Here is a 230,686-nt window from a genome sequence, read left to right as displayed (position 1 = left end):
GACGAAGATCTCTCAAAAAGAATTGCTAAAAATGGAAAATTGTTAGCAACGACTAAATATAGCTGGGATTCATTAACAAAAGAGACGGTAGCTGTTTATGATGATACATGTTTAAGTAAAAAAGAGTGTATTGGAGGTTAATTGCTGATGAAAGGTGTCATTATGGCTGGTGGCATGGGCAAACGTCTAAGACCGTTAACATGTAAAATTCCAAAACCGATGGTTCCACTTGTTCATAAACCAGTAATGGAGTACTGCATAGAATTACTGAAAAAAAATGGGGTTACTGAAATTGCGGTCACACTTCAATATAAGTCAGAAGTCATTAAAAATTATTTCGGAGATGGGAGTAAGTATGGTGTTCATCTATATTATTTTGAAGAATCGACTCCTTTAGGAACAGCTGGAAGTATTAAAAATATCGAACATTTTTTAGATGAACGCTTTATTGTTATTAGTGGTGATGGACTAACAGATTTTGACCTTAATAAAGGGATTATGTTTCACGATGAAAAAAGGGCACTAGTAACCATATTTATGAAACGTTATACCTCTCCCTGTGATTTTGGGGTTATTATGACGAATGAAAAAAATGAGGTCGTTCGTTTCCATGAAAAACCATCGTTTAATGAGCTCTTTAGTAATACAGTCAATACTGGAATTTACGTTTTAGATCCTAATATTTTTAAGTATATACAAAAAGGGGTCACAACAGATTTTAGTAGAGACCTATTCCCGTATTTACTAAAGAAGGAAGGCAAAATATATGGTTATAAAGCCGAAGGGTATTGGTGTGATGTTGGTAATCTAAATTCATATCGTCAAGCGCAGTTTGATTTATTAAGTAAAAAGGTAAATGTCAAACTTTCTGGTAAGGAAGTAAGAGAGGGCATTTGGCTGGGAGAGAATGCTGTCATTGAAGAAGGAGTAACTTTACAAGGGCCTCTTTCAATTGGGAATGGAGTAGTCGTAAGAAAAGGAACACTCATAAGCTCTCACTCGATTATCGGCAATAATTCAACGATAGCAATAAATAGCACTTTGGAAGATTCAATTTTGTGGAATGATATATATATTGGACCTTATAGTGAGTTGAAAGGTACAACAATCTGTAAAGGGGTTCAACTAGAGAGCTCAGTTTCACTTAGTGAAGATTCAGTAATAGGAGAATATTGTAAGATATCGGCAAATGCATTGGTTCAACCAGAAGTAAAATTATGGCCAAATAAAGAGATTAGTGAGGCGGCGATTGTTCGCACATCTTTAATAGTAGAGAAAAGCAAATCGAGTCAAAAACCGATCAATCCTGAAAAGAGAATTCATAATTTTTAAAGTATATGAAACGGTAGGTGGAAAAAGATGAAGCAAAAATGTTGTTTAAATCAAGCAATCAATACAGTTAAATACGGTGTTTGGATAGACGGTCATTTCTCTTGGGTAGATTCAGAAAATTGGATATGCATCGATAAAAACGAAGAAAAACATAGACAAATATTTAAAAATAATACTGATAAACTATCGATTATATTTGAAAGTAATGTTGATGTTCGTACGATCCTTCAAAATATCACTTTAGTTAATTTATCGAAGAAAAAAAGGACTATTAAGTTATTTATTTCTCAACAGATTACGTATGAAATGAATGATGCTGTGACATTTTTTGCTCCATCTGCCGAAGCGATTGTTCGTTCTTACAAAGGTCAATATTTATTACTAAATGGTCTTTTAAATAAACGTGGAATTATTCAGTATTGTACGGATTACAATGTTAATGATTCTTTAAATGACGGACAATTGAAAATACACCCATTTTCTTACGGGACGTCGATTCCTGTTTTTAGTTTAGAAGGAACAATCGAAGCCACTGATGAAGTGAACGCATATTTTTGGTTATGTACCGGTCGTAATGAAAATGAAATTATTAATGATAATTTATTGTTACAACTTAATTTACAAAATTGGATTTATAGTAATGATATCGAGAAAACAGTACAAAGTTGTTCAAACTAGAATAATAAAGAAATGCTTGATTGTTTCTCATAATTTTGCTATTATTTAAAAGTATGATTGAAGTAAAGCATGTTTGGAGGGATAATGAATGCGCGTAAATATTACATTAGCTTGTACAGAAACTGGTGATCGTAATTACATCACTACTAAAAATAAACGTAATAACCCAGACCGTCTTGAGTTAAAAAAATATAGCCCAAGATTAAAAAAGATGACTTTGCACCGCGAAACTAAGTAAGCAGACTTTCTGCTTACTTTTTTTTACATTATGAAGTGGGTGATAATAATGAAGCCTAAGAAACAACTTCGAGACGAAATGAAAAGAAAATTAATGCAAATGAATAACGAGGATTATCAAATATATTCTCAACAATTGCAAATGAAACTATTAGAAAGTAAGGAATGGGAAGAAGCAAATACAATAGGGATTACGATATCTACAAATCGGGAAGTAAATACAAAGCCGATTATTGAAGCTGGTTGGAAACAAAATAAGCGAATTGTTGTACCAAAATGTTATCCGAGTGAAAAAAAATTAAAGTTTTATGAGATTACATCGTTTGATGAAGTTGAAGATAGTTTTTTCTCGCTAAAAGAACCAATGGTTACAATCACACCTTTAGTAGAAAAAAACGAGATCGATTTGCTTGTCGTTCCAGGGCTTATTTTTGACCAACGTGGTTACAGGATTGGCTTTGGCGGTGGATATTACGATCGTTATTTAAAGGAATATGTCAATAATACGGTTTCACTAGCATTCAACTTTCAATTGCTGGATGAGATCCCTAAAGAAGAATTTGATGTTCCTATCAATAGAGTAATTATTAATACATAAAATACGTTTGGAGGATCATAGATGGAAAATATTGATCGTTATTCTAGACAAATATTATTTCAGCCGATTGGAGAAGAAGGTCAGCGACAATTATTAATAAAAAAAATATTAATAGTCGGCATGGGGGCACTAGGAACAGTACTAGCAAACCACCTTGTTCGGGCCGGCGTTGGTCATGTTCGCTTTGTCGACCGTGATTATGTAGAAAAAAGTAATTTACAGCGGCAATTGCTTTTTGATGAAGATGATGTACTAGATGCTTTACCAAAGGCTGTCGCAGCCGAAAAGCGCTTAAAAAAGATTAATTCTGATGTAGTAGTTGAAGGAATAGTTGCTGATGTAACATTACAAAATATAGATGAATTAATGGATGGGGTTGATCTTGTCTTAGATGGCACCGATAATTTTCAAACCCGTTTTTTAATTAATGACGCATGTTACAAGGCGAAAATTCCATTTGTTTATGGAGGGGCAGTTAGTTCTAGGGGCATGTCAGCTATTTTTATTCCAGAAGTTACTCCTTGTTTACGCTGCTTTATTGGTGGAGGAGATTCATCTGGGCAAACATGTGATACGATCGGTGTGCTTTCTCCTGTTGTTGATATCGTTGCCTCTTTCCAAGCGATTGAAGCTTTAAAATATTTAACTGGAAATTACGATGTTCAACGAAAAAGTTTAATAACATTTGATGTGTGGAAGCATCATATGTATGAGATGAAGTTTTCTAAGAAAAAGGATACTTGTCCAACTTGTAGTTTAGAGCAATACCCCGCATTACAAGCAGAGAAAGAACAAACTGTAACGTCACTTTGCGGAAGAGAAACAGTACAAATTAATATGGGACATAAGTTAAATTTAGATGAATGGGCAGAAAAGTTGTCAAGCGTAGCGAAAGTTTCTAAGACCCCTTTTTTAGTTCGGGCTGAATTAGAAGAAGGTGAAAAGCTTGTCTTGTTTCCTGATGGAAGAACATTAGTTCAAGGTACAGAAGATATTACGAGGGCAAAAACTATTTATGCTAGGTATATCGGGGTTTAAAAATTAATAAAGTTGCCATATAGTCGCACGCTTACAATTGTTTTTTTATTTATTTTTTCATGTGAAATCAACAATGGACGCAAAGCTTATTGTGCAAATTTTATTTTTGAAAGGTGGCAATTTTTTTGGAGCAAAATAAAACAACAAGAGTAGTTGTTATTGGAACAGGGTTTGTTGGATCAAGTTATTCGTTTGCTTTACTTAATCAGGGTGTTACTGATGAGATGGTACTCATCGATTTAAATAAGAAAAAAGCCGAAGGGGACGCAATGGATTTAAACCATGGGATGCCATTCGGCTCACCGATGAAAATTTGGGCAGGTGAATATTCTGATTGTAAAGATGCTGATATAGTTGTAATAACTGCAGGGGCAAATCAGGGCCCTGGTGAAACACGTTTAGATTTAATTGAGAAAAATGCAAAAATCTTTAAAACCATTGTTGGAGAAGTAATGAATAGTGGATTTGATGGGATCTTTTTAATTGCAACGAATCCTGTAGACATTTTATCTTATGCTACTTGGAAGTATTCGGGATTGCCAATGGAACGTGTAATAGGTTCCGGAACCATTTTAGATACTGCACGCTTTAGATTTTTATTAGGACAATACTTTAATGTTGATTCTAGAAATGTACATGCTTATATAATGGGAGAACATGGCGATACTGAGCTTCCTGTATGGAGTCACGCCAATATTGGTGGACGTCCAATTTTAAGTTATTTTGAGGATCATAAAGAAGGTAGGTCATTAGACGATCTTGACGAAATCTTTGTGAACGTTCGCGATGCTGCTTATCATATTATTGACCGAAAAGGTGCAACCCATTATGCGATAGCGATGGGATTAGTACGTTTAACGAGAGCTATTTTACGTAACGAAAACTCCATCTTAACAGTATCTACCTTACTCCAAGGCGAGTATGGATTAGACGATATTTATATTGGAGTCCCTGCGATTGTTAATAGTGGTGGGATAAGAGAAGTACTCGAACTTAGCTTAAATGGTGAGGAGACAGAAAAACTCCACCACTCTGCAAAAGTTTTAAAAGATGCAATGGGTCCAATTAAATAAAATATAGTTTAGAGTCTAAATCAAACTTTTTGATTAGGCTCTTTTTTGTGGTTAAATAGTTGGATAGGCTCTTTTGCTTCTTAGGTGGTGACGATATATTGTCATGACGGTTTTGTATAAAAAAAAGGTGGACACTTTCGTGAACGAGCCTCTGAGATTCGTTAGAAGGTCACAGCGAAGTGAGGGAAAGTGTCCACCTTTTCATCTTAGATGATGACGGTTATCGTCATGCTGGTTTTGTATAAAAGTTAAGAATAAAATTAGCCCATTAATCAAAAAGTATAACTGAGGTGACGTAAATGTTTAATAATAACAACAATAACGACAATTTGTTAATGACAATGTTAATTTCGCTAGTATCTGTCTTTTTTATTTATCAGTATCGTTATAGGATCGTGAATACAGTATTACAAACAAGCTGGATTCGCCGTTTAGCGATATCAGGTGTTTTACAAATCCCATATCTTCGCGATCGTTTTTACGCACGTTTTATGCCATTTTAAGATAGCAGTGCAAGTTTATAATTTAATGAATTTCATAATTCATTATTTCCGCCACTAAGATCAATATATAGTTGCGTCAAAACCACTCGCAGACTATATATTGCGTGATGTGGCTCATTTTTAGTGATTATGAAATTCACTCAATTAATAATAGGGTGTCCAATATTTAGTACCTCACAGCGCTAAATATAGACACCCTATTATTATTTAGATTAAAATCAACCGACGGAAGGTAAAACATCCTTTTTATACATAGTAGTAAGAGATGCTCCTGCGGTTACTTGTCGCAAAGCTGCATGAAGTAAATTCTAAGATGTATCTCATGACGTAATTGAGGTCAGTAGCTTTGGTGACGGATGCCGTCATAAATGTTTTGTATAAAAAAAGCGGGTGCTTTTACGAACGAACGTCTGAGATTCGTTAGAAGGTCAAGGTGAAGAGAGGGAAAGCACCCGCCTTTTCCATATTAGATGGTGACGGTTGCGGCCATGAGGGTTTTGTATGTAAATTATAGAAGAATGAATATTCGAAAAGAAGAGGAAAGGTTGTTATAATATAATTTAAGGGGGTTAAACGATGCGTTGGGAAACGATTTGTTTTGATCTAGATAATACACTGTTTAGTCACGAAGATGCTTTTGAAAAGGCTATTCGCTTCTGTTTTGATTGTATTTTAAAAGAAAAAAATTTAATTGAGAAAATTAACTCAACCGATTTATTTTCTATTTTCAAAAAAAATTGTGATCTTTATTGGGATGATTATGAAAAAGGTGATATAACTCCTAAAGAGTATCGAAGAAAAAGGTTTTTAATGACTGCCGAGCAGTTTGATTTACCGTTCAATGCACATGATGCCGACAAGTTTCATGATCAATATTACAATGTCGTTGATGATTTTAGTGAACCATATCCTTATTTGTATTCATTAATGAGTACTCTAGCAGAGGCTAGTGTCAAAATGGGCATTATCACAAATGGCACAGTTGATACTCAATATAACAAAATAAAAAAATTAAGTTTAAATGATTGGATTTCAGACGATTTTGTATTTATATCAGAAGAAGTAAATGTAGCCAAACCAAATCGGGCTATTTTTGATTTAGCGAAATCAAAGCTAGGCTCCAAGGAGAAGTGCCTTTTTATTGGTGATTCATGGGAGCATGACGTTGTTGGTTCTATCGAAGCAGGATGGGATTCTATCTTTTTAAATACAAGAAAAGAAGAGCCTAGTTCTAAGCACCAACCAATTGAAATTTGTAGTACTTTACAAGAAGTTGCAGAGATTATTTATAAAGAAAATAATTTGAAAGGATGAAACTATGGACGATTTGAGCCAAGATGCTTATTTTTGGCGCCTTATACATCATCTTGTAGTAAATGAGAATATGGTGGCGCTTAAAGTGAAATCTAATGAAAAAGAGGTTTGGCTTGAACAAGAAGGAGTTAATGAAACTACAATAGTGCGTTTATTCCGACGTAATTTAGATTGGACTAACTATATTACTAGAGATGTAGAGAAACTAGCACAGCATGGAGAAAAAGTACGTAAACAGTTACGTGCGAGGCGTATCAATTTTATAAATGTGTACATTTCAAATTTTTTACCGGTAGATTCGTATGACCAAACATTGAATAAAACATATGTAACGAAAAATAAACGATTGAAAATTAACTCGTTTATTATTGACGGTGAGTTCGGGAATACATTTGGCATACGAAACTTGAACGAAACCCTTGTATGTAAATTACCAACGATCGATGCTAAGGAAGCAACTAATCCTGATAAAATACATTTTTATCGTAATGAAGTGAAAACTATTTCTGAGAAAAAAATCGAAGAAGAACGGTCAATATTTACTTATGGAAAGCCTTTGTTTACATATTTAATTTTAATTAATATATTAATTATCTTTGCACTTATGGAATATCTCGGTAGTAGCACTAGCTTACTAACATTAATTGAATTCGGAGCAAAATTTAATCCGCTTATTAGAGAAGGGGAATGGTGGCGCTTTTTTACTTCGATTTTTTTACACATAGGCTTTCTTCATTTTTTTATGAATTCTTTAGCTCTTTATTACTTAGGAAGTGCTGTTGAACGAATTTATGGGACACCCCGCTTTGTGTTAATTTATGTTCTTGCAGGCATCTTCGGATCAATTAGTAGCTTTGCTTTTAACAGTCAAGTTGCTGCTGGAGCCTCAGGAGCGATCTTTGGTTGTTTCGGTGCTTTACTTTATTTTGGTGTAATTCATCGTAAATTATTTTTTCGGACGATGGGTGTAAATGTGATTGTCATCTTAATTATCAATTTAGCGCTCGGGTTTACTATTCCAATGATTGATAATGGAGCGCATATCGGTGGGCTAATTGGTGGCTTTTTAGCATCAGCTTTTTTACAGTTACCAAAGCAGAAGAGGAGTATCCAACAAGTTTTTTCACTTTTAGCAACTGCATTATCAATTACGGGATTACTTTTTTACGGGTTTTCTACGGAAGAAGAAGCTGAAAAGTTACAGTTAATTAATGTCCAAATAAGTCAGGAACTTTTACAGCAAGATGAAGTTGAAAAAGCTTATTGGTTGTTGAAAGAAGTCGCCAGTGAAGACGTTAGTATGACAGAGGTTCATTTCTTATTGGCATACAGTGAAGCGAGGTTAGGTTTATTAAAAGATGCTGAGTCAAACTTGTTAATAACGCTAGAAAAGCGCCCGCTTTTCCATGAAGCTCATTATAACTTATCACTCGTTTATTATGAGTTAAGACAATATGTTGATGCACTTCGTTCTGTTGAAAAAGCGATTGAATTAAATCCAGAAAAAGAAGATTATTATGATCTGAAACGTATTATTCAGAGAAGGTTAGCAGAAATTTAAGTCAGTGAATTTCATAATTCATTACTTCCGCCACTATGATCAATATATAGTTGCGTCAAAACCATTCGCAAACTATATATTGCGTGATGTGGCTCAATTTTGGTGATTATGAAATTCACTCAGAATGAAAAGTTTTTGTTCGAACTTTAAACATGAATAACTTTAAATTCTACATTGTAAATTTTAAATTATATTAAAATCTTCCAGTATTTTTAACGATATTATATTTTGCGCCATCCTCATTTGTAAAGATGATGATAATGTGTGAGTAAGATTTATGAAAAAGTACGAGGGGAACAGAGCTGCCAATTGGACTTTTTACTGTACCGTCATGTTTTTCGACACCTAAAAAATAATATTTATAAAGTCCTCTCCAAGTAGTTGCGAGCAGTTCTTTTGTTTCATCTATGCTTAAGTTTGGAAGTGCTTGCTGATTATGTTTAGCTAAGTGAGTTAAAGGAACATGGTGATAATTTTCAGCCTGAATATGAAAATAATTAATAAGTTCCTCCCAAGTGTACTCCAAGTTTTGTTGAATAATTGTATCTAAAATACGTTTGCCTTCTTTTTGTGCTTCACTATTAGGTTCTTTAAATATTTCAATTGAACTTAATGGAGAATCCAAAATGTATAATTGGTCATAACTCATCGTTTGTACACTTTTCGTAATCTCATTATCGTAATTAATTTGGCGGTAATGAAAAGTAATGGCTTCGAAGTGGCCGCTATCTTCACCATTCAGTTTCATTTTTTGGGATAACTTATTATCATTATCTACTGCTAACGACATTGTTTCTTTTAATCTTCCGTCTTCAAAGAGTAAAGAGATGTCGTGACTTAAATATGAATTTTCATCAAATTCAGAATCGGTTTTCCAAAGTAATGTATACTCATCTTCGTCCATTTCGTCAATAAGATCGATCGTAGTACTCGCTTTTGTAAATTTTTTGTTTTCATCAATTGGGTAATGAGCAATTGTTTCTTGAAAGTTATCGACGCTTGGTGATGAATAAAATAGAAAAAATCCTGATATTAACCCAGTGATTAATATAGAGACAGTTAGTATCCATTTCAAAACAAACCCCTCCTAGGACAGCCTATTTTAAATTATGATCACAATATTTAATTTATGAAAAAATACTTAAAAATTATTTTATGCTAGAATTTAGTAGAAAATATATTTTAATGGAGTGAAGAAAATGAAAAATGAAATGAACGTAAATGAAACTGTAGATTTAATTGAAAAACTTGTTAACATTCCAAGTCCTTCAGGCAATACAGAAAAAGTAATTACATATATCGAACAATTCTGTAAAGAAGTTGGCGTGATAACAGCTAGAAATCGTAAAGGTGGCCTCATCATTACAATTAAAGGTAATGATAAAACGAAGCATCGTATGCTTACAGCTCATGTTGATACATTAGGGGCAATGGTAAAGGAAATAAAGAAAAATGGAAGATTAAAACTTGCTAATATTGGTGGTTTTCGCTGGAATTCAGTGGAGGGAGAGTATTGCCAAATTGAAACTAGTGATGGACAGGCATATTCAGGAACGATTTTAATGAAACAAGCGTCAGTACATGTATACAAAAATGCCGGAACAGCAGAGCGGGACGAGAACAATATTGAGGTTCGTATTGATGAAATGGTGAAAACAGATGAGGATGTAAAAGAATTAGGTATTTCTGTCGGTGACTTTGTTTCGTTTGCACCTCGTTTTGAAACTACTGAAAGTGGATTTGTTAAATCTCGTCATTTAGATGATAAAGCAAGTGTGGCTATTTTATTACAGCTTATTAAACATATACAAGAAAATAAAATACAATTACCGTACACGACGGACTTTTTAATTTCTAATAATGAAGAAATCGGCTATGGTGGAAACTCGAACATTTCTCCTGAAACGGTTGAGTATTTAGCTGTCGACATGGGTGCAATAGGTGAAGGCCAAACGACGACGGAATATTGCGTTTCTATTTGTGCTAAAGATTCAAGTGGGCCATATAATCTTGAATTAAGAAAAAAGCTAGTCGAGCTAGCCAAAGAACACAAGCTTGATTATGAGGTTGATATATATCCTTATTACGGTTCTGACGCATCAGCCGCAATCCGTTCCGGAAATGATATCGTCCACGGTTTAATAGGACCTGGTATTGCAGAATCTCATTCCCATGAAAGAACTCATATCTCGTCATTAGAAAATACAAGTAAGCTTATTTATAACTATTTATTATCACCAATGGTCAAGTGAATGTAACTGAACAACTTGTCTAATTGAATAAGTGGTATTAGGAGTATGAATTATTATGATAATTCGTACTCTTTTTTGTGTGAAAGTTGGTTAGTGGCTTGTTGGTTCGGACCACCCCCTCTCAATTTTAACGTTAGATGGTGGCGGCATGCATGCCACCATGAGCGTTTTGTATGAAAATAAAATGACGGTAGACTTTTTCGAACAAGCCTCTAAAGCCGGAACGGATTTACAGCGCAGTGAGGGAAATCGACCGGAATTTTTTCGTGTTAGATGGTGACGATTAATCGTCATGAAGGTTTTGTATGAAAAAATGCTCGGTTGATTTACTTGAACAAGCCACTAAATTTGATAGGGAAATAGTTTGACTAAACAACGCTTAAACTTTTTCTTGTGAATGATATTTCATTATTAAGAGAAAAATGTTAATGAAGAGGAGGGGCTAATTTTGACTCAAGAACAAATTCAGCATCCAGCATCTAAAAACATTGCTCATAATCTTTCTTACTTAAGTACAGAGTTAGGTGTTGATAAAAGTTTTGACTTAATTCAAATTGACTTAGAATATGCTGGAGTACAAATGGCATTATTTTTAGTAGATGGATTTGCCAAAGATGAAGCTTTAACGCAAATTCAAAGAGAGCTAGAGCACCTTAAATATGAGGATCTTAGTGGAGATTTATTAAAAAAATTAATCAAGTCAAGAATACCATATGTAGAAATTGAAACCGAAAAAGATTTAAGTAAAGTGGTTGATCAAGTTCTCGCAGGTCCTGCTGCTCTCGTTGTAGATGGTCTAAATGAAGTCATTATCATCGATACGAGAACATATCCAGTTCGTGGTCCAGAAGAGCCCGATACCGAACAGGTCATTCGTGGTGCCAAGGACGGGTTTGTTGAAACCCTTGTTCTTAATGTTGCTTTAGCAAGAAGGAGGGTTCGAGATCGAACACTTCGAAATGAATATATGATGATAGGTCGGCGCTCTAAAACTGATATTTGTATTACATACGTCGAAGATATCGCAGACCCTTACGTTGTAAATGAAGTTAAGGCAGCGCTTAAAAAAATTGATACTGATGGTTTGCCGATGGGTGATAAAACGATAGAGGAGTACTTATTTGGGCAGCACACAAATCCTTATCCACTAGTACGTTATACAGAACGCCCCGATGTTGCCGCAGCTCATCTTTTTGAAGGTCATGTCATTATTATGGTTGACGGATCTCCGAGTGTGATCATCACTCCTACAACATTTTGGCATCATTTGCAACATGCTGAAGAGTACCGACAAAAGCCTATAGTAGGTGGAGCACTTCGGCTCGTTCGTTTTTCTGCTGTTTGGGCTTCGATTTTTTTGTTGCCCTTATGGCTCTTACTTGCTTTAAATCAAGGCTTACTTCCTGAAGGCTTAGAGTACATCGGTCCGAATGAAACAGGGAATGTACCATTATTAGCTCAATTTATCATTGCAGAGATTGGTATTGAAATGTTACGAATGGCGGCTATTCATACACCTAGTGCATTAGCAACTGCATTAGGATTAGTTGCAGCGATATTAATCGGTGAGGTTGCGATTGAAGTAGGTTTATTTTCTCATGAAGTAGTGTTATATTTAGCAGTTGCTGCGATTGGTTCTTTTGCAACACCAAGTTATGAAATGAGTTTAGCAAATCGCTGTATAAGAATTGCTCTCCTAGTAGCAACCGGCTTCTTCCATGTATTTGGTTACGTAGTATCAGTAACACTGCTTTTTCTACTGCTTATTTCAATGAAAGTATACACAACACCGTATTTATGGCCGTTTATTCCTTTTTCTCCACGGAGTTTTCGAGATGTTATCTTAAGGTCACCAATACCTTTAAAAAAACAACGACCGAAAGCGATACATCCGTTAGATGAGGATCGATAGTATATTGAAAATGGAAAACCGATTGTGAATTGTTCACAATCGGTTTTCAAAACTCAAAACTCAAAACTCAAAACTCAAAACTCAAAACTCAAAACTCAAAACTCCCCCATGTCTTTTTCGAAAATCTCATCTTCGATAAAAAAGTTGAACTTTCCACTATGATTGATAGCAGTGTCACAAGCAAAGACGAGGCCGATTGGAGTGTCATGGCCATCGTTGACGATCGTAAAAGCGACTTTATGTTTTGTTGCTTCTTTAATATAGTTGGAATAATTACTATAAGATAGTTCACCATTTATATATAAATGAATGTTTTTTTCAGAGTGCATAATATCGACGGCTTCCTTGTATATCCCTTTATGTATCACTTGTTTATTTGTTAAAGCTAAATAAATTCGTTCACTAATCGTAGATAAAAATAATGCTCTTTCTTCGGGAAGTGTTTCCACCGTTCCGTGAATTCCTTGCATTAAAATTTTTTCTAATTTATTATTACCCACTATATTTCCTCCTTCTAATATGTATAAGCACTGTGTTGCTTTTCATACAAAACCCTCATAGCGGCATGCCTGCCACTACCATCTAACATGAAAAGTCGTGCGAGGGTCCTAACCACTAACCAACAAACCAACCTTGATAAAAAACAGTTTAACATATTTCTTGTCCTTAATATAAACATTGCATCATAAACTAATACAAAGCTTTAATTAGGGGGCGAGGAGACTTGTTAGGAATTGTTTCTGCATTTGTAACAATTTTATTAATCGGTTTATCAACTGGTGGCTTACTCGTTTCAAGGAGAATCGATCCACATCAATCTTTATTTATCGTAGTTGGTCTAGCCTTTTTTCTATTTTCTTATATTGGAATGTTTTTTGGTAGTAAAATGGTTGGTTTAATCGGTTCTTCTGGATTGAGTATTATCTTCGGATTATTTTGTTTTGCTTTCATTGGCTTTTTAATATGGAAATACGACCCAGCCTTCGGTTATGTAAAACAAGAACCTGTGACATTAACTATGTTTGGTGTTTTCTTTTTTTTAGTTGGAATGGAACTTGCAGTACTTGATGTAACATTGTGGCTATTGATACTTCTTGCGATTATTTTTGCTGCAGGAGCATTTTTAGGTTTTATGGCGGTATATCAAATTATTTTTCGTCATAGAAGTTCACAATTATTAGCCCTATTACCATTAGTACCACTACTTTTCATCGGCCTTTTTAAACTGATATAATATAATGAATATCATAATTTAATATTAAACATTAAGTATCTATCTGTAGTGCGTTAAACCGCTCGCAACTACAGATAGTTTGATAAGGCTCAATTTAGGTGATTATGAAATTCACTCAATAGAACAAGAATATAAAAAAAGGTGAAGATGAATGAATTCAATTTACGATTTACGACAATTTTTACAAAAGTGCGGAGCGTTTGTTTATACTGGAGATCGTTTAGGAGATCTAGAACTTTTTGAAATTGAACTGAAACAACTATATGAATGGAATATGATCGATGTCAAAACGTTTCAACAAGGAATGCTCATTATTAAAAAAGAGATTAGCGACGTAAAAAAAGCAAAATCATGATTGATTTAAAAGGGAGTGTGACAAAATACAGTAAGGTGAATGAAAATGACCATACTCTTAATTAAAGACCTTTGGAAAAAAACAGAGCATAACTATCAATTAAAAGACGTTTCACTAGCCATTTATGAAAATGAATGGCTTCTTATTACTGGTCCTGTTAATGAAGGTAAAGAGGTGTTGCAAAATATACTGTTACAGTTCGATGAAGACTTTCATGGAACTGTATATTTTCAAAACGAAAATATAAAAAAGATTAAAAATTATAGTGAACAAGTAGCTTTTATTCATAATCATTTTACAAGCGAAGAAACAGAGTATAATGTGTATGATTACTTATCATTACCGTTAAAGTTAAAAGGTTTTGGTGAAGGGGAAATTTCCGAAAATATTCGCAAAGTAACAGAGGAAATTAGTTGTAATCTAAGCTTAAAAAAGTTAGTCAAGGATTTGTCACTACGCGAAAAGATAGTTGTCTGTTTATTACGGGTAAATTTAACTAAGCCGAAGTTATTAATTATCGAAGAACCATTTTTCGAACTACCCAATAGCAAAAGGCAAACCATTATTTCAGTATTTAAAGACTTTATAAAAATTTGGAAACAAACTACGGTAATTGTTTTTAGTAGTTATGCAAGTGAGTGGCTTGAGATATGTGATCGAGTTGTTTTAGTGAAAGATCATTCAATTAGTCAAATAGGAGAGAAAAAACAATTATTACAAAATCCAAAACAAATATTTGTAACAAAGTACATTGATTGTGCAGAAGTTTCTTATTTAAAGGGTTGCATTAAAAAAGGAGCTTTTATATCAGATGGTCTAACGTTTCTGTTGCCACAGTATACAGAAGAAGAGTTTCAAATTTATGAAGGACAAAGTGTTTATATCGGTTTGAGGGCATCGTGCTTTCAGATTATGGAGCAGACTAAATTAAAAGATGAAGGCTTCACTGTTTCACTTCCGATTCATTTTATTAAAGGAGTAGATGCTCGCTATATGATTTACTCAAATATTGGTGGTAACCCCGTAGTTGCTGAAATAAAAAATAATGGTAAAATATATGAAGATCAAAATTTGTTACTATACTATGCTTTTGGTGATTTATTATTTTTTGATGGAGTAACAGAACTAAATTTAAAACGAAGAGGTTGATTTTTATGGGTAATCATTGGTTTGTTGGTGTTGATATCGGTGGAACAACGATAAAAATGGCTTTTATCGATACATATGGAGAAATTAAACAAAAATGGGAAATTCCGACGAATTGCGAACATGAAGGGAAACAAATAACGACAGATATTAGCAAGTCGATTTTTGGTAAGCTCGATGAATTGGACGAGCCGAAAGAAAAGTTGGCTGGGATTGGCGTAGGAGCGCCAGGGTTTATCAACATGGAAACAGGTCTAATTTATCGAGCGGTAAATATCGGTTGGACAAACTTCCCTCTTAAAGACCGCTTAGAAGTGGAAACAGGTCTTCCAGTCGTTGTTGATAATGATGCAAATTTAGCAGCATTAGGAGAAATGTGGCGTGGCGCAGGAGACGGTTCTAAAAATTTGTTAGCTGTTACTTTAGGAACGGGTGTTGGTGGTGGCTTAATCGCTAATGGAAACATTTTACACGGTGTCAACGGTATGGCAGGTGAGATAGGCCATATTACATCAATGGCAACCGGAGGAGCTCATTGTAATTGTGGGAAATCAGGGTGTTTAGAAACGATTGCATCGGCTACTGGAATTGCCCGTCTTGCAACGGAGGCCGTAGAGAAAAATAATGATAGTGTGCTTGCTGATGTTTTTGATCGAGAAGGAAAACTTACAGCGAAAGATGTTTTTGATGCTGCTAAAAACGATGACCGTTTAGCATTAAACGTCATTGATGAAATGAGTTTCCATTTAGGCATTGCTATTGCTAACCTAGCGATTGCAACAAACCCCGAGAAGATCGTACTTGGTGGTGGAGTTTCAAAAGCTGGTGAATTGTTACTACGTTACGTAAGAAAGCATTTTGAAGCTTATGCATTACCACGTGTTGCCGAAGGAGCTGAAATTACGATTGCGACTTTAGGAAATGATGCAGGTGTCATCGGTGGAGTTTGGTTAATTAAACAAAAGGTCGACAATGCAAAAAGCTTGTAATTAAAGGATTATCTGTCATAATAATTATATAAAATAATTTAATACTACTTTCATTAATAGTCCATTTAAAATAGCATAATAGACTAGGGGTGCCTCTAATCCAAAGGCTGAGAAAAAGGAAAGACTTTTACCCTTGAACCTGATCTGGGTGAAGCCAGCGTAGGAAAGTCGATTAGTAATTTACTATTTAACACTAGCCGTAATCCTTTTTCTACTGGGTTACGGCTATTTTATTGTTGTGTAGGAAGGTAATAAATTCAAAACATTTAGGAGGAATACTTATGAAAGATTTTCGTTTATATGCGATTACCGGTGAAGAATTTCATAAAGGCAGAAGTCTAGTAGAAGTAATGGAAGAGGCAATCATCGGTGGTGTTGATATTATACAATTACGAGATAAAAAAAGTAGTAAAAAGGTTGTACTTGAAAAGGCAAAACAATTAAAAGCTTTAGCTGAGAAATACGATATTCCATTAATTGTTAATGATCATATTGATGTTGCATTAGCTGTTGATGCAGATGGGATTCATATTGGTCAGGATGATTTGCCACTAGAAGAAGCTAGAAAGATTGTCGGCAAGGATAAAATTATCGGGATTTCCACCCATCAAATTGAAGAAGCAAGAGAAGCACAAAAAAATGGAGCCGACTATATCGGTGTCGGTCCGATCTTTGCAACAAAAAGTAAAGAGGATGTCGTTGATCCAGTTACTACAAAGTATATTGAAGAAGTCGTAAATGAAATCACGATTCCTTTTGTCGCTATTGGTGGGATTAAACTTCACAACGTTGAACAAGTGTTGAATTCTGGAGCAACGAGAATTTGTGCGATTAGTGAAATTGTTGGTAGCGATGACGTAACGAAAACTTGTCAAACATTTATTCAAAAAATAAACGAAAGGGTGACGAATGAATGAATGTCTTCATTAATGGTGAAAAAAAAGAACTACATTTAGAAAATGTAGCTGAAGTCGTGGAACATTTTAATTTAGATGAAAACCTAGTCGTTACTGAAGTAGATGGTAATATCATTAACGTTGAACAAAGAAGAGACACAAAGCTATACGAAGATATGAAGATCGAGATTGTCCAATTTGTCGGTGGTGGTTGATTAGCGTTAAAAAATATTAAATAAAAGTGTGTTCAAAAAGGAGGATAATCAGAGCCGAGGAGGTCGAGGCGGCGAAGCTTCGAGCAGCGGAATGTATGCTATTAATACATGAGAAGCACAGGAGCGAGTCAACGAAGAGATTCGAATGCTATGATTACAGGACTTTTTGAACATCCTCAAAAAGGGAGGTAGTTTGTTAGATGAGTGTAGGTAAAGCATTAACAATCGCTGGGTCTGACTGTGGCGGTGGCGCCGGGATCCAGGCAGATTTAAAAACGTTTCAAGAGCGTGACGTTTATGGGATGAGCGTAATTACGGTGTTAACTGCGCAAAATACGTTAGGGGTTCATGGGGTTTACCCGCAAACCATTGAAGCGATCGAAGCACAGTTAGATGCAATTTTTCAAGACATTGGAACAGATTCAGTGAAAACAGGAATGTTATTTTCTGAGGAAATCATAAATCTCGTTGCAAAAAAATTAAAAGATTATGAAATAAAAAATATCGTCATTGATCCAGTAATGATTGCTAAGGGTGGGGCACCCCTGTTACAAAAGCAAGCAATGACTGCCTTAAAAATGAATTTATTACCGTTAGCAAGAGTGATTACTCCTAACATCCCTGAAGCGTGTGAAATTTTAGGTATTGATAAAATTGAAACTGTTGAAGAAATGAAAGAAGCGGCAGCAAACATCCAACTACTAGGTCCAAAAAATGTTGTTTTAAAAGGTGGACACTTAGAGGGAAATAACATTGCAGTTGACATTTTATTTGATGGTAATGAATATTATTATTTTGAATCAAAAAGAATCGATACGATTCATACTCATGGCACAGGGTGTACGTTTGCAGCAGCAATTACTGCCGAATTAGCAAAAGGGAACAGTATTAACGAATCGGTTGCTTGCGCGAAGCAATTTATTCAAGCCGCTATTGAAACTTCGCTAAATATCGGTAAAGGGATTGGTCCAACAAATCATAGTGCTCTTCGTCATAAGTAATAAAATAATGCAAAAACTAGGGGATGGGACTGTCTTAAAAGAAAGTGTCAGATACCGTTAGGCACCAAATATAGTCGGATAATAAATTTATACGGCTATATTTAGTAAGTTCTACATGGTGTCAGACACTTATATGACAGCCCCATCCCCTTTAAAAACCTCTACAAAGCCGGTGGTGAATTGATGAACGAAACAAATGTAATAAAAGTTGAAAACGTAACAACAGATCGCATTTTTAACATTTCATTTGAGCTTTCGTTAGGTGAAATTACGGCGGTTATCGGCCCTTCAGGAGCCGGAAAGAGTAGCTTGTTGACGTTGTTAAATAGGTTGACAGATCCTCAAAAAGGAGACATATTTTACTACGGTAAACAATTAACAACTTATCCTATTATTGATTTAAGAAGACGAATTGGTATGGCTTTTCAATCATCTTCGCTTTTTGATGGAACGGTCGAGGATAATTTAAAGTTTGGCCCAAGTTTAGTTGGGAAGTGGAAAAAAGCGAATGGTCCACTCTTACTAGAAAAAGTGCAACTGCCTAAAGACTATTTATATCGAGATGTTGAACATTTATCTGGTGGCGAGCAACAACGAGTAGCACTAGCGAGAACACTTGCTAATGATCCAGAAATCTTTTTACTCGATGAAGTGACGAGTGCTCTAGATTTGCAAACGGTGGAAACGATTGAAAAGTTATTAGTACAATTAGCCAAAGAGGAGAACAAAGGAATTGCTATGGTCACTCATAACATCGAGCAAGCAAAGCGAATTAGCGATAAGGTCATTTTTATGGAAAATGGTACGATCCTTGAGCAAGGAAAAACAGTAGACCTTTTAGGAACACCTCAAACCGAACAACTACAAAAGTTTTTAAAGGAGTAAATGATGGCACCTACTATTTCAAATACTTCGATGTTATTTTTAATCGTATTTGTTTTAATACCAGTTTCATTATCATACATGTATTCACTTGGACTAGGAAAGTCAATTACTTGGTCGTCGCTTAGAGGAGTAATACAACTATTTCTCATTGGATATATTCTTACCTATTTATTTGCTCTTCCACCGCTAACTGGTATTTCAATTATGTTATTAGTGATGATTACGATCGCTACCTTTCATGCCAGTAAAAAAGGTGAGGGCATTCCTAAAGTTCGTCTTATGATATTTTTAATTATTTTAGGTGTTGAACTAATGATTTTATCGATGTGGATCGGGTTCGGAATGATATCTTTTACATCTGAACAAGTAATTCCGATGAGTGGGATGGTTATCGGTAATAGTATGGTAGCGATCGGGTTAGCATTGGAAAGAATGAAAAGTGAATTTCGAGAGGGTAAAGGGAAAATAGTAGCAGCATTATCGCTTGGAGCGAAACCACAGCAAGCATCAAAAATTATCATTCGAAAAATTGTAAAAGCAGCGATGATTCCAAATGTGGATGGCTTAAAGACAGTTGGCCTCGTTCAATTACCAGGAATGATGACAGGGCTGATATTAGGTGGAGTAGCGCCGATTGATGCAATACGCTATCAAATTGTAATTTCATTAAGTATTTTTACATGTGTGTCTATTAGTGCTATGCTAGTTACTATAGCGCTATACCGTTATTTTTTTAATAAAAATATGCAATTAATAGATATAAAATCTGAAGCGTAAACTGTAGTGTTTTAGGAGGAAAACAGTGAATAAAGTTGTTTTTTTACTACCTTTAAGTGCAATGTTCATGTTATTTTATTTTGGCTACCTATACATTAGTAGTGATGAGGTAATTACGAACAAAAGCTTGCAAAATGAAATTATCATTGATTTAAATGCTGAGAGTACAGAAGATGAGGTTGTTTTAAAAGGGGAATGGGATTGGACGACAATGCCAGTTGATGGAGTTGTCGGTAATGATTACATAGTAATTAGTCTACAAAGTGATGAAGGGGCGCTATTTAATACAGGTAACATAACATCAAGCTCAATGTCACTTCTAAAAGGAGAGAATGTACTTGATACGTTAGAGGCGCAAATTTTCGAAGATGAAGTTATTTTTGTATTTCCAAATAAGGTTATCGAACATGAAAGTTACGGTAATCGAGGAGAGGTGGAACTTGTTATACAGCTAGAAGAACACGAAGAGTTTGTCGTTGCCTTTTCTTATATACACACATGGGTAGAGCATGATCATTTACTTATTGAAGAAGCTCAATCATTCGAAAAAGTTGTAGCAGAGAAGCTAGATTCGTCATATTGGGTCGTAAAAAGGTTTTTGACTTTGTAGGGTGTGGAGTGTAAATGATCAAAAGCTTATCTAATGAAAAAGAACATTTTTTAAATCATGAAAGGAGGAAGAAAATGGCTATTGTAGATATAACCATAATTCCAATAGGAACTGAGGGACCTAGTGTAAGTGATTACGTTGCAGAAATTCATAAAGTTTTAGAAACGTATGAAGATCGAGTGAATTATAAACTAACACCGATGAGTACAATCATTGAAGGGGAGTTACCAGTATTATTTGAGGTCATTCAAGCCTTACATGAAGTACCTTTTTCAAAAGGTATTAAAAGAGTAGCGACGAATGTACGTATTGATGATCGGCGTGATAAGTCAGTAACAATGTCAGGTAAGCTAAATAGTGTCGAAGAAAAGCTTAAGTAACTAACTATTATTTACAAAAAGAAGGGGCTGTCCCAAAAGAAAGTGTCAGACACCGTTAGGCACTAAATAAAGACGGATAATAAATTAATACGTCTATATTTAGTAAGTTCTACTTGGTGTTAGACACTTATGAGACAGCCCCTTCTTTTTGTGTTGGTTTATGATCCCGTAATAATTGAAAAAATAGTCATAACAGAAAACCATCCGAAAACAGAAAATGATAAAAAGGCAAATGCTGCTCCAAATAGGTTTTTGCGACGGAATTCACGTAAGATCCCAAATCCACTCAGAATTGCTACTAATAATGTAATAATCCCTAAAACCATTCCGAAAGACCCCCTTAAATTACTATGTAGTGTATTATTTACTTTATCGTAAAGTTTAAACGATTTAATGAATTTCATAACTGAATTTTATCGCTATTAAGTATCTATACGTAGTTGCGTTAAGTCACTCGTAACTACATATAGTTTGATATGGCTCAATTTAGGTAATTATGAAATTCACTCAATTAGACGCTCATATTTATTCTAATTGTTTTCAAATCGTTTGTCGAGGATAACTTCGTTAACAAAGTGTTAATGTGATTAAAGATAGAAAATGACATTAATATTATATGCGTTAGCAATACCTTCTATTAATTGTTGGTGATATCGTTCGACAAAATAGATTGTTTTTTTTGTGTCGTGATCAATAGCAACTAGATGTTCATCCATTTGTTCTAGAGCAGTTAATATATCTTTTTCATTATTTCCTGAAGTTGTAAAAGGTATGATTAATTCTTCATATAAATATGCATTATCATTATTAGAGATAAAGCCAAAGTCAGTAAAAACTGATTTTTGCTCTGGGGCTTCTATTTTAAATAAAGAATATTTAGAATCATAAACATCTTCTTTTTGAAAAAATTCAATAAAAAAATCAATTTCTTTCACACTGTTCAAAATTACCCCATAATCATAAACATCTAAGTTATGTTCTTTAATGAAAGATGCGACCCTTTTATTTTCACTAGAAATTTCAGTAGTATCTTTAATAAGTTCTAATCCCATCGTTTTTTTCATTGATATACACCGCCTGTTTTTCGGAGAATATTGGTTTGGTAAAGTAAAGGATTTTGAGGGTGGGACAAACAAAGTGTCAGACACCGCTAGGCACCAAATATAGACATATGATAAATCTGTACGTCTATATTTAGTAGGATCCGCGTGGTGTCAGACACTCTTGTCCCACCCTCCATCCTCTTTAATAAGTTTTTATCGTTATATTTTGAAACCATCTTTGTTAAAGTGTAAAATAAAGACAACATTGATGCAAAGGAGACGATTTATTATGGAATGGAAACAACTTCCTTTAGGACCTCTACAAACAAACGCTTATGTTTTATTTGATGAAAACAAAGATGCTGTCATCTTTGATCCAGGTGGAGAAGGGACAAAACTTAATACATTATTAGAAGCTGAAGGGTTAACGCCAAAAGCAATATTACTTACTCATGCTCATTTTGACCATATTGGTGCAGTTGATGATGTTAGAGAGTTTTGGAACGTTCCTGTATACATACATCACCTTGAAAAAGATTGGTTGCCAGACGCTACCAAAAATGGCTCTGCACTATTTTTAGGAAATGATGCAATCACTGCTCGTGACGCAGATTTTTTAATTAAGGAAGAAGGTAAACTCGACATCGGGACATTTAGCTTCGAAGTGTTCGAAACGCCAGGTCATTCACCAGGAAGTGTTTCTTATTACTTAAAAGAGGTAGGAATAGTTTTTTCGGGTGATGTCCTATTTGCAGGAGGAATTGGTAGAACCGATTTACCTGGTGGTAGTTATGAAGTGTTATTGGATAGTATAAACAATAAATTGATGGAACTTCCAGAAGAAACAGTAGTAGCATGTGGCCATGGCCCCGTAACTACGATTAGCAATGAAATGGATTCTAATCCGTTTTTAAGAGGAATATAAAATAGTAATGATATAGGAAAAAAGTGGAATACTAATCGGAAATAAGGAGGTTTTAAAGTGATTAGTAGTTCTGCTTTTTTAGGTTTATCATTTAACGGGTGGATTTTAATTATTATTATGCTAAGCTTATCTGGAGCTGCATTATTTATTTATTTAGGAGCGAAAAAAACGGGTCAGTTTGATGACGTTGAAAGTATTAAGTATCGGATGCTTTTTGAAGAAGAAGATGAATGGAACATGAACGAATAAAAGGGCAGTTGGTTAGTTTGTTAGTTGGAAAGCTGAAAGTTGGAAAGTTGGAAAAAACCATTGAATTTACATCTTAGATGGTGATGGATGTGTCGTCATGATGTTTTTTTATATGAAAATGTCCGGTCGAATTCTAGAGTGAGCCTCTAAAACTCGATAGAGGTTTACAGCGAAGCGAGAGAATTCGGCCGGCATTTCCATCTTAGAAAGAGATGCTCCTGCGGTTACTCATCGCAAAGCTGCATGAAGTAAATTCCAAGATGTATTTCATGATGTGATTGAGGTCATAACTTTGGTGACGGAATATCGTCATGGTGGTTTTTGTATGAAAACAGGCGAATGATTTCGTGAACGAGCCTCTGAGATTCGCAAGAAGGTCAAAGCGAAGTGAAGGAAATCATTCGACTTTTCCATCTTAGAAAGAGATGCTCCTGCGGTTACTCGTCGCAAAGCTGCATGAAGTAAATTCCAAGATGTATCTCATGACGTAATTGAGGTCAGTAGCTTTGGTGACGGGATGACCGTTATGTACGTTTTGTTCAAAAAAAAAGGAGGATGACATTTACAAGTCATCCTCAATGGGGAGTTAATCTTAGTTATCATAAATGAACTTTTGAGGGGAGGGGGAACTCCCGAAGATCATTGCTAACTTATGAATTTATTATATAATCATATAAACACTATGTCAATAGTGTTTAATATTTTTTTTGAATTGAGGGGAAGTTTTTTGAAAGAGAAAATTGTAGCAAAAATTAAAAGTACAGAAAATAACATGATTACATATGCCGATTATATGAGTTTGGCTCTATATGATCCTGAAATTGGCTATTATATGAAAACGAATAAAAAGTTAGGGACAGAAGGCGATTTTTATACAAGCAGTGGAGTTCACTCCGTATTTGGACAAGTCTTTGCCCATTTCTTTTTAGACGTTATTGAAAAAGAAGGGCTACCACCAATAATTTGCGAGTTTGGTGGTGGGGATGGACGTTTTGCGAAAGCTGTTATGGATGAGTGGGAACGATTAAAACCTGAAGGCAAAGAAGATTTATCTTATGTAATTATCGAAATGAGTCCGTATCATCGCGAAGAACAAAAAAAGCTTCTAGCTAATAATGAAGGATTTAGACAATATGATAGTTTGAATTCGTTGAAGCAACAAATGGGAGAAGAATTTAAAGGAATTATTTTTTCAAATGAATTAATTGATGCGTTTCCAGTTCATGTTGTTGAAAAGTGTAGAGATGATTTGTATGAGATATACGTTACAGTTGATGAAAGTGATGGGCTCACCGAAAAATATCAGCTTTGTACAGATGAAAGGATTTTGTCGTGGTTATGTAGTTATGGTCCTACATTAAAAGAAGGGCAAAGGATTGAAGTTCCTCTTTATATGAATCAATGGATTACAGAAATCAATGAATTTATGAATAAAGGGTTATTACTAACCATTGATTACGGCTACACTAAAGAACAATGGCAGATGCCTGAAAGAAAAGACGGTAGTCTAAGGGGGTATTTTAAACACCAACTCATTAATAATCCACTTTTGCACCCAACAGAAATGGATATTACTTCACACATTCATATCGACGCATATAACGAAATTACTGAAGAAAACAATTTTAATAAAGTGATTGATTTAAAGCAAAATCGTTTCTTATTAATGATCGGTATTTTAAAATTTTTACAAGAATATCATGACCCGAATCCATTCTCTGAAAAAAGTAAACTAAATCGTGCAATTCAAACACTCATTAATGATAGTGGGATGAGTGCAGCGTTTCATGTATTTGTGCATAGTAAACAACTTACAGAAACTGATCACTATCGTTTTTTAAGTGAAGACCCTTATAAAATGTAAAAAAAGGTTTCCCTACAAAGTGTCTAACGATGACACTTTGGGGAGACCTTCTTTTTTTGCTTAATGTCCAACTCCTGGAACCATTATGAAAGTTGCATAGTATGTGAAACCGACAAAAAAGAGTGTTAGAAAAGCACCGAAAATATATAAGTACATACGCTCTGACAAGTTTAGATAGCTTAATGCAATAAACGCACCAGTAATTCCGAAGAAAAGAATTGCAGGGGAGTGCATATCACCAACCATAAATAAAACGGCAAAAATTCCTGTCCAGAAAGCTAAAACACGATACATACGTTCCACTAATATCCCTCCTTTTATGTATAGGATGTACATACTCACCCATTTGTATTAAAAAAAGTGAATATGCACTATTTGTAACATAAGGATATTATAAACTATAAAAAATAAAATTGTAAATCTTAAGGTAAAATTAGTGTATTATAAGAACAAAAGCTATAATCAACATCATCAGACATATAGCTATCTTTGTTTAAAGTTATTTCATTAAAGAAGAAATCGAAAAATCCATTGATTAAAGCTTGGTGCATCTTACAGAGTGAAAGGCGTTCAGGTACAAGTTCTTTGAACGTACAATTGTAAATTCTAAAGTTCACTTCATGTGAATCTTTGTCATAATGAATTTCAGGGTTTAGCCCTTGTTGCAAGGCAACAGTCTTAATATGGTTTAGTTTCTCTTCATTTGAAAGTGATGCAAGGTTTAAATTGAGGTTTTGTAAATAATTTTTCGAAGCCTCATATCCAAATTTTCGACCTGTTTCAACTAAAGCTTTCTGACCGACTTCACCTAATGATAAAAGCGTATCTATAGCAATTTCCGATAATTTTTGATAATCTCTATATGGAAACTGCAAACTCACTACCTCATCAGATAGGCGATAAAACCGACTCGGGCGCCCCCCTTTACCAGTTTTCTTCGTTTCAGATATTAACATGTTTACATCTTCTAATTTTGTCAAATGAAGGCGTGCTACGTTGGCATGTATTTCAAAAGCATCAGCAATTTCTTGTACAGTGATGTCGCGATGCTGCTTTGCTACATATTGATAGATCGAGTAACGTGTCGGATCAGAGAGCACCCCTGTAATTTTTAGAGTTTGTTCCATCCCTATTCACTCCCTATTTTTTTCTTACTTTAATTATAATACAGGATGAAACATAAATAAATGCATTTTCAATTTATTTATGTGATTAAAGGTAAAAATAAGTTGTATTTTGTAAGAGTTAAACTAAAAAAGATAACGACTGATTAATAAATGATTAACAGTTAGTTACCTTTTAAAATATAAATGGCTGGGATGGCAGGATTCGAACCTACGCATGACGGAGTCAAAGTCCGTTGCCTTACCGCTTGGCGACATCCCAATGACGTGGCATTATTTGATTTATTAAAAGTAGGTTGGCTGGGATGGCAGGATTCGAACCTACGCATGACGGAGTCAAAGTCCGTTGCCTTACCGCTTGGCTACATCCCAACGACATGACATTATATAGTATAAAAAAATGAAAAAAAATTATGCAAAAAAAAGGGAAAAACGTAAAAAACGTCGAAAATATTTATCGAAAATAAAAATTATAAGGAAGGGTGGTCTAATTTGTTCGATATTGAAACAAAAAGTAATGAAATAATTTTGCAGGCCCACAAAGTTTGTGCCTCTGACGTCCACATTATCCCTACAAGTTGCTACTCGATCATTGAGTATCGCATTGATAATCAGTTAGTGACTATTGAAGAAATACGAAACAATGAAGCTGAAAAAATAATTTCTCACTTAAAGTTTCGGTCTAAAATGGATATTGGCGAAAGACGAAAACCTCAAAGTGGCTCTCTAAAAATGAAAATTAAGAAAGATAAACTAAATATCCGAATTTCTACATTACCAACAACCCCACATGAAAGTTTATCTATCCGACTCTTACCTCAAAATGAAGTTGAAACTCTACATCGACTAACTCTTTTTCCGAAACATACAGCCCAATTAAGTTCTTTAATAAAGAAAGCCCATGGTCTAGTGATAGTTTCAGGACCAACAGGTTCAGGGAAAACAACTACCATTTATTCTCTCTTAAATGAAGCGGCAGCCAGAAAAAAAAGAATTGTTTGTATAGAAGACCCTATAGAAAAACGGACAGATAAATTTATACAAGTTGAAATTAATGAAAAAGCTGGTCTCACTTATGCACACACATTAAAAGCTGTGCTTAGGCACGATCCGGATATTATTATGATCGGCGAAATTCGGGACGTTGAAACGGCGACGATCGCTATACGAGCAGCAATGACGGGTCATTTAGTTATTAGTACAATCCATGCAAAAAATTGCCTTGGCTCCATTGCTCGCCTGAAAGAGTTAGGAATTAAAAAACATGACATTAATGAAACAGTTATCGGACTTGTTTCACAAAGGCTACTTGAAATGAAGTGTTCAATTTGTGGTAATACTTGTTCAAAGTATTGTCGAACTTATCGCAAAAGAAGGCGACTTGCTGTTTTTGAAATTCTAGCGGATCAACCGTTACAACGCTTATTAAATGAACGTAAAACTAAAATTGGCTATGAAAGTTTAGAACAGGCGATTAAGAAAAGTGTCGCTTTAGGATATGTGAATGAAAAAGAATATGAAAGGTGGCTATGTTAATGAAAGCTAAACATAGCTTGAATTACGAAGAAAAAGCAGAGTTTTTAGTAAGGATTGGCAAACTCCTTCAACAAGGTTATACCATTTCACATTGTATTGAATTTTTCTTGAAATATGAAAAGAAAAAGTTAAAACCACTACTTCACGAGATGCTACAACAACTTCAAAAAGGAAGTACCTTTAGTCAAACATTAAAAACTTTACAAATACCTAAAAATATTATTAGTTTTGTTTATTATTCTGAACAGTACGGAGATTTAGCGAACGGTCTCATAAAAGGTGGGGATTTATTACAGAAGATAGAGGAAAATAAAAAGAAACTTCAAAAGCTCTTAAAGTACCCGATTTTTTTATTATGGACGTTAATGATTTTTTCGATTATTTTATACGAATACTTATTTCCACAGTTTTTTCTACTATTCTCAAGTATTGATGTACAATTACCCTTCGTATCAAAGTTATTCCTTACTTTTATTGAACAATTACCATATTATCTAGCAACAATGGCATTTCTAATTTTCGTAGTTATCATTTATGGTGTCTTTATTTTCCGTAAAAAAGATGGACTAGATAAAGCTAGAATTATTTGCAAAATTCCAGTATTGGGTCGCTTTTACCGATTGGTGGTTACGTACTATTTTTCAATAAACTTAAATTGTTTAATGAAAAGTGGGATGTCGATCTTTGAAGCTCTCTCAACATTTTATCAACAAGAACGTGAAAAATACGTAGGCAAGGCCGCAGAACAAATCATAAATAAATTAGAAAAGGGCGAGCCCCTACAATTAGCCATCGTACACAATACTGTTTATTTAAAAGAATTAGCTTATATTGTTGAGCATGGACAAGCCAATGGACGTTTAGATGAAGAGTTAGAACATTTTAATAAATGGTTATTGTATGACTTTGATCAGAAACTGAAAAAATTATTTATGATCATTCAACCTACATTATTTTTATTGATCGGAATTGTAGTGTTACTCATGTTTACTTCGATCCTTTTACCAATTTTTTCATTAATCGAAGGGTTGTAATTAAGCTTTTAGCTTTAAGGGAGTAAAAGGGCTTGGTGGGTATTATTTACTAGGATAAAAGTCTCAATTTCCACAGAGTTTAATAAACGTTCACAAATCATTAATGTGTAATTTGAATTATAAAGATATCATAGTAATTAGTATAGTAATTTTAAATTTTAGGCGGTGTTTTAAAGGTGGTTAATTTTTATTTCAATCGAATGACAACGGCGATTGGACTTTTACTAGTTTTTATGACGATAAGTTGGCTGATCGTGTATTTTTTAAACGGTACGTCCTCTGTTTTCCCGTTATTGTTTTTTATCCCTATTACATTTGCCGCTTGGAGATTTGGAGCAGTTGGAGGTTTAATTGTAGGATTTTTGTCGGGTATTTTGGTGGGTCCTTTTATGCCGTTAGATGTGTCACAACAAATTGCACAACCGGTTTATAACTGGGTAATGAGGCTAATATTTTTCGCTATATATGGTTATGCAATTGGGCGGTTGATTACTGAGCTAAAAAGTAATAGTATTTATGACAGTTTAATGGGGATTTTAAATCGAACATATTTTTACAATTATTTAACTTGCGATCTGCAACAACGAAAAGTAAAGAAATCATTTTTTGTAGTTTTAATAAATATTGATGATTTTAAGAGTATTAATGACAGTATTGGTCACAACTCTGCTGATTCATTATTGATTGAATTAAAGTCTAGAATCTCAAATTGCCTTAAGAAAAAAGATGTATTAGCACGGTGGTCAGGAGATGAGTTTGCAATTCTCACGTTTGGTGATAATAAGGAACAATTAGAAACTATTTGTGACAGTATTTATGAAACGTTACGCTTACCTTTTGAAATAAAAGGACAGCAATTCTTTATAAATGCTAGCATGGGGGCAAGTGCAATTTCTAGTAAACATTATAATTATGAAGCTTTGCTGAAAGAAGCAGAAACGGCCATGCGGTTTGTAAAAGGTCGCGGGAAGAATGGCTATAAGTTTTATACAGAGGAAATGGAACGAGATTCACTGAAAAACAAAATTCTCGAAACGAAGTTGCATCAAGCATTAAAAGAAGAGCAATTTGAGCTATATTATCAACCGAAAATTGATTGTAAAAAAAATAATATTTATGGTGTCGAGGCACTAATTCGATGGAATAGCCCTGGAGAAGTAACCGTTTCACCTGGTGTCTTTATTCCGATGGCAGAAAAAACAGGACTAATTATTCCAATAGGTAATTGGGTATTAAAAACAGCCTGTAAGCAAGTGAAAATGTGGCAACAACAAAACATAAATGATATTTGTATTTCAGTAAATGTTTCAGCAATACAAATTCAAGAAGAAAATTTCGTCCCTTCTGTTGCTAATATTTTAGAAGAAACAAATATAAATCCGGAATTAATTGAATTAGAAATTACTGAAAGTAGTATTATGGAAGATACGATTGAAAATATTATGAAATTAAACGAATTGAAGGAGCTTGGGCTAAGAATATCGCTGGATGATTTCGGAAAAGGTTATTCATCATTAAATTACTTAAAAATTTTACCTATTGATACTCTGAAAGTTGATAAATCTTTTATTCAAAACATTGAGTGCGATCCGAAAGAAAAAGTAATCACGGAATCAATTATTCGAATGGCTAAAGCGCTTGGATTAACGGTGCTAGCAGAGGGGATCGAAAATGAGACGCAACATTCTCTTTTAATCGATCTTGATTGTGATGCAATGCAAGGTTTTTTATTTTCAAAGCCACTACCAATAGAACAAGTAGAAAGATTAATTAAACAAAATCAGGAAAAGTTAGTAAACATTAAATAAATGAATATGGATCAGTTTGTTTTTTGTGCCGTCGGCTCGACCGCTTTAGACCTTCTCTTGCCGTCTAAAACATGACCGCTACGGGAAGGTCTTCCACCGGTTTTCGCCGATAGGCAGGCGCATTGCGCTTTTCTAATGAAAGTGATTAAATCGTGTTCCTTGATACGTTAGTTTACCAACCTCTCCTTCAGCAATTAACTCAAACTCACTACGTGTTAGTAAAAACTCGATTTTCTCACCGTTTTCCAATTCAAATGTGCCATAGTAATCTATTGAGTCATGATGCTGTTTAACAGTTTTTCGAGATGATTTTGTTCGCTTTGAAATAACCTTGGCATTTACGGTTAAGATAGGCTGTTTATTATTGTGACGCCACTCTAATACACTTTTAATAATTTTGAAAACAATAACCGTAATAATTAAAAGTAATAATAAAGGGAAAATGCCACTATCAAACATTGAAGGATCGATCATGATGTTAACCTCCTAAAAATAATTCATATATACTATACCACGAAAGACAAACTACAGATGGTCAAAAGTCAAACATATTAAAAAGATGTTCTCGCTAGAGGCGAATTACAAAGTAGCAGTCACTTTAAGCAATGAATAGAGACGGGTGAGCAAATAATCATCTATATTTAGTAGTTGCTTCTGAACTGCCACTAATGGAACGCCAATAGCTGAACAATATAATTTTTTAAGAAAGAGGTGAGAAAAGCAAGCTAACACCTTCTCGTATCTCCGGATAGTTCTCCTTTTACCGACTCTAATTTACTCATTTTTTGTAATTTCAGTCTCTTTAATATTAATTTTAAAGAGGTGGATCATGTTTATGAAGATTAATAAATATTTTTTAAATGAACGAGCTTTTACGTTAATTGAGATGATGATTGTCTTAATGATCATCTCGGCGTTGTTATTAATTGCAATACCGAATATGGCGAAAAATAATACAATCGCCCAAGAGAAAGGCTGCGAGGCAACGATAGATCTTTTGCAAGCGCAAGTAGGTGCTTATCAAATTGGAGAGGGTCATTTGCCTGCTAGTTTGGAAGTGCTTAAAGAAGAGGGATATGTTGAAAGATTTGAATGTTCAGATGGTACTGAACTTACTTTAGATGAAAAGGGAAATGTTGTAGAAAAAAATGAATAAGCTGACACTGATGAGGAGGGTAATGGTGAATAACCGTGGCTACACCCTCTTGGAAATGACGATGGTTTTGTTCATTATTGCTACTGTTACTTCGATCTCTTTTGGTAATATGAAATCAGTTTATGATGCTAGTGGACGTAATGAATTTATACAGCAACTTCAGCAAGATATCTTGTACGCTCAACAAATGGCAATTAGTCATAGCATGTATACGTCCGTTATTTTCCTAAATGGCAGTAAAGAATATGTCATTAGGCAAGGAAATGGAAATGTTCTTTTACGGAGGGAGTTTTCGGAAAATACGGCCTTTGTACCGATTACTCTTTCATTAAATGACGTGGCGTTTTTAGCGGATGGAAATGTAAGACGTTCTGGTACAATGGAAATTAGAATCGATGACCACCGTTATCGGTTTGTGTTATTACTAGGAAGAGGTAGGTTTTACATTGAAAAATTGTAAAGGCTTTACGCTCATTGAAGTGATAACATCTGTTATGATTTTAACAGTAACAACGATTATATTACTTCCAGCACTGATCGTTTTGTACGATGAAAGAACGTCTATACAACAAGAGGAAATCGCATTATTTCTCTTAAAAGAGGTGATCACTGATTGGGTTTATGAAAGAAACGATGTTTTTCAAGAAGAGATAAAAGTAGAGTCGACAATGTATAACCTCTCTTTCAATACTTCTAATGACGATCAAAAGCTAACCGTATGTGTTCATTGGGTAGGAGCTAATGATCGTATTTATGAAAGGTGTGAAAGTGGTAAGAGATGAAAAAAGATGCTGGATTCACTCTTATAGAAGTTATGATTACATTTGCGATTTTCCTCATCATTACCTCCGTAGTGCCACATTACTTTAAATTAATTTCATACGATGCCAAATTTAATCAACGTATTGAAACTTCAATATTCTTTCAACAATTAGCATTAGACGTTCACGAAGCTTCTAGCCTTTCGGTTAATAATAATATTCTCTCTTTGGAAAAAAAGCATAATCAAACGGTCACATATTCTTTATTTCAACAACGACTTAGACGGCAAGTAAATTATAGTGGTCAAGAAGTTGTTTTGCAGAATGTTGAAAGTTTGCACTTTTCCGAATGGAATAATGGTATTGATGTACGAATAACAGACAGATTTGACCAAACAAATCAAAAAAGAATTTCCCATTTTTTGCCGTTAGAGGATATGTATAATGAACAATGAAAGAGGGTTCATTTTGCCAATCACTTTATTTGTTGTTTTTTTGTTGAGTAGTTTTGTGACCTTTCAATTAAATCAATATATGATTGAGAAAGAAATTATGAATGAAAAGGCAGAAGCTTTTACTGCTGAACGATTAATACAAATGGCGATTGTCGATCTTGAGGATGTTATTGTTAATATTGATAGCAACCCGAATACTGGGACACTGTATTATGAAAATGGAGAAGTAATGTTCATTATTGATAGTGAAACAGATGAAATAAAATCAATACATTTAATAAGTAAAACAAGTAGTGATAGATCTAAACAAATGAAATACTATTACTATTTGAGTAATGAGACTGTGTTACCGTGGTTAATTGAGTTATAAGAAAGTGTAAATGGAGAAAGGAACTATCAAACAAATTTTGAAATGTTAAAAACGTGAATAAAAAGTAAGTTGACTTGGTTATACTAGTAAAAAAACTAAAGCTGGTGATGGCCAAATGAAAACAAATGACTATGTTAAGTATGTAACACAACAATTTGTCAGCTATGTCGACACACCGAGTGAACAAAGGAAAGCAGAGAGGGAAGAAAGAAAAGCATCGAAGTTGCCGTTTGCGTATCGGTGGTTCGGTCTTATTCCTTTCGCTTTACAGCACACATTTAACATCAAAAAGAAAAAATAAATATTTTTTAAGATTAATGAATTTCATAATTCGTTATTTTCGCCACGAAGATCAATATATAGTTGCGTTAAAACCATTCGCAAACTATATATTGCGTGATGTGGCTTGTTTTTGGTAATTATGAAATTCACTCAGATTAATGAATTTCATAATTCAATATTTTCGCCATTAAGCATCTATATGTAGTTGCGTTAAATCGCTCGCAACTACATATAGTTTGATATGGCTCATTTTAGGTAATTATGAAATTCACTCAGATGGCTCTTAAACTTTCGCTTACTTAGGAAAGTAGCATAAGGAGTCATCTTTTTTTGGTTAGGTGGTTAGTTATTTGTTGGTTAGGGATGCCGCTTGAGTAACTCGGTCAGTATAAACCATATTTTCATGACGAACACCACTACGGACCAAACCAACAAACGACAAATCAACTAGCCACCAAACCAACAAACCAACAAACCAACAAACCAACAAACCAACAAACCAACAAACCAACAAACCAACTAATATCTAATGCACTAAAGAAAGCTTATGTTGTGGGTTTAAGTAAAATAAGCCTCCATTAATAATAGCGACGTTAATCTTTGGTTCATACTGCTCCTTTAATGCTTCTACTTCTAAGTGATAGCTAGGAGGTTTTTCCTCTGCATCTTCATAAAAAGTTTCTAACAAATTTAAATCTTGTTGCCAGCGGTGGTGAGCAGCTTCCGCCCATTGATGATCGTCTTTTTCAATCATAGAGCGAACTACATTTTCAAGCCGTAACAGTCCACTTTTTGGAGTAATTAATGGAGATAAAGTAAAACAAAAATCTGGAATTTTAGGTGTTAACGTCTTTGTTAATAAAATCGAATGAAATTCATCAATGATTTCACCAGTAATTAAATTTAACCCTAATGAAACAACCATATCTTTTTTTCGGTCACATTGATAGGAAACTTTTGCATTTAAGCATAGCCAAGGGTGCAGTGAAGTTGAATTTGCAATATTGGACGTTTCCTCATAAAGTCGAATATAACTTCCTAGTTCTTTAGCAGAGTGAAAAATTTGATGTAGTCTCGGAGAGCCAAAATGAATTTGCTCTCCTTTTTTATCTTCACCACATTTCTCGGGATCAGTTATAAGAGTCATTTGCATCGGGTTTGGCGTGCCACCTGTTTTCTCTAAATAGTGCCAATAAAAAGGTCGATTCATTAACATTTTATCTAAGTCAATCGAAAGTTGGATGTGTAAATATCCGTCGCTATTTTCAAGAATTGGACTTTCATTTGCTGAAAAATATCGTATTAAAAAATTATGAATCTCCTGCTGCTGCATCTCTTTCCGACTCTCCCTCATTCAATTTAATTAATTCAGTTAAGTTGTTCATCTTTACTTTAATTTCACCTTCACTTTGAGAGTTCAATAAAATATCTGAAACATGGTCTTCAATATTCGTTAATTCCATTTTTGTTAAAATATCATCTAATTCACCAACGACGCGCTCAAAGAGCCGAATTTTATCATAAAGAAGCGATAAAATATGCTGTTCGACTGTATTTTCAACAGCAAAATTATATATGTGTACATCTTTTTGTTGACCTAAGCGATGGATTCGCCCAATTCTTTGCTCAATTCTCATAGGATTCCACGGGAGGTCGTAGTTGATGATGTTGTGACAAAATTGTAAATTGATGCCTTCTCCCCCCGCTTCAGTAGCAATAAGCACTTGGGCATGGTCTTTAAATAATTGCTTCATCCAATCTTTTTTTCCGCGTTTGAAACCACCTCTAAACGGAACAGAACTAATCCCATGTTGATTAAAAAACCATTGTAAGTAAAGTTGAGTTGCGCGATATTCAGTAAATATAATTACTTTATCGTTAATCTTTTGAACGAGTTCCAACGCTTTTTCCGCTTTAGAATTTGTCTTTACTAGTTCAATACTTTTAAATATATGCTGTATTTGTTCGGTGACTTCACTCGTATTTGTTAGTTTTTCTGCCATGTTCTTTAATGTTAAAAAGGCAGCCTCACGACTACTACAAACTTCTCTTTGCAAGGTTAATAAAGAAAAGTGACTTTTAATAATGGAATCTTCCTCATTAGTACCTTTATTTTTCAGTGCAGTTACTGCATCATATAATTGTTGTTCTTCTTTTGTAAATGAGATATTTATTGTTTCAACAATACGTTTTGTCCATTCGATTCCCGTATCCTCACGTCGGTTACGAACCATTACTTTGTTAACGAGTTCTCTTAGTCTTTCATCATTTTTCGGTGAACGACTATTTGAGCGGAAGTCATTGTCAAAAGTTTCTTCATCTCCTAAATGGCCTGGTTTTAACAATGATACGAGATTAAATATTTCTTCCAATTTGTTTTGAACAGGGGTAGCTGTAAGAAGAAGACAAAACTTTTTCTTTAAGCTTTGGATAAACTCGTAGTTTTTTGTTTTTTTATTTTTTAATTTATGTGCCTCATCAATAATAATTAAATCATAGTTTTGTTTTAGTACGATGTCCCGATGCGGGTTTCTTTTTGCTGTATCAATAGAAGCAACGACAACATCGCATTGCTCCCAAACATAAGTTTTCCTTTGTGGAACTGCAGGAATGTAAAACTTTTGATTAAGCTCTTGTGACCACTGGGATACAAGTGAGGCAGGTACTAAAATTAGCGCTTTTTTCACTAAGCCTCTAATCATATATTCTTTTAAAATTAAACCTGCTTCAATCGTTTTCCCAAGACCAACTTCATCTGCTAAAATAGCTTTTCCGTTCATTTGTTCAATTACTTTATTAGCGACTTCAAGTTGGTGGGGAAAAATCGTTAAATCTGGGAGGTGTGTAGGAGCAACAAGCCCAGAAAAGTTATCAATCGATAGGTGGTTCTCAGCCTCCATGGCGAGCTTATATAATTCCCAGCTTGACCAAGGGCCATCATCTTCCATCTTTTTGAGCAATCCTTCCTTCCACGAAGAATCAAAATTTATGTTAATATTCATGGCCACCAATCCTTTCTAGAAAATGAAAACCCTTTCATGTTCGTTAAAATAATGATTGCCAATTAAACGTACGTAGTGATAGGATAATATATAGAGTTACTTTAATGAATTTAATAATTCAGTATTAACGCCATTAAGTAACTATATGTAGTTCCGTTAAACCGCTCGCAACTACATATAGTCTGATATGGCTCATTTTAGGTAATTATGAAATTCACTCACTTAATAATGATTAGTATGGACAAAGAATTGAAAAAACATGAATAAAACACATAATTAAATAGTAGCGAATGAGAACAAGGGGAGAGACTGCAATTATTAAATTCAGAAGCTTTAGAAAAGCTTTTGCCGCAGCGCCGAAGGAGCAAGCGTTTTCGTGAATCTCTCAGGCAAAAAGACTCTTGTTTGACGCAACTCTGGAGAGTGTCTTATGTTCATTTTAAAAGACCACCCACGAGGAAAATTCCATTTTTATCATTACTAAGTGGAATAAACTTTCTGGTTTAAGGACAGAGAAATACATCTTACGGTGTATTTCTCTGTCTTTTTTTATAAAAACAAACCTTTTAGCCAAACTTGTATTAGAAGTGAAATTTTTTTAGGTTAATGATAATGGAGGTAATTTCATGTCTACATTAAAAACAACACCACTTATCGAAGTATATAAGGATTACGGTGGCAAAACAATTGACTTTGGTGGCTGGGACTTACCAGTACAATTTAGTAGTATTAAAGAAGAACATCAAGCTGTAAGAGAAAGAGCCGGCCTTTTTGATGTGTCGCATATGGGTGAGTTTACTGTAAAAGGCGACCGTGCTGAAAGTTACTTGCAAAAACTAGTGACAAACGATGTTTCGAAGTTAAAGGTTGGAGGTGCGCAATATACGGCAATGTGTTACGAGGACGGTGGGACCGTTGACGATTTGATCATATATAAAAAGGCAGATGATGACTTTTTAATCGTCGTAAATGCTTCTAATATTGAAAAAGACTTTGAATGGATGGAAAAACATTTAGTAGATGGTGTCCGTTTAAACAACATTTCAGATGAAATTGCTCAGCTTGCTATCCAAGGACCAATTGCTGAGGAAGTGTTACAAAAATTAACATCAACGAATCTTTCAGAAATCACATTCTTTAAGTTTCAAGATGATGTTGAAATTGAAGGAGCTAAAGTATTAGTTTCAAGAACTGGTTACACCGGTGAAGATGGTTTTGAAATTTATTGTCAAAAATCTGATGCAGTAATGCTTTGGAAAAAAATATTAGAAGTCGGTAAAGCAGATGGAGTCCTACCGTGTGGGTTAGGTTCAAGGGATACCCTCCGTTTTGAAGCACGCCTTGCTTTATATGGCCAAGAATTAACTAGTGAGATTACCCCTTTAGAAGCTGGGATTGGCTTTGCAGTAAAGGTTGACAAAGATAGTGACTTCTTCGGAAAAGAAACATTAAAACTTCAAAAAGAAGAAGGCTTAAAGAGAAAAATTGTCGGTCTAGAAATGATCGATAAAGGAATTCCAAGAACTGGTTACGAAGTTTTCGTAGGTGAAAACCAGGTTGGAGCTATTACAAGTGGTACACAATCACCAACATTAAATAAAAATGTCGGTTTAGCTTTAGTAGACATTGAGTTTGCGCCATTAAATACAATTGTGGAAGTTCAAGTAAGAAAAAAACGTTTAAAAGCAAAAGTAGTGAAAACACCATTTTATAAGCGAGCTTAAATCAAAGGGGGACGTTAAAGTGAAATTTCGTTATTTGCCAGTAACAGAGCAAGATAAAAAAGAAATGATGGATGAGATTGGAGTTAACTCGGTCGAAGAGCTTTTTAGTGACATTCCAGAAAAAGTACGCTTTAAAGGGGAAATGGATTTAAAAGAAGCGCTATCAGAGCCCGGGATCTTAAAAGAGTTAGGAAGAATGGCAAGTAAAAATGCTAATAGTGGGGACTATACTTCATTTTTAGGGGCTGGTGTTTATGAACACTATATACCTTCAGTTGTCGACCATATCATTTCAAGATCGGAATTTTATACTGCCTATACACCGTATCAGCCTGAAATTTCCCAAGGTGAATTACAAGCGATTTTTGAGTTTCAAACAATGATTAGTGAATTAACGGGCATGGAGTTGGCAAACTCATCTATGTATGACGGACCAACAGCACTCTCAGAAGCCGCAATGATGAGTGCGGGCCAAACGAAGAAGAAAACAATCCTTGTTTCAAAAGCTGTACACCCTGAAGCGAGAGAAGTAATTAAAACGAATGCTAAGGGGCAAAATTTAACGGTTGTTGAAATTGAAATCGAAGAGGGTGTCACCAATATTGATGACCTCAGTCAAAAATATGATGATAACACCGCTTGTGTTGTCGTACAATATCCTAACTTTTTTGGAAATGTCGAAAACTTAGCAGAAATCGAAAAAATCGCGCACTCGAAAAAAGGACTGTTCGTAGTTTCGAGCAACCCACTTTCACTTGGCGTACTACAACCACCTGGAAAATTCGGTGCTGATATCGTTGTTGGTGATGCTCAACCATTTGGTATTTCAGCTCAATTTGGTGGACCTCATTGTGGATTTTTCGCGACAACGAAAAAACTAATGCGTAAAGTACCAGGAAGATTAGTTGGCCAAACGACTGACGATCAAGGACAACGTGGTTTTGTGTTAACATTACAAGCTCGTGAACAGCATATTCGACGTGATAAAGCTACTTCAAATATTTGCTCAAACCAAGCCTTGAATGCTCTAGCTGCTTCAGTAGCAATGAGTGCATTAGGTAAAAAAGGAATTAAAGAAATGGCTTTACAAAATATTCAAAAAGCTAACTATGCTAAAAAAGCATTTATAAATAAGGGTTTTACTGTTGCTTTCTCAAAAAATGCTATTTTTAATGAGTTTGTAATTAAGTTTTCGAGACCAGTACAAGAAGTGAATGAAATGCTATTACAAAAAGGGATTATTGGTGGCTATGATTTAGGAAGAGACTTTTCAGAGTTCGACAATCATATGACGATTGCCGTTACTGAGTTACGATCAAAAGAGGAGATTGACCATCTAGTTCTAGCATTGGAGGGAGTAAAATAATGAACAATCAACCGTTAATTTTTGAACTAAGTAAACCTGGAAGAATTAGCTATAGTTTACCATCATTAGATGTAACTGAAACTGATCTTAATGAATTACTCCCTAACGATTTAATTAGAGATGAGGCACCTGAGTTACCAGAGGTTTCAGAATTACAATTAATTCGTCATTACACTGCATTATCAAATCGCAACCACGGTGTTGATTCTGGTTTTTATCCGCTAGGGTCTTGTACGATGAAATATAACCCGAAAATTAATGAAGATATTGCGAGACTAAAAGGATTTACGCATATCCACCCATATCAAAGTGAAGAAACGGTTCAAGGGGCTCTTGAATTACTGTATGATTTACAAACGTCTTTAGAAGAAATTACTGGGATGGATGAAGTGACATTACAGCCAGCAGCTGGGGCTCACGGAGAATGGACAGGATTAATGTTAATTCGCGCGTTCCACGAAGCCAACGGTGACTTCCAACGTACTAAGGTCATTTGTCCAGATTCAGCACATGGTACAAATCCAGCTTCAGCTACTGTAGCAGGTTTCGATACAATTACTGTTCGTTCCAATGAAAAAGGATTAGTCGATTTAGAGCATTTACGCGAAGTAGTTGGTGAAGATACGGCAGCGCTAATGTTAACGAATCCAAACACTTTAGGGTTATTTGAAGAAAATATCGTCGAGATGGCCGAAATCATCCATAATGCAGGCGGTAAAATATATTACGATGGTGCGAACTCAAATGCAATTTTAGGAATTGCACGTCCTGGAGATATGGGCTTTGATGTTGTTCACTTAAACCTTCATAAAACATTTACAGGGCCTCACGGTGGTGGTGGACCAGGCAGCGGACCAGTGGGTGTGAAAAAAGATTTAATTCCGTATTTACCAAAGCCAGTAATTGCAAAAGATGGTGATCGTTACTTCTTTGATTACGATCGTCCTGAATCAATTGGCCGCGTAAAGCCATATTACGGAAATTTCGGAATTAATGTACGTGCATATACGTATATTCGAACAATGGGTCCAGATGGCCTTCGTCAAGTATCGGAAGATGCTGTATTAAATGCTAACTACATGTTTAGACGCCTACAGCCATATTTTGATGCTCCATATACACAGCATTGTAAACATGAATTTGTCCTTTCAGGAAAACGTCAAAAGAAACTAGGTGTGAGAACGTTAGACATGGCTAAACGTCTTTTAGACTTTGGTTATCATCCACCGACGATCTATTTCCCATTAAATGTTGAAGAATGTTTAATGATTGAACCAACGGAAACAGAAACGAAAGAAACGTTAGATGAGTTTATTGATGTCATGATCCAAATTGCTAAAGAGGCAGAAGAAAACCCTGAAGTTGTTCAAGAAGCACCACATCACACAGTGATCGGTCGTTTAGATGAAACAACAGCAGCACGTAAGCCGATTTTAAGATATGAAAAATCTTAAAAACTAAAAAATAAAAGGGCGACTCGGTTGAGTCGACCCTTTTATTTTTTAATTTTACCTGACCATTTGCGAAAGCCACCTTTTAAAAAGTTTAAGTCTTCGCAATTTTGTTTTTTCTTCAGAAATTCTGCAGCACGATATGTTCTACTTCCTGTTTGACAATATAAATAAACAGGTTTGTCTGGCCTAATTTCTCCAGCACGTTGACGAAGTTGAGAAAGAGGGATATTTCTTGCACCTAAAATATGTCCACCTTCAAATTCTCTTTGCTCTCTTACATCAATAAGTTGTGCTTTACGGTAGCCTTCGCGGAACTCTTCTTCAGTAAGCGGTTTTAAGTACTTTGGTTTAAATAACTTCCTGAAGATTAAAAATACTAGCACTGCGGTCATAATTGCTAAAATCCAATTCAACATTTCTTTTACGACAACTCCTTTTACGATGACCGTGGTTGATAAAGTTTATTGCCTCAAGGTCAGATAAGTGTAACTAACCTAGAAGCTAATTTAATTATATATTACTATATTATCTAATGAATTTCATAATTCGATATTTTCGCCATTACGTATTAATATGTAGTTGCGTTAATCGAATCGCAACTACATATTAATACGTAATGGCTCAATTTAGGTAATTATGAAATTCACACTATCAAATATAAATTATAACATTCCTTAAAATAAAAAGGAATTATCAATTCAATTGTTTGACAGTTACGTTCATGTACTATAGATTAAAAATATCTATTTTAAAAAGAGGTATAAACTATGAAAGAAACTTGGAACTTTATTAACTCTCATAAGTGTTCACCGGCTTTTAATATGGCTTTAGATGAAGCGTTACTTGAATGGCATAGTGAAGGGAAAATTAAACCAACCATTCGTTTTTATGGCTGGGATCCGGCAACACTGTCGATTGGCTATTTTCAAAAAGTTGAAAAGGAAATCAATTTAGATGCTGTAAAGAAATATCGATTAGGCTTTGTGCGTCGCCCTACTGGTGGTAGAGGAGTACTACATGAAGATGAACTTACATATAGTGTTATCGTCTCTGAAGATCATCCGATGATGCCAAAAGGGGTTACAGAGTCGTATCGAGTTATTTCTGAAGGAGTATTAGAAGGCTTTAAACAATTGGGGCTTGATGCTTACTTTGCAGTTCCGAAAACGAAGGAAGAACAGGAAACGTTAAAACGACCACGATCAGCCGTTTGTTTCGATGCACCAAGTTGGTATGAACTAGTCGTAGAAGGCCGAAAAATAGCTGGAAGTGCCCAAACACGTCAGAAAAATGTCATATTACAGCACGGTTCGATTATTTTAGATATCGATGAAAATAAACTTTTTGATCTTTTTAAATTTCCAAATGAACGAGTACGCGAACGGCTGTTACAGGGCTTCGCTCAAAAAGCAGTAGCAATTAATGAATTAAGTAAAAAAACGATTACGATCGAAGATGCTGAATTAGCCTTTAAAAAAGGGTTTGAAATAGGCTTAAATGTAAACCTTAAATCTTATACTTTAAGTAATGAAGAAATTGCTTATGTTCAAGAAATAGTAAAAAAAAGATATGCCAATGACGAATGGAATTTTAGGAAATAAATTAATGAATTTCATAATTCAATATTATCGCCATTAAGTATCTATATGTAGTTTGATATGGCTCATTTTAGGTATTTATGAAATTCACTCAAATAAAAAAGGTTTGGCAAAAAATTATGCCAAGCCTTTTTTAATGCCTATTTATTATTAATGCATTTTTTTACATATTGAGTAAATTCATTTTGCAACATTTTTGTTAACTTTCCAATCGAATACGTGCCATTAATCTCACCAATAGCTTGAATAATTGGTGTTATTTCTTGAGTTGTACTCGTAATAAAAGCTTCATCAGCATTTTTTAATTGCTCTAAAGAAAAAGCTTCTTCGACGATGTTATAACCATTTTGCTCTGCAAGTTTTATAACGGTTTGTCTCGTAATCCCATTCAAGATGAGGTTTGTTGCAGGGTGTGTATGAATTGTACCATTTTTAACGATAAACAAATTAGACGATGAACCTTCAGTAACGGTGCCATTGCGGTGCATGACAGCTTCTTTACAATCATTATCAGTAGCTTCTCGTTTTACCATCGTATTTCCTAACAAATTAATCGTTTTAATATCACAGCGTAACCAGCGAATATCTTCGGTAACATATACACGAATACCTTTTTGTTGTTGCTCTTTAGGGAAAACCATTTGACGGCTAAATGCGGTAATTAAACCTTCGACATTACGCTCATATAAATGAGCTCTAGGCGATACGCCACGTGTCATTTGTATGTATACGATCCCTTCAGTTATTTCATTTTTTGTTTTTAGTTCGTTAAGCAAATTTGCAATGGTAGCTTTGTCAAAAGGCATTTTTATTTCGAGCTTTGCTGCACATTCCTCAAACCGTTGTAGATGTTCTTCCATTGTAAATACTTGCTTATTATAAATAGGCATAACCTCATAAATACCGTCGCCGAAATTATAGCCACGGTCTTCGATATCAATTTTTACATTTTTACGTTCTGTAATTTGATTATTTAGTAATACGTACGACATCTCTCTCCTCCGTTCTTTTTGAAAAAAGCGAACGATTTTCTTCTCTTCGCTGATTATTTCTTGGCGAAAAAAGAAGGCTCGTTCAGGAAAACGTCCGCTTTTATGACAAACCAACTAACGCTATACATTATGACACTATTGTAACAAAAAAATAAAAATTTTCGCTGAATTTTTTATGAATGTTGTTGTTATAACTACCGATGTTTATTTACTAATTGCAAATAACAAAAATCTTCAATTTTTGAATGTTTTAGATTAAATATTTGTTTTATCTACTTTTTTCTTGCTTATTTAAGATCTTTTATAGTTGACAAATTTATAATTTTTCGGTCGAGTTACAATATATAGTATTTAAGTATGATAATTGCATACTATATATTGATTGTGGCTTTTTTCTATGATAAGCTAAGACAAGCTATCACAGAATGGATTTTGGAATCATTTACTAAATGTGGTAATAACAACAGATAAAAAACATCATGAAAAAGAGAATGATGATATATTTTATATGAAGGGGAGAATGCATGTGGCGATGGTTATGTCAAATGTAATGAAAATTAATGTGGAGAGACTTAACGAGGATATTAAGCAGTTTCCGCAAGTCCACCCTATCACTCCGGACATGAAAATCCGTAAAAACGGTGTATCACGTCTTGTAATGTTAGATCGTTATACATTTAAGGATACGGAAAAGAAAACGTTAAAAGAAGGAGACTTTGTCGTTCTGACTGTGAAGCAAGACCCGAAATTTCCAGCGAGGGGATTTGGTTTTGTTCAAGAAATTAACTTGGATAAAAACGAAGTGAAAATATTTGTTGATGAGGAATTCCAAGGTGTCTTAGAAGATCCTGAAGAGGTAAAAACAGGGATAGTGACAAGAAACTTTGATGCGATTGAAAAACCTTTAGAGATTTATTATGAACAAATCGCCATGCGTAATGCTACAGGTTTAGCGTCAGTTGAGACCTCGGAAGAAAGAAAACAAAGATCGTATGAACAATTTTATGAAGAATTAGTAAACTTAAATTTTATTCCTGCTGGACGAGTTTTATACGGAGCGGGATCGCAAACAGATGTAACTTATTTTAACTGTTACGTTATGCCTTTTGTAAAAGATTCACGAGGGGGCATTTCTGAACACCGTACCCAAGTAATGGAGATTATGAGTCGAGGCGGTGGAGTTGGAACAAATGGTTCAACATTACGACCTCGCAATACGCTAGCAAGAGGAGTAAATGGGAAATCTAGTGGATCAGTTTCTTGGTTAGATGACATTGCAAAATTGACTCATTTAGTAGAACAAGGTGGGTCCCGCAGGGGAGCACAAATGATTATGCTAGCAGACTGGCATCCGGATATTTTAGAGTTTATTATTTCTAAAATGCAAAACCCAAGAATTTTACGATTTTTACTTGAAAACAGCGATGATACACAAATTAAGCAGCTTGTTAAAGACAAGCTTAAGTTCACGCCTTTAACAGAAGTAGAAGAAGCAATGTACCAAAATATACTTAATTATCGATCTATGCCAGGCCAAGGTGCATTTGACAATAAAGTGATGAAAGAAGCCGAGGATAAGTTATTACTTGGTGGAACGTACAGTGTAAATAACCAAGATTTTTTAACAGGAGCGAACATCTCCGTTTGTTTAACAAAAGAGTTTATGGATGCTGTTGAAAATGATGGAGAATACCCACTACGTTTTCCAGACGTTGAAAACTACTCTCCTGAAGAAATGGAAGCATATAACCGTGACTGGAATAAGTACGGCGATGTACGTGAATGGGAAGCGTTAGGCTTTAAAATTCGAACTTACCGTACAATTAGAGCACGCGAATTATGGAAACTAATTAACATTTGTGCAACTTATTCAGCAGAGCCAGGGATCTTCTTTATTGACAATGCAAACGACAAAACAAATGCCGTTGCATACGGACAAAAAGTGGTTGCAACAAACCCGTGTGGTGAACAACCCCTCGCACCTTATAGTGTTTGTAACTTGGCTGCTATTAATTTAGCTGAAATGGCAAATAAAGATTCGAAAAAAGTTGATTTTGAAAAATTAAAGGAAACAGTATCTGTAGGGGTAAGAATGCAAGATAATGTCATTGACGCAACACCTTACTTTTTAGATGAAAACACAAAAATGGCTAAAGGTGAAAGGCGCGTAGGATTAGGTGTTATGGGCTTGCACGACCTACTAATTTATACAGAAACGGTTTATGGTTCCGAAGAAGGTAACGAACTAATTGATCGAATCTTTGAAACGATTGCAACAACTGCCTATCGTACGAGTATAGAACTTGCCAAAGAAAAAGGCAGCTTCCCATTCTTACTCGGTGAGACAGAAGCAGAAACTGATTTGTTAAGACAAAAGTTCATTAACAGTGGATATATGAAAGAGATGCCTGAAGATATTCGTCAAGATATTTTAAAATACGGTATTCGAAACTCGCATTTATTGACCGTTGCTCCTACAGGGAGTACAGGGACAATGGTTGGCGTATCAACAGGATTAGAACCGTACTTTTCCTTCTCATACTATCGTAGTGGTCGTTTAGGGAAGTTTATCGAGGTTAAATCAGAGATCGTTAAAGAATATCTTGAATCAAATCCAGAGGCAGACCCAAACGATTTACCTGAATGGTTTGTTTCAACGATGGAATTATCACCGGAAGAACATGCCGATGTACAATGTATTATCCAACGTTGGGTAGACAGTTCATTATCGAAGACGGTGAATGCTCCAAAAGGATTTACTGTAGAGCAAGTTGAACAAGTTTATGAACGTTTGTATAAAGGCGGAGCTAAAGGTGGTACAGTTTATGTAGATGGAAGCCGTGATGCTCAAGTACTAACATTGACTGCTGAAGAAAATAGCTTTGAAGAATATACAGTGGACCTAGCAGCAGACGAGAAAGATGAAGAAAAGAAAAGCCATGTTGTGCTTGTAGACACGATCGCTGATGTTCGTTCAACATCTGTAACCATCGGTTCCGAAGTCGGAAATACGTGCCCAGTATGCCGCAAAGGAACAGTAGAAGACATAGGTGGTTGTAATACATGTACAAACTGTAATGCGCAATTAAAGTGTGGATTATAAAATAATATATACAGTTTTACCAGGTAAATGACTCAAGCTCAATAATCTATCGTAAACTTGAATATGGAGTATAAAAAGACTATCAATTTTTAAGTTTGATAGTCTTTTTTTCGATGATGCACTATATGGGGGGGGGGGCAGTAAAAGGGAGAACAGAATGCTCATTTAGAAGCTTATGATTACTGATCTCTTTTTTTGAGCTAGGAAGAGAAATCATTTGGCGTCACCCTACACCATACAGTGGATTTGACGAGTGTGTTTAACAGATACTGGAATTCGCACTCATTTATCTATGCTTTAGACGAGTGTTTTTAACAGATACAGGAATTTACGCTCGTTTATCTATGCTTTAGATGAGCGTTTTTAACAGATACTGGAATTCACGCTCGCTTATCTATGCTTTAGATGAGCGTTTTTAACAGATACTGGAATTCACACTCGCTTATCACTGGTTTTGATGCGCGTGTTTTACACATACTGTAATATCCGTGCGACAATCGCCGTTTTGATACGTGTATTTTACATAAATTGTAATATCTGTGCATCAATCGACGTTTTGATGCGTGTATTTTACAGAAACTGTAATATTTGTGCGTCAATCGGCGTTTTGATGCGTGAATTTCCAGAAACTGTAATACCTGTACATCAATCCGCACTTTACTGCACATCTCCCCCCATAATACGAAGCAACACGATACTGCGCATCCTCCATAATACGAAAGCAATACACATTATTGAAAATGTCCCTTCATCTTTTAGTCGTGTTTGCACACACTAATTGAGTGAATTTCATAATGACCAAAAAAGAGTCACATCAAACAATAGATAGTTGCAAAATGTTTTGGTGCAACTATCTATTGATCTTAGTGACGAAAATAATGAATTATGAAATTCATTAAATAATACGATTAAAATTAGAGGTGAAAAAATGGAACCGTTCTTACCACAACTTGTTTATATAGAACCTAGGGCATTAGATTATCCGTTAGGAATTGAACTTAAAGAAAAATTTGAAAACCTTGGAATAGAAATTAGGGAAACAACATCGCATAACCAGGTAAGGAATATCCCTGGGGAAAATGAAAATCAAAAGTATCGTAATGCAAAATCAACTCTCGTTGTCGGAGTACGCAAAACGTTAAAGTTTGACACTTCAAAGCCGTCTGCAGAATATGCTATACCACTTGCAACCGGATGTATGGGACATTGTCATTATTGCTATTTACAAACGACGATGGGGGATAAGCCTTACATTCGTACGTATGTAAATTTAGAAGATATTTTTGAAGCGGCTACAAACTATATAAAAGAGCGTGAGCCAGAGATTACTCGGTTTGAAGCTGCATGTACATCCGACATTGTAGGCATCGATCATTTAACACATTCGTTAAAAAAGACCATTGAGTTTTTCGGGCAAACTGATTTAGGGCGACTTCGCTTCGTAACAAAATATCATCATGTCGATCACTTATTAAATGCAAAACATAATGGAAATTCCCGGTTTCGATTTAGCTTAAACTCCAATTATGTCATCAAAAATTTTGAACCTGGAACGTCTCCTTTTGAAAAACGTATTGAAGCTGCGGGTAAAGTGGCAAAAGCTCATTACCCTTTAGGGTTTATCCTAGCGCCATTGTACCGTCACGAAGATTGGGAACAAGGGTATTTGGAGCTGTTTGAAAAACTTGAGGCAACATTACCGACCTATGCTACAAAAGATCTGACATTTGAACTGATCCAACATCGTTTTACGAAAACAGCGAAGCGAACCATTTTAAAGCGATACCCGAAATCAAAATTAGAGATGAACGAAGATGAAAGAAAGTATAAATGGGGCAAATATGGAAGGGGTAAGTATGTCTATAAAAATGAAGAATCTGATGAACTGAAAAATACAGTTGAAGGTTATATTGAGAAATTTTTTCCGAAGGCAAAGATTGAATATTTCACATAACGTTTGAACTATTTTGTTGATCAGGTTGTCCAGTATATTTGATTATAGTATAATTTTTATGATAAATATAAATGAAATTCATTAAAGTATGTATGGGTTGAGAGGAAATCGGAGGGGACACGATGCCAACACCAAGTATGGAAGATTATTTAGAGAGAATATATTTATTAATAGAAGATAAGGGATATGCCAGAGTTTCTGATATTGCAGAAGCACTAGAAGTCCATCCTTCCTCTGTTACAAAAATGGTACAAAAACTAGATCAGACAGAATATGTAATATACGAAAAGTATCGAGGGTTTGTGTTAACACCAAAAGGAAAGAAAGTTGGAAAACGTTTAGTTTTTCGCCATGATTTATTAGAAGAATTTATGAGAATTATCGGTGTAAGCAACGAAAATATTTATGAGGATGTTGAAGGGATTGAGCACCACTTAAGTTGGGATGCTATTGATCGAATCGGAGATGTTGTTCAGTTTTTTGAAGAGGATAAAACTCGCATTGACCTACTTCGACAAGTCCAAAAGAAAAATGAAGCACTAAATGAACAAAATAAATAATGATGAAGGCTGACCTTATGGTTTGCCTTTTTCTTTTTTATAAGGCTGTCTTCGTAAACTTTGTTGCATTTAAGTAGTCCTTGGATAGTCATTCAGCCTACCTCCTGCATACTGTAAAAAGAGAAGGGAGGAGGTGGATTATTTGCAGTTTGATGGAGTGTTTGCAGGCGGTGGTATCAAGGCGATAGCTTTTATCGGTGCCTTAGAGGAGATGGAACAAAAAGGGTTTACATTTAATCGGTTAGCGGGAACTAGTGCAGGTGGAATATTTTCAGCTTTAATTAAAGCGGGTTATACGAGTAGCGAATTGAAAAATGAAGTTGAAAGTGTCGATTTTCAACAGTTTTTAGATCCGAAACCATCGATCATACCATTTTCGTTTATGAAGTGGCTTGGTTTATATAAGCGCCTCGGCCTATATAAAGGGGTTGAATTTGAAAATTGGTTAACAGAGATGCTTAAGAAAAAAGGAATTTCGACTTTTGGCGATATAGAAAAAGGCTCGTTAAAGTTAATTGCCTCAGATTTAACACAAGGAAGGTTAGTCGTTTTGCCAGATGATCTTCCTGATTACGGATTAGTTCCAGAGAAATTTTCGATTGCTCGTGCTGTAAGGATGAGTAGTAGTTTACCTTACTTTTTTGAGCCAATTAAAATATATAATGGAAAAGGGGAGGTCTCGATATTTGTTGATGGTGGTCTTTTAAGTAATTTTCCAATGTGGCTCTTCATGAATAAGAAGGGGGGGAAATTAAAAAGACCAGTCATTGGGTTCAATTTGACTCCAGATTTAGATAAAGTAAAACCAAATGAAATCAATAATGCAATTGAAATGTTTACGTCCCTTTTTAAAACGATGCGGACGGCTCATGATTTAAGATATATTTCAGAAGAGCATGCCAAAAACATTGTATTTATTCCTGTCGATAACGTTAACACAACCGATTTTAATTTAAAAATAAAGGAGAAAGAAACACTCATCGATTTAGGAAGAAATAAAACAGAAGCTTTTTTAAAATCTTGGCATTAAAAATCGAGCACTTTTTAAAAAAGGGCTCGATTCTTTTTCTTATTTTTTTTGCCTTCAATGACTGTTAAATTTACGTCAGTACGCTTTTTAGTCAATGGTCGATTAAATTTCTTGCTTTCTTTTTTCTTCTTATGAGGGATCACATTAGTTCCCGAAGAAGCTTTTTGGGACACCTTTCTCGCTTGAGGGTGATGTGAGCTTGCATAAGCACCTGTACTAAGTTTATGTGCTAAAAATTTCTTGAATATAAAGAAAATAATCGCTACAAATACTACCATAAATAATAATTGTTGAAATAATGCAGCAGGTTCAGTTAACAACCGATAAAACAAGCCGATAATTGATAAAACTAAAACACATAAAATAAGTGGATGAAAAGAATAACGAGTCATACGCTCACCTCCAAAGAATTTAAATTACTTTAAGGAAATTCGGTAAAATGGAAGTTAAACATCTTTTAATATCAATATTATGCTTTGGGCTAATTGGTTCATCCCTTTTGTGTATAAAAACTAAAATAAAGCTAAAAAGCTTGTTGGCTCTCCACCGCTTTTCAGGACTGGACAAGCGCTTTTTTGAAAGGAAAGAAAGAATAACTTTTTTAATTACAAAAAAGATATTATACTTAATATTCTACATGAAAATGGCAATTTCCTCTAGAAAATAAATGTTATAATAATATTTATTCCCATTAACTTAAATTTTTACACACTATTTTATTAATTAGAAATTAATGAATTTCATAATTCGATATAATCGCCACTAGGTATCTAGTATGTAGTTGAGTTAAAACGCTCGCAACTACATATAGTCTGATATGACTTAAATAAGGTAATTATGAAATTCACTCAAATGCTATAGTTTTTTGCAATCTAGGTCATACTATGGCATGAGGTGATTAAGAAAATGGAAAATCTAGAACAAAATAAGCGTGAGCAACCTATGAGCTTTAATTCTACAGTGGCATCGATTGGTTTTTTTGGTGGTTTGATTTGGAGCATTGTCGGTTATTTTGCTTTCTTCTTTAATTTTATTCGAGTAGGTCCAGCTTTAGTATTAATGCCATGGGCTTTAGGAGATTGGAAAAATCGTTTTATTGGACATTTGGTAGGGATTGGTGTTATTTCAATTCTTTCAATCGTTGCAGCCTTCTTGTATCGGTTTATTTTAGCTAGGTTTAATAGTATATGGCCTGGAGTCGCTTATGGTTTCTTATTATGGTTATTTGTTTTTTATTTGTTAAACCCAATTTTTCCTGGGTTGAAACCACTTGTCAATTTAGACCTAAATACGATCATAACTGGGATTTGTTTATACATTTTATACGGTGTATTTATAGGGTATTCAATTTCTTACGAATATAGTGAGATGACCAAGTAGCGACGCTCAACTATTCAAAATGTACAAGCATGTGATAGAATGTCCATTAGGGCATTCTATTCGTTTTTATACTTACAACAAGGAGGTTTTTGTTTTATGGAAAGGCTCAATAAGCTACGAGAAAAGTTTACAGCAAATGAAGTTGAAGCGGTTTTAGTAACGAGTAATTATAACCGCCGTTACATTACAGGCTTTACAGGTACAGCTGGAGTAGCGCTGATCACTAAAACAGACGCAAAGTTTATTACAGATTTTCGTTACGTAGATCAGGCTTCTGAGCAAGCGATAAATTATGAAATTGTACAGCATAAAAATTCTTTAGTAGAAGAAATTGCTACTCAGTTAAAAGATTTAGGCATAAAAAGATTAGGTTTTGAAAAGAATCATGTTAGCTTTGCTCAATATGAAGATTTTAAAAGTAAATTTACAGGAACAGAATTAGTTCCCGTAAGTGGAATGCTTGAAAATATACGATTGATTAAAGATGAACAAGAAATTAAAATACTAAAGGAAGCTGCTCAAATTGCTGATGCTGCATTTGATCATATTATTACTTACATAAAACCAGGCCTTACAGAGTTAGACGTATCTAACGAACTAGAATTTTTCATGAGAAAACAAGGGGCTGTTTCATCTTCTTTTGATATTATTGTTGCATCGGGGATTCGTTCTGCGCTACCACACGGTGTTGCATCTGATAAAATTATAAAAACGGGTGAGCTTGTAACTCTTGACTTTGGAGCATATTATAAAGGATATTGTTCAGATATTACCCGAACAGTAGCTGTAGGTAAACCATCAAGTGAGTTAGAAAAAATATATAATACAGTATTAGAAGCTCAACTTCGAGGAATGAAAGGGATAAAGCCTGGGTTAACTGGTAAAGAAGCAGATGCTTTAACTAGAGATTACATTACAGAACAAGGCTACGGTGAATATTTTGGACATTCTACAGGTCACGGTCTCGGAATGGAAGTACACGAAGGACCGGGGCTGTCTATGAAGTCTGATACGGTTCTTGAACCAGGGATGGTAGTAACAGTAGAACCAGGAATATATATTTCAGGTGTTGGTGGAACTCGTATCGAAGACGATACAGTGATTACTGAAAATGGAAATGAAACACTTACCCACTCGACAAAAGAGTTATTAATTATTGGTGAATAAAAGTAACAGCCCATAGATATCAAGGGAATTTAGGAGGAAAAATAAACATGATTTCAGTAAACGATTTTAAGACAGGTTTAACAATTGAAGTAGACGGTGGTATTTGGCAAGTGATGGATTTCCAACACGTAAAGCCAGGTAAAGGAGCTGCTTTTGTACGTTCGAAACTTCGTAACCTTCGTACAGGTGCTATTCAAGAAAAAACATTCCGTGCCGGTGAAAAAGTAGCAAAGGCACATATTGAAAATCGCCGTATGGCCTACCTTTATGCTAGTGGTGATATGCACACGTTTATGGACAACGAAACATATGAGCAATTAGAATTATCGTCTTCTCAACTAGAGTATGAACTGAAATTTTTAAAGGAAAACATGGTTGTTCAAGTAATGACGTATCAAGGTGAGACTCTTGGTGTCGAATTACCGAATACTGTAGAGTTAAAAGTTACTGAAACGGAGCCTGGGATTAAAGGAGATACAGCTTCAGGTGGTACAAAACCTGCTACTTTAGAAACGGGTTTAACAGTTCAAGTTCCGTTCTTCATAAATGAAGGTGAAGCTTTAATTATTGATACACGAAACGCAGCATACATGTCTAGAGCATAATTACAATTTAATCTATTATGATGAGAGGTTGACTTACACGTCTTCCTCTTTTTTGTTTTTTAGTTGGTTAGTTGGTTTGTTGGTTAGGGGAAAGTTGAATGTTGGAAGGGTTGAAAGAAATGCACGTGTTTTATCAGATTAGATGGTGGCGGCAGGCAAGCTGCCATGAGGATTTTTTATGTAAAAAGGAGGGTGATTTTCCTGAACGAGCCTCTGAGATTCGTTAGAAGGTCACAGCGAAGTGAAGAAAATCGCCCGACTTTTACATGCTAAATGGTAATGATGCCGTCATATTTTAGAACGATATTTTGATAAAATTAAAATATTCAGAAATGTATGTTTTGAAATTTTTAAAACGGGTAAGTATTTGTATGACGAAAAAAATTAAATTAAAAGGGGTGCTATTATGGAGAAAATTTCAAAAAAGTTTGACGATGGGTTACAAATTGCTTACTTTGAATTTTCAAAAGACATTGTGTGTATCGAAGTTCATCAATACGGTAAAAATATGGGTGCTTTCTGTTCAGATGTTTCATACTTCCAAGAATGGGATGAAAAGGACTTGTTACAACTAGCTAAAACGCATATAAAACAAGTTAAAAGTGCACAAAGCCCCTCAGGTAAAAATAGAAAGAAAATTGCTGATTACGAAATAGAATATAATACCCATTTTGAGGATATGGTTTGTATAAATGTATTTCAAAATGATGATCAATTAGCTGCATTTTGTTCAGATCGCCATTCATTTGAAGAGTGGGTTGAAGATGAGGAGTTATTAGCTCAAGTTGTTAGAAGTCAAGTCCAGTAGTAGTTTTGAGTTATGAGTGAAGAGTGTTGAGTTGTTGAAAGCCTCGCTTCGGTGTTTTGAGCAAAAAAGTTTTTAAAAAGTTTAGTCTGATTGAAAACGCTTTTCAGACGAGGCGTGAACCCTTGTGGACAGCGGAGTTACCACTGACGGTAATGAGCATGAACTCAAGGGTGAACAACGACGTATGCGAGCGTTTGTCAACAGACTAAAAGCACGTACTTACATTTTTTGTAGGTAGGTGCTTTTTTACTGTTCTAAAAAGCAGACAAAATCATAAGGTTGTACTACACGAAATAAACAAGTTTTAAAAAATGTACCTAACTTGAGGTGGAAGAAAATGAAAAATTGGATTGCGGCGCTTGAAACTGCAGTTTTAGGCATGGTGATATTAAGGTTAATTTCAGGGCTCATTGAAATTACAGCAGCTACATTAATGCTGAAATTTAATACGGTTGATAAAGCACTAATGATTAATGCGGCACTTGCGATTGTAGGTCCAATTATTTTAATTACTACAATGAGCATTGGGTTAATTGGGATGGCAGACAAGCTTTCATTTAGCAAATTATTACTCATTGGTTGTGGCGTACTATTAATTCTTATCGGTTTGCGACGTTAAAAAGGAAATAATGTTTATAGCCTCTAAAATGAAGTAGTCATATTATGGTCAAGCCTGCATACATTTTTTATAGTAGAGCAAGTACAACATTATTAACTAGAGGGTGGGGTTAAGCTTGGAAGAGATATTGGCGGTGTTACCAGATAATGTTAAAGAAATGATCAAAACTTTACCTATGTCTACGAGAGATAAGGTTGAGGAAATCCGCATAAGAATCCACCGACCACTTGAAGTTGTTATTGACGGAAAGCCGTTTTTTCCAAAAAAAAATGAATTCCCTTATTCTATTACGCCAAGCGATGCCATTCACTTGTTAAACCAGCTAAGTGATTATTCACTATACGCTTTAGAAGAAGAACTGAAGCGAGGATATATTACTATTCGTGGTGGTCATAGAGTAGGACTAGCTGGGAAAGTGATTACGGACAAAGGGAGAGTTAAGGCGATTCGTGATATTAGTTCCTTTAATATAAGAATTGCTAGGCAAAAAATCGGAGTCGCCAATCCATACATTCAATATTTGTATAAAAATGGATCCTGGAATAATACGTTAATTGTCGGGCCACCACAAACAGGTAAAACAACGTTATTACGGGATTTAGCGCGTGTGATCAGCGAAGGAAGCGGTAAAATTCCGTCGATGAAAATTGGAATTGTCGATGAACGATCAGAAATTGCGGGTTCCGTTAAAGGCATTCCGCAACATCGGTTAGGGGATAGAGTTGATGTCTTAGATGCGTGTCCTAAGGCAGAAGGCATGATGATGTTAATAAGATCCATGAGTCCTGAAGTGTTAATTGTTGATGAAATTGGCAGAAAAGAGGATAGTGAAGCGATTATGGAAGCGATTCATTCAGGGGTACAAATTATTACGACAGTACATGGGAATAAGATCGAAGACGTTTTAGATCGTCCTACTCTTAAACCGTTAATGGAAATGAATGTTTTTACGCGCTGTATTGAACTTTCAAGAGGGTTTCAACCTGGCAAAGTAAAACGTATAAGAGATGAAAATGGAAAAGATGTGGTGAGGTTACATTGAAAATTTTTGGAGCGATATTAATTTTAATTGCGACCACTTGGGTAGGGTTTGAATTTGCTAGAAGATTAACGGAAAGACCTAGACAATTACGACATTTAAAAGTTGCACTTCAATCACTCGAATCTGAAATTATGTATGGATTAACACCGTTAGCCCAAGCAAGTGATCACATAGCTAAACAGCTTCCGAAGCCAATCTCTTACTTTTTTACATGTTTTTCTGAAAGGTTGAAAATGGGGGAAGTTAGCGTTCATAAAGCTTGGGAAGATAGCCTCAAAGAAACGTGGCATTTAACCGCTTTATGTAATGGAGAGTTAGAAGTAATGAGCCAGTTCGGAGCTACTTTAGGGCAGCATGATAGAGAACATCAGCAAAAGCAAATTCGCTTAACGCTAAACCACCTAGAAAGAGAAGAAGGTGACGCTATAGAGTCACAAAACCGTTATGAAAAGATGTTAAAAAGTTTAGGTTTTTTAACGGGATTGTTAATTGTCATATTGATGATTTGAACGTGAGGCTAAGGAGGAGATTACATGGGCTATGATGTTAACATGATATTCCAAATTGCAGGAATTGGGATCGTAGTAGCGATGATCCAAACAGTACTAAAACAGATGGGGAAAGATGACTGGGCAAATTGGGTCACCTTAATAGGATTTGTGGTCGTTTTATTTATGGTTGCTTCAGTTATCGATAATTTGTTTCAAAAAATTAAAGGTGTCTTTCTCTTTCAGTAAGGGAGGTGGCGGCCATTGAAATTATTCAAATAGTCGGCTTAGGGCTAATTACTACATTTTTAGCCCTTGTAGTAAAAGAGCAAAAACCTATATTTGCATTTATGCTAACCGTTTTTGTTGGTGTGATCATTTTTATTTTTCTTATTGATCAAATATATATGATTGTGACAATGCTTCAAAAAATCGCCATCAATGCCAATATCAATATGGTATATGTCCAAACGATATTAAAAATTATCGGAATTGCCTACATCGCTGAGTTTGGTGCGCAAATCGCTAAAGATGCCGGTCAAGGAGCAGTAGCATCAAAAATTGAACTTGCCGGTAAAGTATTTATTTTAGTGATGGCTATACCAATTATTACAGCAATTATTGAAACTGTGATTGGGTTGCTACCTTATTAAATGAGTGAATTTCATAATTACCAAAAATGAGCCACATCAAGCAATATATAGTTTGCGAATGGTTTTGACGCAACTATATATTGATCTTAGTGGAGGTAATAATGGATTATGAAATTCATTAAAATGATTGAAGTTTAATTCTTGGGAATTTAAAGGCTAAGATAGGGGTTTTACTCATGAAAAAAATTTTCGTTCTAGCATTCTTCTTTTTCTTAATCATACCTACTATAGCAATAGCAGAAGCACCCCAAGAAAACCTCGTCAATGAACAGCTTTCGCAATTAGGAATTGATGAAATAAGAGACTACTGGGAAGAAATTGTAAATGAATATGGAGGTTTTCTTCCTGATAACCAAAAAGGTTCCTTTATGGAATTCGTTCGTGGAGAAAAACAATTTTCTTTAAAAGAATGGCTACTTGGATTTGTTCGTTATTTCTTCCATGAGATTATTGTTAATGGGAAGTTATTAGGAACATTAATTTTATTAACGGTCTTCAGTGTTATTTTACAAAACTTACAATCAGCTTTTGAAAGAAACACTGTTAGTAAAGTGGCTAATGCCATCGTATACATGGTTTTACTAATCATCGCCATTAATAGTTTTTATATAGCGGTTTCATATGCCCAATCAGCGATTTCATCAATGATTAACTTTATGATTGCCCTACTACCACTATTATTAGCATTACTAGCATCTATTGGCAGTTTAACTTCCGTTGCTCTTTTTCACCCATTGATTATTTTTTTAGTAAACACGAGTGGACTTTTAATCAAACATTTTGTTTTGCCTTTACTTTTTTTATCGGCATTGTTAAGCCTAGTAAGTACTTTAACAGATCATTATAAAGTAACAAAGCTAGCCAATTTATTAAGAAATATAAGTGTCGGAACTTTAGGGATATTTTTAACCGTTTTTTTAGGTGTCATTTCTGTACAAGGTGCAGTCACTGCGGTTGCTGATGGTATTACTATTCGTACAGCGAAATTTGTTACAGGAAATTTCGTTCCGATTGTAGGTAGGGTGTTTACAGATGCGGCAGATACAGTTATGGGGGCTTCTATATTACTTAAGAACACGGTAGGAATAGTAGGACTAGCTATATTGTTATTAATATGTGCTTTTCCTGCAATTAAAGTTTTAGCATTAGCATTTATTTTCAATATTGCTGCTGCGGTGTTACAGCCTCTTGGTGGCGGTGCTATTATACAAAGTTTATCAATAATTGGAAAATCCGTCATATTTGTCTTTGCGGCTTTAGCTACAGTTTGTTTAATGTTTTTCTTAGCGATTACTATTATGGTTGCTGCAGGGAATTTGTCATTAATGATGCGGTAAAGGAGGGGTGGTTATGCAATTTTTAACGGAATGGATCAGCAATATTATTTTATTAATATTACTTGCAACCATATTAGAGCTCCTTCTGCCGAATTCAAGCTTACAAAGATATGTGAAAATGGTAGTTGGTTTGTTAATACTCGTCGCAATTCTCAACCCTTTATTTTCAATTTTTTCAAAAGATGTTGATAGTTGGGTGGATTCGATAAGCTTACCCGGACAATTTCATGAAGCAGATATAGAAAATTCAATAGAGAATAAAAAAATAGAAATACAACAGGCACAACTTGCATATATTTCAGAACAGGTGGCTGTCCAATTAAAGAGACAAGTAGAAGAGGAGATGATCACAAAGTTTGAAAAAGAAATTGTCGATGTAAGAGCAACCATTAATAATTTTATCGAAGAAGAAGATCCTTCCAATAGTATTTCGAATGTGGTAATCGAACTTACACCACAAGATATGAATTTAAGTACTACAAAAGATGAAGCTATAGAAGCTGTTGCTTTAGTTTCGATTGATACGACGAAAAGAAGTGAACCGATTCAGCAAGAAGAAACTAATAAGAATGAAATCATTCGTTATTTATCTTCCGAGTGGCACATCCCAACAGAGAAAATTGAAGTTGTTATGGAAGGAGGGAGAAAAGACAAATGACAGAAAAAAAAGATCAATGGCTTAAAAAACTTTTTAATACGGGGGAAAAGAAAAAGCGAAGTACCCCAATTCAATATTTGGCAATTGTTCTTTGTGTAGGACTGGCATTAATGATATTCAGTAACTTCACAAAATCAAATGATAATCAACAAAGTGTTCCAGTATTCAGTGATGAAACGAAAAGTAGTAGTGAAGAGGTCGCTGTCTTTAGTAGTAAAAGTTCAGGCGACGAACCTTACTCAATGCAAGATTACGAATATACGTATGAGAAACAACTTCGAGAGGCACTTGAACAAATTGTAGGAGTCTCTGATGTAACAGTGATGATCAATTTAGCTGAAACAGAGAAAAAAGTGTTTGAAAGAAACGTAACTACAAAGCAGCAAAATACAGATGAAACAGATCGTGAAGGTGGAACGAGAAAAGTTGAAGATATTACTCGCGATGACCAGGTTGTCATAACGAGAAGTGGAGATAAAGAAGAGCCACTGATAGCTAAAGTAGAGAAACCGACAATTAGAGGTGTTCTTGTTGTAGCTAGAGGTGTTGAAAATATTCAAGTAAAAACATGGGTGGTAGAAGCTGTGAGTAGAGTTTTAGACGTACCTTCTCATCGAGTTTCTGTATTACCTAAGAATTCAAAGGGGGATTAAAAAATGGTATTAAAAAGACAAACTGTATGGTTACTGACAATGCTTAGTTTAATTATTGTTTTATCGGTGTATTACATTACATCACCTATTCAAACGGATCTCGCTTATTTAGATGATGATCAAAAAGAAGAAACAAGTGAAGATGATGGAACTTTTGTAGAATTTGATGAAGTAACTGACGCTGATTTAGAAAGCTTATTCGAAGATGACATTGATAACATCTTATCTGGATCATCAAGCGATGACACGTTCACGTCCATTCGTTTAGACAGACAAGTTGCAAGAGATCGTTTAAGTGAAGACTATGTAGCTGTAATTGCTTCTGCCGATGCTTCTCCGGATGTTCAGAGTCAAGCGTTTGATAAAAATGAAAGTCTACATGTACTAGCTCAAAAAGAAGAAATGTTAGAAACATTAATTAAAACAGAAGGTTATCAAGATGTACTCGTTATTGCTGAAGGAAACGAAGTAAAGGTAATCGTAAAAGCTGATGAGCTTTCTAGAGAAGAGGCTTTAAAGATTAATTTAATGGCTCGAGAACAATTAGGAATTGATAAAATCGCGGTAGCTTTCCATCCAACAAATTAATTACCCAATAATTTAAAATTTAAAATGTAAAATTAACAATTGTGTGGGCTGTAGCTTCGATGCTAAGCTCACATAATTTTTTTGTGCAGTTTTTCCATATTTAATATGATGTTTTTTGGAAAATGCTATCCTTAAAGATGCATTTCTTTTTTTTTAGTGATATAATACGTCATTGATTAGAAAATGTATTTTCCAATAAGGGAGAGATCATCATGCAATGGACTGATTTAACTGAAGGGGCTAAGGCCGTATTAGAACAAACAAGAAACATGAAAAACGACCAAATTCAAATTGTTGAATTTGAAGTAGGGTTTGAACAAGAAACGGAAGACGTAGATGGTGAGAAGTACAAAGTTTCTATTCAAGAAGAGGACTATCAATCCCTAAAGAAATATACAACGGAAAATGAATATGGAGATAAATTTCATATGGCGAGGAATAAAAATATTGTGAAAATCATTTTATTAGAAGACGGTAAAATCCCAGAGAATCTTTCAGAGTTTCCAGTTTTTAAACAATACAAAAATGATGTTGCAGTAGAACAAGTCGTAGAACAGGAATAATCACGAATGGCTCAAAATATTTGAGTCATTTTTTTTTTTATAATGAATTTCATAATTCATCATTCTCTCCACTAAGATCAATATATAGTTGCGTCAAAATCATTCGCAAACTATATGTTGCATGATGTGGCTCATTTTTGGTAATTATGAAATTCACTCAAAAAAATACTTTTAAAATAATAAATTTTAATGTAGCATAAAATTAGTAGTTAGTCATAAGACAAACTGAAAATAGCTACTTCTATGTTATGGATTGAGTAATGTATAAGTATAAAAGAGTGCTGAAAAAGAAATGATGAAAATTAATGAGGAGTGATTTAGAGATGTTAAAAATTCAAGATATACGCGAACTAATTAAGGCAATCGATCAGTCAAGTATTGAAGAGTTTAAATATGAACAAGAGGGCACGAAAGTTACTTTAAGGAAAGAACGAAAAGTAACAGAACAAGTTCAAGCACAACCGTTAGTCGTTCAGCAACCAGCCGTAGCGCAAGCGCCAGAACAGGCCGCTCCAGTACAACAGGCGCACCCTGAACAACAAGTAAAACAAGAGGCACCGGTAGTTGCTAAAGATGAGAACTTACATAAAATTACGGCTCCGATGGTAGGTACTTTTTATGCCGCCCCATCCCCTGATTCACCTAACTACGTTAAAGTTGGAGATAAAGTGAAAAATGATTCTGTTGTTTGTATTGTCGAAGCAATGAAATTAATGAATGAACTTGAAGCCGAAATCAGTGGTGAAATTGTAGAGATTTTAGTTGAAAATGGACAACTTGTTGAATACGGTCAAGAGCTATTTTTAGTGAAACCTGAATAGGAGAGAATCTAGATGATAAAAAAACTATTAGTAGCAAATCGAGGAGAAATTGCCGTACGAATTATACGGGCATGTCGTGAATTGGGTATTGAAACAGTTAGTGTATATTCGGAAGCTGACAAGGATGCCTTGCATGTGAGGTTAGCGGATGAAGCTTATTGTATTGGGCCTACGGCTTCAGCAAAAAGTTATTTAAACTACACAAATATTATGAGTGTAGCAACTTTAACAGAAGTTGATGCGATTCATCCGGGTTATGGCTTTTTAGCTGAAAATGCTGATTTTGCAGAGATATGTAATGAGTGTAAAGTAACTTTTGTTGGCCCAAGCCCAGAGGCAATTCGTAAAATGGGCACAAAAGATGTAGCTAGGGAAACAATGAAACAAGCTGGAGTTCCTATTGTTCCAGGATCGAACGGAATTATTGAAGATGTAGAAGATGCGCTAAATATCGCGAATGAGATTACTTTTCCTGTCATTATAAAAGCCACTGCAGGGGGTGGCGGAAAAGGAATTCGCGTAGCTAGAAATAAAGAAGAACTAATTAAAGGAGTGACGATCACTCAACAAGAAGCACAAACTGCTTTCGGGAATCCGGGTGTTTACATTGAAAAATATATCGAGGATTTTCGTCACGTTGAAATTCAAGTATTAGCTGATAACTACGGAAATGTTGTTCACTTAGGTGAAAGAGATTGTAGCATTCAGCGTAGACTGCAAAAGCTTTTAGAAGAAACTCCTTCACCTGCAATAACGGAAGAAAAACGTCAGGAAATGGGAAGTGCTGCTGTAGCTGCAGCCCAAGCCGTCAATTATTCAGGTGCTGGGACGGTAGAATTCATCTTTGATCACAATACGGGTGATTTTTATTTCATGGAAATGAATACGAGAATTCAAGTAGAACATCCAGTGACAGAAATGGTGACAGGCATCGATTTAATTAAGCAACAAATTTTAGTAGCTTCAGGAGAAAAACTAAGCTTAAGTCAAGAAGAGATTACATTTAATGGTTGGTCGATCGAATGTCGGATTAATGCTGAAAATCCTGACAAAAATTTCATGCCTTCTCCAGGGGAGATTACAATGTACTTGCCACCAGGAGGCCTAGGTGTTAGGGTGGATTCAGCAGCATACCCTGGATATAAAATACCACCGTTTTATGATTCGATGATTGCCAAAGTGATAACATATGGAGAAACACGTGATGAGGCAATTTGTCGTATGAAAAGAGCTCTAGGTGAATTTGTTATCGAGGGTGTTGATACGACAATTCCATTTCATTTACGACTTTTAGATCACCAAACATTCGTTAGTGGAGAATTTAACACTAAGTTTCTAGAACTTCATGATTTATCTCGTAAATAAACAATGGTAAAATTGTTGTATATTTAGCAAAATCGATTCTAGGAGGCAAACAATATGACAGAAAAAAATCACGTCATTGATATGGAACATCAACATACAAGATTAGGAAAAGTAGAAATTGCTCCTGAGGTAATAGAAGTTGTGACAAGCATTGCAGCAGCTGAAATTGAAGGTGTTGCAACGATGAGAGGGAATTTTGCGACTGGAGTTGCTGAAAGACTTGGTCGTAAGAGTCATGGAAAAGGTGTAAAAGTAGACTTAGAAGAAGACGGTATCTCTGTTGATGTTTACGTAGTCATCAATTACGGTGTATCGATTCCGGATGTGGCAAAACAAATTCAAGAAAATATCCATCAAACATTAAAAACAATGACTGCCATTGATTTAAACGCAGTTAATGTTCATGTAGTTGGTATTCAACTTGAACAGCAAGAAGTAATAGCGGATACTACTCAAGAATAAATTTTTTAAGAATGACTCAAGAGGTATTTAACCTTCAGTTGAAGGCTGCCTATTCTTGAGTCATTCTTTTGTGTGTAAATAGTTGGAAAGGAAACCCTTGATTTTACATTTTAATAAAAACCTATAATTTTTTTATACTAATAATACTTGGCTTCTGTAAGAATGGGAAAGATTATGGTATGATCAAAATTGGTAATTACGATTTTAAAGGAGAAGTTTACGCATGAAAAGAAGAATCGCTAGAATAAAAGCCGTTCAGTCTCTTTTTCAAGTCGACATGAGTGGGACTGATAAAGAGGAAGCGATACATAACGTATTAGAAGAGAATGAATCTAATGATCCATTTTTAGAACAGCTTGTAAGTGGGACACTAGAAAATTTAAAAATTATCGATGATTTATTTACTAGCCATTTAGAAAATTGGACTTTGGAGCGAGTTGGTAATGTGGACCGCGCTGTAATTCGTATGGCTATTTATGAAATGAAGTTTGTAGAAGATATTCCGATTAATGTTTCTTTAAACGAAGCCATTGATGTAGCGAAAAGTTTTGGGGGAGAAGAGAGTGGTCGCTTCGTTAATGGAGTTTTATCAAAGATTGCAGAAACATTAAAGATTTAATTTTTTTGGTTGCAAACTTTTAGGAAATACGAGTTGTTATTTTCTAAAATAATATAAAAAAATTATTTTTAAGGGGGAAATAAGATGTCTGCAACAATTATTAGTGGGAAAGATTTAGCGAAGGAAAAAAGGGAGAGTATGAAAGTAGAGGTTGAACAACTTAAAAAGGAAGGAATTCAACCTGGGTTAGCTGTTATTTTGGTAGGTGAAGATCCAGCAAGTCAATCGTATGTTAAAGCAAAACAGAAAGCTTGCGAAGAAATTGGAATTTACTCTGTTCTTTTTAGGTTAGAGGATAATGTATCTGAAGAAGAGTTACTTCAAAAAATTCATGACTTAAATAACGATAATGCTATTCACGGTATTCTCGTTCAATTACCATTGCCAGCACATATTTCAGAAAAAGCTGTAATCGAAAGTATTGACCCTAATAAAGATGTAGATGGTTTCCACCCAATTAGTGTAGGAAATATGATGATTGGTGAAGATACTTTCTTGCCGTGTACACCATTTGGAATTGTTGAGATGATTAAGTCGAAAGAAATTTCAATCGAAGGAAAACACGTTGTTGTTATTGGAAGAAGTAATATTGTCGGAAAGCCAGTCGGTCAATTACTACTTAATGAAAATGCGACAGTTACATATTGTCATTCCCGTACGAAAGATATGAGAAGCATTACTAAACAAGCCGACATTTTAATTGTTGCTGTCGGTAAAGCTAATTTCATTGATGCAAGTTTTATGAAAGAAGGTTGTGTCGTTATTGATGTTGGAGTTAATCGCTTAGAAACTGGGAAATTGTGTGGAGATGTAGTATTTGACGATGCAAAGGAAGTAGCTTCTTATATTACACCTGTGCCTGGTGGAGTAGGGCCAATGACCATTACGATGCTTTTATTTAATACGGTTAAGTCAGCCGGTAAATTATTGGCAAATGCAAAGTAAGGAGACGAAAAATGTCAAATGATCAAATTTTTACAATTGCAACTTTAACGAAGTATATAAAACGAACATTTGACAATGACGAGGTTCTAAAGAACATCTGGGTTAAAGGTGAAATTTCTAATTTTAAAAAACATAGTCGTGGGCATATGTATTTTACTCTTAAGGATGAGCATTCAAAAATTCAAGCAGTTATGTTTGCAGGGAATAACCGTTTTTTAAAATTTATTCCTGAAAACGGTATGAACGTTCTTGTTCGCGGCTATGTCTCTGTTTACGAAGTTAACGGGCAATATCAAATGTACGTCAATGCAATGCAACCAGATGGTATTGGTAATTTGTATTTAGCTTTTGAACAGTTGAAAAAAAAGCTTGAAACAGCAGGATACTTTGATGAGAGGTATAAAAAGCCGTTACCGAACATCCCTTCGGAAATAGGTGTCATTACCTCCCCTACTGGTGCTGCAATAAGAGATATTATTACAACCCTTAAACGTCGCTTTCCTAGTGCACGAATTACTTTATTCCCTGTTCTAGTTCAAGGTGATGGTGCACCAACTTCGGTCGCTAAAGCCATTAAACAAGCAAATAAACTTGGTGAACTAGATGTCCTTATCGTCGGCAGAGGTGGGGGTTCTATAGAAGAACTTTGGGCGTTTAACGAGGAAATCGTTGCTGAGGCTATTTTTCATTCCGGTGTCCCCGTTATTTCGGCTGTTGGACATGAGACAGATGTAACGATTGCTGATTTTATTGCGGACAAGCGCGCAGCAACACCAACTGCTGCAGCTGAATTAGCTGTTCCGAATCGAGAAGAGCTTCTCGAACGCATACTTCAACGAAAGATTCGAATGAAAAGAGCGATTAGTAAACGAATAGAAGCTGAAAGAGAAAAGCTTTCTACACTTCAAAAGTCGTATGCATTTCGTTACCCAGAGCAACTAGTAAAGCAAAAAGAACAACAACTTGACCGTACTATTGATGACTTGCATCGTTCGATGAAACACTTAATTGAACGTAAAAAGGTGGCTTTAAACCATCTTGAAAAAGATGTTAAAAGAAACCACCCTGAAAGGTATATTTCTAACTTTCGTGAAAAGCTTGTTAAAAATGAAGCACTATTAATCCAACATACTAATGATATAAAAAAAGAAAAGCAGTTTCAATTTGAACAGTTAGTAACAAAGTTAGAGGCATTAAATCCATTAAAAGTTATGACTAGAGGTTATAGCTTGGCCTATAAAGAAGATGGTAAAATAATAAAAAGTGTTACAGACGTCTCAGTCGGTGAAAAGTTAAAAATTAAGCTTAAAGATGGTTCAGTGTTTTGTGATATTCAAGACACTGTTAAAGAATGAGGTGTAAAAAAAGTGAGTGAGCAAAAGCAAACTTTTGAAGAGGCAATGGAGAAGTTAGAAGAAGTTGTAGAAAAGCTTGAACTAGGTGATGTTCCACTAGAAGAGGCGATATCAATGTTTCAAGAAGGAATGTTATTATCAAAGCTTTGTCATGATAAATTAAAAACAGTTGAAAACCAAATGGATCGCGTCTTGCATGAGAATGGAGAAGTTGAATTAACAACATTTCAGGAGGAATAATCATTGAATAGTTTAACTCTAGAAGTTTTTCTTGAAGAAAGGAAAGCTCAAATTGAAACAAAGCTACCTGAATATGTTACTACTCTTAATGCTCCCTCTATTCTAAAAGAGGCAATGCTCTATTCCCTGCAAGCTGGTGGGAAGCGCCTTAGACCGATGTTACTGTTTGCTACAGTCGAAGGATTTGGCGGAAATTATCAACATAGTTTACCGGTAGCAAGTGCAATTGAGATGATTCATACATATTCTTTAATACATGATGACCTACCTGCAATGGATAATGATGATTTTCGTCGAGGAAAGTTAACGAATCATAAAGTTTTCGGTGATGCGACAGCGATTTTGGCAGGTGATGCTTTACTCACTTATGCATTTGAGGTAATTGTTAAGATGGACGAGGCGATGATTGATCCGCATCAGAAACTTAGGTTAGTAGCTGAGCTTACCAGAGCATCTGGTCCAGAAGGAATGGTTGGTGGGCAAGTAGCCGATATGGAAGGGGAAAATAAAAGTCTCTCGTTATCACAATTAGAGTTTATTCACCATCATAAAACTGGTGATCTATTAAGCTTTTCGATTATCGCTGGAGCAATAATAGCAAAAGCGAGTAATAATGATGTTGACAATTTAAGGTCTTTTGCCAAACACCTTGGTTTAGCATTTCAAATTAAAGATGATATTCTCGACATTGAAGGTAGTCAAGATACACTTGGCAAGCCCGTTGGTAGCGACATTACCAATGAAAAAAGCACGTATCCAAAACTTCTTGGTCTTGATGGAGCAAAGAAAAAATTAGATGATCATATTTCAAAAGCAAAAGAATATTTATATAACGTGAACATGGATCACGAAAAATTAGAAATGCTAGCTGACTATATTATGAATCGCGACCGTTAGAGTTATGAGTTAAGAGTTTTGAATTTTGAGTTGATTGTAGGAGAGGCTTCGTAGCATTACTAACAAAAACTCAACACTCAACACTCAAAACTAAAAGTTAAGTTTTTCTAATTGTTGTAATGATCTTTATCATGATATAATATTGCAAAGTGAGTGGTGCAGTATTCTAGTCAGTCCTCCATTCTCGAAGGCGGGCCTAAAAATCCGCTAAAGGGCACATCGATGAAGTTCCTAGTATTGGCTTGAGGCGCCCAGCCTTGGGTCATTGCTGGGAGTAAAGGGAGTCGGGCGATCCACAATGGCATGTGGGCGATGACCCTCCTCCCGCGGAGGCCTCAAATTATGGTGATCTTCTGGGAATAAGAACAACTATAATTTAAGGTATGAACCTGCATTTACAAGTTTCCCCTTGTATGCAGCGTAGCCTGCCTTGAGTGGAGTAGAGGGGATTATGGATACTAAATTGTATACGTTGTATCATCGTTAGTTATCCACATGAAATCTGCTCTGCAAAAGAGGATAGAGAATGGTAAGGGGCTGTTGAGGAAAACTCCTAGACTGTTCATAAGACATTTAAAGGGGATTATAGTGCGTACTAAGTGGTAATCCAGTCTAGCGTTTGGTGACAGCGCTAAGGTAGATTTAAAGGGAAACCGCCAATGTGGCGACACGTCGGTATTTACTTGGGAAAACCTACTGGACCTAAGACGCAGTCTTTACTCTTTAAATGACCACTCACAACTACATATTAGTTTTGAGTTAAGAGTTTTGAGTGTTGAGTTGTTTTAGGAAAAGCTTCGTAGCAATTGCTCACATAACTCAAAACTCAAAAATCAAAACTCAACACTACACAGAATTGGGTGTTCAAACCTTTTATGAATAAAATTAAAGATTCTTTAAATTGGACTTTAGCGATCGCCGTTATCACTCTTGTGTTAGCGGCTATTTTTTCAATTATATCTACTGCAATTTTAAGTGGTGTAACATGGGGAGTAGGCATGTTCATTGTACTCGTCATTGTACTTGTAGGTATTTTTTTTGATACAATAGGGGTGGCCGCCACTGCTGCTGAAGAATCTCCTTTTCATGCTATGGCAGCAGAACGAGTCCCGGGTGCTAAGGAAGCAGTATTAATTACAAGGAATGCAGATAGGTTTGCAAACTTTTGTAATGACGTAATTGGCGATATCGCTGGGATCATTAGTGGTACTGCAGCAGCTTTCGTTGTTATCCAATTAGCACAACAGCTTGGTCACGGGGAGGCTTCAACATATCAGTTTTGGATTTCCGTAATTTTTACTAGTATTGTTGCAAGTCTTACGGTAGGTGGTAAATCCTTAGGGAAAACGATCGCCTTACACTATTCAACTCCAATTATTTTCCAAGTAGGTAGATTATTTTACTTAATCGAGGTAAAATTAAAAATAACTATTTTAAAAAATGGGAAAGACAGAGATAAGAAGAAAAAGAAAGCCATAAGAAAGTGAGGGTTTTTCTTGGATTTAACCACAATTAAAGATCCAAAGTTTATTAAACAATATGATTTAGAACAACTAGAAGTTTTAGCTGAGGAAATACGGACTTTCCTTGTAGAGAAACTTTCGGTTACTGGTGGGCACTTAGGTCCGAATTTAGGGGTTGTAGAGCTTACCCTTGCTCTGCATAAAGAATTTGATAGTCCGAAGGATAAAATTATTTGGGATGTCGGACATCAAGCATATGTTCATAAAATATTAACTGGACGAGCTAATCGTTTTGATGAACTCCGTCAGTATAAAGGGCTTTGCGGTTTTCCAAAGCGTACAGAAAGTGAACATGATGTTTGGGAAACTGGACATAGTTCAACATCATTATCTGCCGCTATGGGGATGGCTGTGGCAAGAGATTTAAAAACAGCAGATGAAAATATCATCGCTGTTATTGGTGATGGTGCCTTAACTGGTGGGATGGCTCTAGAAGCGTTAAACCACATTGGTCACGAACAAAAAGATTTGATTGTGGTATTGAACGATAATGAAATGTCGATTGCTCCGAATGTTGGTGCTCTTCATAATGTCTTAGGACGAATGCGTACAGCAGGCAAATATCAAAAAGCAAAAGATGAATTAGAACAATTGCTAAAGAAGATCCCTGCTTTCGGTGGTAAGATCGCAGCGACTGCTGAACGCCTAAAAGACAGCTTGAAATATTTACTTGTATCAGGGATGTTTTTTGAAGAAATGGGCTTTACGTATTTAGGTCCTGTTGATGGACATAATCTAGATGACTTATTAGAGAATATGAAATATGCCAAAAAATGCGAAGGCCCAGTTCTTATTCATGTAATCACGAAAAAAGGTAAAGGATATGCTCCAGCAGAAAATGATGCGTTAGGAACATGGCACGGTTTAGGACCGTATAAAATGGAATCGGGAGAAGTAGTAAAAAAACCTGGACCACCAAGTTATAGTGCAGTTTTTGCAAATACATTAGCTAAAACAGCAAAAGATAACGAAAAGGTTGTTGCAATAACTGCAGCAATGCCAGGTGGAACGAAATTGGATCTATTTGCAAAAGAGTTTCCTAATCGTATGTTTGATGTCGGTATTGCTGAACAGCATGCTACAACGATGGCAGGTGGTTTAGCAACACAAGGATTTAAGCCGGTATTTGCCGTTTACTCAACGTTTTTACAGCGTAGTTATGACCAAGTTGTACATGATATTTGTCGTCAAAATTTAAATGTCTTCTTTGCAATTGACCGCGCTGGTCTTGTAGGTGCTGACGGTGAAACGCATCAAGGTGTATTTGATATTTCATATTTACGACATATACCTAATATGACCATTTTATCAGCGAAAGATGAAAATGAGTTACAGCACATGGTTTATACTGCAGTTCAATACAATGATGGTCCTATCGCTGTTAGATATCCTCGTGGAAATGGTGTCGGTATAAAAATGGACGACGAACTAAAGCAAATTCCAATTGGCCAATGGGAAGTACTAAAAGAAGGTTCTGATTTAGCAATTTTAACTTTCGGCACAACAGTTCCTTTAGCTGAAGAAGCAGCAAATCATTTAGCAAAAGAAGGAATATCGGTGAAGGTTATTAACGCAAGGTCAATTAAGCCGTTAGATGAAGAGATGCTTCATGACCTAGCTAATAAAAATTATCCGATTTTAACGATTGAAGAAGCCGCTCTTCAAGGTGGTTTTGGCAGTGCTGTTTTAGAATATTATAACAACGAAGAATATTACAATGTCGTTGTTGAAAGAATGGGGATTCCTGATCAATTTATTGAACATGGAAGTGTCTCGCAATTAATGGAAGAGATCGGACTTTCTTGTAATGATGTTATTAATACTATAAAAAAAATTATTCCAAGAAAACAACAGAGGGCTTGATATGAAGAAAGAACGAATAGATGTCCTCTTAGTTGAAAGAGGCTTTATTGAAACGAGAGAAAAAGCAAAGAGGTCTGTAATGGCAGGCCTCGTCTTTTGTGACAATGAACGTATTGATAAACCTGGAATAAAAGTTAGTTTAGATAGTGAAATTGTCGTTAAAGGTGATGTAATCCCCTATGTAAGTAGAGGTGGCTTAAAACTTGAAAAAGCAATCAATGAGTTTAACTTTGATTTAAAGGAAAAGATTGTTTTAGATATAGGCTCTTCTACCGGGGGGTTTACTGATTGTGCATTACAAAACGGTGCAAAGCTCGTGTACGCTGTTGATGTCGGTTATAATCAATTGGCTTGGAAGTTACGGCAAGATGAACGTGTTGTCGTGATGGAACGGACGAATTTTCGTTACGTGACCCTAGAAGTGTTTTCAAGTGGGAGACCCACTTTTGCAACCATTGATGTTTCGTTTATTTCACTTAAGTTAATTTTACCGGTATTGGCAAAAGTGTTAGAAGGTGACAGTCACGTATCAGCACTAGTAAAACCACAATTTGAGGCAGGGCGAGATGAAGTTGGTAAAAAGGGGATTGTACGAGATCCGCATGTTCATCAAAAAGTCCTATTAGAAATGACGAATTTTGCTTCCGATATCGGCTTTGATGTTAAAGGATTGAGTTATTCACCAATTAAAGGTGGCGAAGGAAATATTGAATTTTTAATGCATCTTTATTGGTCAGGTGATAAAGAACAAGGTGAAAATAAAATTGAATTGATTGAAGAAGTTGTGACAAATGCTCATGAGAGTTTAAAACGATTATAAAAAAGAAGTAGTAACCTTTACGAAGATTACTACTTCTTTTTTATTGTGAAAGCACCTGCCTTTTCCATATTAGTTGGTGACGGTTACCGTCATAAGGGTTTTGTATGAAAAAAGGAGGGCGATTTTCCTGAACGAGCCTCTAAAACTCGATAGAGGTTTACAGCGAAGAGAAGGAAATCGCCCTCCTTTTCATTTTATATGGTGACGAATAATCATCTGATGGTTTTGTGTATTAGCATTGTCTAATGTATAAAAATAAGTTAATATACAATTAGTGCTAAATTCGACAAACAACTTGTAAAGGTATATTTATATCTGGAGGCGATTGAAATGAATAAAGGGCAACGTCATATAAAAATACGAGAAATTATTGCAAATAATGAAATTGAAACTCAAGATGATTTAGTTGATCAATTAAAGAGTGCTGGATATAATGTGACACAAGCGACCGTATCACGTGATATTAAAGAACTTCATCTCGTTAAAGTCCCTATGCAGGACGGAAGGTATAAATATAGTTTACCGGCAGACCAACGCTTTAATCCTTTACAAAAATTAAAGCGCTCATTAATGGACTGCTTTGTAAGTATTGATCGTTCTAATAACTTAATCGTTATGAAGACTTTACCGGGTAATGCGAATGCTGTTGGTGCGTTAATCGATAATTTAGATTGGACAGAAATTTTAGGAACGATATGTGGCGATGACACAATCTTAATCATTTGTCGAACAAATGAAGAAACTCCAATACTTTGTGAGCGCTTTTTAGAAATGCTTTAAACAAAGGAAGTGAATGAACATGCTAGTTGAACTTTCAATAAGAAATTTTGCAATTATTGAAAACTTGACGATCCCATTTGAGAGAGGGCTCACAGTTTTAACTGGGGAGACAGGTGCTGGAAAATCGATCATTATCGATGCAATCGGCTTATTAGTAGGTGGAAGAGGTTCTGTTGAATTTGTTCGTCACGGATCGAGTCGTGCAGAAATCCAAGGCTTGTTTTTTATCGAAGATCATATGCATGCTATTCATAATAAATCTACTCAATTAGGAATTGAAATTAATGATGACCAAATGGTTATTTTGCAGCGAGATATCACAGCACAAGGGAAAAGCATTTGTAGGGTCAATGGAAAACTTGTCACATTAGCGATTTTAAGAGAGCTAGGAGAAACTTTAGTTGATATACATGGTCAACATGAACACCAACATTTAATGCAAAGTGAACGCCATTTGTCTCTTCTAGATCAGTTTGCCGGAGATAAGGTAAGTGGTTCACTTCGTGAATATCAACATATTTATAAATCGTTTGTTGCATTAAAAAATCAAATTAACCAGTTTTCCGAAAATGAACAAAAATTAGCTCACCGATTAGACTTATTACAATATCAATTAAATGAAATAGAGGCTGCAAAGTTAAACCCTAATGAAGATATTAGTTTAACCGAAGAACGTACGAAATTAGCCAACGGTGAGAAGTTGTATAAGTCAGTTCATGACAGCTACCATGCGCTTTATGGTGATGATAAAGGCCTAGAATGGTTGATGCATGCTATGAACAATATTGAGGAAGCAGCCTTTATAGATAAAAATTTAGTTCCTTTTAAAGAAACGATCAGTAATTGTTATTATCTTTTAGAAGAAGCAGCATATTCATTAAGGGATTATTATGAGTCAATTGAATTCGATCCTAATCGCCTTAATTTAATTGAGGCGAGATTAAATGAACTAATTCAACTCAAACGTAAATATGGTAAAACGGTCACTGATATTTTAGAGTATGCTTCAAAAATTGAAGAAGAAATTGAACATTTACAAAATAGAGAAGAAAAAATTCAAGTTCTGGAAAAACAGCTTGATTCTGTTAGTGAGGATCTTTTAATTGAAGCTCGAAACTTAACAGAGCAAAGAAAAAATGCAGCAAAACAATTATCTAAAAAAATTCATCAACAATTGAAAGACCTCTATATGGAGAAAACAAAGTTTTTGATCAAATTTAAAGAAACAGATATAAGTAAAGTTGATGCTAAAGATGTTCTTTTTCATGACGACGGGGTAGATAAAATTGAATTTCTACTAACTACTAACCCCGGAGAACCATTTAAACAGCTCGCTAAAATTGCCTCTGGTGGAGAAATTTCGAGAATTATGCTTGCTTTAAAAACGATTTTTTCAACGCATCAAGGCGTTACCTCATTAATTTTTGATGAAGTGGACACCGGCGTAAGTGGGAGAGTAGCCCAAGCAATTGCTGAGAAAATATTTAATATTTCTAATAACTCACAAGTGCTTTGTATTACTCATTTGCCTCAAGTGGCAGCAATGGCAACTACTCATTTGTATATTTCGAAAAAACAGTTAAACAATAAAACCGTCACAAATGTAACTACTTTATCCAATCAAGAAAAAGTTGAAGAACTCGCCAGAATGATTTCAGGTGTTGAAATAACTGAACTTACAGTTTCACATGCTAAAGAATTATTAGATCAAGCAGATAAATTTAAAGGTATTTGAGTGAATTTCCTAATTACCAAAAATGAGCCACATCAAACAATATATAGTATGCGAATGGTTTGACGTAACTATATATTGATCGTAGTGGCGGAAATAATGATTTATGAAATTCAATGACTTGAAAAGCTAACCAAATTAGGTTAGCTTTTTTATCACTCCTTAGTTATAAATGTTGTGTAAGGAGGCAACATTAATATTACAGCCAAACATGGAGGTGTAGGTTAGGAGCGAGGAGAGTGAAAAAATTTATGGTAGATACTAGAAAAATTATAGGTGTAATTCTCCTTGTGTTTATAATAAGCATCGGTTTTTATAAGCCGGTACAAGAGTACGTCAGTATCCCTAAGGAGTTGGTATTAATTGAAGGCCAACAACAACAATTGCAAAAAGCATTTCCTGTATTTAGTTTATCCTCAAATGACGAAGCAATTACAGTAAACGAGGATAACTTTACAGTGAAGGCAAATGGGCAAGGTGATGCTAACGTGACAGTTACTATGGGAAGTGCTCCTGTAAAGAATGTCGATGTAAAAGTTCTTAAAGACATTAAGATTGTACCAGGTGGACAATCAATTGGAGTTAAATTAAATACGTTAGGTGTATTAGTGGTCGGGCACCATTTAGTTGATAGTGTTGACGGAGAAAAATCTCCAGGTGAACTTGCGGATATAGAAGTCGGTGATATAATTACAAAAATTAATGGTGAAAAAATTGAAAACATGAGTCAAGTTACACCGATTATTCAAGAAGCAGGAGAAAATAACGAACCACTACGTTTAGAAGTTAGACGTGAAAATGAAGTATTAAAAAAAGAAATTATGCCGTTAAAGGCAAAAGGTGAAAGTTCATATCGTTTAGGATTATACCTTCGTGATTCTGCTGCTGGTGTTGGAACACTAACATTTTTTCATCCTGATAGCAAAAACTATGGTGCATTAGGACATGTCATTTCAGATATGGATACACAAAAGCCAATAGTTGTAAATGATGGTCAAATTGTCAGTTCATTAGTGACATCCATAGAAAAAGGAAGTAATGGAGACCCAGGTGAAAAACTTGCACGCTTTACTAACGATAGAAAAATTTTAGGAACGATAACAAAAAATAGTCCATTTGGCATTTTTGGAAAGCTACATGACCCAATAAAAAATAATATTATGGATCAAGCAATGCCAATCGCATTATCCCATCAAGTGAAAGAAGGACCGGCGAAAATCTTAACTGTTGTTGAAGGTGAAGAAGTAAAAGAATTTGATATAGAAGTAGTAAGTAGCGTACCACAAAAGTTTCCGGCTACAAAAGGAATGGTCATAAAAGTGACTGATCCTGAATTACTCGAAGCTACTGGAGGCATTATTCAAGGAATGAGCGGTAGTCCGATTATTCAAAACGGAAAAGTCATTGGTGCAGTAACACATGTTTTTGTTAACGACGCGACGAGCGGATATGCTTGTCATATAGAATGGATGTTACAAGAAGCGGGTATAAATATATATGCGGATGAAAAAGCAAAGGCGAGTTAACTTCGACCTTTGCTTTTTTTTGTGAAAATAACTTTGTACTCATTTTAAATAATATAAGAACATGATATGATGTAACTAAGTTAATAAAGATTTTTCGACAAACTCATGTTTTAAATGTTGTCAAGTATCGAATGTGGTCGAATTTAAGAGGAAAACGTTAATTTTCTTTAAAAAACGTAGATTTTCAATATTTTTTTAAAAAATAAAAAGGGATTAACGTCCCTTTGTCGAATTTGTTGTGTGGATATAAATAAATATATATGAATGTCAGGGAGGAAGAATTGTGCAGAAAATAAAAGTGTGTATCGCGGACGATAATCGTGAATTAGTAAATTTGCTTGAAGAGTATATTTCTAGTCAGGAAGAGATGGAAGTAGTTGGAGTAGCTCATAATGGCCAAGAATGTTTGGCTGTAGTTGAAGGGCAACAACCTGATGTTTTAATTTTAGATATTATTATGCCTCATCTAGATGGATTAGCAGTTTTAGAAAGAATAAATCAACAAAGCTTAACGAAACGACCGAACATTATTATGTTGACCGCATTTGGTCAAGAAGACGTAACAAAAAAAGCAGTTGATTTAGGGGCATCATATTATATTTTAAAGCCTTTTGATATGGAAACACTCATTAATAAAGTAAAAGAAGTAAGTGGTAAGGTAAAAACAGTTTCACAACAAAAAACATCGCATGGTACGATGCAAGTGACAAGAAATGAAAATAAGCAATTTAATTTAGATGCAAGCATTACGAATATTATTCATGAAATCGGTGTCCCGGCTCATATAAAAGGTTATATGTATTTACGTGAAGCGATTACGATGGTTTATAATGATATTGAACTCTTAGGTTCAATTACGAAAGTTTTATATCCAGACATCGCTAAAAAATTCAACACAACCTCAAGCCGTGTAGAGCGTGCGATCCGTCATGCGATAGAAGTAGCATGGAGCAGAGGCAACATTGAGTCTATCTCTAGTTTGTTTGGCTACACAGTTAGTCATACGAAAGCAAAACCAACGAATAGCGAATTTATCGCGATGGTGGCAGACAAATTAAGGATAGAGCATAAAGTAAGTTGATCATTATTTGAATTTTAATTAGGAAATTGCATAGCAATTAAAAAGTCGCAAGGCAAATTCTTTTGTCTTGCGGCTTTATTTGTATGAAAGTTGGTTTGTTGGTTAGGGTTCTCGCCCGACTTTTCATTATAGATAAAAATACTCTTGCGGTTACCTCTTCGCAAAGCTGCATGGAGTATTGTCAAAGCTTTATTCATGGTGTGATTGAGGTCAGCAGCTTTGGTGCTGGATAATCGTCATGCTGGTTTTGTATGTAAAAGTTGGTAAGTTCGGAAAAATTCACAATATTCTTTAGTTTGTTAGTGTAGAATAACCAAAACAGATATACAACAGAGTTAACTTAGATATATAACAGATGAACTTGTGTGTGAAGTGCAGAAGTTGGAATATAAAAAACATAAGGATTGTCACGATTTCGTCATATACAAAATGCAAAAAACGTTATATAATAAAGTCATAAAAGTTAATACAGTTTAATATTCGAGTTGAAACAGATATAAAAAGACTGTTGTAGACAACTAAATAATATTTGTGAATTTTAAAAATGTATTAAAAATTTTAGTTATCTATTTTTTTAGGTATGAATGTGAAAAAAATCACATTCGCCAATGGAACAGAGAGGGAGATGAAGAGATGGAAGCTTTAAAAGCGAGAAAAGAAGCTTGGGAAGGTTTTAACACAGGGGAATGGAACGAGAAAATTGATGTAAGAGATTTTATTAATAAAAACTGGGACCCTTATACTGGTGATGATACATTTTTAGCCGGTCCGACAGAAACGACAAAAGAATTATGGGACCAAGTATTACAATTAATGAAGAAAGAAAGGGAGAATGGTGGGGTACTAGACGTAGATACAAAGACAATTTCGACAATTACTTCACATGCACCGGGCTACATTGAAAAAGATAAAGAACAAATTGTAGGCTTACAAACAGATGCACCGTTAAAACGTTCAATTCAACCAACAGGTGGTATTCGTATGATGGCTTCTGGTTGTGAAGCGTACGGTTTTAAATTAGATCCTGAAATCGAAAAAATTTATACTGATTATCGTAAAACGCATAACCAAGGGGTATTTGATGCGTATACGAGCGAAATGCTTGCAGCGCGTAAAGCTGGTATTATTACTGGTCTTCCTGATGCCTATGGTCGTGGAAGGATTATTGGGGATTATCGTCGTGTTGCACTGTACGGTGTAGATCGTTTAATTGAAGATAAAAAGCAAGTGAAGAAAAGTTTAGAAAAAGGTGCGATAACGGAAGAAGTGATTCGCGACCGTGAGGAAGTTTCTGAGCAAATTCGTTCACTTCAAGAATTAAAACAAATGGCTGCTTCTTACGGATATGATATTTCAGAGCCGGCAACAACGGCAAAGGAAGCATTTCAATGGTTATATTTCGGTTATTTAGCAGCGATTAAAGAACAAAATGGAGCAGCGATGAGTTTAGGTCGTGTATCAACGTTCTTAGACATTTATATTGAAAGAGATATAAAAACAGGTATTTTAACAGAGGAAGACGCGCAACAAATCGTTGACCATTTTGTTATGAAGCTTCGTTTAGTTAAATTCTTAAGAACGCCTGATTATGATGAGTTATTTAGTGGAGATCCAACTTGGGTTACAGAATCAATTGGAGGCATGTCTTTAGACGGTCGTCCGTTAGTAACGAAAAACTCATTCCGTTTCTTATACACGTTAGTGAACTTAGGGCCAGCTCCTGAGCCAAATTTAACCGTTCTATGGTCGACGGGTTTACCTGACGGGTTTAAAAAGTTCTGCTCGAAGATGTCAATTGAAACAAGTTCTATCCAATATGAGAATGACGATATCATGAGAAAAGATTATGGCGACGATTATGGAATTGCTTGTTGTGTATCAGCGATGCGTATCGGTAAGCAAATGCAATTCTTTGGAGCGCGTGCTAATTTAGCCAAAGCGTTACTTTACACGATTAACGGTGGCGTCGATGAAAAATTAAAGATGCAAGTAGGGCCTAAATTTGCGCCGATTACATCAGAGTACCTAGATTACGATGAAGTTGTCGAAAAATTTGAAGAGGTTCAAGATTGGTTAGCAGAACTTTATATCAACTCTTTAAATGTTATTCACTTCATGCATGATAAGTATAGCTATGAAAGAATTGAAATGGCATTACATGATCAAGAGGTCCTTCGTACAATGGCATGTGGAATTGCAGGTTTATCGGTTGTTTCAGATGCACTAAGTGCGATTAAATATGCAAAAGTGAAAGTGATTCGTGATGAAGATGGTATTGCTACAGATTTTGAAATCGAAGGAGATTTCCCGAAATACGGAAACGACGATGCTCGTGCAGATGAAATTGCATCTCATATCGTAACGAATTTTATGAATAAATTGCGTCAACATCCGACTTACCGTAACTCGTTACACACACAATCTGTGTTAACAATTACTTCTAATGTTGTTTACGGTAAGAAAACCGGAAACACACCTGATGGAAGAAAAGCGGGTGAGCCGTTCGCACCAGGGGCAAATCCGATGCATGGTCGTGATCAAAAAGGGGCATTAGCATCATTAAATTCGATAGCGAAAATTCCTTATGAAGATTGTCAAGATGGTATTTCTTGCACATTTTCCATTGTGCCGAAAGCTTTAGGTAAAGATGAGGAGTCGCGTGTGAATAATTTATCGGCAATTTTAGACGGTTATGCATCACAAACGGGTCACCATATTAATGTTAACGTATTTGATCGAGAACAGTTAATGGATGCAATGGAGCATCCGGAGAAATATCCACAGTTAACGATTCGTGTGTCTGGCTATGCTGTTAACTTTATTAAATTAACGAGAGAACAGCAAATTGATGTAATTAACCGTACTTTCCACGAAAGTATGTGATCTAAATGAAAGGAAGAATCCATTCAATTGAATCTTGTGGTACTGTAGATGGTCCTGGTTTACGCTATATCGTATTTCTTCAAGGTTGTTCTTTGCGGTGTGCCTATTGTCATAATCCTGATACGTGGAAATTAAATGGCGGAAGTGAAATGAGTGTTGATGAGTTAATTGCAGAAGCAAAAGCTTACTTGCCGTATATGCAATTTTCAAACGGTGGAGTGACATTGAGTGGTGGTGAACCGCTACTGCAACCTGATTTTGTACTTGAGTTTTTTAAAAAGTGTAAGGAAGTCGGGATTCATACGACAATCGATACTTCTGGTTCTGTAAAACCTGTGAACCTTGATGAAATATTAGAAGTCACTGACCTTGTTCTTCTTGATGTGAAACATATAAATGAAGAAAAGCATAAAGGGATTACGGGTATGTCTAACAGAAATACGTTAAACTTTGCGAAACTTCTTGACGAAAAGGGGATTCCAATGTGGGTCAGACATGTGCTTGTTCCTGGATTATCAGATGACCCAAAAGATTTGAATGAACTTGGTGACTTTATATCAACACTTTCAAACGTTGAAAAAGTTGAAGTTCTTCCTTATCATAAAATGGGTGAGTATAAGTGGGAGCAGCTTGGTCTAGAAAACACATTAACTCACTTAGAGCCACCTAACCAAGAAAAAGTAGATTTAGCTTATAATTTATTAACAAAATCATTAAACAAAAATAAACCTCAATTAGCGTAGCCGATGGCTACGCTTTTTTTTTGTGTTGTTGGTTAGTGGTTAGTTGGTTTGTTGGTTAGGTGATTTCCAGGCTTATATTTTTTTATGTTATATGAGGGTGGCAGTATGTTACCCATAAAGGTTATGTATGATATGTATTGGCGGTGGATTTTCTTTTGCGAGCCTCTAAAATTCGATAGAAGTTTACAGCGAAGTGAAAGAAAATCCACCGCCAATATTCAATCTAGATGTTGCCGAGATACAGACATGGCGATTTTGTATGAAAAATAAGGAAATGATTCATACTAAGAATGGACTTTCGCTAATTGGAGTGAATTATTATGGTATTTGTTGAAAAGATCAAAGGATACGCTTTTCAAGATGAGAAGACGAAAAAGCTCGTTGAACAATTACCTAAAAATAGTATAGCTGTAGTAGTTCATCAAGACCTTGATATGGTAGCTGCTGAAATGTTAATTGAACGTGGTGTGAAGGCGGTCATAAACTTTAGAACATCGATGACTGGCTTATTTGTTCATAATGGTGTAGAAACACTTTTAAAAGCGAATATTTCTGTTTTTGATATTGAAGATACATTCTTTCGTTCCAATTTAAATGGTCAAAGGTTAATGATTAAAGATGAATGGTTATACCGCGAAGTGAATGGCGCTTGGCGGCGATCGTGTAGATTAAAAAAATATACAATAAAAGAAGTAGATCAATTGAAAAATAAAGCGAAATTTTATTTTCCTTCGCAATTTAAAGCTTTTGTTGGTAATTCGTTGTTTTATGGCAGAAAAGAGTTAGATGTTTTTGTCCGTGAAGTAGAACAAATTCCTGTTTTACGACAATTTCGTGGCAAGGAAGTTTTGATCGTCGCAAGAGGGGCGAATTTTGAAGACGATTTACGAATATTAACGAATGTTGTGAAAAGGAGGAGTTTAATTACAGTAGCTGTCGATGGTGGGGCTGATGGGCTACTGAAGTTAGGGATAAAACCTGATTATATAATTGGAGATATGGATTCTGTTTCAGAGCGGGCGTTAAAATGTGGCGCTCAATTACTTGTGCATACGTATCGTAACGGATGTGCTCCTGGGGAAGGGCGTGTGAAGGCGCTAAAACTTCCGTATAAGCGTCTCGTATTTATAGGGACAAGCGAGGATGTAGCGATTATATTTGCTTATTGTTCGGGGGCAAAAAAAATGTATACAGTCGGAACGAGACTTGGGATGAATGAATTTTTGGAAAAGGGAAGAGTTGGGATGGGGTCTAGTTTATTAACTAGAATAAAAGTGGGGCATGCGTTAGTAGATTTAAAAGGTGTTCACACGTTGTTTGAAGTGGAGAAAAAGAATGTAACTAACAGTGTGACGCTCCTCCCTGCAATTGCAGTATTATTAATGTTTAGTTTTAGTCCTAAATTTGAACTTTTAGTTTCTTTAATGCTCCAATGGTGGGGTGGGAGGTAATAAGATATGAAAAATATGAACGTGATCTATTTTTTGTCGATTATCTTTTATTTAGTAGTAGGAATAATCATTGGGATTGTTGTAGATAAAGATTGGTTAAGTGATGAACAATTGCTTTATATACAAAAGTTGAAAGCGGAAAATGCTTTATTAGTGGAGGAAAATCAAACGTGGGCGCGGTATGTTGAAGATGAATTCAACGAAGTGAGAGTGTTTACTACTGCAGAAAAAGAACAGTTTCAACACTTAGATATGGTTTTAGCGAAAGTTGGTGTGACATTGGAAAGGTTTCCGGAAACGGCAGGATTGTATAATCAGCAGGGGATTATTATTACTTTAGGGGAAGAGCTAGAGGAAACATACGGACTCCCACAACTAAAGCTTGAAGATATTCCGAACCGTGAGTTGGATTTAAATATGATGTATATATCATTATTAAGGATAAAAGAGGAGTTAATGAAATGAAACCTTCAATAAGCGTAGTAATTCCGGCTTGCAATGAAGAGGAAACGATAAAAAGAACTTTAGTAACTTTAAACCGGTGCTTATGGATCGATGAATTGATTGTGATTGATGATGGAAGTAGTGATGATACGTATATGATAGCAGAAAAATACAGTGACGAAGTTATTCGGTTACCTGAGAATAGTGGAAAGGCGTTTGCTTTAAAAGAAGGTTGGAAAAAGGTAAGTGGAGAAATTGTTTTATCGCTTGATGCCGACTTAGGTATGACAGCGAGGGAAGGAGAGAAGTTGGTAGAAAGACTAATCTTTTCAGATCTTGATTGTGTTATTGCTAGACTTCCTCTTCAAAAAAAGAGTGGTTTTGGAATTATGAAACACCGAGCGCAAAAGTTGATTTTTTCACAAACTGGCAAGTGGTTTGAGGCTCCGTTGTCAGGTCAACGAGCATTTAGGAAAAAATGGCTACCGTTATTGTTAGAAAAGGATTATGTTGGTTTTGGTGTAGAAATGGCGATGACTGTAGATTTGATAAAAGCTGGAGCGAGTGTTGAGGAAGAAGATGTTTGTTTTTTTCATAGGGCGACAGGAAAAGATATAAATGGTTTTTTTCACAGAGGGCGTCAGTGGGTAGATATGGAAAAAACATTATGGAGAATGAGAGCGACATGGTAAATGTAATTGTTTTATTGTCCCCTTTAATATTATCACTGTTTTCGCAATTATATATAAGATTAGGCTGTAAGGTGACGAATTATGTTGGTGAAGAAACTCCGTATAGTTTAGGGGGGAGTATGTTTTTTTTCGTGTTTTACTATGTTTACATATTGAATTTAGATTTAGGGTTAGCTACGATCTTTTATATCGTTGTATTGTGGTTGACTGGACTTATTGATGATCGATTCGGTACAAAATATCCGAAAGGTTTAAAAGGTCACATTGATTTATTTATTCGAAGCCGGAAAATATCGACCGGATTATTGAAGTTAGTAGGAACGTTTGTGGCGGCTTGTTTATTAGTAGTAGTCGATGTTCCTGTGTTTCCTTTAGGTATTCTGAATTTTATTGTTATATTTTCCTTGCTTATCCTAACTCCGCATGTTATGAATTTATTTGACACAAGACCTTTAAGGGTGTGGAAGATTGTATTTTTACATGGAGTTATGTTTTGGTCGTTATTGCTTCAAATGCCATTTCATTTCATTGTGGGGCTATTGTTTGTATTAATTACTTTTATATATTTTGAGGCAACTCGAAAAGCGATGCTAGGTGATAATGGCGCTACTTTATTAGGTGGAGTTGTAAGTTTGTTGATGATTTACCACTTAAGCTTGCCGATTCAGGCGGTGATCTGTTTATTTTATTTATTTATTGTCGTAGTTACTGAAAAGATATCTTTGTCAAAATGGATTGAGGCAAGGCCAGTGTTAAAATGGATTGATCGTTGGGGTGTATCGTAGAAGAGGGTGTCCTTTATTATAGTGTGTAACGTTTAGGCATTATAATAGGAACCCTCTTTTTGTGTTTGGTTCATTTCTTGAAGCGTGGAGCAACTTTGTTGTTTTTTCGATCGCGATGCAGAACGAAACCGGCGATAAATCCTACTCCTAAAATAAGAAGGATAAGTCCGCTTATAAATTGAACCCATAATGCGGGGAAAGGACTGTGTAAAATTTTGAAGAAGATATCCCTCATTAATTTGATCCCGTATCCTGCCATCACTCCAGGGATAACGAGGATCATTAGTGCGATAAACCTTTGCATAGTGTATACCTCTTTCAAGAAATTAATAAATACATTTTACCTAATTATAATGACGTTGTCCAAAAGAGTAATTTTGTTTCTTTTCATTATTTTAGTGTATAGTTATTATGTGAGTGAATTACAAATGCAATGCTCTAAAAATAATCTGTTATACACAAAAGGGTGTCTGAAATGAAGAACTGTTTAATTGTAGGGGCTGGACGAGGAGGATCGGCTTTACTTAAAATTTTAGTTGATGCAGATATGATGGAAGTTATTGGAGTTGCTGATAAAAATGAAAAAAGTTCGGGGATCTTACTCGCAAAAGAACTAGGGATAAAGACGGATAGAGACTGGGAGTGCTTGTTAACGAACGACGTTGATGTAGTTGTTGAAGCAACTGGTGATCCTGCTCTTGCTTCTGAACTTAAGGTTGCCTGTGATAAAGCGGGTGTTGTCTTAATACCTAGCTCTGTTGCAACGTTGATTTTCAATTTAATTGAAGAAAAAGAAACATTGATTGAACAGTTAACAAACTATTATTCTAAACAAGATGTAATCATAAACTCTACCCATGACGGCATGATAGCGATTGATGAAAAGTCTATGGTGACGTTAATAAATAAGAGTGCTGAACGGATGTTAAATGTAAAAAAAGAAGAAGTTTTAGGGAAATCGATTTATGAAATAGTGCCAGCCAGTCGGTTAGGTCGCGTTTTGCAAACGAAAAAAATAGAAATGAATAAAAAGCAGGAGATTACAAACGGTTTAACGATTGTTACTACACGTGTTCCTATGATTCATAATGATAAAGTGATAGGTGCATTAGCCGTCTTCAAAGATATTACCGAGATTGAGCAGATGGCTGAAGAAGTTACTAACTTAAAAAGTATTCAAACGATGCTTGAAGCGATTTTTTCGTCATCGGATGACGCGATTTCGGTAGTGGATGAAAATGGGATTGGTCTGATGATTAACCCAGCATATACTCGCTTGACAGGATTAACAGCTGGGCAAGTAATAGGAAAACCGGCGACGGCTGATATTTCTGAAGGTGAAAGTATGCATATGCATGTTCTAAAAAACCGAAAATCAGTCCGCGGGACAAGAATGAAGGTTGGTCCGAAAAAGAAAGATGTAGTTGTTAATGTAGCGCCTGTGATCGTTGATGGGAAACTAAAAGGAAGTGTTGGGGTCCTTCATGATATGTCTGAAATTAAATCGCTTACGGATGAATTGGAACGTGCAAGAAGAATTATTCGAACGTTAGAAGCGAAATACTCTTTTGAGGATATTATCGGTACGTCTGAAGAGATGGAGTTTGCGATTGAGCAAGCGAAATTAGCTGCTTCAACACCGGCGACGATTTTGTTGAGAGGGGAATCGGGTACTGGGAAAGAGCTCTTTGCCCATGCAATACATAATGCAAGTGAGAGAAAGTATAACAAGTTTGTGAGAGTTAACTGTGCGGCAATTTCTGAATCTTTATTGGAAAGTGAACTTTTTGGTTATGAAGAAGGTGCATTTTCGGGTGCTAAAAGAGGGGGGAAGCGTGGTTTATTTGAAGATGCAAACGGTGGTAGTATTTTCTTGGATGAAATTGGTGAATTAAGCGTAAACATACAAGCGAAACTTCTTCGTGTCTTGCAAGAACGAGAAATTGTTCGGGTTGGTGGAACGAAGTCTATTGCAATCAATGTAAGGGTAATTGCGGCTACGAATGTGAATTTAGAAAAAGCCATAAATGAAAATAGTTTTCGTGAAGATTTATATTATCGAATTAACCGAATGCCAATCTTTATTCCTTCTCTAAGAAAGCGTAAAGAAGATATTCCTGCGCTTTGTAATCATTTAATATTAAAGATCAATCAAGATTATGGTAGAAAAGTGACAGGTTTAACGGCATCTGCTGAAAAGATTTTAATGAACTATGATTGGCCAGGGAATGTACGTGAGCTTGAAAATGTCCTAGGGAGAGCGATGATCTTTATGCACTTTAACGAAATTGAAATTGATGTCCATCATATTCCGGAATTGAGTGGGGAAGATAGTAAAGAAGAGCGTTCGGAAGAAATGACGCAACAATTTGCGAGTTTCCAATCATTAGCTGAAAAAGTTCAGCAATTTGAAAAAGAGCAAATACTATTTGCTTTAAAGAATAATGGCGGTAATAAAACGGCTACCGCTAAAAGTTTAAAACTTTCAATTAGAAATTTATATTATAAAATGGAAAAATATAATATTGAAATAAATAGCATGCAATAATTTGCGCACTATGATAAAATTTGCATAGTGGAATTGGTTAATTGTGAACAAAAAGTGTACAAAAAGAACTGAAATTAGTTGGTTGCAAACTTGGCACAGAAATTGCAATATTAAATTGTGTAACCAACGTGACAACGAGAAAGGCGGTACGATGGTGAATTTAGATCAACTTAAGGAACAAGCAATACAATTGCCATCAAAGGTTGTGGCAGTTGCTGCAGCAGAAGATGAGGAAGTAATCGAAGCAGTAGTTAACGCTGTGGATCAAAAATTAGCAACCTTTATTTTATATGGTAATGAAGAAAAGATTAAATCTCTGTTTACTAGTAGCAAAAACGGCGGTTACAACAAAAGTGAATACGTTAAAATTGTGAACGCTAACAGTGACAAAGATGCAGCTAAATTAGCTGTCCAAGCTGTAAACCAAGGTATTGCAGATGTATTAATGAAAGGTATGGTTTCAACTTCTGTTATTTTAAAAGAAGTTCTAAACAAAGAGTATGGTCTTAGAGCAGGAAAAGTACTATCTCACGTAGCAGCTTTTCAAATACCTGATGTAGACAGACTTATTTTTGTAACAGATGCAGCGATGAACATCGCACCTGATTTAAATCAAAAAGTTGAAATCATTAACAATTCGGTTTATATTGCTAGGCGGTTAGGGTTAGAGTTACCTAAAGTTGCGGTACTCTCGGCTGTAGAGACGGTTAATCCTAACATGGTGGCCACTGTCGATGGTGCACTGCTTGCTCAAATGAACAAGCGAGGTCAAATTAAAAATTGTATAGTAGATGGACCTCTTGCGGTGGATAATGCAATATCAATTCATGCTGCCCAGTTAAAAGGAATTGAAGGTGAAGTGGCTGGGAGAGCGGATATTTTAGTCGTTCCGATTATTGAAGTAGGTAATGCTTTATACAAGTCTCTTGTTTATTTTTCGAAAGCGAAAGTTGGCGGAGTAATTGCTGGCGCTAAGGCACCGATTGTATTGACATCTAGAGCCGATTCAGCAGAGAGTAAACTTTATTCATTAGCAATGGCAGTTCGTTCAGTTAGCTAAAGGAAAAAAAGAGTGAAAATAGGGAGGAAAAATACGATGGAATTATTTAAGTATATGGAAACGTATGATTATGAACAGGTTGTTGTATGTCAAGACAAACAATCAGGTTTAAAAGCAATCATTGCAATACACGATACAACCCTTGGACCAGCTCTTGGTGGAACGAGAATGTGGACTTATAATACAGAAGCAGAAGCATTTGAAGATGCACTTCGTTTAGCTAAAGGAATGACTTATAAAAATGCAGCAGCAGGTTTAAATCTTGGTGGAGGAAAAACAGTTATTATTGGAGATCCTCGTAAAGATAAAAATGAGGAAATGTTCCGAGCTTTCGGCCGCTATATCCAAGGATTAAACGGACGCTATATTACAGCTGAAGATGTTGGGACTACAGTAGGGGATATGGATATCATCCATGAAGAAACGGATTACGTAACAGGGATTTCACCAGCATTTGGTTCATCAGGAAATCCATCGCCGGTAACAGCGTATGGCGTTTATGTAGGAATGAAAGCGGCCGCAAAAGAAGCGTTTGGTACTGACTCTTTAGAAGGCTTGACGGTGGCTGTTCAAGGTGTTGGGAATGTATCATATACGCTATGTAAGCACCTTCATGAAGAAGGAGCAAAATTAATCGTTACTGATATCAACAAAGAGTCTGTGGCAAGAGCAGTTGAAGACTTCGGTGCAAAATCAGTTGATATTAGCGATATTTACAGTGTTGAATGTGATATTTTCGCACCATGTGCCTTAGGAGCAATTATTAATGACGATACTATCCCGCAACTTAAAGCGAAAGTTATTGCAGGGGCAGCGAACAACCAATTAAAAGAAACAAAACACGGTGACCAAATCTCTGAACTTGGTATCGTTTATGCGCCTGATTATGTTATTAATGCAGGTGGAGTTATAAATGTCGCTGATGAGTTATACGGCTACAATAAAGAGCGAGCATTAAAAAGAGTAGAAACGATATATGATAGTATTTCAAAGATTTTTGAAATTTCGAAACGTGATAATATTCCAACGTATATGGCGGCCGATCGTATGGCTGAAGAAAGAATTGAAAACATGCGTAAGTCTCGTAAGCAGTTTTTAACGAATGAACATAGTATTTTAAGTAGACGTCGTTAATAACGAAGTAATAAATAGAGGGTGGCTTTTTATAGGAGTTGGCATGCCTGAATAATAAGTAGTATTGTTTAACTTGTGACATACTAACTTTGAAGGCTAGTAGCTCTTTGGAAGCCAGCCTCTATCATTATAATTTAATAATTTCATCATCTTAATTTAGTGCCACAAGGAAACTCCCATCTAGTTGAGCTAATCGTTCTCAACTGGATGGAGCAGGGTGTGGCTAGTTTATTGGGATTATGAAGTTTACTTAATTAGGTTTCAAATAAATTTGTTGGGGGTAAGTTTTTTGCAACATGAATATCGAATTTTAGCCATTAATCCGGGATCTACTTCCACTAAAATAGGTATATATGACGACGAGCGCTCCTTGATAGAAAAGACGATTCGCCATAATGCCGATGCGATTAATTCATATGATCGAATTATCGACCAATATTCATTTCGGAAAGAAACAATTTTAGAAACTCTTCATGAAGAAGGGATCAATATCTCCAAGCTAAGTGCAGTTGTTGGTAGAGGGGGATTGTTACGACCGATTGAAGGGGGGACGTATGAAGTCAATGATGCGATGTTGAAGGATTTACGTCAAGGTTTTTCTGGAGAGCACGCATCGAATTTAGGAGGAATTTTAGCTTTTGAAATTGCAAAGCAACTCAACATTCCTTCGTTTATAGTTGACCCTGTCGTTGTCGATGAAATGGACTCAATTGCTAAAATATCTGGATTTGCACTTTTTGAAAGAAAAAGTATTTTTCATGCTTTAAATCAAAAAGCTGTAGCAAGAAGAGTTGCTAAAGATCTAGGTAAGAAATATGAAAAATTAAATTTAATTGTTACCCATATGGGCGGAGGTATTACTGTTGGTGCTCATAAAGGTGGGCGTGTTATAGATGTTAATAATGGTTTACATGGAGAAGGGCCTTTCTCACCAGAACGTGCTGGAACAGTACCGGCAGGGGATTTGGTTTCATTATCATTTTCAGGGGAGTATTATGCGGATGAGATAATGAAAAAGATCGTCGGTCAAGGTGGTCTAGTCGGCTATTTAGGTACGAACGATGCGGTAGAAGTTGAAAAAAGGATAGCTTCTGGAGATGAAGAAGCAAAGCTTGTTTATGATGCGATGGCATATCAAGTTGCAAAAGAGATCGGCGCAGCAAGCACAGTTTTAAAAGGTGAAGTTGATGCGATTGTTTTAACAGGTGGGCTTGCTTACGGTAAAAGTTTTGTGAAGGAAATTACCGATCGAATTAGTTGGATAGCTGATGTAATCGTCCATCCAGGGGAAAATGAGCTTCAAGCATTAGTGGAGGGCGGCTTAAGAGTTCTTCGTGGTGAAGAACAAGCAAAGTCATATCCTAATAATGAAATTACTGTTGAAAATGTAAAGTAGGGAAGGAGACAAACAAATGGCTCATGAATATGACTTAGTAATACTAGGAGCAGGGACTGGTGGTTATGTTGCCGCCATCAAAGCATCGCAGCTAGGATTAAAAGTGGCTGTCGTTGAAAAAGCAAAATTAGGTGGTACGTGTTTACACCAAGGTTGTATCCCGAGTAAGGCGCTACTAAGAAGTGCTGAAGTGTATTCAACAATGAAGCACTCTGAAGAGTTCGGGGTAAGTGCAAACGATGTCACCCTTCATTTCGATAAGGTTCAGCAAAGAAAAGAGAAAATCATTGAAAACCTACATAAGGGTGTCCAACATCTTATGAAAAAAGGGAAGATTGATGTTTATGAAGGAATTGGGCGTATTTTAGGACCATCTATTTTTTCTCCAACTCCAGGGACTATTTCCGTAGAAATGAACAACGGTGAAGAAAATGAGATGCTAATTCCGAAAAATGTTCTCATAGCGACAGGTTCTAGACCGAGGACATTACCGGGGCTTGAGATTGATGGACAATACGTTCTTTCAAGTGATGAAGCATTGAAAATGGAAGCACTTCCAGAGTCAATGATCATTGTCGGTGGTGGAGTCATTGGGATTGAATGGGCATCAATGCTCGCTGACTTTGGCGTTAAAGTAACTGTTCTTGAGTACGCTGATCGAATTTTACCTACAGAAGATCATGAAGTTTCAAAAGAAGCAACTCGCTCAATGAAGAAAAAGGGTATAAAGATAGTTACAAGTGCGAAAGTTCTTTCTGAAACAATTGAAAAAGGAAAAGTGGCTACGATTCAAGCTGAGCATAAAGGAGAAACAAAAGCATTCTCTGCCGAAAAGCTTCTCGTTTCCGTAGGCCGACAAGCAAATATTGAAGGAATCGGTTTAGAAAATACCGATATACAAGTAGAGAACGGTGTGATTCAAACGAATCAGTTTTATCAAACGAAGGAATCTCACATTTATGCAATCGGAGATGTGATTGGAGGGCTTCAGCTAGCGCATGTCGCATCCCATGAAGGTATAATTGCTGTAGAACATATGGCTGATCAAAATCCACATGAGCTAGATTATAATTTAATCGCAAAATGTGTGTACAGTTCTCCTGAAATTGCAAGTGTAGGACTAACAGAAAATGAAGCAAAAGAAAAAGGTTATAAAGTAAAAACAGGTAAGTTTTTATTTAAAGCCATTGGTAAAGCGATGGTTTTCGGAGAGACAGACGGCTTTGTAAAGCTTGTTGTCGATGAAGATTCAGAAGATTTATTAGGAGTTCATATGATTGGGCCTCATGTGACTGATATGATTTCTGAAGCAGCGCTGGCTAAAGTGTTAGACGCCACGCATTGGGAAGTTGCAAATACAATTCATCCACACCCGACACTATCAGAGGCAATAGGTGAAGCAGCACTCGCTGTTGACGGAAAAGCGATTCACGGTTAACAGTTTTGAATGAAGAGTTAAGAGTTTTGAGTTAATGAAAGTAACGCTACGTAGCTACACATACACCAACTCAAAACTCAAAATTCAAAATTCAACACTCAAAACTCAACACTCAACACTCAAAACTCAAAATTTGCTTTAAACTATGTTATGTCTGGGCAACGTAGCATAGCTTTCAAAAGATGTACATTATAAATTGTACATTTCACATTATAAAAGGGGGTCTTATAATGACCGAAAATCGTCATGCATCAGTTGGCTTAAGTGATCAAGATGTACTTGAAATTTATGAGACGATGTTACTCGCAAGAAAAATAGATGAAAGAATGTGGCTATTAAACCGAGCAGGAAAAATTCCTTTTGTTATTTCTTGTCAAGGTCAAGAAGCTGCTCAAGTTGGAGCGGCCTACGCTTTGAATAAAGAAAAGGATTATGTTTTACCTTATTACCGTGACATGGGTGTTGTTCTTCACTTTGGAATGACTGCTCGTGACCTTATGCTATCAGCATTTGCTAAAGCTGAAGATCCAAACTCTGGCGGTAGACAAATGCCGGGACACTTCGGTCAAAAGAAAAATCGCATTGTTACAGGATCTTCTCCAGTAACAACACAAGTTCCTCATGCTGTAGGTGTTGCTTTGGCTGGAAAAATGCAAGGGAAAGACTTTGTGACGTTTACAACATTTGGAGAAGGTTCATCAAACCAAGGTGATTTTCATGAAGGGGCGAACTTTGCTGCTGTTCATAAATTGCCTGTTATCTTAATGTGTGAAAATAATAAGTATGCGATTTCTGTGCCGATTCATAAACAATTAGCGTGTGAAAAAGTATCTGATCGTGCAATTGGATATGGAATGCCAGGTGAGACCGTTGACGGAAATGATCCAATTGCTGTTTATAAAGCGGTTAAAGCAGCAGCTGATCGTGGGAGAAATGGTGAAGGACCAACGTTAATTGAAACTGTTTCGTATCGTTTAACACCACACTCTAGTGACGACGATGACCGAGCGTATCGTTCAAGAGAAGAAGTTGAAGAAGCGAAAAAGAAAGATTCAATCATTACGTTTAAAGCGTATTTGCAAGAATTAAATATTTTAACAGAAGAAATTGAAAATCAAATAAATGAACGTATTTCTAGTGCAGTAAATGATGCGACAGAGTATGCGGAAGCGGCAGCTTATGCTCCTGCTGAAGACGCTTTAAAATACGTTTACGCTGAGGGGGAATAGACGATGCCAATTATGTCCTATATTGATGCTGTAACATTAGCTATAAAAGAGGAGATGGAACGCGACGATAAAGTTTTCGTTGTCGGTGAGGACGTTGGTGCCCGCGGTGGCGTATTTAGAGCAACGAACGGTTTATATGAAAAGTTCGGAGAAGAAAGAGTCATTGATGCGCCGTTAGCAGAATCAGCGATTGCAGGTGTCGGTGTTGGTGCTGCGATGTACGGAATGCGACCAATTGCTGAGATTCAATTTGCTGACTTTATTATGCCAGCGGTGAATCAAATTGTTTCAGAAGCTGCAAAAATTCGTTATCGTACAAACAATGATTGGAGTTGTCCAATGGTTATCCGTGCTCCTTACGGTGGTGGAGTTCATGGTGCTTTGTACCATTCACAGTCTGTAGAAGCAATGTTTGCTAGCATTCCTGGATTAAAAATTGTGATGCCTTCAACCCCTTATGATGTAAAAGGGTTATTAAAAGCGGCTATTCGTGATGAGGATCCAGTTTTATTCTTTGAACATAAGCGAGCTTATCGTTTAATTAAAGGGGAAGTCCCTGAAGACGATTATACGCTTCCGATCGGTAAAGCTGACGTAAAACGTGAAGGTGACGATATAACAGTAATTACGTACGGTTTAGCGGTACATTTTGCTCTGCAAGCAGCTGAAAGATTGGATAAAGATGGTATTTCTGCTCATGTGTTAGATTTACGTACAGTTTATCCGCTAGATAAAGAGGCAATTATTGAAGCAGCAAACAAAACTGGTAAAGTACTCCTTGTTACTGAAGATAATAAAGAAGGTAGCATTATGAGTGAAGTTGCAGCGACCATTGCTGAACATTGTTTATTTGAATTAGATGCACCAATTCAACGCTTAGCAGGTCCAGATGTACCTGCAATGCCTTATGCACCAACAATGGAGAAGTTCTTTATGATTAATCCTGATAAAGTCGAAAAAGCGATGCGAGATTTAGCAGAATTTTAAGAGGGAGGTAACATACAGTGACAACAGAAATAAAAATGCCGCAGCTAGGCGAAAGTGTAACAGAAGGTACGATAAGTAAATGGCTAGTAAAGCCAGGCGACAAAGTAAATAAGTATGACCCAATAGCTGAAGTGATGACAGATAAAGTGAATGCTGAAGTTCCTTCCTCATATACAGGTGTCATTAAAGAACTTATTGCAAATGAAGACGAGACAATTGAAGTTGGTGGTGTCATTTGTACGATTGAAGTCGAAGGTGGAGCTTCTCAACCGACAGCGGTGAAAAAAGAAACACCGGCTAGCGAAACTGTACAACAGGAAGAAGTTCGAGACGATGGTGAGAAAAAACGTTATTCTCCAGCTGTACTTCGTTTAGCAGGAGAACATAACATCGATTTAGCTGCTGTTAAAGGAACAGGCCGAGGTGGCCGAATTACTAGAAAAGATATTCAAGCAATTATTGAAAGTGGGAATATTCCAAAAGGGGTTTCAGAAGACACTAAAATTGAAACAACTGAGCAGCAACAAGTTGTTAAAGAAGAAACGGTTTCAGCTCCAACTGCTGTTAATACCGTCCAAACAACGGCTCAACCGAATATTTCTGCTGCTCCTGGTGATATCGAAATCCCGGTATCAGGAGTGAGAAAAGCGATTGCAGCGAATATGGTGAAAAGTAAACACGAGGCTCCACACGCTTGGACTATGGTCGAAGTTGATGTGACAAACCTTGTGAATTATCGTAATAGCATAAAAGGTGAATTTAAACAAAAAGAAGGACTTAATATCACATTCCTACCATTCTTTATTAAAGCTGTTGTAGAAGCATTAAAAGAATTCCCACAACTTAACTCGATGTGGGCAGGAGATAAAATCATTCAAAAGAAAGATATTAATATTAGCATTGCTGTTGCAACAGATGACGCGTTATACGTTCCAGTTATTAAACATGCTGATGAAAAATCGATTAAAGGGATCGCCAGAGAGATTAATGACTTAGCTGGTAAAGTAAGAAATAAAGCGATAAGTAACAATGATATGCAAGGTGGTACATTTACTGTCAACAATACAGGATCTTTTGGATCTATACTTTCTACACCGATTATTAACTATCCGCAAGCGGCTATCTTATCGGTAGAATCGATCGTTAAACGTCCTGTCGTCATGGATAATGACGCAATTGCAATCCGCCACATGGTGAATTTATGTTTATCATTAGATCATCGCGTATTAGACGGTTTAGTATGCGGCCGCTTCTTAGCGACTGTAAAAGAGAAGTTGGAAACAATTAGTAAAGATAATACTCAATTATATTAAACTTTATATGGTAGGAAAGTTTTAAAACCCTATTATTTTAAAAGACCATAGTATGTTGTGAACATTCACAGTATGCTATGGTTTTTGTATGCTAGTTGGTTTGTTGGTTAGTGGTTAGGGCGCGCGATCGCCTGACTTTTAGATGTTAGATGGTGACGGTTGTGCCATCATGAATTTTGTATAAAAAAATTTATACAAAAAAACAAATTTAGTTACATCGTTTGATAAGATGTGGGAAACCTACTAACTGTTACATATTTAATCAAGAAAGGTTGGTTTTCCAATGAAATGTTTTCAACAAAAAGTAATATTCAGTATTGTAATTGCAACAATGTTATTTTCTTTAACAAGCGTTGCATTCGCTAACCCTGAAGGCACTCAAGATGATGCAAGTACTCATTTTGAAAGAGTGAGCTATGAACAAAAGGCAATCAGGCCACATTTCAACTTTTATTACCAACTGTTAGCTGAGAAATATGCACCGAAGCATGTGAAAGTTTGGAATGAAGTTCTGAAAGACCGTGATGCATTGCTTAAAAAATATCGTGAAGTTAAAAAGGCAGGGAAAGAATTAGAGGACTTTTATGATGAAGAGTGGCTTAAAGAGCATAGTGAAATTCATCAACAATTTTTAGAAGCGGTTGAAAAACGAGATGACGATAAGTTAAAAGAAATAGTCCCACGTGTTATTGATCATCAGAAGGAATTAAACGCTATGCTGAAAAAACGTTTAAAAGAAATTAAGTAAATATAGGGCTGAAAAGGAGACCAGTATAACTGTCTCCTTTTGTCTTTTTATGAGGAGTTGTTTTTGTTTACAAATCGTAACCCTTACGTTATAATCCTTTTTGTGCAAATAAAACGTAATCGTTACGAAAGGGGATTTAAAATGAAAATCAAATCTATTCTTTTTGCATTAATGCTAGTTCTATCAACATTTTTAGTAGCGTGTGGAACGGCTGAAGAGCAAGTAGAAGAAAGTACAGCAACGGAAACTACTGAAGACACCAAGGTAGAAGAAGAAATTACAGAAGAAGAAAAAGTAGTTTTAGAAGTGTATACAACAATTTTTCCATTAATGGACTTTGCTAAAAAAATTGGTGGTGAATACGTAGACGTAGAAAGCATTATTCCAGTTGGAGCAGATGCACATACGTTTGAACCAGCGCCAAGAACGATGGTCGATGTTTCAAATGCCGATCTTTATATATACAACGGAGCAGGCATTGAAGGATTTGCTGATGCAGTAGCAGAAGTTTTAAAAACAGGTGATGTAAAAATTTTAAAAGCTTCTGAAGGGATTGAATTCATTGATTATGGTGACGGCCATGACCACGGTCATAGCGAAGATGATGATCACGGACACGACGATGATGGACACGGTCATAGCGAAGATGATGATCACGGACATGAAGATGATGGGCACGGTCATGACCACGGAGACGAAGATCCACACATTTGGTTAGACCCGATTCGTGCTATTCAAATTGCTGAAAATATTAAAAATGCATTAGTAGAGTTGTTACCAGAAGCGGCGGAAACATTTGAAAGTAACTTTGAACTTTTACAAGAGCAATTAGAAGAACTAGATCAAAAGTTTTCTGAAATGGTAGAAGAAGTTTCACGTGACACGATTATCGTTTCTCATGCCGGTTACGGATATTGGGAAGATCGATACGGCATTAAACAAGTCGGAATTTCAGGTATTTCACCAACAAATGAGCCTTCAATTCGTCAATTACAAGAAACGATTGATTTTGCTAATGAAAATAATATAAATTACATTTTCTTCGAACAAAACATTCCAACAAATATCGCTGAAACTGTTCGCAATGCAGTAGACGCTGAAGCACTATGGTTACACAATTTAGAAGATTTAGTACAAGAAGATGTTGACAATAACGAAGATTATTTCAGCTTAATGGAAAGAAATATTGAAATGTTAAGAACAGCTCTTCAATAATAACACAAGGGACCGTCCAAAGGCGGTCTCTTTAGATTGTGCAACTGTACAAAATCAACAAATTTAAATGTAGAAACGCATTCGGTATTTCGGTTTTAAGTTTTGTTAATATTAATAATGCATTTTATTTTGTAAATGTAAATAACAAGTGTACAATGTAAGCATAGTGTTAATATTAAAAAGAGGTGAAATTTAAATGAATATGCAGTTTAATTTTTATAATGACGTGATTAATGGTGCTAGAAAAGAAATGGTCGATGCCGGCTATAAAGAATTGACAACTCCTGAAGAAGTAGATGAAGTTTTAGGTAAAGAGGGTTCAGCTTTAGTTTATATTAATTCTGTTTGTGGTTGTGCAGGTGGAATTGCACGTCCATCTGCTGCTTATATGGCCAACTATGAGAAAAAACCAGACCATTTTTTGACTGTATTTGCGGGACAAGATAAAGAAGCTACAGAAAGAGCGAGAACTTATTTTAAAGGTTATGCTCCTTCTTCGCCTTCTTTTGCGCTTGTAAAAGATGGTGAAATTAAAGCAATGATAGAACGCCATGAAATTGAAGGCCATGAACCAGTTGAAGTCGTTCAAAAACTTGAAAAATACTTTGATGAATATTTGTAAGCAATAAATTTGATGGAGGGTGGGCCAAAACAAGTGTCAGACACCTTTGGTCCACTCTCTATTTTAAAACGAGTACTTTCCTTTCTGCATTCCAACCTTACGTCCTTCTAACTTTCTAACTAACCAACTGTCGACAAACTAACAAACCAACTTATTCAAAACTTGAATACAATGTTTTATAATGCTATAATAATTTCTTGTATAAGTGTAGATTTTTATAATAAATTACTCCTAAAGGAGAGTGTTTTTGTGCAAGATTTTTATGTGAAGATTCATGAATACTTAAATATGGATGAAGAAATTTCATTTGAAGAATTTGATCAATATTATAAAAAAGTCACTAAGTATTTTTCTGAACAGACAGATGATCTAGAAGAAGATGATATTTGGAAAGGCTTATTTATCATTGAAAACCTAATGTCTAATGCTGACAACCGCGCCAAAGAAGTAAAAGGGTCAAAGCAGAAGAAGTATAAAAAAATGTCAGACCGTTCATCATTGTGGGCACAGAACTTCGCTGGAAGGTTGTACAGTAAAGGGTATACTGAAGATCAGTTAAATGAGCGCTTCGAACAAATGTTTCAAGACTATGAACAATTAAAATCATAAGAGATTGAGCGGGTTTAAGGAACTTTCCTTCTCCGCTCTTTAAATTAATATTGACACATTATTGTATAAATGTTATATTAATTTAGCATTATTAAGTGTGCGCCTATAGTGAAATGGATATCACACGAGATTTCGGCTCTCGGATTCTGGGTTCGAATCCTGGTGGGCGCGCCATACATAATTATTGTTAAGGCTTTAGGGATTTTCCTATGGTCTTTTTTTGTATGAAATAAAATCGACCGGAATTATTTTCATATTAGATGGTGACGATGCATTTTCATGAGGGTTTGTATCTATTTAAAGAGATTTTTTTTAACTAATTCCTTCTTATTTAATTGTATTTCACAATTTTATGTTATATTAAAACTATAAATATTTTCTAAAAAGTCCGATTATAAAATCTACTGGCTATTGTAGCTAAGTTTTGAATATGGAGGCAACAACGTTTGAATAGTTTTAGAAATTTACCGATACGTTGGAAAATTACATTTCTGTCTGTAGGAATAGTTATTTTCTCATTAATAGTTGGTGGAATTATTCTTTTAGGCTATATGGCCGAGAAAAAAGAAGAAGAACTTTCACAAACAACGTTAATTACAGCTCAATTAGTAGCGCAGTATAAAACCGTTCAAGATGAAATTAACAAGGAAAATGCATCAGAAGTGTTACAGCCGATTGCTGAAAAAATTCGAGTTATAAATAACGCAGATTATATCGTCATATTAAATATGGATCGTATTAGGTTAACTCATCCGATCAAAGAGCGAATTGGAACGACGTTTTATGGTGGGGACGAAGACCCAGCTTTTTCAGAACATATTTATACATCAAAAGCGATAGGGGAAAACGGTTATACGGTCCGCTCGTTTGTTCCGATCATTAATGAAAATAGTGAGCAAGTAGGTGTAGTAGTTGTTGGTAATGTGTTACCTACTTTAAAGGAACTAATGATTGATATAGGTAATTCTATGGTAGGAGTTTTTGTTATCGCTTCCATTTTTGGTATGTGGGGTGCTTGGTTGTTAGCGAATCACATTAAAAAGCAAACGTTTCATATCGAACCTGATCAATTGGCAAGAGTATTAGTGGAACGTACAGCAACCTTTAATGCCATTAGAGATGGCGTTATTGCGATTGATCAAGACGAAAAAATTACTGTTATTAATCAATCTGCTAAGGAAATTGTTAATGCTAAAGGTGATGTAGTTGGCCGTAAAATACAAGAGGTAATTCCGGATACTAGATTGCCAGAAGTATTAAATTTACAAAAACCATTGTTACAGCGAGAGTTTTTTATTCAGGATAGGGCAATTTTGAGTAATAGAATCCCTATAAAATTACAAGGGAAAATCATTGGAGCTGTAGCTATTTTCCAGGATAAAACAGAAGTAACGAGGTTAGCTCAAGAACTTACAGGTGTTCAAGCTTTTGTTGACGCACTAAGGGTACAAACACACGAATATTCTAATAAGCTTCATACTATTGCTGGTTTAATTCAATTAGATCAAGGAAAAAAAGCGTTAGATTATATATTTGAGTTGTCAGAAGAGCACTCTGAACTTACGACGTTAATTACTAGGCAAATTCATGATGATAGTTTAGCGGGGCTACTTTTAGGTAAGCACAGTCGTTGTAAAGAATTAGGGATTCAGTTGAATTTCGATTATGATAGTGTTTTTATTAATTATCCAGAAGGTACCACCATTCATGACTTAGTGATTATATGCGGGAACTTACTAGATAATAGTATCGATGCCTTAGTAAATACAAATGAGGCTACAAAACAAATTCTATTTTCAATAAAAGAAGGAGAAGAATTTTTAACGATAAAAATAAGTGACAACGGTGAAGGAATCCCAGAAAAAATTAAAAATAAGATTTTTAATAGAGGGTTTTCAACAAAGGGAAATGAGGGCAGAGGTATTGGCCTTTTCCTAATACAAGCAATTATTGATCGTGTTGAAGGGAAAATAGATATAAAAAGTGAGAGAGAACAAGGGACAGACTTTACGCTGCAAATTCCAATGAAAAGGAAAGTGGGGGCTAAATATGAAGCAGCTAAGTAAAGAACAGCAAATAAGGATTTTATTAATTGAAGATGACCTCATGGTTCAAGAGGTAAATCGGATGTTTGTTGAAAAAGTCAAAGGGTTTACAGTGGTAGGGGTTGCTGCTAACGGTAAAGAAGGCAGGGAAAAAGTAAAGGAACTACAACCTGATTTAGTCTTACTTGATATTTATATGCCTAAAGAAGATGGTTTACAAGCAATTTCAGAATTAAGACAAGAACAACTGGATGTTGACATTATTGCTGTTACTGCTGCAAATGATACGTTAACTGTAAAAAAGCTATTAAGATATGGTGTCGTAGACTATATTGTAAAGCCATTCACCTTTGAACGATTAAAGCAAGCTTTGGATCAATATAAAGAAATGTATGACAAACTTAGGAAAACCGATAAAATTTCTCAAGACAAACTTGATGAAGTAATGCAACAAAAAGAACAAAGTAAACAGGGGGAATTACCAAAAGGCTTACATTCAGTTACTCTAAAGCAAATTTTAGACTTTTTACAACAAATTGATTGTCCGAAGTCTGCTGAGGAGATTGGTTCAGAAGTAGGGCTAGCAAGGGTTACTGTCCGTAGATATTTAAATTATTTAGAGTCAACGAAAAAGGTAGAAATGGAGTTAACGTACGGAACGATCGGGAGACCAATTCAACTTTATCGTCTAATTAAATCGGATAATGAGGTTCGCTCATGAAGGGATTATTTTCAATTGTATTATTCCTTTTCGGAGGAATTATTACTGCAATTTATATAGGGTTTGGTTTCCAAACAAATTCCCAAACAGCTGTAGTTGATGAAGAGTTAGTTGGTCTTCATGAAAAATATACTTTGAAATTTAGTCATGTCGTTGCTCGAAATACTCCAAAGGGTTTGGCTGCTGCCTATTTTGCTGAGTTAGTTAAAGAAAAAACCAATGGTTGGGTAGAGGTACAAATTTTTCCGAATGGTGTGCTTTATAGTGCTCAAGAAGAGTTTGAGGCATTAAAAAGAGGCGATGTAAACATGATTGCGCCGGCTTTTTCTGAAGTGACACTTCATGATGAAAAGTGGATCGCTTTTGATTTACCTTTCCTATTTGATAATGAGCAAATGGTTGAACAAGCTTTTAACGGAAGGGTCGGGGAGTTGCTATTAAAAAGTATTGAAACAAAAGGGTATAAAGGTTTAGCCTTTTGGGATAATGGTTTTAAGCAATTAACGAATAATAATAGACCGGTTGTTAATCCAGAAGATATTAAAGGATTATCTTTTCGTGTCATGCCTAGTGAAGCGCTGTTTAAAACATACAGAACACTTGGGGCTCGTGCACGTACATTTCCATTTAATGAAGTGTACAATGTTTTACAAGATGGGATCGTTGATGGTCAAGAAAACACCCTTTCTAATATTTATTCAAAAGGTTTTTATAAACAGCAAAAATATATGACAGTAAGCAATCATAATTATTTAGGCTATGTAATATTAGTAGATCCTATTTTTTGGGATACAATACCGGAAATTTATCAAGAAAGTATTCAAGAAGCAATTGATGAAGTTACTGTATGGCTAAGAGAACATGCCAAAGAATTAAATGAAGATATGTTTCTAAGAATTTCCAGTACCGGTATAACTGAAATACACGAATTATCCGAAGAAGAAAAGAAACAATGGCTTAAAGAATTAAAACCGATTTATGATGAATATGAACCGATTATTGGTGACGAGTTAATGAAGGAAATACGAAAGGTTCAAGGATATTGATGTAATATCTAATTATATTGCACTAGAGTGAATTTCATAATTACCAAAAATGAGCCACATCAAACAATATATAGTTTGCGAATGTTTTTGACGCAACTATATATTGATCTTATTTGCGAAGATAACCGAATTATGAAATTCATTGACTACAATATAAATTTATTTTTTACTAACACAAATAAGCCATAAGACAAATCGTTGTCTTATGGCTTATTCGTGTGTTTTATTATGTCAAAGTTGGACAGTTGGTTTGTTGGTTAGTAGCTAGTTGGTTAGGACACTCGCCCGACTTTTCCTATTAGATGGTGAAGGAATATCGTCATGCGGGTTTTGTATGAAAATAAAGAAGGAAATCGTCCGTCTTTTTAATATTTTAGTGTGTCATGATGTTTGTATAAAATTATGTTTGCTGACGGATTAATTTTCATGACCAAAATGAACAAAAAGACCTTTATGTTCAAATTATGACGAAATTAATAATATCTTATATAATTTGAATAGTTAGAAAATAACAAAAATATTTAGAGGGGGATGACAAATGAAGAAATTTAAACGTGGACTTTTCACAGCTGTAGCAGGAATTTCGTTATTATTTGCTGCTGCATGTGGTGGTGGTGAAGAAACAGGAGGAAGTGAATCTGATTATCCGACTACTGTAACAATTGGAACTGCTTCCCAAGGTGGGTTGTATTACATTTACGGTTCAGGGCTTGGTGAATTACTTAGTAATGAACTTAATATTAGTTCAAACGTCGAAGTAACTGGCGGCCCAGTTCATAACATGCAATTAGTGCAAAGTAAAGATCAAGATGTCGGTTTAGTAACGTTAGGGCCAGCTTATGAAGGATTTAAAGGTGAAGGTGATTGGACTGGTGGACAAAAGTTAGAAGATGTTCGAATTGCTTTTCCGATGTACACAACTCCTTTCCATTGGTGGTCAACAGACCTAAATATCAATTCAATTGATGATATTAGTACGAAACGTAACGTTGGTGTAGGTCCTTCTGGTGGTACATCTGGAACATACTTACCGATGATCCATGATTTATTGGGAGTAGACGCTAATGCAGTTCAAGCTGGTGCAAGTGATATGGTCAGCCAACAAATGGATGGTCAATTAGATGTCATTGGTTTTGCTGCAGGTGTTCCAATCCCGGCAGTACAGGAAGTTTTAGCACAACGTGAAGTTAGTTTATTTGGTATCTCTGGTGAGCAACGTGCCGAAGTAATTGAGAACCTTCCATATTTTGATGAGTATACAATTCCTGGTGGAACGTATGAGCAAATCCCTGAAGATATTGAAACGATTGCAATGTTTAACTTCGGGATCGTTCATGCAGATGCTGATGAGCAGTTTGTTTACGATTTAGTAAAGGCTTACCATGAAAATAACGACTTTATGGTTTCTACAGCAAGAGCTGCACAAGAGGCACTTCCTGAGGCGATCTTAAATAATACTGTAGTTCCATTGCATCCGGGAGCTATTCGTTATTATGAGGAAATTGGAATTGATCTACCAGATTCAGTGAAGTAATAAAAGTATTCATTAAAGAGACTGATTGTTAGTTATGAGAAGCATACTTACAACAGTCAGTCTCTTCTTCTATTTCATGGTATATGATGTTTTTTAAAATAATTGTTTATAAGAGTGAATTTCATAATTACCTCAATTGAGCCATATCGAACTATAAGTAGTTGCGAGAGGTTTAGCGCAACTACATTTAGTTACTTAAGGGCGATAATATTGAACTATGAAATTCATTAATAAAAATTTTGAACGAGACGCTTCATGTCGTCTTTAAACAATTTTATCTATGGTTGGAGATTAGGCTATAAAAAGATTTAGGTACTAGGATATAAAACAATTATTTTAAAAAGCACAGTACCTACAAACTAAGCTTAAGGAGGGGTTTTCATGACAGAAGAAGAAAAGAAATCGATACTAAGTGATGAGAAGGCAAAAGAAATGGAACAACAAGCAGAAGTGGCTTCTACAGCTCGTGACTTAAAAGGTATCGTAAAAATTGCATTTGTTGTCATTGCTGTAGTCGGTGCACTTTTTCATCTTATAGTATTAAATTTTTACCCGATTGACCCGTGGTTATTCCGAAGTATTCACTTAGCTTTTGGAGCGATTTTAGCATTAATGCTTTTTAAAGGGTCGAAAAAAGGAACAAATAGAGTTTCCATCATTGATTGGGCTTTAATTTTAGGAATTATATTTATTACTGCATATATTTATATGAACTTAACGACATTACTTTTCCGTTTCGGTGTTATGCCTACAGCAATGGATTCATTTGTTGCGTTGCTCGGATTAGTGATCGTATTTGAAATTACAAGAAGAACAAGTGGATGGACTTTACCAATTTTAGCAAGTGTTTTTATTGCTTATGCATTTCTTGGTCCTTATCTACCTGGTATATTAAACCATCGCGGTTATAGTTGGGATCGTTTTGTCACTTATATCTTTGGGTTAGACGGAGTTTTTGGAGTGACATTAGACGTATCTTCGAAATATATTTTACTATTTATTATATTTGGAGCATTTCTACAAATGTCAGGTGTTGGTCGTTATTTTATCGACTTTTCGTTCTCACTTGCAGGAGGAATGCGTGGTGGCCCTGCAAAGGTTTCGGTACTATCTAGTGGATTAATGGGGATGATGAACGGAACATCTGCAGGAAACGCAGTTGCAACTGGATCATTAACAATTCCGTTAATGAGAAGAGTAGGTTATCCAGGAAGGTTTGCAGCGGCAACGGAAGCGACCGCATCCGCCGGTGGGCAAATTATGGTGCCGATCATGGGGGCAGGTGCCTTTATTATGGCTGAAATCACCGGCATTCGTTATCATGAAATTATTATTGCTGCAACGATACCTGCTTTACTGTATTTCCTATCAGTATATTTTATGGTAGATTTTCAGGCGATAAAAAGTGGAATGCGTGGATTGCCACGAAAAGAACTCCCTTCTTTAAAAGGAGTGTTCAAACAAGCGTATTTATTTATTCCAATTATTCTTTTAATCGGTAGTTTATTAAGTGGGTATAGTGTTATCCGTTCTGGTACAGTGGCGATAATTGCTTGTTTGATTATTAGTTGGGTTACACCAGATAACAAAATGGGACCGAAAAAAGTTATAGAAGCCTTAGTACTAGGGATGAAAAATACAATTCAACTTTTAGCAGTTTGTGCAACGGCCGGAGTGATCGTCGGTGTTATTGCTTTAACAGGTGTTGGGCAGCGATTTAGTTCAATGTTACTCGGTATTGCCGATACAAATATGTTACTCGCTTTAGTTTTTGCAATGTGTATTTCAATTATTTTAGGTATGGGTATGCCAACAACAGCCGCTTATGCTGTAGCAGCATCAGTAGTTGCGCCAGGACTTGTTTCGATGGGTATCCCATTATTGACAGCTCATATGTTTGTATTTTACTTTGCGGTAATGTCTGCAATTACACCACCAGTAGCGTTAGCAGCGTATGCAGCAGCTGGTGTAGCTGGAACCGATCCGTTTAAAACCGGTATCACCGCTTTTAAACTCGGAATTGCCGCGTTCGTTGTACCATATATGTTTTATTATTCACCACAATTAATGATGGAAGGTAGTGGTGGTGGAATTGCCCTTGCGGTAGTTACAGCAGCAATTGGGATTTATTTCTTAGCAGCAGCGGTACAAGGATGGTTTGCAAAAAAAGAGGCTGGTGTAATTGTAAGGGTTTTACTAATTGCTGCAGCTTTATGCTTAATTAATGCAAATTTATTATTTGATGCGATTGCAGCTTCGATTATTATTGTTGCAATTTTATACCAGAAAATGATTCAAAAAGATAAAGATGATGATATATCAAAAAAAGAAAGTATAGCTTAAAACAATATAGTAATTAGTCAGCTCTTTTTGGGAAACTATATATATAAGTATGGAGAAAAAGTAACATGCTTTATATTTAGTTCCCAATAGAGCTGATTTTTTGTATAAAAATTCATAAAAAGTGTTGACATTTAGTGATAACGTGTTAATATACATAATTATGAATAATAATTAGTTTAAGAGAAAATTAAAAGAAAAATATGGGGGTCAACTGAAATGAAAAAGAAAAACAAAATTTTATCATTTACGCTTTTATGCGTATTATCAATTGCATTATTAGCAGCGTGTGGTACAGCTCAAAATGAAGAGGAAGCACAACAAGGAACAGGTGGCGAAGCACCAGCAGAAAAACAAACATTAGTAATGGGTACTTCTGCTGATTATCCACCGTACGAGTTCATTGATACTGCTGTAAGTGATGAGATTATCGGTTTTGATATCGATATTGCCAATTACATTGCCGATCGCTTAGGTTTTGAACTTGAAGTTAGAGACATGGATTTTAACGGCTTAGTTCCAGCTTTGACAAATAATCGAGTAGATTTCGTACTAGCAGGTATGACACCAACTCCAGAACGCTTAGAAAATGTAGACTTCTCTGAAATTTATTATGTGGCAAAGCAAACGATTGTAACTAAAGAGGATAGCGGTATTACGAGTCTAGAAGATCTAGCTGGAAAAACACTTGGTGTACAATTAGGGTCTATTCAAGTTGGTCTAGCTAATGACATTGCTGAAGAAATAGGTGAATTAGAAATCGCTGAACGTAATAGAATTACGGATCTAATACAAGAGTTAATGACTAATCGTATTGATGCAGCGATTATTGAAGATACTGTTGGTGAAGGACATATCGCTGTCAACCCTACATTAACTTCGTTCCCAATTGTAGAAGAAAATGAGGCAGGTTCTGCGATTGCATTTCCTAAAGGTAGTGAATTAACAGATCAATTCAATGAGGTTCTTCAAGAAATGTTTGAAAATGGTAAAATGGATGAACTTATTTTGAAGTGGTTCTATCCTGAAGAGGAATAAATATTAAATTAAACTGATAAGAGAGGAATGAGATAGGCATGAATTTGGACTTTTCCCAAATCGTGCCTTCTATCCCTTACATAATGAAAGGGATATGGGTCACGTTACAAATTGTAAGTGTATCGCTTATATTTGGGTTCATATTAGGTACAATTTTATCTCTATTTAAAATTGGTAAAATTACCGTTTTAAGATGGTTAGCTGATGCTTATACATCTATTTTTAGAGGGACACCTTTAATTTTACAGTTATTTTTAATTTATTTTGCAACACCACAAGTTATAGGATATGATATTTCCGCTTATGCAGCCGCTGTGCTCACATTCGGTTTGAACTCCGCCGCTTATGTATCTGAAATTATTCGAGCGGGTATTCAAGCGGTCGATAAAGGACAAAGAGAAGCTGCTGAAGCTCTAGGTGTTCCCTACCGCCCAATGTTAGTAAACATCATTTTACCTCAAGCAATTAAAAATATTTTGCCAGCACTTATGAATGAATTTATTACGTTAACAAAGGAATCAGCAATTATCTCTACAATTGGTGTTTTGGATATTATGAGAAGAGCGCAAATCGTTCAGGCTAATCTTTATAAGCCTTTTGAACCATTAATTTTTGCTGCATTAATTTATTATATAATGGTAATGGCGTTAACTCTCTTAGGTAGACTTCTTGAGAGGAGGTTAAGTCGCAGTGATTAAAGTAAAAAACCTTTATAAATCATTTGGAAAATTAGAGGTACTAAAAGACATTAGCACACAAATAGACAAAGGTGACGTCGTTGCAATTATTGGACCCTCAGGTTCTGGTAAATCTACGTTTTTACGTTGTTTAAATTTATTAGAGGTTCCGACATCCGGGCAAATTTGGATTGAAGAAGAGGAGATTACTAATCCGAAAGTTAATATTATGAAAGTGCGCCCAAAAATCGGAATGGTTTTTCAGCATTTTCACTTATTTCCACATATGGATACGTTAAGTAATATTACTTATGCACCAATGAAGGTCAAAGGTATTAATGAAGCGGATGCAAACCAAATAGCGATAGAGTTACTTAGGAAAGTCGGTCTAGAAGATAAGGCAAAAGAATTTCCAATACGCCTATCAGGTGGTCAAAAGCAGCGTGTGGCGATCGCTCGAGCACTTGCAATGGAACCAGAAATTATGCTTTTTGATGAGCCGACATCTGCTCTTGATCCGGAAATGGTTAAAGAGGTTTTAGATGTTATGAAGTCACTCGCTCATAGTGGGATGACGATGGCGATTGTTACTCACGAAATGGGTTTTGCAAGAGAGGTTGCTGATCGTGTTTTTTTCTTAGAAGAAGGAAGACTTCTCGAGGATACACCACCAGCTGAATTTTTCTCTAATCCTAAAACAGAACGAGCAAAAGCGTTCTTAGATAAAATATTGTAAAGAAGATGGCTTACAAGTCATCTTTTTTTGTTTTGGCTGCTGTTGGTTTTAGAATTGCTCTTTGAGGATAAATGATCTTGTAATGACAAATACGTTTGAATAGTAAATAATATAGAAGAGAAAAAATACCGAAAAAGAAAGGATAAGAAATGTTTAAAATTGGGTATCGAACATTAAAAACAGCGGTTGGTGCAGCTTTAGCAATAGCTATTGCTCAAAGCTTAGGATTGACTTTTTACGCATCAGCTGGGATTATTACCATTTTATGTGTCCAAAAAACACGTCGGCGCTCTGTGCAAATTTCTTGGCAACGATTTTTAGCATGTATGATTGGCATGGCCTATGCCGCAATTACTTTTGAATTAATCGGTTATCATCCATTAGCTGTCGGGCTATTATTGATTTTGTTTATTCCGACGGTAGTTCTGCTCAAAGCTCAAGAAGGTATTGCGACGAGCTCTGTCATCATTTTACACTTATATGTTTTATCGGAAGTTTCCGTAGCGATTATTTTAAATGAATTTGCACTTATTATTATCGGGATTGGTATGGCGTTATTAATGAATGCGTATATGCCTAGCGTCGAGAAGACACTTGAAGCAATTCAAGCTGATATTGAAAGTAATTTTAGTAAAATCTTTCAACAGTTTGCTATTTATTTAAAAGAGGGAGACAGTAGTTGGGACGGAAAGGAAATCACAGAGACTGCAGAGCTTTTAAAAAGAGGAAAAGGCATCGCTCTTCAAAATGTTGAGAATCACTTATTACGTTATGAGGACCAATATTATCATTATTTTAAAATGAGAGAAAAGCAATTTGATATTATTGAACGAATGATGCCTCTTATTTCATCGTTAGATCATACAGTTATTCAAGGAGAAAAAATCGCCGAATATTTAGAGGAACTAAGTGAAGCGGTACGACCGAGTACGGGGCCTATCGATTTTTTACATCGTTTAAACGAGCTTCAAGATCAGTTTAAAGAAATGGAGCTACCAAGGTCACGTGAAGAATTTGAAATACGTTCTGCTCTATTTTCGTTCGTAAAGGAAATTGAACAGTATCTAATAATAAAAAGGCATTTCCGAGTTGAAGAAAAATAAATATAGCTGTTTTACTAACGACTAACCAACAAACCAACAAACCAACAAAGTATAAGTCAGTATCACTTATCGTAAACTAAGGGAAAAACTAGGAGGGAGCTAAAATGGCGTCTAAGATCTTATTAATATTGATGTTAAGTATTTCTCCGATTTGGCCGCTTGGTGAAAATCCGTTAGTCGGTGATCCTTATATAATTATAAATAAATTAAGTAATGAAATGGCTTTTATTGTCGATGGTCAAGTGGACACAGTGTATCAAGTTGCAACAGGGAAAACAGAAGAGTTGACGCCAGAAGGTGAGTTTACAATTATCGTAAAAGCGATAGATCCTTATTATCGCAAAAAAAATATTATTGGTGGTGCGAAAGAGAATCCGTTAGGGACAAGGTGGATTGGATTCGATGCTAAAGAAACGGATGGCAGAATATATGGCATTCACGGAACGAACGATCCGAATTCAATTGGTATGTATTTAACGGGCGGTTGTGTACGGATGTTTAATGAGGAAGTAGAAGAGTTATTTTCAAAAGTACCTCTTGGAACTAAAGTATATGTTACAAAAACAGATCAAGACTTTAATAGTTTAGGAAAACAAAAAGGTGCAATTTTGGAACAATGAAAAAAAGAAGGTGACTAAAAGGAAGATGTCAGTCAATAAGTACTGAGACTATAGTGAAGCGAAATCACTTTATAGTAGCTAACTGACAGACTCTTATGTCACCTTCTTTTTATTTCATTTTTAGAAAAACATTGCTGCTCCAGTAAAGATCGTACCTAGAAGCATTGTAATTATCATGATATAAACGATAATTTTACGGTATTTTCGGGGCATGATTATAACCTCCCAAATAATTTCTCTTTAATATTTTACTGTGATTATTAAAATAATACAACCCTTATGGCAAAACGTTTTAAGTTTTTCTATTCGTTTGCAAAGGAAGGAAGGATTTAAGCACTATTATCGAGAATTATTTAAAAAATTCGAAAATTGGGGGAGTTTATATTGAAAAAAGAAGTAGTTATAAATCGCTGGATTGAGGCAACAAAGGAACTGTTAGAGATAAATGGTGAATTTAGTGGTGAAACGTTAGAGGGGATAATGGAAAAAGTAACAAAAGAAAAAATGGCAGAACCTAAAAAGATCGATCATATTGGTATTGCAGTTAAATCGATTGATGAAACATTACCGTTTTACGTGGAAAGCTTAAAACTAGAGCTTAAAGGAATTGAGGAAGTAGCAACTCAGAAAGTGCGAGTCGCTTTCTTGTCTATAGGGGAAGCAAAGATCGAACTATTAGAGCCGATAAGTGATGATAGTCCTATTGCGCAATTTATTGAGAAAAAAGGGGAAGGAATTCACCATGTAGCCCTTGCGGTGGATAACATTAAGGAACGACTGAATGAATTGAAGGAAAATGGAGTTCGCTTAATTCATGAATCTCCAGTTCCAGGAGCGGCTAATGCTCTTGTTGCATTTTTACACCCTAAAGCAGCTCAAGGGGTTTTATATGAATTTTGTGAAAAGAAAGAGTAGAGAGAATTTTACCAGAAACAAGTTCAGTGGTAAAATAATAGACGAGAGAAATAAAATAGGTTTATTGGAGGCATTTACATATGGTAAACAAAGAACGTTTAGTAAGTGAATTTTTAGAACTTGTAAAAGTCGATTCAGAAACGAAATATGAAAGACAAATTTGTGACGTATTAAAAGAGAAGTTTTCTGCATTAGGGGTTGAAGTGATTGAAGATGATACGACTGAAAAATCAGGTCACGGTGCTGGGAATTTAATTTGTACGTTAAAAGGCAATGAAACAGATGTAGATACGATTTATTTTACAGCTCATATGGATACGGTTGTTCCTGGCAATGGCGTAAAACCCGTTCAAGAAGACGGCTATATTAAAACAGATGGAACGACGATCTTAGGAGCAGATGATAAAACAGGAATAGCAGCAATGCTTGAAGCAATTAAAGTGTTAAAAGAAGAAAATATTAATCATGGAACGATCCAATTTATTATTACAGTCGGCGAAGAGTCAGGATTAAAAGGAGCAAAAGAGCTTGACCCTGCGATGATTCAAGCTAAATATGGTTATGCTTTAGATAGTGATGGTAAAGTAGGTAATATTATTGTTGCTGCACCAACTCAAGCAAAAGTACAAGCGAAGATTTTTGGCAAAACTGCACATGCAGGTGTTGCACCTGAAAAGGGAGTTTCAGCAATTACGATTGCCGCTAAATCGATCGCCAAAATGCCTCTAGGACGCATCGACCATGAAACGACAGCAAATATTGGTCGTTTTGAAGGGGGCAGCCAAACGAATATCGTTTGTGATCGTGTTGACATCTTAGCAGAAGCACGTTCTCTTGTTCCTGAAAAAATGGAAGCACAAGTAGCAAAAATGAAAGAAGCTTTCGAAACGGTAGCGAAAGACATGGGGGGTAGCGCTGAAGTGGAGATTGACGTGATGTATCCAGGCTTTAAGCATGCCGATGGAGATCACCTTGTTGAAGTTGCAAAACAAGCAATTACGTCGATTGGACGCACTCCTGAGTTAAAAACAAGTGGTGGCGGAAGCGATGCTAACATTATTGCCGGTCACGGAATTCCAACTGTTAACTTAGCTGTAGGATATGAAGAAATCCATACAACAAATGAGCGAATGCCGATCGAAGAGTTAGAAAAAACAGCAGAACTAGTTATTGCAATCGTTCAACAAGTAGCTAAAAAATAATTTTCTTAAGCTAATTTAAGTGCCACGTTACGTGGATCTTGAATTAGCTTTTTTGTTGGCTAGTTGGTTAGTGGTTTGTTGGTTTGGTCCGTAGTGTTGTGTCATGTAGGTTTTGTATGAAAAAAGAGCGAGTAATTTCCTGAACGAGCCTCTAAAATTCGCTAGAAGTTTAAAGCGAAGAGAGGGAAATTGCTCGTTCTTTTACACATCAGATTGTGACGGATACCGTCATAAGGGTTTAGTATGAAAACAAATATCTTTGACAGTTTGATTTACATAGTACTATTTTCATAATTTAATTTAGTAAAAATGTAGTTTTTATAAATATTATTAGATTTCCTTACTTTTCCTATGGTAAAATATTGAATAAGTGGAAGTTTATAAGACAAATGGGGAAGAGGATCGGATATGACTAATAAAATAAATCCACATTTAGTGATGAATTATTTTCGCGGAGTTGCCAAAGCTGTTGAAGAAGATTGGCAAAAAGCAGCTCAATCTGTCGGTTTAACTCAAGCGGAACAACATACGTTATGGGTTATCTTTTTCGAGGAGCGTGCTTCAATATCGACTATTGCGAAATATGGTTTATGGGATCGTTCAACGGTGATGCAAGTTGTCAAAAGATTAAAAGAAAAAGGATTAGTTTATATTGAAAAAGATGAAAAAGATTTACGAGTTTCATATGTTTTGCTGACTGAAGAAGGGAAAAAGCGGCGAGCAAAGTCGAGAGAGGCTAATTATGACTTTTTGAAGTTTATTGAAAAGCAAAGCGTAGAAGATCGAGAAGGATTTATTAATTTAATAAAGTTTTTAGAGAAGATTAATAGGAACTATTATGGTGATGAATTTATAGAGTGGGTTGAAAAAACGGAAGAGAAAGAGAAGAAATAAATAAAGTTTAGCATAACAATGGTTCATATTTTGACGAAAATACAAAAACACTTTTGAAAAACATAAAATTCTCATAGAGTAAGGGCATAAAAACGAACGATTATTAAATAGGTTTTAATTATCGTTCGTTTTTCCTCTTGCTTTTTTTTCGTTATTTTTGTAAGATAGTATAGGTTGAAAAAGTATTATATGAATTTTTAGAATAAACAATTTAAGTTTAATAGATTAGTTACGATGACAACACAAGGAGGACATAACGTGATGAATAATTATGATGTAATTGTAGTGGGGGCTGGTCCTGCAGGAATTTTCACGGTGTACGAACTTTTAGAACAAAAACCGGAGTTAAATGTTCTATTTATTGATAAGGGGCACTCCATTTACAATCGTAGATGTCCAATAAATGAAAAGAAGATCGAGAAATGTCCACCACCAAAAGGAAGAAAAGATTTTTCAGGTTGTTTACCGGCATGTTCAATTACAGCTGGTTTTGGTGGGGCTGGTGCTTATTCAGATGGAAAATTTAATATAACAACAGCGTTTGGTGGTTGGATGCAAGAGTATTTACCACCGTCACAAGTACTTGAATTAATCCAGTACGTTGATTCGATTAACTTAAAACACGGAGCACCTGAGGAAAGTACAGATCCTACAACTACGGCCGTACGAGAAATTGAGCGTAAAGCGATGGGAGCAGGTTTAAAGCTATTACGTGCGATTGTTAGACATTTAGGAACAGAGAAAAACTTAGAAATTTTAACAAGCATTTATGAGTTTTTAAAAGATAAAGTAGAAATGCGTTTTCGAACGGAAGTCGAAGATATTATGACGGAAAAGACGAACGATGGATTTAAAGTTACTGGAATTGTTCTGAAAAACGGTGAAGAAATAAATGCTGATCAAGTAGTCATCGTTCCTGGTCGAGATGGTTCTGAGTGGCTAGGGAACTTATTAAAAAAACGTGATTATCGTATGATTAATAATCAAGTTGATATCGGGGTTCGCGTTGAAACTTCTGATGTCATTATGGAAGATATTAATCACCACCTTTATGAAGCGAAATTCATATACAACACATCAGTAGGAACGACGGTAAGAACGTTTTGTTCAAACCCGTCAGGTCACGTCGTCGTTGAAAATCATAGTGGAGTGATGACCGCAAACGGCCACGCGTACAAAGATCCGAAGTTAGGTAGTGAAAACACGAACTTCGCTTTACTCGTTTCTCATACGTTCACTGAACCTTTTGACCAACCGATTTCTTTTGCGAAAGAAGTTTCAAAACGTGCCAATGATTTATCTAGCGGTTCAGTTATTGTACAAAAGTACGGTGATATTTTAAAAGGGAGACGTTCTACCACAAAACGTATTAATGAAGGGTTTTTAGAACCGACATTAAAAGAAGCGGTTCCAGGTGATTTAGGACTTGTTCTACCATATAATACGATGAAAAGTCTAATTGAAATGATGGAAGCCCTAGATCACGTAACACCTGGGATTGCCTCAGAGCACACATTGTTTTATGGCGTAGAAGCTAAGTTCTACTCAGCTAGACCGATTTTAACGAAAGACTTTGAAACTCAGATTTCAGGTTTATATGCTGGCGGTGACGGTGGAGGCGTAACTCGCGGGTTAGCCCAAGCAGGTGCTAACGGTGTCCATATTGCGCGCGCGATCATTAAAAAGCGTGCAGAACAACTTCAACCTGTCATGAGTTAAATAATTTAATGATTTTCATAATTCAATATTATCTCCATAAAGTATCTATATGTAGTTGTGTTAAGTCGTTCGTAACTGCATATAGATTGATATGGCTTAATTTAGGTAATTGTGAAATTCACTCAATTAATAGAAAAATTAATAGTGAAAATTAGAAGCTCTGCATTTAAATATGTAGAGCTTTTCTTATATACTGGAGTTGGTTAGTTGGTTAGTTGGAAAGTTGGAAAGTTGGTTAGTTGGTTGGTTAGTTGGAAAGTTGAAAGTTGGAAGGGAAGCCCAGGTCACGGCGAAGAGAAGGGAATTGTCCACCTTTTCCATATTAGATAGTGACAGTGTAACGTCATGAAGCTTTTATATATAGATAGGAAAGTATGTAGGAAAGGTTTTCAGAAAGGAGGTAGTCATGAAGCAATTTTACCCAAAAGATGGACGAGTCATTTTTCATGTTGATATGAATAGCTTTTATGCTTCCGTTGAAGTTGCTTATGACCCTACCTTAAAGGGAAGGCCAGTGGCTATTGCTGGAAATGCGAAAGAAAGACGGGGAATTATCGTAACGAGTAGTTACGAAGCACGGGCGAAAGGTGTGAAAACGACGATGCCTATATGGGAGGCAAAGAAGCTTTGTCCGTCGTTAGTCATAATGGAACCCAATTTTGACCGTTATCGGAAAATGTCATTACAAATCTTTGATTTATTAAGAGAATTTACACCGTTAGTTGAACCGGTATCGATCGATGAAGGTTATATGGATATAACTGAATGCTACTCACTAGGTACGCCTTTAGAGATTGCAAATAAAATTCAATCTCGTCTATTAAAAGAGTTAAACTTACCTTGTAGTATCGGAATTGCTCCGAATAAGTTTTTAGCGAAAATGGCTAGTGATATGAAGAAGCCGTTAGGAATTACAGTTTTACGTAAACGTGAAATAAAAAATGTTTTATGGCCATTAAAAGTAGGAGAAATGCACGGGGTTGGTAATAAGACGGCAGAGAAGCTTAATAAAAAAGGAATTATGACGATTGGTGATTTAGCCTGTTGCGACGTTGCGAAGTTAAAGCTCTTTTTGGGTGTTAATGGTGAAAAAATTTATGAGCGTGCCAACGGAATTGATCGGCGTCATGTGGACCCAAATGCTGTTTATGATTTTAAAAGTATTGGAAATTCCACGACACTATCAGCTGATACGAAAAATATTGTAAAAATTAAAGTAGTGCTATCGAACATAGCCGATTCAGTGGCAAGAAGAATGTCACGAAAATCAGTTTGTGCCGAGACAATTCAAGTGACGATACGTTATTCAGATCGTAAAACAGTGACACGGAGTCATACTGAGTTAAATCCTATTGATAGTCAGGCAGAAATTTATAAAATTGCCTTATATCTTTTTACGAAGCATTGGAACAAAGAACCGATCCGCCTTTTAGGAGTGACAGCGCAACAGTTGGTTGAAAAAAAGACCGCCTATAAACAACTAGATTTGTTTCATTATGAAGAAGATGTAAAAAAATATGAGCTGACAAAAACGGTCGATGCCCTAAGAAATCGTTTCGGTGAAGAAGCTCTTTTGAAAGGTTCACAAATCTCAGCAAAAAAAGAAGATCGTTTTACTGATAAAAAGAAGCGTGGCACTAGTTTGGAAAAAGATTTCTTTTTTGAAGACCGACAAAAAGATGAATAACTTTGGTCAAATAAAGTTAAGGCTATACCATAAACTACATGGTTAGCTTTTTTGTTTTATCAAAACTTTATAAGTTCAATAGGTTTAATGAATTTCATAATTAATGCTTCTCGCGACTAAGATCAATATATAGTTGCGTCAAAACCCATTCGCAAACTATATATTGCATTGCATAATGTGGCTCATTTTTGGTAATTATGAAATTCACTCAGGTTAGAAAAATTAAGGGTTTTTATATGATTTGGTAATAATTCGAGTTTACTTAATTACTAAACAAAACTAGTTTATGTTCCGATAAAGTAGATAGAAGGAACGTGGGAGTGTGAACGTATGCAAATTAACAATCAGGCTGTTTCTAGCCAAGTAAATACCCATGAAAAACCCCTTGAACTGAAAAAGGGCGAAATATATCGCGCAACTATAAAAGAAAGAAAGTCTCGAGATGAAGCTACGTTACAAATTCGTGGTCGAGAAGTTCAAGTGAAGTTTGACGCCAAGGCTCCAACACAAGATCGAGTTACAGTTCAAGTTGCAGGGGAGTCAGAAGGAAAAATTCAAGTGAGAACGATCGCAGAGGCTCCTAGAAATACATCTGCCGCTCCACAAACAGAACGAACAAATACAGATCAAGCGTTACGCAGCTTAGGGGTTAGTAACCCTTCTCAACAATTAAGACAAGCTGCGCAAATGGTTTTAGATAAAGGGGTTCCGCTAACACGTGAATCCGTTCAAGATTTACGTGCCTTTGTTGAAAAAGAAAAAGGTACAGTACAACAACGCTTAAATACCGTTCAAGCGGTTGCGAATAAACGTTTAGAAGTAACGACGAATCATTTACGCTCCGTTCATGAAGCGTTACATGGACGCCCGTTAAATGAAGTGTTAACGAACATCGCTAAAGATTTAGATCCTAATTTTAGAATAACGAGAGAGCAAAGTGGGGCTAGGTCGGGAATTGAAGATCGTCCACAGGTTGAGCGAAGACCAAGTGAAAGCCGTCCAGTCCAAGAGCGTCCAGTGAGCGATCAAGTACGTCAAGTAAGAGAAGCTGTGCAACGCGAGCCGAATGTCCAACGCGCCATCGAGCAAGTGCGAAGTGAAGTGGTGAACAACCCACGAGTCGATCGTGAAGTGGCCCGCCAAGTCGACCGAGCCGTGGATGAGGCAAGAGCGTTACAACAAAGTGGACGCGAAGGGGCAGCGCGTGAACGAATGGTGCAGGCACTACAAACTGCAGAACGTGATATAACGCGAACAGAAGGAAGAAACGAACCACGACAAACTGTTGATCCGCGAGTGGTTGAAAGCCGTCCACAATCCGAACAAAGAGTACCAGAGAATCGCCCAGCCCAAGAACGTCCAGTGAGCGATCAAGTACGTCAAGTAAGAGAAGCTATTCAACGCGAACCGAACGTGCAACGCGCCATCGAGCAAGTGCGAAGTGAAGTGGTGAACAATCCACGAGTCGATCGCGAAGTCGCGCGTCAAGTCGACCGAGCGGTAGATGAGGCAAGAGCATTACAACAAAGTGGACGCGAAGGGGCAGCACGCGAGCGAATGGTGCAAGCACTACAAACTGCGGAGCGAGAAATAGCAAGAACGGAAGCAAGAAGTGAGACCCGCCCGCCAACGGATCCGCGAGTGGTCGAAAACCGTTCACAATCAGAACAAAGAGTACCAGAGAATCGTCCGACGCAAGAACGTCCAGTGAGCGACCAAGTTCGTCAGGTAAGAGAAGCTGTTCAACGCGAGCCGAACGTGCAACGGGCCATCGAACAAGTACGAAGTGAAGTGGTGAATAACCCACGAGTCGATCGCGAAGTCGCGCGCCAAGTCGACCGAGCGGTAGATGAAGCGAGAACTTTACAACAAAGTGGTCAACAGCGAGTTGCTCAAGATAGACTTGTTCAATCGTTACTCCAAGTTGAGAGAACATTAACTCAAACTCAACCATTGGTACAAAATTCACAAGCTCCATTGCAAAATCAACAAGAACAACAAGTAGTTAAGCCTACAGAAGCTCTAAAGCAAATGAAATCAACTGTTCAAAAAGAGGGGGATTTCCAAAAGGCCACTAGCGAGTTAAGGAACCAAATTGAACAAGCACCATTTGAACGCCCGACAAAAGAGCTCATTACAAAATCACTTGAAGAAGCGACGAGGTTACAAGATCAAGGACGTGAGTTAGCAGCTCGCCAACAATTAATGCAGTCATTTACAGCAGTAGAACCACAAGTAGCAAGGTTAGATCAAGCTATTCAACCTGAAATGCAGCAGTATTCGATAAATGAAGCTTTCCAAACGCAACAGTTAACTAGTAAAGATTTAATTGTTCAAACCATTACTGAGAAATTAGCAAAAGCACAGGCGGATTTCAAATCATTACAAAGAGAAATTACGAGAAACTTAGATAATATTCAACGCTTAACAGAAGCTTTTAAAAGCCAAGCACCTAAACAAGTAAAACCATTACTAGAAACGACGATCAAAAGATTAGACAATGCGATTTTAAAAAGTGAAATGATGCTTCTTACTGATATGAAAACAGAAAAAAGGCTGATGCAAGCAAGTAGTCAACTGGCAGAAGCGAAAAAACTTTTAAATAGAGGTAACTATCAAGAGGCGAATCGTATTGTTCAAGAAATAAAAACAATGATTGAAAAACTAGAATTTAAACCGTCAGATACGAAAGTGAAGCATTTTATTATGAAAGAAGAACAAAATCTTCAAAGCCGGCCACCTTCACAGCAGCTGTTACAACAGTTTGATGATCTTTCACGTCGACCGACCACGCAAGATTTTTCAGCACGACAAGCGTTTGAGTTAGTGCGAGGTCTCGGTTTAAATAGAGACAGTGAAGTTGCGCAAATGTTGGCAACTGGACGTCAAGGGGACGGTGAGCCAAATCAAAATATGAAAAATGCACTGATGCAGTTAATGAAAATGGAAGAAGAGCAAGGTCGTGTGTCACAACAGACGAACCAAGCTTTAGCAAACATAACTGGTCAACAATTATTAAGTAAATCTGATACAAATAGTAATCTTCAAAGTATGTTTTTTAATCTACCATTTTTGTTAGAAGATGAAGTTAGAGATTTGCAAGTATTCGTGAACTCTCGTAATGAGGGCGAAAAAGTTGATTGGGAAAATTGTAACCTTTATTTTCTAATCGAAACGAAGAAATTAGGTGAAGTCGGTATTTTAGTGACAGCAACGGATGGCAGTCTTTCGTTAACGATTAAAAATGACCAACCTCATTTTAAGGAAAGAATTGAGCCACTTGCAGAGCTATGTAGGGAAAATTTAAAAGAAGTTGGTTATAACATCGCAAGCCTTAACTTCACTAAATTAACAGCAGTACAGAAACCGGATTCAGAAACTAAGGAAGACCAAGAACACCAAGAAAAAATGACACCAACGTTTACTGAGAAAGGGTTTGACTTTAAAATATGATGATTTCTAAGCACTTTAATCAAAAACAACGTAAATCACTCAACGGTCCTAGTGCAGCAGTAATACGCTATGATGAAAACTCTAACCAAGGTCCACAAGTAGTGGCTCACGGAAAAGGTCAAGTGGCCAATCAAATTATTGATTTGGCAAAAAAAAATAATATTCATATGCAAGAAGATCCGATGCTCGTTGAAAATCTACTAGATATGGATTTAGGTGATAATATTCCACCACAACTATATGCGGTAATGGCCGAAATTTTATTGTTAATTGAAGAAATGGAGAAAAACTATTAAACTTTGACAAATTTCTACCGATAAAAAGATTAGATGAACGGAAAAAAGTTAGGAGGGTCATTAGTGACACTTATTTCAAAAGAAGCACTCCATAAAAAGTCCCCTCAAGAAATTACAGCACTATTATATGAAGCGTGCATTAATAATCTTGAAGACGCTAAAACAGCTATCAATGAAAAAGACTTTGTTTTAGCTAATGAAAAATTACAAAAATCAAATGATATATTAGAGCGCCTTGGTGGAGGTATAAATTATGAAGCTGGTATTATCGCCGATCAATTAGATACCGTCTACAATTATATGGCAGACCGTCTTGTTCAAGCGAACTATAACAAGGATGTAACAGCAATTGAAGAAGTTATCAAACTAGTAACTGAACTTTCTTCAGCATGGCACGAAGCGATGAAAAAAAGTAAAGATAGCCAACCAAAGACAATGAAACAAAAAGCTAATGCTTACGAGCAAATGGCAATATATGATAATTAATTTTTTAAAAGGGGTTAACTATAAATGAAAATTAATAATAACATTCAAGCTTTAAATGCTTATCGAAATTTAAATGCAAACCAATTTAACACGTCTAAAAACCTTGAAAAATTATCATCTGGACTTCGTATTAACCGTGCAGCAGATGATGCGGCAGGACTTGCGATTTCTGAAAAGATGCGTTCACAAATTCGCGGGTTAAAGCAAGCTGAAAGAAACTCGATGGATGGAATTTCGTTAATGCAAACTGCGGAAGGTGCACTAACTGAAGTTCATGCAATGCTACAAAGAATGCGTGAACTAGCTGTACAAGGTGCGAACGACACTAATACTGAATATGACCGTGAGCAAATTCAAAAAGAAATTGAACAATTAAAATTAGAGATTGATAGTGTTTCTGAAAAAACAGAGTTTAACACAAGAACATTATTAAATGGCTCAAGCGCAGTTTTAACTACGTTTAAAGAGGCAAATACAACAAATACAGCAAATTTGAAAGAGTTCCCAATGGTTATTGATCCTGCTTTGAAATCGGGTGACTATCGCCTTGACATTGAAGGTGTAAGTGAAGTTGTAAGAATTACTCAACCAGCTGCTGGAATAGGTAGTGCAGATGATGTGAGATTTGCTGATACAGGTGAGAAGAATGCTTTAGGAGAGTATACAATTAACATTCGTAATTATGATGACACAATTGATCCTAAAGGAGCAACAGTTGAAGTTGTAGGACCTAATGGTATACCTATTGAGAAGAAAGCTGTTGAAGTAGGTGAAGCCAATGGAACAGAAACAATTGGTGGTTTAGAGATTAACACTGAAAAAATAACTGGCGCTGGGACTGTTAAAGTTTCTATGGAAATGACCGCAAATTTTTCTGTGTTTTACAAAGAAGACAACGCGAACTTTGATGACTATGAAAGAATCGAGTTTAATAAGGAAATTACAACTCGAAATGGAATTGTTCGCCATGGTGGGTTAGAGTTTAATTTTGATAGTAGTATAAGTAACTCAAGTGATAGCACACCAGACCCAATTGATATAGCTAATGCAGAGGCTGATCTTGATACGGCTGCCGCTGACTTATTTGATCGTCAAACAGAATTAGTGGATGCGGAATCAGAATTAGAAGGTGCACAAACATTACTAGCGAGTGCGGAGGGTGATTTAGAGAATGCTAAAACAGCCCTTGATGCTGAAATAATTGAATCTGGAGTAAGTGATCCTCCTCCCGCTGCTGTAGTATCGGCTAAAGACGCCTTAATCGCTGCGATTGCTGCTGCTGATGGAGACCTTGACGATGATGATGTTGACTCAGCTCTTGCTGATTTTAATGCTGCAATAACTGCAGCTGGTGGAGAACCTACTAATACAGAATTAACACAATCAATAACAGATTTAGGTACAGCGCAAGCAGATGTTGCTACAAAGCAAGCAGCGTTCGATGACGCACAAACAGCTGTTGAAAATGCTCAAACAGCTGTTGAAAATGCTCAAACTGAATTGGACGGTGCTCAAACTTCGCTTGATAACTTACTTGCTTCAGGTAACACAACAGAATTCGCCCTAATCAACAATGCTCTAGCATTCCAAATCGGGCCGAACACGAATCAAAATGTAATGATCGATATTCCACAGCTTGATACAGTTCGTTTAGGAATTGAAAATGTAGATGTAACTACACAAACAGGTGCAAACGAAGCGATCTTTACTCTTGATGAAGCAATTAATGTTCTTTCTGATGTTCGTGCAAAACTTGGTGCAACACAAAACCGTATGGAGCACACAATTAACAATTTACAAGTCACTCACGAAAACTTAACGGCAGCGGAGTCGCGTATTCGTGACGCTGATATGGCTTTAGAGATGACTGAGTTTACTCGTAACAACATCTTAAATCAATCAGCAACAGCAATGCTTGCCCAAGCAAACCAATTACCACAAGGTGTACTTCAATTATTACAATAATAAAAACGATCGAAGAGGTAAGGTCTATTATGATCTTACCTTTTTTGTACTTGAAATTATTTACGATATAAAAGTTGGTTAGTAGTTAGTTGGTTGGAAATCTGAAAGTTGGAAAGTGATTGGTGAGTTTAATACAGATCGGTGATTGAATACCATAATGAGATAGTGATGGGTACCGTCAGGACTGTTTTGCATGAAAAAAGGCGAATGATATCGTGAACGAGCCTCTGAGATTCCAAAGAAGGTGCTCCTGCGGTTACTCGTCGCAAAGCAGCACGATGCCTATGCTAAGAAGAGTGACATGATGTGATTGAGGTCAGTAGCATCACGGCGAAGTGAAGGAAATCATTCGCCTTTTCCATTTTTACTATTTAGCTAGGGTGATTTATTAAAAAAGAACTAAAACAACAACTTTTGAGCAAATAGACCACAATTTTTAAAAGCAAAGTATGTTATAATTTATCCATAATTAAACGTTAAAGTGGTGAAAAAAGATGGACGTACAAAGAGTTGGACGAGCTAATATAAATAAAGCTGAGGCTAAAAAAACAGGGCCACAAGCGAGTGTTTCATTTTCAGAGCTAATGCAAAAAGGTCGAGATGAACAGGCGTATGCGAAGTTAGATAAATTAATGCGAGACATTGATGATCAAGGGAAAGTACTTTCTGAATCGCGGACGGTTGACGATCTCCGGAAATACAAAGCTCTAGTGAAAGAATTTATGGAAGATGCTGTTAAGTTAGGGCTTAGTTTGGAAGAACGTCGCGGCTTCAACCGCAGGGGTCGTACGAAAATTTATAAAATTGTCAAAGAAGTCGACCGGAAACTCCTTGATTTAACCGATGCTGTCTTAAAAAAAGAGAAAAAAGGTTTAGACATTCTCGACATGGTCGGCGAAATCAAAGGCCTAATCGTAAACATCTATGCCTAAGCCAACCTTTATTTTCATAAAAAAACCTCATGCGGCATTCCCGCTGTCACCATCTAATATGGAAAAGGCGGGTGCTTTCCCTCACTTCACCTTGACCTTCTTACGAATCTCAGACGTTCGTTCGCAAAAGCACCACCTTTTTCATACAAATTTGTTTTGGGATCTTTATAATGAACATCTATAGGTGAAGTTTTTGATAGATTTCTTAGATGTCTTTAATTATTGATTTAAGGGGCGAAAATAATCGCTCGAAAATATAAAACACCTCGAAGCGCTACTACCAAAAACTCAAAATTCAAAACTCAAAACTAAAAAAAGGGATCAACCAAATTCATTGGCAAATCCCTTTTTCTATTATCTAAACTTTTTAATCACTTTCCAACGGCTCATAAGGCTCAATTTCTTTAAAAATATACGTCTTTGTCGCATTCATGATCGGTTCAAAGTTTTCGAAAGCTGCAATTGGATGTACTTCCGCGATATTTAATGAATAAAAAGTTGCTTTATCTACTTTTAAACTGTAAATGTATTGATCGTCTAAATGCCCCGTGGCTTCGTTGTGAACTTGAGTGTAGCCAGAGATGATGATTGTATCGCAAGTTGGTAAAAGAGAAAAAACGTAGGAACATAAATGTAAAGCAGTCCCCCCAACCATGGTTGCATAATGCTCACGCATTTCTCGTTGAGACTTATTTTGCACCTTTAACTTCCCAGACTTTAAAATAGAAGCTTTATTTAACGGAATTTCCTCCATTTGTGGTAAATCTACATCTAAATAAACGGTATTAGCGGATAAGACGTTAAAAGAGACGTTCGTTTCAAGTGGAAAGTCTAAATCGGCTAAAAAGTCTTCTAACCATAGCTCCATCCCGTCAATATCACCTTCAACTATCTTTTCCACTAAATTTATTCGTTGTTGCTTCTGTTGTTCGATTTTTTCTTTTTCTCGTTCGTATTTCTCAGTATCTGTTTTATATTGTTCTTTGGCTTCTTTTTGTACATTATCTAAAAAGGCTTTTCGTTCTGATGGTAAAAATAACTTCAGCTTATTTAATATGCTTAGTTCTCCCATAGCCTCAGCTTTTAACTCCGAAAATATTTCTTTTTCGTTCGGTAATGGAAGGTCGAAAGAAATTGACTGTGTTGATAGTTGTTTAAGTTGCTGTGGTGTTCGCTCTTGAAATGTTTGTTTATGTAATTCAAGAAGCTTCGTCGTTTGTTCGTTAATTTCAGCTTCTTTTTGTTTATAGAGCTTTTGAATTTCATCGCGGTTTTCTCGCCTAATAAGACGTTCGATGTCAGGAGGTACTTTTTGGTCGTTTTCATCGACAATGACGACAGAGTAAGATTGTTTATCAAATTTTAAGGAGACGGATAGAGGCTCGTTGGTCGTAATATTGTTAGCTTTATGATGTCCTACACTTTTAGACCGCCGATTCGCCGATTTATCTAATTTTGTACGATAAGAAACACCACTTCCAGGAATACCGACATTTCCGTATAATCCGCGACGCCCTAAGGTTACTGAAGCGCCACGTCTTCCAACGGAGGTGCTAACTCCTCTTTTACTAATATTTAGACGTAATCCTGGTGCAACTCTTACCCTCTTTTGAAATCGAAAACTCATGATAAACACTCCCAGTTTTCTTATTGTTACTCTTATTGTACTAAAAGTTGCCGTATTTAATTATATAAATTTGTGATGGTTTAACGTTACCTTCTTTTATATAAAAGGCGGGCGATTTCCTTCTCTTCGCTTTAAAGCTACTGACCTCAATCACATCATGTAATGCTTCTTAGAGAATTCATCATACAACTTTGCGACGAGTAACCGCAGGAGCACCCTCTACCGAGTTTTAGAGGCTCGTTCAGGAAAGTCACCCGCATTTTTCATACAAAACCTCATGCCGGCCGCCACCATCTAACATGAAAAGCCGGGCGGGGGTCCTAGCCAACTAACCACTAACCAACAAACAAACTTATTTATTTACCAACCACGCTCATACGGCTTGGGGGCTTCTAGCGGGTCATTGATTTCATTAGCGAATGTTCTCGCTAAATAAGGATCACGTAAAAATGGTCGTGCAATAAAGATGAGGTCTGCTCGTTCGTTTCGTAATATTTCTTCAGCTTGATTACCAGTTGTAATTAGTCCAACTGCACCTGTTGGAATTTCAGCTTTCTCTCGAATAGTTTCTGCGTAGCGAACTTGGTATCCAGGGTAAACGTCCATTTTCGCTGGAACAACAGCACCAGAACTGCAATCAATAAGGTCGACGCCTTGTGCTTTCATTTTTTTTGCATAATCAACAAATACGTCAAGACTATTACCTTCTTCAGCATATTCATTTGCTGAAATTCGTACAAATAAAGGTCCTTCCCACACAGTGTTAACTTCTGCAATTGTTCGCTTTAAAAACTCATAACGCTTTTGTGGATTACCACCGAAAGCATCTTCTCGTTTATTCGTTAATGGCGAAAGAAATTCATTAATTAAATAGCCGTGGGCTCCGTGTATTTCGATAACGTCAAAACCGGCTTTTTTAGCTCGTTCGGCGCCTTTTTTAAACGCTTCAATCGTTTCTATTACTTGCTCTTCAGTCATTTCCTCAGGTGTTTTCATTTTTTCATTAAAAGGAATCGCTGATGGTGCGACGATCGGTCCTTCGACCATCGCTTTTCTTCCGGCATGAGCTAGTTGAATGCCGATTTTACCACCTAGTTCATGGACGTGATCAACTAGACGCTTTAAGCCTTCAACATGGGCATCATCCCAAATGCCGAGGTCTTGCTCAGAAATTCTCCCTTGAGGAGTAACAGCTGTAGCTTCAATGATAATTAAACCAACTTGTCCGATAGCCCGACTTCCGTAATGGGTAATATGCCAATCAGTGACATGTCCATCTTTATTATGTGACATGTACATACACATCGGTGCCATAACTATGCGGTTTTTTAAGGTGATATTTTTGAGCTTATAAGGTGAAAAAAGTAGTGAAGACATAGGTTTAACCTCCTTATTTCGTATATCTAAATAATACTTTTACTTTACCATAAATCATGGAAGATGTCAGAAGATACCCTAATTAAAATAAAGTTTTTAAATCATACTAAGACTAGGTTCAAATGAAAAGGAGCGATCTTTATGAATCATGTAAAGTCTGTTGGGATGAAATTTTTAGTATATAGTATTATTGTCTTATTTGTATTGCTTTTTTACGGGTTTTCGATTACTTCGTTACTTTTACTTTGTGCATTTTTAGCTGTAATTACGTATGTATTAGGTGATTTGTTTGTTTTGCCTTTAAGGGGGAACTTGTTTGCAACAGTTGCAGATGGGGTTTTAATTTTCCTTGTCGTTTTTATATGGACCGTCCCTAATTACGGGTTTTATTTCTCTTTATTGGCTGGAGCGCTGTTTATTGCGATCATAGCAGCTGTTTGTGAATGGTTTTTACACATTTATGTTATCGGAAGAGAGCTAAGAGACAGAGACAGGGAGCCGGTTTACGAATAAAAAAAGAAAGAGGGTGGGAAACCCTCTTTAAAGCCACAGTGTTGATGTGAAAAATATTAAGTTTTCTTCTGGAACATTTCTTGATTTAAATAAACGAGTAAAGAACGGCGTGTTAATATGCCATTAAATGAATCATTTTCATCAATCATACAAATAAACGGATTGTTGATTGACACTGCTAATGCTTTCGGAAAGTTCTCGTTCATATTCATTGTGGCGATTTTAGCTTCCATTACGTCACTTACTTTAAATTGATGAAGGCGATCAAGTTCGATTCGTTCAAGACCTAATATCGAATCTAAAATAGACGCTTTACTAATAACCCCGTGAAGTTTCGAATCCGTGTCTAATACGGGAATGGCTGTGTAACCAGATTTAACGAGTACTAATAATGCATGTTCTAAACTGTTATTTTTATGAACATGAGCAACTTCTTCAATAGGGATAATTAAATCTTTTAAGTTTTCATCTAAAAACGTGCAATTTTTTAATGTCTCAGTAATCATTATTATCACTTTCTTTTCATTTTAATTGTGAACACAGTGAACGATCTTTTACACAGTAGATGGTGACGAATAATCGTCATAAGCGTTTTGTATGAAAAAAGAACGAGTAATTTCCTGAACGAGCCTCTAAAATTCGTTAGAAGTTTACAGCGAAGAGAAGGAAATTGCTCGTTCTTTTACATGTTAGATGGTGACGATTATCTTCATGAACGTTTTGTATGAAAAAAGGTAATGCCCACTTATCTATACTAGAAGCCAGAAAAAAATTTGTCAACTGACAGCTGTCTCAAATGCAACTAGAGTTTCATGGTTAATTGTGCTTATTTTTGGGGAGAATTAATAAAAAGTTCTAAGGGGTGACATATGTGCATTCAAAGCAAACTGTAAAATATATTTGTGAAAAATATCCTTCTGGAAATAGTTATTATTATAAACAAGAAGTTATTACACATGATAACTGGGACAATTTAAATTCTTTAGCATGGTCTACACCGAGACCGATCTCAAAGGAAACTTTTTTAAAGCAGAAGAAGGCGGGATTTAAAGCGGAAGTGAAATACATAAATAAACAACCAGCGAAGGTAGTTTGTCTTCATATGCAGTAGGGCTATCCAATAAAGTCGGTACTTGCTTTCGCTGGACGGATCGTTACAGTTGACCCGTCCTTTACTGTAAAGCTCATCACTAAATCATTATAAAGTATGGTTTTCATTACTTCACCACCTACTCTTGCCAAAAATAGTCTGGCTTTTTCTCAATTTTACTTTGTAATAGGTGAGAAGCGGGAACGATATGAACTTTTTTCTGCTCAAAGTCCTTCACTGCTTCTTTCACTCCTTTGACGGTAGCTTCGCCTTTAACTCCGACATGTCCAATCGCAATTCCATGGCCTTTTCTTTCGGCAACTCTTATAAGCCTATGCATCTGCTTATAAACGTGTCTGCTTGAAGAAAGTGTATCATCTAAGAAAACATCTCGCATCGCCCACGGTACACCAAGTTCTTCGGCAAGCTTCGGTATGACAGACTTAGGGTTTGTCCCACTATCGATAAAATATAAATTGTTTTCTTTAGCAGTTTCTAGTATCACTCTCATAATTGCCTCATCTTCAACAATGAGTGACCCCATATGGTTATTCATTCCTTTAGCGTGTGGAACACTCTCAATGGCTTCGACAACTCTTTTTTTGATTTCATCTAAAGGCAAATCTTTTGTGATCGGTTTAGGCCCTAACCATGATGTTTTACCTTTTTTCGGTTGTAAAGGGAGATGGATCATTACTTCTAATCCTAAATCATGTGCTAACTCTGCTTGTTGTTTTGACTGATCTAAAAAGGGCATTACAGCGACTGTGATTGGAATATTTGCTTCAAAAAACTCATTTACGCCTTTCACTTTTCCACCGAAGTCATCAATGATAATTGCGACCTTCATTTCATTACTAATACTCTCGGCGTTAATAACAGTAGGGATTAGGACAGTACTTATACATAAAATTAATAAAAACAATTTCAACTTCATAATTTATCGTTCCTCCATTATTATGTTCTACTTATACTTTGTCCCATTATCACTATTTTTATCGTAAAGTTATCAGTCATTAAAATATAAATTAAAGGCGATCTTTGCAAATTCGACGTTTTTTTCTTCATAAAAAAATAAGCCTTTAGAGACAATTTTGTTTATCTCCAAAGACCTATTCATTTTCAAAAAGTAAGCGTAAGGGGAAGTAGCAGCTTGGCTACACTCCAAAAGAAAATACAACAATGAGTCAAGTCACGCTTTAATTATTTTCGAATATTAAATGCAGCATTTAGCTGTCCGCGCAGCATTTTTTCTCTAAGCTCTGTTTGACGAAGTTGTTTTTGTTCCATTTTTCTAATTTCAAATGTTTGCATACCGTCTTCCATTTTATTTGAAATATCTACAAGTCGTTCGACGTCTGTAAAGGAATATTTACGAGTACCTCCTTTAGTACGCTCTGGAAAAATTAATTTTCGTTCTTCGTAATAACGGATTTGTCTTTCTGATAAACCTGTTAACTCACTGACAACACCGATCGTTATTACCTTTTTCTCTTTATAAGACAAGTTTATCATCTCCTGTCTGCCAACGAATGCATTTGTATAGTAGCGCCTTTCGCTTTTCGCGCTAAGCCTTAGCTTTTGTGCAACGAATAGGCGTAGGAGCAACGCTATGCTCTTTTCCTATTTTAACTATAACATGATATTTACTTTTTATTGATGGATGTGTCAGGAAATCTATCACACTAAATTATACAATCATTTCCTTGAAAAACAGTAAATCTTAAAAAAATCTGCCTTCTATTACAAAATCTTTGATGTAATCGTCCATTTAAACGAAATTTGAAGCATATAAAGGATAAGGTGGCAGTTGCAGCTATGAATAGTAGGTGGTAAAATTTTAAATTATTAATTAATTGAGTGAATTTCATAATACGAATCAATTAGCCAGATCAATCTACATCTAGTGAGAACGATTTAACTCAGCTAGAAATGTAGCGTCCTAGTGGAGCGCTAAATAAGGATTTATGAAATTCATTAAATTAGATTTATGGTTCTGGAAAAAACTACAATTATGAGGTGGCTAAAAAAATATGAAGGTTTGTAAGTTCGGTGGAACATCTTTAGCGAGTGCAGAACAAATGCAAAAAGTAGCAAATATTGTGATGTCCGATGCTGAAAGAAAAATTGTTGTGGTTTCAGCACCAGGAAAACGTTTTAAGGAAGATACGAAAGTAACGGATTTATTAATTGCTTTAGGTGATAAGGCGCTAGCAAATGAGGACGTAACAGATGCTCTACAAAGAGTCGTTAGTCGCTACGAGCAAATTGCTAATGACTTAAATTTATCAAAAGATGTCGTTAATATTATTAAAGATGATTTACTTTCGAGGTTAGCAACAAAAGAAGAAGGCGAACAAAAGTTTAGTGATTTAATTAAAGCAAGTGGCGAAGATAATAATGCAAAGTTATTTTCCTATTATTTACAATCTTTAGGTGTCGATGCGAACTATGTTGATCCAAAAGAAGCAGGCTTGTTCGTTAGTAAAGACTATGGGAACGCACAAGTGTTACCTGAGGCGTACGATCATTTATACGAGCTCAGAAACAGAAAAGGTATATTAATCTTCCCAGGATTTTTTGGTTACACACCAGATGGAGAGCTTGTCACTTTTTCTAGAGGTGGTTCGGATATTACGGGGTCGATCGTAGCATCGGCTGTTGATGCAGAGCTTTATGAAAACTTTACTGACGTTGATTCTGTGTTTGTCGCTAACCCTAATGTCGTAGAAGATCCTGTTGAAATTGAAGAATTAACGTATAGAGAAATGCGTGAGTTATCATATGCCGGATTTTCAGTTTTCCATGATGAAGCCTTAATTCCGGCTTTCAAAAAAGGAGTTCCTGTATGTATTAAAAATACAAATAATCCAACGGCTAAAGGAACGATGATTGTAAACGAACGTAACTATTTAATTAATCCAATCATTGGGATTGCTAGCGAATCAGGGTTTAGTACAATCTATGTTCGAAAATACTTAATGAACCGAGAAGTCGGATTTGGACGCCACCTTTTAGAAATCATAGAGGATGAAGGGTTATCGTATGAACATATGCCTTCAGGAATTGATGATACGTCGATTATTTTAAAGGGTGATCAATTAACTCCAGAAATGGAAGAAAGAATTGTAGCTAGAATTAAAGAAGACCTCGATGTTGATGATGTTCATGTCGAACATGACTTTGCCATGGTGATGATCGTTGGAGAAGGTATGAAAGAGATGGTTGGCATTGCTGCTAAAGCTACGGAGGCGTTAGCCAATGTAGGGGTCAATATTTATATGATAAATCAAGGTTCATCAGAAGTAAGTATTGTGTTTGGTATAATTGATGCCGATGCTGATAAGGCAGTACAAGAGCTTTATAATAACTTCTTCGTTGAAACTAAAGACCCGGTTGCTTAGTAACGAGGCCAGAAGTGGAAAAATAAATATGCATTTAGGTAGGTATACGAATTCGTGCGACGATTCGTATACCTTTTTATGTTGAGTTTATGATTTTTCTTTCGATAAATTAATAATTAACTGCTTTAATTCTTTTACCTCGTCTTTCAATTCTTCGATATCTTTCTTTTCGTCAACATTGTCAGCAGCATCAACTTTTTCGACATTGCTAACAATGACCCCAATAAATAAGTTGAAAATAACAAAAGTTCCAACGAGTACAAATGAAACGAAATAGATCCAAGACCACGGTAGTTCGTGGAAAATTGGCCACATTACTCCGCTTGCCCACGATTCAAGTGTGACGACTTGGAATAGCGTTAACAGTGAAAGTTGAAGAGAACCGAAATATTCAGGTGCGACTTCCTGAAATAACATTGTGCCTATAACAGCGAAAATGTAAAAGATAATACTCATTAAAAGCATAATGTTTCCAAGTGCAGGAATCGTTAGTAGTAATGCATCTACTAATTTCCGTAAAGATGGTATGATTGATATGGCACGAAAAACACGAAGTACTCGTAAAATCCGTAATACAGTAACAAAGTGAGCACCCACAAAGATATGTCCTGCAGCGACAATTAAAAAGTCAAACCAATTCCAGCTGCTTTTAAAGAAGTCACTCAGTTTTCTTTCAGCAATCATTCTTAATACAATCTCAACGGTGAAAATCCAAATTAAAGCTTTATCTATTAAGAAAAATAATAGTTTATGAGACTCGTATATAGAGGGGTATGTCTCTATACCAACAACGATTGCATTAAAGATGATTAAGCCAAGAACTGTTCCTGTAAAATATTTATGTTGAACTAACTTAAATATTTTCTCGCGAATATAAGCAAGTTTTTTTCTATTAGTCATAGTTTTCCTCCACACAAAAGAGCTTTATTAAACACTAATGTTTATTCTACTAGATTTTTTAGTTTGATGGAATAAATATTGAAAGTTTTATAGAAGCGTCCGTCACCATCTTGAATGAAAAGGCGGATGATTTCCTTCTCTTCGAACACAAAAAAGACTCCTCATAAGTGTTTATCACATTGCCGGAAAATATATTGGCGTGTTTGCCTTCTTTTAGTAATCGGCGGAGTGAAAATCACTTATGAGAGAGCCTTTAGTTCTATAATTTTTCATTTATTTCACAAAAGAATATAACTTACCTAACTCTGTAGAGCGCTGGGCGGCACGTTTAATACATTCAACCATTGCTTCTTGGTAGTGATAGTTTTCTAACATTTTAAACCCTGCTTCTGTTGTTCCTCCAGGACTCATTACCTGCTTGTAAAGTGTTTGCGATGAGAGGTCGGTTGATTTTACCCTCTCTGCAGCACCAATGAGTACTTGAGCAATCAATTGCTTCGCTAACTTCTCGTCTATACCAATTTCTTTAGCACCTATTTCCATTGCTTCAATCAAGTAATAAATATAGGCGGGACCTGACCCAGATAAACCTGTAATGGCATCTAATTTTTCTTCTTCGACGATGACGACTTCTCCAATCGCTTCTAATAACGTTTTCGTTAATGTTACTTGACCTTCGCCAGCATAACTTCCTGGAGCAATAGCTGTAATCGATTGTCCAACAGCTGCCGAAGTATTAGGCATCGTTCGAATCACTGGTGCTTCATGTTTGAGAAGGCGAGAAATACATGATGTAGAAACCCCAGCAAGTACTGAGATCATCACTTGTTTTTCGGTAGTATAAGCCTTAATTTTCTCTATTGTTTCAGTGATGTCTTTTGGTTTGATGGCAAAAATAATGATGTCCATCTTCGGTAATACGTCTTGTAGATTCGTAAAAACTTCCACACTATATTGTTTTTGCAAAAGGTCTAGTTTCTCTTTATTACTTCGGTTTGTTACGTAAATTTGTGCTGGTTGTAATATATTTTTTGCTAAAATACCTGAGATCATCGCTTCCGCCATACTTCCGGCTCCGATAAAAGCAACTTTTTTATTCGTTAACATTTGTTTTCAACTCCTTAGTTAAAGGTTTCGTGGTCAAAATTTTATAGAGATACGACTTAAGTTATGAGCGGATTTGTCCAGTACCTAAAATAATATATTTTGACGATGTTAAAGCTTCTAATCCCATTGGCCCTCTTGCATGAAGTTTTTGCGTACTTATACCAATTTCTGCGCCGAAACCAAATTCAAAGCCATCAGTAAAGCGAGTCGAAGCATTATGGTAAAGCGCTGCTGCATCTACAAAAGTGAAAAACTGATTCACATTTTTTTCAGTTTCTGAAATGATCGCTTCTGTATGTTTTGATCCATAGTTTCCGATATGCTCAATGGCTTCTTCAAGGCAATTAACCACTTTTACGGCTAATGTTAAGTTTAAAAACTCAACTTGCCAATCTTCTTCGGTAGCAACAGAAATACGAGCATCTAATTTACGTGCTGCGTCATCGCCGCGAAGTTCAACCCCTTGATCTACAAGGGCATCGACGAGACTTGTAAAATGAAACTTTGCCCAATCTTGATGGACGATGACCGTTTCACATGCGTTGCAAACAGACGGGCGTTGTGTCTTCGCGTTAACGACAATATCAACGGCCATTTGTTCGTTGGCTGTGTCGTCAATATAAACGTGACAGTTTCCGACACCGGTTTCTAAAACGGGGACAGACGCTTTTTCGACCACTGACTGAATCAGTTTCGCCCCTCCGCGAGGAATAAGAACATCTAAATATTCGGTTAACTTAAACATTTGCTCTGCCGTTTCCCTTTTCGTATCTTCAATAAGTTGCACAGCTTCTTTAGGAAGCGAACTTTTTTCTAGCGCTCGATGAATGACGTTAACAAGAGCTTTGTTGGAATGAATGGCAGACGAACTGCCACGTAATAATACGGCATTACCCGTTTTTAAACAAAGACTAGCTGCATCTACGGTTACATTTGGCCTTGCTTCATAAATCATTCCGATAACTCCTAGAGGAACCCGGATTTTCTTTAACTCCAATCCGTTAGGGCGCTCGGTTTCAAACGTTACTTCACCAATAGGATCAGGTAGTTCGATTAGCTGAAGAAGTGCAGTCGCCATATCCTTAATTCTTGTTTCAGTCAGTCTTAAACGGTCTAATAGTCCATCAGAAAGTCCATTACTTCTTCCTGCTTCAATATCCTTTTCATTTTCCTTTAGCAAATAATCGATTTCATTCATTAATTTTTCGCTCATTAGCTTTAGTGCTTCGTTTTTTTCTTCTGTTGATGTGGCACCTAATTTTGCAGTGATTTCACTTGCCTTTTTTGCTTTTGTTACTAGTTCATTCATTTTTTCTTTCACCTCTTCTTAAGAAAATGTAATCCAATGATCGCGATGAATCGCTTCATCGTAACGACAATTGATTGTTTTTTTGGCTTCCTGACTTTCTTTTCCTTTTATTGAACAAAGTTCTGCTGAAGAGTAGTTCACTTGTCCTTTTCCAATGACCTTGCCACGGGAACTTACAACTTCGACTACATCCCCTTTTTGAAACGTTCCAGCTACTTCTTGAATACCAATTGGTAGTAAGCTTTTACCTTTCGTCAACATCGCTCTAACTGCACCGTCATCGATGACAATTTTTCCACTCGCATTGGAATGAAAGGCAATCCACTGTTTTTTATTTTTGACTACTTTTTTATTTGCAGTCCCAATATAAGTGCCGTCGCCCTTACCTAATAAAATATCTATCAACTTATCTTCGCCTACTCCTGTTCCGATAAAAACATTGACTCCAAGTGTTGTCGCAGTTTTGGCGGCTTCTATTTTTGAACGCATTCCACCTGTTCCTAGTTTGGAACCAGTCGTTTTCGCTTGAGTTAATAACTCGTCAGTAATGGTCGGTAAGTAGTGATATTTCTTTGCCGTAGCATTTTTCCTGGGGTCCTCATCATAAAGCCCGTTTATATCTGTTAAAATCGCTAAAAAATCTGCGTGAACGAGTCCGCTTACTAAAGCAGAAAGCATATCATTGTCGCCAAATGTAAGTTCTTCAACAGATGTTGAATCGTTCTCATTAATAATTGGAACAATCCGACGGCTAAGAAGCTCTGTTAAAACGGCATAAGCGTTACTGTACTGTTCTTGACTTAGAAAATCATTTCTCGTTAAAAGGAGTTGAGCAACAACGACATCATGGCGATTAAATGCTTCTTCATAACCTTGCATGAGTAACCCTTGCCCAACAGCTGCTGCGGCTTGTTTTCCTGCGATTGTTACAGGTCTTGTCGGATAGCCAAGCTTTGTAAATCCGGCGGCAACGGCTCCTGATGAGATTAAGATCACTTCATGACCATGTTGCTTTAATTTCGCTAAAGCATTAGCGTGTTCCAAAAGCTTTTCATTGGAAATGCCGCCTTGTGTATTTGTTAATGAACTACTGCCAATTTTTACAACGATTCGTTGTTTACTCATTTTAAATCCCTCTTTTTTCAATTGATTACGAAGACCTTGGTCAAATAAAAAAACCTTCCATCCTTATAAAAAAGGACGGAAGGTTATCCGCGGTACCACCTTAATTGACATCTATGAGATGTCCTCTTTAACCGTTAACGCAGGTAAGACGGCTAGGGTTTGGCCTAACAGCTCCAGGGCAGGTTCAATAAGTTTTTTTGCGATGGAATCTTTCAGCCGGTGAATTCCACTCTCTTTCGCCAAAACGTTTATTTACTATTCCCTTTCAACGCTTTAAATCACTAAGTTTTTTTAATTATCTGATATTTACGCTATACTGTCAATACTTTATGGGTATGAATTATAATAAATTTTGATACTGAAGTAAAGAAGGGGTATGATGGAAATTAATAGAGGTGAGGCAATTGTCTAATCATTTACAAGAAAAAATTGTTGTTATTACAGGAGCATCAAGTGGAATTGGCTTGACAATAGCCCGTGATATAGCAAAGCAAGGTGGAACACCAATATTGTTGGCGCGTTCGACAGGGAAACTGGCAGCAGCTAGCGAAGAAATTTTGAAAACGACAGGAATTGAGGCTCCTTTTTATACAGTTGATGTCGGAGACGCAAAAGCAGTTGCTAAAACATTTCAACACATTTTAGACGAGTATCATAAAGTCGACGTTTTAATTAATAATGCAGGCTACGCCATTTTTGATACTTTTGTGGACGCGAAAATAGAGGATATTAAAGGAATGTTCGATGTAAATGTGTTTGGTTTAATCGCTTGTACGCAAGCTGTACTGCCAGCAATGCTTGAGCGGAATGAAGGACATATTATTAACATTGCTTCTCAGGCCGGTAAATTGGCAACCCCAAAGTCTAGCGTTTATTCTGCGACAAAGCATTCTGTGCTAGCAATATCAAATAGTTTACGAATGGAATTAATCGATAGCAACATCTTTGTTAGTGCTGTAAATCCGGGACCTATTAAAACACCTTTTTTCAAGCGAGCAGACACATCAGGGAATTATACGAAAAACGTAGAGAAGTTTATGTTAGAATCTTCTTTTGTATCAGAAAAGATCATTCAATTAATTGAACGACCGAAAAGAGAGCTGAATTTACCACGTTGGATGGGTATTGGAACAACTTTTTATCAGCTTTTTCCTAGTCTCGTTGAAAAAATAGCTGGAAAGAAGCTAAATCAAAAATAGTTATATGAATTTCATAATTCAATATTTTCGCCATTAAGTATCTATATGTAGTTGCATTAAACCGCTCGCAACTACATATAGCTTTATATTGCTCAATTAAGGAAATTATGAAATTCACTCGAATGGGGAGACATCCCCATTTTTTTCAAATTGAAAACAGAACGTATATTCGTTTATAATGAAAAAAATAATAAGAATATACGTTCTGTTTTTTGTGTGCAAAAAATTAAAGATATATCGTTTTGTATGTAAAATAGTTGGACAGTTGGTTTGTTGGTTAGTTGGAAAGGGAAACCCTAGACCTTTATATTTTAGAAGGTGACGGCACCTATCATGAGCGTTTTGTATGGAAAAGTTGGTTAATTGGTTAACTAGAAAGGTGGAGTAGGATGCAAATAGATATAGATTATGAAGCACTTCCGAAGCGGACCATATTTTGTATTGATATGAAGAGCTTTTATGCTAGTTGTTCGGCCATAGCGCTTGGCCTTGATCCGCTAACGTGTTATTTAGCGGTTGTCGGTGATACAAAAAGGGATGGGAGTGTCGTTTTAGCGGCCACTCCTCGGTTAAAAAAAGAGTTTGGGATTAAAACAGGAAGTAGACTTTTTGAAATTCCACGCGATCCTAAAATTAAAGTTGTTAATGCCGAAATGTTAACTTATTTACAAATTTCTACTTGTTTAACTGAATTTTTTACTCGTTACGTTCCTTTTGAAGCGATCCATACGTATAGCGTTGATGAAAGTTTTCTTGATGTAAAAGGAACAGAACGACTTTGGGGTGATAAAAAGGCACTTGCTAGGCGTATACAAAATGATATGCTTCACCAGTTCGGTTTAACGTGCTCGATCGGCATTGGTCCTAATATGCTTCTTTCAAAAGTGTGTCTTGATTTAGAGGCGAAAAAGAAAGGCATTGCTGAGTGGACGTACGATGATGTTGAAAAAAAGCTTTGGAACATTGCACCACTAAGGGAGATGTGGGGAATTGGTTCACGAATTGAAAAACGCTTAAATAAGTTAGGTATTTTTTCAGTAGGGCAATTGGCTAATGCCCCATTAACGTTACTGGAAAAACACTTTGGCATCATAGGTAATCAGCTATATTATCATGCTCACGGTGTTGACCTTTCACAATTAGGCGCCCCCATTATCGAAGGTCAAATTAGTTTCGGTAAAAGTCAAATTTTACTTCGAGATTATGTTGATCCGAAGGAAGTAAAGCATGTGATTTTGGAAATGTGTGAAGAAGTAGCAAGAAGGGCAAGGACAGCGAAAAAGGCAGGTAGAACTGTTAGTCTTGGCATTGGCTATAGTAAAGATGAGTTCGGCGAAGGCGGTTTTCAGCGATCGATTACGTTACAAGATGCGACTAATATTACATTAGAAATTTATAAAGCATGCTTAAAATTATTTCATCAATATCATCAAGGGCAAACGGTTCGAAGTATTTCAATTTCGCTATCAAATATCGTCAATGATGACCAAGTTCAGTTAAGTTTATTTGAACCAGAAAAACCAAGGCAAAGAGAATTAGGATATGTCATGGACTTTATTCGAGAGAAGTACGGTGCTGATAAGCTACTTCGAGCTGTTTCCTATACACAAGCTGGAACAGCTAAACATCGAAGTAAACTCGTCGGTGGTCATAAATCATAAAGAGGTGAAAATATGTTAAAAGATCGGGGTAATATAAAATGGACAGCAATGATGCTTCCGGAACACGTATCAATGATCCGTGAATTAAAAGAGCGTCAAAACTATAAAACTAAGCCTATCATCGATGAACAACGGTTAGAGGAATTTAATGAAATCATCCATTTTTCCTTACAAACGAGAGAATCAGTACAGTTGAAGTATTTTAAAAGCGGTGATTACAGAAGTGTAATCGGCGTTATTGATCATGTCGACCACAGTTTAACTTCAATAAAGGTCGCAAAAGTGGATGGTACGAAGGTGCAAATATTTTTAGAAGATATTATTGATATGAAAAGAGTCGACTGAATAACCATTCACCGTGTTCGGAAAAATGTAATATAAATTTCACAAAAAAGTTGCCCAAATAAGAGGGGAAAAATGTTATAGTAGGAATTGCAAAAAATAATTTATAAAAATTAAGAATAGGAAGTGAAGACGTGATCGTTCAAGATTTAGTCGAAACAAAAGAGTATTTCACTGAGGAAACAAAAGATGATTTTTTTGTGATTTATGAAAAATTTGAAAACAGTGATTGTAATTGCAAAGGGAATATGTTGGAAGAAATCGAATGTGATGATGAGGAAGTTATTCAAATTCTTCAAGGGAATCCTGAGTGTAGTTGTTCTTTAAGAAATGTTAAGAGCTATCGCGTTGGCCAGCAGCATAAGACAGTTGAAGCTGTTTTAGCAAAAATTAAAGAAGAGCATCAAGAAATTTTCAAGTAAAAAGACAAGAAAAGTAGGAATAAACAATCTCGTTTAATAACTATAATATATATACTACGTGTTCACATATCCTCTCACCATTTAGAGAGGATTTCCTTTTGAGGTGAGTTAACTGAAAATACTAAAAAATCACAAACTTTTATTTTGAATAAAAATAAATTAATTTGTATTAAAATGAATAATTTTAAAGCGCTTACACAGAAGTGTTATTGCAGAAAAATATAAAAAAGCTATAATAAGTTAAGTGAATATTAGATGTATAATTTTGAAAGGAGAAGATGATGGTTAAAGTTTTATTTGTTTGTTTAGGTAATATATGTAGGTCACCAATGGCTGAAGCAATTTTTAGAAAAAAGGTAGCAGAGGCAGGTTTAGAAAAAGATTTTGTCATTGATTCTGCTGGGACTGGAGATTGGCATATTGGAAATCGTCCTCATGATGGAACGTTAAAAATCTTAAAAGATAATAAAGTGGATAGTGAGAATATGCTAGCAAGACAGGTCAAAAAAGAAGATTTAAAACAATTTGATTATATTATTGCTATGGACGCAGAAAATTTAGGCAACTTGAACCGGATGAAAGGGTATGGTGAGTCAGGAGAAATAAATAGGCTACTGGATTACATCCCTGAATCTAAAGTTGTAGACGTTCCAGATCCTTATTTTACAGGTAATTTTGAAGAGGTATACGAACTTGTAGAAGAAGCTTGCAAACAATTACTTACGCACATTAAGAAACATAAGCTGTAAAATGAAAAAGCTGAATTGAAGTAGGTATAATCCTTACTGCAATTCAGCTTTTTGTTGTATTAAGGCTTGCTCCATTTAGCTTGTCGAAGCTAACCAAGGCGTCTTCCACTTCTTTTCTTAATGCTTCTCTTGTAGTTCGGTCACACTGACAGTCATTTCTTGCTCGGGGTTTTGTCTTGGATAAACACGTGCTGTTCCCTCTTCAGGATTAACATTCTGAATCCAGATAGAGGATCCGTTATGCTGAACTTCAATATCTTTTGCTGATTCTAAAATTTGTTGTGCACGATTAGTGTTCATATGTATTTTCCTCCTAATTGAGTGGAATTTCATAATTATATAAAATGAGCCATATCAAGCTATATGTAGTTGCGAGCGGTTTAACGCAACTGCATATAGATACTTAATGGCAACAATATTGGATTATGAAATTCATTAAATTAAAGTCTATCCATAATATCTCAAAAATTCACAAAAATATGCATGTGAGTGAATTTCATAATTACCAAAAGTGAGCCACATCATGCAATATATAGTTTGCGAATGGTTTTGACGCAACTATATATTGTCTTAGTGGTGAGAATTATGAATTATGAAATTCATTAATGTGAAAAAAATGTGTCAGAATACATGCCAATTGCTCCTAAAGAAAGAACAATTACCATTATGTGTGAATATGTTGCTGTATGGGCAGTAAGTCCATTAATTTAAACAACATTCCCTAGGAGGGGTTGATATAGATGTGTGGTATTACAGGTTGGATCAATTGGAATAAAGATTTAAGGAAGGAGGAGGAGCTCGTTCGGCGAATGGCCAATACGTTAAGTAAACGTGGGCCTGATGACTATCGAGTTTGGAGTACAAATCATGCAGTTTTTGGGCATACAAGATTAGTTGTAGTAGATCCGGAAGGCGGAAAACAACCGATGACAAAGTCAATGTCAGACAAAGCGTTTACGATAGCCTATAACGGAGAGCTTTACAATACAGAGGATCTTCGGAAAGAGTTATTACAGCGTGGTCATCGTTTTAACTCTCACTCAGATACTGAAGTTTTATTAACTTCTTTTATAGAATGGGGTCCTAAGTGTGTCGATCATTTAAATGGGATTTTTGCTTTTGCGATTTGGAATGCTGAAAAACAAGAATTGTTTATTGCTCGTGACCGCTTAGGTGTGAAGCCGCTTTTTTATCAAGAGATGAATGGAGGGCTCTTATTTGGCTCAGAAATAAAAGCGGTATTAGCGCATCCAGATGTAAAGAGTGAAGTAACAAGAGAAGGCCTAGCAGAGGTGTTTGGGTTAGGTCCTTCACGAACACCGGGTCACGGCATTTTTAACGATATGAAAGAATTACGTCCAGGTCACGCTTTGAAATATAATCGTAATGGATTAAAAGTTTTTCGTTATTGGCAATTAGATAGTAAGAAGCACGAAGATAATGTAGAACAAACTGCTGAGAAAATTCAGTGGTTGCTACGAGATACTGTTGAAAGACAGTTAGTTGCAGATGTTCCAGTAAGTACGTTTTTATCTGGAGGGGTTGATTCTAGTGCGTTAACTGCCTTTGCAGCAAATTACTTTAAAAGAGAAGGAAGAGGACAGCTTCAAACGTACTCAATTGATTATATTGATAATGATAAGTTTTTTAAAGAGAACGATTTCCAACCGAATGCCGACGGACCTTGGATTAAAGAGGTTTCACAGTTTTTAGGAACAAAGCATCATTCCTCAGTGATTACGAATGAAGATTTAGCAACTTATTTAAAAGAGGCGGTTTATGTTCGAGATCTTCCAGGCATGGCCGATATCGATTCATCACTATTATGGTTTTGTAAACAAATTAAAAAAGATGTTACGGTTGGTCTATCAGGCGAGTGTGCTGATGAGATTTTTGGTGGCTATCCGTGGTTTCATCGCAAAGATTTAATGAATCGAGACGGTTTTCCTTGGATGGATTCGATATTAGAACGAGAAGTGCTTCTTAATAACGAGTGGCGCGAAAAGCTGCAGCTTCAAGATTATGTGATGCAACGATATAAAGAAACTTTAGCAGAGACACCGCGTCTTGAAGGAGAAACAGATGAAGAAGCTCGTCGCAGAGAGTTGTTTTATTTAAATATTGTCTGGTTTATGACAACGTTACTTGATCGTAAAGATCGTATGAGTATGGGCGCAAGCCTGGAAGTACGTGTTCCATTTGCTGATCACCGTTTAGTGGAGTATGTGTGGAATATCCCATGGGAAATGAAAAATCTTGAAGGGCGCGAAAAAGGGATTTTAAGAAAAGCATTAGAAGGAGTTTTACCAAGCAACGTCCTTTATCGGAAAAAGAGTCCTTATCCTAAAACCCACAACCCATATTATACGAAGGCGGTGAAACAGTGGCTACAAGAAATTGTGGATGATCCTTCCTCTCCATTACTGCAATTTGCAGATAAAAAGAAGCTTAGGGAAATCGTTGCAACAGATGGAGCAGCTTTTAAAAGACCGTGGTTCGGGCAACTCATGACTGGACCCCAACTGATCGCACATTTAGCACAAATTGATACGTGGCTAAAAACTTATAAGGTGGAAGTGAAAGATTAAAGATATTTACCATTAAAGAGGGGTCCCAAAAAAGTGTCAGTAAAGTAACTCCGAATTATAGACGTATACAATTTACACCCGTCTATATCTAGGTGCCAAACGTCACTGACATAGTGTTCTTGGGAACCTTCTTGTTTTTTTGTCCTTTGGGCTCGCTTGGTAATTGTCTCTTCAATTGACACGCTAGTTTTTTATATAGAAATACATCTTAAGCACTCGAACAAAAATAATTCAATACTGATAAAGTCATTAATTTAGGCGGATTGTAAAATATTGATTAGTTTATATAATTTTAATTTAGACAAACTAGCTTTTTTTCGATAAAATGATGGCTATAACATACCAATTTAATAATAAGGGAGTAGAGAGTATGGAAAAAGTACTTATTTTCGGTCATAAAAACCCAGATACAGACACAATTTGTTCAGCAATAGCTTATGCAGATTTAAAAGTGAAATTAGGGATGGATGCAGAGCCAGTTCGTTTAGGAGAAGTTAATGGAGAAACACAATTTGCTTTAGAATATTTCAAGGCAGAAACTCCTCGATTAGTTAGTACTGTTGCAAACGAAGTAAATGGTGTAATTTTAGTTGATCATAATGAGCGTCAACAAAGTGTTGGTGATATCGATGCGGTGCGTGTATTAGAAGTTATTGATCATCACCGTATTGCTAATTTTGAAACGAGTGACCCTTTATACTATCGAGCTGAGCCAGTTGGCTGTACAGCGACGATATTAAACAAACTGTATAAGGAAAATGGAGTAAAGATTGAAAAGGAGGTTGCTGGGTTAATGTTGTCGGCAATTATCTCTGATTCGCTTTTATTTAAGTCTCCAACATGTACAAAAGAAGATGTAAAGGCAGCTCATGAGTTAGCAGAAATAGCTGGAGTAAATGCTGAAACTTACGGATTAGAAATGCTAAAAGCAGGTGCTAATTTAAGTGATAAAACAGTTACTGAATTAATTTCATTAGATGCAAAAGAATTTACGATGGGTAACTATAAAGTTGAAATTGCTCAAGTAAATGCTGTAGATACAAACGACGTGCTTGTTCGTCAAGAGGAAATAGAAGCTGCTATAGCAGAAGTTGTAAAAGAAAAGAACTTAGATTTATTTTTATTAGTCGTTACAGATATTTTAAATAGCGATTCTGTGGCGCTTACTGTAGGAGAAAGTGCAAAAGCGGTTGAAGAAGCTTACGATGTGACATTAACTAATAATACCGCAACTTTAAAAGGTGTAGTATCTCGCAAAAAGCAAATTGTCCCAGTGTTAACGGATATCTTTAATAAAATGTAATAAAAAATGAGCATGGTCAATGTGGCCTGCTCTTTTTTTTGTTCAAAATTGATGAACACTTACATTTTATTACCATAAATAATTAGCGATAATTATAGAAAAAATATGAAATAACAAGTAAAGGAGGGTATTAACGATGAAGAAAATAAATATCATACTAATTCTAATGTGTATATACTTACTGGCACTCGTTGGTTGTGGAGTTGGCGGCGCCGGTCTAGAAACAAGAGATCAACAACAATTTGGAAGAGAGTATCAGGCGCAAGAAGAAATGGTTAATCCAAATCCGTATGCGGCAATTTCTAGTGAGAGTACAAACGTACCAAGTGATCAATTTCCACATACGAAAGCGATAGAAATTCAAAAAGCTAAATATAAGTTTGTTGTTGATGATGGTCAAGAGCACCAACATAATATACAATTCCAAGTTCCAGGGGGTGCTCCTGGTCAAGAGGGTCCAGTAGAGGAGCAACCAACTCCTACCGAGCATGAGGGTACAGGAGAGCAACCACAGGAACGTCAGTGGGCAGAAGAGCAAGCACAACCTGCAGAGCCTGAAAGAGCAGAAGAAAGGCAACCTGCAGAACCTGAAAGAGTAGATGAACAGCCGGAAGAAGGGCAGCCAGAATTTACAACACCAGATGAAGAAGAGACGAGAGAAGAAGCACCTGCAGAAGGTATTAACGAGTTTGAATCTAGAGTAATTGAGTTGACAAACGTCGAAAGAAGAAATAATGGATTGTCGGACTTACAAGCACATGGTGATTTAAGTAATGTCGCTAGAACAAAATCTAATGATATGCAAGAAAACAACTATTTTTCGCATACAAGTCCAACTTATGGGTCTCCTTTTGACATGATTAGAGACTTTGGTGTTTCTTATAACTCAGCAGCAGAAAACATTGCCCAAGGTCAACAATCACCTGAGCAAGTCGTGCAATCGTGGATGGATAGTGAAGGACACCGCCAAAACATCTTAAATGGAGATTTTACGCACATAGGTGTTGGTTACAATGAAAATGGACACCACTGGACACAAATGTTTATAAGTCAATAGATGAGTGAATTTCCTAATTACGAAAAATGAGCCACATCACGCAATATATTGTTTGCGAATGGTTTTGACGCAACTATATATTGATCTTAGTGGCGGAAAGAGGCTGGGACAAAACAAAGTGTCAGACACCGCTAGACACCGAATATAGACATATGATAAATCTGTACGTCTATATTTAGTAGGATCCGCGTGGTGTCAGACACTTTTGTCCCACCCTCAAATAAAATTTTTAAAAAAACTAAGGCTTTGACAATTCGTCGCAAAAGCCTTAGTTTTTTCTATGTTTATAAAATTTATTTAGTGCACTTAAAAATTCGGTACCCTAGCCGTCCCTTATATTTTTGAATTAACTTAGCGTGGGATTCAAAAATTTGAAACAATTCAGGATTAAGATGTTCTGATGGGTCATGTTTTTCTGAGGCTATATTTTGATCTGTTTCGTTGTTATCTTCTTCAACTACGACGCTTGAAAAATCGTGATTAGTGAGTTTCTTTTTCCATTCTGTAGCTGATAAAATATTTTTAAGCCCGTAAAGTTTTTTTATTTCCTCTTTTTCATTGTCGGTAAGCACATCTTCGGAGACGAGTTCAATTGAAATAAATTTCCCTTTGTGCTTTAACTTATTGGAAATTTCTTTTAATGATAAATCTAAGTTTGTAAAAGCGATTACCGATTCTGCAATAATAAAATCAAATGTTTCCTTTTTAAACGGAAGTTTCTCTGCAGTTCCATTAATAAGTTTAACTTTTAAATTTTCTCTTTTAAATCGCTTTTGAGCTTTTGTGATCATAGTAGGATGGCAATCAATGGCAGTAACGTTGCATTTGTATTTTTTAGCTAAAAAAGCAGACGTTCGTCCAGTACCACAGCCAATATCTAAAATTTGCGAATTTCGTTCAATTTTTTCATTATCTAAAATACTTTTTGTTAACATAAACCCGCCGGGATGAGCACTACTAATACCTAAGTAAGCTAACATGTCAGTATAACTAAATTTATTCATGTATCAGTCACCTTTCGATCATTTTAGAATTCAGAAGTTTAAATTAACCATTAACTAATCCAATAGTTAGTTAAGTTTCTTTATAACTTATGAAATTTTAAAACGAAATGGAACAAGGTGAACGAAAAATAGTTTTTAGATAAGCTCCGACTTATTCTCCAACGAGTGTAGAATATAGTCGTTTGGCAATTTTCTGGTCAGCTGTTCCTTGAACTAGAAGTCGGGCGTTTTTAAATAAAGAAAGTTGATAGCCTTCGTAGGTTAACCTTAACAAATATGGTGTTTGTTTTACTTTTCCTAACTTGGCCCACTTTTTATAAAAGTCATTAAAAACAATTTCTTTTGATGCCATTGGTGTGATTTGAATGGCATTTCTGCCACATAACGAAGAAACTAATTGTGTATTTACATCCGATAAAAACTTAAAATCCTTCTTTTGGCAGCATGAACAGTCTTCATTCAACGATAGTTGGAAGGGAAATAATTCAAAGTCATTTTTCCACACATCTAATTGGATCATTTCTTCTCTAATAAAAGTTCGGTCTTCAATTAAAAGTTTCAATGCTTCTGTTACTTGATAAGAAGCGATCACATGAACGACAGTACTTAATACACCAACTGAATCACAAGTTTCGGCATGTCCAGTTTCTACGTCAGGGAATAAGCATCTAAAACAAGGGGTGATATTTGGGATAATCGTTGTCGTCATTCCTCTTGAATGAACAACGCCTCCGTAAATCCAAGGTATCTCTAATTTAATACTAACGTCATTGATAAGAAATCGCGTACTCATATTGTCAGTTCCATCTAAAATTAAATGAGACCCTTCCACAATATCTTCAATATTGCTAGCATTTAAATCTTCAATATATGGTTTTATTTTAACTGAAGAGTTGATGGTGGATAATTTATTTTCGGCTGCGACTACTTTTGGTAAGTGATTTGCCGCATCTTTTTCATCAAAAAGCATTTGACGTTGTAAATTGCTTTCTTCTACAAAATCACGATCTACTAATCTAACTTCACCAACGCCTGCCCGAACAAGGTGATTGGCAAGAGCAGTTCCTAACGCCCCGATCCCAATAATCGTTACAATTTTTTCACTTAGTTTTTTTTGACTACTTTCTCCTTCAGGCCAAAATAAAAGCTGACGTGAGTATTTATTGTTCATTTTGTCCATAATCGAATCTCCTTGAGGTCTATTTGTAGTTAAAACATCATATTAATGAGTGAATTTCATATTTTACTAAATTGAGCCATATCAATCTAAATGTAGTTGCGAACGAAATAAGGCAACTACATTTAGTTACTTAATGGCGATTATAATGAATTATGAAATTCATTATAATAGATTTGTGATAAGTTTATCTTAAAAAATTTGTAAGATAAAGAGGAAAAAGGAAGGTTTTAGCGAATTAGTTAAATGTTTCACAAAATAAAAAGTTTTGGGAGGTTGTTTAATGATTTTAGGAGGTTATCGTAATCATGAAGCTTGGGTTAACTTAACAGAAGGTACCATTGAGTATCGCAAGTTAAATGAAGAGGATGTAAAAAAATACGTTGGTGCACGTGGGTTAGGTGTGAAGTATATGGTTGATCATAAAGTATATGACGCTGACCCGTTATCCCAAGAAAATATGTTAGCTGTTTTGACGGGACCTTTAACAGGAACAAGGATTCATATGAGTGGTCGACTTTGTACAGTAACACGTTCTCCATTAACTGGAACCGTAACGGATTCACATATGGGGGGCTGGACTGCAGCAAGGTTAAAATGGGCTGGCTTTGACAATCTAATTTTTACTGGAAAAAGTGAGAACCCTGTATATTTGTATGTTGAAGATGGAAAAGCCGAGTTAAAGGATGCTTCGAACCTATGGGGGAAAACTACCCGCGAAACAATTAACGCATTACAACAACTTTACGGAGATAAAGATACAAGTGTAATGTCCATTGGTCAAGGTGGAGAAAAACTAGTTCGCTATGCTGGATGGATGAATGAAGATGATCGCTCTGCTGGGCGAGGTGGAACAGGAGCTGTAGCCGGTTCTAAAAACTTGAAAGCGATCGTTATTAAAGCGACGCAAAAAGGTAATATGCCAGAAGCTGCATTACCAGAAAAGTATCCAACAGCTATAAAAAATGGTTTGACAGCAATAAATGAAGGCGCTTTAACGGCTCCAAATAAAGGTGGTTTATCAGTATATGGGACAAATGTATTGATGAACATTATGAATGAAGTAGGTGCTCTCCCGTATAAAAACTCACAAGAATCTTATTTTGACAAAGCAGATGAGATTAGTGGCGAAGCTATTCGTGATGAACTTTTAGTAGCTGAACCAACATGTCATGCTTGTCCTGTAGCATGTAAAAAGGAAGTAGAAGTGAAAGATGGTAAATATAAAACTAGAACAGAGAGCTATGAATATGAGTCAGCTTGGGCTTTAGGTGGAAACTGTGGTACGTCGAATAAGGAAGCAATTGCTTACTTAATTAACCAGTGTAATGACTATGGTATTGATACGATTGAGTTAGGTAACACATTCTCAATGGCAATGGAAGCTTCAGAAAAAGGTTTAATTGAAGATAAGATTGACTGGGGCGATGTCGATACGATGATCGCTTGGGTAGAAAAGATTGTTAATCGCGAAGGAATAGGTAATATTTTAGCAGAAGGTCCTGGAAATGCAGCAAAACAATTCGGTAACGAAAAGCTAGCTATGGTTGTTAAAAATCAGGCAATTCCAGCTTACGACCCTCGTGGTGTTCAAGGAATTGGTTTAGCATATGCAACGAGTAACCGTGGAGCTTGTCACTTAAGAGGTTATACGATTGCAGCTGAAATCGCGGGTATTCCAGAGGCGATAGATCGCAATAAAGTTGAAGGAAAAGGCGAACTTTTAAAAATATTCCAAGACTTACATGCATTCTCTGACTCTCTTGATCTTTGTAAATTCTCTTCATTCTCTGAAAACGCTGATTTGTATGCAGAACAGTATTCAGCAGTCGTAGGTATAGAGCTTACTGGTGATGATATTATGAAGATCGGTGAAAGAGTATATAACATTGAGCGCTACTTTAATAATCAAGCTGGTTTTGATGGGAAAGATGATACATTACCAGATCGTTTCTTAAAAGAGCCGGCAACTGGCAACTCTAAAGGTGAGATTAGCCACCTAGCTGAAATGTTAAAAGAATACTATGAAGTAAGAGGCTGGGAGAACGGTTTAGTTACGAAAGAAAAACTAAAAGAGCTTGAAATTGAAGAAAGTATTGAAGCATAAATAAGAAAAGAGGGTGGGACAAAAGTGTCTGACACCACGCGGATCCTACTAAATATAGACGTAAAGATTTATCATATGTCTATATTCGGTGTCTAGCGGTGTCTGACACTTTGTTTTGTCCCACCATCTTTTTGATCAGTTTAAAAACTGTTGATGTTAACCACCTGCACGAAATGTTTTTTTACGAAACTTTGTAATAACCCCTTCTAAAGTTGTGGATTCAATGGCTTCAAAAGTAACGAATACTTTAGGAATATTTGATTGAAACATACGAAAGCTTTCTTCACAAGACAATTTACATGACCAGCCGTTCCCTTTATATGAGGAAGTACTTGTAGAGTCTTCTTTTGAAGCACCGATTTGAAGTAAGTACTTACTAAGTTCTACTCGAGATATTCCCCTAATTTCTAACTGCTTTTTTATCATTAGCCACCTGCTACAGGAGGGAACAAAGCAACTTCATCGGTTTGTTTTACATTTGTACTTAAACCGTCTAGATGGATAATATTCTTCCCGTTGATAAACACGTGTACGAGTGGCTTAAGCTTGCTTTCTTCGGTAAATAGTTCTTCTCTCATTAATGGGAAATCCTTAATAAGTTCGTCTAAAACTAATTGAATCGGCTGTTCACCTTTAATCGATAAAGTGACGGTCTTCCCGCCACAAATTTCTCGGAAATTAGCAAATACTTTAATTAGCAACTGTATCACTCCTTTTTATCATTATTATAAATAAATGTAAATTTGACAATATGTTTACTAGAAAAAAATATTGTTTTCGATACAAGGTGTTCATGCTGGTATATTACCAGCATCATCAAAGATGAAAAAGGCAGATGATTTCACTCGCTTCGCCGTGATCTTCTCGCGAATCTCAGACGCTCGTTCATGAAACCATCCACCTTTTTTCATACAAAACGCACATGACGACCATTCCGTCACCATCTAATACGGAAAAGGTGGATGATTTCCTTCTCTTCGCTGTGACCTTCTATCGAATCTCAGAGGCTCGTTCACGAAATCATCCACCTTTTTTCATACAAAACGCACATGACGTTATATAGTCACCATCTAATATGTAAAAGAACGAGCAATTTCCCTCTCTTCGCTTTAAACTTCTAGTGAATTTTAGAGGCTCGTTCGGGAAATTACTCGTTCTTTTTTACAAAACTATTATGAAGTTGTAGTTTCACACTTTAGAATGTAAAAGTCCAGAACTAATCTTTCAAACTTTCGACTTTCCAACTAGCTGACCAACAAACCAACAAACCAACAAACCAACTAATGTTAAGCAACTTTCTTTTTAGTATTAATATCAGAAACGTCTTTTTTTGTTGCATTTTTAATGGCGTACGAACTGAAAAATACACCGATAAGGATATAGGCAAGCGTATAGTCAGGAGCAGCTCCAAAAGTAAGTTCTGGGGCGTGCATTAAGCCGATATAAGATAGGCAGGCACCAATGAAAGAAAATATAGCTGCCTTTTTAAAGTTATGATCTATAATATAAACTGTAATAGCTCCTAGGATAATACCAGAAAACATTGCTCCTTGCCCTAATGGCACAATCGCACTTGAAAAATCAGCAACCGCTTCGCCAGCTGTATTGTTAAAGCGAGACATAAGAAAGTTTGCTAAGTAAGGTAACATCGCTAAAACTACAGCGGGATAATACTTTGTTTCATTTGTTTGAAAAGCAGTAGATACCATCGATAAACCTACAAACACTAAAATGGGTGCTACCACTGAAATAGGTATTATAGCAGAAAGGGCAGCAATTACACCAAATGTAGCTGCTAAACCGAAAACAAGTGCGTTTAGAATACTATAACCACGTCCCGCTCCCATCCATTTAGAACCTACAGAGGCGATATATACAGTTGTTGGGAACATTCCACCAAATAACGTACCGATCACAGTTCCAGCACCATCAACAGCTTGGCACTCTCTAACATCATAGCTATCCCCTTCAGCTGCCATCGCCTCAACGTTGTTCATTGTTTCGACCGCGTTGTAAATAGTGATAGGTAAAATAACTGCTAGTAACGCAATCATTGTTCCAAATAGTAACCCTAACCCTTCAAAAGCAGCGAGTGTTGGTAATAACGGATAAAAGCCAAAGTTTGCTAAACCTTCCGTGATGCTAGAAGTTTCGGCATAGCCTAAAGTGAATGCTAAAACAGTTCCGATGACAATAGCGAACAAAGAAGCGGGAATGTTAAATGGTAAGGCAACCTTCCCGATGATACCAACTAAGATGATCGCTAAAACAACTAATCCGACAACGGGCATTTCAAAAGTTCTAAACAACATTTCTCCAGCGATAAAAGTTAAAGCGACCCCCGCTAAAGCACCGAGCATTGCTGCACGTGGAATGTTATTTCTTAACCAGTTTCCTGTAATACTAATAGCCATTTCGATTAAACCACTAATTAAGCAAGCTGCTAAGGCAATTTTCCAAGCAAGTTCAGGGTCTCCAGTTAAAGTGTTCGCAGGCAACAAAACACCGAATAAAAAGATGAACATAACAGGTGTACTAATTCCGTATGATAGTGCCGTTACGTTTGTCCGACCTTCTTTTTGAGCTAAGCGATTAGCTGAATAAGCGTAATATAAATTTCCGACGATAACGGCTACCGCAGCCCCAGGAATAACCTTTCCAAAGACAATACTTGCAGGAAAGCCCATACCTAACATCGTTACAGCAATAATGACAAAGTTAGCAAGGTTATTTTGGAAAAGTGCAAAGAAAGCATCTGTATCTTCTTTTTTATACCAAGGGTAGTTGATTTGGTTGGTTGACATGATTAATCTCCTTTTTGATTAAAATTTTAGTCAATGATTTTCATAATTCATTATTTTCGCCACGAAGATCAATATATAGTTGTGTCAAAACCATTCGTAAACTATATATTGCGTGATGTGGCTCGTTTTTGGTAATTATGAAATTCACTCAACTGAACTTCAAAATTACTTATTTACGATCAATTCTTCTACAAAACGAACGGTGTTATTTTCTAGTGATGCAATGCGCGCAAGTGATTCGACTCGATACCCTGCGCCCTCCAACTTCTTTCGACCGGGCTGAAATGATTTTTCGATCACAATACCAATACCACTGACGGTTGCTTTAGTTTGTTCTACTAAGGAAGCAAGCCCAAGTGCAGCTTCACCGTTAGCTAAAAAGTCATCGATGATCAATACTTTGTCACCTTCTACAATAAAATCACGTGAAACGGTAATTTCATTCGTTTCGTTTTTCGTAAACGAATAAACTTTTGCTGTTAAAAGATTTGAGCTTAGTGTTAAAGACTTCTTTTTTCTAGCGAATACTACGGGTACATTTAACTTAATTGCAGTCGTTAAGGCTGGTGCAATTCCAGATGATTCGATCGTTAATATTTTTGTGATCTCATTTTTTTCAAATCTATTAGCAAACTCACTCCCAATCTCAACTTGAAGTATCGGGTCAATTTGATGGTTTAAAAAAGAATCGACTTTAAGTACACCATCCGAAAGAACAACACCTTTTTGTAAAATAGCTTGTTTCAACATATCCATGAATGTTAACCTCCTAAAAATAAAAAAGCTCGAATTCTACAATTCACACATAAAAAGACTATGAGTGAATGATAGAATCCGAGCTTAAACGTAGCGAATCGGAAAAAATCAATAACTATATACCCGAATGAGAAGGCTAGAAATAGTTATCATCCACTCGTAGTCGAATCATTTACGGTAATTCGGTAGAAACTTGCAGGCCATATCCCTGCGATTATACGAGTATTTATATAATTTATTGAAGTGATTATAGCATAAGTTTTGTTAAGTGAACAGTGTTTTTTCCGAATGATTTTTAGTTTTGTTATCTGAATATTCGTCATTTATACGTATTTCTTTATTTTTTATTTAGTTTACTTAAGATTTCCGCCCTATCTTTATCAGAAAACAACTTTAATTTGTAAAGCAATTCAGTATAATTTAAGATCCGTCGAGCTGGAAATTTTTTATCTTTTTTCATTGTGTCCACCTCTTTCCTTAAGGCAAAAAAATTGTTGTTATTAAACAATATATGATGAGTTGTACGATATTGACAATCCTTAATGAACATAGTAAATTTATATATTATAATTCACTGTTCCGAATGTTGAATACACGTAGCAAGCATTTACGTATTCAATGGTGATGATACTTATAAATATTATAATAATCAGGATTGTTACTGGTCAGCAGGCAAAACCTAAAGTGCGTAGAGGAGGCTCCTTTATGTGTTTTAGGTTTTTTTATTTGTAATTGTGGAATTCTAACGAAAAAAAGAAAGGATGATATTTATGTTGAAAAAATTATTTGGTTTTGGTAAAGAAGAAAAAGTAGCAAAGATCGAAGAGGAGGAGTTAGTTGCTCCCTTAACTGGAAAGTTAGTTAAACTTGAAGACGTTCCTGACCCAACGTTTGCTCAAAAGATGATGGGGGATGGATTTGCGGTTGAGCCGTCTGAAGGTTTAGTTACATCGCCTATTAATGGAGAAATTGTTCAAGTCTTTCCGACAAAGCATGCGATTGGAATTAAATCTGAAGGTGGTTTAGAGATTTTAATTCATATCGGTTTAGAAACAGTAAATATGAAAGGCGAAGGTTTTACGACTTTAATTAAAGAAGGAGATAAAGTGAAAGTAGGAGACCGGTTAGTGGAATTTTCATTAGATTTAGTCAAAGAAAAAGCTTCTAGCACGATTACCCCAATTATTATTACGAATGGTGATGCAGTAAGTGAACTTGTTAAAGAAAATGTTACAGACGCCACTCAAGGTACTACGAAAGTATTACAAGTGAAACTTAAATAGTAAACGCATCTGACTTCCTTAAAATTTAAAGAGGCAACCCTATACAAACATCATTATTTTATTTAAGATTATGGGTAGCTAGTTAAAAAGGAGAAGGAAGCAATGAAAATAAAAAAAGTTTTGAATAATAACGCTGTCATTGTTAATGAGGATGGTACTGAAAAAATAGTGATGGGTTCTGGTATCGCTTTCCAAAAAAAGAAAAATGATATCGTGCCGAAAGCTAAAATCGAAAAAGTCTTCGTAATGGAAGATGCTCTTGAGTATGAAAAGTTCCAAGAAATTTTAAGCACACTCCCTATGGAGCATATAAAAATAGCTGAAGAAATTATTAGTTACGCTGAAGGTGTCCTCATGGCCCCGTTAAATGATCATATTCACGTTGCATTAACAGATCATTTATCTTTTGCGATAGAACGTCTAAAACAAGGTTATGTTATTCAAAATAAATTGCTAGCAGAAATTAAGGCTTTATATAAAAAAGAATATGAAATAGGTCTTTGGGCAAAACAGAGAATAAATGAGCAAATGAACATCGATATTCCAGAAGATGAAGTAGGCTATATTGCCCTCCATATTCATACAGCTAAAATGAATCGAACGAGTGTTAAAACTACTCTAGATGTGACAACGTTTATCAGTGATGTGGTAGAACTAGTTGAGAAAGAATTTAAGATTAAAATTAAAGACCAATCGGTAGCGTATCAACGACTTTTAACCCATTTAAGGTTTGCCTTTCAAAGGCTACAAGAGCAAGAGCCGTTTCATGAAATTGATGAAGAAATGCTACAAGTGATTAAAAAAAATCATAAAAAAGCATATCAAGTCGCCGAAAAAATTTCTTCTATGGTTAAAACCGATTACGGATATGAACTACCATTGTCTGAACATGCATACATTGCATTACACATTCAAAGACTAGCAGAAAAATAAACTATAGGGTGATCAATAAAAAGTCCAGTTTCCTGAGTACTGATGCTTTTTTATTGGTCCTTTTTTGTGTGTAATAGTTGGTTAGTTGGTTTGTTGGTTAGTTGGAAAGCTGGAAAAGAAATTCATAACTTTTATATGAGGAAAATGCTCGGTCGCTTTTCTTGAGTGAGCCTCTAAAATTCGTTAGAATTTTACAGCGAAGCGAAAGAAAGGCGGCCGAGCATTTTCATTAATTATAGTTAATTTTCTATTTATTTTAATTTTTTAGAAAACACATAGAAATAATAAATAAGCTATGGTATACTTTTAGGCATTATCAAATAGAGTTTTAGTGATGAGACTCGTTAAAGTATTACATTATAATGCATTGGGGGAATTAGCTTGAGAGAACAAGTTTTTCTCTTTGATACGACTTTGCGTGATGGTACGCAAGGAGAGGGAGTTAGCTTATCAGTCGATGATAAATTAAAGATTGTTGAAAAACTTGATCAACTAGGAGTTCATTATATAGAGGGCGGTTGGCCTGGAAGTAATCCGAAAGATATGGAGTTTTTCAAAAGAGTTCAAGAAGTAAACTTGGAAAAGGCAACAATAACCGCGTTTGGTAGTACGAGAAGAAGCGGGATAAAAGCAGATGAAGATGAGAATTTACAAAAGTTAATTGATAGTGGTGTTAAGGCAGCTGCGATTTTCGGAAAAACATGGGATTTTCAAGTGAAAGAGGCGATCGGAACGACGCTTGATGAAAATTTACAAATGATATATGATTCAGTGTTATTTTTAAAACAAAATGGTTTAGAAGTTATTTTCGATGCTGAGCATTTTTTTGATGGCTATAAAAATAATCGCCAATATGCGATGGAAGCTATTTTGTCAGCAGAAAAAGCGGGTGCAAGCTGTATTGCACTTTGTGACACAAATGGTGGAACTCTTCCTCATGAAATTTATGAAATTGTAAAAGACGTTTGTAGTAAAGTGACTGTTCAAGTAGGGATTCATTGCCATAATGATGGCGAAGTGGCCGTCGCCAATTCAGTCGCTGCTATTCAAGCAGGAGCAAGACAAGTGCAAGGAACAGTGAATGGCTATGGTGAGCGTTGTGGAAATGCCAATTTAATTTCGGTAATTCCTAACTTACAAATGAAGTTAAACTTTGATTGTATTAGTGAAGGAAATTTAACTAAATTAACTTCAATTTCTAAATATGTTCATGAAATTGCTAATCAGTCTGCCCCAAGCAACCAACCATTCGTAGGTAAAAGCGCTTTTGCTCATAAAGGTGGAATGCATGTAAGTGCAGTATTGAAACACCCTGAGACGTATGAACATGTAAAGCCAGAAGCGTTAGGGAATGCTCGCCGTGTTCTCGTTTCAGAATTATCAGGGCAAAGTAATTTGTTATTTAAGGCAAAAGAGTGGAACTATCGTTTTGATAAAAAAGATCCATCAAGTAAAAAGTTGCTTGAAACGATTAAAGAAAAAGAACATGAAGGATACCAATATGAAGCAGCAGAAGCATCATTTGAGCTATTAGTAAAGAAGAGCTTCGATCAATGGAAAGATTATTTCACTTTAGATTATTATAAAATTTTTATTGAAAAAAATGGTGAGCAAGCGTTTTCTACTGAAGCGGTAGTTAAGCTTTGTGTTCAAAATGAAGTAGTGTTAACTGCTGCAGAAGGGAATGGACCTGTTAATGCACTAGATCATGCATTACGCAAAGGATTGGAGCAATTTTACCCAATTATAAAAAATATGTATTTATCAGACTACAAAGTACGTGTTCTAGATGAAACAGATGCAACAGCCTCGAAAGTGCGGGTGTTAATTGAGTCTTCCGATGGTAATGAAAAGTGGAGCACAATCGGTGTTTCAGGAAATATCATAAAAGCAAGTTGGTTAGCGCTTATTGATAGTGTTCAATATTATTTAATGAAACATGATAGTGAAATTGAACTTAACCATCCAAAACAAGATGAGCATTGTTTAGGGGTAAGTAATCATTGAGGCGTCATGTTATTAGGTGATATTGAAATTATTGGAATTTACTGATAGTATTAAGTTAGTTTAGAGATTGAAAGGATGAGATGAGATGAGTAAAGTTGAGTTGGTAAACGTTGAGAAGAGTGAAAAAGGATATTTTGGTGAATTTGGTGGGAGCTTTGTGCCGCCACAACTACAGCCGGTTCTTGAGAGGTTAGAAGAGGCATTTGAGAAGTATAAAGATGATCATGATTTTAATGAGGAATATTTATATTACTTGAAGGAATATGTGGGCCGAGAAAATCCATTAACTTTTGCTATGCGTTTATCAAGTGAGTTAGGTGGAGCAAAAATATATTTAAAACGAGAAGATTTGAATCATACAGGTGCTCATAAAATTAATAATGTTTTAGGACAAATTTTACTAGCTAAAAGAATGGGTGCACACCGAATTATTGCTGAAACTGGTGCAGGACAGCATGGGGTAGCCACAGCTACGGCATGTGCGATGCTCGGGATGGAATGTATCATTTATATGGGGGCGGAAGATACTAGAAGGCAGTCCCTAAATGTTTTTAGGATGGAATTGCTAGGAGCCAAGGTTGTTTCTGTTCACAAAGGGCAAGGCCGTCTAAAAGATGCTGTAGATGAGGCATTAAATGATTTAGTAATAAATTATGAAAATACGTTTTATTTATTAGGGTCTGCAGTAGGACCACATCCATTTCCTTCGATTGTAAGACACTTTCAAGCGATTATAAGTAAAGAGTCTAAACGACAAATTTTAGAAAAAGAAGGAACTTTGCCTGATATGGTTGTTGCCTGTGTTGGTGGGGGAAGTAACGCAATTGGAGCTTTTGCGGAGTTTATTTCTGATGAGGATGTTCGTTTAGTAGGAATTGAACCAGAAGAAGCTGCTAGTTTAACCGAAGGAACACCTGGTGTTTTACACGGCTTTAAATGTTTAGTGTTACAAGATGAACACGGAAATCCACTGCCTACAAATTCGATTTCAGCAGGTTTAGATTACCCTGGAATTGGGCCGGAACACAGTTTTCTAAAAGTAAGTGGTCGTGCACAATATTATACGATCTCGAAAAAAGAAGTTTTAAGTGCGTTCCAGCACCTTGCACGGACAGAAGGGATTATCCCAGCATTAGAAAGTGCACATGCAGTTGCTTACGTCATTAAAGAGGCACCTAAAATGAGTAAAGACCAAATAATTATTATTAATATTTCAGGTCGTGGAGATAAAGATGTAAATGAAGTAGCTCGTTTATTAAAAGAGCAGTAAATATAAAAGTACAAAGCGCTGTCCAAGATGTGTTTGAATCTTTGATTAGGACAGCACCTTTGTACTTTTTTATTATCTAAAGCTAGGGTAGACGTACGGTGAATCTGGTTCAGAAACTACCGTTACCTCTCTTAATTGAACTACAGGTAGTTTATATCCATGGTACTCTGTTTCGTGAATCGTTCCTCGAACTCTGATCCACATATCGTTGTCGAATAATGATGCTTCTTCAGTTTCCACTAATGTGCCGTAAACACCGGCGTCAGCAGTACAACAAGTCATTGAAAATCTAGCAACTACTAGTCGGTTATCCTCAAAGTCGGGTTCACGAAATACAAATCCAGTAATTTCGAGCTCTTTACCGACAAACTTTTCTAAATGTAAATCTAATAAAGTCATCACATCTAAATAATTTTCATCAGTAACTTCGATAACTGGCTCTTCTAGCAATTCGATCAATAACTCATCGTAATACTCATTAAACCAATCTTCATCGTAAAAGTCTTCAATTTGGAAGTGTTCAATATCATCGTCAAATTCATCTTCTGTAAGACTAGCTAAATATCCTTCTGGATCATTTAAAAATTGATCAGTTCTGGGAGTACTAGATAGTTCATCATCAATGGTTGCAACGGGCTGAGCATTTCCAGAACCAAAAATAATCCCACGATTAGCGGCAATTTGACTATTTAATGCTTGGTCAGGGGTAATAAATCCCATCAATAGAGGTAAAATGAAAATAGAATAAACAACAACCTTGATCCATGTGGGGCCAGATACTTGATGATCTAAGCCACAATCACAATCATCTTCTTCGTCCAATTCTCCTTTTTTCGTACTACGGAATATTTGTATGATCCCTAGTAGAAAAAATACTGCAATTGAAAAGTAAATAAACGGCATCATTTTTGGTGCAATATAATATTTAATGTTGTCTGTAATAATTAAACCTAAAATTAATAACGCAAAGCCAAAGAGAATAATACCTCTAATATAAGCATGAAAACTTAGATCGCCTCTCCCATTCATGAATTCACTTCCTTTCACCCAAATTAATTATAAAATGAAAAACTCTAAAAGGAGCACAGAGCTGAAAACGACAACTGTTACAGTAGTGATGAACACTAATACAAATTTTGTTTTAAACAAAGCAAGCATCATTACTGTATTTTTTAAATCGACCATTGGACCGTAAACTAAAAAGGCAATGATTGAGCTAGTTGTAAAGTTGTTTGCAAAAGATGCGGCAACAAATGCATCCGCTTCAGAACATAATGATAATACATATGCAAATACCATCATTACAAATGTTGCTGAATATTCGTTAGTACCAAGTGCTTGTAATATACTTCGATCTAAATATGTTTGGAATAGAGCTGCAATAAAAGCTCCAGCAATTAGATATTTTCCCATCATAAAAAACTCGTCAGCAGCATGGTACATCGTTTGTTTTACACGGTTTCGCTTTTTCTGTGGTGTTATAACTTGTGTTACTTGTTTCCCTACCAACTCATCTCTACTCCATTTTAATTGATCTGTGTTTTTTCTAAAAATAAAGTAAATGATCGCACCAATTAAAATTGCTAAAATAAACGCAAGTCCCATTCGCGAATATAAAACAGTTGGGTTGTTTCTAAAAGCATAAAAAGTAGAAGCAAATACAACTGGATTAAGAATCGGAGCTCCAACTAAAAAGACGACACCAACATGTAAAGGCATACCTTTCTTTATTAAACGGCGAACGACAGGGACAATCGCACATTCACATATTGGGAAAATAGCGCCGAGAACAGCAGCAGGAAATAATGCTCCTAGTGCACTTTTCGGTAAGTATTTTTGAATAGTATCCTCTGACACATAAATTTGAATGAGTGCAGAAACGAAAACGCCTAATAAAATAAACGGAAATGCTTCTATAATAATACTAATAAAGATCGTATTTACGTTAACGATACTAGTTGGTATATCAATAAATGATGAAGTGGTTATTCTATCATAATTAAAGAATAGTAATAAAAAGACTAGTAATAAAGCAACACCGAGTAAATCTTTTACTAAAGAAGATGCAGACTCTTTTAAGTTCATAATGATCTACTCCTATTGTAAATTTTTATTGAAAACTTTTAAGCATGCATTTCACTTAAAAATAAAATTATAAAACTATAAAACTATTATTCGAGTGAATTTCATAGATACCTTAACTGAGCCATATCAAACTATAAGTAGTTGCAAGTGGTTTATCGCAACTACTTATAGATACTTAATGGTGATCATATTGATATAAATTCATTAATCCATTATTGTATTTTAACATAAATTAGTCGTCAATGAATCGACCTTTTTATCCCTTTTTCAACAAAAACTATGGTTTTGTATGAAAAAGATGGATAGTTGGTTAGTTTGTTGGTTAGATTGTTAGTGGTTTGTTGGAAAGGAACGACTAAGCGTCATGGTGGTTTTGTAAAAAGGCGGGTGATTTCCTGAACGAGCCTTCTTATTTCGCCAAGAAATAAACAGCGAAGAGAAGGAAAACGCCCGCCTTTTACATGGTAGAAGGGGAAGCTCTTGCGTCTCCTAGTAATGCAGCGAAGTATGTTTTCTTGTCGCAAAGCAACATGTAGTAGTCTCGAAGCTGTAATCCATGGTGTAATTGAGTGCAGTAGCTTTGGTGGCGGAAAATCGCCATGATGGATTCATCTTAAAAAGTAATGATTCTTATTTGAGCTTTTTTCTACGTTATGCTAAATTTAGCTTAAGAAAGGTGGAGAAGTTTAATGGCAAAAATCGTACCCGCTTATATTATTACAGGTTTTTTAGGAAGTGGAAAGACGACTTTACTACAAAAAATACTAACTTATTATAAAGAACAAAACCTTAAACCGGCAATTGTTTTAAATGAAATCGGTGAAACTAATGTTGAAGAAGATTTATTTAGTGAAGATGACGTACTTGAAATGCTTAACGGTTGCATTTGTTGTTCGATTCAAGGAGATTTTACGAAGGAACTGCATTCATTTTTAACTACATTAAGTAAGGAAGAAACACCGGACGTTTTATTAATTGAAGGAACGGGAGTTGCCAATCCTTTAGAAATTGTCGATGCTCTTACAGATCCTCTTTTAATAAATTATATAGATTTGTATTCAGTGATTAATTTACTAGATGCTAGTAAATACCTAGAATATCAAAGTATTTTTTCAAGTTCTAAAGAAGTACGTACTGTTTTAAAGTCACAAATTACTACGAGTTCTTACATTTTATTGAATAAAGTTGATTTAATTGATGAAAAGAATATTGATAAAGTTAAAAAGAAGGTTGATCAATTAAAGCAGATTGATGCTCCTGTCGTAGAATCGACTTTTGGTGATGTCGAGATCGGACAACTACTAAAAAAACGGATTTCTACTAGCCGTGGCACGAAAACGCCATTGAACTTACTAGAACATAATGACTGTGGTTGTAGTGGTGAGCATACATGTAATGACCACGTACATAACCATTCGTTTCAAGCAATGCAAATTGATGTAAAAGAACCAATTGATCGACTGCAGCTAGAAAAATGGTTCAAGCAACTCCCGAAAACTTTAGTTCGTGGTAAAGGAGTTATTCAATTAACCGAGACGGTTGGCTTATTTCAGTTTCAATATTCTTCTGGACAGCTCATACTAAATCGCTTAAAAACAGAAACTAAAGTTGATCCTTGTATCATTTTAATTGGGATTGAATTAGAAAGTAATTCTATTTTGAAGTCTTTTGAAGATACTTTGCAATGAAAAATAGGCATATATTGTAAGTGTGCGTTGTAAATCTGCATAAAATAAATGGTATATTATTTAACGAAAAAGAGGGGGTGACGATATGTCAGCCTCTCTTTCACTGTAAATGTCTATAACGGTTGTGGTTTCAAGGAATAAAAATGCTAATATAGAAACGAAGAAACAGTAAAAAAGGCGGGTGCTTTTGCGAACGAACGTCTGAGATTCGTAAGAAGGTCAAGGTAAAGTGAGGGAAAGCGCCCGCCTTTTCCATATTAGATGGTGACGTCTATCGTCATGAGTGTTTTGTATGAAAATAAAATGACGGTCGACTTTTCGGAACAAGCCTCTAAAGCCGGGACGGATTTACAGCGCAGTGAGGGAAATCGACCGGATTTTTTCATGTTAGATGGTGACGATTAATCGTCATGCGGGTTTTGTATGTAAAAAAGTTATTGGTTGACTATCTTGATCAAGCTCCTTATATTGAATCTACTTACAATGTTGATTATACTTTTAACTATTATAACTTCGAAAGAGAAGTGGTTTTTATGACTAAAAAGTTATACTTAACTTTAATAGCTATTGCCATCGGAGGTGCTTTAGGGACGCTGTTTAGATATGCAATTAACCTCCAAACGTTGACTTTATTATTTCCTTTAGGAACTGCATTAGAAAACTTAGTTGGGAGTTTGTTATTAGGAATTTTAACAGGTTTTGTTATACATGTGAAATTAAATGAGGTATTAAAAACAGGCTTAGGTGTTGGGTTTTGTGGAGGCTTTTCAACAATGTCAACGTTAGCAGCAGATTTTTACTACCTTTTAGTTGCTGAACTATGGCTTTTATTGTTCACATATTTATTTATTTCTGTAATAGGTGGAGTGCTTCTTGCATTTTTAGGGTTTATGATTGGGGAAAAAGGTGGAGCAAAATATCAACTGTCAAGAAGAGTAGGTGAAGGTTAATGAATACTCTGTTAGTTATGTTAGGTGGAGGATTCGGGGCAATGTTGCGTTATGTTGTTGGGGTGTTCATTATGAAAAGGTTTCAGCACCCACCGATCCCAATTGCAATGTTAATCGTAAATGTCATTGGATCTTTTGGTCTTGGGTTATTTTTAGGAATTTTCTTTCGTGAACTCGATCCGATTATATACGAATCACCACTATTTTTATTAATAGGTTTAGGCTTTTTTGGGGCGTTTACGACGTTTTCAACGTTTAGTGTTGAAACGATGCAGTTATTGCGAGATGGTAAAAGAAAGCATGCGTTAATCTATGTATTATTATCAGTTAGTTTGTCTATTTTATTTTTTAGTAGCGCTTTTTTTCTAACATTGAACTAGGCTATTCTTCAAAAGAACTACACATGACGATCAATTATCTCCATTTACTATGAAAAAGAACGAGCGATTTCCTTCACTTCGCTGTAAACTTCTAACGAATTTTAGAGGCTCGTTCAGGAAATCACTCATTCTTTTTCAAACAAAGCAACACACTTACTCGTCACATCTTACATGTAAAATAGCAGGGAGCTTATTTCAACATCTAAAGCTTTTTCAAACCAACTAGCCAACGAACAAACTATTAAATTATCGGTGTGAAGTATAATAGTTTGTTTTTATAATTTTTCTCAACTCAATAAGTTCTATAGAAGTAAGAGAACGTTGCTTAATGCAGGAAACATTCGCTGTTAACTGCTTCATCGTACTACAGCCTGGAATTACAGAGGAAACGGCCTTATTTCCTAAGCAATAATGGAGAGCTAATTCGTGAAGAGTGTAACCGTAACTATGAGCCCATTGCTTTAATTCAGTAACGACATTTTCTAATTCAGTTTTAGAGTAGTTTAAATAACCTTCTATACCCTCAAATTTATTCAAGTAGTTATCTGTTAAAAGCCCTTTGGCGACAGGACCTCTAGCAATGACGTTAATGTTATTTTCAGCTAGGAGATCGAAAACTTCCTCTTCAGGTCTTACATCTAGTAAACTGTATTGCATCATTACACTAACAATATTTGATTTTTGTACATACTCTTTGATGACGTTTTGACGAATCGATGAAATTCCATAATAGCGAATCCAACCTTCTGAGATAAGTTCTTCAAACGCCTCAATCGTTTCGTCGATGGGGTCGCTGGTTGTACCCCCGTGTAGTTGATATAAATCAATATAATCTGTTTGCAGCCTCGTCACACTGTTTTTTACGGCTTCTTTAATATATCGTTTTGTCGGATTCCATTTCCAACTATCTTTAGTCACGTTCCATTCATTTCCTCCTTTCGTTGCTATAATCACATCGGCCCGCTTCCCTTTTAACGCTTTACCTAAAAGTTGTTCATTTTTTCCAAATTGATATAAATCGGCAGTGTCAAAATAATTAATACCGGAATCAATCGCTTTATGGATAATATATTCGCTTTCGATGTGGTTAGGGTCTAATGACATACACCCTAAACCAATCGTCGAAGCATATAAGTTTGAATGACCAATTTTTCTCTTTTCCATTTTATTCCCTCCGTAACACAAATCTAGTATTACAATAACAATGATAAACGTTGATATCAATTATCGAAGGTTAAATAGTTGCCGAAAGGAAATAATGTTTTGTAGAAAAGTTGGTTAGGGCATTCACCCGACTTTCTATGTTAGCTGGTGGCTGCCGACATGCCGCCATGAGCGCTTTGTATGAAAAAGGCGGGTGATTTCTGAACGAGCCTCTAAAACTCGTTAGAGGTTTACAGCGAAGAGAAGGAAATCGCCCGCCTTTTACATTTTAGATGGTGACGGAATATCCTTCATGAACATTTGTATGAAAATAAAAATTTTTGCTGGGTGAGGAGAACCGTATATGTATATAGAAAAAAAAGTTATTGTCGAAGAAATATTGTATGAAGACGAAGAAATTCAATTACTAAAAACTTCAGCAAGTGCCAATAAAGCGATGTTATATTTACACATCACTCCGAGAGCAAATGTTAATGATGAAATCATTGTCAATGTTACTTCAACAGAGTTGAAACTTGGTACTGGTGGAATGGATATCGTAACAAATGTTATCCGATCATTACCCAAAGAGGATTTTGCACCAAATGGTCATATAATGAAAGCTCGTTACTTACCTAATCAATTGAGTGTATTAGCTGTTGAAGCGCAAGAGAGTAAGTATCATGATTTATTTACGAAGGGATTTTCTTTAAATGGTAAAAATATATTAATAGGAGAGCTACATAGTATGATCCCCATTTGCTTTTGGGCGATGGATTTCTTAAAAAAAGATGGAAATATGGTAGTGATCATAAGTGATGAAGCAAGCATTCCGTTAACTGTTAGTAACCACATTCGCACATTAAAAAAAGACAAGCGCTTTTCAACGATAACGATCGGTCAAGCTTTCGGCGGGACATATGAAGCGATAAATCTACAAACAGCTTTGCAATTTGCTAGTGATAAATTACATGGAGATATCATTTTTGTGACGTTAGGACCGGGAGTTGTAGGATCTGGAACGTATTACGGTTTTAGCGGTATTGAACAAGCGTCTTGGGCTAATATTATTGGTCGTTTAAATGGTGTTCCTGTATGGATTCCAAGACTTTCAGAAGCAGACGAGCGTAAGCGCCATCAAGGAATAAGCCACCATACGTATACACCATTAACCGAGTTTACATATACGAAAAGCATTTTACCTTTACCTACGATTACAGGTCGTATGATCAAAAAAATAAACAAACAAGTTGAAGAAATCCAAAAACAACATTCTGTTCAATGGATGGCAATAGAGCCTCTGGAACAAGTAATTAATCATTGCTTAATTAGTAGCCCTGTTCCACTTAAGACGATGGGCAAACAATATGAAGATGACCCTATCTTCTTTTTAGGCGTTGCAAGTGCTATGAAATGGATCATTGAAAATAATTAACGTTTAGGACTTTGGCTATCAATCCACTCTTGGACAGTTGTGTATTTGTTCATATACTTTTTTAATAAATATTTGATTTGCCATGCTTTACCTACTAACGTTACACGTTGTTCTTGAATATAAATTTTCATTATTTATCGACTCCCTTCACGTTTTCCCTTTTGGGGGACAAGCTATGTTAAACTTTATGAAGGCGTTATTAGGTTTAGTACATCATTTTTAATTTATTTGAGGAGTGTTCTATAAATGGAGAAAAAGTTATTTGAAAAGACGATATCTGAAAAGACAATATTTAATGGAAGAATTATTGATCTTGTGCTTAAGGATGTAGAGTTACCGGATGGAAAAACGAGCAAACGTGAAATTATTAACCACCCGGGGGCCGTTGCAATTATTGCCGTTACAGAAAGTAAAAAAATCGTTTTAATTAACCAGTTTCGTAAACCTCTTGAAAAAACGATCATTGAAATTCCAGCTGGAAAGTTAGAAAAAGGGGAAGATCCACTAAAGTGTGCGAAACGAGAACTAGAAGAGGAAACGGGTTACAAACCAAAAGAAATTGAGGCAGTAACCTCTTTTTATACTTCACCAGGTTTTGCAGATGAACTAGTACACATATATTTCACTGATAAACTTGAATTAGGAGAAGTAAACCGAGATGATGATGAATTTTTAGATGTGTTAGAAGTTACATTAGAGGAAGCAGAAGCGCTTATTGAGAAACAGTTAATTCATGATGCAAAAACAGTTTATGCGATCCAGTACTTAAAGTTAAAAGGTGGCTTGTTGTAAAGTGACTTGTTTACAGTCTTTTTTTGTTGATTTACATATACATCTAGGAGCGACGGCTACTGGGAAACCAGTTAAAATTACCGCGAGCAAATCATTAACATTAGAAAGTGTGTTAAATGAATCAGCAGATGTAAAAGGGCTTGATTTAATTGGGATTATCGATTGTCATGTTCCAGAAATATTAGAACAAATTGAAGAGTTAATACGTATAGGTGAGCTCGTTGAAAATAAACAAGGAGGACTTTGTTATAAAAAGAAAATAAGCTTTATATTAGGTTCTGAAATAGAAATTTATGATCGTAGTTGTAAAGGGCCGATTCATGTACTCGTTTATTTTCCTTATGTTAGTGCCATGAAAGAGTTTTCCCGTTGGTATTCTATGAGGGTGAAAAATATTACTTTAAGTTCGCAACGTATTTACGAGGAAGGGATAACTTTACAAAAGAAAGTAAAGGAACTTGGTGGCTTATTTATTCCAGCTCACGTATTTACTCCGTTCAAAAGCTTATTCGGAAAAGGAGTAAAAAAAAGCTTGTCTGAAGTGTTTATCCCTGAACTCATTGATGCGGTTGAGCTAGGTTTAAGTTCAGATACAAATATGGCTGACAATATCGTTGAACTACATACTTATACATATTTAACAAATTCTGATGCTCATTCTTTAGCGAAGATTGCCCGTGAATATCAAAAAATAAAGATGGAACAACCAAGTTTCGATGAGTTAGTGAAAGCATTAAAGGTCGAGGGTGAGAGGGGGATTCAATGTAATTATGGTCTTGATCCTCGCCTTGGGAAATATTATGAAACGACATGTGAAAATTGCTTTTATCATATACAAAATGAAGAAGTGTGCCCTAATTGTGGACACCGCCATTTCGTTAAAGGGGTTGCAACAAGGATTAAAGAATTATCAATGAACAAGGGTGAAGATGTTCATGATAAACGAAGTCGTCCACCTTATGTGCATCAAGTTCCGTTACAGTTCATACCTAAAGTAGGACCGAAAACATTAGAGAAGCTTCGAGATTATTTTAAGACAGATATGAATATCATTCATAATGCTTCAAAAGAACAACTACAAAAGATAGTTTCTTCAAAAATTGCCGATTATATTTTAAAAGCTAGAGAAGGTAAACTTTCCGTGAACACTGGTGGAGGTGGTAAGTACGGCAAAGTAAAGGGAAATTAGTTAACATTCATTAAATTGGCATAGAGGACGATTTTTTTTCATAGAGTGTAATAGAGAGTAGGTTATTACATTTATGAGGAGGAGAACGATGAAAAGAAGGCCAAATGGAATTGGACAAGTGATTGCATTTCATATTGAAGAAAATCGTTCAATTTATATATTTACAACTGTTTTATTTTTAATGGGTATTATATTTGGGGCAATTATCGTAAATAGCTTATCTCTTGGTCAGAGACATGATTTGCATATATATTTAAACCAATTTTTTGGACAAGTAGCCGAAGGGCAGTTTGCAGATTCGGCAGCTATGTTTGCACAAAGTTTTGCTCACTATATGAAATATATCGGGCTAATGTGGGTTTTAGGACTTACAATAATAGGGCTACCGATTATTTTAATCTTATTGTTTATTAAAGGAATTGTCGTTGGTTTTACTGTAGGGTTTTTAGTGAATCAACTAGGTATGAATGGATTTTTACTTTCGTTTGCTTCAGTGATGCCACAAAACTTTATTTTAGTACCTGTTTTTATCATTGTTTCTACGGCATCCGTAGCATTTTCCTTGAAAATGGTAAGACATCAATTTATTAAAAGAAGCCATGAACCAATATTTCAATCGTTTTTACGTTATTCCGCTTTAGTTGTTTGTATTGGTGCGGTTTTAGCGGTTGCTTCTGCTTTTGAAGCTTATATTTCACCAAACTTAATGAGAATGGTAGTCACTTGGATGTAAATTATATATAGTTTTGTTTTGGAATTATTATAAAGTGATTATTGTAATGATTTTAATTTGACCCCTTTTTAATTATTGAGTATAATTAACCTACGTAATCGGCTTTCGGGAGGGGCAAAAGAGTATGGAAAAAAGGATTGAACGCATAAAAAAACAGTTGCATTCTCAAAGCTATAAGCTTACTCCGCAACGAGAGGCGACAGTTCGAGTACTATTAGAACATGAAGAAGACCATTTAAGTGCGGAAGATGTGTATTTATTAGTAAAAGAAAAGTCGCCTGAAATTGGCTTAGCTACTGTCTATCGAACGTTAGAGCTATTAAGTGAGTTAAAAGTAGTTGATAAAATCAACTTTGGTGATGGAGTATCTCGATACGATTTACGCCAAGAAGGTGCAACTCACTTTCACCATCACTTAGTATGTATTGAGTGTGGTTCTGTTGATGAAATTCAAGAGGACTTATTAGGTGAGGTAGAAAAGGTTGTAGAGAAGAGCTGGAACTTTAAAATAAAAGATCATCGACTAACTTTTCATGGAATATGTAGTCGTTGTCAAGAGAATAAACCATCGGAACCTTCCTAAAGTGATGAACTTAGGAAGGTTTTTTGTTAAGAATTTTTAGGAAATGGTATAGAGCTTCTGTTTTTTGGCATATCTTGTACTATTGAAGATATTTAGGAGGCTAATCAATGTTTAAAAATTTTTTCACATTAGCTTGGGACACATTTCGAGTGTTTCTCTTATTTCTAGGGTGCACGTTATTGTTTTATTATGGTATTCTATGGGTGAGTCAGGAATATGAAAGTTACCATCGCTATGATGAACCGAAGGGAAGAGCGGTAAAAGTCGTTCAGATGGAGGAACCGCAACAATCTTCAGGTATGTTAGATCGACTGATGTTCTTTTATCATTTTGGGGAGTAATAGATACAGTTATAGGGAGTTTGGAGATGAAAAATCAAATAGAAGGTTTTCTTCAATTTATTAGTATTGAAAAAGGGTTATCTGAGAATACGGCTCTTTCTTATCGAAGAGACTTAGAGAAATATACACACTATTTAATGGAAGTAGAACAACTAACATCTTTAAAGGATGTCACACAAACAGTCATCATGAATTATTTATATTATTTAAAAGAAAAGGGAAGGGCTACTACTACGATTGCTAGGACGATCGCTTCGATTCGTTCTTTTCATCGATTTCTTATTAGGGAAAGAATAACGATTGATGACCCTTCTATACATATTGAAACCCCGAGGCAAGAACGGAGATTACCGAAAGTTTTGACGACAGAAGAGGTTGAAGTTCTATTGAAAGCTCCTAAAACTAATTCTGCTTTTGATATTAGAAATAAAGCAATGTTGGAATTGCTTTATGCTACGGGAATCCGTGTGTCGGAACTTTGTACATTAAAAATTACTGATATACATCTAGAGATGGGGTTTATCCGTTGTTTCGGAAAAGGAAATAAAGAGAGGGTTATTCCGGTAGGAAAGTTGGCTACTGAGGCATTAGAAAAGTACATGAACAAAGCGAGAGCTGAATTAATGAAAACGAAGAAACATGATTTTTTATTCGTAAATCACCATGGTGAGGGTTTGTCTAGACAAGGCTTCTGGAAAATTTTAAAAAAATTAAGTAAAGAGGCAATGATTGAGAAGGAACTAACTCCACACACGTTACGTCATTCTTTTGCTACGCATTTATTAGAAAATGGTGCGGATATAACAGCCATTCAGGAAATGTTAGGTCATGCTGATATTTCAACAACGCAAATTTATAAGCATGTAACGAAAATAAGGTTAAAAGAAGTATACGCTAATTTTCATCCACGAGCATAATTTTAAAGAACTGTCACAAAATTGTTTGACACAACAAGTTACTACTAAATATGGGCGTCTAGATTTAGCCTCTGTCTATATTTAGATACCTAACGGCGTCTGACATTTTTTTAGGGCAGTCTTTTTATATAAAGGAGGTTGTCAGACCTCTTACATCTCCTGTATAATAAAAGTGGTTTCCGTTATCAACAATTAAATTATGCATATTCGGGAATAGTAATGTTGTAAAATAAAAGAAAGATTAGGCAAGAGAGTTTAGGAGGTATAATAATGACAAAAAATTACGATTATAAAAGAATTTTTTTAGTTGTATTGGATTCTGTCGGAATAGGCGAGGCGCCAGATGCCGATAAATTTGGTGATACAGGAGCGAACACACTTGGTCACATTGCCGAAAAGATGGACGGTTTACATATGCCGAATATGGAAAAGTTAGGCTTAGGAAAACTTGGTCAATTTAATGGTATTAAAAATGTCCAAGCTCCTTTAGCTCATTACGGAAAAATGGAGGAAGCGTCTAACGGTAAGGACACGATGACTGGTCATTGGGAAATTATGGGTCTTTACATTGATACCCCTTTTAGAACTTTTCCAGACGGATTTCCACAAGAATTAATTGGTGAATTAGAAGAAAGGTCAGGTAGAAAAATTATTGGTAATAAGCCTGCATCAGGGACTGAAATTTTAGATGAATTAGCAGAAGAACATGTAAATACCGGGGCATTAATTGTCTATACTTCAGCAGATTCTGTCTTACAAATTGCTGCACATGAAGATGTAGTTCCGCTTGAGGAATTATATAATATTTGTAAAATTGCAAGAGAATTAACTTTAGATGAAAAATATATGGTTGGCCGAATTATCGCTAGACCGTTTGTAGGAGAACCAGGTGCTTGGAAGAGAACGCCAAATCGTCATGACTATGCACTAAAACCGTTTGATCGTACGGTTATGAACGAGTTAAAAGATGCAAATTACGATAGCTTAGCGATAGGGAAAATATCAGATATTTATGACGGTGAAGGAATTACGGAAGAGCTTAGAACGACTTCGAATATGGATGGTATGGATAAGTTAATTGAAACGCTAGAAATGGATTTTACAGGAATAAGTTTTTTGAATTTAGTTGATTTTGATGCAATCTATGGACACCGCCGCGATCCTATAGGCTATGGGAAAGCTTTAGAAGAATATGACAAGCGTCTTCCAGAAGTTTTTGATAAGCTTCAAGAAGGTGATTTACTTATTATTACAGCTGATCATGGAAATGACCCTGTTCATCATGGTACTGATCACACGAGAGAGTATGTACCACTTATCGTATTTGATAAAGAGCAACAGGAACCTAAAGACTTAGGAGTAAGAAAAACTTTTGCTGATATTGGAGCAACAGTTGCTGATAACTTTAATGTAAAGATGCCTCAATATGGTAAAAGCTTTTTAGAAAATTTAAAGTAAAGGGGAAGTGAGAAAATGAATAACACTGTAGCTTATTTAAGAGAAAAATTGTCATTTCAACCTGAGATTGGTCTGATTTTAGGTTCAGGACTCGGAGTTTTGGCGGACGAAATCGAAAATCCATTAAGGATTCCTTACAATGAAATTCCGGATTTTCCTGTTTCGACCGTAGAAGGTCATGAGGGTGAACTCGTTATTGGTACTTTAAAAGGAAAAAATGTAATTACGATGAAAGGACGTTTTCATTTTTACGAAGGTTATTCTTTGGAAAAGGTAACTTTTCCGGTTAGAGTAATGAAAGAGTTAGGTGTCAAAAGCTTAATTGTCACTAACGCTGCAGGTGGGGTGAATGAAAGTTTTACACCAGGAGATTTAATGATCATTAATGATCATATTAATAATACTGGGACGAATCCCCTTATTGGTCCAAATGACCCGAAACAAGGTGTACGTTTCCCAGATATGTCAACGGCATATAGCAAAAGGTATATTGAATTAGCTAAAAGTGTGGCTGAAAAAATTAATATCCCTCTACAAGAAGGTGTTTATGTTGGAAATACAGGACCTTCTTATGAAACCCCTGCCGAAATTCGTATGCTTCGTACAATAGGTGGAGATGCAGTCGGTATGTCAACGGTTCCGGAGGTTATTGTAGCGCGACATAGCGATATAGAAGTGTTAGGGATTTCTTGTATTTCAAATATGGCTGCAGGAATACTAGATCAGCCGTTAACTCATGATGAAGTGATGGAGACAACAGAAAAAGTAAAAGCTAATTTCTTAACTTTCGTAAAAGAAATTGTCAAAGAAATGAATTAATTGGGAGAGTGTGCATAGTGGAACAAATATTAGATAAAGCAAAAGAAACCGTTGAATTTATAAAAAAAGAAATTAATGTGACACCAGAAATTGGCCTAATCCTTGGGTCTGGATTAGGAGAATTAGCTGATGAGATCGAAGAACGTGTAGCAATTCCTTATGAAAAAATTCCAAACTTCCCTACATCGACTGTAGAAGGTCATGCAGGGCAACTCGTCATTGGGAAACTAAATGGCAAAGCAGTTGTAGCGATGCAAGGAAGATTTCATTATTATGAAGGATATTCAATGCAAGAAGTAACTTTTCCGGTCCGTGTAATGAAACTTTTAGGAGTATCTAAAATGATTGTGACTAATGCCTGTGGTGGCATGAATCCAGACTTTGCTCCAGGAGATTTAATGATTATTACAGATCATCTTAACATGACAGGAGACAATCCGCTAATTGGCCCAAATCACGGTGATTTCGGTCCACGTTTCCCAGATATGAGTACGGCGTACACTCGTGAATACATACCAATTCTTGAAGAAGTGGCAGCAAGTGTAGGAATTAATCTACAAAAAGGTGTTTATGCAGCTATTTCTGGACCAACATATATGACAGGTGCCGAACTTATAATGCTTAGAAAAATGGGTGGAGACGTTGTTGGAATGTCAACGGTACCAGAAGTTATTGTTGCTAGGCATATGGATATGAATGTCATCGGTATTAGTTGTATTACAGATATGGCGATTGGTGAAGAGATAGAAGGCGTTACTCACGAACAAGTAATGGAAACAGCTACGCGTACAAAGCCAAAGTTTATTCAATTAGTGAAAGAAGCATTACCGAAAATTTAAGAGTGTTGAGTTATGAGTGAAGAGTTTTGAGTTGCTAGGGAAATCGCTTCGAAGCATTACCTAAAAGTTAACTCAACACTCAACACTCAAAACTTCAAAACTTCAAACTCAATACTAAGAAATGGGTGAGATCGATGAGAATGGTAGATTTAATAGAAAAAAAACGTGATGGTGTCGAGCTTTCTAAAGATGAAATTAATTTTATCATTGAAGGATATACAAAAGAAGAAATACCAGAATATCAAATGAGTGCTTTTGCAATGGCTGTTTTCTTTCAAAATATGAGTGATGATGAGCGAGCAGCACTAACGATGGCGATGGTTGAATCAGGAGATAAAATTGATTTAACAGCTATTGAAGGTGTAAAGGTAGATAAGCATAGTACTGGCGGTGTAGGAGATACAACGACACTTGTACTCGCCCCTCTAGTGGCTAGTGTCGGAATTCCGGTTGCTAAAATGAGCGGTAGAGGCTTAGGTCATACAGGAGGAACAATTGATAAATTAGAAGCTGTAACAGGGTTCTCTGTCGAAATAACGAGTGAGCAATTTGTTGATTTAGTAAATAAAAATAAAGTAGCAGTTGTCGGTCAAAGTGGCAATTTAACACCAGCTGATAAAAAGCTTTATGGGTTAAGAGATGTTACTGCAACAGTTAACTCAATCCCTTTAATTGCAAGCTCGATCATGAGTAAAAAAATAGCTTCAGGAGCCGATGCGATTGTTTTGGATGTAAAAACGGGTGCTGGAGCATTTATGAAGGAATTAAGGCAAGCTGAAGAGTTAGCAAAAGCAATGGTTGATATCGGAAATAACTTAGGTAGGAATACGATTGCCGTTATTTCTGATATGAGCCAACCTCTCGGCTTTGCTATTGGAAATGCACTAGAGGTAAAAGAAGCAATTAATACGTTAAAAGGTGAAGGTCCAAGTGATTTAATGGAGCTTTGCTTAAATTTAGGTAGTCAAATGGTAGTTCTTGGAGGAGGAGCGAAAACGTTAACTGAAGCTCGTGAACAGCTAGAAGAAGCAATTTCCTCAGGAAAAGCTTTAGAAACGTTTAAAACATTTTTAAGCGCACAAGGTGGCGACGTTTCTGTTGTTGATGATGTAAGTAAATTGCCAACAGCAAAGTATAAAATTGATGTGCAGGCAAAACAGTCTGGTTACGTTTCCGAAATCATTGCCGATAAAGTTGGTGTTGCAGCAATGATTTTAGGTGCAGGGCGTGCGACAAAAGAATCAGTGATTGACTTAGCGGTAGGAATTGAACTACGCAAAAAAATTGGAGACTACGTAAATCAAGGTGAACCGCTTTTAACACTTCATAGCAATCAAGAAAATGTTGACGAATGCTTAAAAAGAGTTTATGAATCGTACAAAATTTCTGACGAAGAAGTAAGTGCTCCAACGTTAATTTATAAAGAAATAAGATAACTAATTTTTAAAGGATGTCATTACCCTATTTTTTGTGGGCAATGGCATCTTTTTTTGTTGGATAGTTGGATAGTTGGTTTGGGTGCTCGTGCCAGACTTTTTATAAATTAGTACTTATTTTTTCCATAAGCTGTATAAAAAAGGGGGAAGTGGAAAAAATGCTAGAGAATAGAATGGAGGGATATTGATAATGAGGGGATTTTTTGTTCGTTTTTTAGCGGTAACATTACTGCTGTCTACTTTTCCATTAACAGCAATTGCTGAGGAAGGAAAAGTAAACTTAGCAAAAGAGTCATCATCAGCTATCTTAATGGAGCGAGATACCGGGACTATTTTGTTTGAGAAAAATAGTAACGAAAAGCTACCACCAGCAAGTATGACAAAGATTATGACAATGCTTTTAATCATGGAAGCATTAGATCAAGGGAAAATAACACTTGATGAAAAAGTAAGAACAAGTGAACGGGCAGCTTCAATGGGAGGATCGCAGATTTTCTTAGAAGTTGGTGAAGAAATGACAGTTGAAGAAATGCTTAAAGGTATTGCGATTGCATCAGGAAATGATGCATCAGTAGCAATGGCTGAGCACTTAGCCGGTTCCGAAGAAAATTTTGTAGCAATGATGAATGATAGAGCAAAAGAGCTTGGGTTAACCGATACTAACTTTTTAAATTCAAATGGTTTACCTGCCGAAAATCATTATACTACGGCTTTTGATTTGGCGATCATTTCAAAGGAACTGTTAAAATATGAAGATGTCCTCGCTTACACTAGTTTGTATGAAGATTATTTGAGGCAAGATACAGATAATAAATTTTGGCTTGTTAATACTAATAAATTAGTTAAGTTTTACCCAGGGGTAGATGGCCTGAAAACAGGATATACTCGTGAAGCAAAATATTGTTTAACTGTTACAGCTAAGAAAAATGATATGCGTGTAATTGCGGTTGTCATGGGAGCTGAAACACCAAAAGAACGAAATCGGCAAATAACTGAAATGTTAGATTATTCATTTAGTCAATATACTACACACAACCTTTATGAACGAGGTCACGTGATCACCGAATCGAAAGTTAGTAAAGGCCAAAAGCCTTCAGTTGAAGTAGTAACTTCGGAAACGGTTTCTGTATTAACGAAAAAGGGAGAAAATATTGAAAATGTGGAAGAAGATATTTCTCTAGATAAGAATTTAAAAGCACCGATTAAAAAAGGTGATCAAATTGGTTTGCTCCGCCTTGAAAAAGAAGGGAAGACTTTAGCTGAAGTACCTCTAGTAGCGAATGATGATGTTGGAGTCGCTTCTTGGTGGCAACTTTTCAAACGAACAACTGCAAAGTTTGGTGGTAAATCGTAATGTGAAATTTAGGAGTACTCATTTTGTAGTTGGACAGTTGGTAAGTTGGAATGGAAAAACCTGATTTACCTGATTTTTATGTTAAAAATTGACGGTATATCGTCAGGATCGTTTTTTATGTAAAACAAATGACGGGCGAGTTTCGCGAACGAGCGTCTGAGATTCGTTAGAAGGTCACGGCGAAGTGAGTGAAACCGTCCGGAATTTTCACATAATTAATGGTGACGATTGATCGTCTTGAGAGATCTTGTATAGATACCTTCTAATAAAAATGAGTACCCTTCATAAAATAATTTTCTATTATTGCCGAATAAGCACTAGTTTTGTCAGTAAGAAGGATTGAAAGACAACTTTATAGAAATCACTTTCTAGCACAATATTTCTTAAGAATAATACTTTTACTTTTTAATATGTGAATTTCATAATTATCTTAATTGTGCCATATCAAACTATATATAGTTGCGAGCGGTTTAACGCACTACATATAGAGACTTAATGGCAATAATATTGAATTATGAAATTCATTAACGTTTTAAAGTAAAAGTAGTTTTCTTGCTATGGATTAATTAAGCTTTTAAGAAAAATTGTGAAGTAAATGTTTATTTATGATAGGGAGTGAGTGTAAGTGAGCTTAACCATTAAAATGGAGAAAAAAGACGCGATACTTTGTGTAAGATTAAATGGAGAGTTAGATCATCATTCTAGTGAAATGTTACGAAAAGAAGTTGATAGTGAATTACAAACAGGGAAATACAAGCACTTAGTTTTTAATTTAGAACACTTATCATTTATGGATAGTTCAGGGTTGGGTGTCATTTTAGGACGATATAAGCAAATAACAAATAATGGTGGAGAAATGGTTGTTTGCTCGATTACGCCTCCGATAAAACGTTTATTCGAAATGTCTGGATTATTTAAGATTGTTAGATTAGCTGACAATGAGCAATTTGCACTAGAAACATTGGGGGTGGCATAATGAAAAACATTATGGAACTTCAGTTTTCCGCCCTTAGTCAAAATGAATCGTTTGCTCGAGTAACTGTCGGAGCATTTGTTGCTCAATTAGATCCAACAATGGATGAGTTAACTGAAATAAAAACCGTTGTTTCTGAAGCTGTAACTAATTCGATTATTCACGGTTATCAAAATAACCCTGAGGGCATTGTGTATATATCAGTTCTACTTGAAAATGATGTGGTAAAAATTTCAATTAAAGACGAAGGTATTGGTATCGACGACATCGATGAAGCAAGACAACCATTGTATACAACCAAACCAGAGTTAGAAAGATCTGGCATGGGCTTTACAATTATGGAAAACTTTATGGATGAAATCAAAGTTGTTTCAAATCCGTTAGCTGGAACAACAGTTCATTTAACGAAGTTACTTTCAAAAAGTAAAGCTTTATGCAATTAAGGGGTTCTGCTTATGGATGTGGAGGTAAAAAACGAAAAAAAAGAAACGTACTTAACAGATGAAGAGGTAAAAGCTTTAATCGCTAAAAGCCAAACTGGCGATCAAGACGCAAGAGATATTATTGTAAATCGTAATACAAGATTAGTTTGGTCAGTAGTACAGCGCTTTTTGAATCGTGGGTATGACCCGGAAGACTTGTTTCAAATTGGTTGTATCGGTTTAATTAAATCTGTCGATAAATTTGATTTGTCTTATGATGTAAAGTTTTCTACTTACGCAGTTCCGATGATTATCGGAGAAATTCAAAGGTTTTTAAGAGATGATGGTACAGTAAAAGTAAGTCGATCATTAAAAGAAACTGCGAATAAAATTAGGAAAATGAAAGATGAACTGTCGAAAACGTTAGGTCGTGTACCAACTGTAGCTGAGATTGCAGAAAAGCTAGACATAACTCCTGAAGAAGTTGTCTTTGCTCAAGAAGCAAGTAGAAGCTTATCTTCTATCCATGAAACGGTATACGAAAACGACGGTGATCCAATCACTCTCTTAGATCAAATTGCGGATCAAACAGAAAATAAATGGTTTGAAAAAATTGCTTTAAAAGAAGCAATTCGCCATTTAAATGAGCGTGAACGATTAATCGTATACTTGAGATATTATAAAGACCAAACTCAGTCTGAAGTTGCTGAGCGGTTAGGAATTTCCCAAGTGCAAGTTTCTAGGCTTGAAAAGAAAATACTAAAGCAAATAAAAGACCAAATGGCTGACTAGCCATTTGGCCTCAGACTGCCCGCAAACGCTTGCACACGTCGTTGTTCACCCTTGAGTTCATGCTCATTACCCTCTATGGTAACTCCGCTGTCCTCAAGGGTTCACGCCTCGTCTGACAAGCGTTTTCAATCAGTCTGAATAGATTTCAAAAAATATTTTATTTAAACACAAAGACCAAATGGCTGACTAGCCATTTGGTCTTTGTGTTTTTAAGCTTATCGATTGAGACAAGTCTTGTTTTTCTAATTAAACGCATGAGATGGAGGTGTTCCATCCATACTAAAAAACAATCAGTAGTATACAATCAAGGCGCTTACACTTTTCAATGTCTAGTTTCAGCGCCTAGCTTCTCGAGCGCTTCGATCCACCGATGTTTATCTACTCGAAGAAGTCAATTCAAGAGGGGATAAACTCTCGCTGGCTCTCCAGCGCTTTTAGGGCTGATCAAGGCGCTTACACTTTTCTATAAAGGTGGGGGATAAATGAAGGATGAGATTGTTTACATACGAATGCGCCATAGGGTACAAGCTGTTAATTCACAAACGGTAAAAGTGGGTGATTTAGCTCAAATTGTCGCAAGTGATAACGTTCGTCAATTAGTAAATGTTATACCGATTCACCAAGTAATAAAAGAAGATAGGAAATTCATTGTTATAGATGTCATGAAGGTTATTAAAGCTATAAATGAAAAATATCCGAATATTGAAGTTCAAACAATGGGAGCAGCACAAACGATTATTGAGGTTTATATAAAGAAAAAACCTTTAAGACCGCTCTTTTTTTTAATGATATGGGTCTTATTATTCATTGGAGCAGGCCTTGCGGTCATGAATTTCCATGAAGATGTAAGCATGCAGGAAGTTCACCGGAAGCTCTATACAATCATTACAGGAGAGGATGATCCGAAACCGCTATTATTACAAATACCATACTCAATTGGCCTTGGATTAGGGATGGTTTTATTTTTTAATCATTTATTTAAAAAACGAATTAATGAAGAGCCGAGTCCTTTAGAAGTTGAAATGTTTAATTATCAACAGGCGTTAGATCACTATGTTTCTATCCACGAAAATGGTGAAAGTGAAACAAAAATCAATGATCATTAATTATTTAGTTTCCATGCTTATCGGTTTAAGTGGTGGGTTAGCAGTTGGAGCAGGCTTTGTTGCCTTTTTAACGGTTTTAGGAGTAATTCCTCGATTAACTCAACTTACGAAGACGAAAAACTTTATTAGGTATTATGAATGGGCAGTCGTTGTAGGTGCTATAACTGGCTCGTGGTTAAGTTTATGGGAGCCGACTTTTCAATTACCTAGCATAACAACAGCTTTTGTTGGTCTTTTTGCTGGTGTTTTTGTAGGTTTATTAGCAGCCGCATTAACAGAGGTGTTAAATGTTTTCCCGATACTAGCTAAACGTGTCGGAGTTGCAGATAAAATTACTTATTTATTAATGGCGATTGTTTTTGGCAAAATTTTAGGATCTTTATTTCACTGGATCTACTTTGTAGATAGATAAGAAGGGGTAACTATGGATCAAGATCAATTGGAAAAAAATAAAAAAAAATATAAAAAAGCGATCGAACCATTCCAGCCTAAGCCCTCCTATTTTAAAAACTGCTTTAAAGCTTTTTTGATTGGGGGAGTGATTTGTGCAATTGGGCAAGGGATAGCGAATCTTTATATTTATTATTTTGACTTAACAGAAAAAACGGTAGCTAGTGCAATGCTAGGAACGTTAATTTTAATAGCATCTGTTTTAACGGCGCTAGGTATTTATGATCGAATAGGACAGTTTGCTGGTGCAGGATCAATTGCCACGGTTACCGGGTTTGCAAATGCCATTTCAAGTAGTGCTCTAGAACATAAAAGTGAAGGGGTTGTACTCGGAATTGCCGGGAATATGTTTAAAATTGCTGGTGCTGTCATTGTTTTCGGGGTTGTTTCTGCCTATATCGTAAGTATGATTCGTTTACTTGTACAAACGTTAATTTCATAAATAGTCGGAGGAAGTAAATGCGTAGCCAAACGATGCAATTCAACAATGGAATATATGTTCAAAGTTCAGCCAGTGTTGTTGGCCCTAAAGAAGCTGAGGGCCCACTAAAAGGTTGTTTCGACAAATCTTATGATAATTTATATTGTGGTGAAGCTACATGGGAATTAGCTGAGCGGAAGTTAATGTCAGAAGCAATAGAGTTATGTTTACAAAAGGCAAATAAAAAAAATGAAGAAATTGACTTTTTTCTTGGCGGGGATTTGTTAAATCAAAATATTACTGCTAGTTATGTGGCAAGAGAAAAGGAAATTCCTTTTTTCGGGTTGTTTAATGCATGCTCAACTTCAATGGAAGCTTTGACATTAGCTTCAGTCTTATTGGACGGAGGCTTTGCTGAGCATGTCGTTACTGCTGTGAGTAGTCACTTTGCAACTGCTGAACGGCAATTTCGGTATCCTACAGAATTTGGTGGACAAAAACCGAGTACAGCGATGTATACAGTAACTGGATCAGGCGCTGCATATGTGAGTAAAAAAAAATCCAAAATAAGAGTAGAATCTGCAACAGTTGGTAAAGTGGTAGATCTCGGTGTAACAAGTCCTTTTAATATGGGAGCTGCAATGGCTCCAGCGGCAGTACAGACGATTAAAACTCACTTACAAGACTTAAGGAGAAAACCTGAAGACTATGATGCGATTGTAACGGGTGATTTATCTAGAGTAGGAACACCAATTTTAAAGAGCTTATTATTTGAAGAAGGAATTGATATTTATAATAACCATCATGATTGTGGAATTTTAATTTATAGCGCAGATCAAAAAGTTTTTTCAGGTGGTAGTGGTTGTGCCTGTTCAGCGGTAGTTACTTTCAGCCGTTTATTTGATGAATTAAAAAAAGGAGAATTACGTCGAATATTTGTAGTGGCGACGGGAGCATTACTTAATCCATTAATGATTCAACAAAACGAATCAATCCCGTGTATAGCGCACGGTGTTTCATTTCAGTATGAAGATGATTACTCGAATCGTTAATGAAAACTAGTTAATTTGGTAACTATAAAGGCAACTTATGATTATGATGTTCTTACTACAATTAGCGAAATGAAGACTTGAAAGGAGAGTGCGTAGTGGAGTATATAGTTGCATTTACAGTTGGTGGACTTATTTGTGTAGTAGGACAGATAATGTTAGATTTTTTCAAGTTTTCACCAGCACATGTGATGAGCTCCTTAGTTGTTATCGGCGCTCTTTTAGATGGTTTTCACCTTTATGATCGCCTTATTGATTTTGCAGGAGCAGGTGCGATCGTACCAATCACTAGTTTTGGTCACTCTTTAGTTCACGGTGCGATGATAGAAGCACAAAGATCTGGATTTTTAGGAATTGGGATGGGGATTTTTGAAGTTACTTCAGCAGGAATTTCCTCTGCGATTTTATTTGGATTTTTAGTGGCCATATTTTTCAAACCGAAAGGATGAAACCATGGAAAAGAAGAGGGTGATCTTAATAACAGATGGTGATGAATCAGCTAGAAAAGCAGTAGAACTTGTTGCAAAAGAAATTGGAGGACGGTGTATCACAAATTCGTGGGGGAATCCAACGAAATTATCAGGTGAACAAATAGTGCGCTTAATTAATAAAACGCCTTATGATCCAGTGCTTGTTATGTTTGACGATTGTGGTTATACAGAAGAAGGTCCAGGTGAGGAGGCATTACGTTATGTTGCTACTCATAGTGAGTTGAAAATTATTGGAGCAATTGCCGTAGCTTCGAAAACTCATGATAATGAATGGGCAAAAGTGGATGTCAGTATAGACCGAAATGGGAATTTAACCGAGTATGGTGTAGATAAATTTGGGTTGCCAGATATTGAGGTTGGAAGAATAAATGGTGATACGGTATATAACTTAAATGAACTAGGCATTCCCTTTATTGTTGGCATTGGGGATATTGGGAAAATGTCAGGGAAAGATGAAATTGATAAGGGGGCTCCAATTACGAAAAAAGCTGTTGAACTTATTTTAGAAAGGAGCGAGTACCGTGAGTAATGATATTGTTGAAAAAAACAATGCAGATAATGCGAAGCAAAAAGTTTCAAGTACGATCCTCGAAAACGAAAAATACCTAAAAGATAAAGTTGGAATGGGTACTAGTTTTGATGTCGGCGTTCGAAAATTATCGATCTTAGATAAAGAAGTTCAAATTTATTTTGTAAATGGTCTTTGTGATATTCAAAATATTATTGAATTATTAAAAGAATTAATGTTTTTGGATGCTGCAGAAAAACGAGAACTTCGTGTGAAACAGCAAATTGAGAATCGATTAACTCATGTTCAAGTAGAACCAGTAAAAACATTAGATGAAGCTGTAGACCAAATGTTATCAGGCCTCATATTTATTTTAATCGAAGGTGAGACAGAGGCTTTAGTTATTGATGTTCGTAGTTATCCAGGCAGAGGTCCTGAAGAGCCAGATACTGAAAGAGTCGTTAGAGGCGCACGCGATGGTTATACTGAAAACATTATTGAAAATACGGCTTTGACGAGAAGAAGAATTAGAGACGAACGATTAAGGCATGAAATAATGCAAGTCGGCGTTCGTTCGAAAACGGATATTTGTGTTGCGTACATAAAAGATGTCGCTGATCCAAGTTTAATTGAGAAAGTGAAGAAGGAACTGGAAGGAATTGAAATTGACGGTTTAACAATGGCGGATAAAGTTGTTGAGGAATTCATTGTTAAGCAAGGTTTAAATCCTTTTCCTCTTGTCCGTTATACTGAGCGTCCCGATGTAGCGGCAACACACTTACTTGAGGGACATATTGTTATTTTCGTAGATGCGTCTCCAAGTGTGATTATATTGCCAACGACATTTTTTCACCACGTTCAGCACGCTGAAGAGTTTCGCCAAGCACCGCTTATTGGTACGTTTTTACGTTGGGTACGCTTTTCAGGCATGATCTTTGCCTTACTCATCTTACCGTTATGGCTTTTGTTAGTTATGCAACCGGACATGGTCCCCGAAATGTTAGACTTTGTTGGGCCTGAGGAGACGACAAATGTACCAGTGTTTGCCCAAATTATTATCGCTGAAATCGGGATTGAGCTACTCCGGATGGCAGCTATTCATACTCCTTCGCCATTAGCAACAGCTCTAGGTTTAGTTGCAGCATTATTAATTGGAGAAATAGCTATAGAAGTTGGTTTGTTCATCCCTGAAGTCATTCTTTACGTTGCTTTAGGGGCAATTGGTACTTTTGCTACGCCTAGTTATGAATTAGGTATTGCATTAAAGCTTGTTCGTTTATTATTATTAGTTGTTGTATTCTTCTTTAAAGCACCTGGATTTTTAATTGCTCTTACTGTGATGATCTTAATCATTGCAAGTATGAAGCCGTTAGATACACCTTATTTATGGCCGTTTATACCTTTTTATCCAAAAGCGTTTTTAGATATTTTAGTGAGGTTATCAGTGCCTATTAAAAAGCAGCGACCTAGCATCGTTAATACGAAAAATCGTCATAAGCAACCAGCAAATTAACACATTGCGTTGTTAAAGTAAATATGATAAAATTTTATGTATAAATTTTGTGGATATAACTTAATAAAGGTTCCTCATTTGTTAATGAGGTAGAGGTGCAATGCGAATGATTACACTGTGGAGCTAGGGAAGCGTTGAAACAGCTGGAAAGGTCAATTTGCCGAAGTGAAGAAGTGAAGGGGCCCACTTCATCTTCGCTGGTTCGTTATTGAATAAATAACGAACTGTCACTGCCAAAGCAGTGGAGGACTACTTAAACGTGAGGTTACGAATAGCTTTTACCAGGTGGCTAATGTAACTTACATTAGTCACCTTTTTATATAGGCTATTTGAGTGAATTTCATAAATTCCTAAATTGAGCCATATCAAACTATATGTAGTTGCGAGCGGTTTAACGCAACTACATATAGATACTTTATGGCGATAATATTGAATTATGAAATTCATTAATTCAAATAAATTAGAGAAAATATCGTTTGATTTGAGAGGAGTTTAATAAATGTACAAACATGGAACAAGTACAGTAAATGACTTAGGTCATTTAGAAATTGGTGGTGTTGATGTAACAAAATTGCAAGAACAGTACGGCACACCTTTATACGTTTATGATGTTGCATTAATTAAAGAACGGGCATATGACTTCGTGCAAGCTTTTAATAAGAGAAACATAAAAGCTCAAGTAGCTTATGCGAGTAAAGCATTTAGTTGCGTCGCTATGGTACAGCTTGCTAAAGAATTAGATTTAAGTTTAGATGTCGTTTCGGGCGGAGAATTGCACACTGCTTTAGTGGCAGGCTTTCCAGTAGAAAAAATCCACTTTCACGGAAATAATAAAAGTTATGATGAAATAGATATGGCAGTCGAAGCTGGAATTGGTTGTTTTGTTGTTGATAATTTTTTTGAAATTGAATTATTAAAACAAGCTGCAAAAAAGCATAATAAAGTCGTATCCGTACTACTTCGTATTACACCTGGAGTTGAAGCTCATACTCATGAGTACATCTCGACTGGGCAAGAAGATTCTAAATTTGGCTTCGATTTGACTACTGGCCAAGCTGAAGAGGCGATTCAAAAAGTAACTGATGATGAATCGTTTCAATTGTTAGGGTTACATTGTCATATTGGATCACAAATTTTTGAAACGACAGGGTTTACGTTAGCTGTAGAAAAAATATTCTCATATTTAGCAGAGTGGAAAACGAAGTTAAACTATGTACCGCGAGTGTTGAATCTTGGTGGCGGATTTGGTATTCGCTACATTGAAGGTGATACACCACTTCCTGTTTCACAATATGTTGATGCAACGATTGATGCTATCGAATTCCAAGCAGAAAAATTAGCAATCGAAATTCCGGAAGTATGGATTGAGCCAGGAAGGTCACTTGTTGGAGACGCAGGGACAACTTTGTATACAGTGGGTTCTGAAAAAGAAATTCCTGAAGTTAGACATTACCTTTCAGTAGATGGAGGTATGACAGATAATTTACGTCCAGCACTTTATCAAGCAGAGTATGAAGCTGTTGTAGCAAATAGATGTAATGAAACGAACCAAGAAACATACTCTATTGCTGGAAAGTGTTGTGAAAGTGGCGATATGTTAATCTGGGATATTGCCCTTCCGTTTGCTAAACCAGGTGATATTTTAGCGGTCTTCTGTACGGGGGCATACGGATATTCAATGGCGAATAATTATAATCGTATTCCAAGACCAGCAGTAGTATTTGTAGAAAATGGAGAAAGTACTCTAGTAGTAAAACGTGAAACTTACGAAGACGTTGTTCGTCTTGATCTTTCATTAGATGGTTGTGAAGTAAAATAATTAGTTATAAGGAGTGGGGCTGTTCCTTAAGTGTCTGATACTTATGGAACAGCCTCAACCTTATGAAATTCATAAATTTGTGTTTTGTTGATGAAATATAGTAAAATAATTTGTGTGTTAAATTTAAGGCACTTTCAAAACGAAAGTATACAAGCTATTTAAGGAGGATACATAACGTGAAAAAAGGTAGTATTGCATTTGAAAATGGAGAAAAGATTGTTATTGAATTTTTCCCAGAGGAAGCTCCTGGTACAGTAGAAAACTTCGAAAAGCTTGCTAACGAAGGTTTTTATAACGGTTTAACGTTCCACCGAGTTATTCCTGGTTTTGTTGCCCAAGGTGGTTGCCCAGTCGGAAATGGAACAGGTGGTCCTGGTTATACAATTAAATGTGAAACAGAAGGTAATACACACAAGCATGGACGTGGTTATCTTTCTATGGCACACGCTGGTCGTAACACTGGTGGTAGCCAATTCTTCATTCTCTTTGAGCCACAGCCTCACTTAGATGGAGTTCATACAGTATTTGGGCGAGTGATTGAAGGAATGGATGTTGTAGATCGCATTCGTCCTAACGATGTTATGAGTGAAGTTAAAGTTTGGGAAGAGTAATAAATTAAAGAAATTGTTCGATAAGTGTCAGATCACTAGTATAAAAACTATGTAAAGAGGCGAATTCCCTTTGTCTTTATTTAGTTATTGCTGGTGACTGACATTTTTCGTTCGGTGACGATTACCGTTATGAGGGTTTTACATATTAGATGGTGTGGATTAAATCGTCATGACAGTTTTGTATGTAAAAGTTTGGTTGTTGGTTAGCTCAATGACAAGTTTTTGTAACAATTTTCGACGTTAAGGTAGACAAGCTTCGCAACTTTTATGATATAATAAATTAAACAATTAAATATTGTTGTTAAAGAAGTACAGATATTTTCTGTATTTGTTAACTACCTTCGGGGTCGGGTGAAATTCCCAACCGGCGGTGATGAAGCTGTTGCTTCTAAGCCCGTGACCCGTTTTACGATATGTGTGTGAAGCGGTGGATTTGGTGAGAAACCAAAGCCGACAGTAAAGTCTGGATGGGAGAAGGTATTGTGTAATTGATGGGTATGTTCTATATTTTAATTTGTTGGAAATGATTTTCCGACAATAAGTTATAAGCAGGATTATGTCGAGTAATTGATATAGATTTGTTTATGAAAAAATATAGGTGTTACCTGTTTATTTAGCGATGCTTTTAATCCCTGAGGACCAATGTCTTTAGGGATTTTTATTTACAATTAAATCTTTTAAAAGGAAATGACTGAAAATGAACGATCTAACTTATATGAAATTAGCATTACAATTAGCTGAAAACACTAGAGGGCAAACGTCTCCTAACCCAATGGTAGGGGCGGTCGTTGTGAATAATGGAAAAGTCGTAGGGATGGGAGCGCACTTAAAGGCTGGTGGAGGGCATGCCGAAGTTCATGCTCTATATATGGCAGGTGAAGCGGCTATTGGGGCTACCATTTATGTGACGTTAGAACCTTGTAGTCATTACGGGAAAACACCTCCATGTGCGGATTTAATTATTGAAAAAGGAATTAAGCGAGTTGTTATTGCGACACTTGACTCCAACCCATTAGTTGCTGGGAATGGTATTAAAAAACTACAAGAAGCCAACATAGAGGTTGAAGTTGGCGTTTTAGAAACAGAGGCAAAGCAGTTAAATGAAGTTTTTTTTCATTATGTGGATAAGAAAACTCCTTACGTCACCTTAAAAACAGCCACTAGTTTAGATGGGAAAATTGCGACTACTACAGGTGAAAGTAAATGGATCACAGGTGAGTTAGCGCGAGAAGATGTTCATAAGCTTCGTCATCAGCATGACGCTATTTTAGTTGGGGTTGGCACAGTTCTTGAAGACGATCCTAGCTTAACGACTAGATTAAAGAGCGGTGGTAAAAACCCAATTCGAGTGATTTTAGATCACCAACTAAGAACGCCAGTTGAAGCAAAAGTCGTTACTGATAAAGAAGCCGAAACATGGATTGTTACGACAAGGGAAGCCCCACTTGATAAAAAAGAAAAACTAATGAATTTGGGAGTAAAAATAATTGAACTAGCCGGTGATAAAATAATCATAGAAGACCTTTTAAAATGTTTAGGAGAAAAAAGTATTACCTCTTTATTTGTTGAAGGTGGAAGTACTGTTAATGATAGTTTTTTACGCTCCAAATGCATCAATGAAGTGATTACTTATATAGCGCCGAAGTTAATTGGTGGAAGCGGTGCGCCAACATCATTCTCAGGAATTGGTTTTCCGAATTTAGGAGATGCACTTCAATTAATGATTAAAGAAGTTACACAATTAGGCCAAGATATTAAAATTGTTTCAATCCCAAAGGGGGAATAATATGTTTACAGGTATCATTGAAGAGGTCGGTTCTATTGAACAAATAAAGCAAACAGGAGAAGCAATAGTGATGACGATCCACTCTGAAAAGTTGCTCTCTGATGTTAATTTAGGCGACAGTATTGCTGTTAATGGTGTATGTTTAACGGTGACATCTTTTGAAAAAGAAAGATTTACAGTTGATATGATGCCGGAAACAGTGAGAAATACGAGTCTTAAGCACCTAAGTCGTGGGTCAAAAGTAAATCTTGAACGGGCAATGGCTGCTGGTGGAAGGTTTGGCGGACACTTTGTTTCTGGACATGTCGATGGGATTGGTGAAATCGTAAAAAAAGAAAGACAACATAATGCTGTTTATTATGAGATAAAAGTCGCTCCAGAATTAAGGAAATATATTCTTATGAAAGGCTCAATTGCGATTGACGGTACTAGCCTAACGGTTTTTGGGGTAACTGAAGATACTTTCACCATTTCAATTATCCCGCATACTCTTTCTGAAACAATTATCGGACAAAAAGGGACAGGCGATATTGTTAACCTTGAGTGTGATATGGTAGGAAAGTACATTGAACAATTTATTCAACAAAGGTTTCAAGATAACCCAAAAAAGTCTGACGTAACAGCGAGTTTTTTAGAAGAACATGGATTTAAATAAGAAATCGCTTAACAATTAAAAGTTGGTTAGTTGGAAAGAAAAGCACACCGAATTTTCATATAGACGGTGATGGGCACTAGTCATGGTGTTTTGTATGAAAAAAGGTGGGTGATTTTCTGAACGAGCCTCTAAAACTCGTTAGAGGTTTACAGCGAAGAGAAGGAAATCGCCCTCCTTTTACATTTTAGATGGTGGAATATTTCGCATAAAGGCTTTGTATGATCAACTTTTGCTTTTGATGTCTTGTTCTTTTTAGGGGGATTTTAGAAAGTATACCAAGGAGGGAATCTTATGTTTGATCCAATTGAAGAAGCGATTTATGAATTAATGCAAGGAAAAATGGTTATTGTGTGTGATGATGAAGATAGAGAAAATGAAGGGGACTTTGTTGCTATAGCTGAAAAAGCAACACCTGAAGTGATAAATTTTATGATTACACATGGTCGTGGTCTTGTATGCGCACCGATCACTGAAGATAGAGCAAAGCAGCTAGAATTACTCCCAATGGTTGATCATAACACAGACCCACACGGGACAGCATTTACAGTTAGTGTTGATCACAAAACAAACACAACAGGAATATCTGCTCATGAGCGTTCTGACACTGTTCTTGCTTTAATTGACGATCACTCAAAAGGAAGTGACTTTAAAAAGCCTGGTCATATTTTTCCGCTAGTCGCAAAAGATGGTGGAGTTTTAAGACGAGCAGGCCATACTGAAGCTGCTGTTGATTTAGCAAGGTTATCTGGGGCTAAACCAGCTGGAGTTATTTGTGAGATTATTAAGGAAGATGGAACGATGGCAAGAGTTCCTGATTTAAGAAAAATTGCTGACGAACATGACTTGAAGATGATTACCATTAAAGATTTAATTCAATATCGAAATCGTAAAGATAAGTTAGTAAATCGCGAAGTAGAAATTTCATTACCGACTGAATATGGAACATTTAAAGCCTTCGGATACTCGAATATTATTGATGGAAAAGAAAATGTTGCTTTAGTAAAAGGTGATATTTCGCCAGACGAACCTACTTTAGTACGTGTTCATTCTGAATGTTTAACGGGTGATGTATTTGCTTCATTCCGCTGTGATTGCGGCCCACAACTTCATGCTGCTCTAGATCAAATAGAGAAAGAAGGAAAGGGTATTCTTCTTTATATGCGACAAGAAGGAAGAGGAATTGGGTTGTTAAACAAGATGAAAGCATACAAGCTTCAAGAGGAAGGCTTCGATACGGTCGAAGCGAATGAAAAGTTAGGTTTTGCCCCAGATTTACGTGATTATGGAATTGGAGCTCAAATATTAAGAGACCTTGGCGTAAGGAAAATGAAGCTACTTACTAATAATCCGAGGAAAATAAAAGGATTAAAAGGCTATGACCTTGAAGTAGTAGACCGCGTACAGCTTCAGCTACCACACAATATTAATAACGAAAAATATTTACGTGCCAAACAACAGAAGCTAGGACATATGCTCCACTTTTAAGATGAATTTTGAATTTTAAATTTAAAATTTTAAATTCAAAATTTAAAATTAGTGAGGGTAGTGCTACGGAGTCTTTGTACAAAAAAGGAGGGCGATTTTCCTGAACGAGCCTCTAAAACTCGATAGAGGTTTACAGCGAAGAGAAGGAAATCGCCCGACTTTACATGGAAGATAGTAAAGGAATTCTGTCGAGGGTTTTGTATTAAAATAGATACTTGACGGTGCATCGTCATGTTGGTTTTATATGTAAGTTTAAATTTTGAATTACCGAATGAAAATAAATTACGATATTTGGAGGAGAAGAACATGGGAAACATTTATGAAGGAAATTTAGTAGGATCAGGTTTAAAAGTAGGAATTGTTGTTGGAAGGTTTAACGAATTTATTACGAGTAAGCTATTAGGAGGAGCGGAGGATGCCCTAAAACGTCACGGAGTTGACGAAGCTGATGTTGATATCGCATGGGTACCAGGTGCTTATGAAATACCACTAATTGCTAAAAAGATGGCAAACTCTAAAAAATATGATGCAGTAATTACTTTGGGAACTGTTATTCGTGGTTCTACACCACACTTTGACTATGTTTGTAGTGAGGTTTCAAAAGGGGTTGCATCTATTAGCCTCCAAAATGATATTCCAGTCATTTTCGGAGTACTTACAACAGATACAATTGAACAAGCGATTGAACGAGCTGGAACAAAAGCAGGAAATAAAGGCTGGGAAGCGGCTGCTGCTGCGATTGAAATGGCTAACTTAACACGTTCTTTCGAATAAAAAAATATTTAGAGGATGTTATAATGCGATTGAAGTATCATCATCATAGTAACAACGTGATGAATGCAATGGAACATCCTCTTTTATTTTTTCAAAAAGATATTTTCACCCTTCAGGCTTTTCGTAGTATAATATGAATAAACTGAGCTTATAAAACATATGATTGCATTTAGGTGAATCATTTTGCTTTGTGTAATTTTTTTACGAATATAATATAAAGAGGGATGTTACATGTTAATAAAATACAAAAGCAGTTATGAAAAAATTTCTATGGGACTTCTTGCTTTTATGCCTGAAGAAAAAAATGTAAAGAAGCTGCAACAAAAAATAAAAAAGTATGAAGAAGATCCTCGTTGGCAGCTCTATTTATGGAAAGAAGATGAAGATATTGTCGGAATTGTAGGGGTTTCTTTATTGGAAGATGATACTGTACAACTAAATCATATTTCTGTAAATCCTTCTTTTAGAGAAGAAGGGATAGGAAAAGAGATGATCTCAGCCTTACAAGAAATTTATAATGGGAAACTTGTACCAAGTGTCCAGACAGCTTTATTTTTTGCGAAATGTGATTCTGATAACTGTGAGTAACTAACGGTTTCTTTTCCTATTAAGTTGCTGTTTGCGTTCTTCAATAATTTGTGAGCGGTCTCTTAATTTATGTTTGTCGATAAGCTCAATTGATACTTTAATATTTTTCTCACCCCAAGATCGCCCTTTTTCTTGGGAATTCTTCTTACAATATTCAATAACGGTTGGATCGTTAAGCGGAATGGATAATGAGTAATAAGGTAGCTGCTTCTTTATTTCAATTTGCTTAGCATATAATAAATCCATTAATTTAGTTTCATTAATGCCTAGTTCCGATAATTTTCCCTTTTCTTCTTTTAAAATTTTTATAGCTCCCATTAATTGTTTATTTGCCCCTTTAAAGTTACCTCGTCTATGATGGTACATAGCAACAGCCAGTTGGATGAGCCCTACCCAAACTTTATTCGCTTTCCCTTCCTGTTTCCAATGTTCTTCGAGAGCCTCATGACACTCAAAGTAATCACGAAAACTATGGAAATAAACTAGATAATCAATATATGCTTTTGGATACATTTGATTTCTCCTTCCAATGTCATCTATTTAATTAATATAACATATGTAGTATACAGAAGCTTTCTTAGTAACTCGTTAGGTGTGGATGAATTAAGTCGCGTTAGCGATTTTGTTCTAAGATAAGCAAGCATAAATTTTTGAACTATGGCAGTTGTCTAGCTCCAGCGCCTACGCTTTTCTTGTTGAAATAAAAAGTTCATTCATACTGTCATATATTCTGATAGGCAGTTTAATATGTTATAATATTATATTGGATGTGTTTTAATGAGTTATGTTTCGTAAAACAATAAAGTAATCGAAAATGGTGGAATTATGGATATATATAATGTGAAATTAGATGCCTTTGAAGGTCCTCTAGATTTACTCCTTCATTTAATTACAAAAGCTGAAGTTGATATATACGATATACCGTTAGCAAAAATTACCGATCAGTATATGAATTATATTCATACGATGCAAATATTAGAATTAGATGTAGCTAGTGAATATTTAGTAATGGCAGCAACATTACTCGCTATTAAAAGTAAAATGCTGTTACCTAAGCAGGAAGAAGAATTATTTAATGATGAACACGATTTTGTTGAAGAAGAAGATCCTCGAGAAGAACTGATGAATCGCTTGATTGAATACCGGCGTTATAAAGGAGCGGCGGAAACGTTAAAAGAGAAAGAAAAAGAGCGCGGGTTGATTTATAGCAGAACACCTAGCGATCTAAGCCCTTATGTGGAAGAAGTAAAACAAGAACCACAAAAAATTAATGCAAGTATTTATGATATGATTGATGCTTTTAACCAATTACTAAAACGCAAACAGCAAAAAATTCCGAGAAAAACCAAAATAAATAGAGAAGATTTTCCGATTGAAAAAAGGATGGAAGAGATCATTGAACAGCTTAATCAAATGAATGGAAAAACGTCTTTTTATCAGTTATTTCACTATCAAGAACGTGGGCAATTAATCGTCACTTTTTTAGCCGTTTTAGAGCTCATGAAAGCACAAAAAATCATTTGTAAACAAAACAATAATTTTAGCGATATTTCAGTATGTAGATGGGAGGAAGAAACTTTTGTTAAATGAAATGGAAATGAAAGCAATTATTGAAGGCCTTCTTTTTATTTCTGGTGAAGAAGGGATTGACGAGAAACAAATTGCTGATGTTCTGGAGATTGATATTGTAATGGTCAAAGAGTTACTATCAAATTTAATCGAACAATATAGGAGCGAAACTCGTGGAATGCAAATTGTAGAATTAGCTGGTGTTTATCAATTGACGACGAAACAAGAGCATGCTCCATATTTTAAAAGATTAATTAATTCACCTAACTCTGCTACATTATCGCAAGCAGCACTAGAAACTTTGGCAATTGTCGCTTATAAACAACCGATAACGAGAGCGGAAATTGAAGAGATCAGAGGTGTTAAATCCGAGCGCCCTATTCAATCACTTGTATCAAAGGTGTTAGTGAAGGAAGTGGGTAGAGTTGAGGGGACAGGACGAGCTATACTGTACGGAACAACGAATGATTTTTTAGATCATTTTGGATTGAAGTCCTTAAGAGAACTACCTCCACTTCCAGAAAAGGAAGATGATACAGCACTAGAAGAAGCTGACTTATTTTTTCAACGGCTTCAAGAGAATTTAGTTGAAAATTAAACAAAATTTGAGAAAAGTTTGATTATTTGATTAGATTTTCACAGTTCGCTTACTTTTTATCGTATAATAGAGTAAATTGTTGATGGTCTATTAATTTTATCTTATTTTTACAAATTATTTAGGGGGATTTTTATGGGTAATAGTCTTGTAAAAGGACAAATTACATTAGCGAACGAAATGCTAGCAAAAATAAGTACAACTGTAAGTGAGTATTTGAATGAAGTAACGATATCGAATTTAAACGCTGAAAAACAGGAACCAAAAGAAGGTTATTATCGTGAACTTTTAGCTTCTTTAAGAAGAGTTAATGTATTTTGTGATGAAGGAAAAAGTTCTTGTGAAATCATTTTAAACAGTAATACCTTTCGTAAAGTAGCTGCAGAAAAAACCCTTTTTTGGATTTATCATAATTGTGTTGAAGAGTTCTTCAACCCTAGAATCGAAAATTGGTATGAAGATAGTAGAGCGGCATACACAGGAAGGAATGCGATTAAATTTGCCTACTCCGTTCCTACCTCGTTAAAAGAAATGGTGTCTAGTATTGAAGGACCATTTCAGTTAATTCGTGAGGAACTTGAATATTATGAAACAGATTATCAAACAAAAATGATCCAAACAAAATAAAATAGTGCTCAAAGGGCTGTCCCATAAGTGTCTAACACTTGTGGGGCAGCCTCTTTTGTATGAAAAAGTCCGGCATTTATTTTCTTTGCACTAATGTCCTTTGCGAGCATATAGTAAAACGAGGTAATCTGCGGAGATTCAATAAAATTTATGATAATTAATGGAGGGGAAAAATGGAACAGTTACAACGACTACAGTATTATAATGAATTGTTAGCATGGTCTAACAACTTAATAATGAGTGATGGAATAGCCGAACATCGAAGCCATTTAAATAGTAAAGTGAAAAAATTTGAAGAAAGTTTATTAAGAGTTAATAAAGAACTTCTTTCTAATGAAGATATTCTTAAGTTTTCGAAAATTGCAGATGAAATTTATCGCGAATTTAATCACAATGATCTGTTCATTGATGAAAGTAGCCTTGTTGTAAAAAGGAAAGAAGGAGAAGTAAAAAGGGTACCTATTGGAGAACATCGCTTACCACCATTACCATATGCTTATAATGCCCTTGAGCCTTATATTGAAGAAGAAATCATGCGCTTGCATCATTCAGAACATCATAAAAGTTATGTTGAAGGTTTAAATAAAGCAGAAAAAGAAATGGAAAAAGCAAGAAGAAAAAATAATTTTGACTTAATTAAACATTGGCAAAGAGAAGCGGCCTTTAACGGTGCAGGTCATTATTTGCATACAATATTTTGGAATGCGATGAGTCCGAAAGGTGGGGGGAACCCTAGAGGAGCTCTTGCAGAACAGATCAATACAGATTTTGTAAGCTTTGATCGTTTTAAAGAACATTTTTCAGAATCGGCTAAAAATGTTGAGGCAGTCGGTTGGGCAATTTTAGTTTGGGCACCTCAAGCAAGACGATTAGAAATATTACAAGCAGAAAAACATCAAAACTTAAGCCAATGGGATGTTGTTCCTTTATTGCCTTTAGATGTTTGGGAGCATGCATATTATTTACAATACAAAAACAATAGAGATTTATATGTCGATAATTGGTGGAATGTTGTTGATTGGAACTATGTGAGTGATCGCTTCCAAAAAGCAAAGCAATTGCAGTGGTGATCGTTAAGAAACAAGCCGCTTTTTAGGAGAAATAATAGTCGGTCAGGGTGTATTAGTAGTGTCATTTCAATACAGAATAAATATAGACATCTTTAAAATATGACTATATTTATTGCTACTAGGACTGCACTTTGTGTAATGCTCCGACCGACTTTTAAGCAATTTGATCTTAATTAATGTTTGTCTTGTCTTCTTCTAAAAGATCAATAATATAATCTTTTAAATCAACCATGCGAAGATACTTCGGTTTTTTATCAGTACCAGCAATAATTAAGGCAGCAAGAGTATCATTAGCATGAATGCCCCCGTGCTCACCACCACCCTCATGAATAGGAGCACCTTCAGAATAAAACTGAAACCCTGGATTAGCGGTTAAAATTAATGCAGGTATATCATTGCTTTGAAGAGCGGTGTCTAGTTGATTTAAAACATCCGGATTGTCGACATACTTTAACTCTTTGTTATGTTCATCAATTTTTATAGAGGCTACCTTTTCTTCTCCTTCAATATCCCATCCTTGGTCATACCGATCATGATAATGATCACCACGTTTAAAGCGAAAGAAATCATTGTATTTTGGTGATAATACGTAATTCCACTCCCCATCGTTCCAACTTGCCATTGCAATACGTTCATCGCTCATTGCGATTTTAGCTAACTTAGGTATTGCCTCAGTTTGATTAGGAGCATATACATAAGTCATGCGATGATTGTTGGCAAATGCTAAATCATAGTCGCTTACTTTGTCCCCTAATGGAGCAATTGAAAAGTCTTCATACAAATGCTCTAGGTCGATCGTTAATTCAACGTCATTATCAATCAGTTTATCTTGTCCGTGATCTCCTAATACGATAAAAATGTTTTCCTCAAGTGCCTTATCCCAACTTTCATAACCATTTAATATTTCTTGGAAAAAGGTTTCTGCTCGCTCAAATCCTTTTAAATAATGGATACTATTTTCATGAGCTTCACGGTCAAAGTCAGGCAAAAATACAGTTAGAAAATCTGGTTGTTCCTCACTTTGAATGATTGCTTTTGTTGCTTCTACGGAAAACTCATCATTTAGACCCAGTTTACGAAAAACAGACTCTGGCAACTGCTTGTCTTTAAGTGCCTTCGGTTTAACAAGTTGTCCGAAAGCGAGTAAGTCTGGTCCCATCGTTTTAAAACCTTCAGGTAAGCCGATCGTTTCTCTAAAAACAGGGGGGATATTCATTGAATGCGATTTAGGACCTCTATATACAATGAAATTCACGGATCCCGTTGAATAACCTTTTTCATGCAAGTCTTCAAAGAGTGTCGTAACGTTTGGACTTAGATGTGTATTGTTCAAGTGATAAAGGGAATCTTCGATCGTTTGCTCTGGACTTAGCTTAATTAACTTTTTTAGTGATGCCCCATAATCAACATAGCGGTCTTCGTTAACTTTATACCAATTCAAACCAGGTATTTTATGCTCATCAGCCATCTTCCCGGTTAAAATTGTACTTTCAATAACGACAGACATTGACGGAAATGGAGCAACTAACTCCTTATAATACTGCCCATTGTCAATTAAAAATTGTAAAGAAGGAATCGTCCCTTTTTCTTTTGTTCGATCAATAACTGAACCTGTCATCGAGTCGATAAGCACTAATATTACTTTTTTACTTGGATCTTTATCGTTTTGTTCCAAACCTTTTATACTTGCTCCGTCCTCAGGAGTGTTCCCACAACCAGAAATAAGTAAGATCGTTAATATAAATGTTAGTAATCTCCTCATAATAAATACTCCTTTATTTTCTGTGAAAATTTAGTTTTTTTATTATGTGTAGGAAATGGGAGTATTAGTCATTTTTTCTTCTTTTTGAATTTCAGTGAGCATTTTATCGAGTTGCTTAACTAATTGCTCTGAAGCAACCATCATTTTTCCGACATCCCCTGATTTTTGTGCAATATCTCCAGGAAAAACCGTTCTTAATTTATGATGTTTGTTAACCCAATACTTTTGGCGGTAGTTATTGTATGTGTGAAAGTAAAGGTTAATTTGTTCTACATTATTTTTAGAGAAAGCTTTTTGTAATAAATCGTCACTAATTCCAATAGTGGTTGGCGTATTTTCTATCGATTTCACATGAAGATTTGTTGTTTGTTTATGTACAGCATTTCGAATGGTAAACATCTTTAAAAACACAGCCGTAATTACCTCTTCTTTTAGATATTGCCTTGAAAGATCATTTTCGTTTCGGCTTCCTCCAGTTTCGGTATTCTTTTGCATTTTTAATCGATGTATTATTTTGAAGGAAACGACTAACTGACATATCGATAATATAATAACGATGACTACAGCAATTATTATAAAAATTATTAAATGGTCCATTTGTACCTCCAGGGCTAGTTAGTTTGTTGGTTAGTGGACAGTTGGTTAGGCTGCGCTCCCGCCTGACTTTTACATTTTAGCTAGTAGCGATTTATCGTCATGAGAGTTTTTATGAAAATCCATTACCAATTTTCTATATTAGATAGTGACGACATGAAAGTTTTGTATGGTTATGTATGTAAAAAATCCTATATCTAAAGAATAACAAATATTACAAAACATGAAAATGATTGATGTTGTTAAAGTATGGATTCATTTGGGCGAATACAATGACGAAAAAAAATCAAAATAATATTTGAACAAAAAAGTTCACTAATAAATAATTCTGGAGGTTTTAACATGACTGTAGCATCTCAAGTAAAACAAACTCTCGCTGGATTAAAAAGTGCACAAGCGAGCTTTGAAACATTTGCACTTCAAACAGAAAATCAACAAGCGAAACAAATGTTTCAAAATTGTGCTCAACAAACTCAAATGATTGTTGACACATTAAGTCCACGCGTTCAAGAAATTGAACAAGAAGAACCACAATATAAGAACTAAAGGATTTTAAATCATTTTTTGTAAAAGGAGTGGGTAGTCCTAAAAAATGTCAGAAGCTTTTGGGACTGCCCTCTTTCCTACATACATAAAAAACATAAACATGCAAAAAATAATTCATACCGTATTTTTGAAGAGATGGGACTGATATGAATGAAAATGAAAAAAACTTTCTTTTTTTCGATACTTATTCTCGTTTCAGTAATTACAGCTTGTAATATCGGTGGCCAAGCCGAAGAAGTAAAGCCATTATTTATCGGAGCAAATAAAGTGTTCGATCAAACGATAGCAGATGAATCGAAACAACTAGTTCTTTCTATGGAAGAAGTTGTAGAAGTAAAAGGAGTAAATAAAGAAGAGAACATTTATATAGCTGCAAAAGTGAAACAGTTTGATCGTTTCTTTTTAGATAGAATTCGTAATGAGGCCCATGACAAAATAAAAAAACGATTTCCTGAAGCGAATGTACATGTTTCAACTGACAAAAAAGTTTTTCTTGAGTTAGAAAAGTTAGAAAGGAAGATTTATCAAAATAAGATCAACAAAGAAAATGTTGAAAAACAGATTAAAAAAATTGAGGATTTTATGACAGGATAAGATTTTAAATTAAATCAATGAATTTCATAATTCATTATTCTCGCCACTAAGATCAATATATAGTTGCGTGATATGGCTCATTTTTGGTAATTATGAAATTCACTTAAATAATTAAATTTCTTAAATTAGAAAGGAGTGAAAATAATGGCAGATCAAAAGAAGAAAAATTTAACTCCTGTACAGCAAGAATATCATAGTTTAGCAAAAAAACATGAAATCCAAAGACCCGTATTGAAAAATTGTATTAAAGCTTTTTTAGTTGGTGGGTTCATATGTTTTATTGGCCAATTTGTGCAAACTTTTTATGTCCACTTTTTTGAATTTAATGAAAGGACTGCCGGGAATCCAACGGTGGCGACAATGATATTTATCGCCGTTTTATTAACAGGTTTTGGGGTTTATGACCGAATAGCCCAATTTGCAGGTGCAGGTACTGCCGTTCCAGTTACAGGCTTTGCAAACTCAGTAGCATCAGCGGCTATCGAACATCGCACAGAAGGTTATGTATTAGGCGTTGGTGGTAATATGTTTAAGCTAGCAGGATCAGTCATTGTATTTGGCACTTTTGCTGCGTTTGTTATTGCCATCATTAAAACTTTAATTGTGGGATGGGGGGGACTATAAAATGATGTTAGGCCATCGAACTTGGTTTTTTGAAAATAAACCGAGAATAATCGCAACTGGCACAATTTGTGGTCCATTTGAAGGGAACGGTAAAATTCCCAACGACTTCGATACAATTCACGCCGATTTATGGCTCGGTCAAGATTCTTATGAAAAAGCGCAAAAAGTAATGTTTGAAGAAGCATGTGCAAAGGCGATTGAAAAAGCGGGTTTAACAAAAGAAAAAATTGAATTTCTTTTAGCGGGAGATTTAATTAATCAAATAACTCCTACGAGCTTTGCTTCGAGGACGTTAAGTACACCGTACATAGGATTGTTTGGCGCATGCTCTACTTCAATGGAAGGGTTAGCGTTAGCTTCGTTAATCGTTGATAGTGATTACGGTAAAAATGTGTTAGCTGGTACAGCGAGCCATAATACAGCAACAGAAAAACAATTTCGTTATCCTACAGAATATGGTGGTCAAAAGCCACCAACAGCACAATGGACAGTTACTGCTGCTGGCGCTGCCGTCGTTTCAAAACAAGGTGACGGTCCTGTCGTAACTTCAGCAACTTTAGGAAGGGTAATTGACATGGGAATGACGGACCCGTTTAATATGGGGGGGGCTATGGCTCCTGCTGCTGTTGACACAATTTCAGCACATTTAAAGGATCGTAATATTGACGCTTCTTACTATGATTATATTTTCACTGGAGATTTAGGTTCTATCGGTCGAGAAATAGCTCTTGATTTATTTAAAAAACATAGCATCCCAATGGATAAAGAAAAATTTCAAGATTGTGGTCTGCTAATTTATAAAGATGATCAACCAGTTTTAGCAGGTGGCAGTGGTTGTGGTTGTTCAGCTGGCGTAACTTATGGTCACTTATTAAATCGAATGAAACAAGGCGAGATCAAACGTATGTTAGTAGTAGCAACAGGAGCATTATTATCGCCATTATCATTCCAACAAAATGAAACAATTCCTTGTATCGCGCATGCTGTTGCTATTGAAGCTGGAGGTGCTACTGGATGATCTTTTTTTGGGCTTTTGTTGTAGGTGGAATTATTTGTGTCATTGGACAAGTGTTAATGGATGTCATGAAGCTAACACCGGCACATACAATGAGCGCTTTAGTTGTTAGTGGAGCTGTATTGGATGGCGTGGGGTTATATGAACCGTTAATTGATTTTGCAGGAGCAGGTGCTACCATTCCAATCACATCATTTGGTAATGCTCTCGTTCACGGTGCAATGGCCGAAGCGGAACGTCACGGTATAGTCGGTGTAATTACCGGGATTTTTGAAGTAACAAGTGCTGGTATATCAGCCGCGATAATATTTGGCTTTATCGCCGCTCTTGTATTTAAACCGAAAGGATAAGGAGTTGACGGTAAAATGACGGTCGGTTCACAAGTAAAGCAATGTTTAGCTAGTTTAAAAAGTATAGAAGCTAATTTAAATAGTCTTTCTTTAAAGGCCGAAGATGAAGAGGCTCGCCATGCCTTTCATGAAAGCTGCTTAAAGACTCGAAAAGTACTTCAACAGATAGAAGCACGGGTTGGTGAATTAGAATATGAAGAACCACAATATAAAGGTTTTTAAACATCCTCTTTAAATGCAGGTTAAAAAAGGAGGATAATCAGAGCTGAGGGAGGTCGAGGCGGCGAAGCTTCGAGCAACGGAATGTATGCTTTTAATACATGAGTAGCACAGAAGCAAGCCAACGAAGAGATCCGCAAGCTATGATTACCGGACTTTTTAAACATCCTCTTTAAAATAGAAAGGAGAGGGAATATGATCATACCAGGTTGGGTTGAGATTCTGCTTAGAACAACTGTAGCTTTTTTGATATTACTTGCAGCACCCAAAATTTTTAGAAGAACGTCAATTGCCCATTTTTCGTATTTTGAGGCTTCAGCAATGATTATTATTGCTGTAATTTTAGCAGTTGGTTCCTTTCATATTGGTATTCCGGTCGGCTATTCAATCACGGCGCTAATAACTTGGGTTTTAATTGTAGGGGTCGTTAATTACATCTCATTGAAAAGTGTATCTTTTAGAAATTTCATTCACGGAAAAGGAATACCTGTCATTAAAGACGGAAAAGTATTGGAAGAAAACTTGAAGAAGGAACGATATACTACCGACGATTTATTGAAGCAATTAAGGGCAAGAAATGTTTTTAAAGTAGCAGATGTTGAATTTGCTGTCTTAGAGTCGAGTGGGGATATTAATGTTTTATTAAAAAAAGAAAATCAACCTTTAACACCAAAAGATATGCTTATACCGGTGGCGCCAGTTAAAGAACCACAAACCATTGTAATGGACGGGAAAGTAATGGATGAAGCTCTAGCAACGGTTGGTTTAAATCGTGGTTGGCTTGAAGCTGAATTAGAAAAACAAGGGATAGCGATTGAAAATGTATTTATTGGTCAGGTAGACAGTTATGGCGAACTAACGGTTGATTTGTTTGACGATAAAATAAAGGTCCCTGAACCGAAAGAAAAACCTTTATTACTTGCATCAATTAAAAAGACTCAAGCGGATTTAGAAATTTTTTCCTTGCAAACAGAGAACGAACAAGCAAAAGACTTATTTAAAAACAGTGCTAGTGAAATGGAAGAAGTTTTAAAAACAGTTCAAAAATATTTACATTAACACGTAAGGATTAGTTCGTTGGAAAAAGCGAAACTAATCCTTTTTTTATATTAATAATCATATCACGTTTTTGGTGTGCATAAACTTGTACAAAACATGTAAGGGACGGGGTATGAAAATGGTAAATAAATCTTTCATGAAATACAACATTTTAGTAATAGTATTCTTATTACTATTTTCAATATCAACATCAAGTGTGTCTGCTAACAATTTTTCTGTTTCAGCTCAAGGGGCGATTTTAATTGAGCAGGAAAGTGGACGAGTGCTTTATGAAAAAAATGCTCATTCACAATTACGAATTGCGAGTATCACTAAAATAATGACCGCTATTTTAGCGATAGAATCAGGGAAAATGGATGAAAAAGTAAAAGTAAGTAATAATGCTTTCGGAACAGAAGGGTCGTCTCTTTATTTAAGACTTGGAGAAAAAATCAAACTCGAGGATTTAGTTTATGGATTGATGCTTCGTTCTGGAAATGATGCCGCAGTGGCGATCGCCGAACATGTAGGTGGTAGTCTAGACGGTTTTGTTTATTTAATGAATCAAAAAGCGAGAGAGATCGGCATGGAAAAAACAGTGTTTAATAATCCTCATGGTTTAGATGATCATGAAGAGCATTATTCTACTGCTTATGACATGGCACTGTTAACTCGATATGCGATGGAGAACGAGACATTTCAGGAAATTTCAAGTACGAAAAGCTATCGTGCCCCTCAAGAAGGAGAAAATTGGGACCGAATATGGCAAAATAAAAATCGATTATTGACACAATTATATAAATACTCGACTGGGGGAAAAACCGGTTATACGAAAAGAGCAAAACGTACACTAGTATCAACAGCGACGAAAGATGATATAAACTTAATTGCTGTGACATTAAATGCCCCGAGTGATTGGCAAGATCATATGAATATGTTTAATTGGGGGTTTGAATCATTTGCGGTCCTCCCTGTCGTAAAAGAAGGAGTCATAAAAAATTTAAAAGATGAATTTTATAAAAATAATGTAAGTGCTAACTATACATTTGAATATCCTTTAACTGCTGAAGAAAGAGAACTAGTAAATAAAAAAATTACTTTATACAACCCCCCTAAAGGGAATGAGTGGCAAGTAAATGGTCCGCCTAATCCAGTAGGTAAAATAACGATTGAATTAAACGGGACGAATATTGGTGAAGTGCCTCTTTCTTTTACTGGTGACTTACAAAAAGAGAAAAAGAGTTTATGGACAAAATTTATAGATTTATTTTTCATCGTACTCGGAGTGAATAAAGATGGTTAACATTATCTGGATGGCGATGTTAACCATCGGGATTGTCTTTGCAGCTATTACTGGGAATATGGAGGCTGTAAACGAAGCAGTTTTTAAAGGAGCGCAAGATGCAGTTACCATTTGTATTGGACTAATTAGTATTTTAGTTTTTTGGTTAGGATTAATGCGTATTGCACAAGCTTCTGGCTTGTTAGAAGCGTTAGCAAAAATAATGAAGCCGATCGCAACGAGACTTTTTCCAGAAGTTCCAAGTAATCATCCTGCGATGGGCTATATTTTATCGAATATGACAGCAAATATGTTCGGGTTAGGTAATGCGGCAACTCCAATGGGGATAAAAGCTATGGAACAGTTAAAAGTATTAAATGGTAATAAAGATTCAGCGAGTCGTTCAATGATTACGTTACTAGCAATTAATACAGCTAGCATTACGTTAATACCTACTACGGTCATTTCGATTCGCATGAATTATGGATCGGTAAACCCTACAGAAATTGTTGGTACGACGATTATTGCAACGACTTGTTCGACGATTGCTGCCATCTTAATCGATCGTTTTTTCTATTATCGGCGCTTAAAAAAAGGTAGGGAATTATAATGGAATGGATTAGTACAATTTCAATTTGGTTAATCCCTTTGTTAATTATGTTTATATTACTATACGGTACAATTAAAAGAGTACCTACATATGAAACGTTTATAGAGGGCGCTAAAGAAGGCTTTGGAATGGCTGTATCGATCATACCTTACTTAGTAGGGATGTTAGTTGCTATTAGTGTGTTTCGAGCTTCAGGGGCGATGGATTTTTTTATCGAACTAATTAAGCCTGGTCTTCAAGCGATTGGTGTTCCTACTGAAATCGTTCCACTTGCATTAATTCGACCGATTTCGGGTACAGGGGCGTTAGGGATGACCTCTGACTTAATTGCAACCTACGGACCGGATTCATTTATAGGTAGACTAGCCTCTACGATGCAAGGTAGTACAGATACAACGTTTTATGTGCTAACCGTTTATTTCGGTGCGGTTGGAATAAAGAAAATGGGCGATGCTCTTAAAGTAGGCCTTTTAGCCGATGTAGTAGGAATAATTGTTTCAATAACCATTGTAACTATCGTTTTTGGATCTCTTTAAAATTAAATTATTGATGAATAAAAATGTTACGATAACTATAGGCAACACTCTTTTGAGAATACTCTCTTAAAAGGGTGTTACACTCTGCTTTTTGGACTGAATTCAAGCGAAAGCTTGACTCTTCACGCATAGCGTGAAGCATTAGAAAATAAGGGGCTGGCCCAAAACAAAGTGTCAGACACCGTAAGGCACTAAATATAGACGTATTATAAAATTTATATGTCTATATTTAGTTAGTTCTACATGGTGTCAGACACTTATGGGACATCCCCTTATTTTCTGATGTAGTCCAAAAAGCGATAGATTTATGAAGCCCCTAAATCTTTTATTTAAAAATATATACAATATAAATAATAAAATATTGTTAAAATGAGGTCATTTTTGCTTATAATAGGTAATGTTGCTTTTTTAGTTAAGAGTGAAGAGTTTTGAGTTATGAGTTTAGTAAGGAGTGCTTCGAAGCGAATGCTAAAAAAATTCAACACTCAAAATTCAAAACTACAAGAATTTAGAAATGAAAATCTTATCATAAATATGGGGTGGATAAAATGGAACGTTTACAAAAGGTGATTGCACAAGCAGGAGTAGCTTCAAGAAGGAAAGCTGAGGAGCTTATTACACAAGGAAGAGTATCAGTAAATGGTGAGGTAGTTACAGAATTAGGAACGAAGGTTACGCCGAGGAAAGATAAAGTAGAAGTAGATGGGGTTCCGATTGACCGAGAGGAACCAGTATATTTTATGCTGTACAAGCCTACAGGAGTTATTTCTAGTGTTAAAGATGATAAAGGTCGTAAAGTCGTTACTGATTTTATAGATTCTGAGCAACGTTTATTTCCTGTTGGGAGACTAGATTACGACACGTCAGGTCTGTTGTTACTAACGAATGATGGTGAGTTTGCTAATCAATTAATGCATCCTAAATATAAAGTTGGAAAAATGTATATTGCGAAAGTGAAAGGTATCCCAACACGTGAGTCATTACGACAATTAGAAAGAGGTATTATGTTAGAAGACGGTAAGACTGCACCAGCGAGAGTAAAGTTTGTGTCAGGAAATAAAAGTCAAGGTACTTCTATCATTGAAATTACGATCCATGAGGGGAAAAACCGCCAAGTTCGCCGTATGTTTGAAGCAATCGGTCACCCTGTATTAAAGTTAAAAAGAGAAATGTATGGATTTTTAAATTTAAAAGGGTTAAATAGTGGAGAAGCTAGAGAACTAAGACCTCATGAAGTAAAGCAATTACGTGAAATTGTAGAAAAAAATAAGTGTAATTAATTGTTTCTAATGTGTTAATAGTGTTAATATGTAAAAGTAGTATATAAGTGTGGGGGTTAGATATGAAGAATCGACGATTTTTAACTCGGCTTGTAGTGCTGTTAAGTATAACAGTCGCATTAGGATATACGTTTTATACAACTTTTGCCGATCAAAAAGATATTGTCTCGGTTGGAGAGGTTGCACCAAACTTCGTATTGAAAGATATGGAAGGAAATGAAGTTGAATTACACGATTTAAGAGGAAAAGGCGTTTTTCTGAACTTTTGGGCGACGGTATGTCCACCATGTGTGTATGAAATGCCGTACATGGAAAATAACTTTCAAAAATATAAAGATCAAGGCATTGAGGTAATTGCTGTGAACTTTGATGAACAACCGATACGTATTGAAAGATTTGTAGAGCGTCTTAATTTAACCTTCCCAATTTTATTAGATCCAGGTTTACAAGTTAGTCAATTATATGGAGTTAGAGAACTACCTGCTACTTTCTTAATTGATGAAGACGGAATTGTTATCGAAAGAAGAGTTGGTGCATTATCCGAACAAATGGTAGAAGATTACGTCCAGAGAATTGTACCAAGTCAGTAATGAGGTGTTTCATAAATGGAAAAAGCAAAATGTGAGTGTGGGCACGTCAACCCATATGGTACTGTCATTTGCGAATCATGTGGAAAGCCTTTTTTTGAAGAGGAAAAAGCTCTACTTAACATGCGCTATGAAGGCGTTGCTCGCCGCTCACAGACATACAATAAAACAATGATTGATAAAGTATGGAACTTCTTTTCAAGTGTAAAGGTCGGGATTTGGCTGATCGTTGTCACATTGTTAGCCTCGAGTATTGGAACAATTTTTCCGCAAGAAATGTATATTCCACCTACCGCCAACCCAACTTTTTTTTATGAAGCAGAGTATGGAGCTATAGGTAAAATTTATTACTTATTAGGTTTCCATGATCTTTATAACTCGTGGTGGTATATGTTATTAATTGCAGCACTAGGGGTTTCACTCATCATTTGTAGTCTTGACCGAGTTGTTCCGTTACATAGAGCATTAAAAACTCAACGGGTAACTCGACACGAAAGCTTTCTTCAGAGGCAACGTGTTCACGGTGTTTCTAATGTAGACGACAGCGATGAGACGATAGAACAAGCACAACAAATATTAAAAGAAAAAAAATATAACTTATTTGAAGAGAATGGAAATATTGTTGCTGAAAAAGGTCGCTTTTCACGATGGGGACCATATGTAAATCATATTGGACTTATTATTTTTTTAATAGGTTGTATGCTACGATTTTTTCCGGGAATGTATGTAGATGAAAATATTTGGGTTCGAGAAGGAGAAACCGTTGTTATAAGCGGAACCGACGGAGAATTCTTCTTGAGAAACGATCAATTTATCGTCGACTTTTACGATGATACTGATGAACGATTTCAAGATGCACTAGTAAGAGCAGGGAGCCCGATTGTGAGGAAATATCAAACTTCCGCAACTTTATTTCAAAGAATCGACGATGGGGTTGTAGGCAGAGAGCCTGAACTTGTAGAGGTTGCTCGCCACGATATTCGAGTGAATGATCCGTTTAAATTTGAAGGTTATGCACTTTATCAATATGCATTTAAGCAAAATGAAATAAGTGAAATGAGTTTTGAACTTGAAGAAAATGAAACCGGAGAACGGTTTGGTCGTATTGATGTTTCAACATATGACCCTGAAACCATTTATGATTTAGGAAACGGTTATAAAGTAGAAGTCATTGAGTATTTTCCGGATTTTTATTTTGATGATGACCGTACACCAGCTTCACAATCACGAATTCCGAACAACCCAGCATTTATTTTCAAAATATTTACTCCGGAAATTGAAGAAGGAGAAATCAGTTTTGTTGGAATTCAAACTAATCAAGATATTAATGGAGAAAATACCCATCGTCTAAGATTTGTTGACATTGAAATGAATCACGTGACAAACTTAGTCGTTCGTAAAGACTATACCCTAGGAATTTTAATGGTTGGTGGGGTTATTTTCATGGTCGGACTTGTCCAAGGTATGTACTGGACGCATCGGAGAATTTGGCTCCAAAAAGTGAACGATGAAATTTGGGTATCTGCTCATACAAATAAAAATTGGTACGGTTTAAAGAAAGATATAGAAGCGGTAGTTAGCAAAACCGAACTGACCATGCCAATTGATAGTGTGGAAGAGGAAGAGAAGAAATCTTGAGTGTTGAGTTAAGAGTGTAGAGTTTTGAGTCTGTGTAAGAGGTACTTCGAAGCCTTACTAGCATAACTCAAAACTCAAAACTCAAAACTCAAAGAAAAGGGAGGTTAACCTATGGACCAGTTAAGTCAACTTAGTAGTAATTTATTATTAATTGCTTTTTTTCTATATTTAGCAGCTACGATCTTTTTTGCGGTTTCTGTTACAGGAAAAAAGTTTAAAAATAAAGCAGGTGAAGAAAAAAATATAGCTGGCCTTTTAGGTTATAGTTCATCAATAATCGCATTACTATTTGCGTTAGGTTACTTTGTAACGAGATGGATCGTTGCAGGTCATGCTCCTGTTAGTAATTTGTTTGAATATACTACGTTTTTAGGGATTATGATGTCGCTTGCATTTGTTATTTTATATCCTATCTATAAGACTAATGTATTAGGTTTATTTACGATGCCTATCGTCATGTTAATTATTGCGTATGCATCGATGTTTCCTAGAGAAGTTTCACCACTAATTCCAGCCCTACAAAGTATTTGGTTAAAAATCCATGTAATTACAACTGCATTAGGTCAAGGGATTTTAGCGATTGGATTTGCTGGAGGTTTAATTTATTTACTCAGGGTCATCGATTTCAAAAAGAATGATAAGCAAGTGAAGGCAATTGAGTTTGTCATGTATTCTATGATAAGTATTGTAGGGTATATCTTAATTTCTTCTATTTTTAGTGGGCTAAATTACGAAGCACCATTTGCTTATGTAGATGAAAAAGGAATGGAAGCTGAAGTGGTATATCACCTTCCGCCACTTGTTGGACCAAATGAAGCAGTCCCTCTTACCGATGAGCAGATGACACCATTTTTTAATGTACACCCTAATATTAAAAGTGCTGATTTAAATACAGTGATTTGGTCGTTATTTACAGGTTTAGTGCTATATTATTTAGTTCGACTAATAACGAAAAGGAAAATTGGTGAATTATTACAACCGTTGCTTAAAGGAGTAAGCCCACAAGCTGCCGATGAAATAAGTTATCGAGCAATTGCCATAGGTTTCCCAATCTTTACTTTAGGTGGTTTGATTTTTGCAATGATCTGGGCACAAATTGCTTGGACCCGTTTTTGGGCATGGGATCCAAAGGAAGTGTGGGCATTAATCACATTTTTATTTTACGCCGCTTATTTACATTTACGACTTTCACGAGGCTGGCATGGCGAAAAGTCAGCATGGCTATGTGTTATCGGTTTTGCGATAATTATGTTTAATTTAATCTTCGTAAATTTAGTAATTGCAGGATTACATTCATACGCTTAGTTGGTATCAATCATAGAAGGGCATAGCGACATGTTGTTGCTATGCTTATTTTGGTTTTGAATGTCAATTACATGTAAAAATAATATAGTCAAAAGTAGATGTTATGTTAAAATATATTATTATGTAATATACTTATATATATAGGTTATATAATTTTTCATGGTGAAAAAAGCTAAACTTTTAACAAAATGAAAGTATGATGAATTTCATCTTTCATTTGTTTGAAGGATAGTATCAACTTATACGCTTGAGGGGGATATTTATGTCAAAAGAAGCTAAAATCTTAATTGTTGATGATGAAGAACGTATTCGTCGTCTTTTAAAAATGTATTTAGAAAGAGAAAACTATGATGTGGAAGATGCTGAAAATGGTGAAATTGCACTTCGCATGGCTGTTGAAAATAATTATGATTTAATTTTATTAGATATTATGATGCCAGGTATGGATGGTATTGAAGTCTGTAATGAAATTAGAAAGTCGAAAGCGACACCAATCATAATGTTGACTGCAAAAGGGGAAGAGGCTAACCGTGTTCAAGGGTTTGAGGCAGGTACTGATGATTATATCGTTAAACCTTTTAGTCCACGAGAAGTTGTCTTACGAGTAAAAGCTCTTTTAAGAAGGTCTTCTTCTACGAAGTTTTTACAAACAGAAACATCTACGAAAGACGTTTTAGTATTTCCGTACTTAACGATTGATAATGATGCCCATCGAGTAACAGTTGATGGCAGCGAAATTAGTTTAACACCTAAAGAGTACGAGTTACTTTACTATTTAGCACAAGCTCCAGATAAAGTATTTGCTCGTGAACAATTACTTAAAGATGTATGGAATTATGAATTTTTCGGTGATTTACGTACTGTAGATACTCATATTAAGCGTTTACGGGAAAAGTTAAACCGTTTATCTCCTGAAGCAGCAGCAATGATTTCTACAGTTTGGGGTGTAGGCTATAAGTTTGAGGCTGTGAAGGAATAATGTTTTGGAGAAGTGTCGTTGGTAAGCTATGGTTTACAATTTTATTGTTAGTATCGGTCGTGTTGACGATACTAACAATAATGTTATTGCAATATTTTGACAAGTTTCATACTGATCAAGCAGAAGAAAGGTTAACAAGCCATGCACATATGACCGCTTCTATATTAGAACATTACGATACAGAAGATACTGCACTGTCTACAAGTATGAAACTTGCTGATCATTACAATATGAAGCTAATGTTGTTAATCGATGATGGGAATTCTTGGTATTATCCAGAAGAAGACCAAGTTCCTATAGAATTATTTAAAAATGATCCCGAACTTTCAGAAGTCATTACAAAAAATGAAGTGGTGGTCACTCGTGGTGATTTTCCGTTTTATGTAAATGGTGAAGAGATTCATAATGAAGTTCTCGTTGTCGGCATACCTGTAAATTTTGTACAAAATCGTAGTGGAGTTCTTTATATTTATCAATATTTAGAAGTGATTGAAGAAGCGACACTACAGACGAAAAATATTATTTACCTTGCTGCTGGTATCGCCATTATTTTGACGACAATTTTTGCCTTCTTTTTATCAACAAGGATTACTGCACCACTTCGGAAAATGAGACAAGCTTCTTTAGAAGTGGCTAAAGGGAATTTTGATACGAAGATGCCCATTTTAACGAGAGATGAAATCGGGTCTTTGGCGATGGCATTTAATAGAATGGGTAGAGTTTTAAATACAAATTTAACAGCTCTTAACCAAGAAAAAGAACAGTTGTCAAGAATATTAAGTAGTATGGCCGATGGGGTTATTACTTTGGACCGAAAAGGGTCGATCGCTGTGACGAATCCGCCCGCGGAACAATTTATTCAAGCTTGGCATTTTGAACAAAGTACAAATAACAATGAAAACACAGACGACCTACCTAAGGCGATAAAAAAGCTGTTTCAACAAGTAGTTGCTCTTGAGGAGGAACAGATGGTAGAAGTCGATGTACAAGGCAGGGCTTGGGTTGTATTGATGACTCCACTATACGATGATAATTTTGTACGTGGTGCAGTGGCTGTATTGCGTGATATGACGGAAGAGCGATTGCATGATAAGTTGAGGAAAGATTTTATCGCTAATGTATCTCATGAATTGAGAACGCCAATATCAATGTTACAAGGGTATAGTGAGGCAATAATTGATGATATTGCCGGATCTGAAGAAGAGAAAAAAGAATTAGCAAAAATTATATATGATGAGTCATTACGAATGGGACGCCTAGTAAATGAGTTACTTGACTTAGCTCGTATGGAAGCTGGCCATATTCAATTGAATATTGAACCTATAAACATTCGCGAATTTTCAAGGCGAGTATTAAGAAAATTTCAAGGTGTAGCTAAAGATCATAACATACAATTAAGGGCTGAGATAGCCGAAGTCGATCATCAAATTATGGTCGATAGTGATCGAATTGAGCAAGTTTTAACGAATTTAATCGATAATGCGATGCGTCATACGAGTGTTGAAGGCTCTGTTACTTTAGTTGTGTCACCACTTAGAGAAGGAATAAAAATTGATGTTCGTGATACGGGGTCAGGAATACCTGAAGAAGATTTACCGTTTGTTTTTGAGCGTTTTTATAAAGCTGATAAAGCAAGAACAAGAGGTCGAGCTGGTACTGGGCTAGGATTAGCGATTGTGAAAAATATTGTCGAAGCACATAACGGTCATGTCTCTGTCCACAGCAAATTAGGAGAAGGAACGACATTTTCCTTTTTCCTTCCTTCGAAAATTGATGAATAAAGACTTTTCTGAACGAAAGTTCTTGTTTCATAAGAAACATTTTAAATTATAATTTACAATTATTGATGGTAAAGCTTAGAAGCGAAACTTTACCATCAACTGTACAATGTGAATTGTACATTAAAAAAGGGCAGTCCCTTAAGTGTCTGACACCATGTAGAACTTACTGAATATAGACGATTAAGTTTATTATCCGTCTATATTTGGTGTCTAACGGTGTCTGACACTTTCTTTTTTTGCAGCCCTTATTACTTCTTATCTTTATAAATTTCACGCATAACGTGTGCTAATTCTGGAACAATTAGTTTGTTCATCGCAAGTTTTACGGCACCAGACGATCCTGGCATTGAAAATATTGCGGTTGCTCCTCTAACTCCAGCAATTGCTCTACTTAAAATAGCAGCTGGGCCGATATCTTCTGCATAACTTAAATATCTGAAAATCTCTCCGAAACCAGGCATTTCTTTATCTAACATATCTCTTACAGCTTCGTATGTAGTATCTCTAAACGTAATACCAGTTCCACCATTTAGTAAAACAGCTTCAACTTCAGGGCGTTCAGATGCCTCGCGAATTAATGTTTGAATCTCTGTGTATTCATCTTTAACGATATGATAGTCGACAACTTCATAGGGACCAACATCTAATAACTCTTTCATAAGCTGACCGCTTTTATCTGTATCTTTCGTACGTGTATCAGAAACAGTTATAATCATAACATTAACTGATTTCGGTGCTTCCTTTCGATGTTCTTCTACTCCCATCTGTAAACCCTCCTAAATATTGTTTTCACAGTGGATTATATCATAATTTGAAAAAAAGGAAAAAAACACTGTTTCATGGAGGATGGAATTTGTATAATAAAATGAAGAGGTAATTAAAGAATGGGGGCGTATGAAGTGAAATTGTACACAAAAACTGGTGATAAAGGGAAAACAAGTGTAATCGGTGGTAGGTTGGACAAAGATCACGTTCGCGTTGAAGCGTATGGAACGGTTGACGAACTTAATTCGTTTGTAGGAGTGGCGATTGCTGAACTTAGTGAAGAGTTATTTCGGGATATCATTAAAGAATTAGAAAAAATTCAACATGAATTATTTGATTGCGGTGGCGATTTAGCAATAATATCCAAGGAAAAAAATTTAAAGGCTAATGAGGAAATGGTTACTTTTTTAGAAGAACGTATTGATGCTTATACGGATGAAGCTCCACCTATTCAGAAGTTTATTTTACCTGGTGGTTCAAAAGCATCTTCGGCTATCCACGTATGTCGTACGGTAACTCGGAGAGCAGAGCGCTTAGTTGTTCAATTAGATAAAATGGATCAAACTAATCAGGTTGTATTAAAATACTTAAACAGGTTATCAGATTACTTTTTTGCAATAGCAAGGGTTATAAATTTTCGCCTAAGTGTAAAAGATGTTGAATATGAACGTAGTGCATTAGTGTTCAAAGATAATAAAACTAAGGATTAAATATACTAATGAGGATATAGGGGTGGCCGTAATCGGGCTACCTCTTTTTGTTGAACAACGGTGAACTTTCGAATTCGTTAATGAATAAATAATACGATTATTGGAAAATCATATAAACGTTCGGTTTATAAAGAAGACTAAATTTTAACAAACATTTTCAACGGAGTTGTTTGTGAAGTGAAAGGGAGAACAGTTGACGAGTATATACTCGGGTGAGAGGGTAGGGTCATGAAGAATATTGTTGTTATAAATAAATAAGTTTTTCCATAGGATGATAGTAAAAAAGAAGTTTAAAATAGGAGGATTTTATGTACGACTATATTAGACGTTTTTTGATTGTGATTGCTGTAGCATTATCAATAGGTTTATTGTTTTTAAGTACTACAGTATCATTTGCAGAATCGTATGATAAATATGAACGAGTTCATTTTATTTGGCCTACTGAAGGACTTATTACCGATACATTTGGAACGAGAAATGGAAAGCATTACGGGATTGATATTGCAGCCCCAAGAGGGACAACGGTCGTTTCAGTAAATGAAGGAGTAGTCAAAAAATCATACTACTCTAATACGTATGGTAATGTCATTTTTATTGAACATCAGGAAGGCTTTGAAACAGTATATGCCCACCTCGATGAACGCTTAGTGGAAAAAGGTGAGCGGGTGAATGAAGGCGAGAAAATAGGGACTGTCGGTAACACGGGGCGATCTTCAGGAGACCATCTACATTTTGAAGTTCATGATGGTAATTGGTTGATGTCAAAATGTAATGCCATCGACCCTTTTCTAGTTTTATCGGACGAGCTAGAGAAACAGCAGTATCAAGTTGCTTCATCCTCTAATATTAGTGATGAATTAGAGGTAACGAATACTACAGATATGAAAGGTTTTATGCTTGTCGATATAAAAGATGGTGATAGTTTATGGAGTTTGGCCGAGCGTTATCAAGTAACAATTGACGAGATCAAAAAGTGGAATGAATTGAATACTGATAATATATTAGCGAATGATCAATTGAAAATTGTCTCGAAAGGAAACTATGTTGTTCAACAAGGAGATACATTATGGAAAATCTCAAAACAATCAGGAGTTTCAATCTCTGAAATAAAAAAAATGAACGATATAAAAGGGGATACGATTCAAGTTGGAAGTTTATTAAAAGTGAAAAATTAAGGAACTGACCCTTTTCGTCACTTCTTTTGTATGTATAAGTTGGACAGTTGGTTTGTTGGTTAGTTGGAAAGGTAATACTAGACTTTTGCATTATAAATGTGAAGCTAGAACTTCGTGATTGGTTGTATAAAAAAGGCGGATGATTTCGTGAACGAGCCTCTGAGATTCGTTATAAGGTCACAGCGAAGAGAAGGAAATCATCCGCCTTTTCCATATGAGATGGTAACGGTTACGTCATGAGCGTTTTGTATGAAAAAGAGCTTTTTCTCTTCACTATATTAAAGTTAACGGTTATAATAGTTAAAATAGTTAGACTTTTTATAGAGAGGAGATAAAAATGTTAACAGATTATCACAATCACCTAGAAAGAGGAACGTTATCGTTACAATATTTAAAGCAATTTACTGATCAAGCCACAGCAAAAGGAATTGAGCATTTTGGTATTTCTGAACATGCTTATCATTTTTATCAAACAAAAAATATCTTAAGTAACCCTTGGGTAGATGCAAGAAGATATTATGATATGGAAGATTATAAAAGTCTATTTCATCAAGCTTGGGATAACGGTATTGATGTAAAGATGTCGATTGAAATGGACTATACACCTGGAAAGCATGAAGAAATGGCAGAGTTTATCAGGGGATATGACTTTGATTATGTAATTGGTTCCATCCATTGGGTTGGAGATTTCGGTATTGATTTAGGAGAATTCAAACATGAATGGGAACTACGAGACATTAAGGAAACATATAAAGGCTATTTTGATCAAGTAGTTACTTTAGCACAATCGAACTTGTTTGATATTATTGGGCACCTTGATTTAGTAAAAATATTTAATTACGTGCCAACTGATGAACAGTTTTTATTAGAACAATATGAACGAGCGACGACAGCACTAGCCAATTCAAAAACTTGTGTTGAAATTAGTACAGCAGGCTTACGTAAGCCTGTAGGAAAACTATATCCTGATCCTAGGTTACTTAAGTTATGTTATCAAAAAGGGGTCCCAATCGTCTTATCTTCCGACGCACATGTTCCTGATGATGTAGGACGAGACTTTGACGAAGCCATCGCACTAGCCAGATCGGTCGGTTATACGTCTTTAATGACTTTTGAAAAAGGAGAGCGAAAAGAGGTCACACTAGGCAAATAAAAAAATATGAATCAAGACTCTCTGAGATCTGATCTCGGTGAGTTTTTTTTTTACGAACACATAAATGAAAAAGTTTAGGCATAAAGATTAGTTCAAACATTTTATCTTGATAAAAGGGGGAGACATCTTTGCAAACGTATTTTGTACGTGAGGGAGATACGATTCATAAAGTTGCACAACGTTTCCAAATTCGTCCTCTTGAACTATTGATGGCTAATAAGCACATCTATAATGATCGTGAATATATTTACCCAGGAGAACAAATGATTATCCCAAAAGAGAAAACGCTTTTTAAACGTGTGTCTTCGCCGTATATATGTACGATGGAGTATGGTCCAACAGACCTTGAAGAAGATATAAAAAAGTTAAAGAAACACTTTTCATCTATTATATCAATTCAAAAGATAGGAAAATCTGTAATGGGAAAGCCGATTCATGCATTAGTTATCGGTTCTGGTAAAAAGGAAGTTTTTTATTCAGCAGGGTGGCACGCAAATGAATGGCTGACCTCAAAATTCTTAATGGTTTTCTTAAAACAACTATTACAATGCTATCAATCGAACCTTTCTTTTTTTCATTACAATATAAGAGAAATTTTAAATGATGTTAAGTTGTATATTGTTCCGATGGTCAATCCTGATGGAGTCGAACTTGTACAGCAAGGTATTTATGAAGAGCATCCATTTTATGAATCGGTATTAAAAATAAATAAAGGAGCAAGACGTTTTGACCATTGGTCGAGTAACATACGAGGAGTTGATTTAAACCACCAATGGCCTGCGGGTTGGGAAATCGAAGCTAAGGAAAGCCCTCAAGTACCTTGGCCTAGACATTATAGTGGGACCGCACCATTAACAGAGCCCGAAGTAAAAGCGGTTTATCACTTAACTCAACGTCATAATTTCGCTTATGTTCTAGCTTTCCATTCACAAGGCCAAGTGATTTATTGGGGCTATAAAAATCTCGAACCCAAGAAAAGTAAAGAGATGGTTGAACGCTTATCTCTTGCAAGCTCTTATGAACCAATAAGGACAGCCGACAGTGATGGTGGGTATAAAGATTGGTTTATCCAAGAGACAGGTAAACCTGGGTTTACAATAGAGGTTGGTGTAGGAACGAATCCGCTACCATTTTCAGCATTTGAGGAAATTTGGTCAAATAATAGCATGTTGGCATTAGAAGGGTTAATATTATAAATCATAAACAACAATTTAATGAAATCATAAGGGTGTCTCAAACAAATTGTCAATTATTAACGTAGCACTAAATACAGACGAATGTAATCTAGTTATGTCTATTTTAGTTTCTATAGTGAACTGATAATTTTGGGACACTCTTTTTGTGTGTAAAAGTTGGATAGTTGGTTAAAGATTGCCCCCCTTTTTCTTCTTAGATGGTGACGAATAATAATCGTCAAGAGTTTTGTACGAAAATTAGTTTGTTACTATTAAAAATACAATATTTGTTTGAAACTTTGCCAGTTTATAGGTACAACTTAATTGTGTGACAAGTCATCAGATGAATCTGAGAGATTTATAAGTAGAAGTTAAGTTCATCAAAGAGTTTATTAAAAAAGTATGGAAATAAACCCTTAAAAAAGTGAGAGGATTTGGATTATGATAAAGCAAGTAAAGCCAAAAAAAATATATGAAATTGTTGCTGAACAATTAACAGAAATGATATTAAGTGGCGAGGTAAAACCAGGAGAGCGTCTTTCATCTGTACAACAACTTGCCGAAGATTTTAATGTCGGAAGATCGGCGATTAGAGAAGCTCTTAGCGCTTTAAAGGCTATGGGTTATATCGAAATTCGTCAAGGTGAAGGGACATTCGTAAAAAAAATTGATATTGATGTTACAAATAAAATGATTCCTCGAGTTTTACAAGAAGATGATATTCGTCAATTATTTGATATACGTAAATTTAACGAAACGGGTGCTGCATCACTAGCTGCTGATAACCGGACATCTGAAGACATCGATAAGTTAGAAGAAATTCTCGCTAAGATGAAAAAATTTGAAGGGGACGGAGGTTTAGGGGAAGAAGCGGATATCGAATTTCATATGGCTATTGTAAAAGCTTCAAAAAACGAAATGCTTTATCGTTTAATGACAACGATTTCTGAAACGATGCAAGAGTCAATGCGTGAAGCTAGACAGTTATTCCTTTATTCCAATGATGAAAAGATGAGGCAATTATATGATGAACATTATGCCATTTTTCTGGCGATAAAAAATAAGGATTCTGGTTTAGCTTATAAAAAAATGATGGAACATATCGTCGGTATTGAAAAAGAGTTATTTATTAATTAGTAACAAGTTAAGGAGATTATCATGAAAGAATGGCAAACTTTATTAAAAAAAATGGATTTCTTCCAAGGTTTAACGGATGAAGAGATAACCCCTCTTTTTGCACAAGCGATCGAGAAAAAATTTGAGGACAAGGAAATATTATTTTCAGAAGGTGATGAACGAAAATTTTTATATGTTTTAGGAAAAGGAACTGTCCTTGTAAGTAAGTTAAGTGAAGATGGTGAAGAATCCTTAATTAACATTTTAACGAGTGGTGAAATTTTTCCTCATACAGGTTTTTTTGATGATGGACCATACCCTGGGACGGCAACCGCCAAAAAGCAAGCGGAAGTATTAATGGTACCGATTGTGGCTTTTGAGCGTTTTATTGAAACACACCCTGAACTAGCATTTAGGATCATTAAAGTGATGAATAAAAAGATTTTTCTGTTACAACGAAAGTTAAATGATATGCTTTCATTAAACGTTGAAGACCGTCTTTTTTCTGCTTTAAAGCAGGTGGGGCAATTAACCCAAGCAGAAAAAGTTCATTTGACCCATCAAGAATTAGGGAATATTGTAGGGGCGTCTCGGGAAACTGTAACGAGACAATTAAAAAAGCTAGAAAAGCAAGGTAAGTTAGAAGTGAAAAAAGATCATATAAAATTATTAGAATGTTAAAAAACTAAAGCTTCCACTGTAAAGTGGAAGCTTTAGAATGATTAATTAATCAAATTTTAGTGCGTCACCGTTAAACGGCTCATCAGCAATTTTGATTGAATCTGTTGGACAGCCTTCAGAGCCGTCTTCCATGTCATCGTATAAATCTTCTGGTACTTCAGCAGTTCCTTGATTGTCGTCAAGGATTACGAAAGCGATGCCATCATCATCATAATCATAAATATCAGGTGCTGCTGATCCACATGCTCCACATGCGATACAAGTATCTTTGTCTACAATTGTGTATTTTGCCATAAACAAAAACCTCCCAAATTTTTGTGAAAAATTAGATCCCTTGGAGCAAAATGATATGTATTTGAAACGAAACAATGATAACAAAATACATTTTGAACAAGGAATTAATATTTCTAACCATATTGTATAAATAAATTGGTCACATTTCAATAGGAAAATGTATTGAGAATCCTTATCACATAAGCTTTTATTAGAATAATAGCTATTGTTACAGTAAAAATAGCTGTAATAATTATTTTTTTATAGTAAAAAAATTTCGAAAGCAGTCGAAAAACAGATAATAAATGTTTAAAATGTACTACAATAATATGCCGATAATATATTTGAACTGTTTTAGGAGTTGATGTAGTGGACTACTTAATTGTAATTTTAACTTATATGATCAAACAATTTAATGGAAATCGAACGGTATTTGGCGCATATCACATTCTTAAAGGGAAAAAATCAGCACAAACCATTCAAGACTGCCATTTGTTTAAAATTGCGCCATTTTTTGGTGTATATAAACAGTTAGAAAGAGACACCGTTATTGAAGTGATTAATACTTTATCTGAGAAAAGTTTAATCGTTGAATGTAGTGAACAGCGATTTATATTAACTGAAAAAGGAGAGCAGTTTTTACGTAGGAAAATGAACGAAAATCCGCTGCCGCGACATTTAAATGGCTATATTTATAAAGATATAGCAGAACTATTTTGGAGAAGGATTGTATTAACTAGTCAATGTTTATCGTTTTTAAAAATCGATAAGAATAATTTTTTACCAATTATTAAAGACCGAAATATACAAACATGGGTTAGAGGTTACTTAACGACATCAACTAATCAACTTGATAAATTGACAAATCAACTTTATACGGAGTTAAATGAGGTATTAAAACAATTTTCTGAGAAAGAAGCGACTATTTTTGTTTTAAGGCTAAGTAGTAGCCATCGAATTGGTCTTACAAATGAACAAATAGCAAGTGAGTTATCAGTTCATCATTTTTATAGTCATTTACTTTTTTTAAACACTGTTCATGGTATGATCCGATTTGTTACAAGACAAAAAGATGCATTTCCTATCCTACATAGTTTTTTAGATGACGTACTGAAACATTCCTATCTCACTGAAACAGCTAAAAGTACATATAGCCTTTTAAAGGAAGGGCTAAGTATAGATGATATAGCTATGAGAAGGGGGTTAAAGGTGAGTACAGTAGAAGATCATGTTGTAGAAATTGCTATGTCTATAAAAAGTTTTTCGATCGACCCATTTGTTACTAAAGAGGACCAATCAATGATTAATAGTACAATTAACTTTCTAAAAACAAAAAGGTTAAAAGAAATAAAAGAAGAACTAAATCATCGTGTTTCGTATTTTGCGATTCGTTTAACTTTAGCTAAAAAGGAGGTTAACAATGGAAGTAATGCAAATCTTGTATGAAAAATTTAAATTAACATCTTTTCGTCTAGGACAAAAGGAGATAATAAATGACCTCTTAAAAAACAAAGATGTATTAGCGATGCTTCCTACAGGATCGGGTAAGTCACTCTGTTATCAATTACCTGCTTTTTTGTTACACGGTGTTACGATTGTTGTCTCACCTCTATTGTCATTAATGGAAGATCAAGTTCAGCAGTTAAAAAGTCAAGGAATAAAAGAGGTTGTGGCCCTAAATAGTTTTTTAAGTATTGATGAACGTGAGATGGTCATGAAGGATCTTCACAAGCAAAAAATTATTTACGTCTCTCCTGAAATATTACAATCGAGGTCAATACAGAACCACTTAAAGAATATGAAAATTTCACTATTCGTTGTGGACGAGGCCCACTGCATATCACAATGGGGTCATGAGTTTAGGACTGACTATTTAAAGCTAAACGAAGTAAGAAGTAGGTTAGGAAACCCGACATGTCTAGCTATTACAGCAACAGCTACAAAAGAAGTACAACAAGATATTATTGAAAAGTTAAATTTGACTTCTTTTGAAAGCCATATTTTTACTGTTGACCGACCCAACATTAGTATTGTCGTAAAAGAGTGTGGTCATTTAGTTTCTGAAAAGATAAATGAGCTCGTTTATTTAACTAAGAACCTACAAGGTCCAGGAATTATTTATGCATCTTCTAGGAAATGGACCGAGGACCTAGCTTCTATTTTAAGAAAAGAAGGGATAAAAGATGTTTCGTTTTACCACGGTGGAATGAATAATGATGACCGTTTATTAATTCAACAGCAATTTATTAACGATGAACTTCAGTTAATCTGTTGTACAAGTGCTTTTGGAATGGGGATAAATAAGCCGAATATTCGTTATGTCATTCATTTTCACGCTCCGTTACAGTTGGAATCATATTTACAAGAAATTGGAAGGGCGGGCCGAGATAATAGAGAAAGTATAGCAATCACTTTGTTTAGTGAGTCAGATCTTCCATTACATATGAACTTATTAACAATGGAGTTTCCTAATGAAGAACAAATTGATGCTATATTTGCATCTTTAGAAAGCAATCATCGTTTCCGAAGGGTAAATGAAAATGAATTTTTAACACAAACTGGGACAAGCGAAATTATGTGGAGGTTTATTCGGTTTCATTTGGAAGAACATGGTGTTATGATTGATTATAAATATAAACGACATTCTATTACTATTGAGGACTTAAAAACAAGCCTTAAAGACAAGATTAAGGATAGAATAACTTATAAGCAAAATAAGTTTAAAGAATTTCAACAATGGCTATCTAATCATACAGAGTGCAGGAGAGAGACTATACTCGCTCAATTTAACGAAACTTTAATTTATAAGCCCCAAAAATGTTGTGATGTTTGTGGAATCGATCTTCATGATTATTTTACAAATGAATCTACAATAAAAAGTCTTGAATTTCAGTCGTGGCAAGAAGAGTTGAAAAAAATATTTCATCAATGATTAAGGTTGGATGAAGCAGTGAAACAATCGGAATTAGTAAAAAAAATGACGGATAAAGAAATTTTATTAAATTTATACATCACACAGCTGATTATGGTAGTGCTTGCAATCATTTTAAGTCTGTTTCTTTTTGACAGCTTACAAGATGTACTAAGTTTATTTAAGTGGCAACCTTATTATATTTTTGTCATCGGTGGAGGGTGTGCAATAGTTATCATTTTATTGGAACTGTTGCTTGAGAAGGTCTTTCCGAAACGTTGGTTAGATGACGGTGGAATTAATGAACGCGTTTTTCGTAATAGAAGTGTTTTGCATATATTTATTTTGGCAGCGGTAATTGCTTTTTCAGAAGAGCTTTTATTTAGAGGTGTATTGCAAACTCATTTTGGATTAGTGCCGGCAAGTATTCTATTTGCAATTATTCACTTCAGATATTTAAGTAAAATAGTCCTTTTTATAGTAGTAGTAAGTTTAAGTTTTTTTTTAGGTTTGCTGTACCACTGGACAGGAAATTTACTCGTTCCAATTTTTGTACATTTTACGATAGATTTTGTATTAGGCTGTATTTTACGCTTCCGTAATCAAAAAAATCAGGTATAATTGTTATAAGAAAAACGATTATTCTGTCAACAGGGCGGTTATTTTAAAAAGAGTCTATAAAAAACAGGTTAAGTATATTGTGGTAGTTGAGGTGATATGGATGACATCAAACTTTAACGAAGATCAGGCTGAACAACTACGTAAACGTATAGAGAAACATGATGAAAAACTAGAAGATCAAACGGAGGCTGTTGACGTATTAAGTCTTCCGTCAAGAAAAGAAAAGTTTAATAAAAGTAAGCTTGAATCCCAACCTTCTCGAAGACAAAAGAAACGCGAGAAACAAACGAATACAAAAAAAAATAAAACGAAGGTTAAATTTCCCCTCGTTAGAATTTTGTTATTTTTATTTTTAGTGTTAGTAGTATTAGTGACTACATACCCAAAGTGGATTGAAAGATTAAACTTATAGTTTTAAAAAAATAGTTGTTTTTGAATTTTCTAAAATTTTTCATTTACTTTAGTACACATACGTGTTAAAGTAGTAAATGTAAATGACCTCTTATTTTTCTCTCTTTGTTGAAAGCTAATCTTTAGCTTTCTTCTTTTTTTTGTCTGAAAAAAGTCGAATGATTTCGTGAACGAGCCTCTGAGATTTGGAAGAAGGTCAAAGCGAAGGGAAGGAAATCATTCGACTTTTCCATATTAAATGGTGGCGATGCTTCGTCATGCGCGTTTTGTATGAAAAAAGAACGAGTAATTTCCTGAACGAGCCTCTAAAATTCGCTAGAAGTTTACAGCGAAGAGAAGGGAATTGCTCGTTCTTTTACATATTAGATGATGACGATAAAATCATCATGCATGTTTTATATGTAAAAGAAAATCGACTGGAATTTTTCTTTCTAGATGGAAATAAGAGGCCATCTAGATTGTTTTGTATTATGGAACATGTATCATTAAAACTATATTACAAATTATGTAATATAGTTTTAATATTGAGTTGATTGAAAATTTAAATAATAACCGTTATAATTGATTATAGAAAGCGCTTACTTTGAAGTGTATAACATAATACGCCGAATTTCTTGATCCGTCCAGAACGGAATTTTTATATAGTTCAATGAATTTCATAATTCATTATTCTCGCCACTAAGATCAATATATAGTCGCGTCAAAACCATTCGCAAACTATATATAGCGTGATGTGGCTCGTTTTGGTAATTATGAAATTCACTCAGTTAGTTGATGACGGTTAAATCGTTATGAGAGTTTTGTATGAAAAAAGGCGGGTGCTTTTGCGAACGAACGTCTGAGATTCGTTAGAAGGTCACAGCGAAGTGAAGGAAATCATCCGCCTTTTCCGTATTAGATGGTGACGGAATGGACGTCATGTGCGTTTTGTATGAAGAAACAAACGACAACAAAATGAAATTGGTCTTCTTCATTTTTTACACAAAATTTGTAAGGAGTGATCCATAATGACATTTACGAAACTTAAAAATAAGACGGTAGTTACTGATGATGATTTAGGATATAACCAACGAATAGGCATGCCAGTCGAAGTATTTTGTTTAGAAAGAAAACAAACGATTGCTTTTGGCAAGGTACAATCTTTTAGTAATCACAAAGTATGTATTAATGGTAATCATTACTGTAGAGATCAATTTGTTCTTTTTGGCTTTCCTGCTAAAATTTAATCAATAGAAAGGGGCTGTTCCGTAAGTGTCAGACACATACAGAACAGCCCCTTTCTAATGTCGTATAGGGTACTATAAAGACAAATTATTTGTGGATAACATTGGTTTGCTCTGATAGGCGTGCGCCTTACGCTTTTCTATTTATGAAATAAATTAATATCTTGTTTGTCTTTTAAGTACTTATATACTTCATAACGGAGTTTTCTTTCTTCAGGGCTACGCCAGATGATCGAGCTTCTATCAATGAGATCATCTCTAATTTTATCAACATCTTTTTCAGCTTTATCAAATTTACGTTTCACTTCAAACATGTAAAAAATAAGAAACATTAATGAGACTATAAAAATTAAAATCATGATATCACTAAGAATAAAGCTCAACGCTGATGCACCGAGGCCACCTGAGACTTTAATTTTGAAATAAAAATATACGGTAAAAAGGATGATCACACCAATCGTAGTAAAGCCAACTTTATTTAGCTTTTTTTCAGCTTTTTTCTCTTTTTCTTTCTTCTTCATTAAGGACATTAATGTTGCTTTTATCTCCTCAGATATATTCATGGTTTTCAAAAACTGTTCAAGATCTTTCAAAATATCACCTCATTTATTCCTTTATTTCATATTTATTTTTAAAATTAAAAAATAGTACAAGTTAATTACATTTATTCGAGCGCTTGTAGTTTTGTATGAAAATAAAATGACGGTCGACTTTTCCGAACAAGCCTCTAAAGTCGGAACGAAGTGCTCCTGCGGTTACTCGTCGCAAAGCAGCACGATGAATTTGCTAAGAAGTATCACAAGGTGTGATTGAGGTCAGTAGCTTTACAGCGCAGTGAGGGAAATCGACCGGATTTTTTCATGTTAGATGGTGACGATTAATCGTCATGCGGGTTTTGTATGAAAAAAGGCGAATGATTTCGTGAACGAGCCTCTGAGATTCGTTAGAAGGTCACAGCGAAGAGAAGGAAATCATCCGCCTTTTCCGTGTTAGATGGTATCGGGAAATCTCCATGAGGGTTTTATAAGTCAAAAGCTTACAGTATTAGTTTAGAGTGGCAAATAAAGTCAGAAATTTCGTGTTATTTAAACTTTTTTTATAATATGGAAGCGTTTTCAATCATTCGTTATAATAGAAGTAAGGTCCGGGGATTTAAAAGGGGGGAATAAGGGATGAACCATAACAAGAGAATAAAAATTCTAACAGGACATTTTGGAAGTGGTAAAACTGAAATAGCAATTAACCTAGCAATTGAGGAAGCTAAAGCACACGACAAAGTTGCTTTAAATGATTTAGATGTTATTAATCCTTATTTTAGATCAAGAGATGTTGAAGGAGAACTAAAAGAGTACGGTGTTGAATTGATTGCACCTAAAGGGCTACTAGCGACAGCGGATCTCCCGATTGTATCACCAGAGATTTATAGAGTTTTAAAAAATCAATCTTATCGAGTCATCATTGATGTTGGGGGTGACAAAGATGGTGCTACTGCATTAGGACAATATTACAACGACTTAAAAGGAGAAGACTATGAATTAATATTTGTCATTAATGCAAATCGACCTTATGTTAGTACTACTGAAGGAGTTATTAACACGATAAAACAAATTGAAGACGTTTCAAGACTAAAGGTTACAGGATTAATTAATAATACAAATTATGGTTGTGAGCATACAACTGTAGAAAACGTGTTACTAGGAACAGAGATTGCCGAAGAGGTTAGTAAAAAGTTAGAAATTCCTTTTTTATATACGACACTATCAGAAAAAATTGGTGATCACACCCAAGGGTTTGAAGCATTAAATAATATAAACTATATAAAACGTTTTATGACTTTACCTTGGGAAAAATAAGGGGGAGAGAAACTTATGAATAAGAAGGTCATTTTCAATGAGGATATGTGTAAAGGTTGTGCTTTATGCGTAAAAGTATGTCCAAAAAATATTATTGAAATCTCCGAAACTATTAACTTGAAAGGTTATCATCCAGCTCATGTTGTAAATCAAGATGCTTGTATTAGTTGTGCTGCTTGTGGCCGTATTTGCCCGGATGGCGTAATTACCGTTTATCGACCTATACAGAGAAAAAGTGCTTCGTAAATGAGACGATTCAATGATTTGTTATCTCTTATTCAATAAGCATATACAGTAGAATGAACTTTAGAGGGGAGAAAAATAAAATGCCAAAGGTATTAATGAAGGGGAACGAGGTCATTGCAGAAGCCGCGATCCATGCGGGATGTAAAAACTTTTTTGGATATCCGATTACACCACAAAGTGAATTAGTAGCGTACATGGCAAATCGTTTACCAGAAATTGATGGATTATTTTTACAAGCAGAAAGTGAAGTTGCAGCCATCAATATGGTTTATGGTGCTGCTAGCGCTGGTGTTCGCGTAATGACATCATCGTCAAGTCCTGGGTTTAGTTTAAAGCAAGAAGGAGTTTCATATTTAGCAGGTGCTGAACTTCCAGCAGTGATCGTAAATATTGGTAGAGGTGGTCCAGGATTAGGAAATATTCAGCCTGCCCAATCGGATTATTTTCAAGTGACAAAAGGTGGCGGCCATGGTGATTACTATACTCCAGTGCTAGCACCTAGTACACTGCAAGAAATCGTAGAATTAACGAAACTTGCTTTTGATTTAGCGGATGAATATCGAACTCCGGTCGTATTACTCGGAGATGGAATGCTCGGTCAAATGATGGAACCAGTGGAATTTACCGAAGAGGATATGAAAGTACTTCCAGAAAAAAAATGGGCTACAACTGGGACGCGTGGAGATGGTGCGCCTAAAGTTATTTCTTCTTTAGAATTAAATGATGTGAATTTGGAAAATCATAACCATACTTTGCAAAGTAAATATGAAGTCATTAAACAAAGAGAAGTACGGTTTGATACGTATAGAGCAGATGACGCAGAATACATGGTTGTCGCCTATGGTACCGTTTCAAGAATTGCTAAAAGTGCGATTGATGAAGCGAGAGAAAACGGAATAAAAATCGGGATGATTAGACCGATCACATTATGGCCATTTCCAGAAAAACCATTTGAAGAGTATCGCGATAAAGTAAAAGCATTTTTATCTGTAGAAATGAGCGCTGGCCAAATGGTAGAAGATGTTCGCTTAGCTGTCAATGGAAAGGCTCCGGTTGAGTTCTTTGGAAGAACTGGTGGAGTAATTCCGAACCATAGTGAAGTTTTAGAAGCGATCAAAAGTCTTGCAGGAGGTGGTCAGTAATGAAGGTTGTCTTTCAAAAAACATCAGGGTTACAAGATAAAGAAACACACTACTGTCCAGGTTGTACGCACGGGATTATTCATCGTCTTGTTGGAGAGACATTAGAGGAATTAGATGTATTAGAAGATACAATTGGTGTTGCCTCCGTAGGTTGTTCAGTTCTTTCTTATGAATATTTTAATTGTGATATGACTCAAGCAGCTCATGGTCGTGCGCCGGCTGTTGCCACTGGAGTTAAAAGAGTGTTACCGAAAAATAGAATCGTATTTACGTATCAAGGTGACGGAGATTTAGCTTCGATTGGAATGGGTGAAATTATTCATGCTGCGGCACGTGGGGAACATATTACGGTTATATTTGTAAATAATGCAACGTATGGGATGACGGGTGGACAGATGGCACCGACAACACTAGTTGGCCAAAAAACGTCGACAACTCCGAAAGGTAGAGATGAGAGTGTACAAGGGGCTCCAATTAGAGTTTCAGAGATGCTAGCGACACTTGATAGTGTACACTATATTGAACGAGTTTCCACTCATGATGTTGCCAACATTATAAAAGCAAAAAAGGCGATTAAAAAAGCATTCAGTTACCAAAAAGAAGGAGCAGGTTTTACATTCGTAGAAGTACTTTCAACTTGTCCAACAAATTGGGGCTTAGACCCTGAAGAATCTTTAAAATATGTCAAAGATAAAATGGTCGCTTATTATCCTTTAGGAGTTTTGAAAGATCGGGGAGGAGATAACTAATGATGCATGAAATTGTGATCGCGGGATTTGGTGGTCAAGGAGTTATGTCGATGGGACAGCTATTGGCTTATGCTGGAATGACAGAGAACAAACACGTATCTTGGTTACCGTCTTATGGACCTGAACAAAGAGGTGGAACTGCTAACGTATCAGTGGTAATTAGTGATGAACCAATTGGATCCCCTGTGATTCAAAATCCAAGTGTTGCCATCGTTTTGAATAATCCGTCTTTTGAAAAATTTGAACCCACTGTTAAAAAAGGTGGAGTTTTAATTGTTAATAAATCTATCGTAGATTTAAAAAGCAAAAGAAATGATATTACTGTCATTGAAGTACCAACTGCGGAGATTGCAAGTGAAATCGGAAGCCCTCGTGTAGCTGGTTCTGTAATTTTAGGTGCTTTTATACAGCATTCTAAAGCTATTTCAAAAAAATCGATCATTGAATCATTAAAAAATGTTTTATCAGAAAGAAAGCAGCATTTAATCCCTGCTAATGAAGAAGCGCTAGAGAGAGGCGCATCATTAGTAATTAATGGTGATGTGAAGAAACCTATAGCTTAACAATGCGCAATAATAAATCAGGGCTCAAAGTGTCAGTCACAGGGCTACACTAATTAAAGTCGAGAAAATAGGTACGTCTATAATTAGTGGGTACCTCTGTGAACTGACCTTTTGAACACACTAATTGTGCGATTAAATGAAATGCAATTTTTATTTATAGAAATTTTATCCAAGTTTCGATAAACTATGGATGTGTTACTAAATAAAATACTAAGGGGCTGGAACAATGAGTGAAAAAGTAGTGAAGTCAGACATTGAAATTGCTCAAGAATGTACGATGAAACCGATTGAAGAAATTGCTGACCAATTAAATTTATCAAAGGAAGATTGGGAGCCATACGGAAAGTACAAAGCGAAAATCTCTTTAGATGTATTAGATCAATTACATACAAAAGAAGACGGTAAAGTAATTTTAGTAACTGCAATCAGTCCGACGCCTGCTGGAGAAGGGAAATCAACGGTAACAGTAGGACTTGGACAAGGGTTATCGAAAATTGGCAAAAACTCCATCATTGCATTGAGAGAACCATCTTTAGGACCATGTATGGGAATTAAAGGTGGAGCAGCTGGCGGAGGTTACTCGCAAGTCGTTCCAATGGAAGATATTAATCTACACTTTACTGGTGATTTACATGCTATTACTACAGCACACAACGCATTAGCAGCATTTTTAGATAACCATATTCACCAAGGCAATACTTTGAATATTGATGTAAGGCGTGTATCGTGGAAGCGAGTTGTAGATTTAAATGATCGAGCGCTAAGGCAAGTAGTTGTAGGGTTAGGTGGACCAGTTCAAGGCGTGCCACGTGAAAGTGGTTTTGATATAACAGTAGCCTCAGAAATTATGGCCATTTTATGTTTAGCTAATAACTTAAACGATTTAAAAGAACGTATCTCTAAAATTGTCGTTGCGTATGACTTTGATAAGAAGCCGGTAACTGCCA

General features: G+C 35.8%; 238 protein-coding genes, 3 tRNA genes, 5 riboswitches and 1 other annotated feature (2 of these 247 cut by a window edge). Of the genes, 198 read left to right on the top strand and 43 right to left on the bottom strand.

Features of this window, described 5'->3' with window-relative positions:
• The 10 genes from BKP35_RS03715 to BKP35_RS03670 all read left to right on the top strand — a co-directional run.
• On the top strand, positions 1-141 hold the final stretch of the coding sequence (locus BKP35_RS03715; RefSeq protein WP_071312024.1) for a 1,4-alpha-glucan branching protein domain-containing protein. It extends 2,652 nt beyond the left edge of the window; only the last 141 of its 2,793 coding nucleotides appear in the window; its start codon lies off the left edge, out of view; it ends in the stop codon at positions 139-141.
• A 6-nt stretch (positions 142-147) separates the two neighbouring features.
• Positions 148-1,332: a nucleotidyltransferase family protein gene (locus tag BKP35_RS03710; RefSeq protein WP_071312023.1), complete on the top strand. Its 1,185-nt coding sequence runs from the start codon at positions 148-150 to the stop codon at positions 1,330-1,332.
• A 27-nt stretch (positions 1,333-1,359) separates the two neighbouring features.
• Complete coding sequence (locus BKP35_RS03705; RefSeq protein ID WP_071312022.1) at positions 1,360-2,010, top strand: hypothetical protein; 651 nt, start codon at positions 1,360-1,362, stop codon at positions 2,008-2,010.
• Between the two features lie 88 nt (positions 2,011-2,098).
• On the top strand, positions 2,099-2,248 hold the full coding sequence (rpmG, locus tag BKP35_RS03700; RefSeq protein WP_071312021.1) for a 50S ribosomal protein L33: 150 nt from the start codon (positions 2,099-2,101) through the stop codon (positions 2,246-2,248).
• 48 nt (positions 2,249-2,296) lie between these two features.
• Positions 2,297-2,845, top strand: coding sequence for a 5-formyltetrahydrofolate cyclo-ligase (locus BKP35_RS03695; protein WP_071312020.1), 549 nt, complete (start codon positions 2,297-2,299; stop codon positions 2,843-2,845).
• Between the two features lie 21 nt (positions 2,846-2,866).
• The gene (locus BKP35_RS03690) at positions 2,867-3,883 is read left to right on the top strand and encodes a ThiF family adenylyltransferase (RefSeq protein ID WP_071312019.1); all 1,017 of its coding nucleotides are present in this window, start codon (positions 2,867-2,869) and stop codon (positions 3,881-3,883) included.
• 125 nt (positions 3,884-4,008) lie between these two features.
• Positions 4,009-4,956, top strand: coding sequence for an L-lactate dehydrogenase (locus BKP35_RS03685; protein WP_071312018.1), 948 nt, complete (start codon positions 4,009-4,011; stop codon positions 4,954-4,956).
• A gap of 299 nt (positions 4,957-5,255) precedes the next feature.
• On the top strand, positions 5,256-5,459 hold the full coding sequence (locus BKP35_RS03680) for a hypothetical protein (protein WP_071312017.1): 204 nt from the start codon (positions 5,256-5,258) through the stop codon (positions 5,457-5,459).
• A gap of 576 nt (positions 5,460-6,035) precedes the next feature.
• Positions 6,036-6,773 carry an HAD family hydrolase gene (locus BKP35_RS03675; RefSeq protein WP_071312016.1) on the top strand — a complete coding sequence of 246 codons (738 nt, stop codon included), beginning with the start codon at positions 6,036-6,038 and terminating at the stop codon, positions 6,771-6,773.
• Positions 6,774-6,777: 4 nt separating this feature from the next.
• Entirely contained in the window at positions 6,778-8,334 is a 1,557-nt protein-coding gene (locus BKP35_RS03670) for a rhomboid family intramembrane serine protease (RefSeq protein WP_071312015.1), read from the top strand.
• Positions 8,335-8,527: 193 nt separating this feature from the next.
• On the opposite strand, the gene BKP35_RS03665 is transcribed toward BKP35_RS03670, so the two are convergent.
• On the bottom strand, positions 8,528-9,409 hold the full coding sequence (locus BKP35_RS03665; RefSeq protein ID WP_071312014.1) for a hypothetical protein: 882 nt from the start codon (positions 9,407-9,409) through the stop codon (positions 8,528-8,530).
• A gap of 124 nt (positions 9,410-9,533) precedes the next feature.
• On the opposite strand from BKP35_RS03665, the gene BKP35_RS03660 reads away from it, so the two are divergent.
• Both BKP35_RS03660 and BKP35_RS03655 read left to right on the top strand, forming a co-directional pair.
• The gene (locus tag BKP35_RS03660; RefSeq protein WP_071312013.1) at positions 9,534-10,586 is read left to right on the top strand and encodes a M42 family metallopeptidase; all 1,053 of its coding nucleotides are present in this window, start codon (positions 9,534-9,536) and stop codon (positions 10,584-10,586) included.
• A 448-nt stretch (positions 10,587-11,034) separates the two neighbouring features.
• A complete protein-coding gene (locus tag BKP35_RS03655; protein WP_071312012.1) occupies positions 11,035-12,498 on the top strand; it encodes a spore germination protein in 1,464 nt (487 codons plus the stop codon).
• 95 nt (positions 12,499-12,593) lie between these two features.
• On the opposite strand, the gene BKP35_RS03650 is transcribed toward BKP35_RS03655, so the two are convergent.
• On the bottom strand, positions 12,594-12,998 hold the full coding sequence (locus BKP35_RS03650; RefSeq protein WP_071312011.1) for a YueI family protein: 405 nt from the start codon (positions 12,996-12,998) through the stop codon (positions 12,594-12,596).
• A gap of 224 nt (positions 12,999-13,222) precedes the next feature.
• On the opposite strand from BKP35_RS03650, the gene BKP35_RS03645 reads away from it, so the two are divergent.
• From BKP35_RS03645 to BKP35_RS03595, 11 genes are all read left to right on the top strand, one after another.
• Positions 13,223-13,732 carry a hypothetical protein gene (locus tag BKP35_RS03645; protein WP_071312010.1) on the top strand — a complete coding sequence of 170 codons (510 nt, stop codon included), beginning with the start codon at positions 13,223-13,225 and terminating at the stop codon, positions 13,730-13,732.
• A gap of 151 nt (positions 13,733-13,883) precedes the next feature.
• Positions 13,884-14,087: a YqgQ family protein gene (locus tag BKP35_RS03640; protein ID WP_071312009.1), complete on the top strand. Its 204-nt coding sequence runs from the start codon at positions 13,884-13,886 to the stop codon at positions 14,085-14,087.
• Between the two features lie 45 nt (positions 14,088-14,132).
• Entirely contained in the window at positions 14,133-15,236 is a 1,104-nt protein-coding gene (locus tag BKP35_RS03635; RefSeq protein WP_071312008.1) for an ATP-binding cassette domain-containing protein, read from the top strand.
• A gap of 5 nt (positions 15,237-15,241) precedes the next feature.
• Complete coding sequence (locus tag BKP35_RS03630) at positions 15,242-16,222, top strand: ROK family glucokinase (RefSeq protein ID WP_071312007.1); 981 nt, start codon at positions 15,242-15,244, stop codon at positions 16,220-16,222.
• Positions 16,223-16,297: 75 nt separating this feature from the next.
• A riboswitch (TPP riboswitch) is annotated at positions 16,298-16,405 on the top strand.
• A 98-nt stretch (positions 16,406-16,503) separates the two neighbouring features.
• Entirely contained in the window at positions 16,504-17,139 is a 636-nt protein-coding gene (thiE, locus tag BKP35_RS03625) for a thiamine phosphate synthase (RefSeq protein WP_071312006.1), read from the top strand.
• Entirely contained in the window at positions 17,136-17,333 is a 198-nt protein-coding gene (gene thiS / locus BKP35_RS03620) for a sulfur carrier protein ThiS (RefSeq protein ID WP_071312005.1), read from the top strand. Before thiE ends, thiS begins: the two co-directional genes overlap by 4 nt.
• A 200-nt stretch (positions 17,334-17,533) precedes the next feature.
• Positions 17,534-18,334: a bifunctional hydroxymethylpyrimidine kinase/phosphomethylpyrimidine kinase gene (gene thiD / locus BKP35_RS03615; protein ID WP_071312004.1), complete on the top strand. Its 801-nt coding sequence runs from the start codon at positions 17,534-17,536 to the stop codon at positions 18,332-18,334.
• Positions 18,335-18,517: 183 nt separating this feature from the next.
• Positions 18,518-19,219, top strand: coding sequence for an ABC transporter ATP-binding protein (locus BKP35_RS03610; RefSeq protein WP_071312003.1), 702 nt, complete (start codon positions 18,518-18,520; stop codon positions 19,217-19,219).
• 3 nt (positions 19,220-19,222) lie between these two features.
• Positions 19,223-19,996, top strand: a complete 774-nt coding sequence (locus BKP35_RS03605; protein WP_071312002.1) for an ABC transporter permease — start codon at positions 19,223-19,225, stop codon at positions 19,994-19,996.
• Positions 19,997-20,021: 25 nt separating this feature from the next.
• Positions 20,022-20,606 carry a hypothetical protein gene (locus BKP35_RS03600; RefSeq protein WP_071312001.1) on the top strand — a complete coding sequence of 195 codons (585 nt, stop codon included), beginning with the start codon at positions 20,022-20,024 and terminating at the stop codon, positions 20,604-20,606.
• 74 nt (positions 20,607-20,680) lie between these two features.
• A complete protein-coding gene (locus tag BKP35_RS03595) occupies positions 20,681-20,986 on the top strand; it encodes an MTH1187 family thiamine-binding protein (protein ID WP_071312000.1) in 306 nt (101 codons plus the stop codon).
• Positions 20,987-21,144: 158 nt separating this feature from the next.
• Here the strand turns inward: BKP35_RS03595 and BKP35_RS03590 are convergent, their stop codons facing one another.
• Both BKP35_RS03590 and BKP35_RS03585 read right to left on the bottom strand, forming a co-directional pair.
• On the bottom strand, positions 21,145-21,312 hold the full coding sequence (locus BKP35_RS03590) for a DUF2759 domain-containing protein (protein WP_071311999.1): 168 nt from the start codon (positions 21,310-21,312) through the stop codon (positions 21,145-21,147).
• Between the two features lie 261 nt (positions 21,313-21,573).
• Positions 21,574-22,050, bottom strand: coding sequence for a hypothetical protein (locus BKP35_RS03585; RefSeq protein WP_071311998.1), 477 nt, complete (start codon positions 22,048-22,050; stop codon positions 21,574-21,576).
• Positions 22,051-22,318: 268 nt separating this feature from the next.
• Here BKP35_RS03585 and BKP35_RS03580 point away from each other — a divergent pair, with 268 nt between their 5' ends.
• The 3 genes from BKP35_RS03580 (at position 22,319) to BKP35_RS03570 (ending at position 25,067) form a co-directional block, all read left to right on the top strand.
• Positions 22,319-22,954 (top strand): MBL fold metallo-hydrolase, encoded by a 636-nt coding sequence (locus tag BKP35_RS03580; RefSeq protein ID WP_071311997.1) that lies wholly within the window; start codon positions 22,319-22,321, stop codon positions 22,952-22,954.
• 57 nt (positions 22,955-23,011) lie between these two features.
• On the top strand, positions 23,012-23,203 hold the full coding sequence (gene ccoS, locus BKP35_RS03575) for a cbb3-type cytochrome oxidase assembly protein CcoS (RefSeq protein ID WP_071311996.1): 192 nt from the start codon (positions 23,012-23,014) through the stop codon (positions 23,201-23,203).
• A 727-nt stretch (positions 23,204-23,930) separates the two neighbouring features.
• On the top strand, positions 23,931-25,067 hold the full coding sequence (locus BKP35_RS03570) for a class I SAM-dependent methyltransferase (RefSeq protein WP_245741842.1): 1,137 nt from the start codon (positions 23,931-23,933) through the stop codon (positions 25,065-25,067).
• A 60-nt stretch (positions 25,068-25,127) separates the two neighbouring features.
• Here the strand turns inward: BKP35_RS03570 and BKP35_RS03565 are convergent, their stop codons facing one another.
• The 4 genes from BKP35_RS03565 to BKP35_RS03550 all read right to left on the bottom strand — a co-directional run bounded on the left by BKP35_RS03565 (position 25,128) and on the right by BKP35_RS03550 (position 26,563).
• Positions 25,128-25,370, bottom strand: a complete 243-nt coding sequence (locus BKP35_RS03565) for a DUF2626 domain-containing protein (protein ID WP_071311995.1) — start codon at positions 25,368-25,370, stop codon at positions 25,128-25,130.
• Between the two features lie 119 nt (positions 25,371-25,489).
• The gene (locus BKP35_RS03560) at positions 25,490-26,194 is read right to left on the bottom strand and encodes a helix-turn-helix transcriptional regulator (protein WP_071311994.1); all 705 of its coding nucleotides are present in this window, start codon (positions 26,192-26,194) and stop codon (positions 25,490-25,492) included.
• 184 nt (positions 26,195-26,378) lie between these two features.
• Positions 26,379-26,453 (bottom strand) — tRNA-Gln (locus BKP35_RS03555).
• Between the two features lie 35 nt (positions 26,454-26,488).
• Positions 26,489-26,563 (bottom strand) — tRNA-Gln (locus BKP35_RS03550).
• A gap of 120 nt (positions 26,564-26,683) precedes the next feature.
• On the opposite strand from BKP35_RS03550, the gene comGA reads away from it, so the two are divergent.
• The 3 genes from comGA to BKP35_RS03535 all read left to right on the top strand — a co-directional run bounded on the left by comGA (position 26,684) and on the right by BKP35_RS03535 (position 30,569).
• Positions 26,684-27,727: a competence type IV pilus ATPase ComGA gene (gene comGA, locus BKP35_RS03545; RefSeq protein ID WP_071311993.1), complete on the top strand. Its 1,044-nt coding sequence runs from the start codon at positions 26,684-26,686 to the stop codon at positions 27,725-27,727.
• Positions 27,727-28,761: a competence type IV pilus assembly protein ComGB gene (gene comGB / locus BKP35_RS03540; protein WP_071311992.1), complete on the top strand. Its 1,035-nt coding sequence runs from the start codon at positions 27,727-27,729 to the stop codon at positions 28,759-28,761. The genes comGA and comGB overlap by 1 nt, the downstream gene beginning before the upstream one ends.
• A gap of 200 nt (positions 28,762-28,961) precedes the next feature.
• Entirely contained in the window at positions 28,962-30,569 is a 1,608-nt protein-coding gene (locus BKP35_RS03535; protein ID WP_071311991.1) for a putative bifunctional diguanylate cyclase/phosphodiesterase, read from the top strand.
• A 132-nt stretch (positions 30,570-30,701) separates the two neighbouring features.
• Here the strand turns inward: BKP35_RS03535 and BKP35_RS03530 are convergent, their stop codons facing one another.
• Entirely contained in the window at positions 30,702-31,043 is a 342-nt protein-coding gene (locus BKP35_RS03530; protein ID WP_071311990.1) for a DUF2500 domain-containing protein, read from the bottom strand.
• Positions 31,044-31,404: 361 nt separating this feature from the next.
• Here BKP35_RS03530 and comGC point away from each other — a divergent pair, with 361 nt between their 5' ends.
• From comGC to BKP35_RS03500, 6 genes are all read left to right on the top strand, one after another.
• Positions 31,405-31,725 carry a competence type IV pilus major pilin ComGC gene (comGC, locus tag BKP35_RS03525; protein ID WP_071311989.1) on the top strand — a complete coding sequence of 107 codons (321 nt, stop codon included), beginning with the start codon at positions 31,405-31,407 and terminating at the stop codon, positions 31,723-31,725.
• A gap of 22 nt (positions 31,726-31,747) precedes the next feature.
• Positions 31,748-32,185, top strand: a complete 438-nt coding sequence (comGD, locus tag BKP35_RS03520) for a competence type IV pilus minor pilin ComGD (protein ID WP_169819129.1) — start codon at positions 31,748-31,750, stop codon at positions 32,183-32,185.
• Positions 32,172-32,507, top strand: a complete 336-nt coding sequence (locus BKP35_RS03515; protein WP_071311987.1) for a type II secretion system protein — start codon at positions 32,172-32,174, stop codon at positions 32,505-32,507. The genes comGD and BKP35_RS03515 overlap by 14 nt, the downstream gene beginning before the upstream one ends.
• The gene (gene comGF / locus BKP35_RS03510; protein WP_071311986.1) at positions 32,504-32,941 is read left to right on the top strand and encodes a competence type IV pilus minor pilin ComGF; all 438 of its coding nucleotides are present in this window, start codon (positions 32,504-32,506) and stop codon (positions 32,939-32,941) included. Before BKP35_RS03515 ends, comGF begins: the two co-directional genes overlap by 4 nt.
• Positions 32,931-33,311 carry a competence type IV pilus minor pilin ComGG gene (comGG, locus tag BKP35_RS03505; RefSeq protein WP_071311985.1) on the top strand — a complete coding sequence of 127 codons (381 nt, stop codon included), beginning with the start codon at positions 32,931-32,933 and terminating at the stop codon, positions 33,309-33,311. Before comGF ends, comGG begins: the two co-directional genes overlap by 11 nt.
• A gap of 115 nt (positions 33,312-33,426) precedes the next feature.
• The gene (locus BKP35_RS03500) at positions 33,427-33,612 is read left to right on the top strand and encodes a YqzE family protein (protein WP_071311984.1); all 186 of its coding nucleotides are present in this window, start codon (positions 33,427-33,429) and stop codon (positions 33,610-33,612) included.
• Positions 33,613-34,119: 507 nt separating this feature from the next.
• Here BKP35_RS03500 and BKP35_RS03495 read toward each other — a convergent pair.
• Together BKP35_RS03495 and BKP35_RS03490 are read right to left on the bottom strand one after the other, a co-directional pair.
• Complete coding sequence (locus BKP35_RS03495) at positions 34,120-34,926, bottom strand: YqhG family protein (RefSeq protein WP_071311983.1); 807 nt, start codon at positions 34,924-34,926, stop codon at positions 34,120-34,122.
• Positions 34,904-36,595 carry a DEAD/DEAH box helicase gene (locus tag BKP35_RS03490; protein ID WP_071311982.1) on the bottom strand — a complete coding sequence of 564 codons (1,692 nt, stop codon included), beginning with the start codon at positions 36,593-36,595 and terminating at the stop codon, positions 34,904-34,906. The genes BKP35_RS03495 and BKP35_RS03490 overlap by 23 nt, the downstream gene beginning before the upstream one ends.
• A gap of 290 nt (positions 36,596-36,885) precedes the next feature.
• Positions 36,886-37,006: riboswitch (glycine riboswitch) on the top strand.
• Positions 37,007-37,221: 215 nt separating this feature from the next.
• Between BKP35_RS03490 and gcvT the strand changes: the two genes are divergently transcribed.
• Genes gcvT through gcvPB form a run of 3 tightly spaced genes read left to right on the top strand, consistent with a single transcriptional unit; the run spans position 37,222 to position 41,139 of the window.
• Entirely contained in the window at positions 37,222-38,319 is a 1,098-nt protein-coding gene (gcvT, locus tag BKP35_RS03485; protein WP_071311981.1) for a glycine cleavage system aminomethyltransferase GcvT, read from the top strand.
• A gap of 19 nt (positions 38,320-38,338) precedes the next feature.
• Entirely contained in the window at positions 38,339-39,685 is a 1,347-nt protein-coding gene (gcvPA, locus tag BKP35_RS03480; protein WP_084031418.1) for an aminomethyl-transferring glycine dehydrogenase subunit GcvPA, read from the top strand.
• Positions 39,685-41,139, top strand: coding sequence for an aminomethyl-transferring glycine dehydrogenase subunit GcvPB (gcvPB, locus tag BKP35_RS03475; RefSeq protein WP_071311980.1), 1,455 nt, complete (start codon positions 39,685-39,687; stop codon positions 41,137-41,139). The genes gcvPA and gcvPB overlap by 1 nt, the downstream gene beginning before the upstream one ends.
• A 41-nt stretch (positions 41,140-41,180) precedes the next feature.
• Here gcvPB and BKP35_RS03470 read toward each other — a convergent pair whose 3' ends face one another.
• Positions 41,181-41,555: a rhodanese-like domain-containing protein gene (locus BKP35_RS03470; protein WP_071311979.1), complete on the bottom strand. Its 375-nt coding sequence runs from the start codon at positions 41,553-41,555 to the stop codon at positions 41,181-41,183.
• Between the two features lie 351 nt (positions 41,556-41,906).
• Between BKP35_RS03470 and BKP35_RS03465 the strand changes: the two genes are divergently transcribed.
• On the top strand, positions 41,907-42,740 hold the full coding sequence (locus BKP35_RS03465) for a lipoate--protein ligase family protein (RefSeq protein WP_071311978.1): 834 nt from the start codon (positions 41,907-41,909) through the stop codon (positions 42,738-42,740).
• A 137-nt stretch (positions 42,741-42,877) separates the two neighbouring features.
• Here BKP35_RS03465 and dat read toward each other — a convergent pair whose 3' ends face one another.
• Complete coding sequence (gene dat, locus BKP35_RS03460) at positions 42,878-43,729, bottom strand: D-amino-acid transaminase (protein WP_071311977.1); 852 nt, start codon at positions 43,727-43,729, stop codon at positions 42,878-42,880.
• A 532-nt stretch (positions 43,730-44,261) separates the two neighbouring features.
• On the opposite strand from dat, the gene BKP35_RS03455 reads away from it, so the two are divergent.
• The 4 genes from BKP35_RS03455 to BKP35_RS03440 all read left to right on the top strand — a co-directional run bounded on the left by BKP35_RS03455 (position 44,262) and on the right by BKP35_RS03440 (position 50,376).
• Complete coding sequence (locus BKP35_RS03455; protein ID WP_420534798.1) at positions 44,262-46,832, top strand: vitamin B12-dependent ribonucleotide reductase; 2,571 nt, start codon at positions 44,262-44,264, stop codon at positions 46,830-46,832.
• Positions 46,833-47,760: 928 nt separating this feature from the next.
• Complete coding sequence (splB, locus tag BKP35_RS03450; RefSeq protein ID WP_071311975.1) at positions 47,761-48,786, top strand: spore photoproduct lyase; 1,026 nt, start codon at positions 47,761-47,763, stop codon at positions 48,784-48,786.
• Positions 48,787-48,908: 122 nt separating this feature from the next.
• Entirely contained in the window at positions 48,909-49,346 is a 438-nt protein-coding gene (gene mntR / locus BKP35_RS03445; protein ID WP_071311974.1) for a transcriptional regulator MntR, read from the top strand.
• A 142-nt stretch (positions 49,347-49,488) separates the two neighbouring features.
• Entirely contained in the window at positions 49,489-50,376 is an 888-nt protein-coding gene (locus BKP35_RS03440; protein ID WP_071311973.1) for a patatin-like phospholipase family protein, read from the top strand.
• A 14-nt stretch (positions 50,377-50,390) separates the two neighbouring features.
• Here BKP35_RS03440 and BKP35_RS03435 read toward each other — a convergent pair whose 3' ends face one another.
• Positions 50,391-50,768 carry an SA1362 family protein gene (locus BKP35_RS03435; RefSeq protein ID WP_071311972.1) on the bottom strand — a complete coding sequence of 126 codons (378 nt, stop codon included), beginning with the start codon at positions 50,766-50,768 and terminating at the stop codon, positions 50,391-50,393.
• A 514-nt stretch (positions 50,769-51,282) separates the two neighbouring features.
• On the opposite strand from BKP35_RS03435, the gene BKP35_RS03430 reads away from it, so the two are divergent.
• The 35 genes from BKP35_RS03430 (at position 51,283) to BKP35_RS03260 (ending at position 83,964) form a co-directional block, all read left to right on the top strand.
• Complete coding sequence (locus BKP35_RS03430; RefSeq protein ID WP_071311971.1) at positions 51,283-51,756, top strand: YqhR family membrane protein; 474 nt, start codon at positions 51,283-51,285, stop codon at positions 51,754-51,756.
• 96 nt (positions 51,757-51,852) lie between these two features.
• Positions 51,853-52,923 (top strand): M24 family metallopeptidase, encoded by a 1,071-nt coding sequence (locus BKP35_RS03425; protein WP_071311970.1) that lies wholly within the window; start codon positions 51,853-51,855, stop codon positions 52,921-52,923.
• Positions 52,924-52,970: 47 nt separating this feature from the next.
• Positions 52,971-53,528 (top strand): elongation factor P, encoded by a 558-nt coding sequence (gene efp / locus BKP35_RS03420; RefSeq protein WP_071311969.1) that lies wholly within the window; start codon positions 52,971-52,973, stop codon positions 53,526-53,528.
• Between the two features lie 406 nt (positions 53,529-53,934).
• The gene (locus BKP35_RS03415) at positions 53,935-54,336 is read left to right on the top strand and encodes a hypothetical protein (RefSeq protein WP_071311968.1); all 402 of its coding nucleotides are present in this window, start codon (positions 53,935-53,937) and stop codon (positions 54,334-54,336) included.
• A 337-nt stretch (positions 54,337-54,673) separates the two neighbouring features.
• Positions 54,674-54,955: a YqhV family protein gene (locus BKP35_RS03410; protein ID WP_071311967.1), complete on the top strand. Its 282-nt coding sequence runs from the start codon at positions 54,674-54,676 to the stop codon at positions 54,953-54,955.
• A 115-nt stretch (positions 54,956-55,070) separates the two neighbouring features.
• Positions 55,071-55,997 (top strand): stage III sporulation protein AA, encoded by a 927-nt coding sequence (gene spoIIIAA, locus BKP35_RS03405; RefSeq protein WP_071311966.1) that lies wholly within the window; start codon positions 55,071-55,073, stop codon positions 55,995-55,997.
• Positions 55,994-56,506: a stage III sporulation protein SpoIIIAB gene (gene spoIIIAB / locus BKP35_RS03400; protein WP_071311965.1), complete on the top strand. Its 513-nt coding sequence runs from the start codon at positions 55,994-55,996 to the stop codon at positions 56,504-56,506. Before spoIIIAA ends, spoIIIAB begins: the two co-directional genes overlap by 4 nt.
• 24 nt (positions 56,507-56,530) lie before the next feature.
• Positions 56,531-56,734 carry a stage III sporulation protein AC gene (spoIIIAC, locus tag BKP35_RS03395; RefSeq protein ID WP_071311964.1) on the top strand — a complete coding sequence of 68 codons (204 nt, stop codon included), beginning with the start codon at positions 56,531-56,533 and terminating at the stop codon, positions 56,732-56,734.
• Positions 56,735-56,748: 14 nt separating this feature from the next.
• Entirely contained in the window at positions 56,749-57,138 is a 390-nt protein-coding gene (gene spoIIIAD / locus BKP35_RS03390; RefSeq protein WP_139192806.1) for a stage III sporulation protein AD, read from the top strand.
• Between the two features lie 176 nt (positions 57,139-57,314).
• Positions 57,315-58,475 (top strand): stage III sporulation protein AE, encoded by a 1,161-nt coding sequence (spoIIIAE, locus tag BKP35_RS03385; protein WP_071311963.1) that lies wholly within the window; start codon positions 57,315-57,317, stop codon positions 58,473-58,475.
• Between the two features lie 13 nt (positions 58,476-58,488).
• The gene (gene spoIIIAF, locus BKP35_RS03380) at positions 58,489-59,133 is read left to right on the top strand and encodes a stage III sporulation protein AF (protein WP_071311962.1); all 645 of its coding nucleotides are present in this window, start codon (positions 58,489-58,491) and stop codon (positions 59,131-59,133) included.
• Positions 59,130-59,786, top strand: coding sequence for a stage III sporulation protein AG (gene spoIIIAG, locus BKP35_RS03375; protein WP_071311961.1), 657 nt, complete (start codon positions 59,130-59,132; stop codon positions 59,784-59,786). The genes spoIIIAF and spoIIIAG overlap by 4 nt, the downstream gene beginning before the upstream one ends.
• A 3-nt stretch (positions 59,787-59,789) precedes the next feature.
• Entirely contained in the window at positions 59,790-60,374 is a 585-nt protein-coding gene (locus BKP35_RS03370) for a SpoIIIAH-like family protein (protein ID WP_071311960.1), read from the top strand.
• A 212-nt stretch (positions 60,375-60,586) separates the two neighbouring features.
• Positions 60,587-60,937, top strand: a complete 351-nt coding sequence (locus tag BKP35_RS03365; RefSeq protein ID WP_071311959.1) for a hypothetical protein — start codon at positions 60,587-60,589, stop codon at positions 60,935-60,937.
• A 323-nt stretch (positions 60,938-61,260) separates the two neighbouring features.
• Positions 61,261-61,758, top strand: a complete 498-nt coding sequence (gene accB, locus BKP35_RS03360) for an acetyl-CoA carboxylase biotin carboxyl carrier protein (protein WP_071311958.1) — start codon at positions 61,261-61,263, stop codon at positions 61,756-61,758.
• Between the two features lie 12 nt (positions 61,759-61,770).
• A complete protein-coding gene (accC, locus tag BKP35_RS03355; protein WP_071311957.1) occupies positions 61,771-63,123 on the top strand; it encodes an acetyl-CoA carboxylase biotin carboxylase subunit in 1,353 nt (450 codons plus the stop codon).
• Positions 63,124-63,177: 54 nt separating this feature from the next.
• A complete protein-coding gene (locus BKP35_RS03350; RefSeq protein WP_071311956.1) occupies positions 63,178-63,585 on the top strand; it encodes an Asp23/Gls24 family envelope stress response protein in 408 nt (135 codons plus the stop codon).
• Between the two features lie 223 nt (positions 63,586-63,808).
• The gene (nusB, locus tag BKP35_RS03345) at positions 63,809-64,204 is read left to right on the top strand and encodes a transcription antitermination factor NusB (RefSeq protein WP_071311955.1); all 396 of its coding nucleotides are present in this window, start codon (positions 63,809-63,811) and stop codon (positions 64,202-64,204) included.
• An 84-nt stretch (positions 64,205-64,288) separates the two neighbouring features.
• A complete protein-coding gene (gene folD, locus BKP35_RS03340; RefSeq protein WP_071311954.1) occupies positions 64,289-65,149 on the top strand; it encodes a bifunctional methylenetetrahydrofolate dehydrogenase/methenyltetrahydrofolate cyclohydrolase FolD in 861 nt (286 codons plus the stop codon).
• Positions 65,150-65,160: 11 nt separating this feature from the next.
• Positions 65,161-66,504, top strand: coding sequence for an exodeoxyribonuclease VII large subunit (xseA, locus tag BKP35_RS03335; protein WP_071311953.1), 1,344 nt, complete (start codon positions 65,161-65,163; stop codon positions 66,502-66,504).
• 12 nt (positions 66,505-66,516) lie between these two features.
• Positions 66,517-66,744 (top strand): exodeoxyribonuclease VII small subunit, encoded by a 228-nt coding sequence (gene xseB, locus BKP35_RS03330; RefSeq protein ID WP_071311952.1) that lies wholly within the window; start codon positions 66,517-66,519, stop codon positions 66,742-66,744.
• Positions 66,745-66,747: 3 nt separating this feature from the next.
• On the top strand, positions 66,748-67,641 hold the full coding sequence (locus tag BKP35_RS03325; RefSeq protein WP_071311951.1) for a polyprenyl synthetase family protein: 894 nt from the start codon (positions 66,748-66,750) through the stop codon (positions 67,639-67,641).
• Between the two features lie 875 nt (positions 67,642-68,516).
• The gene (locus BKP35_RS03320; RefSeq protein ID WP_071311950.1) at positions 68,517-69,128 is read left to right on the top strand and encodes a hypothetical protein; all 612 of its coding nucleotides are present in this window, start codon (positions 68,517-68,519) and stop codon (positions 69,126-69,128) included.
• A gap of 9 nt (positions 69,129-69,137) precedes the next feature.
• Positions 69,138-71,027 (top strand): 1-deoxy-D-xylulose-5-phosphate synthase, encoded by a 1,890-nt coding sequence (gene dxs, locus BKP35_RS03315; RefSeq protein ID WP_071311949.1) that lies wholly within the window; start codon positions 69,138-69,140, stop codon positions 71,025-71,027.
• A gap of 1 nt (position 71,028) precedes the next feature.
• Positions 71,029-71,847: a TlyA family RNA methyltransferase gene (locus BKP35_RS03310; RefSeq protein ID WP_071311948.1), complete on the top strand. Its 819-nt coding sequence runs from the start codon at positions 71,029-71,031 to the stop codon at positions 71,845-71,847.
• Positions 71,848-72,177: 330 nt separating this feature from the next.
• Positions 72,178-72,627, top strand: a complete 450-nt coding sequence (ahrC, locus tag BKP35_RS03305; RefSeq protein ID WP_071311947.1) for a transcriptional regulator AhrC/ArgR — start codon at positions 72,178-72,180, stop codon at positions 72,625-72,627.
• Between the two features lie 19 nt (positions 72,628-72,646).
• On the top strand, positions 72,647-74,362 hold the full coding sequence (recN, locus tag BKP35_RS03300) for a DNA repair protein RecN (RefSeq protein WP_071311946.1): 1,716 nt from the start codon (positions 72,647-72,649) through the stop codon (positions 74,360-74,362).
• 248 nt (positions 74,363-74,610) lie between these two features.
• Positions 74,611-75,885: a SpoIVB peptidase gene (spoIVB, locus tag BKP35_RS03295; RefSeq protein WP_071312234.1), complete on the top strand. Its 1,275-nt coding sequence runs from the start codon at positions 74,611-74,613 to the stop codon at positions 75,883-75,885.
• A gap of 283 nt (positions 75,886-76,168) precedes the next feature.
• Complete coding sequence (spo0A, locus tag BKP35_RS03290) at positions 76,169-76,966, top strand: sporulation transcription factor Spo0A (protein WP_071311945.1); 798 nt, start codon at positions 76,169-76,171, stop codon at positions 76,964-76,966.
• Between the two features lie 633 nt (positions 76,967-77,599).
• On the top strand, positions 77,600-79,849 hold the full coding sequence (gene pflB, locus BKP35_RS03285) for a formate C-acetyltransferase (protein WP_071311944.1): 2,250 nt from the start codon (positions 77,600-77,602) through the stop codon (positions 79,847-79,849).
• Between the two features lie 5 nt (positions 79,850-79,854).
• Positions 79,855-80,592 (top strand): pyruvate formate-lyase-activating protein, encoded by a 738-nt coding sequence (pflA, locus tag BKP35_RS03280; RefSeq protein ID WP_071311943.1) that lies wholly within the window; start codon positions 79,855-79,857, stop codon positions 80,590-80,592.
• A 320-nt stretch (positions 80,593-80,912) separates the two neighbouring features.
• On the top strand, positions 80,913-82,043 hold the full coding sequence (gene steA, locus BKP35_RS03275) for a putative cytokinetic ring protein SteA (RefSeq protein ID WP_071311942.1): 1,131 nt from the start codon (positions 80,913-80,915) through the stop codon (positions 82,041-82,043).
• Between the two features lie 6 nt (positions 82,044-82,049).
• Positions 82,050-82,508 carry a hypothetical protein gene (locus tag BKP35_RS03270; protein ID WP_071311941.1) on the top strand — a complete coding sequence of 153 codons (459 nt, stop codon included), beginning with the start codon at positions 82,050-82,052 and terminating at the stop codon, positions 82,506-82,508.
• Complete coding sequence (locus BKP35_RS03265; RefSeq protein ID WP_071311940.1) at positions 82,505-83,179, top strand: glycosyltransferase family 2 protein; 675 nt, start codon at positions 82,505-82,507, stop codon at positions 83,177-83,179. The genes BKP35_RS03270 and BKP35_RS03265 overlap by 4 nt, the downstream gene beginning before the upstream one ends.
• The gene (locus BKP35_RS03260) at positions 83,155-83,964 is read left to right on the top strand and encodes a hypothetical protein (RefSeq protein ID WP_169819128.1); all 810 of its coding nucleotides are present in this window, start codon (positions 83,155-83,157) and stop codon (positions 83,962-83,964) included. Before BKP35_RS03265 ends, BKP35_RS03260 begins: the two co-directional genes overlap by 25 nt.
• A 70-nt stretch (positions 83,965-84,034) precedes the next feature.
• Here BKP35_RS03260 and BKP35_RS03255 read toward each other — a convergent pair whose 3' ends face one another.
• Positions 84,035-84,268 (bottom strand): DUF2627 domain-containing protein, encoded by a 234-nt coding sequence (locus tag BKP35_RS03255; protein WP_071311938.1) that lies wholly within the window; start codon positions 84,266-84,268, stop codon positions 84,035-84,037.
• 171 nt (positions 84,269-84,439) lie between these two features.
• Between BKP35_RS03255 and BKP35_RS03250 the strand changes: the two genes are divergently transcribed.
• The 23 genes from BKP35_RS03250 to BKP35_RS03140 all read left to right on the top strand — a co-directional run bounded on the left by BKP35_RS03250 (position 84,440) and on the right by BKP35_RS03140 (position 110,123).
• Positions 84,440-86,512, top strand: a complete 2,073-nt coding sequence (locus BKP35_RS03250; RefSeq protein WP_071311937.1) for a sigma 54-interacting transcriptional regulator — start codon at positions 84,440-84,442, stop codon at positions 86,510-86,512.
• A gap of 154 nt (positions 86,513-86,666) precedes the next feature.
• Positions 86,667-87,572 (top strand): phosphate butyryltransferase, encoded by a 906-nt coding sequence (gene yqiS / locus BKP35_RS03245; RefSeq protein ID WP_071311936.1) that lies wholly within the window; start codon positions 86,667-86,669, stop codon positions 87,570-87,572.
• A 36-nt stretch (positions 87,573-87,608) separates the two neighbouring features.
• Positions 87,609-88,706, top strand: a complete 1,098-nt coding sequence (bcd, locus tag BKP35_RS03240; RefSeq protein ID WP_071311935.1) for a branched-chain amino acid dehydrogenase — start codon at positions 87,609-87,611, stop codon at positions 88,704-88,706.
• A 289-nt stretch (positions 88,707-88,995) separates the two neighbouring features.
• Positions 88,996-90,102, top strand: a complete 1,107-nt coding sequence (gene buk, locus BKP35_RS03235) for a butyrate kinase (protein WP_139192794.1) — start codon at positions 88,996-88,998, stop codon at positions 90,100-90,102.
• Between the two features lie 16 nt (positions 90,103-90,118).
• Positions 90,119-91,540 (top strand): dihydrolipoyl dehydrogenase, encoded by a 1,422-nt coding sequence (lpdA, locus tag BKP35_RS03230; protein ID WP_071311934.1) that lies wholly within the window; start codon positions 90,119-90,121, stop codon positions 91,538-91,540.
• 230 nt (positions 91,541-91,770) lie between these two features.
• A complete protein-coding gene (locus BKP35_RS03225) occupies positions 91,771-92,769 on the top strand; it encodes a thiamine pyrophosphate-dependent dehydrogenase E1 component subunit alpha (protein WP_071311933.1) in 999 nt (332 codons plus the stop codon).
• 3 nt (positions 92,770-92,772) lie between these two features.
• On the top strand, positions 92,773-93,756 hold the full coding sequence (locus tag BKP35_RS03220; RefSeq protein WP_071311932.1) for an alpha-ketoacid dehydrogenase subunit beta: 984 nt from the start codon (positions 92,773-92,775) through the stop codon (positions 93,754-93,756).
• A gap of 17 nt (positions 93,757-93,773) precedes the next feature.
• A complete protein-coding gene (locus tag BKP35_RS03215; protein ID WP_281244173.1) occupies positions 93,774-95,069 on the top strand; it encodes a dihydrolipoamide acetyltransferase family protein in 1,296 nt (431 codons plus the stop codon).
• A 283-nt stretch (positions 95,070-95,352) separates the two neighbouring features.
• Positions 95,353-95,817 carry a hypothetical protein gene (locus BKP35_RS03210; RefSeq protein ID WP_071311931.1) on the top strand — a complete coding sequence of 155 codons (465 nt, stop codon included), beginning with the start codon at positions 95,353-95,355 and terminating at the stop codon, positions 95,815-95,817.
• Positions 95,818-95,958: 141 nt separating this feature from the next.
• On the top strand, positions 95,959-97,032 hold the full coding sequence (locus BKP35_RS03205; protein WP_071311930.1) for a metal ABC transporter solute-binding protein, Zn/Mn family: 1,074 nt from the start codon (positions 95,959-95,961) through the stop codon (positions 97,030-97,032).
• A gap of 196 nt (positions 97,033-97,228) precedes the next feature.
• Complete coding sequence (locus tag BKP35_RS03200; protein WP_071311929.1) at positions 97,229-97,654, top strand: BrxA/BrxB family bacilliredoxin; 426 nt, start codon at positions 97,229-97,231, stop codon at positions 97,652-97,654.
• A gap of 249 nt (positions 97,655-97,903) precedes the next feature.
• Positions 97,904-98,263, top strand: a complete 360-nt coding sequence (locus tag BKP35_RS03195) for a hypothetical protein (RefSeq protein WP_071311928.1) — start codon at positions 97,904-97,906, stop codon at positions 98,261-98,263.
• Between the two features lie 99 nt (positions 98,264-98,362).
• Positions 98,363-98,437 (top strand) — tRNA-Arg (locus BKP35_RS03190).
• A 272-nt stretch (positions 98,438-98,709) separates the two neighbouring features.
• Positions 98,710-100,329 (top strand): ATP-binding protein, encoded by a 1,620-nt coding sequence (locus BKP35_RS03185; RefSeq protein ID WP_071311927.1) that lies wholly within the window; start codon positions 98,710-98,712, stop codon positions 100,327-100,329.
• Positions 100,313-101,029, top strand: a complete 717-nt coding sequence (locus BKP35_RS03180) for a response regulator (RefSeq protein ID WP_071311926.1) — start codon at positions 100,313-100,315, stop codon at positions 101,027-101,029. Before BKP35_RS03185 ends, BKP35_RS03180 begins: the two co-directional genes overlap by 17 nt.
• A complete protein-coding gene (locus BKP35_RS03175) occupies positions 101,026-102,075 on the top strand; it encodes a TRAP transporter substrate-binding protein (RefSeq protein WP_071311925.1) in 1,050 nt (349 codons plus the stop codon). The genes BKP35_RS03180 and BKP35_RS03175 overlap by 4 nt, the downstream gene beginning before the upstream one ends.
• A gap of 538 nt (positions 102,076-102,613) precedes the next feature.
• Positions 102,614-103,609, top strand: a complete 996-nt coding sequence (locus BKP35_RS03170) for a TAXI family TRAP transporter solute-binding subunit (RefSeq protein WP_071311924.1) — start codon at positions 102,614-102,616, stop codon at positions 103,607-103,609.
• 381 nt (positions 103,610-103,990) lie between these two features.
• Entirely contained in the window at positions 103,991-105,952 is a 1,962-nt protein-coding gene (locus tag BKP35_RS03165) for a TRAP transporter permease (protein ID WP_071311923.1), read from the top strand.
• Positions 105,953-106,168: 216 nt separating this feature from the next.
• Complete coding sequence (locus BKP35_RS03160; RefSeq protein ID WP_071311922.1) at positions 106,169-106,987, top strand: transporter substrate-binding domain-containing protein; 819 nt, start codon at positions 106,169-106,171, stop codon at positions 106,985-106,987.
• A gap of 38 nt (positions 106,988-107,025) precedes the next feature.
• A complete protein-coding gene (locus tag BKP35_RS03155) occupies positions 107,026-107,685 on the top strand; it encodes an amino acid ABC transporter permease (protein WP_071311921.1) in 660 nt (219 codons plus the stop codon).
• Positions 107,678-108,400 carry an amino acid ABC transporter ATP-binding protein gene (locus tag BKP35_RS03150; protein WP_071311920.1) on the top strand — a complete coding sequence of 241 codons (723 nt, stop codon included), beginning with the start codon at positions 107,678-107,680 and terminating at the stop codon, positions 108,398-108,400. The genes BKP35_RS03155 and BKP35_RS03150 overlap by 8 nt, the downstream gene beginning before the upstream one ends.
• A gap of 149 nt (positions 108,401-108,549) precedes the next feature.
• On the top strand, positions 108,550-109,503 hold the full coding sequence (locus tag BKP35_RS03145; RefSeq protein WP_071311919.1) for an aromatic acid exporter family protein: 954 nt from the start codon (positions 108,550-108,552) through the stop codon (positions 109,501-109,503).
• Positions 109,504-109,607: 104 nt separating this feature from the next.
• Entirely contained in the window at positions 109,608-110,123 is a 516-nt protein-coding gene (locus BKP35_RS03140) for a L,D-transpeptidase (protein ID WP_071311918.1), read from the top strand.
• A 120-nt stretch (positions 110,124-110,243) separates the two neighbouring features.
• Here the strand turns inward: BKP35_RS03140 and prli42 are convergent, their stop codons facing one another.
• Complete coding sequence (prli42, locus tag BKP35_RS19355; protein ID WP_169819127.1) at positions 110,244-110,336, bottom strand: stressosome-associated protein Prli42; 93 nt, start codon at positions 110,334-110,336, stop codon at positions 110,244-110,246.
• 171 nt (positions 110,337-110,507) lie between these two features.
• Here prli42 and mce point away from each other — a divergent pair, with 171 nt between their 5' ends.
• From mce to BKP35_RS03090, 11 genes are all read left to right on the top strand, one after another.
• A complete protein-coding gene (gene mce / locus BKP35_RS03135) occupies positions 110,508-111,038 on the top strand; it encodes a methylmalonyl-CoA epimerase (protein WP_337959629.1) in 531 nt (176 codons plus the stop codon).
• Between the two features lie 80 nt (positions 111,039-111,118).
• Positions 111,119-112,240: a M20/M25/M40 family metallo-hydrolase gene (locus tag BKP35_RS03130; protein WP_071311917.1), complete on the top strand. Its 1,122-nt coding sequence runs from the start codon at positions 111,119-111,121 to the stop codon at positions 112,238-112,240.
• 408 nt (positions 112,241-112,648) lie between these two features.
• Complete coding sequence (locus BKP35_RS03125; RefSeq protein WP_071311916.1) at positions 112,649-113,134, top strand: MarR family winged helix-turn-helix transcriptional regulator; 486 nt, start codon at positions 112,649-112,651, stop codon at positions 113,132-113,134.
• Positions 113,135-113,395: 261 nt separating this feature from the next.
• The gene (locus BKP35_RS03120; protein ID WP_211274591.1) at positions 113,396-114,853 is read left to right on the top strand and encodes an NAD(P)/FAD-dependent oxidoreductase; all 1,458 of its coding nucleotides are present in this window, start codon (positions 113,396-113,398) and stop codon (positions 114,851-114,853) included.
• 207 nt (positions 114,854-115,060) lie between these two features.
• Positions 115,061-115,183 (top strand): hypothetical protein, encoded by a 123-nt coding sequence (locus BKP35_RS20035; RefSeq protein WP_281244172.1) that lies wholly within the window; start codon positions 115,061-115,063, stop codon positions 115,181-115,183.
• A 76-nt stretch (positions 115,184-115,259) separates the two neighbouring features.
• Positions 115,260-116,540: a DNA polymerase IV gene (locus BKP35_RS03115; RefSeq protein WP_071311914.1), complete on the top strand. Its 1,281-nt coding sequence runs from the start codon at positions 115,260-115,262 to the stop codon at positions 116,538-116,540.
• A gap of 330 nt (positions 116,541-116,870) precedes the next feature.
• On the top strand, positions 116,871-119,993 hold the full coding sequence (locus BKP35_RS03110; RefSeq protein ID WP_071311913.1) for a hypothetical protein: 3,123 nt from the start codon (positions 116,871-116,873) through the stop codon (positions 119,991-119,993).
• On the top strand, positions 119,990-120,289 hold the full coding sequence (locus BKP35_RS03105) for an EscU/YscU/HrcU family type III secretion system export apparatus switch protein (RefSeq protein ID WP_211274581.1): 300 nt from the start codon (positions 119,990-119,992) through the stop codon (positions 120,287-120,289). Before BKP35_RS03110 ends, BKP35_RS03105 begins: the two co-directional genes overlap by 4 nt.
• Before the next feature lie 63 nt (positions 120,290-120,352).
• On the top strand, positions 120,353-120,775 hold the full coding sequence (gene fliS / locus BKP35_RS03100; protein ID WP_245741840.1) for a flagellar export chaperone FliS: 423 nt from the start codon (positions 120,353-120,355) through the stop codon (positions 120,773-120,775).
• Between the two features lie 24 nt (positions 120,776-120,799).
• Positions 120,800-122,740: a flagellin N-terminal helical domain-containing protein gene (locus BKP35_RS19910; protein WP_245741837.1), complete on the top strand. Its 1,941-nt coding sequence runs from the start codon at positions 120,800-120,802 to the stop codon at positions 122,738-122,740.
• A gap of 494 nt (positions 122,741-123,234) precedes the next feature.
• Positions 123,235-123,672, top strand: coding sequence for a YaaR family protein (locus tag BKP35_RS03090; RefSeq protein ID WP_071311911.1), 438 nt, complete (start codon positions 123,235-123,237; stop codon positions 123,670-123,672).
• Between the two features lie 367 nt (positions 123,673-124,039).
• On the opposite strand, the gene BKP35_RS03085 is transcribed toward BKP35_RS03090, so the two are convergent.
• Positions 124,040-125,299 carry a DUF4236 domain-containing protein gene (locus tag BKP35_RS03085; protein ID WP_071311910.1) on the bottom strand — a complete coding sequence of 420 codons (1,260 nt, stop codon included), beginning with the start codon at positions 125,297-125,299 and terminating at the stop codon, positions 124,040-124,042.
• A gap of 360 nt (positions 125,300-125,659) precedes the next feature.
• Positions 125,660-126,676: an NADPH dehydrogenase NamA gene (namA, locus tag BKP35_RS03080; protein WP_071311909.1), complete on the bottom strand. Its 1,017-nt coding sequence runs from the start codon at positions 126,674-126,676 to the stop codon at positions 125,660-125,662.
• A 141-nt stretch (positions 126,677-126,817) separates the two neighbouring features.
• Here namA and BKP35_RS03075 point away from each other — a divergent pair, with 141 nt between their 5' ends.
• Positions 126,818-127,189: a DUF2512 family protein gene (locus BKP35_RS03075; RefSeq protein ID WP_071311908.1), complete on the top strand. Its 372-nt coding sequence runs from the start codon at positions 126,818-126,820 to the stop codon at positions 127,187-127,189.
• A 56-nt stretch (positions 127,190-127,245) separates the two neighbouring features.
• Here the strand turns inward: BKP35_RS03075 and cbpB are convergent, their stop codons facing one another.
• Complete coding sequence (gene cbpB, locus BKP35_RS03070) at positions 127,246-127,695, bottom strand: cyclic-di-AMP-binding protein CbpB (protein ID WP_071311907.1); 450 nt, start codon at positions 127,693-127,695, stop codon at positions 127,246-127,248.
• Between the two features lie 365 nt (positions 127,696-128,060).
• Between cbpB and BKP35_RS03065 the strand changes: the two genes are divergently transcribed.
• Entirely contained in the window at positions 128,061-128,300 is a 240-nt protein-coding gene (locus BKP35_RS03065) for a hypothetical protein (protein WP_071311906.1), read from the top strand.
• Between the two features lie 118 nt (positions 128,301-128,418).
• On the opposite strand, the gene BKP35_RS03060 is transcribed toward BKP35_RS03065, so the two are convergent.
• The gene (locus BKP35_RS03060) at positions 128,419-129,216 is read right to left on the bottom strand and encodes a divergent polysaccharide deacetylase family protein (protein ID WP_071311905.1); all 798 of its coding nucleotides are present in this window, start codon (positions 129,214-129,216) and stop codon (positions 128,419-128,421) included.
• Between the two features lie 266 nt (positions 129,217-129,482).
• Positions 129,483-129,785, bottom strand: coding sequence for a MerR family transcriptional regulator (locus BKP35_RS03055; protein WP_071311904.1), 303 nt, complete (start codon positions 129,783-129,785; stop codon positions 129,483-129,485).
• A gap of 527 nt (positions 129,786-130,312) precedes the next feature.
• Here BKP35_RS03055 and BKP35_RS03050 point away from each other — a divergent pair.
• Positions 130,313-131,683, top strand: coding sequence for an aspartate kinase (locus BKP35_RS03050; RefSeq protein ID WP_071311903.1), 1,371 nt, complete (start codon positions 130,313-130,315; stop codon positions 131,681-131,683).
• Between the two features lie 87 nt (positions 131,684-131,770).
• Here BKP35_RS03050 and BKP35_RS03045 read toward each other — a convergent pair whose 3' ends face one another.
• The 4 genes from BKP35_RS03045 to proB all read right to left on the bottom strand — a co-directional run bounded on the left by BKP35_RS03045 (position 131,771) and on the right by proB (position 136,124).
• Positions 131,771-132,583: an ion transporter gene (locus BKP35_RS03045; protein WP_071311902.1), complete on the bottom strand. Its 813-nt coding sequence runs from the start codon at positions 132,581-132,583 to the stop codon at positions 131,771-131,773.
• Between the two features lie 273 nt (positions 132,584-132,856).
• The gene (gene proC, locus BKP35_RS03040; RefSeq protein ID WP_071311901.1) at positions 132,857-133,690 is read right to left on the bottom strand and encodes a pyrroline-5-carboxylate reductase; all 834 of its coding nucleotides are present in this window, start codon (positions 133,688-133,690) and stop codon (positions 132,857-132,859) included.
• A gap of 61 nt (positions 133,691-133,751) precedes the next feature.
• Entirely contained in the window at positions 133,752-134,999 is a 1,248-nt protein-coding gene (locus tag BKP35_RS03035; protein ID WP_071311900.1) for a glutamate-5-semialdehyde dehydrogenase, read from the bottom strand.
• Between the two features lie 18 nt (positions 135,000-135,017).
• On the bottom strand, positions 135,018-136,124 hold the full coding sequence (gene proB, locus BKP35_RS03030) for a glutamate 5-kinase (protein ID WP_071311899.1): 1,107 nt from the start codon (positions 136,122-136,124) through the stop codon (positions 135,018-135,020).
• A 68-nt stretch (positions 136,125-136,192) separates the two neighbouring features.
• Positions 136,193-136,402 (bottom strand) — a binding site (T-box leader).
• 126 nt (positions 136,403-136,528) lie between these two features.
• Here proB and BKP35_RS03025 point away from each other — a divergent pair.
• From BKP35_RS03025 to BKP35_RS03005, 5 genes are all read left to right on the top strand, one after another.
• Positions 136,529-137,323 carry an SDR family NAD(P)-dependent oxidoreductase gene (locus BKP35_RS03025; protein ID WP_071311898.1) on the top strand — a complete coding sequence of 265 codons (795 nt, stop codon included), beginning with the start codon at positions 136,529-136,531 and terminating at the stop codon, positions 137,321-137,323.
• Between the two features lie 389 nt (positions 137,324-137,712).
• A complete protein-coding gene (locus tag BKP35_RS03020) occupies positions 137,713-138,984 on the top strand; it encodes a Y-family DNA polymerase (protein ID WP_071311897.1) in 1,272 nt (423 codons plus the stop codon).
• Between the two features lie 12 nt (positions 138,985-138,996).
• Positions 138,997-139,329, top strand: a complete 333-nt coding sequence (locus BKP35_RS03015) for a YolD-like family protein (protein WP_071311896.1) — start codon at positions 138,997-138,999, stop codon at positions 139,327-139,329.
• Positions 139,330-139,460: 131 nt separating this feature from the next.
• The gene (locus tag BKP35_RS03010) at positions 139,461-139,748 is read left to right on the top strand and encodes a hypothetical protein (protein WP_071311895.1); all 288 of its coding nucleotides are present in this window, start codon (positions 139,461-139,463) and stop codon (positions 139,746-139,748) included.
• A 281-nt stretch (positions 139,749-140,029) separates the two neighbouring features.
• Complete coding sequence (locus tag BKP35_RS03005) at positions 140,030-140,497, top strand: low molecular weight protein-tyrosine-phosphatase (RefSeq protein WP_071311894.1); 468 nt, start codon at positions 140,030-140,032, stop codon at positions 140,495-140,497.
• Positions 140,498-140,614: 117 nt separating this feature from the next.
• Here the strand turns inward: BKP35_RS03005 and BKP35_RS03000 are convergent, their stop codons facing one another.
• Positions 140,615-140,797, bottom strand: a complete 183-nt coding sequence (locus BKP35_RS03000; RefSeq protein ID WP_071311893.1) for an H-type small acid-soluble spore protein — start codon at positions 140,795-140,797, stop codon at positions 140,615-140,617.
• A gap of 440 nt (positions 140,798-141,237) precedes the next feature.
• Between BKP35_RS03000 and asnB the strand changes: the two genes are divergently transcribed.
• The 3 genes from asnB (at position 141,238) to BKP35_RS02985 (ending at position 145,445) form a co-directional block, all read left to right on the top strand.
• Entirely contained in the window at positions 141,238-143,085 is a 1,848-nt protein-coding gene (asnB, locus tag BKP35_RS02995; RefSeq protein ID WP_071311892.1) for an asparagine synthase (glutamine-hydrolyzing), read from the top strand.
• 370 nt (positions 143,086-143,455) lie between these two features.
• Positions 143,456-144,388 (top strand): manganese-dependent inorganic pyrophosphatase, encoded by a 933-nt coding sequence (locus tag BKP35_RS02990; protein ID WP_071311891.1) that lies wholly within the window; start codon positions 143,456-143,458, stop codon positions 144,386-144,388.
• 136 nt (positions 144,389-144,524) lie between these two features.
• A complete protein-coding gene (locus BKP35_RS02985; protein WP_071311890.1) occupies positions 144,525-145,445 on the top strand; it encodes a CAP domain-containing protein in 921 nt (306 codons plus the stop codon).
• A 293-nt stretch (positions 145,446-145,738) separates the two neighbouring features.
• Here BKP35_RS02985 and BKP35_RS02980 read toward each other — a convergent pair whose 3' ends face one another.
• Together BKP35_RS02980 and BKP35_RS02975 are read right to left on the bottom strand one after the other, a co-directional pair.
• Positions 145,739-146,449, bottom strand: a complete 711-nt coding sequence (locus tag BKP35_RS02980; protein ID WP_071311889.1) for a class I SAM-dependent methyltransferase — start codon at positions 146,447-146,449, stop codon at positions 145,739-145,741.
• Between the two features lie 151 nt (positions 146,450-146,600).
• Positions 146,601-147,629, bottom strand: a complete 1,029-nt coding sequence (locus tag BKP35_RS02975) for a ThiF family adenylyltransferase (protein WP_084031417.1) — start codon at positions 147,627-147,629, stop codon at positions 146,601-146,603.
• A 280-nt stretch (positions 147,630-147,909) separates the two neighbouring features.
• On the opposite strand from BKP35_RS02975, the gene BKP35_RS02970 reads away from it, so the two are divergent.
• The gene (locus BKP35_RS02970) at positions 147,910-149,733 is read left to right on the top strand and encodes an aldehyde ferredoxin oxidoreductase family protein (RefSeq protein WP_071311888.1); all 1,824 of its coding nucleotides are present in this window, start codon (positions 147,910-147,912) and stop codon (positions 149,731-149,733) included.
• A 156-nt stretch (positions 149,734-149,889) separates the two neighbouring features.
• On the opposite strand, the gene BKP35_RS02965 is transcribed toward BKP35_RS02970, so the two are convergent.
• The 5 genes from BKP35_RS02965 to BKP35_RS20030 all read right to left on the bottom strand — a co-directional run bounded on the left by BKP35_RS02965 (position 149,890) and on the right by BKP35_RS20030 (position 153,753).
• Positions 149,890-150,159, bottom strand: coding sequence for a MoaD-like domain-containing protein (locus BKP35_RS02965; protein WP_071311887.1), 270 nt, complete (start codon positions 150,157-150,159; stop codon positions 149,890-149,892).
• The gene (locus BKP35_RS02960; RefSeq protein WP_071311886.1) at positions 150,159-150,434 is read right to left on the bottom strand and encodes a ubiquitin-like small modifier protein 1; all 276 of its coding nucleotides are present in this window, start codon (positions 150,432-150,434) and stop codon (positions 150,159-150,161) included. Before BKP35_RS02960 ends, BKP35_RS02965 begins: the two co-directional genes overlap by 1 nt.
• 585 nt (positions 150,435-151,019) lie before the next feature.
• Positions 151,020-152,537, bottom strand: a complete 1,518-nt coding sequence (locus BKP35_RS02955; protein ID WP_071311885.1) for an NCS2 family permease — start codon at positions 152,535-152,537, stop codon at positions 151,020-151,022.
• Positions 152,538-152,702: 165 nt separating this feature from the next.
• Complete coding sequence (locus BKP35_RS02950; RefSeq protein ID WP_071311884.1) at positions 152,703-153,293, bottom strand: xanthine phosphoribosyltransferase; 591 nt, start codon at positions 153,291-153,293, stop codon at positions 152,703-152,705.
• A gap of 140 nt (positions 153,294-153,433) precedes the next feature.
• Positions 153,434-153,535: riboswitch (purine riboswitch) on the bottom strand.
• Between the two features lie 95 nt (positions 153,536-153,630).
• The gene (locus tag BKP35_RS20030) at positions 153,631-153,753 is read right to left on the bottom strand and encodes a hypothetical protein (RefSeq protein ID WP_281244171.1); all 123 of its coding nucleotides are present in this window, start codon (positions 153,751-153,753) and stop codon (positions 153,631-153,633) included.
• A 310-nt stretch (positions 153,754-154,063) separates the two neighbouring features.
• On the opposite strand from BKP35_RS20030, the gene BKP35_RS02945 reads away from it, so the two are divergent.
• The 4 genes from BKP35_RS02945 to trpB all read left to right on the top strand — a co-directional run bounded on the left by BKP35_RS02945 (position 154,064) and on the right by trpB (position 158,786).
• Positions 154,064-154,576 (top strand): PTS sugar transporter subunit IIA, encoded by a 513-nt coding sequence (locus BKP35_RS02945; protein ID WP_071311883.1) that lies wholly within the window; start codon positions 154,064-154,066, stop codon positions 154,574-154,576.
• A gap of 102 nt (positions 154,577-154,678) precedes the next feature.
• Positions 154,679-155,509 (top strand): BglG family transcription antiterminator LicT, encoded by an 831-nt coding sequence (licT, locus tag BKP35_RS02940; RefSeq protein ID WP_071311882.1) that lies wholly within the window; start codon positions 154,679-154,681, stop codon positions 155,507-155,509.
• 381 nt (positions 155,510-155,890) lie between these two features.
• Positions 155,891-157,516, top strand: a complete 1,626-nt coding sequence (gene cimA, locus BKP35_RS02935) for a citramalate synthase (RefSeq protein WP_071311881.1) — start codon at positions 155,891-155,893, stop codon at positions 157,514-157,516.
• Positions 157,517-157,601: 85 nt separating this feature from the next.
• On the top strand, positions 157,602-158,786 hold the full coding sequence (trpB, locus tag BKP35_RS02930; protein WP_071311880.1) for a tryptophan synthase subunit beta: 1,185 nt from the start codon (positions 157,602-157,604) through the stop codon (positions 158,784-158,786).
• Positions 158,787-158,858: 72 nt separating this feature from the next.
• Here trpB and BKP35_RS02925 read toward each other — a convergent pair whose 3' ends face one another.
• Positions 158,859-159,815 (bottom strand): TIGR03943 family putative permease subunit, encoded by a 957-nt coding sequence (locus BKP35_RS02925; protein ID WP_071311879.1) that lies wholly within the window; start codon positions 159,813-159,815, stop codon positions 158,859-158,861.
• Positions 159,816-159,842: 27 nt separating this feature from the next.
• The gene (locus BKP35_RS02920) at positions 159,843-160,871 is read right to left on the bottom strand and encodes a permease (RefSeq protein ID WP_071311878.1); all 1,029 of its coding nucleotides are present in this window, start codon (positions 160,869-160,871) and stop codon (positions 159,843-159,845) included.
• Between the two features lie 689 nt (positions 160,872-161,560).
• On the opposite strand from BKP35_RS02920, the gene BKP35_RS02915 reads away from it, so the two are divergent.
• The 4 genes from BKP35_RS02915 to crcB all read left to right on the top strand — a co-directional run bounded on the left by BKP35_RS02915 (position 161,561) and on the right by crcB (position 163,889).
• Positions 161,561-162,559, top strand: a complete 999-nt coding sequence (locus BKP35_RS02915; protein ID WP_071311877.1) for a CobW family GTP-binding protein — start codon at positions 161,561-161,563, stop codon at positions 162,557-162,559.
• 261 nt (positions 162,560-162,820) lie between these two features.
• Entirely contained in the window at positions 162,821-162,964 is a 144-nt protein-coding gene (locus tag BKP35_RS19350; protein WP_169819126.1) for a hypothetical protein, read from the top strand.
• Positions 162,965-162,978: 14 nt separating this feature from the next.
• Positions 162,979-163,509, top strand: a complete 531-nt coding sequence (locus BKP35_RS02910) for a fluoride efflux transporter FluC (RefSeq protein WP_245741836.1) — start codon at positions 162,979-162,981, stop codon at positions 163,507-163,509.
• Entirely contained in the window at positions 163,509-163,889 is a 381-nt protein-coding gene (gene crcB, locus BKP35_RS02905) for a fluoride efflux transporter CrcB (protein ID WP_071311876.1), read from the top strand. The genes BKP35_RS02910 and crcB overlap by 1 nt, the downstream gene beginning before the upstream one ends.
• 246 nt (positions 163,890-164,135) lie before the next feature.
• Here the strand turns inward: crcB and BKP35_RS02900 are convergent, their stop codons facing one another.
• Positions 164,136-165,053, bottom strand: coding sequence for an aldo/keto reductase (locus tag BKP35_RS02900; protein ID WP_071311875.1), 918 nt, complete (start codon positions 165,051-165,053; stop codon positions 164,136-164,138).
• A gap of 343 nt (positions 165,054-165,396) precedes the next feature.
• Between BKP35_RS02900 and BKP35_RS02895 the strand changes: the two genes are divergently transcribed.
• Complete coding sequence (locus tag BKP35_RS02895; RefSeq protein WP_071311874.1) at positions 165,397-166,467, top strand: DUF3866 family protein; 1,071 nt, start codon at positions 165,397-165,399, stop codon at positions 166,465-166,467.
• Here BKP35_RS02895 and mciZ read toward each other — a convergent pair.
• The gene (gene mciZ, locus BKP35_RS02890) at positions 166,464-166,598 is read right to left on the bottom strand and encodes a Z-ring formation inhibitor MciZ (RefSeq protein WP_071311873.1); all 135 of its coding nucleotides are present in this window, start codon (positions 166,596-166,598) and stop codon (positions 166,464-166,466) included. The two genes, BKP35_RS02895 and mciZ, sit on opposite strands and share 4 nt — an antisense overlap.
• Positions 166,599-166,713: 115 nt before the next feature.
• Here mciZ and BKP35_RS02885 point away from each other — a divergent pair, with 115 nt between their 5' ends.
• From BKP35_RS02885 to BKP35_RS02750, 28 genes are all read left to right on the top strand, one after another.
• On the top strand, positions 166,714-167,259 hold the full coding sequence (locus tag BKP35_RS02885) for an NUDIX domain-containing protein (RefSeq protein WP_071311872.1): 546 nt from the start codon (positions 166,714-166,716) through the stop codon (positions 167,257-167,259).
• A 1-nt stretch (position 167,260) separates the two neighbouring features.
• The gene (locus tag BKP35_RS02880) at positions 167,261-168,448 is read left to right on the top strand and encodes an endonuclease Q family protein (RefSeq protein WP_071311871.1); all 1,188 of its coding nucleotides are present in this window, start codon (positions 167,261-167,263) and stop codon (positions 168,446-168,448) included.
• An 88-nt stretch (positions 168,449-168,536) separates the two neighbouring features.
• Complete coding sequence (gene spoIIM / locus BKP35_RS02875; RefSeq protein ID WP_071311870.1) at positions 168,537-169,181, top strand: stage II sporulation protein M; 645 nt, start codon at positions 168,537-168,539, stop codon at positions 169,179-169,181.
• A 124-nt stretch (positions 169,182-169,305) separates the two neighbouring features.
• Positions 169,306-169,764: a ferric iron uptake transcriptional regulator gene (gene fur / locus BKP35_RS02870; protein WP_071311869.1), complete on the top strand. Its 459-nt coding sequence runs from the start codon at positions 169,306-169,308 to the stop codon at positions 169,762-169,764.
• Positions 169,765-169,871: 107 nt separating this feature from the next.
• Entirely contained in the window at positions 169,872-170,105 is a 234-nt protein-coding gene (locus BKP35_RS02865; protein ID WP_071311868.1) for a YqzK family protein, read from the top strand.
• Between the two features lie 26 nt (positions 170,106-170,131).
• Positions 170,132-171,022 (top strand): site-specific tyrosine recombinase XerD, encoded by an 891-nt coding sequence (gene xerD, locus BKP35_RS02860; RefSeq protein ID WP_071311867.1) that lies wholly within the window; start codon positions 170,132-170,134, stop codon positions 171,020-171,022.
• 270 nt (positions 171,023-171,292) lie between these two features.
• On the top strand, positions 171,293-172,480 hold the full coding sequence (deoB, locus tag BKP35_RS02855) for a phosphopentomutase (RefSeq protein ID WP_071311866.1): 1,188 nt from the start codon (positions 171,293-171,295) through the stop codon (positions 172,478-172,480).
• 15 nt (positions 172,481-172,495) lie between these two features.
• Entirely contained in the window at positions 172,496-173,299 is an 804-nt protein-coding gene (locus BKP35_RS02850; protein WP_071311865.1) for a purine-nucleoside phosphorylase, read from the top strand.
• A 17-nt stretch (positions 173,300-173,316) separates the two neighbouring features.
• A complete protein-coding gene (locus tag BKP35_RS02845; protein WP_071311864.1) occupies positions 173,317-174,138 on the top strand; it encodes a purine-nucleoside phosphorylase in 822 nt (273 codons plus the stop codon).
• Positions 174,139-174,272: 134 nt separating this feature from the next.
• Complete coding sequence (locus tag BKP35_RS02840) at positions 174,273-175,574, top strand: pyrimidine-nucleoside phosphorylase (RefSeq protein ID WP_071311863.1); 1,302 nt, start codon at positions 174,273-174,275, stop codon at positions 175,572-175,574.
• Between the two features lie 190 nt (positions 175,575-175,764).
• A complete protein-coding gene (locus BKP35_RS02835) occupies positions 175,765-176,928 on the top strand; it encodes a D-alanyl-D-alanine carboxypeptidase family protein (RefSeq protein ID WP_071311862.1) in 1,164 nt (387 codons plus the stop codon).
• 625 nt (positions 176,929-177,553) lie between these two features.
• On the top strand, positions 177,554-177,904 hold the full coding sequence (gene spoIIAA, locus BKP35_RS02830) for an anti-sigma F factor antagonist (protein WP_071311861.1): 351 nt from the start codon (positions 177,554-177,556) through the stop codon (positions 177,902-177,904).
• Positions 177,904-178,344 (top strand): anti-sigma F factor, encoded by a 441-nt coding sequence (spoIIAB, locus tag BKP35_RS02825; RefSeq protein WP_071311860.1) that lies wholly within the window; start codon positions 177,904-177,906, stop codon positions 178,342-178,344. Before spoIIAA ends, spoIIAB begins: the two co-directional genes overlap by 1 nt.
• A gap of 12 nt (positions 178,345-178,356) precedes the next feature.
• Positions 178,357-179,115, top strand: a complete 759-nt coding sequence (sigF, locus tag BKP35_RS02820) for an RNA polymerase sporulation sigma factor SigF (RefSeq protein ID WP_071311859.1) — start codon at positions 178,357-178,359, stop codon at positions 179,113-179,115.
• Between the two features lie 482 nt (positions 179,116-179,597).
• Complete coding sequence (locus BKP35_RS02815; RefSeq protein WP_071311858.1) at positions 179,598-180,221, top strand: stage V sporulation protein AA; 624 nt, start codon at positions 179,598-179,600, stop codon at positions 180,219-180,221.
• Positions 180,211-180,633 (top strand): stage V sporulation protein AB, encoded by a 423-nt coding sequence (locus tag BKP35_RS02810; RefSeq protein ID WP_071311857.1) that lies wholly within the window; start codon positions 180,211-180,213, stop codon positions 180,631-180,633. Before BKP35_RS02815 ends, BKP35_RS02810 begins: the two co-directional genes overlap by 11 nt.
• Before the next feature lie 27 nt (positions 180,634-180,660).
• Positions 180,661-181,113, top strand: a complete 453-nt coding sequence (gene spoVAC / locus BKP35_RS02805) for a stage V sporulation protein AC (RefSeq protein ID WP_245741853.1) — start codon at positions 180,661-180,663, stop codon at positions 181,111-181,113.
• Between the two features lie 17 nt (positions 181,114-181,130).
• Positions 181,131-182,144, top strand: a complete 1,014-nt coding sequence (gene spoVAD, locus BKP35_RS02800) for a stage V sporulation protein AD (RefSeq protein ID WP_071311855.1) — start codon at positions 181,131-181,133, stop codon at positions 182,142-182,144.
• 95 nt (positions 182,145-182,239) lie between these two features.
• On the top strand, positions 182,240-182,590 hold the full coding sequence (gene spoVAE / locus BKP35_RS02795) for a stage V sporulation protein AE (protein WP_071311854.1): 351 nt from the start codon (positions 182,240-182,242) through the stop codon (positions 182,588-182,590).
• A 4-nt stretch (positions 182,591-182,594) separates the two neighbouring features.
• Positions 182,595-183,161, top strand: coding sequence for a stage V sporulation protein SpoVABEA (spoVAEA, locus tag BKP35_RS02790; protein ID WP_071311853.1), 567 nt, complete (start codon positions 182,595-182,597; stop codon positions 183,159-183,161).
• Positions 183,154-184,653, top strand: coding sequence for a spore germination protein (locus tag BKP35_RS02785; protein WP_281244170.1), 1,500 nt, complete (start codon positions 183,154-183,156; stop codon positions 184,651-184,653). The genes spoVAEA and BKP35_RS02785 overlap by 8 nt, the downstream gene beginning before the upstream one ends.
• An 82-nt stretch (positions 184,654-184,735) precedes the next feature.
• A riboswitch (Lysine riboswitch) is annotated at positions 184,736-184,913 on the top strand.
• A 239-nt stretch (positions 184,914-185,152) separates the two neighbouring features.
• The gene (lysA, locus tag BKP35_RS02780) at positions 185,153-186,472 is read left to right on the top strand and encodes a diaminopimelate decarboxylase (RefSeq protein ID WP_071311852.1); all 1,320 of its coding nucleotides are present in this window, start codon (positions 185,153-185,155) and stop codon (positions 186,470-186,472) included.
• 176 nt (positions 186,473-186,648) lie between these two features.
• Positions 186,649-187,083, top strand: coding sequence for a peptidylprolyl isomerase (locus tag BKP35_RS02775; protein WP_071311851.1), 435 nt, complete (start codon positions 186,649-186,651; stop codon positions 187,081-187,083).
• Positions 187,084-187,416: 333 nt separating this feature from the next.
• A riboswitch (FMN riboswitch) is annotated at positions 187,417-187,566 on the top strand.
• A gap of 214 nt (positions 187,567-187,780) precedes the next feature.
• On the top strand, positions 187,781-188,869 hold the full coding sequence (gene ribD / locus BKP35_RS02770) for a bifunctional diaminohydroxyphosphoribosylaminopyrimidine deaminase/5-amino-6-(5-phosphoribosylamino)uracil reductase RibD (RefSeq protein WP_071311850.1): 1,089 nt from the start codon (positions 187,781-187,783) through the stop codon (positions 188,867-188,869).
• Position 188,870: 1 nt separating this feature from the next.
• On the top strand, positions 188,871-189,524 hold the full coding sequence (ribE, locus tag BKP35_RS02765) for a riboflavin synthase (protein ID WP_071311849.1): 654 nt from the start codon (positions 188,871-188,873) through the stop codon (positions 189,522-189,524).
• Between the two features lie 291 nt (positions 189,525-189,815).
• Positions 189,816-191,009, top strand: coding sequence for a bifunctional 3,4-dihydroxy-2-butanone-4-phosphate synthase/GTP cyclohydrolase II (locus BKP35_RS02760; protein ID WP_071311848.1), 1,194 nt, complete (start codon positions 189,816-189,818; stop codon positions 191,007-191,009).
• Between the two features lie 306 nt (positions 191,010-191,315).
• The gene (gene ribH, locus BKP35_RS02755) at positions 191,316-191,783 is read left to right on the top strand and encodes a 6,7-dimethyl-8-ribityllumazine synthase (RefSeq protein ID WP_071311847.1); all 468 of its coding nucleotides are present in this window, start codon (positions 191,316-191,318) and stop codon (positions 191,781-191,783) included.
• A gap of 231 nt (positions 191,784-192,014) precedes the next feature.
• Positions 192,015-192,371, top strand: a complete 357-nt coding sequence (locus BKP35_RS02750) for a GNAT family N-acetyltransferase (protein WP_071311846.1) — start codon at positions 192,015-192,017, stop codon at positions 192,369-192,371.
• Here the strand turns inward: BKP35_RS02750 and BKP35_RS02745 are convergent, their stop codons facing one another.
• Positions 192,372-192,884 (bottom strand): DUF309 domain-containing protein, encoded by a 513-nt coding sequence (locus BKP35_RS02745; protein WP_071311845.1) that lies wholly within the window; start codon positions 192,882-192,884, stop codon positions 192,372-192,374.
• Positions 192,885-193,196: 312 nt separating this feature from the next.
• Here BKP35_RS02745 and BKP35_RS02740 point away from each other — a divergent pair, with 312 nt between their 5' ends.
• From BKP35_RS02740 to BKP35_RS02725, 4 genes are all read left to right on the top strand, one after another.
• Positions 193,197-193,961, top strand: a complete 765-nt coding sequence (locus BKP35_RS02740; protein ID WP_071311844.1) for a segregation/condensation protein A — start codon at positions 193,197-193,199, stop codon at positions 193,959-193,961.
• Position 193,962: 1 nt separating this feature from the next.
• Positions 193,963-194,538 (top strand): SMC-Scp complex subunit ScpB, encoded by a 576-nt coding sequence (scpB, locus tag BKP35_RS02735; RefSeq protein ID WP_071312226.1) that lies wholly within the window; start codon positions 193,963-193,965, stop codon positions 194,536-194,538.
• A 132-nt stretch (positions 194,539-194,670) separates the two neighbouring features.
• On the top strand, positions 194,671-195,162 hold the full coding sequence (locus BKP35_RS02730; RefSeq protein ID WP_071311843.1) for a DUF3907 family protein: 492 nt from the start codon (positions 194,671-194,673) through the stop codon (positions 195,160-195,162).
• 173 nt (positions 195,163-195,335) lie between these two features.
• Positions 195,336-196,232 carry a superoxide dismutase gene (locus tag BKP35_RS02725; RefSeq protein WP_071311842.1) on the top strand — a complete coding sequence of 299 codons (897 nt, stop codon included), beginning with the start codon at positions 195,336-195,338 and terminating at the stop codon, positions 196,230-196,232.
• A 169-nt stretch (positions 196,233-196,401) separates the two neighbouring features.
• Here BKP35_RS02725 and BKP35_RS02720 read toward each other — a convergent pair whose 3' ends face one another.
• Positions 196,402-197,994 carry an alkaline phosphatase family protein gene (locus tag BKP35_RS02720; RefSeq protein WP_071311841.1) on the bottom strand — a complete coding sequence of 531 codons (1,593 nt, stop codon included), beginning with the start codon at positions 197,992-197,994 and terminating at the stop codon, positions 196,402-196,404.
• 42 nt (positions 197,995-198,036) lie between these two features.
• A complete protein-coding gene (locus tag BKP35_RS02715) occupies positions 198,037-198,591 on the bottom strand; it encodes a hypothetical protein (protein ID WP_071311840.1) in 555 nt (184 codons plus the stop codon).
• Positions 198,592-198,930: 339 nt separating this feature from the next.
• On the opposite strand from BKP35_RS02715, the gene BKP35_RS02710 reads away from it, so the two are divergent.
• The 16 genes from BKP35_RS02710 (at position 198,931) to BKP35_RS02635 (ending at position 212,972) form a co-directional block, all read left to right on the top strand.
• On the top strand, positions 198,931-199,134 hold the full coding sequence (locus BKP35_RS02710) for a DUF1657 domain-containing protein (RefSeq protein WP_071311839.1): 204 nt from the start codon (positions 198,931-198,933) through the stop codon (positions 199,132-199,134).
• 150 nt (positions 199,135-199,284) lie between these two features.
• Positions 199,285-199,728 (top strand): YhcN/YlaJ family sporulation lipoprotein, encoded by a 444-nt coding sequence (locus BKP35_RS02705; RefSeq protein ID WP_084031416.1) that lies wholly within the window; start codon positions 199,285-199,287, stop codon positions 199,726-199,728.
• A 144-nt stretch (positions 199,729-199,872) separates the two neighbouring features.
• Positions 199,873-200,352: a stage V sporulation protein AC gene (spoVAC, locus tag BKP35_RS02700; protein WP_071311838.1), complete on the top strand. Its 480-nt coding sequence runs from the start codon at positions 199,873-199,875 to the stop codon at positions 200,350-200,352.
• Position 200,353: 1 nt separating this feature from the next.
• Positions 200,354-201,370 (top strand): stage V sporulation protein AD, encoded by a 1,017-nt coding sequence (gene spoVAD, locus BKP35_RS02695; RefSeq protein ID WP_071311837.1) that lies wholly within the window; start codon positions 200,354-200,356, stop codon positions 201,368-201,370.
• Positions 201,367-201,717: a stage V sporulation protein AE gene (gene spoVAE, locus BKP35_RS02690; RefSeq protein ID WP_071311836.1), complete on the top strand. Its 351-nt coding sequence runs from the start codon at positions 201,367-201,369 to the stop codon at positions 201,715-201,717. The genes spoVAD (BKP35_RS02695) and spoVAE (BKP35_RS02690) overlap by 4 nt, the downstream gene beginning before the upstream one ends.
• A gap of 15 nt (positions 201,718-201,732) precedes the next feature.
• Positions 201,733-201,939, top strand: coding sequence for a DUF1657 domain-containing protein (locus tag BKP35_RS02685; RefSeq protein WP_071311835.1), 207 nt, complete (start codon positions 201,733-201,735; stop codon positions 201,937-201,939).
• Between the two features lie 198 nt (positions 201,940-202,137).
• Entirely contained in the window at positions 202,138-202,995 is an 858-nt protein-coding gene (locus tag BKP35_RS02680; protein WP_071312224.1) for a DUF421 domain-containing protein, read from the top strand.
• A 118-nt stretch (positions 202,996-203,113) separates the two neighbouring features.
• A complete protein-coding gene (locus tag BKP35_RS02675; RefSeq protein WP_245741834.1) occupies positions 203,114-204,277 on the top strand; it encodes a D-alanyl-D-alanine carboxypeptidase family protein in 1,164 nt (387 codons plus the stop codon).
• Positions 204,270-204,866 carry a nucleoside recognition domain-containing protein gene (locus BKP35_RS02670; RefSeq protein WP_071311834.1) on the top strand — a complete coding sequence of 199 codons (597 nt, stop codon included), beginning with the start codon at positions 204,270-204,272 and terminating at the stop codon, positions 204,864-204,866. Before BKP35_RS02675 ends, BKP35_RS02670 begins: the two co-directional genes overlap by 8 nt.
• Positions 204,866-205,402, top strand: a complete 537-nt coding sequence (locus BKP35_RS02665) for a spore maturation protein (RefSeq protein WP_071311833.1) — start codon at positions 204,866-204,868, stop codon at positions 205,400-205,402. Before BKP35_RS02670 ends, BKP35_RS02665 begins: the two co-directional genes overlap by 1 nt.
• A gap of 548 nt (positions 205,403-205,950) precedes the next feature.
• Entirely contained in the window at positions 205,951-206,682 is a 732-nt protein-coding gene (locus tag BKP35_RS02660; RefSeq protein ID WP_071311832.1) for a pseudouridine synthase, read from the top strand.
• A gap of 62 nt (positions 206,683-206,744) precedes the next feature.
• Positions 206,745-207,272, top strand: coding sequence for a thiol-disulfide oxidoreductase ResA (resA, locus tag BKP35_RS02655; protein WP_071311831.1), 528 nt, complete (start codon positions 206,745-206,747; stop codon positions 207,270-207,272).
• Between the two features lie 15 nt (positions 207,273-207,287).
• The gene (resB, locus tag BKP35_RS02650) at positions 207,288-208,907 is read left to right on the top strand and encodes a cytochrome c biogenesis protein ResB (RefSeq protein ID WP_071311830.1); all 1,620 of its coding nucleotides are present in this window, start codon (positions 207,288-207,290) and stop codon (positions 208,905-208,907) included.
• A gap of 111 nt (positions 208,908-209,018) precedes the next feature.
• On the top strand, positions 209,019-210,212 hold the full coding sequence (gene ccsB / locus BKP35_RS02645; protein WP_071311829.1) for a c-type cytochrome biogenesis protein CcsB: 1,194 nt from the start codon (positions 209,019-209,021) through the stop codon (positions 210,210-210,212).
• Between the two features lie 262 nt (positions 210,213-210,474).
• Positions 210,475-211,191: a response regulator transcription factor gene (locus tag BKP35_RS02640; protein WP_071311828.1), complete on the top strand. Its 717-nt coding sequence runs from the start codon at positions 210,475-210,477 to the stop codon at positions 211,189-211,191.
• On the top strand, positions 211,191-212,972 hold the full coding sequence (locus tag BKP35_RS02635) for an ATP-binding protein (protein ID WP_071311827.1): 1,782 nt from the start codon (positions 211,191-211,193) through the stop codon (positions 212,970-212,972). Before BKP35_RS02640 ends, BKP35_RS02635 begins: the two co-directional genes overlap by 1 nt.
• A 248-nt stretch (positions 212,973-213,220) precedes the next feature.
• Here the strand turns inward: BKP35_RS02635 and BKP35_RS02630 are convergent, their stop codons facing one another.
• The gene (locus tag BKP35_RS02630) at positions 213,221-213,736 is read right to left on the bottom strand and encodes a MogA/MoaB family molybdenum cofactor biosynthesis protein (protein ID WP_071311826.1); all 516 of its coding nucleotides are present in this window, start codon (positions 213,734-213,736) and stop codon (positions 213,221-213,223) included.
• A 135-nt stretch (positions 213,737-213,871) separates the two neighbouring features.
• On the opposite strand from BKP35_RS02630, the gene BKP35_RS02625 reads away from it, so the two are divergent.
• The 6 genes from BKP35_RS02625 (at position 213,872) to BKP35_RS02600 (ending at position 219,747) form a co-directional block, all read left to right on the top strand.
• Positions 213,872-214,447, top strand: coding sequence for a cob(I)yrinic acid a,c-diamide adenosyltransferase (locus BKP35_RS02625; RefSeq protein ID WP_071312222.1), 576 nt, complete (start codon positions 213,872-213,874; stop codon positions 214,445-214,447).
• A 308-nt stretch (positions 214,448-214,755) separates the two neighbouring features.
• A complete protein-coding gene (locus BKP35_RS02620; RefSeq protein WP_071311825.1) occupies positions 214,756-215,622 on the top strand; it encodes a M23 family metallopeptidase in 867 nt (288 codons plus the stop codon).
• A gap of 337 nt (positions 215,623-215,959) precedes the next feature.
• Positions 215,960-216,775 (top strand): histidinol-phosphatase, encoded by an 816-nt coding sequence (locus tag BKP35_RS02615; protein ID WP_071311824.1) that lies wholly within the window; start codon positions 215,960-215,962, stop codon positions 216,773-216,775.
• A 128-nt stretch (positions 216,776-216,903) separates the two neighbouring features.
• Complete coding sequence (locus BKP35_RS02610) at positions 216,904-217,971, top strand: M14 family metallopeptidase (RefSeq protein ID WP_071311823.1); 1,068 nt, start codon at positions 216,904-216,906, stop codon at positions 217,969-217,971.
• Between the two features lie 420 nt (positions 217,972-218,391).
• Complete coding sequence (locus BKP35_RS02605; RefSeq protein ID WP_084031415.1) at positions 218,392-219,087, top strand: FadR/GntR family transcriptional regulator; 696 nt, start codon at positions 218,392-218,394, stop codon at positions 219,085-219,087.
• A 21-nt stretch (positions 219,088-219,108) separates the two neighbouring features.
• The gene (locus BKP35_RS02600) at positions 219,109-219,747 is read left to right on the top strand and encodes a Crp/Fnr family transcriptional regulator (protein WP_071311821.1); all 639 of its coding nucleotides are present in this window, start codon (positions 219,109-219,111) and stop codon (positions 219,745-219,747) included.
• Positions 219,748-219,792: 45 nt separating this feature from the next.
• On the opposite strand, the gene BKP35_RS02595 is transcribed toward BKP35_RS02600, so the two are convergent.
• Positions 219,793-220,041 carry a ferredoxin gene (locus BKP35_RS02595; protein ID WP_071311820.1) on the bottom strand — a complete coding sequence of 83 codons (249 nt, stop codon included), beginning with the start codon at positions 220,039-220,041 and terminating at the stop codon, positions 219,793-219,795.
• A gap of 348 nt (positions 220,042-220,389) precedes the next feature.
• Here BKP35_RS02595 and BKP35_RS02590 point away from each other — a divergent pair, with 348 nt between their 5' ends.
• From BKP35_RS02590 to BKP35_RS02570, 5 genes are all read left to right on the top strand, one after another.
• Positions 220,390-221,466 carry a YpbB family protein gene (locus tag BKP35_RS02590; RefSeq protein WP_084031414.1) on the top strand — a complete coding sequence of 359 codons (1,077 nt, stop codon included), beginning with the start codon at positions 220,390-220,392 and terminating at the stop codon, positions 221,464-221,466.
• Complete coding sequence (locus BKP35_RS02585) at positions 221,441-222,952, top strand: RecQ family ATP-dependent DNA helicase (protein ID WP_071311819.1); 1,512 nt, start codon at positions 221,441-221,443, stop codon at positions 222,950-222,952. Before BKP35_RS02590 ends, BKP35_RS02585 begins: the two co-directional genes overlap by 26 nt.
• Positions 222,953-222,958: 6 nt before the next feature.
• A complete protein-coding gene (locus BKP35_RS02580) occupies positions 222,959-223,552 on the top strand; it encodes a CPBP family intramembrane glutamic endopeptidase (protein ID WP_245741833.1) in 594 nt (197 codons plus the stop codon).
• Between the two features lie 100 nt (positions 223,553-223,652).
• Positions 223,653-223,964, top strand: a complete 312-nt coding sequence (locus tag BKP35_RS02575; RefSeq protein WP_071311818.1) for a hypothetical protein — start codon at positions 223,653-223,655, stop codon at positions 223,962-223,964.
• A gap of 1,006 nt (positions 223,965-224,970) precedes the next feature.
• On the top strand, positions 224,971-225,189 hold the full coding sequence (locus BKP35_RS02570) for a hypothetical protein (protein WP_071311817.1): 219 nt from the start codon (positions 224,971-224,973) through the stop codon (positions 225,187-225,189).
• A gap of 137 nt (positions 225,190-225,326) precedes the next feature.
• Here BKP35_RS02570 and BKP35_RS02565 read toward each other — a convergent pair whose 3' ends face one another.
• Complete coding sequence (locus BKP35_RS02565) at positions 225,327-225,779, bottom strand: DUF2663 family protein (protein WP_071311816.1); 453 nt, start codon at positions 225,777-225,779, stop codon at positions 225,327-225,329.
• A gap of 579 nt (positions 225,780-226,358) precedes the next feature.
• On the opposite strand from BKP35_RS02565, the gene BKP35_RS02560 reads away from it, so the two are divergent.
• From BKP35_RS02560 to BKP35_RS02535, 6 genes are all read left to right on the top strand, one after another.
• On the top strand, positions 226,359-227,039 hold the full coding sequence (locus tag BKP35_RS02560) for a hypothetical protein (protein WP_071311815.1): 681 nt from the start codon (positions 226,359-226,361) through the stop codon (positions 227,037-227,039).
• Positions 227,040-227,054: 15 nt separating this feature from the next.
• The gene (locus BKP35_RS02555) at positions 227,055-227,285 is read left to right on the top strand and encodes a 4Fe-4S dicluster domain-containing protein (protein WP_071311814.1); all 231 of its coding nucleotides are present in this window, start codon (positions 227,055-227,057) and stop codon (positions 227,283-227,285) included.
• Between the two features lie 80 nt (positions 227,286-227,365).
• Positions 227,366-228,427: a 3-methyl-2-oxobutanoate dehydrogenase subunit VorB gene (locus tag BKP35_RS02550; protein ID WP_071311813.1), complete on the top strand. Its 1,062-nt coding sequence runs from the start codon at positions 227,366-227,368 to the stop codon at positions 228,425-228,427.
• Positions 228,427-229,176, top strand: a complete 750-nt coding sequence (locus BKP35_RS02545; RefSeq protein ID WP_071311812.1) for a thiamine pyrophosphate-dependent enzyme — start codon at positions 228,427-228,429, stop codon at positions 229,174-229,176. The genes BKP35_RS02550 and BKP35_RS02545 overlap by 1 nt, the downstream gene beginning before the upstream one ends.
• Positions 229,176-229,739: a 2-oxoacid:acceptor oxidoreductase family protein gene (locus tag BKP35_RS02540; RefSeq protein WP_071311811.1), complete on the top strand. Its 564-nt coding sequence runs from the start codon at positions 229,176-229,178 to the stop codon at positions 229,737-229,739. The genes BKP35_RS02545 and BKP35_RS02540 overlap by 1 nt, the downstream gene beginning before the upstream one ends.
• Before the next feature lie 226 nt (positions 229,740-229,965).
• A protein-coding gene (locus BKP35_RS02535) for a formate--tetrahydrofolate ligase (RefSeq protein ID WP_071311810.1) crosses the window boundary here: on the top strand, positions 229,966-230,686 show its start. The gene runs 965 nt beyond the window's last position; 721 of the gene's 1,686 nt are visible here — the first part of the coding sequence; the start codon lies at positions 229,966-229,968; its stop codon lies off the right edge, out of view.

The sequence above is a fragment of the Anaerobacillus arseniciselenatis genome, from assembly GCF_001865995.1.
In the GTDB taxonomy this organism is placed as follows: Bacteria; Bacillota; Bacilli; order Bacillales; family Anaerobacillaceae; genus Anaerobacillus; species Anaerobacillus arseniciselenatis.
The sequence above is the reverse complement of the archived record's forward strand: the minus strand, read 5'-3'. Positions and strand labels throughout refer to the sequence as shown.

Coding starts and splice junctions, on each gene's coding strand:
- BKP35_RS03710 (WP_071312023.1), top strand. CDS start 148: ATGAAAGGTGTCATTATGGCTGGTGGCATGGGCAAACGTCTAAGACCG.
- BKP35_RS03705 (WP_071312022.1), top strand. CDS start 1,360: ATGAAGCAAAAATGTTGTTTAAATCAAGCAATCAATACAGTTAAATAC.
- rpmG (WP_071312021.1), top strand. CDS start 2,099: ATGCGCGTAAATATTACATTAGCTTGTACAGAAACTGGTGATCGTAAT.
- BKP35_RS03695 (WP_071312020.1), top strand. CDS start 2,297: ATGAAGCCTAAGAAACAACTTCGAGACGAAATGAAAAGAAAATTAATG.
- BKP35_RS03690 (WP_071312019.1), top strand. CDS start 2,867: ATGGAAAATATTGATCGTTATTCTAGACAAATATTATTTCAGCCGATT.
- BKP35_RS03680 (WP_071312017.1), top strand. CDS start 5,256: ATGTTTAATAATAACAACAATAACGACAATTTGTTAATGACAATGTTA.
- BKP35_RS03675 (WP_071312016.1), top strand. CDS start 6,036: ATGCGTTGGGAAACGATTTGTTTTGATCTAGATAATACACTGTTTAGT.
- BKP35_RS03670 (WP_071312015.1), top strand. CDS start 6,778: ATGGACGATTTGAGCCAAGATGCTTATTTTTGGCGCCTTATACATCAT.
- BKP35_RS03660 (WP_071312013.1), top strand. CDS start 9,534: ATGAAAAATGAAATGAACGTAAATGAAACTGTAGATTTAATTGAAAAA.
- BKP35_RS03640 (WP_071312009.1), top strand. CDS start 13,884: ATGAATTCAATTTACGATTTACGACAATTTTTACAAAAGTGCGGAGCG.
- BKP35_RS03635 (WP_071312008.1), top strand. CDS start 14,133: ATGACCATACTCTTAATTAAAGACCTTTGGAAAAAAACAGAGCATAAC.
- BKP35_RS03630 (WP_071312007.1), top strand. CDS start 15,242: ATGGGTAATCATTGGTTTGTTGGTGTTGATATCGGTGGAACAACGATA.
- thiE (WP_071312006.1), top strand. CDS start 16,504: ATGAAAGATTTTCGTTTATATGCGATTACCGGTGAAGAATTTCATAAA.
- thiS (WP_071312005.1), top strand. CDS start 17,136: ATGAATGTCTTCATTAATGGTGAAAAAAAAGAACTACATTTAGAAAAT.
- thiD (WP_071312004.1), top strand. CDS start 17,534: ATGAGTGTAGGTAAAGCATTAACAATCGCTGGGTCTGACTGTGGCGGT.
- BKP35_RS03610 (WP_071312003.1), top strand. CDS start 18,518: ATGAACGAAACAAATGTAATAAAAGTTGAAAACGTAACAACAGATCGC.
- BKP35_RS03605 (WP_071312002.1), top strand. CDS start 19,223: ATGGCACCTACTATTTCAAATACTTCGATGTTATTTTTAATCGTATTT.
- BKP35_RS03595 (WP_071312000.1), top strand. CDS start 20,681: ATGGCTATTGTAGATATAACCATAATTCCAATAGGAACTGAGGGACCT.
- BKP35_RS03590 (WP_071311999.1), bottom strand. CDS start 21,312: ATGGTTTTAGGGATTATTACATTATTAGTAGCAATTCTGAGTGGATTT.
- BKP35_RS03585 (WP_071311998.1), bottom strand. CDS start 22,050: ATGAAAAAAACGATGGGATTAGAACTTATTAAAGATACTACTGAAATT.
- BKP35_RS03580 (WP_071311997.1), top strand. CDS start 22,319: ATGGAATGGAAACAACTTCCTTTAGGACCTCTACAAACAAACGCTTAT.
- BKP35_RS03560 (WP_071311994.1), bottom strand. CDS start 26,194: ATGGAACAAACTCTAAAAATTACAGGGGTGCTCTCTGATCCGACACGT.
- comGB (WP_071311992.1), top strand. CDS start 27,727: ATGAAAGCTAAACATAGCTTGAATTACGAAGAAAAAGCAGAGTTTTTA.
- BKP35_RS03535 (WP_071311991.1), top strand. CDS start 28,962: ATGACAACGGCGATTGGACTTTTACTAGTTTTTATGACGATAAGTTGG.
- BKP35_RS03530 (WP_071311990.1), bottom strand. CDS start 31,043: ATGATCGATCCTTCAATGTTTGATAGTGGCATTTTCCCTTTATTATTA.
- comGC (WP_071311989.1), top strand. CDS start 31,405: ATGAAGATTAATAAATATTTTTTAAATGAACGAGCTTTTACGTTAATT.
- comGD (WP_169819129.1), top strand. CDS start 31,748: ATGGTGAATAACCGTGGCTACACCCTCTTGGAAATGACGATGGTTTTG.
- comGF (WP_071311986.1), top strand. CDS start 32,504: ATGAAAAAAGATGCTGGATTCACTCTTATAGAAGTTATGATTACATTT.
- comGG (WP_071311985.1), top strand. CDS start 32,931: ATGAACAATGAAAGAGGGTTCATTTTGCCAATCACTTTATTTGTTGTT.
- BKP35_RS03500 (WP_071311984.1), top strand. CDS start 33,427: ATGAAAACAAATGACTATGTTAAGTATGTAACACAACAATTTGTCAGC.
- BKP35_RS03495 (WP_071311983.1), bottom strand. CDS start 34,926: ATGCAGCAGCAGGAGATTCATAATTTTTTAATACGATATTTTTCAGCA.
- BKP35_RS03490 (WP_071311982.1), bottom strand. CDS start 36,595: ATGAATATTAACATAAATTTTGATTCTTCGTGGAAGGAAGGATTGCTC.
- gcvT (WP_071311981.1), top strand. CDS start 37,222: ATGTCTACATTAAAAACAACACCACTTATCGAAGTATATAAGGATTAC.
- gcvPB (WP_071311980.1), top strand. CDS start 39,685: ATGAACAATCAACCGTTAATTTTTGAACTAAGTAAACCTGGAAGAATT.
- BKP35_RS03470 (WP_071311979.1), bottom strand. CDS start 41,555: ATGTTGAATTGGATTTTAGCAATTATGACCGCAGTGCTAGTATTTTTA.
- BKP35_RS03465 (WP_071311978.1), top strand. CDS start 41,907: ATGAAAGAAACTTGGAACTTTATTAACTCTCATAAGTGTTCACCGGCT.
- dat (WP_071311977.1), bottom strand. CDS start 43,729: ATGTCGTACGTATTACTAAATAATCAAATTACAGAACGTAAAAATGTA.
- BKP35_RS03455 (WP_420534798.1), top strand. CDS start 44,262: ATGGTTATGTCAAATGTAATGAAAATTAATGTGGAGAGACTTAACGAG.
- splB (WP_071311975.1), top strand. CDS start 47,761: ATGGAACCGTTCTTACCACAACTTGTTTATATAGAACCTAGGGCATTA.
- mntR (WP_071311974.1), top strand. CDS start 48,909: ATGCCAACACCAAGTATGGAAGATTATTTAGAGAGAATATATTTATTA.
- BKP35_RS03435 (WP_071311972.1), bottom strand. CDS start 50,768: ATGACTCGTTATTCTTTTCATCCACTTATTTTATGTGTTTTAGTTTTA.
- BKP35_RS03430 (WP_071311971.1), top strand. CDS start 51,283: ATGGAAAATCTAGAACAAAATAAGCGTGAGCAACCTATGAGCTTTAAT.
- BKP35_RS03425 (WP_071311970.1), top strand. CDS start 51,853: ATGGAAAGGCTCAATAAGCTACGAGAAAAGTTTACAGCAAATGAAGTT.
- efp (WP_071311969.1), top strand. CDS start 52,971: ATGATTTCAGTAAACGATTTTAAGACAGGTTTAACAATTGAAGTAGAC.
- BKP35_RS03415 (WP_071311968.1), top strand. CDS start 53,935: ATGGAGAAAATTTCAAAAAAGTTTGACGATGGGTTACAAATTGCTTAC.
- BKP35_RS03410 (WP_071311967.1), top strand. CDS start 54,674: ATGAAAAATTGGATTGCGGCGCTTGAAACTGCAGTTTTAGGCATGGTG.
- spoIIIAC (WP_071311964.1), top strand. CDS start 56,531: ATGGGCTATGATGTTAACATGATATTCCAAATTGCAGGAATTGGGATC.
- spoIIIAE (WP_071311963.1), top strand. CDS start 57,315: ATGAAAAAAATTTTCGTTCTAGCATTCTTCTTTTTCTTAATCATACCT.
- spoIIIAF (WP_071311962.1), top strand. CDS start 58,489: ATGCAATTTTTAACGGAATGGATCAGCAATATTATTTTATTAATATTA.
- spoIIIAG (WP_071311961.1), top strand. CDS start 59,130: ATGACAGAAAAAAAAGATCAATGGCTTAAAAAACTTTTTAATACGGGG.
- BKP35_RS03370 (WP_071311960.1), top strand. CDS start 59,790: ATGGTATTAAAAAGACAAACTGTATGGTTACTGACAATGCTTAGTTTA.
- BKP35_RS03365 (WP_071311959.1), top strand. CDS start 60,587: ATGCAATGGACTGATTTAACTGAAGGGGCTAAGGCCGTATTAGAACAA.
- accB (WP_071311958.1), top strand. CDS start 61,261: ATGTTAAAAATTCAAGATATACGCGAACTAATTAAGGCAATCGATCAG.
- accC (WP_071311957.1), top strand. CDS start 61,771: ATGATAAAAAAACTATTAGTAGCAAATCGAGGAGAAATTGCCGTACGA.
- BKP35_RS03350 (WP_071311956.1), top strand. CDS start 63,178: ATGACAGAAAAAAATCACGTCATTGATATGGAACATCAACATACAAGA.
- nusB (WP_071311955.1), top strand. CDS start 63,809: ATGAAAAGAAGAATCGCTAGAATAAAAGCCGTTCAGTCTCTTTTTCAA.
- folD (WP_071311954.1), top strand. CDS start 64,289: ATGTCTGCAACAATTATTAGTGGGAAAGATTTAGCGAAGGAAAAAAGG.
- xseA (WP_071311953.1), top strand. CDS start 65,161: ATGTCAAATGATCAAATTTTTACAATTGCAACTTTAACGAAGTATATA.
- BKP35_RS03320 (WP_071311950.1), top strand. CDS start 68,517: ATGAATAAAATTAAAGATTCTTTAAATTGGACTTTAGCGATCGCCGTT.
- BKP35_RS03310 (WP_071311948.1), top strand. CDS start 71,029: ATGAAGAAAGAACGAATAGATGTCCTCTTAGTTGAAAGAGGCTTTATT.
- ahrC (WP_071311947.1), top strand. CDS start 72,178: ATGAATAAAGGGCAACGTCATATAAAAATACGAGAAATTATTGCAAAT.
- recN (WP_071311946.1), top strand. CDS start 72,647: ATGCTAGTTGAACTTTCAATAAGAAATTTTGCAATTATTGAAAACTTG.
- spoIVB (WP_071312234.1), top strand. CDS start 74,611: ATGGTAGATACTAGAAAAATTATAGGTGTAATTCTCCTTGTGTTTATA.
- pflB (WP_071311944.1), top strand. CDS start 77,600: ATGGAAGCTTTAAAAGCGAGAAAAGAAGCTTGGGAAGGTTTTAACACA.
- pflA (WP_071311943.1), top strand. CDS start 79,855: ATGAAAGGAAGAATCCATTCAATTGAATCTTGTGGTACTGTAGATGGT.
- steA (WP_071311942.1), top strand. CDS start 80,913: ATGGTATTTGTTGAAAAGATCAAAGGATACGCTTTTCAAGATGAGAAG.
- BKP35_RS03270 (WP_071311941.1), top strand. CDS start 82,050: ATGAAAAATATGAACGTGATCTATTTTTTGTCGATTATCTTTTATTTA.
- BKP35_RS03265 (WP_071311940.1), top strand. CDS start 82,505: ATGAAACCTTCAATAAGCGTAGTAATTCCGGCTTGCAATGAAGAGGAA.
- BKP35_RS03260 (WP_169819128.1), top strand. CDS start 83,155: ATGGAGAATGAGAGCGACATGGTAAATGTAATTGTTTTATTGTCCCCT.
- BKP35_RS03255 (WP_071311938.1), bottom strand. CDS start 84,268: ATGCAAAGGTTTATCGCACTAATGATCCTCGTTATCCCTGGAGTGATG.
- BKP35_RS03250 (WP_071311937.1), top strand. CDS start 84,440: ATGAAGAACTGTTTAATTGTAGGGGCTGGACGAGGAGGATCGGCTTTA.
- bcd (WP_071311935.1), top strand. CDS start 87,609: ATGGAATTATTTAAGTATATGGAAACGTATGATTATGAACAGGTTGTT.
- lpdA (WP_071311934.1), top strand. CDS start 90,119: ATGGCTCATGAATATGACTTAGTAATACTAGGAGCAGGGACTGGTGGT.
- BKP35_RS03225 (WP_071311933.1), top strand. CDS start 91,771: ATGACCGAAAATCGTCATGCATCAGTTGGCTTAAGTGATCAAGATGTA.
- BKP35_RS03220 (WP_071311932.1), top strand. CDS start 92,773: ATGCCAATTATGTCCTATATTGATGCTGTAACATTAGCTATAAAAGAG.
- BKP35_RS03210 (WP_071311931.1), top strand. CDS start 95,353: ATGAAATGTTTTCAACAAAAAGTAATATTCAGTATTGTAATTGCAACA.
- BKP35_RS03205 (WP_071311930.1), top strand. CDS start 95,959: ATGAAAATCAAATCTATTCTTTTTGCATTAATGCTAGTTCTATCAACA.
- BKP35_RS03200 (WP_071311929.1), top strand. CDS start 97,229: ATGAATATGCAGTTTAATTTTTATAATGACGTGATTAATGGTGCTAGA.
- BKP35_RS03180 (WP_071311926.1), top strand. CDS start 100,313: ATGAAGCAGCTAAGTAAAGAACAGCAAATAAGGATTTTATTAATTGAA.
- BKP35_RS03175 (WP_071311925.1), top strand. CDS start 101,026: ATGAAGGGATTATTTTCAATTGTATTATTCCTTTTCGGAGGAATTATT.
- BKP35_RS03170 (WP_071311924.1), top strand. CDS start 102,614: ATGAAGAAATTTAAACGTGGACTTTTCACAGCTGTAGCAGGAATTTCG.
- BKP35_RS03165 (WP_071311923.1), top strand. CDS start 103,991: ATGACAGAAGAAGAAAAGAAATCGATACTAAGTGATGAGAAGGCAAAA.
- BKP35_RS03160 (WP_071311922.1), top strand. CDS start 106,169: ATGAAAAAGAAAAACAAAATTTTATCATTTACGCTTTTATGCGTATTA.
- BKP35_RS03155 (WP_071311921.1), top strand. CDS start 107,026: ATGAATTTGGACTTTTCCCAAATCGTGCCTTCTATCCCTTACATAATG.
- BKP35_RS03145 (WP_071311919.1), top strand. CDS start 108,550: ATGTTTAAAATTGGGTATCGAACATTAAAAACAGCGGTTGGTGCAGCT.
- BKP35_RS03140 (WP_071311918.1), top strand. CDS start 109,608: ATGGCGTCTAAGATCTTATTAATATTGATGTTAAGTATTTCTCCGATT.
- prli42 (WP_169819127.1), bottom strand. CDS start 110,336: ATGCCCCGAAAATACCGTAAAATTATCGTTTATATCATGATAATTACA.
- BKP35_RS03130 (WP_071311917.1), top strand. CDS start 111,119: ATGGTAAACAAAGAACGTTTAGTAAGTGAATTTTTAGAACTTGTAAAA.
- BKP35_RS03125 (WP_071311916.1), top strand. CDS start 112,649: ATGACTAATAAAATAAATCCACATTTAGTGATGAATTATTTTCGCGGA.
- BKP35_RS03120 (WP_211274591.1), top strand. CDS start 113,396: ATGAATAATTATGATGTAATTGTAGTGGGGGCTGGTCCTGCAGGAATT.
- BKP35_RS03115 (WP_071311914.1), top strand. CDS start 115,260: ATGAAGCAATTTTACCCAAAAGATGGACGAGTCATTTTTCATGTTGAT.
- BKP35_RS03110 (WP_071311913.1), top strand. CDS start 116,871: ATGCAAATTAACAATCAGGCTGTTTCTAGCCAAGTAAATACCCATGAA.
- BKP35_RS03105 (WP_211274581.1), top strand. CDS start 119,990: ATGATGATTTCTAAGCACTTTAATCAAAAACAACGTAAATCACTCAAC.
- BKP35_RS19910 (WP_245741837.1), top strand. CDS start 120,800: ATGAAAATTAATAATAACATTCAAGCTTTAAATGCTTATCGAAATTTA.
- BKP35_RS03090 (WP_071311911.1), top strand. CDS start 123,235: ATGGACGTACAAAGAGTTGGACGAGCTAATATAAATAAAGCTGAGGCT.
- BKP35_RS03085 (WP_071311910.1), bottom strand. CDS start 125,299: ATGAGTTTTCGATTTCAAAAGAGGGTAAGAGTTGCACCAGGATTACGT.
- namA (WP_071311909.1), bottom strand. CDS start 126,676: ATGTCTTCACTACTTTTTTCACCTTATAAGCTCAAAAATATCACCTTA.
- BKP35_RS03075 (WP_071311908.1), top strand. CDS start 126,818: ATGAATCATGTAAAGTCTGTTGGGATGAAATTTTTAGTATATAGTATT.
- cbpB (WP_071311907.1), bottom strand. CDS start 127,695: ATGATTACTGAGACATTAAAAAATTGCACGTTTTTAGATGAAAACTTA.
- BKP35_RS03060 (WP_071311905.1), bottom strand. CDS start 129,216: ATGAAGTTGAAATTGTTTTTATTAATTTTATGTATAAGTACTGTCCTA.
- BKP35_RS03050 (WP_071311903.1), top strand. CDS start 130,313: ATGAAGGTTTGTAAGTTCGGTGGAACATCTTTAGCGAGTGCAGAACAA.
- BKP35_RS03045 (WP_071311902.1), bottom strand. CDS start 132,583: ATGACTAATAGAAAAAAACTTGCTTATATTCGCGAGAAAATATTTAAG.
- proC (WP_071311901.1), bottom strand. CDS start 133,690: ATGTTAACGAATAAAAAAGTTGCTTTTATCGGAGCCGGAAGTATGGCG.
- BKP35_RS03035 (WP_071311900.1), bottom strand. CDS start 134,999: ATGAATGAACTAGTAACAAAAGCAAAAAAGGCAAGTGAAATCACTGCA.
- proB (WP_071311899.1), bottom strand. CDS start 136,124: ATGAGTAAACAACGAATCGTTGTAAAAATTGGCAGTAGTTCATTAACA.
- BKP35_RS03020 (WP_071311897.1), top strand. CDS start 137,713: ATGCAAATAGATATAGATTATGAAGCACTTCCGAAGCGGACCATATTT.
- BKP35_RS03015 (WP_071311896.1), top strand. CDS start 138,997: ATGTTAAAAGATCGGGGTAATATAAAATGGACAGCAATGATGCTTCCG.
- BKP35_RS03005 (WP_071311894.1), top strand. CDS start 140,030: ATGGTTAAAGTTTTATTTGTTTGTTTAGGTAATATATGTAGGTCACCA.
- BKP35_RS03000 (WP_071311893.1), bottom strand. CDS start 140,797: ATGAACACTAATCGTGCACAACAAATTTTAGAATCAGCAAAAGATATT.
- asnB (WP_071311892.1), top strand. CDS start 141,238: ATGTGTGGTATTACAGGTTGGATCAATTGGAATAAAGATTTAAGGAAG.
- BKP35_RS02990 (WP_071311891.1), top strand. CDS start 143,456: ATGGAAAAAGTACTTATTTTCGGTCATAAAAACCCAGATACAGACACA.
- BKP35_RS02985 (WP_071311890.1), top strand. CDS start 144,525: ATGAAGAAAATAAATATCATACTAATTCTAATGTGTATATACTTACTG.
- BKP35_RS02980 (WP_071311889.1), bottom strand. CDS start 146,449: ATGAATAAATTTAGTTATACTGACATGTTAGCTTACTTAGGTATTAGT.
- BKP35_RS02975 (WP_084031417.1), bottom strand. CDS start 147,629: ATGGACAAAATGAACAATAAATACTCACGTCAGCTTTTATTTTGGCCT.
- BKP35_RS02970 (WP_071311888.1), top strand. CDS start 147,910: ATGATTTTAGGAGGTTATCGTAATCATGAAGCTTGGGTTAACTTAACA.
- BKP35_RS02965 (WP_071311887.1), bottom strand. CDS start 150,159: ATGATAAAAAAGCAGTTAGAAATTAGGGGAATATCTCGAGTAGAACTT.
- BKP35_RS02955 (WP_071311885.1), bottom strand. CDS start 152,537: ATGTCAACCAACCAAATCAACTACCCTTGGTATAAAAAAGAAGATACA.
- BKP35_RS02950 (WP_071311884.1), bottom strand. CDS start 153,293: ATGGATATGTTGAAACAAGCTATTTTACAAAAAGGTGTTGTTCTTTCG.
- BKP35_RS20030 (WP_281244171.1), bottom strand. CDS start 153,753: ATGAAAAAAGATAAAAAATTTCCAGCTCGACGGATCTTAAATTATACT.
- BKP35_RS02945 (WP_071311883.1), top strand. CDS start 154,064: ATGTTGAAAAAATTATTTGGTTTTGGTAAAGAAGAAAAAGTAGCAAAG.
- licT (WP_071311882.1), top strand. CDS start 154,679: ATGAAAATAAAAAAAGTTTTGAATAATAACGCTGTCATTGTTAATGAG.
- trpB (WP_071311880.1), top strand. CDS start 157,602: ATGAGTAAAGTTGAGTTGGTAAACGTTGAGAAGAGTGAAAAAGGATAT.
- BKP35_RS02925 (WP_071311879.1), bottom strand. CDS start 159,815: ATGAATGGGAGAGGCGATCTAAGTTTTCATGCTTATATTAGAGGTATT.
- BKP35_RS02920 (WP_071311878.1), bottom strand. CDS start 160,871: ATGAACTTAAAAGAGTCTGCATCTTCTTTAGTAAAAGATTTACTCGGT.
- BKP35_RS02915 (WP_071311877.1), top strand. CDS start 161,561: ATGGCAAAAATCGTACCCGCTTATATTATTACAGGTTTTTTAGGAAGT.
- BKP35_RS19350 (WP_169819126.1), top strand. CDS start 162,821: ATGGTGACGTCTATCGTCATGAGTGTTTTGTATGAAAATAAAATGACG.
- crcB (WP_071311876.1), top strand. CDS start 163,509: ATGAATACTCTGTTAGTTATGTTAGGTGGAGGATTCGGGGCAATGTTG.
- BKP35_RS02900 (WP_071311875.1), bottom strand. CDS start 165,053: ATGGAAAAGAGAAAAATTGGTCATTCAAACTTATATGCTTCGACGATT.
- BKP35_RS02895 (WP_071311874.1), top strand. CDS start 165,397: ATGTATATAGAAAAAAAAGTTATTGTCGAAGAAATATTGTATGAAGAC.
- mciZ (WP_071311873.1), bottom strand. CDS start 166,598: ATGAAAATTTATATTCAAGAACAACGTGTAACGTTAGTAGGTAAAGCA.
- BKP35_RS02885 (WP_071311872.1), top strand. CDS start 166,714: ATGGAGAAAAAGTTATTTGAAAAGACGATATCTGAAAAGACAATATTT.
- spoIIM (WP_071311870.1), top strand. CDS start 168,537: ATGAAAAGAAGGCCAAATGGAATTGGACAAGTGATTGCATTTCATATT.
- fur (WP_071311869.1), top strand. CDS start 169,306: ATGGAAAAAAGGATTGAACGCATAAAAAAACAGTTGCATTCTCAAAGC.
- BKP35_RS02865 (WP_071311868.1), top strand. CDS start 169,872: ATGTTTAAAAATTTTTTCACATTAGCTTGGGACACATTTCGAGTGTTT.
- xerD (WP_071311867.1), top strand. CDS start 170,132: ATGAAAAATCAAATAGAAGGTTTTCTTCAATTTATTAGTATTGAAAAA.
- deoB (WP_071311866.1), top strand. CDS start 171,293: ATGACAAAAAATTACGATTATAAAAGAATTTTTTTAGTTGTATTGGAT.
- BKP35_RS02850 (WP_071311865.1), top strand. CDS start 172,496: ATGAATAACACTGTAGCTTATTTAAGAGAAAAATTGTCATTTCAACCT.
- BKP35_RS02840 (WP_071311863.1), top strand. CDS start 174,273: ATGAGAATGGTAGATTTAATAGAAAAAAAACGTGATGGTGTCGAGCTT.
- BKP35_RS02835 (WP_071311862.1), top strand. CDS start 175,765: ATGAGGGGATTTTTTGTTCGTTTTTTAGCGGTAACATTACTGCTGTCT.
- spoIIAB (WP_071311860.1), top strand. CDS start 177,904: ATGAAAAACATTATGGAACTTCAGTTTTCCGCCCTTAGTCAAAATGAA.
- sigF (WP_071311859.1), top strand. CDS start 178,357: ATGGATGTGGAGGTAAAAAACGAAAAAAAAGAAACGTACTTAACAGAT.
- BKP35_RS02815 (WP_071311858.1), top strand. CDS start 179,598: ATGAAGGATGAGATTGTTTACATACGAATGCGCCATAGGGTACAAGCT.
- BKP35_RS02810 (WP_071311857.1), top strand. CDS start 180,211: ATGATCATTAATTATTTAGTTTCCATGCTTATCGGTTTAAGTGGTGGG.
- spoVAD (WP_071311855.1), top strand. CDS start 181,131: ATGCGTAGCCAAACGATGCAATTCAACAATGGAATATATGTTCAAAGT.
- spoVAEA (WP_071311853.1), top strand. CDS start 182,595: ATGGAAAAGAAGAGGGTGATCTTAATAACAGATGGTGATGAATCAGCT.
- lysA (WP_071311852.1), top strand. CDS start 185,153: ATGTACAAACATGGAACAAGTACAGTAAATGACTTAGGTCATTTAGAA.
- ribD (WP_071311850.1), top strand. CDS start 187,781: ATGAACGATCTAACTTATATGAAATTAGCATTACAATTAGCTGAAAAC.
- ribE (WP_071311849.1), top strand. CDS start 188,871: ATGTTTACAGGTATCATTGAAGAGGTCGGTTCTATTGAACAAATAAAG.
- BKP35_RS02760 (WP_071311848.1), top strand. CDS start 189,816: ATGTTTGATCCAATTGAAGAAGCGATTTATGAATTAATGCAAGGAAAA.
- ribH (WP_071311847.1), top strand. CDS start 191,316: ATGGGAAACATTTATGAAGGAAATTTAGTAGGATCAGGTTTAAAAGTA.
- BKP35_RS02750 (WP_071311846.1), top strand. CDS start 192,015: ATGTTAATAAAATACAAAAGCAGTTATGAAAAAATTTCTATGGGACTT.
- BKP35_RS02745 (WP_071311845.1), bottom strand. CDS start 192,884: ATGTATCCAAAAGCATATATTGATTATCTAGTTTATTTCCATAGTTTT.
- BKP35_RS02740 (WP_071311844.1), top strand. CDS start 193,197: ATGGATATATATAATGTGAAATTAGATGCCTTTGAAGGTCCTCTAGAT.
- scpB (WP_071312226.1), top strand. CDS start 193,963: ATGGAAATGAAAGCAATTATTGAAGGCCTTCTTTTTATTTCTGGTGAA.
- BKP35_RS02730 (WP_071311843.1), top strand. CDS start 194,671: ATGGGTAATAGTCTTGTAAAAGGACAAATTACATTAGCGAACGAAATG.
- BKP35_RS02725 (WP_071311842.1), top strand. CDS start 195,336: ATGGAACAGTTACAACGACTACAGTATTATAATGAATTGTTAGCATGG.
- BKP35_RS02720 (WP_071311841.1), bottom strand. CDS start 197,994: ATGAGGAGATTACTAACATTTATATTAACGATCTTACTTATTTCTGGT.
- BKP35_RS02715 (WP_071311840.1), bottom strand. CDS start 198,591: ATGGACCATTTAATAATTTTTATAATAATTGCTGTAGTCATCGTTATT.
- BKP35_RS02710 (WP_071311839.1), top strand. CDS start 198,931: ATGACTGTAGCATCTCAAGTAAAACAAACTCTCGCTGGATTAAAAAGT.
- BKP35_RS02705 (WP_084031416.1), top strand. CDS start 199,285: ATGAAAATGAAAAAAACTTTCTTTTTTTCGATACTTATTCTCGTTTCA.
- spoVAC (WP_071311838.1), top strand. CDS start 199,873: ATGGCAGATCAAAAGAAGAAAAATTTAACTCCTGTACAGCAAGAATAT.
- spoVAD (WP_071311837.1), top strand. CDS start 200,354: ATGATGTTAGGCCATCGAACTTGGTTTTTTGAAAATAAACCGAGAATA.
- spoVAE (WP_071311836.1), top strand. CDS start 201,367: ATGATCTTTTTTTGGGCTTTTGTTGTAGGTGGAATTATTTGTGTCATT.
- BKP35_RS02685 (WP_071311835.1), top strand. CDS start 201,733: ATGACGGTCGGTTCACAAGTAAAGCAATGTTTAGCTAGTTTAAAAAGT.
- BKP35_RS02675 (WP_245741834.1), top strand. CDS start 203,114: ATGGTAAATAAATCTTTCATGAAATACAACATTTTAGTAATAGTATTC.
- BKP35_RS02670 (WP_071311834.1), top strand. CDS start 204,270: ATGGTTAACATTATCTGGATGGCGATGTTAACCATCGGGATTGTCTTT.
- BKP35_RS02665 (WP_071311833.1), top strand. CDS start 204,866: ATGGAATGGATTAGTACAATTTCAATTTGGTTAATCCCTTTGTTAATT.
- BKP35_RS02660 (WP_071311832.1), top strand. CDS start 205,951: ATGGAACGTTTACAAAAGGTGATTGCACAAGCAGGAGTAGCTTCAAGA.
- resA (WP_071311831.1), top strand. CDS start 206,745: ATGAAGAATCGACGATTTTTAACTCGGCTTGTAGTGCTGTTAAGTATA.
- resB (WP_071311830.1), top strand. CDS start 207,288: ATGGAAAAAGCAAAATGTGAGTGTGGGCACGTCAACCCATATGGTACT.
- ccsB (WP_071311829.1), top strand. CDS start 209,019: ATGGACCAGTTAAGTCAACTTAGTAGTAATTTATTATTAATTGCTTTT.
- BKP35_RS02640 (WP_071311828.1), top strand. CDS start 210,475: ATGTCAAAAGAAGCTAAAATCTTAATTGTTGATGATGAAGAACGTATT.
- BKP35_RS02635 (WP_071311827.1), top strand. CDS start 211,191: ATGTTTTGGAGAAGTGTCGTTGGTAAGCTATGGTTTACAATTTTATTG.
- BKP35_RS02630 (WP_071311826.1), bottom strand. CDS start 213,736: ATGGGAGTAGAAGAACATCGAAAGGAAGCACCGAAATCAGTTAATGTT.
- BKP35_RS02620 (WP_071311825.1), top strand. CDS start 214,756: ATGTACGACTATATTAGACGTTTTTTGATTGTGATTGCTGTAGCATTA.
- BKP35_RS02615 (WP_071311824.1), top strand. CDS start 215,960: ATGTTAACAGATTATCACAATCACCTAGAAAGAGGAACGTTATCGTTA.
- BKP35_RS02605 (WP_084031415.1), top strand. CDS start 218,392: ATGATAAAGCAAGTAAAGCCAAAAAAAATATATGAAATTGTTGCTGAA.
- BKP35_RS02600 (WP_071311821.1), top strand. CDS start 219,109: ATGAAAGAATGGCAAACTTTATTAAAAAAAATGGATTTCTTCCAAGGT.
- BKP35_RS02595 (WP_071311820.1), bottom strand. CDS start 220,041: ATGGCAAAATACACAATTGTAGACAAAGATACTTGTATCGCATGTGGA.
- BKP35_RS02585 (WP_071311819.1), top strand. CDS start 221,441: ATGGAAGTAATGCAAATCTTGTATGAAAAATTTAAATTAACATCTTTT.
- BKP35_RS02575 (WP_071311818.1), top strand. CDS start 223,653: ATGACATCAAACTTTAACGAAGATCAGGCTGAACAACTACGTAAACGT.
- BKP35_RS02570 (WP_071311817.1), top strand. CDS start 224,971: ATGACATTTACGAAACTTAAAAATAAGACGGTAGTTACTGATGATGAT.
- BKP35_RS02560 (WP_071311815.1), top strand. CDS start 226,359: ATGAACCATAACAAGAGAATAAAAATTCTAACAGGACATTTTGGAAGT.
- BKP35_RS02555 (WP_071311814.1), top strand. CDS start 227,055: ATGAATAAGAAGGTCATTTTCAATGAGGATATGTGTAAAGGTTGTGCT.
- BKP35_RS02550 (WP_071311813.1), top strand. CDS start 227,366: ATGCCAAAGGTATTAATGAAGGGGAACGAGGTCATTGCAGAAGCCGCG.
- BKP35_RS02545 (WP_071311812.1), top strand. CDS start 228,427: ATGAAGGTTGTCTTTCAAAAAACATCAGGGTTACAAGATAAAGAAACA.
- BKP35_RS02540 (WP_071311811.1), top strand. CDS start 229,176: ATGATGCATGAAATTGTGATCGCGGGATTTGGTGGTCAAGGAGTTATG.